209 protein-coding genes and 7 tRNA genes (2 of these 216 running past the window's edge) are annotated in these 230185 nt (G+C 56.6%); 122 read left to right on the top strand and 94 right to left on the bottom strand.

The window, feature by feature from the left end; genetic code table 11:
- A protein-coding gene (locus tag AC2FLU_RS09295; RefSeq protein ID WP_496808750.1) for a hypothetical protein crosses the window boundary here: on the bottom strand, positions 1-128 show its 5' portion. 1126 nt of this gene lie to the left of the window's left edge; 128 of the gene's 1254 nt are visible here — the first part of the coding sequence; its start codon is at positions 126-128; its stop codon lies off the left edge, out of view.
- On the opposite strand from AC2FLU_RS09295, the gene AC2FLU_RS09290 reads away from it, so the two are divergent.
- From AC2FLU_RS09290 to AC2FLU_RS09280, 3 genes are read left to right on the top strand one after another with little or no spacing between them, the layout of a single operon-like run.
- Complete coding sequence (locus tag AC2FLU_RS09290; protein WP_496808751.1) at positions 100-672, top strand: PepSY domain-containing protein; 573 nt, start codon at positions 100-102, stop codon at positions 670-672. The genes AC2FLU_RS09295 and AC2FLU_RS09290 overlap by 29 nt on opposite strands.
- Before the next feature lie 38 nt (positions 673-710).
- Positions 711-1370: a response regulator transcription factor gene (locus AC2FLU_RS09285; RefSeq protein ID WP_480473086.1), complete on the top strand. Its 660-nt coding sequence runs from the start codon at positions 711-713 to the stop codon at positions 1368-1370.
- Positions 1370-2725 (top strand): ATP-binding protein, encoded by a 1356-nt coding sequence (locus tag AC2FLU_RS09280; RefSeq protein WP_496808752.1) that lies wholly within the window; start codon positions 1370-1372, stop codon positions 2723-2725. Before AC2FLU_RS09285 ends, AC2FLU_RS09280 begins: the two co-directional genes overlap by 1 nt.
- A 125-nt stretch (positions 2726-2850) precedes the next feature.
- On the opposite strand, the gene AC2FLU_RS09275 is transcribed toward AC2FLU_RS09280, so the two are convergent.
- The 4 genes from AC2FLU_RS09275 to AC2FLU_RS09260 all read right to left on the bottom strand — a co-directional run bounded on the left by AC2FLU_RS09275 (position 2851) and on the right by AC2FLU_RS09260 (position 6331).
- Positions 2851-4032 (bottom strand): ammonium transporter, encoded by a 1182-nt coding sequence (locus AC2FLU_RS09275; RefSeq protein ID WP_496811951.1) that lies wholly within the window; start codon positions 4030-4032, stop codon positions 2851-2853.
- Positions 4033-4242: 210 nt separating this feature from the next.
- Positions 4243-4710, bottom strand: a complete 468-nt coding sequence (locus AC2FLU_RS09270) for a CinA family protein (RefSeq protein ID WP_480517247.1) — start codon at positions 4708-4710, stop codon at positions 4243-4245.
- Positions 4707-5204: a phosphatidylglycerophosphatase A family protein gene (locus tag AC2FLU_RS09265; RefSeq protein ID WP_480517245.1), complete on the bottom strand. Its 498-nt coding sequence runs from the start codon at positions 5202-5204 to the stop codon at positions 4707-4709. Before AC2FLU_RS09265 ends, AC2FLU_RS09270 begins: the two co-directional genes overlap by 4 nt.
- Positions 5201-6331 carry a bifunctional 2-C-methyl-D-erythritol 4-phosphate cytidylyltransferase/2-C-methyl-D-erythritol 2,4-cyclodiphosphate synthase gene (locus AC2FLU_RS09260; protein ID WP_480624460.1) on the bottom strand — a complete coding sequence of 377 codons (1131 nt, stop codon included), beginning with the start codon at positions 6329-6331 and terminating at the stop codon, positions 5201-5203. Before AC2FLU_RS09260 ends, AC2FLU_RS09265 begins: the two co-directional genes overlap by 4 nt.
- Before the next feature lie 181 nt (positions 6332-6512).
- Between AC2FLU_RS09260 and dusB the strand changes: the two genes are divergently transcribed.
- From dusB to AC2FLU_RS09225, 7 genes are all read left to right on the top strand, one after another.
- Positions 6513-7496: a tRNA dihydrouridine synthase DusB gene (gene dusB, locus AC2FLU_RS09255; RefSeq protein ID WP_496811950.1), complete on the top strand. Its 984-nt coding sequence runs from the start codon at positions 6513-6515 to the stop codon at positions 7494-7496.
- Positions 7493-8581 (top strand): two-component system sensor histidine kinase NtrB, encoded by a 1089-nt coding sequence (locus AC2FLU_RS09250; protein ID WP_480473074.1) that lies wholly within the window; start codon positions 7493-7495, stop codon positions 8579-8581. Before dusB ends, AC2FLU_RS09250 begins: the two co-directional genes overlap by 4 nt.
- Positions 8581-9948: a response regulator gene (locus AC2FLU_RS09245; RefSeq protein WP_480473072.1), complete on the top strand. Its 1368-nt coding sequence runs from the start codon at positions 8581-8583 to the stop codon at positions 9946-9948. Before AC2FLU_RS09250 ends, AC2FLU_RS09245 begins: the two co-directional genes overlap by 1 nt.
- A 123-nt stretch (positions 9949-10071) precedes the next feature.
- A complete protein-coding gene (locus tag AC2FLU_RS09240) occupies positions 10072-12336 on the top strand; it encodes a sensor histidine kinase NtrY-like (protein WP_480476753.1) in 2265 nt (754 codons plus the stop codon).
- Positions 12333-13742, top strand: a complete 1410-nt coding sequence (gene ntrX / locus AC2FLU_RS09235) for a nitrogen assimilation response regulator NtrX (RefSeq protein WP_480473070.1) — start codon at positions 12333-12335, stop codon at positions 13740-13742. Before AC2FLU_RS09240 ends, ntrX begins: the two co-directional genes overlap by 4 nt.
- 42 nt (positions 13743-13784) lie before the next feature.
- A complete protein-coding gene (locus tag AC2FLU_RS09230; protein WP_496715606.1) occupies positions 13785-14378 on the top strand; it encodes a helix-turn-helix transcriptional regulator in 594 nt (197 codons plus the stop codon).
- A 43-nt stretch (positions 14379-14421) separates the two neighbouring features.
- Entirely contained in the window at positions 14422-15603 is a 1182-nt protein-coding gene (locus tag AC2FLU_RS09225) for an MFS transporter (RefSeq protein WP_496715604.1), read from the top strand.
- Positions 15604-15629: 26 nt separating this feature from the next.
- On the opposite strand, the gene AC2FLU_RS09220 is transcribed toward AC2FLU_RS09225, so the two are convergent.
- Positions 15630-16109, bottom strand: a complete 480-nt coding sequence (locus tag AC2FLU_RS09220; protein WP_480473064.1) for a hypothetical protein — start codon at positions 16107-16109, stop codon at positions 15630-15632.
- Positions 16110-16205: 96 nt separating this feature from the next.
- Between AC2FLU_RS09220 and trkA the strand changes: the two genes are divergently transcribed.
- The 5 genes from trkA (at position 16206) to AC2FLU_RS09195 (ending at position 21092) form a co-directional block, all read left to right on the top strand.
- Positions 16206-17582, top strand: coding sequence for a Trk system potassium transporter TrkA (gene trkA, locus AC2FLU_RS09215; protein WP_496811949.1), 1377 nt, complete (start codon positions 16206-16208; stop codon positions 17580-17582).
- The gene (locus AC2FLU_RS09210) at positions 17582-19120 is read left to right on the top strand and encodes a TrkH family potassium uptake protein (protein WP_496808757.1); all 1539 of its coding nucleotides are present in this window, start codon (positions 17582-17584) and stop codon (positions 19118-19120) included. The genes trkA and AC2FLU_RS09210 overlap by 1 nt, the downstream gene beginning before the upstream one ends.
- A gap of 132 nt (positions 19121-19252) precedes the next feature.
- The gene (gene hfq / locus AC2FLU_RS09205; protein WP_005982826.1) at positions 19253-19492 is read left to right on the top strand and encodes an RNA chaperone Hfq; all 240 of its coding nucleotides are present in this window, start codon (positions 19253-19255) and stop codon (positions 19490-19492) included.
- Positions 19492-20763, top strand: a complete 1272-nt coding sequence (gene hflX, locus AC2FLU_RS09200; RefSeq protein WP_480919641.1) for a GTPase HflX — start codon at positions 19492-19494, stop codon at positions 20761-20763. The genes hfq and hflX overlap by 1 nt, the downstream gene beginning before the upstream one ends.
- A gap of 20 nt (positions 20764-20783) precedes the next feature.
- The gene (locus AC2FLU_RS09195) at positions 20784-21092 is read left to right on the top strand and encodes a putative quinol monooxygenase (protein ID WP_480919640.1); all 309 of its coding nucleotides are present in this window, start codon (positions 20784-20786) and stop codon (positions 21090-21092) included.
- Between the two features lies 1 nt (position 21093).
- Here the strand turns inward: AC2FLU_RS09195 and AC2FLU_RS09190 are convergent, their stop codons facing one another.
- From AC2FLU_RS09190 to hemB, 4 genes are all read right to left on the bottom strand, one after another.
- The gene (locus AC2FLU_RS09190; RefSeq protein WP_480517229.1) at positions 21094-21489 is read right to left on the bottom strand and encodes a nuclear transport factor 2 family protein; all 396 of its coding nucleotides are present in this window, start codon (positions 21487-21489) and stop codon (positions 21094-21096) included.
- Positions 21490-21597: 108 nt separating this feature from the next.
- Positions 21598-24060 carry a penicillin acylase family protein gene (locus AC2FLU_RS09185; RefSeq protein WP_496714366.1) on the bottom strand — a complete coding sequence of 821 codons (2463 nt, stop codon included), beginning with the start codon at positions 24058-24060 and terminating at the stop codon, positions 21598-21600.
- Between the two features lie 165 nt (positions 24061-24225).
- The gene (locus tag AC2FLU_RS09180; protein ID WP_480473050.1) at positions 24226-24798 is read right to left on the bottom strand and encodes a lipid-binding SYLF domain-containing protein; all 573 of its coding nucleotides are present in this window, start codon (positions 24796-24798) and stop codon (positions 24226-24228) included.
- 143 nt (positions 24799-24941) lie between these two features.
- The gene (hemB, locus tag AC2FLU_RS09175) at positions 24942-25940 is read right to left on the bottom strand and encodes a porphobilinogen synthase (RefSeq protein ID WP_480553669.1); all 999 of its coding nucleotides are present in this window, start codon (positions 25938-25940) and stop codon (positions 24942-24944) included.
- A gap of 119 nt (positions 25941-26059) precedes the next feature.
- Here hemB and AC2FLU_RS09170 point away from each other — a divergent pair, with 119 nt between their 5' ends.
- Both AC2FLU_RS09170 and mfd read left to right on the top strand, forming a co-directional pair.
- On the top strand, positions 26060-26584 hold the full coding sequence (locus tag AC2FLU_RS09170) for a component of SufBCD complex (RefSeq protein WP_480486469.1): 525 nt from the start codon (positions 26060-26062) through the stop codon (positions 26582-26584).
- A gap of 21 nt (positions 26585-26605) precedes the next feature.
- Positions 26606-30064, top strand: coding sequence for a transcription-repair coupling factor (gene mfd / locus AC2FLU_RS09165; protein ID WP_480517223.1), 3459 nt, complete (start codon positions 26606-26608; stop codon positions 30062-30064).
- A 145-nt stretch (positions 30065-30209) separates the two neighbouring features.
- Here the strand turns inward: mfd and AC2FLU_RS09160 are convergent, their stop codons facing one another.
- The 4 genes from AC2FLU_RS09160 to AC2FLU_RS09145 form a co-directional block, all read right to left on the bottom strand.
- Entirely contained in the window at positions 30210-31868 is a 1659-nt protein-coding gene (locus AC2FLU_RS09160; RefSeq protein WP_496808758.1) for a hypothetical protein, read from the bottom strand.
- Positions 31869-31926: 58 nt separating this feature from the next.
- Positions 31927-33135 (bottom strand): multidrug effflux MFS transporter, encoded by a 1209-nt coding sequence (locus AC2FLU_RS09155; protein ID WP_480517219.1) that lies wholly within the window; start codon positions 33133-33135, stop codon positions 31927-31929.
- Between the two features lie 76 nt (positions 33136-33211).
- Positions 33212-33871: a DsbA family oxidoreductase gene (locus AC2FLU_RS09150; protein ID WP_496808759.1), complete on the bottom strand. Its 660-nt coding sequence runs from the start codon at positions 33869-33871 to the stop codon at positions 33212-33214.
- Positions 33868-35385 carry a class I adenylate-forming enzyme family protein gene (locus tag AC2FLU_RS09145; protein ID WP_496808760.1) on the bottom strand — a complete coding sequence of 506 codons (1518 nt, stop codon included), beginning with the start codon at positions 35383-35385 and terminating at the stop codon, positions 33868-33870. The genes AC2FLU_RS09150 and AC2FLU_RS09145 overlap by 4 nt, the downstream gene beginning before the upstream one ends.
- Before the next feature lie 65 nt (positions 35386-35450).
- On the opposite strand from AC2FLU_RS09145, the gene AC2FLU_RS09140 reads away from it, so the two are divergent.
- Positions 35451-36074: a helix-turn-helix domain-containing protein gene (locus AC2FLU_RS09140; RefSeq protein WP_209503779.1), complete on the top strand. Its 624-nt coding sequence runs from the start codon at positions 35451-35453 to the stop codon at positions 36072-36074.
- On the opposite strand, the gene AC2FLU_RS09135 is transcribed toward AC2FLU_RS09140, so the two are convergent.
- The gene (locus AC2FLU_RS09135; RefSeq protein ID WP_480473034.1) at positions 36063-36302 is read right to left on the bottom strand and encodes a hypothetical protein; all 240 of its coding nucleotides are present in this window, start codon (positions 36300-36302) and stop codon (positions 36063-36065) included. The two genes, AC2FLU_RS09140 and AC2FLU_RS09135, sit on opposite strands and share 12 nt — an antisense overlap.
- Positions 36303-36626: 324 nt before the next feature.
- Between AC2FLU_RS09135 and AC2FLU_RS09130 the strand changes: the two genes are divergently transcribed.
- Complete coding sequence (locus AC2FLU_RS09130) at positions 36627-36767, top strand: hypothetical protein (RefSeq protein ID WP_496808761.1); 141 nt, start codon at positions 36627-36629, stop codon at positions 36765-36767.
- A gap of 88 nt (positions 36768-36855) precedes the next feature.
- On the opposite strand, the gene AC2FLU_RS09125 is transcribed toward AC2FLU_RS09130, so the two are convergent.
- Positions 36856-38673 (bottom strand): extracellular solute-binding protein, encoded by a 1818-nt coding sequence (locus AC2FLU_RS09125; protein ID WP_496808762.1) that lies wholly within the window; start codon positions 38671-38673, stop codon positions 36856-36858.
- On the opposite strand from AC2FLU_RS09125, the gene AC2FLU_RS09120 reads away from it, so the two are divergent.
- From AC2FLU_RS09120 to AC2FLU_RS09110, 3 genes are all read left to right on the top strand, one after another.
- Positions 38612-38836 (top strand): hypothetical protein, encoded by a 225-nt coding sequence (locus AC2FLU_RS09120; protein ID WP_480493162.1) that lies wholly within the window; start codon positions 38612-38614, stop codon positions 38834-38836. The genes AC2FLU_RS09125 and AC2FLU_RS09120 overlap by 62 nt on opposite strands.
- Positions 38837-38973: 137 nt before the next feature.
- The gene (locus tag AC2FLU_RS09115; protein ID WP_496714354.1) at positions 38974-39747 is read left to right on the top strand and encodes a 3-hydroxybutyrate dehydrogenase; all 774 of its coding nucleotides are present in this window, start codon (positions 38974-38976) and stop codon (positions 39745-39747) included.
- Between the two features lie 64 nt (positions 39748-39811).
- Positions 39812-40837, top strand: coding sequence for a patatin-like phospholipase family protein (locus AC2FLU_RS09110; protein ID WP_496714353.1), 1026 nt, complete (start codon positions 39812-39814; stop codon positions 40835-40837).
- Here AC2FLU_RS09110 and AC2FLU_RS09105 read toward each other — a convergent pair whose 3' ends face one another.
- The 3 genes from AC2FLU_RS09105 to AC2FLU_RS09095 all read right to left on the bottom strand — a co-directional run bounded on the left by AC2FLU_RS09105 (position 40838) and on the right by AC2FLU_RS09095 (position 43385).
- Complete coding sequence (locus tag AC2FLU_RS09105; RefSeq protein WP_480553649.1) at positions 40838-41518, bottom strand: DUF502 domain-containing protein; 681 nt, start codon at positions 41516-41518, stop codon at positions 40838-40840.
- Between the two features lie 65 nt (positions 41519-41583).
- Positions 41584-42495, bottom strand: a complete 912-nt coding sequence (locus tag AC2FLU_RS09100; protein WP_480603481.1) for a pseudouridine-5'-phosphate glycosidase — start codon at positions 42493-42495, stop codon at positions 41584-41586.
- Positions 42492-43385, bottom strand: a complete 894-nt coding sequence (locus AC2FLU_RS09095; RefSeq protein ID WP_496714351.1) for a PfkB family carbohydrate kinase — start codon at positions 43383-43385, stop codon at positions 42492-42494. Before AC2FLU_RS09095 ends, AC2FLU_RS09100 begins: the two co-directional genes overlap by 4 nt.
- A 170-nt stretch (positions 43386-43555) precedes the next feature.
- Between AC2FLU_RS09095 and AC2FLU_RS09090 the strand changes: the two genes are divergently transcribed.
- Positions 43556-44698 carry a HupE/UreJ family protein gene (locus AC2FLU_RS09090; RefSeq protein WP_496808763.1) on the top strand — a complete coding sequence of 381 codons (1143 nt, stop codon included), beginning with the start codon at positions 43556-43558 and terminating at the stop codon, positions 44696-44698.
- Here the strand turns inward: AC2FLU_RS09090 and AC2FLU_RS09085 are convergent.
- Positions 44695-45315 carry a thiamine phosphate synthase gene (locus AC2FLU_RS09085; RefSeq protein ID WP_480603486.1) on the bottom strand — a complete coding sequence of 207 codons (621 nt, stop codon included), beginning with the start codon at positions 45313-45315 and terminating at the stop codon, positions 44695-44697. The genes AC2FLU_RS09090 and AC2FLU_RS09085 overlap by 4 nt on opposite strands.
- Positions 45316-45469: 154 nt before the next feature.
- Between AC2FLU_RS09085 and AC2FLU_RS09080 the strand changes: the two genes are divergently transcribed.
- The 4 genes from AC2FLU_RS09080 to yghX all read left to right on the top strand — a co-directional run bounded on the left by AC2FLU_RS09080 (position 45470) and on the right by yghX (position 49852).
- Complete coding sequence (locus AC2FLU_RS09080; protein ID WP_480473016.1) at positions 45470-46213, top strand: RNA methyltransferase; 744 nt, start codon at positions 45470-45472, stop codon at positions 46211-46213.
- Between the two features lie 59 nt (positions 46214-46272).
- Complete coding sequence (gene ctaA, locus AC2FLU_RS09075) at positions 46273-47418, top strand: heme A synthase (RefSeq protein WP_496714346.1); 1146 nt, start codon at positions 46273-46275, stop codon at positions 47416-47418.
- A 4-nt stretch (positions 47419-47422) separates the two neighbouring features.
- Entirely contained in the window at positions 47423-48892 is a 1470-nt protein-coding gene (locus AC2FLU_RS09070; protein ID WP_496808764.1) for a carboxypeptidase M32, read from the top strand.
- A 63-nt stretch (positions 48893-48955) separates the two neighbouring features.
- Positions 48956-49852 (top strand): YghX family hydrolase, encoded by an 897-nt coding sequence (gene yghX / locus AC2FLU_RS09065; protein ID WP_480517197.1) that lies wholly within the window; start codon positions 48956-48958, stop codon positions 49850-49852.
- A 42-nt stretch (positions 49853-49894) separates the two neighbouring features.
- On the opposite strand, the gene gyrA is transcribed toward yghX, so the two are convergent.
- Positions 49895-52585 carry a DNA gyrase subunit A gene (gene gyrA, locus AC2FLU_RS09060; protein ID WP_480553885.1) on the bottom strand — a complete coding sequence of 897 codons (2691 nt, stop codon included), beginning with the start codon at positions 52583-52585 and terminating at the stop codon, positions 49895-49897.
- Positions 52586-52807: 222 nt separating this feature from the next.
- Here gyrA and AC2FLU_RS09055 point away from each other — a divergent pair, with 222 nt between their 5' ends.
- Positions 52808-53077 (top strand): usg protein, encoded by a 270-nt coding sequence (locus AC2FLU_RS09055; protein ID WP_267366492.1) that lies wholly within the window; start codon positions 52808-52810, stop codon positions 53075-53077.
- A 111-nt stretch (positions 53078-53188) separates the two neighbouring features.
- On the opposite strand, the gene AC2FLU_RS09050 is transcribed toward AC2FLU_RS09055, so the two are convergent.
- Positions 53189-54142, bottom strand: a complete 954-nt coding sequence (locus AC2FLU_RS09050; RefSeq protein ID WP_480517191.1) for a radical SAM protein — start codon at positions 54140-54142, stop codon at positions 53189-53191.
- A gap of 163 nt (positions 54143-54305) precedes the next feature.
- Here AC2FLU_RS09050 and zwf point away from each other — a divergent pair, with 163 nt between their 5' ends.
- The 4 genes from zwf to AC2FLU_RS09030 all read left to right on the top strand — a co-directional run bounded on the left by zwf (position 54306) and on the right by AC2FLU_RS09030 (position 59848).
- A complete protein-coding gene (zwf, locus tag AC2FLU_RS09045) occupies positions 54306-55760 on the top strand; it encodes a glucose-6-phosphate dehydrogenase (protein ID WP_480517189.1) in 1455 nt (484 codons plus the stop codon).
- Positions 55757-56428 (top strand): 6-phosphogluconolactonase, encoded by a 672-nt coding sequence (pgl, locus tag AC2FLU_RS09040; RefSeq protein ID WP_480473002.1) that lies wholly within the window; start codon positions 55757-55759, stop codon positions 56426-56428. Before zwf ends, pgl begins: the two co-directional genes overlap by 4 nt.
- Before the next feature lie 4 nt (positions 56429-56432).
- Positions 56433-58043 carry a glucose-6-phosphate isomerase gene (pgi, locus tag AC2FLU_RS09035; protein WP_480553637.1) on the top strand — a complete coding sequence of 537 codons (1611 nt, stop codon included), beginning with the start codon at positions 56433-56435 and terminating at the stop codon, positions 58041-58043.
- Positions 58044-58228: 185 nt separating this feature from the next.
- Positions 58229-59848, top strand: a complete 1620-nt coding sequence (locus AC2FLU_RS09030; protein ID WP_496714340.1) for a long-chain-fatty-acid--CoA ligase — start codon at positions 58229-58231, stop codon at positions 59846-59848.
- A gap of 22 nt (positions 59849-59870) precedes the next feature.
- On the opposite strand, the gene AC2FLU_RS09025 is transcribed toward AC2FLU_RS09030, so the two are convergent.
- Positions 59871-59945, bottom strand: a tRNA-Asn gene (locus AC2FLU_RS09025).
- 170 nt (positions 59946-60115) lie between these two features.
- Here AC2FLU_RS09025 and AC2FLU_RS09020 point away from each other — a divergent pair.
- On the top strand, positions 60116-60880 hold the full coding sequence (locus tag AC2FLU_RS09020) for a hypothetical protein (RefSeq protein ID WP_480553633.1): 765 nt from the start codon (positions 60116-60118) through the stop codon (positions 60878-60880).
- 195 nt (positions 60881-61075) lie between these two features.
- Here the strand turns inward: AC2FLU_RS09020 and AC2FLU_RS09015 are convergent.
- Together AC2FLU_RS09015 and AC2FLU_RS09010 are read right to left on the bottom strand one after the other, a co-directional pair.
- Positions 61076-61150, bottom strand: a tRNA-Asn gene (locus tag AC2FLU_RS09015).
- A gap of 76 nt (positions 61151-61226) precedes the next feature.
- Complete coding sequence (locus AC2FLU_RS09010; RefSeq protein WP_496714337.1) at positions 61227-62141, bottom strand: MBL fold metallo-hydrolase; 915 nt, start codon at positions 62139-62141, stop codon at positions 61227-61229.
- 44 nt (positions 62142-62185) lie between these two features.
- Between AC2FLU_RS09010 and AC2FLU_RS09005 the strand changes: the two genes are divergently transcribed.
- Positions 62186-63505 carry an ATP-binding protein gene (locus AC2FLU_RS09005; RefSeq protein ID WP_496811948.1) on the top strand — a complete coding sequence of 440 codons (1320 nt, stop codon included), beginning with the start codon at positions 62186-62188 and terminating at the stop codon, positions 63503-63505.
- A gap of 262 nt (positions 63506-63767) precedes the next feature.
- Here the strand turns inward: AC2FLU_RS09005 and AC2FLU_RS09000 are convergent.
- A tRNA-Ile gene (locus AC2FLU_RS09000) sits at positions 63768-63844 on the bottom strand.
- Between the two features lie 107 nt (positions 63845-63951).
- Between AC2FLU_RS09000 and purM the strand changes: the two genes are divergently transcribed.
- The 3 genes from purM to rnd all read left to right on the top strand — a co-directional run bounded on the left by purM (position 63952) and on the right by rnd (position 66863).
- Complete coding sequence (purM, locus tag AC2FLU_RS08995) at positions 63952-64998, top strand: phosphoribosylformylglycinamidine cyclo-ligase (RefSeq protein ID WP_496714335.1); 1047 nt, start codon at positions 63952-63954, stop codon at positions 64996-64998.
- Positions 64995-65591 (top strand): phosphoribosylglycinamide formyltransferase, encoded by a 597-nt coding sequence (gene purN / locus AC2FLU_RS08990; RefSeq protein WP_496811947.1) that lies wholly within the window; start codon positions 64995-64997, stop codon positions 65589-65591. Before purM ends, purN begins: the two co-directional genes overlap by 4 nt.
- A 114-nt stretch (positions 65592-65705) precedes the next feature.
- Positions 65706-66863: a ribonuclease D gene (gene rnd, locus AC2FLU_RS08985; RefSeq protein ID WP_496811946.1), complete on the top strand. Its 1158-nt coding sequence runs from the start codon at positions 65706-65708 to the stop codon at positions 66861-66863.
- 6 nt (positions 66864-66869) lie between these two features.
- Here the strand turns inward: rnd and AC2FLU_RS08980 are convergent, their stop codons facing one another.
- Complete coding sequence (locus AC2FLU_RS08980; RefSeq protein WP_496811945.1) at positions 66870-67400, bottom strand: hypothetical protein; 531 nt, start codon at positions 67398-67400, stop codon at positions 66870-66872.
- Between the two features lie 138 nt (positions 67401-67538).
- On the opposite strand from AC2FLU_RS08980, the gene AC2FLU_RS08975 reads away from it, so the two are divergent.
- The gene (locus AC2FLU_RS08975; protein WP_480472984.1) at positions 67539-67949 is read left to right on the top strand and encodes a SufE family protein; all 411 of its coding nucleotides are present in this window, start codon (positions 67539-67541) and stop codon (positions 67947-67949) included.
- 2 nt (positions 67950-67951) lie between these two features.
- On the opposite strand, the gene AC2FLU_RS08970 is transcribed toward AC2FLU_RS08975, so the two are convergent.
- From AC2FLU_RS08970 to AC2FLU_RS08960, 3 genes are all read right to left on the bottom strand, one after another.
- The gene (locus tag AC2FLU_RS08970; RefSeq protein ID WP_480517173.1) at positions 67952-68611 is read right to left on the bottom strand and encodes a DUF1638 domain-containing protein; all 660 of its coding nucleotides are present in this window, start codon (positions 68609-68611) and stop codon (positions 67952-67954) included.
- A gap of 77 nt (positions 68612-68688) precedes the next feature.
- Positions 68689-69726: a Hint domain-containing protein gene (locus AC2FLU_RS08965; protein WP_496714330.1), complete on the bottom strand. Its 1038-nt coding sequence runs from the start codon at positions 69724-69726 to the stop codon at positions 68689-68691.
- A gap of 146 nt (positions 69727-69872) precedes the next feature.
- The gene (locus tag AC2FLU_RS08960; protein ID WP_209503809.1) at positions 69873-70571 is read right to left on the bottom strand and encodes a corrinoid protein; all 699 of its coding nucleotides are present in this window, start codon (positions 70569-70571) and stop codon (positions 69873-69875) included.
- A 270-nt stretch (positions 70572-70841) separates the two neighbouring features.
- Between AC2FLU_RS08960 and AC2FLU_RS08955 the strand changes: the two genes are divergently transcribed.
- The gene (locus AC2FLU_RS08955) at positions 70842-71909 is read left to right on the top strand and encodes a PA0069 family radical SAM protein (protein ID WP_480553619.1); all 1068 of its coding nucleotides are present in this window, start codon (positions 70842-70844) and stop codon (positions 71907-71909) included.
- A 93-nt stretch (positions 71910-72002) separates the two neighbouring features.
- Here AC2FLU_RS08955 and gltA read toward each other — a convergent pair whose 3' ends face one another.
- Complete coding sequence (gene gltA, locus AC2FLU_RS08950) at positions 72003-73298, bottom strand: citrate synthase (RefSeq protein WP_480472976.1); 1296 nt, start codon at positions 73296-73298, stop codon at positions 72003-72005.
- A 121-nt stretch (positions 73299-73419) separates the two neighbouring features.
- The gene (gene gltX, locus AC2FLU_RS08945; RefSeq protein WP_496714381.1) at positions 73420-74820 is read right to left on the bottom strand and encodes a glutamate--tRNA ligase; all 1401 of its coding nucleotides are present in this window, start codon (positions 74818-74820) and stop codon (positions 73420-73422) included.
- Positions 74821-74898: 78 nt separating this feature from the next.
- Between gltX and AC2FLU_RS08940 the strand changes: the two genes are divergently transcribed.
- Positions 74899-76947, top strand: a complete 2049-nt coding sequence (locus AC2FLU_RS08940; protein WP_496811944.1) for a ComEC/Rec2 family competence protein — start codon at positions 74899-74901, stop codon at positions 76945-76947.
- Here the strand turns inward: AC2FLU_RS08940 and lexA are convergent.
- The 6 genes from lexA to AC2FLU_RS08910 all read right to left on the bottom strand — a co-directional run bounded on the left by lexA (position 76941) and on the right by AC2FLU_RS08910 (position 81766).
- On the bottom strand, positions 76941-77639 hold the full coding sequence (lexA, locus tag AC2FLU_RS08935; protein ID WP_496808769.1) for a transcriptional repressor LexA: 699 nt from the start codon (positions 77637-77639) through the stop codon (positions 76941-76943). The two genes, AC2FLU_RS08940 and lexA, sit on opposite strands and share 7 nt — an antisense overlap.
- 78 nt (positions 77640-77717) lie before the next feature.
- Complete coding sequence (locus AC2FLU_RS08930) at positions 77718-78890, bottom strand: molybdopterin molybdotransferase MoeA (RefSeq protein ID WP_496808770.1); 1173 nt, start codon at positions 78888-78890, stop codon at positions 77718-77720.
- A complete protein-coding gene (gene moaC / locus AC2FLU_RS08925; protein WP_496808800.1) occupies positions 78887-79360 on the bottom strand; it encodes a cyclic pyranopterin monophosphate synthase MoaC in 474 nt (157 codons plus the stop codon). The genes AC2FLU_RS08930 and moaC overlap by 4 nt, the downstream gene beginning before the upstream one ends.
- A complete protein-coding gene (trpC, locus tag AC2FLU_RS08920; protein WP_496808771.1) occupies positions 79360-80172 on the bottom strand; it encodes an indole-3-glycerol phosphate synthase TrpC in 813 nt (270 codons plus the stop codon). The genes moaC and trpC overlap by 1 nt, the downstream gene beginning before the upstream one ends.
- Positions 80169-81188, bottom strand: coding sequence for an anthranilate phosphoribosyltransferase (gene trpD / locus AC2FLU_RS08915; RefSeq protein ID WP_480517159.1), 1020 nt, complete (start codon positions 81186-81188; stop codon positions 80169-80171). The genes trpC and trpD overlap by 4 nt, the downstream gene beginning before the upstream one ends.
- Positions 81185-81766, bottom strand: a complete 582-nt coding sequence (locus tag AC2FLU_RS08910; RefSeq protein ID WP_496808772.1) for an anthranilate synthase component II — start codon at positions 81764-81766, stop codon at positions 81185-81187. Before AC2FLU_RS08910 ends, trpD begins: the two co-directional genes overlap by 4 nt.
- A 199-nt stretch (positions 81767-81965) precedes the next feature.
- Here AC2FLU_RS08910 and AC2FLU_RS08905 point away from each other — a divergent pair, with 199 nt between their 5' ends.
- Complete coding sequence (locus AC2FLU_RS08905) at positions 81966-83393, top strand: divergent polysaccharide deacetylase family protein (RefSeq protein ID WP_496808773.1); 1428 nt, start codon at positions 81966-81968, stop codon at positions 83391-83393.
- 44 nt (positions 83394-83437) lie between these two features.
- Here the strand turns inward: AC2FLU_RS08905 and trpE are convergent, their stop codons facing one another.
- The 5 genes from trpE to fabI all read right to left on the bottom strand — a co-directional run bounded on the left by trpE (position 83438) and on the right by fabI (position 89400).
- Positions 83438-84949 carry an anthranilate synthase component I gene (trpE, locus tag AC2FLU_RS08900; protein ID WP_496808774.1) on the bottom strand — a complete coding sequence of 504 codons (1512 nt, stop codon included), beginning with the start codon at positions 84947-84949 and terminating at the stop codon, positions 83438-83440.
- A gap of 11 nt (positions 84950-84960) precedes the next feature.
- Entirely contained in the window at positions 84961-86802 is a 1842-nt protein-coding gene (locus tag AC2FLU_RS08895) for a SurA N-terminal domain-containing protein (RefSeq protein WP_480624429.1), read from the bottom strand.
- 80 nt (positions 86803-86882) lie between these two features.
- Positions 86883-88058 carry an aminotransferase gene (locus AC2FLU_RS08890; protein WP_496808775.1) on the bottom strand — a complete coding sequence of 392 codons (1176 nt, stop codon included), beginning with the start codon at positions 88056-88058 and terminating at the stop codon, positions 86883-86885.
- A gap of 21 nt (positions 88059-88079) precedes the next feature.
- Entirely contained in the window at positions 88080-88589 is a 510-nt protein-coding gene (gpt, locus tag AC2FLU_RS08885) for a xanthine phosphoribosyltransferase (protein ID WP_480517147.1), read from the bottom strand.
- 4 nt (positions 88590-88593) lie between these two features.
- Entirely contained in the window at positions 88594-89400 is an 807-nt protein-coding gene (fabI, locus tag AC2FLU_RS08880; RefSeq protein ID WP_480553605.1) for an enoyl-ACP reductase FabI, read from the bottom strand.
- A 135-nt stretch (positions 89401-89535) separates the two neighbouring features.
- On the opposite strand from fabI, the gene pdxH reads away from it, so the two are divergent.
- From pdxH to AC2FLU_RS08860, 4 genes are all read left to right on the top strand, one after another.
- Complete coding sequence (gene pdxH, locus AC2FLU_RS08875) at positions 89536-90141, top strand: pyridoxamine 5'-phosphate oxidase (RefSeq protein WP_480517750.1); 606 nt, start codon at positions 89536-89538, stop codon at positions 90139-90141.
- A 142-nt stretch (positions 90142-90283) separates the two neighbouring features.
- Entirely contained in the window at positions 90284-90790 is a 507-nt protein-coding gene (locus AC2FLU_RS08870) for a cold-shock protein (protein ID WP_496714378.1), read from the top strand.
- Positions 90791-90797: 7 nt separating this feature from the next.
- A complete protein-coding gene (locus AC2FLU_RS08865; RefSeq protein ID WP_480553603.1) occupies positions 90798-91265 on the top strand; it encodes a DUF192 domain-containing protein in 468 nt (155 codons plus the stop codon).
- A gap of 43 nt (positions 91266-91308) precedes the next feature.
- Positions 91309-91385, top strand: a tRNA-Pro gene (locus tag AC2FLU_RS08860).
- Positions 91386-91399: 14 nt separating this feature from the next.
- Here AC2FLU_RS08860 and AC2FLU_RS08855 read toward each other — a convergent pair.
- Positions 91400-91834, bottom strand: a complete 435-nt coding sequence (locus tag AC2FLU_RS08855; protein WP_480553601.1) for a hypothetical protein — start codon at positions 91832-91834, stop codon at positions 91400-91402.
- A gap of 541 nt (positions 91835-92375) precedes the next feature.
- Here AC2FLU_RS08855 and AC2FLU_RS08850 point away from each other — a divergent pair.
- Both AC2FLU_RS08850 and AC2FLU_RS08845 read left to right on the top strand, forming a co-directional pair.
- Positions 92376-95996: a vitamin B12-dependent ribonucleotide reductase gene (locus AC2FLU_RS08850; RefSeq protein WP_496808776.1), complete on the top strand. Its 3621-nt coding sequence runs from the start codon at positions 92376-92378 to the stop codon at positions 95994-95996.
- Positions 95997-96533: 537 nt separating this feature from the next.
- Positions 96534-96779, top strand: a complete 246-nt coding sequence (locus AC2FLU_RS08845) for an EF-hand domain-containing protein (RefSeq protein ID WP_480472945.1) — start codon at positions 96534-96536, stop codon at positions 96777-96779.
- Positions 96780-96831: 52 nt separating this feature from the next.
- Here AC2FLU_RS08845 and AC2FLU_RS08840 read toward each other — a convergent pair whose 3' ends face one another.
- On the bottom strand, positions 96832-98376 hold the full coding sequence (locus tag AC2FLU_RS08840) for a trimethylamine methyltransferase family protein (protein WP_480553597.1): 1545 nt from the start codon (positions 98374-98376) through the stop codon (positions 96832-96834).
- Between the two features lie 414 nt (positions 98377-98790).
- Between AC2FLU_RS08840 and AC2FLU_RS08835 the strand changes: the two genes are divergently transcribed.
- Positions 98791-99309, top strand: coding sequence for an outer membrane protein (locus AC2FLU_RS08835; RefSeq protein ID WP_496811943.1), 519 nt, complete (start codon positions 98791-98793; stop codon positions 99307-99309).
- A 6-nt stretch (positions 99310-99315) separates the two neighbouring features.
- Here the strand turns inward: AC2FLU_RS08835 and AC2FLU_RS08830 are convergent, their stop codons facing one another.
- A complete protein-coding gene (locus AC2FLU_RS08830; RefSeq protein WP_496811942.1) occupies positions 99316-100500 on the bottom strand; it encodes a pyridoxal phosphate-dependent aminotransferase in 1185 nt (394 codons plus the stop codon).
- Positions 100501-100556: 56 nt separating this feature from the next.
- Entirely contained in the window at positions 100557-100901 is a 345-nt protein-coding gene (locus tag AC2FLU_RS08825) for an MmcQ/YjbR family DNA-binding protein (RefSeq protein ID WP_496811941.1), read from the bottom strand.
- A 219-nt stretch (positions 100902-101120) separates the two neighbouring features.
- On the opposite strand from AC2FLU_RS08825, the gene cysS reads away from it, so the two are divergent.
- From cysS to AC2FLU_RS08810, 3 genes are read left to right on the top strand one after another with little or no spacing between them, the layout of a single operon-like run.
- On the top strand, positions 101121-102518 hold the full coding sequence (gene cysS, locus AC2FLU_RS08820) for a cysteine--tRNA ligase (protein WP_480553589.1): 1398 nt from the start codon (positions 101121-101123) through the stop codon (positions 102516-102518).
- Positions 102518-104152, top strand: a complete 1635-nt coding sequence (gene cimA, locus AC2FLU_RS08815; protein ID WP_480517130.1) for a citramalate synthase — start codon at positions 102518-102520, stop codon at positions 104150-104152. The genes cysS and cimA overlap by 1 nt, the downstream gene beginning before the upstream one ends.
- 2 nt (positions 104153-104154) lie before the next feature.
- Entirely contained in the window at positions 104155-104931 is a 777-nt protein-coding gene (locus tag AC2FLU_RS08810) for a squalene/phytoene synthase family protein (RefSeq protein ID WP_496808801.1), read from the top strand.
- Here the strand turns inward: AC2FLU_RS08810 and AC2FLU_RS08805 are convergent, their stop codons facing one another.
- Positions 104932-106158: an MFS transporter gene (locus AC2FLU_RS08805; RefSeq protein ID WP_496808780.1), complete on the bottom strand. Its 1227-nt coding sequence runs from the start codon at positions 106156-106158 to the stop codon at positions 104932-104934.
- A gap of 97 nt (positions 106159-106255) precedes the next feature.
- On the opposite strand from AC2FLU_RS08805, the gene AC2FLU_RS08800 reads away from it, so the two are divergent.
- Together AC2FLU_RS08800 and AC2FLU_RS08795 are read left to right on the top strand one after the other, a co-directional pair.
- Positions 106256-106888 (top strand): DNA-3-methyladenine glycosylase family protein, encoded by a 633-nt coding sequence (locus AC2FLU_RS08800; RefSeq protein ID WP_496811985.1) that lies wholly within the window; start codon positions 106256-106258, stop codon positions 106886-106888.
- On the top strand, positions 106885-107550 hold the full coding sequence (locus AC2FLU_RS08795; protein WP_480553585.1) for an alpha/beta hydrolase: 666 nt from the start codon (positions 106885-106887) through the stop codon (positions 107548-107550). Before AC2FLU_RS08800 ends, AC2FLU_RS08795 begins: the two co-directional genes overlap by 4 nt.
- A gap of 43 nt (positions 107551-107593) precedes the next feature.
- Here AC2FLU_RS08795 and AC2FLU_RS08790 read toward each other — a convergent pair whose 3' ends face one another.
- The gene (locus tag AC2FLU_RS08790) at positions 107594-108019 is read right to left on the bottom strand and encodes a VOC family protein (RefSeq protein ID WP_480553583.1); all 426 of its coding nucleotides are present in this window, start codon (positions 108017-108019) and stop codon (positions 107594-107596) included.
- A 32-nt stretch (positions 108020-108051) separates the two neighbouring features.
- Positions 108052-108657 carry an rRNA large subunit pseudouridine synthase E gene (locus tag AC2FLU_RS08785; protein WP_496808781.1) on the bottom strand — a complete coding sequence of 202 codons (606 nt, stop codon included), beginning with the start codon at positions 108655-108657 and terminating at the stop codon, positions 108052-108054.
- Between the two features lie 213 nt (positions 108658-108870).
- Between AC2FLU_RS08785 and AC2FLU_RS08780 the strand changes: the two genes are divergently transcribed.
- On the top strand, positions 108871-109458 hold the full coding sequence (locus AC2FLU_RS08780; protein WP_209503840.1) for an HNH endonuclease: 588 nt from the start codon (positions 108871-108873) through the stop codon (positions 109456-109458).
- On the opposite strand, the gene AC2FLU_RS08775 is transcribed toward AC2FLU_RS08780, so the two are convergent.
- Positions 109455-109925 (bottom strand): disulfide bond formation protein B, encoded by a 471-nt coding sequence (locus AC2FLU_RS08775; RefSeq protein WP_480472923.1) that lies wholly within the window; start codon positions 109923-109925, stop codon positions 109455-109457. The genes AC2FLU_RS08780 and AC2FLU_RS08775 overlap by 4 nt on opposite strands.
- The gene (locus AC2FLU_RS08770; protein WP_480472921.1) at positions 109922-110500 is read right to left on the bottom strand and encodes a YqaA family protein; all 579 of its coding nucleotides are present in this window, start codon (positions 110498-110500) and stop codon (positions 109922-109924) included. The genes AC2FLU_RS08775 and AC2FLU_RS08770 overlap by 4 nt, the downstream gene beginning before the upstream one ends.
- A gap of 145 nt (positions 110501-110645) precedes the next feature.
- Between AC2FLU_RS08770 and AC2FLU_RS08765 the strand changes: the two genes are divergently transcribed.
- From AC2FLU_RS08765 to AC2FLU_RS08750, 4 genes are all read left to right on the top strand, one after another.
- Positions 110646-110731, top strand: a tRNA-Leu gene (locus tag AC2FLU_RS08765).
- A gap of 464 nt (positions 110732-111195) precedes the next feature.
- Positions 111196-112164, top strand: coding sequence for a TAXI family TRAP transporter solute-binding subunit (locus tag AC2FLU_RS08760; RefSeq protein ID WP_496808782.1), 969 nt, complete (start codon positions 111196-111198; stop codon positions 112162-112164).
- A gap of 108 nt (positions 112165-112272) precedes the next feature.
- Positions 112273-114882, top strand: coding sequence for a TRAP transporter permease (locus AC2FLU_RS08755; RefSeq protein WP_480553581.1), 2610 nt, complete (start codon positions 112273-112275; stop codon positions 114880-114882).
- The gene (locus tag AC2FLU_RS08750; RefSeq protein ID WP_480472915.1) at positions 114879-115310 is read left to right on the top strand and encodes a universal stress protein; all 432 of its coding nucleotides are present in this window, start codon (positions 114879-114881) and stop codon (positions 115308-115310) included. The genes AC2FLU_RS08755 and AC2FLU_RS08750 overlap by 4 nt, the downstream gene beginning before the upstream one ends.
- Positions 115311-115368: 58 nt before the next feature.
- Here the strand turns inward: AC2FLU_RS08750 and AC2FLU_RS08745 are convergent, their stop codons facing one another.
- From AC2FLU_RS08745 to AC2FLU_RS08735, 3 genes are read right to left on the bottom strand one after another with little or no spacing between them, the layout of a single operon-like run.
- The gene (locus tag AC2FLU_RS08745; RefSeq protein ID WP_496714299.1) at positions 115369-116409 is read right to left on the bottom strand and encodes a lipocalin-like domain-containing protein; all 1041 of its coding nucleotides are present in this window, start codon (positions 116407-116409) and stop codon (positions 115369-115371) included.
- Positions 116399-118813 (bottom strand): FtsX-like permease family protein, encoded by a 2415-nt coding sequence (locus AC2FLU_RS08740; RefSeq protein ID WP_496714297.1) that lies wholly within the window; start codon positions 118811-118813, stop codon positions 116399-116401. The genes AC2FLU_RS08745 and AC2FLU_RS08740 overlap by 11 nt, the downstream gene beginning before the upstream one ends.
- Entirely contained in the window at positions 118810-119457 is a 648-nt protein-coding gene (locus tag AC2FLU_RS08735; protein WP_480472909.1) for an ABC transporter ATP-binding protein, read from the bottom strand. The genes AC2FLU_RS08740 and AC2FLU_RS08735 overlap by 4 nt, the downstream gene beginning before the upstream one ends.
- Before the next feature lie 171 nt (positions 119458-119628).
- On the opposite strand from AC2FLU_RS08735, the gene AC2FLU_RS08730 reads away from it, so the two are divergent.
- Positions 119629-120063 carry an ion channel gene (locus tag AC2FLU_RS08730; RefSeq protein ID WP_480472907.1) on the top strand — a complete coding sequence of 145 codons (435 nt, stop codon included), beginning with the start codon at positions 119629-119631 and terminating at the stop codon, positions 120061-120063.
- On the opposite strand, the gene cls is transcribed toward AC2FLU_RS08730, so the two are convergent.
- From cls to AC2FLU_RS08715, 3 genes are all read right to left on the bottom strand, one after another.
- A complete protein-coding gene (gene cls / locus AC2FLU_RS08725) occupies positions 120060-121472 on the bottom strand; it encodes a cardiolipin synthase (RefSeq protein ID WP_480472905.1) in 1413 nt (470 codons plus the stop codon). The genes AC2FLU_RS08730 and cls overlap by 4 nt on opposite strands.
- Before the next feature lie 24 nt (positions 121473-121496).
- Entirely contained in the window at positions 121497-122333 is an 837-nt protein-coding gene (locus AC2FLU_RS08720; protein ID WP_496808784.1) for an HAD family hydrolase, read from the bottom strand.
- 229 nt (positions 122334-122562) lie between these two features.
- Positions 122563-124182 (bottom strand): arylsulfatase, encoded by a 1620-nt coding sequence (locus AC2FLU_RS08715; protein WP_496811940.1) that lies wholly within the window; start codon positions 124180-124182, stop codon positions 122563-122565.
- Positions 124183-124388: 206 nt separating this feature from the next.
- Here AC2FLU_RS08715 and AC2FLU_RS08710 point away from each other — a divergent pair, with 206 nt between their 5' ends.
- Positions 124389-125057 (top strand): Crp/Fnr family transcriptional regulator, encoded by a 669-nt coding sequence (locus tag AC2FLU_RS08710; protein ID WP_480472899.1) that lies wholly within the window; start codon positions 124389-124391, stop codon positions 125055-125057.
- 99 nt (positions 125058-125156) lie between these two features.
- Here AC2FLU_RS08710 and AC2FLU_RS08705 read toward each other — a convergent pair whose 3' ends face one another.
- Complete coding sequence (locus AC2FLU_RS08705) at positions 125157-126245, bottom strand: AI-2E family transporter (protein ID WP_480472897.1); 1089 nt, start codon at positions 126243-126245, stop codon at positions 125157-125159.
- A gap of 171 nt (positions 126246-126416) precedes the next feature.
- Here AC2FLU_RS08705 and AC2FLU_RS08700 point away from each other — a divergent pair, with 171 nt between their 5' ends.
- The 3 genes from AC2FLU_RS08700 (at position 126417) to AC2FLU_RS08690 (ending at position 129460) form a co-directional block, all read left to right on the top strand.
- Entirely contained in the window at positions 126417-127283 is an 867-nt protein-coding gene (locus AC2FLU_RS08700) for a YihY/virulence factor BrkB family protein (RefSeq protein WP_496714290.1), read from the top strand.
- A complete protein-coding gene (locus AC2FLU_RS08695; protein WP_496811939.1) occupies positions 127280-129181 on the top strand; it encodes a cytochrome c3 family protein in 1902 nt (633 codons plus the stop codon). Before AC2FLU_RS08700 ends, AC2FLU_RS08695 begins: the two co-directional genes overlap by 4 nt.
- 87 nt (positions 129182-129268) lie before the next feature.
- Complete coding sequence (locus AC2FLU_RS08690) at positions 129269-129460, top strand: hypothetical protein (RefSeq protein WP_480472891.1); 192 nt, start codon at positions 129269-129271, stop codon at positions 129458-129460.
- A gap of 2 nt (positions 129461-129462) precedes the next feature.
- On the opposite strand, the gene AC2FLU_RS08685 is transcribed toward AC2FLU_RS08690, so the two are convergent.
- Together AC2FLU_RS08685 and AC2FLU_RS08680 are read right to left on the bottom strand one after the other, a co-directional pair.
- Positions 129463-130179 carry an RlmE family RNA methyltransferase gene (locus AC2FLU_RS08685; RefSeq protein WP_496714286.1) on the bottom strand — a complete coding sequence of 239 codons (717 nt, stop codon included), beginning with the start codon at positions 130177-130179 and terminating at the stop codon, positions 129463-129465.
- A complete protein-coding gene (locus AC2FLU_RS08680) occupies positions 130179-131291 on the bottom strand; it encodes a Ppx/GppA phosphatase family protein (RefSeq protein ID WP_209503859.1) in 1113 nt (370 codons plus the stop codon). The genes AC2FLU_RS08685 and AC2FLU_RS08680 overlap by 1 nt, the downstream gene beginning before the upstream one ends.
- Before the next feature lie 178 nt (positions 131292-131469).
- On the opposite strand from AC2FLU_RS08680, the gene AC2FLU_RS08675 reads away from it, so the two are divergent.
- The 7 genes from AC2FLU_RS08675 (at position 131470) to AC2FLU_RS08645 (ending at position 138798) form a co-directional block, all read left to right on the top strand.
- On the top strand, positions 131470-133356 hold the full coding sequence (locus tag AC2FLU_RS08675) for a PhoX family protein (RefSeq protein WP_496714283.1): 1887 nt from the start codon (positions 131470-131472) through the stop codon (positions 133354-133356).
- Between the two features lie 249 nt (positions 133357-133605).
- Entirely contained in the window at positions 133606-133902 is a 297-nt protein-coding gene (locus tag AC2FLU_RS08670; RefSeq protein WP_209503861.1) for a virulence factor, read from the top strand.
- A 25-nt stretch (positions 133903-133927) separates the two neighbouring features.
- A complete protein-coding gene (locus AC2FLU_RS08665; RefSeq protein ID WP_496714282.1) occupies positions 133928-134854 on the top strand; it encodes a methylenetetrahydrofolate reductase in 927 nt (308 codons plus the stop codon).
- 9 nt (positions 134855-134863) lie between these two features.
- Entirely contained in the window at positions 134864-135919 is a 1056-nt protein-coding gene (locus AC2FLU_RS08660; protein ID WP_496808786.1) for a methyltetrahydrofolate cobalamin methyltransferase, read from the top strand.
- 125 nt (positions 135920-136044) lie between these two features.
- On the top strand, positions 136045-136872 hold the full coding sequence (locus tag AC2FLU_RS08655; RefSeq protein ID WP_496808787.1) for a polyphosphate kinase 2 family protein: 828 nt from the start codon (positions 136045-136047) through the stop codon (positions 136870-136872).
- Between the two features lie 69 nt (positions 136873-136941).
- Positions 136942-137015: transfer RNA gene (locus AC2FLU_RS08650), tRNA-Gly, on the top strand.
- Between the two features lie 190 nt (positions 137016-137205).
- The gene (locus AC2FLU_RS08645) at positions 137206-138798 is read left to right on the top strand and encodes a trypsin-like peptidase domain-containing protein (RefSeq protein WP_496811938.1); all 1593 of its coding nucleotides are present in this window, start codon (positions 137206-137208) and stop codon (positions 138796-138798) included.
- Here the strand turns inward: AC2FLU_RS08645 and AC2FLU_RS08640 are convergent, their stop codons facing one another.
- The 3 genes from AC2FLU_RS08640 to AC2FLU_RS08630 form a co-directional block, all read right to left on the bottom strand.
- Positions 138799-140337 (bottom strand): MFS transporter, encoded by a 1539-nt coding sequence (locus tag AC2FLU_RS08640; protein WP_496808789.1) that lies wholly within the window; start codon positions 140335-140337, stop codon positions 138799-138801.
- Between the two features lie 126 nt (positions 140338-140463).
- Positions 140464-141684, bottom strand: a complete 1221-nt coding sequence (locus AC2FLU_RS08635; protein WP_480472873.1) for an APC family permease — start codon at positions 141682-141684, stop codon at positions 140464-140466.
- A 370-nt stretch (positions 141685-142054) separates the two neighbouring features.
- Complete coding sequence (locus AC2FLU_RS08630) at positions 142055-143077, bottom strand: LacI family DNA-binding transcriptional regulator (protein WP_496808790.1); 1023 nt, start codon at positions 143075-143077, stop codon at positions 142055-142057.
- Positions 143078-143211: 134 nt separating this feature from the next.
- Here AC2FLU_RS08630 and AC2FLU_RS08625 point away from each other — a divergent pair, with 134 nt between their 5' ends.
- The 11 genes from AC2FLU_RS08625 (at position 143212) to AC2FLU_RS08575 (ending at position 152222) form a co-directional block, all read left to right on the top strand.
- Positions 143212-143397, top strand: a complete 186-nt coding sequence (locus AC2FLU_RS08625; RefSeq protein ID WP_480517102.1) for a hypothetical protein — start codon at positions 143212-143214, stop codon at positions 143395-143397.
- Between the two features lie 23 nt (positions 143398-143420).
- Positions 143421-144566: a TRAP transporter substrate-binding protein gene (locus AC2FLU_RS08620; RefSeq protein ID WP_480472866.1), complete on the top strand. Its 1146-nt coding sequence runs from the start codon at positions 143421-143423 to the stop codon at positions 144564-144566.
- Positions 144567-144674: 108 nt separating this feature from the next.
- Positions 144675-145187, top strand: coding sequence for a TRAP transporter small permease (locus AC2FLU_RS08615; RefSeq protein WP_480517100.1), 513 nt, complete (start codon positions 144675-144677; stop codon positions 145185-145187).
- 11 nt (positions 145188-145198) lie between these two features.
- A complete protein-coding gene (locus AC2FLU_RS08610) occupies positions 145199-146527 on the top strand; it encodes a TRAP transporter large permease (RefSeq protein ID WP_480517098.1) in 1329 nt (442 codons plus the stop codon).
- Positions 146528-146539: 12 nt separating this feature from the next.
- The gene (gene hisD / locus AC2FLU_RS08605) at positions 146540-147847 is read left to right on the top strand and encodes a histidinol dehydrogenase (protein ID WP_480517096.1); all 1308 of its coding nucleotides are present in this window, start codon (positions 146540-146542) and stop codon (positions 147845-147847) included.
- Positions 147840-148601, top strand: coding sequence for an SDR family NAD(P)-dependent oxidoreductase (locus AC2FLU_RS08600; RefSeq protein WP_480517094.1), 762 nt, complete (start codon positions 147840-147842; stop codon positions 148599-148601). Before hisD ends, AC2FLU_RS08600 begins: the two co-directional genes overlap by 8 nt.
- The gene (locus AC2FLU_RS08595) at positions 148598-149578 is read left to right on the top strand and encodes an alcohol dehydrogenase catalytic domain-containing protein (protein WP_480493122.1); all 981 of its coding nucleotides are present in this window, start codon (positions 148598-148600) and stop codon (positions 149576-149578) included. Before AC2FLU_RS08600 ends, AC2FLU_RS08595 begins: the two co-directional genes overlap by 4 nt.
- Before the next feature lie 23 nt (positions 149579-149601).
- A complete protein-coding gene (locus tag AC2FLU_RS08590) occupies positions 149602-150012 on the top strand; it encodes a universal stress protein (RefSeq protein WP_480553549.1) in 411 nt (136 codons plus the stop codon).
- A 46-nt stretch (positions 150013-150058) separates the two neighbouring features.
- On the top strand, positions 150059-150565 hold the full coding sequence (gene comD, locus AC2FLU_RS08585; protein WP_480517090.1) for a sulfopyruvate decarboxylase subunit alpha: 507 nt from the start codon (positions 150059-150061) through the stop codon (positions 150563-150565).
- Positions 150562-151116: a sulfopyruvate decarboxylase subunit beta gene (comE, locus tag AC2FLU_RS08580; RefSeq protein ID WP_209503877.1), complete on the top strand. Its 555-nt coding sequence runs from the start codon at positions 150562-150564 to the stop codon at positions 151114-151116. The genes comD and comE overlap by 4 nt, the downstream gene beginning before the upstream one ends.
- A complete protein-coding gene (locus tag AC2FLU_RS08575; RefSeq protein ID WP_480553547.1) occupies positions 151116-152222 on the top strand; it encodes an alpha-hydroxy acid oxidase in 1107 nt (368 codons plus the stop codon). The genes comE and AC2FLU_RS08575 overlap by 1 nt, the downstream gene beginning before the upstream one ends.
- Before the next feature lie 53 nt (positions 152223-152275).
- Here the strand turns inward: AC2FLU_RS08575 and AC2FLU_RS08570 are convergent, their stop codons facing one another.
- Entirely contained in the window at positions 152276-154321 is a 2046-nt protein-coding gene (locus tag AC2FLU_RS08570) for an ASKHA domain-containing protein (RefSeq protein ID WP_496808791.1), read from the bottom strand.
- A 217-nt stretch (positions 154322-154538) separates the two neighbouring features.
- Between AC2FLU_RS08570 and guaB the strand changes: the two genes are divergently transcribed.
- From guaB to AC2FLU_RS08555, 3 genes are all read left to right on the top strand, one after another.
- Positions 154539-155987 carry an IMP dehydrogenase gene (gene guaB, locus AC2FLU_RS08565; RefSeq protein WP_480472852.1) on the top strand — a complete coding sequence of 483 codons (1449 nt, stop codon included), beginning with the start codon at positions 154539-154541 and terminating at the stop codon, positions 155985-155987.
- A gap of 93 nt (positions 155988-156080) precedes the next feature.
- On the top strand, positions 156081-157238 hold the full coding sequence (locus tag AC2FLU_RS08560) for an RsmB/NOP family class I SAM-dependent RNA methyltransferase (RefSeq protein WP_496808792.1): 1158 nt from the start codon (positions 156081-156083) through the stop codon (positions 157236-157238).
- Between the two features lie 108 nt (positions 157239-157346).
- A complete protein-coding gene (locus AC2FLU_RS08555; protein ID WP_496808793.1) occupies positions 157347-159638 on the top strand; it encodes an ATP-binding protein in 2292 nt (763 codons plus the stop codon).
- A 4-nt stretch (positions 159639-159642) separates the two neighbouring features.
- On the opposite strand, the gene AC2FLU_RS08550 is transcribed toward AC2FLU_RS08555, so the two are convergent.
- A complete protein-coding gene (locus tag AC2FLU_RS08550) occupies positions 159643-160236 on the bottom strand; it encodes a sulfotransferase family 2 domain-containing protein (protein WP_496808794.1) in 594 nt (197 codons plus the stop codon).
- A 192-nt stretch (positions 160237-160428) separates the two neighbouring features.
- Here AC2FLU_RS08550 and recA point away from each other — a divergent pair, with 192 nt between their 5' ends.
- From recA to AC2FLU_RS08530, 4 genes are all read left to right on the top strand, one after another.
- Positions 160429-161496, top strand: coding sequence for a recombinase RecA (recA, locus tag AC2FLU_RS08545; protein WP_480472844.1), 1068 nt, complete (start codon positions 160429-160431; stop codon positions 161494-161496).
- 169 nt (positions 161497-161665) lie between these two features.
- On the top strand, positions 161666-164338 hold the full coding sequence (gene alaS / locus AC2FLU_RS08540; RefSeq protein ID WP_480624407.1) for an alanine--tRNA ligase: 2673 nt from the start codon (positions 161666-161668) through the stop codon (positions 164336-164338).
- Position 164339: 1 nt separating this feature from the next.
- Positions 164340-164627: a DUF1330 domain-containing protein gene (locus AC2FLU_RS08535; RefSeq protein WP_480517072.1), complete on the top strand. Its 288-nt coding sequence runs from the start codon at positions 164340-164342 to the stop codon at positions 164625-164627.
- A 372-nt stretch (positions 164628-164999) separates the two neighbouring features.
- Positions 165000-165623 (top strand): transglutaminase-like cysteine peptidase, encoded by a 624-nt coding sequence (locus tag AC2FLU_RS08530; RefSeq protein ID WP_480517070.1) that lies wholly within the window; start codon positions 165000-165002, stop codon positions 165621-165623.
- A 215-nt stretch (positions 165624-165838) separates the two neighbouring features.
- Here the strand turns inward: AC2FLU_RS08530 and AC2FLU_RS08525 are convergent, their stop codons facing one another.
- The 6 genes from AC2FLU_RS08525 to AC2FLU_RS08500 form a co-directional block, all read right to left on the bottom strand.
- Positions 165839-166435 (bottom strand): hypothetical protein, encoded by a 597-nt coding sequence (locus AC2FLU_RS08525; protein ID WP_496811937.1) that lies wholly within the window; start codon positions 166433-166435, stop codon positions 165839-165841.
- A gap of 301 nt (positions 166436-166736) precedes the next feature.
- Positions 166737-168554 carry a translational GTPase TypA gene (typA, locus tag AC2FLU_RS08520; protein WP_480472835.1) on the bottom strand — a complete coding sequence of 606 codons (1818 nt, stop codon included), beginning with the start codon at positions 168552-168554 and terminating at the stop codon, positions 166737-166739.
- Positions 168555-168630: 76 nt separating this feature from the next.
- A complete protein-coding gene (locus AC2FLU_RS08515) occupies positions 168631-168966 on the bottom strand; it encodes a DMT family transporter (RefSeq protein WP_496808490.1) in 336 nt (111 codons plus the stop codon).
- Between the two features lie 362 nt (positions 168967-169328).
- Positions 169329-170498, bottom strand: coding sequence for an HD domain-containing protein (locus AC2FLU_RS08510; RefSeq protein WP_480553533.1), 1170 nt, complete (start codon positions 170496-170498; stop codon positions 169329-169331).
- Positions 170495-170740, bottom strand: a complete 246-nt coding sequence (locus AC2FLU_RS08505) for a hypothetical protein (RefSeq protein ID WP_480493134.1) — start codon at positions 170738-170740, stop codon at positions 170495-170497. Before AC2FLU_RS08505 ends, AC2FLU_RS08510 begins: the two co-directional genes overlap by 4 nt.
- Positions 170740-171393 (bottom strand): alpha/beta hydrolase, encoded by a 654-nt coding sequence (locus tag AC2FLU_RS08500; protein ID WP_170424714.1) that lies wholly within the window; start codon positions 171391-171393, stop codon positions 170740-170742. Before AC2FLU_RS08500 ends, AC2FLU_RS08505 begins: the two co-directional genes overlap by 1 nt.
- A 179-nt stretch (positions 171394-171572) precedes the next feature.
- Here AC2FLU_RS08500 and iscR point away from each other — a divergent pair, with 179 nt between their 5' ends.
- From iscR to AC2FLU_RS08450, 10 genes are all read left to right on the top strand, one after another.
- Positions 171573-172031, top strand: coding sequence for a Fe-S cluster assembly transcriptional regulator IscR (gene iscR / locus AC2FLU_RS08495; RefSeq protein ID WP_209596301.1), 459 nt, complete (start codon positions 171573-171575; stop codon positions 172029-172031).
- Positions 172032-172082: 51 nt separating this feature from the next.
- Positions 172083-173162, top strand: a complete 1080-nt coding sequence (locus AC2FLU_RS08490; RefSeq protein ID WP_496811936.1) for a cysteine desulfurase family protein — start codon at positions 172083-172085, stop codon at positions 173160-173162.
- Between the two features lie 18 nt (positions 173163-173180).
- On the top strand, positions 173181-174701 hold the full coding sequence (gene sufB / locus AC2FLU_RS08485) for a Fe-S cluster assembly protein SufB (protein ID WP_480472827.1): 1521 nt from the start codon (positions 173181-173183) through the stop codon (positions 174699-174701).
- The gene (locus tag AC2FLU_RS08480) at positions 174701-174904 is read left to right on the top strand and encodes a hypothetical protein (RefSeq protein WP_480517060.1); all 204 of its coding nucleotides are present in this window, start codon (positions 174701-174703) and stop codon (positions 174902-174904) included. Before sufB ends, AC2FLU_RS08480 begins: the two co-directional genes overlap by 1 nt.
- A 48-nt stretch (positions 174905-174952) precedes the next feature.
- Entirely contained in the window at positions 174953-175708 is a 756-nt protein-coding gene (sufC, locus tag AC2FLU_RS08475) for a Fe-S cluster assembly ATPase SufC (protein WP_480472823.1), read from the top strand.
- Complete coding sequence (gene sufD, locus AC2FLU_RS08470) at positions 175708-176988, top strand: Fe-S cluster assembly protein SufD (protein ID WP_480472821.1); 1281 nt, start codon at positions 175708-175710, stop codon at positions 176986-176988. The genes sufC and sufD overlap by 1 nt, the downstream gene beginning before the upstream one ends.
- Positions 176988-177473, top strand: coding sequence for a YIP1 family protein (locus AC2FLU_RS08465; protein ID WP_480472819.1), 486 nt, complete (start codon positions 176988-176990; stop codon positions 177471-177473). Before sufD ends, AC2FLU_RS08465 begins: the two co-directional genes overlap by 1 nt.
- A complete protein-coding gene (locus AC2FLU_RS08460) occupies positions 177470-178036 on the top strand; it encodes a YIP1 family protein (RefSeq protein WP_496808492.1) in 567 nt (188 codons plus the stop codon). The genes AC2FLU_RS08465 and AC2FLU_RS08460 overlap by 4 nt, the downstream gene beginning before the upstream one ends.
- A gap of 13 nt (positions 178037-178049) precedes the next feature.
- Positions 178050-179270, top strand: a complete 1221-nt coding sequence (locus AC2FLU_RS08455) for a cysteine desulfurase (protein WP_480505150.1) — start codon at positions 178050-178052, stop codon at positions 179268-179270.
- Positions 179271-179347: 77 nt separating this feature from the next.
- Positions 179348-179424 (top strand) — tRNA-Arg (locus AC2FLU_RS08450).
- A 388-nt stretch (positions 179425-179812) separates the two neighbouring features.
- Here the strand turns inward: AC2FLU_RS08450 and AC2FLU_RS08445 are convergent.
- Positions 179813-181249 (bottom strand): arylsulfatase, encoded by a 1437-nt coding sequence (locus tag AC2FLU_RS08445; protein WP_496811935.1) that lies wholly within the window; start codon positions 181247-181249, stop codon positions 179813-179815.
- Positions 181250-181502: 253 nt separating this feature from the next.
- Between AC2FLU_RS08445 and AC2FLU_RS08440 the strand changes: the two genes are divergently transcribed.
- On the top strand, positions 181503-183449 hold the full coding sequence (locus AC2FLU_RS08440) for a DUF3604 domain-containing protein (RefSeq protein ID WP_496808494.1): 1947 nt from the start codon (positions 181503-181505) through the stop codon (positions 183447-183449).
- A 346-nt stretch (positions 183450-183795) separates the two neighbouring features.
- Positions 183796-185322: an amidase gene (locus tag AC2FLU_RS08435; RefSeq protein ID WP_496808495.1), complete on the top strand. Its 1527-nt coding sequence runs from the start codon at positions 183796-183798 to the stop codon at positions 185320-185322.
- Positions 185323-185567: 245 nt separating this feature from the next.
- Here AC2FLU_RS08435 and AC2FLU_RS08430 read toward each other — a convergent pair whose 3' ends face one another.
- The 3 genes from AC2FLU_RS08430 to AC2FLU_RS08420 all read right to left on the bottom strand — a co-directional run bounded on the left by AC2FLU_RS08430 (position 185568) and on the right by AC2FLU_RS08420 (position 188487).
- Positions 185568-186038 carry a hypothetical protein gene (locus AC2FLU_RS08430; RefSeq protein ID WP_496811934.1) on the bottom strand — a complete coding sequence of 157 codons (471 nt, stop codon included), beginning with the start codon at positions 186036-186038 and terminating at the stop codon, positions 185568-185570.
- Complete coding sequence (locus tag AC2FLU_RS08425; protein ID WP_496808497.1) at positions 186031-186516, bottom strand: DUF5681 domain-containing protein; 486 nt, start codon at positions 186514-186516, stop codon at positions 186031-186033. The genes AC2FLU_RS08430 and AC2FLU_RS08425 overlap by 8 nt, the downstream gene beginning before the upstream one ends.
- Before the next feature lie 438 nt (positions 186517-186954).
- Positions 186955-188487 carry a phospholipase D family protein gene (locus AC2FLU_RS08420; protein ID WP_496811933.1) on the bottom strand — a complete coding sequence of 511 codons (1533 nt, stop codon included), beginning with the start codon at positions 188485-188487 and terminating at the stop codon, positions 186955-186957.
- 194 nt (positions 188488-188681) lie between these two features.
- Here AC2FLU_RS08420 and AC2FLU_RS08415 point away from each other — a divergent pair, with 194 nt between their 5' ends.
- A complete protein-coding gene (locus AC2FLU_RS08415; protein ID WP_496808499.1) occupies positions 188682-189863 on the top strand; it encodes an adenylate/guanylate cyclase domain-containing protein in 1182 nt (393 codons plus the stop codon).
- A gap of 108 nt (positions 189864-189971) precedes the next feature.
- Here AC2FLU_RS08415 and AC2FLU_RS08410 read toward each other — a convergent pair whose 3' ends face one another.
- A complete protein-coding gene (locus AC2FLU_RS08410) occupies positions 189972-191711 on the bottom strand; it encodes an adenylate/guanylate cyclase domain-containing protein (RefSeq protein WP_496811932.1) in 1740 nt (579 codons plus the stop codon).
- 260 nt (positions 191712-191971) lie between these two features.
- Positions 191972-192604 carry a tyrosine-type recombinase/integrase gene (locus AC2FLU_RS08405; protein ID WP_170465021.1) on the bottom strand — a complete coding sequence of 211 codons (633 nt, stop codon included), beginning with the start codon at positions 192602-192604 and terminating at the stop codon, positions 191972-191974.
- 208 nt (positions 192605-192812) lie between these two features.
- Between AC2FLU_RS08405 and AC2FLU_RS08400 the strand changes: the two genes are divergently transcribed.
- Positions 192813-194693, top strand: coding sequence for a tetratricopeptide repeat protein (locus AC2FLU_RS08400; protein ID WP_496716183.1), 1881 nt, complete (start codon positions 192813-192815; stop codon positions 194691-194693).
- Between the two features lie 537 nt (positions 194694-195230).
- Here the strand turns inward: AC2FLU_RS08400 and mepK are convergent.
- Complete coding sequence (mepK, locus tag AC2FLU_RS08395) at positions 195231-195800, bottom strand: peptidoglycan L,D-endopeptidase MepK (protein WP_480472813.1); 570 nt, start codon at positions 195798-195800, stop codon at positions 195231-195233.
- 352 nt (positions 195801-196152) lie between these two features.
- Between mepK and AC2FLU_RS08390 the strand changes: the two genes are divergently transcribed.
- Genes AC2FLU_RS08390 through AC2FLU_RS08375 form a run of 4 tightly spaced genes read left to right on the top strand, consistent with a single transcriptional unit; the run spans position 196153 to position 200394 of the window.
- Positions 196153-197760 (top strand): L,D-transpeptidase family protein, encoded by a 1608-nt coding sequence (locus AC2FLU_RS08390; protein WP_496808502.1) that lies wholly within the window; start codon positions 196153-196155, stop codon positions 197758-197760.
- A gap of 34 nt (positions 197761-197794) precedes the next feature.
- Positions 197795-198886, top strand: a complete 1092-nt coding sequence (locus tag AC2FLU_RS08385; RefSeq protein ID WP_480472809.1) for a UDP-3-O-(3-hydroxymyristoyl)glucosamine N-acyltransferase — start codon at positions 197795-197797, stop codon at positions 198884-198886.
- Between the two features lie 32 nt (positions 198887-198918).
- Positions 198919-199176, top strand: a complete 258-nt coding sequence (locus tag AC2FLU_RS08380; RefSeq protein WP_480472807.1) for an acyl carrier protein — start codon at positions 198919-198921, stop codon at positions 199174-199176.
- A gap of 9 nt (positions 199177-199185) precedes the next feature.
- Positions 199186-200394 carry a beta-ketoacyl-[acyl-carrier-protein] synthase family protein gene (locus AC2FLU_RS08375; protein ID WP_480472805.1) on the top strand — a complete coding sequence of 403 codons (1209 nt, stop codon included), beginning with the start codon at positions 199186-199188 and terminating at the stop codon, positions 200392-200394.
- 49 nt (positions 200395-200443) lie between these two features.
- Here AC2FLU_RS08375 and AC2FLU_RS08370 read toward each other — a convergent pair whose 3' ends face one another.
- Positions 200444-201022, bottom strand: a complete 579-nt coding sequence (locus tag AC2FLU_RS08370) for an invasion associated locus B family protein (protein WP_480472803.1) — start codon at positions 201020-201022, stop codon at positions 200444-200446.
- A 432-nt stretch (positions 201023-201454) separates the two neighbouring features.
- Here AC2FLU_RS08370 and AC2FLU_RS08365 point away from each other — a divergent pair, with 432 nt between their 5' ends.
- The gene (locus tag AC2FLU_RS08365; protein WP_480517048.1) at positions 201455-203002 is read left to right on the top strand and encodes a helicase HerA-like domain-containing protein; all 1548 of its coding nucleotides are present in this window, start codon (positions 201455-201457) and stop codon (positions 203000-203002) included.
- Positions 203003-203034: 32 nt separating this feature from the next.
- Here the strand turns inward: AC2FLU_RS08365 and AC2FLU_RS08360 are convergent, their stop codons facing one another.
- The 8 genes from AC2FLU_RS08360 to AC2FLU_RS08325 form a co-directional block, all read right to left on the bottom strand.
- Complete coding sequence (locus AC2FLU_RS08360) at positions 203035-203289, bottom strand: hypothetical protein (RefSeq protein WP_480472799.1); 255 nt, start codon at positions 203287-203289, stop codon at positions 203035-203037.
- 181 nt (positions 203290-203470) lie between these two features.
- Positions 203471-204784 carry a branched-chain amino acid ABC transporter permease gene (locus tag AC2FLU_RS08355; protein WP_480553521.1) on the bottom strand — a complete coding sequence of 438 codons (1314 nt, stop codon included), beginning with the start codon at positions 204782-204784 and terminating at the stop codon, positions 203471-203473.
- Positions 204781-205791: a branched-chain amino acid ABC transporter permease gene (locus tag AC2FLU_RS08350; protein ID WP_480517044.1), complete on the bottom strand. Its 1011-nt coding sequence runs from the start codon at positions 205789-205791 to the stop codon at positions 204781-204783. Before AC2FLU_RS08350 ends, AC2FLU_RS08355 begins: the two co-directional genes overlap by 4 nt.
- A 206-nt stretch (positions 205792-205997) precedes the next feature.
- Complete coding sequence (locus tag AC2FLU_RS08345; RefSeq protein WP_496714241.1) at positions 205998-206327, bottom strand: hypothetical protein; 330 nt, start codon at positions 206325-206327, stop codon at positions 205998-206000.
- A gap of 278 nt (positions 206328-206605) precedes the next feature.
- Positions 206606-207028 carry a hypothetical protein gene (locus AC2FLU_RS08340; protein WP_496714239.1) on the bottom strand — a complete coding sequence of 141 codons (423 nt, stop codon included), beginning with the start codon at positions 207026-207028 and terminating at the stop codon, positions 206606-206608.
- A 5-nt stretch (positions 207029-207033) separates the two neighbouring features.
- Positions 207034-207864 (bottom strand): ABC transporter ATP-binding protein, encoded by an 831-nt coding sequence (locus AC2FLU_RS08335; RefSeq protein ID WP_267366696.1) that lies wholly within the window; start codon positions 207862-207864, stop codon positions 207034-207036.
- Positions 207865-207872: 8 nt separating this feature from the next.
- Complete coding sequence (locus AC2FLU_RS08330) at positions 207873-208661, bottom strand: ABC transporter ATP-binding protein (RefSeq protein WP_209596275.1); 789 nt, start codon at positions 208659-208661, stop codon at positions 207873-207875.
- Between the two features lie 106 nt (positions 208662-208767).
- The gene (locus tag AC2FLU_RS08325) at positions 208768-209949 is read right to left on the bottom strand and encodes an ABC transporter substrate-binding protein (RefSeq protein WP_209503916.1); all 1182 of its coding nucleotides are present in this window, start codon (positions 209947-209949) and stop codon (positions 208768-208770) included.
- Positions 209950-210103: 154 nt separating this feature from the next.
- Here AC2FLU_RS08325 and AC2FLU_RS08320 point away from each other — a divergent pair, with 154 nt between their 5' ends.
- A complete protein-coding gene (locus AC2FLU_RS08320; protein WP_496714237.1) occupies positions 210104-211201 on the top strand; it encodes a PQQ-dependent sugar dehydrogenase in 1098 nt (365 codons plus the stop codon).
- Positions 211202-211203: 2 nt separating this feature from the next.
- Here the strand turns inward: AC2FLU_RS08320 and AC2FLU_RS08315 are convergent, their stop codons facing one another.
- Entirely contained in the window at positions 211204-212208 is a 1005-nt protein-coding gene (locus AC2FLU_RS08315; protein WP_480472786.1) for a GlxA family transcriptional regulator, read from the bottom strand.
- A 169-nt stretch (positions 212209-212377) separates the two neighbouring features.
- Between AC2FLU_RS08315 and AC2FLU_RS08310 the strand changes: the two genes are divergently transcribed.
- Positions 212378-213748: a class II 3-deoxy-7-phosphoheptulonate synthase gene (locus AC2FLU_RS08310; protein WP_480493145.1), complete on the top strand. Its 1371-nt coding sequence runs from the start codon at positions 212378-212380 to the stop codon at positions 213746-213748.
- 68 nt (positions 213749-213816) lie between these two features.
- On the opposite strand, the gene AC2FLU_RS08305 is transcribed toward AC2FLU_RS08310, so the two are convergent.
- Positions 213817-214491, bottom strand: a complete 675-nt coding sequence (locus AC2FLU_RS08305) for a PAS domain-containing protein (protein ID WP_496808504.1) — start codon at positions 214489-214491, stop codon at positions 213817-213819.
- A 244-nt stretch (positions 214492-214735) separates the two neighbouring features.
- Here AC2FLU_RS08305 and AC2FLU_RS08300 point away from each other — a divergent pair, with 244 nt between their 5' ends.
- The 11 genes from AC2FLU_RS08300 (at position 214736) to AC2FLU_RS08250 (ending at position 225172) form a co-directional block, all read left to right on the top strand.
- Positions 214736-215626 carry a YicC/YloC family endoribonuclease gene (locus AC2FLU_RS08300; protein ID WP_496714233.1) on the top strand — a complete coding sequence of 297 codons (891 nt, stop codon included), beginning with the start codon at positions 214736-214738 and terminating at the stop codon, positions 215624-215626.
- Between the two features lie 17 nt (positions 215627-215643).
- Positions 215644-216285, top strand: a complete 642-nt coding sequence (gene gmk, locus AC2FLU_RS08295) for a guanylate kinase (protein ID WP_480493148.1) — start codon at positions 215644-215646, stop codon at positions 216283-216285.
- Positions 216282-216806, top strand: coding sequence for a gamma carbonic anhydrase family protein (locus tag AC2FLU_RS08290; protein WP_480553511.1), 525 nt, complete (start codon positions 216282-216284; stop codon positions 216804-216806). The genes gmk and AC2FLU_RS08290 overlap by 4 nt, the downstream gene beginning before the upstream one ends.
- Positions 216807-216834: 28 nt before the next feature.
- Complete coding sequence (locus AC2FLU_RS08285; RefSeq protein WP_480553509.1) at positions 216835-217881, top strand: sensor histidine kinase; 1047 nt, start codon at positions 216835-216837, stop codon at positions 217879-217881.
- Between the two features lie 185 nt (positions 217882-218066).
- Positions 218067-219107: a substrate-binding domain-containing protein gene (locus AC2FLU_RS08280; RefSeq protein ID WP_480517034.1), complete on the top strand. Its 1041-nt coding sequence runs from the start codon at positions 218067-218069 to the stop codon at positions 219105-219107.
- Between the two features lie 89 nt (positions 219108-219196).
- A complete protein-coding gene (gene pstC / locus AC2FLU_RS08275) occupies positions 219197-220669 on the top strand; it encodes a phosphate ABC transporter permease subunit PstC (protein WP_480553505.1) in 1473 nt (490 codons plus the stop codon).
- The gene (gene pstA / locus AC2FLU_RS08270; RefSeq protein WP_480472770.1) at positions 220666-221997 is read left to right on the top strand and encodes a phosphate ABC transporter permease PstA; all 1332 of its coding nucleotides are present in this window, start codon (positions 220666-220668) and stop codon (positions 221995-221997) included. Before pstC ends, pstA begins: the two co-directional genes overlap by 4 nt.
- A gap of 12 nt (positions 221998-222009) precedes the next feature.
- Entirely contained in the window at positions 222010-222807 is a 798-nt protein-coding gene (gene pstB / locus AC2FLU_RS08265; protein WP_480480931.1) for a phosphate ABC transporter ATP-binding protein PstB, read from the top strand.
- Between the two features lie 16 nt (positions 222808-222823).
- Complete coding sequence (phoU, locus tag AC2FLU_RS08260; protein ID WP_480472766.1) at positions 222824-223525, top strand: phosphate signaling complex protein PhoU; 702 nt, start codon at positions 222824-222826, stop codon at positions 223523-223525.
- 12 nt (positions 223526-223537) lie between these two features.
- The gene (phoB, locus tag AC2FLU_RS08255) at positions 223538-224227 is read left to right on the top strand and encodes a phosphate regulon transcriptional regulator PhoB (protein WP_496808505.1); all 690 of its coding nucleotides are present in this window, start codon (positions 223538-223540) and stop codon (positions 224225-224227) included.
- Between the two features lie 177 nt (positions 224228-224404).
- A complete protein-coding gene (locus AC2FLU_RS08250) occupies positions 224405-225172 on the top strand; it encodes an SDR family oxidoreductase (protein ID WP_496811931.1) in 768 nt (255 codons plus the stop codon).
- Here AC2FLU_RS08250 and AC2FLU_RS08245 read toward each other — a convergent pair.
- On the bottom strand, positions 225169-226038 hold the full coding sequence (locus tag AC2FLU_RS08245) for an acyl-CoA thioesterase (RefSeq protein ID WP_480476735.1): 870 nt from the start codon (positions 226036-226038) through the stop codon (positions 225169-225171). The two genes, AC2FLU_RS08250 and AC2FLU_RS08245, sit on opposite strands and share 4 nt — an antisense overlap.
- Before the next feature lie 51 nt (positions 226039-226089).
- On the bottom strand, positions 226090-227322 hold the full coding sequence (locus AC2FLU_RS08240) for a serine hydrolase domain-containing protein (RefSeq protein WP_496811930.1): 1233 nt from the start codon (positions 227320-227322) through the stop codon (positions 226090-226092).
- Positions 227323-227521: 199 nt separating this feature from the next.
- Here AC2FLU_RS08240 and AC2FLU_RS08235 point away from each other — a divergent pair, with 199 nt between their 5' ends.
- On the top strand, positions 227522-228145 hold the full coding sequence (locus AC2FLU_RS08235) for a 2-hydroxychromene-2-carboxylate isomerase (RefSeq protein ID WP_496808508.1): 624 nt from the start codon (positions 227522-227524) through the stop codon (positions 228143-228145).
- Positions 228146-228152: 7 nt separating this feature from the next.
- Here the strand turns inward: AC2FLU_RS08235 and AC2FLU_RS08230 are convergent, their stop codons facing one another.
- Positions 228153-229187, bottom strand: coding sequence for a phosphotransferase family protein (locus AC2FLU_RS08230; RefSeq protein WP_480517020.1), 1035 nt, complete (start codon positions 229185-229187; stop codon positions 228153-228155).
- A gap of 14 nt (positions 229188-229201) precedes the next feature.
- Positions 229202-230020, bottom strand: a complete 819-nt coding sequence (locus AC2FLU_RS08225) for an SDR family oxidoreductase (protein ID WP_496714221.1) — start codon at positions 230018-230020, stop codon at positions 229202-229204.
- A 151-nt stretch (positions 230021-230171) separates the two neighbouring features.
- Here AC2FLU_RS08225 and AC2FLU_RS08220 point away from each other — a divergent pair, with 151 nt between their 5' ends.
- On the top strand, positions 230172-230185 hold the beginning of the coding sequence (locus tag AC2FLU_RS08220; RefSeq protein WP_496808509.1) for an NADPH:quinone oxidoreductase family protein. The gene runs 988 nt beyond the window's last position; the window shows 14 of its 1002 coding nt (coding positions 1-14); its start codon is at positions 230172-230174; the stop codon falls past the right edge of the window.

Raw genomic sequence — 230185 nt, 5'->3', positions numbered from 1 at the left:
CTAACTAAACCGATCATCATTGAACCCACGCCAAACTGGTCGTTCATCGCCAGTTCATGTTGAAATCGGTAGATTGTTAAGGTGGTTGCGCAGTAAAGAGTGCCGAAGATGAAGAAGCTCTTGACCATCTTGTTTCTTGTTGCCGTTCTCCAGCCCGGAGAAGGCGATGCAGCCGTTCGTGAGCTGAAGCAGGCGGAGCTGCGCAAAGCGACAACCACTGGCAACGCTATCCGTCTTCAGGACGTCATCAAAGGCGTCGAGCAGGTCTTTGGCGGAACGCCCATTGATGCGCGTGCTTTTCAGGCCGACAAAGTTTACTACCGCGTGCTGGTCAAAAAACCGAACGGGAAGATTGTTAGTGTTATTGTTAACGCAAAAACCGGCGTCGTCGTTTCCAACAGGTCCACGATCGGCAAACAAATCACAGAAGCGGCGAAATCTGCGCACGGAAACTCGGCCAATGCGAAATCTCAAGGCAAGTCTTCTGCCAACGCAAACGGGGGTCAAAGCGGCAACCGTGGGAACAGCGGTGGCGGTCACGGCAATTCTGGCGGCAATGGTGGAGGCAATTCCGGAGGTAACGGTGGCGGCAATTCCGGAGGCAACGGTGGTGGCAACTCTGGTGGAAATGGCGGCGGCAATTCTGGCGGAAACGGTGGTGGTAAAAAGTAATGGTTAAACTGCCATACGCACGCCTATAATTCCTAAGTATGAGAGTCTTACTGGCAGAAGACGAACCGCACCTTTGCGAGCAGATCAAGAAACTGTTGAACGCTGAAGGTCGGGTCGTAGACATTGTGAACAGCGGCCTGGAAGCTTTGCATCTGGGCGCAACAGAACCTTATGACATGATCATCCTCGATATTGGATTGCCGGAACGTGATGGCATTTCAGTTCTACGGGAATGGCGCAGTGCGGGTATCAAGACACCTGTGCTGATCCTCACGGCCCGCGATGGCTGGAGCGAAAGGGTCGACGGGTTGGACGCAGGCGCGGACGACTACATGACCAAGCCGTTCCATATGCCCGAACTGGCAGCGCGGGTCCGTGCCATCCTGCGGCGGCAGAGCGGCCAGTTGAATCCCGTCGTTGAAATGGGAAATGTTGTGCTGGATACCCGCAACGGGCGTGTGACGGCGGATGGCGTGCCCATCGACCTGACCGCCCAGGAGCTGGCTGTTCTCACGTATCTGGCCCATAATATTGGGCGTATGATCTCAAGGACCGAACTGTCAGAGCATATCTACGAATACGATGGAGACAGGGACTCGAACACCATCGCCGTCTTCATAACCCGTCTGCGCAAAAAACTTGGCCCTGATCTGATCACAACGATTAGGGGCCGCGGATATATGATCGACTCTGCCTGATGTTATCCCTGCGTCAACGGGCTCTACTGGGGGGGATCGCGTCGGGTGCCCTTTCAGTGGGTGTCGGTACGCTGGCCGTGTTCTCGTTCATTAATGCTCGCGTTTCAGACAGGTTTGATACCGCACTACTTGATCGTCACACGCAACTGGTCGTTGGGTTGAGCGTTACGACCCATGATCCGGATGCGCTGCGGGATCTGATGTTCGATCCAGCCTATGGCACACCGTATTCCGGCAGATACTGGCAAGTCAGCAACAGCGAAGGCGAGATCTTTACGTCGGCTTCCCTGTTCGACGAAGTCATTGCCGACCCCCCCGGTAACCCTGATGTAACGACGCTTTGGAACACGCCCGGTCCGGAAAGCGAAGCTTTACGAGGAGCCTTTCAGAAAATTACTTATGAGGATGGTACGGTCTGGGGGGTAAGCGTTGCCGAAAGTCAGGCCCAGCTTGTCGCGGAACGTCGCGCTGCACAACAAAACCTGCTTCCGGTTTTTGCGCTGGTCGGTCTGATCGGTGTCGTTGGATCGCTACTGCTGACGTCAATCATCCTGACGCCACTCAGAAAGCTGCGGTCGGATGTGGCGCACCGTTGGGAACGGGACGAAGACCTTAGACCAGGCGATTATCCAGAAGAGGTGTCTCCTCTGGTCGAGGATTTGAACCAGCTCTTGCGCCGAAATCGGGAAATCGTATCAGGATCACGTCGTCAGGCGGCAGATTTGGCTCATGCCCTGAAAACACCTACTGCGATCATGCGCAATGAACTGGTGCTGTTGTCCGAAGCGGGAGGTTCTACGGATACTGCTGTGGAAGCTCTCGACCGCATTGACGCGCAACTGGGCCGGTCTTTGGCCAGAATGCGGGCGCTGAACACTGCAGACTTGACCCATTCTCGTACTGATCTGTCTCATTCGATTGATCGACTGGCGCGGCTGTTCACGACCATGGCCGAGCGCGATGGAAAGTCATTGAAAATTGAGCGCGACCCGGGTCTTTGGGTGCGTATGGACGCGCAGGATATCGAAGAAGTTTTGGGCAACCTGCTGGATAACGCTGTCAAATGGTGCAAACACAAGGTCCGTTTGACGGCTAAGAGGACCCAGAACGGGATCGAAGTTGTGATTGACGACGATGGCCCGGGAATTCCTCAGGACGCTCACCGCGAGGCGCTACGTTCCGGGGGAAGGCTGGATACTTCTGTCTCGGGCAGCGGCCTTGGGCTGGCTATAGCGGTTGATCTGCTGAAGGCTTATGACTGCCGGATTGAACTGGGGGCATCCGGTTTTCTAGGCGGTTTGGAATGCCGGATCGTTATACCAAAAGGAACCAACGCGCATTCTGCGTCAGGCTGATTTTTTGCCCTGAAGGTTCAGGGTGGTTTGGGTGTGTCGTAAGTGGACAAGACGCGAAAACAAGAAAAGCGGACCCATGACAGGTCCGCTTTTGCCCTTGCGGGCGACAGGCAGCCAAGGTGGGCTTAGCTGCTCATGTCGTAGGCCCGTTCACCATGTACCGAGAGGTCGAGGCCATTTGTCTCGGTCTCGGCGTTTACGCGAAGTGGTGTGATCTGTGCAACCAGTTTGACCAACACAAACGTGACAACTGCCGTGAAGGCACCCACGATAACCAGCCCACCCAACTGGGCGGTCCATGTGCCAAGGCCAAACAGGGCGATCATGATGGTGCCGAAGATGCCTCCGACGCCATGTACCGCGAACACGTCCAGCGTGTCGTCGATATTCAGCTTGTTGCGCACCAGACTGACGGCTTCCTGACACAGAATGCCCGCAACAGCACCGATGATGAGGGCCTGAACCGGACCCACAAAACCCGAAGCGGGCGTGATCGAGGCCAGACCTGCAATTGTTCCGGTAACAAGACCCACCATCGAGGCTTTGCCAAATCGGATGCGTTCCCAAAGCGCCCATGTCAACGAGGCAGTAGCGGCGGACAGGTGGGTAACGGTCATCGCCATCGCAGCACCTCCGTCCGCGGCCAGTTGCGAGCCGCCATTAAAGCCGAACCAGCCGACCCACAGCATCGCGGCGCCCACCATGACATAGCCGGGATTATGCGGCGGGGTCGTGCGGTTGCGGCGCGGGCCAAGGATGACGGCGATGATCAGGGCTGCCAGACCAGCGGTTTCGTGCACAACGATACCACCTGCGAAATCACGCACGCCAATGTCGCCCAAAATACCACCATCGGCCAGCATTCCACCGCCCCAGATCCAGTGAACCACCGGCGCATAGCACAGCAGCATCCATAGCGCCGAGAAGGTCAGTACAAAGCCAAAGCCTACCCGTTCGACATATGCGCCCACGATCAGGGCCGGGGTGATGATGGCAAAGGTCATCTGAAAGGCAAAGAACAGGATTTCCGGTAGAGTGCCAGCAAGGCTGTCCACATCAACACCGTTGAGGAAAGCCTTGCCCAAACCACCCCAAATCCCACTTTCACCGGGCCCAAAGGCGATGGAGTACCCGGCCACCAGCCACAGAATGCTCATCAAACAGGCAATGGCAAAGCAATGCATAAAAACGCTGAGCACGTTTCGGGCACGTACGAGCCCGCCATAAAACAAGGCCAGCCCCGGCAATGTCATGAAAAGGACCAGTGCTGTAGCAACTATGATCCAGGCTGTATCGGCTCCATTCATGGGCCGCTCTCCTTTTCCCTGCATGGTTTCCCGGGCAGGTCATCTGACAACGCTCCGGGGTCGAGTGAGTGTATGTGCAGAGCCTTGAAGCGGAGGGCAGGTGAGGAAAAAAGAGGCAACACCCAAATTGGTCGCCTATTTTGTCGCCTTTTGTTCAAGTGATGACAGTTTTGGCGGCTATGGGCAGATAATGCCCAAAAATCGTGCGCGTTATGAAAGGCCAGTCAGAAGCAACGCCAGCGCATGATCCCGCGCGGCGCGGCGCACCGCATCCCGCCCTTGCGCGCCAAACTCAATCGTTTCGGTTTGGGTTTCCCGGCCTTCTCTTGCCAGTCCGAAACATACGCGCCCTTCGGGTTTGAACTCAGACCCGCCCGGCCCGGCAATGCCGGTAATCGCGACGGCAAGCTGCGCTTGTGAGTTGCGCAATGCGCCTTCGGCCATTTCGCGAGCGACCTGCTCGGACACTGCGCCGAAAGCCTGCAGGGTTTCTGCCAGCACACCCAGCATGTCCTGTTTGGCCCTGTTGGTATAGGTAACAAAACCCCGATCCACGACGGCCGAACTACCGGGTATATCCGTCAGGGCCGCAGCGACCATACCGCCGGTGCAGCTTTCCGCTGTCGCGATCACAACGCCCTGCGCCTTGGCGCGGTTCAGCAGGTCGGGCACGTTCATAGGCCCAGAACCCCGTGCGCGATGCCTGCCAGAACCATCACGCCAACGGCTGCGAAAATACCCGCAATCACGTCGTCCAGCATCACTCCAATAGGATCGCCGCGACGATCTGCCCAACCGACGGGGCCGGGTTTGGTGATGTCGAACAGGCGAAACAGGGCGAACCCGGCAACCCAGCCGGGCCAGAGGGCGGAAATGTCGATCCCATGCGCCCAGGACGGATATGAGATCGCCCAGAGTGCAATGAACTGGCCCGCAACTTCATCAATGACGATTTCCGACGGGTCGTGATCGTCCTGACCGTCGGTCATCACGCGCGTGGCCCACAGGCCGCCTGCGAACACCACGAGCGTTGCGATTGCCAGCAATGGGAATCCGCCCAGCGTGTGCAGGACCCAAGCCATCGGCAGCGCGGCCAGCGAACCCCAGGTGCCGGGGGCAGGGCGTATATATCCGATGCCGCCAACGGTGCCAATCAACTGCGCCGCGTTCATGATTTCACCAGACAGGCCGTCGCAAGCGATGCGATGCCTTCACTGCGACCGGTGAAGCCCAGACGCTCGGACGTGGTGGCCTTGACCGAGATCTGATCGACGCACAAGCCCATGATTTTGGACATTTCTTCTCGCATGGCAGCGGCGTGAGGGCCAATCTTCGGATATTCACAGACCAGCGTGCAATCCACGTTCGAGATGCGATATCCCATCTGTCCGGCCAATTCGACCGCGTGACGCAGAAAGATCTTGCTGGCGGCACCTTTCCATTGTGGATCCGAGGGCGGGAAGTGCTGCCCGATATCGCCTTGCGCCAATGCGCCATAAATCGCGTCGGTTACAGCATGCATCCCGACATCTGCATCCGAGTGCCCCTGCAACCCGCGATCATGGGGAACCTTTACACCGCAAAGGACAACATGATCCCCGTCGCCAAATCGGTGCACGTCATAGCCGTTGCCAAGTCTTACATCCATATCCATTCCCATGATACGTTCCGCCCGGGCAAAATCCTCGGGGCGGGTGATCTTCAGGTTGTCCGCATCGCCCGGTACGATGCAGACATCTACCCCCGCAGCGCGTGCAACCTCAACATCATCAGCAGCACCGCCCGGATGCGCCGCATGGGCGGCGGTGATGGTGTCATAGTGAAAGCCTTGCGGTGTTTGCGCCGCAAACAGGTTGCTGCGGTCTTGTGTGCCAGTCACGGCCCCGCCTTGTCCTATCCACAAGGCGTCAGTCACCGCCAGTCCGGGGGCGGCGGCCTGATGTGCATCCAATGCGTTCAAGACGTCCTGAATGGTGCGCAACGAAACGCAGGGTCTGGCAACGTCATGAATCAGGACGCGCTTCACGTCGAGGTGCGCCAGGGCCTTCAAACCGTTGCGCACAGAACCCGTGCGATCTGTGCCGCCCGAGGCGAGGATCAGATCGGTATCACGAAACTCCTCCCAGACCTGAGTGTCTTCGTCGGATAAGACCAGAACGATATGGGCGACCTGTCCGCGGAACCGATCGATTGTCCAGTCTGCCACGCGGCGTCCTGCAAGGCTGCGCCACTGTTTTGGGACATCGCCCCCTGCGCGTAGGCCGCGGCCTGCGGCGACTATGATGGCAGCTGTGGTCATGCCGCGCGCCCTCCATTTTGTTGCGTTTGTTTAGGCGGCGGTGATTGCAGAGGCAATCACCTATGGTCATGTGATTAAAAAATAGGCAGTTGATGGTTCTACAGGCTTGTTGCGCGTCGTTTTGTTGTTCCTATGCGTAGAATTCGATATCGGAACTGCAGTTGCCCAAGGATTAAGCACGTTGACTTTGCGTTTCGCTGACAAACTCGTAACACCGCCGGTTTTGCTGGCCCCGATGGCCGGAATCACCGATCGCCCATTTCGGGATCTAGTTATGCGCTTCGGCGCCGGCATGGTCGTCAGTGAAATGGTCGCCAGTCAGGAAATGGTGCAGGCCAAACCCGGAGTGCGGGAGCGCGCCGAATTGTCTGCCGATGTGGAAAATACAGCTGTGCAACTGGCAGGGCGCGAGGCGCACTGGATGGCCGAGGCGGCGCGTCAGGTTGCTGATCGTGGGGCGCGGGTGATCGACATCAACATGGGGTGTCCCGCCAAGAAGGTTACAAATGGGTATTCCGGCTCGGCCCTGCTGAAAACACCAGACCATGCGCTGACGCTGATCGAGGCCGTAGTCAGTGCAGTTGACGTTCCGGTGACATTGAAAACCCGTCTGGGGTGGGATGACACCCTGCTGAATGCCCCTGAGGTCGCGCGCCGTGCACAAGACGCAGGCGTTCAGATGGTTACGATCCACGGACGCACGCGATGCCAGTTCTACAAGGGGCGCGCTGACTGGAGCGCGATCCGGGCCGTGAAACAAGCCGTGTCGATTCCGGTCATAGCGAACGGAGATATCACGGATACTGCCGCCGCGCGAACGTCGCTGACTCAGTCTGGTGCAGATGGGGTCATGGTCGGGCGTGGCGCGCAGGGTAAACCGTGGCTTTTGGCGCAGATCAGTCACGACCTCTACGGGGAGGATGCGCCGGATATTCCGGTCGGGAATGTCCTGATCGACATGGTGCGCGCGCATTATCAGGCGATGCTGGGATTTTACGGTGCCGATCTGGGCCTGCGTGTCGCCCGCAAGCATCTGGGATGGTACATGGATCAGGCCGCAACCCCTGCGCCGCTGCGCCGGGCAGTTTTGACGTCGCGAAGCACGGATGAAGTCCTGCGTCTGCTTGGGGACGCACTTGCCGATACGGGCGAGGTGGCGGCATGAATTCCAACGCCAACATCTGGAACTCATTGCCGGTTCCGGCCTTCATAATCGATGAAGAAGATCGCATCGCAGATGTGAATTCGGCGGGCGAGGGGTTTTTGAATGCCTCGCGCCGGTCGGTAATCGGGCATCCGGTATGGGACCAGATCGCCGTTGACGCACCGCTGGAGGAAGCATTCCTGCGCGCCCGTTCTCAAGGCACGCCACTGTTCGTAAACGATGTGGATGCTGGTTCGGGGAACCGTGCGCCGTTGCAATGTGCGTTGCAGATCGCGCCTCTGGTTGGGCATCCGGGGTCGATGATCATGATTATATCACCTCGTGAACTGGCGGGCCGGATGACCTTGGGCAACACGGTCAAGTCAGCGGCGCAGTCGGCGATTGGCATGGCCGAGATGCTGGCGCACGAAATTAAGAACCCACTGGCCGGGATTACCGGTGCAGCGCAACTGCTGAGCATGAATATTTCGCCACAGGATCTTGAACTTACAGACCTTATTGTGGCCGAAAGCCGAAGGATCGTGAAGCTTCTGGAACAGGTCGAGCAATTCGGCAACTTGCAGAAACCGGACCTCAGGCCGGTCAATATCCACGATGTACTGGACCGTGCAAGGCGGTCCGCGCTGCTGGGATTTGGCGCGGATATGACAATCATCGAGGATTACGATCCGTCATTGCCGCTGGCCTATGGCGATCCGGACCAGTTTCTTCAGGTGGTTCTGAACCTGCTGAAAAACGCATCCGAGGCCGCAGGGCCTCAGGGCGGAACAATCCGTCTGCGCACGTATTTCGAACATTCCTTCCGGCTGCGCAGAAGTGATGGGTCGGGTCACTCGCTGCCGTTGCAGATCGAGATCATCGATGACGGTCCAGGGCTGCCCGAGGATATCCGCGGTGACATTTTTGACCCGTTTGTGTCGGGCAAGGAAAACGGCACCGGTCTCGGGCTGGCGCTGGTCAGCAAGATCGTTTCCGACCATGACGGCTGGATTTCCGCCGATTCCGTGCCTGGCCGCACCGTTTTCAAACTGTCGCTGCGCCGCGCGCCGCGAGATGCAACAGAACACAAGAAGGAGAGCACCTGATGGATGGCACCGTACTGGTTGCGGATGACGACCGCACAATCCGCACCGTTCTGACTCAGGCGCTGACGCGGGCCGGATGCAAGGTGCACGCAACGTCTTCGCTAACCACCCTGATGCGTTGGGTCGGCGAAGGTAAAGGCGACGTGGTGATCTCGGACGTTGTCATGCCTGATGGCAATGGTCTGGAGATGCTGCCGAAGATCGCAAAGGATCGCCCTGGATTGCCGGTTATCGTGATTTCCGCACAAAACACGATCATGACCGCGATTCAGGCGGCTGAGGCAGACGCATATGACTATCTGCCCAAACCGTTTGACCTGCCGGATTTGATGAAACGCACGGCGCGGGCACTGGATCAGAAGCAGCGCGCACAGCCAGAACCCAAACAGGCAGGCGGTGAGCGTCCGGATGAGCTGCCTCTGGTCGGCCGCACGCCAGTCATGCAGGCCTTGTATCGGTTGGTCGCACGCGTGATGAACACCGACCTGCCGGTAATGATCTCGGGTGAAAGCGGAACGGGTAAATCGCTGATTGCCCGGGCAATTCACGACTTTTCGGATCGGCGTACATTACCCTTTGTCACAGTCACCGCAGCCGACCTAAGCGATTTGGAGGGCCCGGCCCGCGTGATGGCGCGGGTGCGTGGAGGTACGCTGCTGATAGATGAAATCGCAGATATCGGCGATGAAATTCAAGCCCGCGTGGTGCGTATGATGGATACGCCCGGCGATCATGCTCCGCGTTTCATGGCTACCAGCCAGACAAACTTGACCGATGGGATGGAAAACGGCCGTATCCGTCAGGACCTGTATTATCGTTTGTGCGGGGCGACGATCCACGTGCCATCGTTGCGCGAAAGGGTCGACGATATTCCGCTGCTGGCCGAACATTTTCTGGCCCGGGAAGAGAAGGAAAACGGAAACAAGCGGTGGCTCAGCTCTGATGCGGTGGAACTGGTGCGGCGCTATTCATGGCCGGGGAATGTGCGACAACTGGAAAACGCTGTTCGCCGTTTGGGGCTGACCAGCCGGGCAGATGAGATTTCAAAGGCCGAGGTGGAAATGGTGTTGGGCAGCCAGCCCGAAGCCGCACCGGTTCTGAGCGGTGGCGAACGTGAAAAGCTTTCAACTTCGGTCGAGCGTCATCTGCGACGGTATTTCGATCTGCACGGCAACATTTTGCCGCCACCGGGCCTTTATCAGCGGATTTTGCGTGAGGTTGAGGCTCCGCTAATCGAAATCGCACTGGATGCAACTGGTGGGAATCAGGCAAAATGTGCTGATTTACTGGGGATTAACCGAAATACGCTGCGAAAAAAGATTACTGACCTCGATATTCAGGTGACACGGCGTCGCAAACTGATGTAATATCGCCACACAAACCGTGGCATCCTGGCACCTGTCAGGAAAAGATCACGATATATGGCGGTAAGCCGCACAAGCGGCACATCAGGATGAGGGCAGACGGTGGCAACCCGAGCACAGAGCGGGATGATCCTATCGATTGGTCGATGGCGTAAATCACGGAAACTGCGCAATTTCGGCACCTTTGGGCTGGTCCTCTTGGGGCCAGTTCTGGCGCTTGCCACATATCTTGTCATTGGTCCCTTTGATCTTGGTGCGACCGCGCCGACATTGCGGCTGATTCTGCTAGCCGATCTAGTCTATGTTCTGGTCGTTGCGGCTTTGGTGCTCAGTCAGTTGGGTAGCCTGATTGCGGCCAGGCGGGCCAAGTCGGCGGGCTCGCGCCTGCATTTGCGCCTCATCGGGGCGTTTACGCTGCTCGCGCTGGTTCCGACCGTTACGGTCGCCATTTTTGCCGGCCTTACCGTGAATATCGGTCTGGAAGGCTGGTTTTCGGATCGCGTACGGCAGGTTGTCGGGTCCTCCCTGACGGCGGCAGAGGCTTATGAGCAGGAACATCGCAGTGGTCTGACGCAGGACGCAACCGTTCTGGCGCGGTTCCTGAACAACGCACGTTCGGTGGAGTTTTACATTTCTGATGCCGAACTCCGCGAGGTTCTGGCGCAGGGGCAGGCCCGGATTCAGCGCGGGTTGCGCGAGGCCTATGTCATCGACGGCACGGGCGAAATCCGGTCGCGCGGGGATCGGTCCTATCTGTTCAACTATGAGGCGCCAACAGCCGAGCAAATGACGGAAGCGGCAGAAAAGGGGCTGCTGATCATTGCTGACTGGCCAAACAGTGAATTCCGCGCGCTGGTCCCGCTTACCGCCTATCTGGACCGTTACCTGTATGTCAGCCGCGAAGTGGACGGGCAGTTGTTGACGCTGCTGGATGACACCAAGGAAACGGCGCAGTTCTATCAGCAGCTGGAAAGTGAACGGGGCAGGGTGTTGTTCGAATTCGGCCTGCTCTATCTCGGCTTTGCGCTGATCCTGATCCTGGCTGCGATGTCACTGGGGATGTGGTTTGCCGAACGGCTGTCGCGCCCGGTCGGACGATTGACCACGGCAGCACAGCGGGTCGGTGCCGGAGACTTGAGCGTTCAGGTCATCGAAGAGGCCAGCGACGACGAGATCGCGATGTTGGGCCGATATTTCAACCAGATGACCCGACAACTAAAAGGACAGCGGGACACGCTGCTGGAAAACACCCAGCAAATCGAAAGAAGGCGTCGCCTGTTTGATTCCGTGCTCAGTTCGGTCACATCCGGTGTTGTCGGCGTGGACCCGGATGGATGCGTTACCTTCGTCAACCGTTCGGCCGAGCGCTTGCTGGACTGGTCACGAGGCGAAGAACACCTGGCTATCGGCATTGCAGTTCCCGAGTTTCTGCCCTTGTTTGAAAGCCTCAAGGACAGCGGGCAGGAGGCTGTTCAGGGTGAGGTTAAGGTCACACGCAAGGGGCGGCTGGAAAACCTGCTGGTTCGCATGGCCATCCGTCGCGGAGAGGATGGCGGGCTGGAAGGCTATGTGGTTGCCTTTGACGATGTAACCGATCTGGTCAGCGCACAGCGAATGGCGGCGTGGGGGGACGTGGCCCGCCGCATTGCACATGAAATCAAGAACCCATTGACGCCGATCCAGCTCAGCGCAGAGCGCATCAAGCGCAAGTTCGCCCGCAAACTGGATGAGGAAGACAGCGGCAGCCTTGAGTCGATGACCGGCGTCATCGTGCGGCAGACTAACGACCTGCGGCGTATCGTGGATGAGTTTTCCAAGTTCGCACGGATGCCCGAACCCGTTCGACGAGAGGAAGACTTGGTTGAACTGGTGCGCGAAGCCGTTCTTTTGCAGCAGGCGGGACAGCCGGACGTACAGATTGACGCCGATCTGCCGCAGCAGCCGATCATGGCGGATGTAGATGCGACCATGCTCAACCAGGCATTGACCAACCTGATTAAGAACGCTGGGGAAGCTATTGTTACCTTGCAAGAAAAGGGCGCCCCGAGCAACCTGGTGCCACAGATCAAGGTGGCGGTATTAAGCGACAGTGCGGGTACGGTCATTACCATTGCAGACAATGGAATCGGTCTGCCGGAGGACCGGGCGCGTTTGTTTGAACCTTATGTTACGACACGCGACGAAGGGACCGGGCTGGGCCTTCCGATCGTCAAGAAAATTATAGAAGAGCATGGCGGCGCGCTGACCCTTGAGGACGCGCCCGTATTTGACGGGCAGGACCATTTTGGCGCAATGGCTGTGATCCGTTTGCCTGGGGCAGGTATGTCCCCAACCGTTGCGCCGCAGAAGCAGGCAATTAGAACCAACAAACTGAAAGCAGGCCAAAGATGAGCGACATTCTGATCGTAGATGACGAGCGCGATATTCGCGAGCTGGTGTCCGACATTCTGGAGGACGAAGGCTATTCAACCCGGCTGGCAGCCAACTCGGACGAGTGCATGGCGTCGATCAATTCCGAACCGCCGGGGCTGTTGATCCTGGATATCTGGCTGAAGGACAGCCGTATGGACGGGATTGATATCCTCAAGTCGGTAAAACGCGATAACCCGGATGTGCCGGTGGTGATTATTTCGGGCCACGGCAACATCGAAATCGCTGTTGCTGCTATCAAACAGGGTGCTTACGACTTTATCGAGAAGCCCTTTAACATTGACCAGTTGATGGTGGTGATCCGCCGCGCGATGGAGACGTCTCGTCTACGGCGCGAGAACGCGTCGCTGAAGCGGAAAGAGGTCAACAACTCCGACATGATCGGCAAATCCGCGTCGTTCCGGGCGATGCAGGGGCAGTTGGACAAGGTTACCAAGTCAAACGGTCGCGTCATGCTGCGCGGGCCTGCGGGTTCTGGAAAGGAAATTGCCGCGCGCTATATCCATGCCCACTCCAACCGCGCAAACGCTCCCTTCGTGACCGTCAACTGTGCCGGGATTGAGCCTGAGCGTGTGGAAGAAGTTCTGTTTGGCCGGGAATCGGCCGAACGTGGTGTGGAATCCGGATTGCTGGAAGAAGCCCACGGCGGCGTGGTCTATTTTGATGAAGTGTCCGACATGCCTTTGGGTACACAGTCCAAAATCCTGCGTGTGCTGGTGGATCAGCAATTCCAGCGCGTGGGTGGCTCGGACAAAGTGCGCGTGGATCTTCGGGTGATCTCATCGACCAACAAAGATCTTGATGATGAAATCGCGGCCGAGCGGTTCCGGGAAGAGCTGTATCACCGTCTGAATGTGGTTCCGATCACCGTTCCATCACTCGAGGACCGGCGCGAGGATATTCCGGTTCTGGCCCAGCATTTCATCGAAATGTGCAACGAAACCCAAGGGTTGCCTATGCGGGAGCTGTCGGACGAGGCGGTCGCTTTGCTTCAGACAATGACGTGGCCGGGTAACGTGCGCCAGCTGAAAAACTTGATCGAACGTGTTTTGATTCTGGGTGACGGCACCGGCCCAATTGAGGCGCGCGAGCTGCCAAGCGAAGAAGACAAGGCCGAAGAGTCGGGCCGCGTTGTCTTGTCGGGGGCGCTGGCCACTTTGCCGCTGCGCGAGGCCCGCGAAGCGTTCGAGCGTGAGTATCTGCTGACCCAGATCAACCGCTTTGGCGGCAATATCAGCCGCACCGCCAGCTTTGTCGGGATGGAACGCAGTGCGCTGCATCGCAAGCTAAAGTCGCTGGGTGTTGTGACCTCAAACAAATCCGGTGCGCGGGTCGCGCAAATCGACGAGCCCGAACCAGCAGAATGAGTCTGGGGTCATAGTTCACGGGCAGATGGATGTGTGGAAGGGATGGCGAGAACGGTGAACTCTGATCGGTCTGGCCGGTTCGTCGAAGGCTACCCGGCTTTTGGCAGGCGGTTAAAGCGACTTCGACGGTCGATCGGATTGAAACAAGCCGCGCTGGCAGAGGTTCTGGAGGTCGATCAGACCACGGTTTCCAGATGGGAAAACGGGATTCAGATTCCGACAACTGATCTGCAACACTCGGTGTTTGCTGCGCTGGCTCCTTTCAGGGCGGATGACAACGCGTTAAGACGGCTTGTCGTGAACTCGGCCGACTGCATCCATCTGGTTGAGGAGGCCAGCCATATGTGCCTGGCCTATTCCCGCCGGCGGGCGCGGGACTGGAAAACCACCCAACGGGCACTGCTTGGCGTGTCCCTCTGGCAATTTGCAACGGAAGAGATCCGGCAGGCTGAGGCCGAGCTACAGGACGAGGGGTGGTGGGATTTGCAAGCGCCCAACCCCAAGTCGTTTGTAACTTCCGAAGCGCGGCACGACCGTATCCGGATCAGCGCCGGACAGATCACCTGGGAACGGTTGTACCTGTCGGATGGAACGCCGGTTAGGCTGGTCAGTGGGGCACGGTCGGGACGCGCATAATTTATGCGTATTCCTGTGCGGTCGGGTGCAGTAGAACCGGGCTATGCCCCATCCATTACGCATCTTGTTACAGGTTTTGTTGCTTTGGCTTGCCGGGCTAGGTGCGGCGACCCAATTCGCCAAGATAGCGGTTCCTTTTGTTCAGGTCGCGGCCCTCTATCCTGCGCACGCGGATAAGATTGGCTGGCTTTTGTCAGTCATCAGCCTGATTGGCGCGATTCTTGGTGCATTGTCCGGCGCGATAGCGGGGCGGGTGGGGCCTGTCCGGTTGCTGATGTTTGGCTTGATCCTTGGCGGGGCGGTGTCCCTGTTTCAGGCCAGTATCCCCAGTTTAGGCCTGATGCTGGTCAGTCGCGTTGTCGAAGGGGTCTCTCATCTGGCCATCGTTGTCGCCGCGCCGACTCTGATTGCGCAAATCACGATTGGAAAATGGCGCAACGCGGCAATGGTTTTGTGGAGCAGTTTCTTTGGTGTCGCCTTTGCCCTGAACGCATGGCTTGGGCTTCCATTGATCGCTCAGGTCGGGCTGCCGGTTTATTTTGCTACCCATGGCGTTCTGATGTTTCTGATCGCCGTCCTGATCGTATCTTTCCGTCCCAACAGTGCATCGGCTTTGGTGAACAATCCTTTTTGGAGCGTTCGAACACTGATTGACATACACGTACAGACCTATCGCTCTGCATTTGTGTCGGCTCCGGCGCTCGGATGGTTCTTTTACACGCTGACCTTTGTCTCGCTGCTGGCCATTCTTCCGGGAAGATTGCCAGAAGATGTCAGTGCGATGATCGCAGGCTTGATGCCGTTGGCCGGGATCGTGATTTCCTGGCTTACCGTCCCAGTGTTGCTGAACGTTTGTTCTGGCGTATTCGTTGTTACCCTTGGTTTCGGGCTGTCTATCCTGACGATAGGCGCCCTGTTTCTTGGTGCCCCGTTGCCCGTTGTCTGCGTTGCGCTTTTTGCGGTGCTGGGGCTTGTTCAGGGCGGCAGCTTTGCAGCGGTACCGCAGTTGAACTCGACACCCGAAAACCAGGCGCTTAGCTATGGTGCGATGGCGCAGATGGGGAATGCGGGTAACCTTTTGGGCACACCTGTTTTGCTTGCAATTCTGTGGCGGACCAGTGAAGCAGGCATGTTGATTGCCGTGGTCGGGTTCTATGCTGTTGCCATGGCGCTGCATCTGTGGCTAGCCGCGCGGCGCAAACGCGCTTCGACCGAGCTGGATTGATCAAACATGCGGAACAGTGGTTTTTCTTATCCGGATTGCCCCGGTGTGATGATCTGAAACGACCCGTCATCGAATTTCACAAAGCATGAGGCACTGTTGAGGGGCGGCAATGTCGTTGTTCGCGCCAGTGGCACCCGTGATTTCACGTTTTGCTTGCAGGGCGGTAAGCTGACCGGACGAAATCCCTTCTCGGCCATGCATTGCGCCTCGACCGTGTTTCGCAGTCCCTGGTTGACATCGACGGTATAAACCCTGCCGGGTTGCCACCAGCCTGGGGATTGATAGCAACGACCCATGCCATCACAATACGTACGCCCAGGCCAATAAGTCGGCGGGCTTTGACGGATCTGATTGGCAACCGGCACCTCTTTTACCGCCCTAAGCTGGCACTGGGTGGTCTCTTTTTGCAGACGTGACACGGTTTCACCCTCACGATAGTAAAGCGAGAGTGGCCCACACGAGGACAGCACCATCAGGGGCACGAGCATAGGAAACAGCGTTTTCATATGCTTATCTTGCCGCAGCTGATCAGCGATGACAATTCAATTGACCGCTTTGGGGGCATCTGTCATTCAATCCTTTCAGGCAGAAGGGCCAGAAACATGAAGGTCATTATTTGCGGCGCGGGTCAGGTCGGCTGGCAGATTGCGCGGCACCTTTCGGGCGAATTGAACGATGTCACCGTTGTCGACAACAATCCCGATCTGGTACGGCGGGCGACCGAAACACTGGATGTGCAGGGGATCGCCGGGTTTGCAAGTTACCCCGATGTGCTTGAAAGGGCAGGCGCGCGCGATGCGGACATGATCATCGCTGCGACCCATTCGGACGAGGTGAACATGGTCACTTGCCAAATGGCGCATTCGGTCTTTTCGATCCAGCGCAAGATCGCGCGACTGCGGTCGAAATCCTATCTTGAAGCGATCCATTCGGACCTTTACCGGCGCGATCATCTGCCGATTGATGTGGTGATCAGCCCCGAACGCGAAGTGGCCGCAGCCGCGATGCGCCGCCTGTCGGCCCCGTCCGCCTTTGACACCGAGATTTTCATGGACGGCAAGGCGCAGCTTTTGGGAATTCGCGTTGATGAGGAGTGCCCGATCGTGAACACGCCCTTGCGGCAACTGACCGATTTGTTCTCGACGCTCAGTTCGATCGTAGTGGGGGTGCGTCGCGATGGAACGCTGTTTGCACCAGAATCCGAGGATCAGCTGTTTGTCGGCGACGAATGCTACGTCTTTACCAATGCAAAAGACGTGGATCGCACCATGGAGGTGTTTGGCAAGACCCAAAAGCGTCAGGATCGCGTGGTGATCGTGGGCGGCGGCAATGTCGGGCTTGAAGTGGCGCGAGCTCTGGAAGAGCAAAAAAGCCGCGTGCGCGCCAAAATCGTCGAGCGGGATCGCCGATGCGCCGAGATCGCCGCCGAGGCGCTGGAACGAACGATTGTGCTGCACGGTGATGGTCTGGATGCCAGTTTGTTGAGCGAGGCCGGTATCGACAGGGCAGATGCAATGCTGGCGGTTACGGATGATGACCGCACCAACATGCTGGCCGCTGTGCGGGCCAAGGCCGAGGGTTGCACGTTGGCGATTGCTTTGATCAATGATCCCAGCATGGTGGCGTTGATGGGACCTTTGGGGATCGACGCGTATATCAATCCGCGGGCAACCACCGTCAGTTCTATCCTGCGCCACATCCGTCATGGCCGGGTGCGACAGGTCTACTCGATCGGAGATGCTGAGGCCGAAGTGATCGAGGCCGAGGTTCTGTCAACCTCTCCCATGGCGGGGCAAAAGCTGCGCGATATCGATTTTCCCGAGGGCGTACTGGTTGGGGCCGTGCGCAAAGGGGATGAGGTGATGCGACCGACGGGCAGCCTCAGGATCGATGAAAAGGATGTCGTCGCGATTTTTGCCATGGCCAAGGACGTGCCTGAGGTCGAACGCCTGATGCAGGTTTCAATCGATTTCTTCTGATGGCGCATGCGGGGATACAACAGATCGGGCTATTGCGGCGGTTGCCGCTGTTTCTTCTGATCTGGGCTATTGCGTCACTGGCAATGTGGGTTCCGGCAGTTTACGCGCTGGCGCTGGATGATCACGACACATCCCGATCGTTTCTGTATTCCGGTATCATAGGGTTGTTTCTGGTCGCCAGTATCGCATTGGCCTCGTCCAATCGCGTGCCACGGCGTGGGACTTTGGGACAATTGGCGGTGATGCTCGCATGTTTCACCATTCTTCCCGTCTTTCTTGCAATTCCATTTCACGACGCGCTGGGAACGACCACATTCCTGAACGCTTACTTTGACATGGTTAGTGCCCTTACGACCACAGGGGCGGATCTGTTTCCGGATCCAGACCGCCTGACGGCCCCGCTGCACCTGTGGCGTGCCTTGGTTGGATGGATGGGCGGTTTGCTGATGTGGATTGCCGCCGCGGCAATCCTTGCGCCTTTGTCGCTAGGTGGGTTCGAGGTCACGGCACGCGGTCAGCCGGGTCGCCCGGTATCGGGTGTTGCGCAAAGCGAACGCGTTGATCCACGTGGCCGGCTGCTCCGTGTGGCAAAGGGACTGACCCCGGTCTATGCCGGGCTGACGGCAGTGATCTGGATCCTTCTTCTGATCGCTGGCGAAAATGGTCTGACGGCCGTTTGCCACGCAATGTCGGTCATGGCGACGTCGGGAATTTCTCCGGTGGGTGGTATGGAAGGCGCGCAAGCGGGATTCACGGGCGAGGCGATCCTGTTTCTGTTCCTGTTCTTCGCCCTTTCGCGCCTGACATTTTCGACCGACACGGCAACATCCGGTTATTCCCGACTGGATACGGACCCGGAGTTTCGCATTGGCCTGATGATTGTGCTGGCCGTTGCTGCGTTACTGTTCTTTCGCGTTATTGCAGGCGTTACGGAAATCGGCGGGCAAATCGAACCTTTGCAGGCATTGCAGGTCATCTGGGGTATGCTGTTCACTGTTCTGGCCTTTCTGACAACCGCCGGGTTTGAAAGCGCAAACTGGGATGATGCGCAGCAATTGTCTGGTCTGGGAACGCCCGGATTGTTGCTGATGGGGCTGGCGCTGATCGGTGGCGGGGTCGCCACTACGGCTGGCGGTGTCAAACTGCTGCGCGTTTTTGCCCTGTACCTGAATGGTGCGCGCGAGATCGACCGGTTGATCTATCCCTCGTCAGTCAGCGGGGTTGGAGGCGGTAACCGACGCATTCAAAGGGACGGCGCGTTTATCGCCTGGATTTTTCTAATGCTCTTTGCGCTGACATTGGCAGTGTTCAACCTTTTGCTGGCCGCTATGGGGGCCGGGTTCGAACAGGCCATGGTGCTCAGCGTCGCAACGCTCACCACGACGGGTCCGCTGATTGAACTGGCCACTGATGTTCCGATCCGGTTGATAGACCTGTCCGCAGGGGCCAAGCTGACCCTGTGCGCGGCGATGGTCATTGGCCGGCTCGAGACACTTGCGATCATCGCCCTGATCACTCCTTCGCTGTGGCGGGATTGAAGCGGTTGGGTCCGGCCGTTTTTTCTGCTTAATTTTTCGTCTGGAATATCTTTACGCGGCGCTCCATACTGAACCGGAGGGAGCGTGTTGGTCCGCAACGCGTGGCAAGAACAATGGCGAGATTATATAAATATGGCTTCGGACAGACAGAATCTTCAGGATGCCTTCCTGAACAATGTACGGAAAGCTAAGGTTCCGGTTACAATTTTCCTGATCAATGGCGTGAAATTGCAGGGTGTGATCACCTGGTTCGACAATTTCTGTGTATTGTTGCGCCGCGACGGACAGTCGCAGCTGGTGTACAAGCACGCGATTTCAACCATCATGCCATCACAGCCGATCAACCTGTATGAGGGCGAAGACGCCTCTTGATGGAACATGACCGGACGCGCACCCGGGCCTGGGTGCTGCATCCCGAAATCAAATCAGATGAACAGCGCCGCGTTCCCGAACCGGCGCTGGCCGAGGCGGTTGCGCTGGCCGCCGCTTTGCCCGATCTGGACGTGATCGGGTCTGAAATCGTACGCCTGCAACGCGCCCAGCCCGGCTATTTGTTTGGCAGTGGCAAGATCGAGGAACTGGGCGAGCGGCTTCGTGAGAACGAGGTTGAACTGGTTCTGATCGATGGGCCGGTGACCCCGGTTCAGCAGCGCAATCTGGAAAAGGCATGGAAGGTCAAGATCCTCGACCGGACCGGGCTGATCCTTGAGATTTTCAGCGACCGTGCGCGTACCCGCGAAGGGGTGTTGCAGGTCGAAATGGCTGCGCTCAGCTATCAGCGGACGCGGCTGGTGCGGGCCTGGACCCACCTTGAACGTCAGCGTGGCGGCTTGGGATTTGTCGGCGGACCTGGCGAGACCCAGATCGAAGCCGACCGTCGCGCCATTGACGAACAACTTGTGCGTCTGCGTCGCCAGTTGCAGAAAGTAGTCAAGACCCGCACGTTGCACCGTGCTGCGCGGGCCAAGGTGCCATATCCGATCGTTGCATTGGTTGGATATACCAATGCCGGGAAATCTACTCTGTTCAATCGGCTGACCGGGGCCGAAGTGTTGGCCAAGGACATGCTGTTTGCCACGCTGGATCCAACTATGCGCCGCGTGCAACTGCCCGATGGCCCGGAAGTGATCCTGTCGGATACGGTGGGTTTTATCTCGAACCTGCCGACCGAGCTTGTGGCGTCTTTTCGGGCCACGCTTGAAGAAGTATTGGGCGCTGATCTGATTGTTCACGTGCGTGATATCAGCCATGAGGAAACCGAAGCGCAGGCGCAGGATGTCGAAGCAATCCTGACCTCGCTTGGTGTCGACGAAGAACGCCCCCGGCTTGAGGTTTGGAACAAGACTGACTTACTGAGCGCCGAAGAAAAAGACGCTGCATTGGCAAGGGCGGATCGCGATCCGGCCATATTTGCCATCTCGGCAGTTACCGGCGAAGGCGTGACCCCTTTGCTTTCCGAGATTGCAGCAATCCTGCAAGGGGCCCGGCACGAGGATGTTCTGAACCTGACCTTCGCTGAAGGTAACAAGCGGGCGTGGTTGTTCCGACAGGATGTTGTACAATCCGAAGAGCAGACCGAAAAAGGGTTCCGTATTACTGTCCTTTGGACGGATAAACAGGCTGCTCAATTCGAAACACTATAGAAACGGCGAAGTGGCGGAACTTGTCTGACACATTGGATCAAAGAGTATTTCTGACCGGATTTATTGATGTCCCAGCGGATCGCCTTGAAGATGTGCGCGCCGCTCTGTCCACGCATATCGCCCTCACAAAGGCGGAAGAGGGTTGCCTGTCGTTCGATGTTGTCGAGGATCAGATCACACCCGGACGGTTCACTGTATCAGAGGTTTTTGTGAATCAGCGGGCATTTGATGCGCATCAGCGGCGGACGAAGGCATCCGAGTGGTTTCTGATTACGCAGGGAATACCGCGGAATTATGCGATAGAAACCGCGGGCAAAAAGACAACCTAAGTCATGTGCCGTAAAGTTGCCGCTGTATATCATCGGTGTCGAACCAGCCGACTGACGATTGTACAAGATGGTCAGGTGCAAGTTCCCATTCATCCCATCCGCGCGCGATAACATAGTTGCCGGTCTGGGCATGATGCCCTTCACGTGTCCAGACAAACAGGGCGTGAGAGCCAGCCCATCGCATCATGTCGCACCGCACTTCCAGATCCGGAAAATCGGCATAGACTTCTCGGGCCATTTCGGCAATCGCGGCACGCCCTTCGACAGGCTCACCCCGGTTGGTTGTGATCCGACCGTCCTGCGTGAAAAAACTGGCAACGGCATCGGCGTCACCTGAACTCCAGGCGATCGCGTAATCTCGGGCAAAGTTGTTCAGAGTATCCCGAATGCTGGCCATAGTTTCCCCCTGGTCCGAAACAGTTCGCCCGGTGATGGTAGGCGAAACTGCCGCGTGGCGTCCACGGTCCGGACAAAAAGGGGCGGGGACTCGCCGAAACCCCGTTGCTTAGCGTGGGATCAGATTGGTCACTCCGACAGCAGCGGCGCGGGCAAGGTCAAGGTCCAGCGACATGGGAATATATTCGCCACGCCGCCACAGCTGCGCCTGATCGTCGTAATAACGCGACAGGAAATGGCCCGATTGGCCGGTAGCCGTGATAAAGACCGAGCTGTTGGGATCGGCAAAGTCATACACACCGCGATACCCGGCTCCGTGCACGTTCTGAAACGGGTCGAGCCCTTCGCCCGACGTGCGCCCGCGCAGCAAGGTGTTGTCGCCGCCACTGGTCGATTGTCGAATGTTCACAAAATACCGAAGTATTGGCACGTTTCCCAGAACGGGGTGATCGTGGGTTGCCTGATGCGCATCACCCCAGCGTAGGGATTCAAGTGTGCTACCATAGCGTTCGGTGATCCAGATCAGCGCATCATCCAATGCAAGTCGAGCCATTTCGGTACAGGTTTCAATCGGCGCGCTTTGTCGTACATCGCACCAGACACCGGCGCCATCAATGTCACGATAGACCCGCTCGATGAACAAAGGCTCGACATGTTTGAATTCGCTGGCCAGCGGCCCCAGCTCGTCCGAGATCAGGCGGATCTGAAGGGCCCGCACCCAGGCTGCGTAGATCAGCGGTTCGGGCAGATGCTCGTTCATCTCGCCATTCCAGTCCGCCAGCAGCGACAGCGCAATCTGGCGCTGGCGCTCGGGCGTCCCTTCGGGGGCCGAGGCACCGGTATACCAAAGGTCAGCACCGATCAGTGGCAGTAGAGAGCGCGCGGTGAAACTGACGGTATCCAGTTGCGCTTCGATGAAACTGTCGCGGGTATGCACCTCACGCGATTGCATCAGGCGTTCCCAGCGATGCACGCGCTGAGTGTCTCCCCATTCGTAGGACACATGATCCGGGAACGGGCGGTTGATGATCTTGTTATTCGTGTTGCCTAGAACGCCGCCAGCAGGGGCCACAAATTCCGGGTTTTTGGTGTAGGGTAGGCGACCTTGCCAGCGGTTTGCTTCAATCCAGCCGGGTGTCGGAATGCGTCCGCGGCTCTGGTTTTGCAGATCACGCCGGGGCATGGCGCCAATCAGTTTCATCCCTATCGTCGTTTTGTCGACCAGTGACAGGTTCTGCGAAGGCGCAATGAATTGCCGCGCCACGGTTATGGCGTCCTGCACGTTGTCCGCGTTCATCAGGGCCATGGACGCCGACATCGAAGTGTCTTGCGGGCTGAGCGCAGTCCAGGACAAAGACGCAACATGGCCTGGCGGTGTGATAGTTTCCAGCTTGTAATCCGTTCCGGGCAAAACCGGCCCGTTTTCAGTCCAGCGCAACGTCAGTGTAACCGGAGCTTCCCCTTTGATTTCAATTATCGAAGGACGGGTCTTGAATTCCTGATAACCGTCCGGGGTCAGGTATTCTTCGGGGTTGTCCGGGTTCAGCTGCTCAATGTGAATGTCCTGATCGTCAAGGTAAGATGACGTCACCCCCCAACCCAACCGGTCACTACGGCCGGTCATGATTGTGGGAATACCAGGGATCGAGGCCCCAATGACGCTTCCCTTTGCCAGACCAAGATGTGCCAGATACCACACACCGGGGGCTGTGAAGCCCAGATGTGGGTCGTTGGCCAGCAACGTCCCACCGCTTGCCGAGCGCGAAGGCGCAGCAGTCCACGCGTTTGATGCGCCCGCCAACCCGCGTTTGGGAAGGGGTGACAGAGGTGTTTCGGGAAAACTCGTACCAGCGGCATAGCGTGGAAGGTTGGGAAACAGCGAAGCATATTCAGGCAGCGCGGCGATGCCGGGGCCGGGAACATCGGGCAGAATATCTGCCAGTCTGTCCGGATTGCTCAGCATCAAAGACGTCCGCGCCCGCAGAACCTCGTCGGTCAGGTGACCGGACAATTGCAGCGCCATGAGCTTGATCACGGCAATACTGTCGCCCGGTTGCCAAGGCGAGACGGGGGCATTGAACAGGAACATCTCTGGCGCGCCGCGCCCCAATGCCTCGTCGTTGATCTCGGCTAGGCGTGCGTTGACCCCGGCAGCATAAGCACGAAGGGCAGCCTTGGTATAATCGTCCTGTACCTCGACCGAGCGATGGGCAAGGCCGTACAGATCCAGCCGGCGCAACAGCTTGTCAACGCGCAGGGTGCGCGGGCCAAAGATCTCGGACAAGCGGCCCTGCGCGGTGCGGCGCATGACTGTCATCTGCCACAACCGATCCTGCGCGTGGGCATATCCAAGACCGAAAAACACATCCGGGTCATTTTGGGCCAGAATGTGCGGCACATTGGCGGTGTCGCGCACGATCTCAACCGGAGCGGTCAACCCGTTGACTTCAAGCGTCTGGTCATAATCCGGCAGGGATTGACTGGCCAGAAAATAGACGAGGCCCATTGCGGCGAGGATCAGCATGATCAGACCCGACACGATGCGCACCAGCCAGCGGAAAACAAGACCCATTACTGCCCCAAATTCTAGTACATGAAGGTTGCGCGGAGATTAGTGGATGGCGGGTCCAACCGAAAGAGGAACGCGGCGAGAACCTGCGCGGAAAGGATGAAAACAAACACCCCACCGCAGCATTCCGCTGTGATGGGGTTTGTCAGAAGAAGTGGGAAGCCCGAATTATGGGATAATTCGGGTATATTTCGTGCCTTCCACGGTCGCACCGATCTGAAGCCCAGCCTGTCCGAAGATGGCAGCCAGAACGGGCGATCGCAATGTCGTTGTGTCTGTCGACACGGAATCGCCCTGATCGCTGACCACATAGCCAATATCTGCTCCGGCTGTCCAACCACTGGAACGACGGAAATCGTTCAGGGCGTCTTCGGTCATGAAAAACAGGACATGCGCATATTGCTGCGCGCCGATCTGTAGCCCGGCCGTGCCCTTGACCGCCGAGTAGAAGTCAACTGTTGCACCGCTGATGCGCAGCGCGCCGCGGCCGTAACCGCCACCGAACACGAAACCGGCTTCGGTAATCAGCGGCATGACCAGCATGCCGTTGGCCTTGTTCGCAATTTCAACCGTGTTGGGATAGCGGCTGTACATCTCGGTCAGCGTGGCGTCGACACGGGCATCGATTGTTGCAGCGTTGGAATTGCCGACGCCGTTGCCACAGGCGGCGGTCAAGCTCAGACCTGCCATGCCCAAGGCAAAGCCGCGACGATTCAGTCGGGGGGAATTGGAACTGCTCATGGTTTTTTATCTCTGTAACTGTGCCTGAAATGCCGGGTGATCCCGGTCTTGGCGGCAAGGATACGCCGATCAGGGCGATGTGTCACGGGAAAGCTGCCCGATCGGGAAATCTTATCGGCGAAATATCGCGAAACTTGCGGGCTTTATCCCTGCAGGATGCGCGCAACCTGAGGAGAGAAATAGGTCAGAATTCCATCGCATCCGGCGCGTTTGAAGGCCAGAAGGCTTTCCAGCATCACCTTCTCGCCATCGATCCAGCCGTTCTGGGCTGCGGCCTGAACCATCGCGTATTCGCCCGATACCTGATAGGCATATGTCGGCGCACCGAAACTGTCTTTCACGCGGCGGCAGATATCCAGATAAGGCATGCCCGGCTTGATCATCACCATATCGGCGCCTTCAGTCAGATCGCGTTCGATCAGGCGCAGGGCCTCGTCCGAGTTCGCGGGGTCCATCTGGTAGGTCTTTTTGTCGCCCGTCAGGGCCCCCGATGCACCGACTGCGTCGCGGAAGGGTCCGTAGAACGCACTGGCATATTTGGCGGCATAGCTGAGGATCATCACGTTGTGATGGCCCGCACGTTCCAGCGCGCGACGCATTTCCCCGATCCGGCCGTCCATCATGTCCGACGGGCCGATGATATCCGCACCGGCGTCTGCCTGTGCCAGTGTCATCTTTACCAGCGCCTCGACGGTCTGGTCGTTCACGATTTCTCCATCAACGACATATCCGTCGTGGCCGTTGATGTTATACGGGTCAAGCGCCACATCCGTCATTACGGCGACGTCTGGGGCCGCCGCCTTGATTGCCCGGATGGCCCGGTTTGACAGGTTGTCGGGGTTCCATGCCTCGGCGCAGTCTTCGGTTTTCAGCGCTGGGTCGGTGTAGGGAAAGATGCAAATTGCAGGAATCCCAAGGGCCTGGGCCTCGACCGCCGCTTTGGCAATCAGGTCAACCGATCTGCGAACCACACCAGGCATCGAGGGCACGGGCTCTTCAATACCTTCGCCATCGCGCACGAAAACCGGCCAGATCAGGTCATCCGTTGTCAGAGTGTTCTCACGCACCAGCGCACGAATTGCCTGTGATTGACGGGCTCGGCGAAAGCGGGTCATGGGAAATGGGGCAATGGTCGGTTTCATGGCGCGTTCTCCTTGAACATTCGTGCATTGGGTGGCATGAATTCACAAAGGTCTCAAGGGTATCAATGGACGCGCGCCTAGATGGAACCCCCCTGAGTAGTGCGAATAAAGGGTTGGGTTTGGACTGGTACTCTTCGATCTTTGAACTCATCGACATGCGCAGCTTTTCGAATCTGTGGTTCTGGATCGTACTGGCGGTACTCTGGTCGTCTGCCAGCCACTGGGTGATGGGCATCCCATATGATCTGGTTGTTCGTGCCCGCCGGATCGGAGGTCAGGTCGAAACCGATCTGCTCGACATCGTTCGCATCCATACAAATCGGATTCTGCTGATCGTCGACATGTCTGGCACCATCCTTTTGGCGTTTGGGTGTTTTCTGTTCACCGGGATGGCCACGCTTGGGTTTTATTATGATGTCGAGTTCGCGCAGGCCCTGTTTTTGCTTTTGTTCCCAATGACCTTGGTGCTTTTAGTGAATATCGTGCATGCAAGGCGTCTCCGGCGGCAGGAATTGACACTCGAAACTGTCTCGAAAACGATTTCCCGCTGCCGTCTGTATACCCAGATCATCGGCATGATCTCGATACTGGTCACTTCGTTCTGGGGCATGTATCAGAACCTTTCGATTGGCGTTCTGGGATAGAAGATTCTGAAAGGCGAGGCGATGAAGGCTCCGAACCACGTGACAGTTGGCGGCGCCCCCGAAGGGTTTGACGCGCAGCTGGTGCTGAACGAGATCGCCCGCAGCAGGGGGCCGGTGGCCCATGTCGCACGCGATGACAAGCGGATGGAAGCGATGCGCGCTGCACTGGCGTTCTTTGCGCCTCAGATGCCTGTCTTTGTGTTTCCGGGTTGGGATTGCCTACCTTATGACCGGGTCTCGCCTAATGCGGATATCTCGGCGGCGCGCGTCGCTACTCTGGCGGCGCTGGTCCACCAGATGCCCCAACAGTATGTATTACTGACCACGCTGAACGCCGCGACCCAACGCGTCCCGGCACGGGAGGTTTTGCGAGAGGCGGCGTTTACTGCCCGAGTTGGCCATCGCATAGATGAAACCGCTCTGCGAAACTTTCTGGTGCGTATGGGGTTCACACAAAGTCCAACGGTGATGGAACCCGGCGATTACGCCATCCGTGGCGGCATCATCGACATCTTCCCTCCGGGAGAGGCGGGCCCGGTTCGGCTGGACCTGTTCGGTGACGTCCTGGACGGCGCGCGCCGCTTTGATCCGGCGTCCCAGCGAACAACCGAAAAGCTGGACATCGTTGAACTTGCACCGGTGTCCGAAGTCATCCTGGACGAGGCCGCCATAACCCGGTTCCGTCAGAACTATCGCATCGAGTTTGGTGCCGCCGGTACGGATGACCCTTTGTATGAGGCCGTAAGCGCAGGCCGCAAACATCAGGGGATCGAACACTGGCTGCCGTTCTTCCACGAAAAACTGGAGACACTGTTCGACTACTTGCCGGATGCGGTGATCACTGTCGATGATCAGGTGACGCCCGCGCGTCTGGCGCGTTGGGATACGATTGCCGATCAGTACGAGACCCGACGACTGGCGCTGGAAAACCGATCTCGCATGGACACGGTCTATAAACCCACACCTCCGGGGTTGTTGTATCTTGACGATACCGCCTGGGAGGCGGCTGTCGCGGATCGTCGGGTTTTGCAGTTCAGCCCGCTGCCGCAAGCCTCTGGCCCCGGTGTCATCGACGCGGGTGGGCGCATCGGGCGCAACTTTGCGCCGGAACGCCAGCAGGAAAGCATCAGCCTGTTCGGTGCTTTGGCCAGTCACATCACTGCAAAGCTCGACAAAGGACCGGTGCTGATCGCCTCATATTCCGATGGCGCGCGGGAACGCCTGACCGGCCTGATCGAAGACGAAGGGCTGGCCGAGGCGATACATGTGGCTAACGGCACCCGCATTGGAAAACGCGGCTTGCACCTTGCAGTCTGGGCGTTGGAGCACGGGTTCGAAACTCCTGATCTAACGGTGATCGCTGAACAGGATGTGCTGGGCGACCGGCTGATCCGTCAGCCCAAAAAGCGCCGCAAGGCCGAAAACTTTCTGACCGAAACCCAGTCGCTCAGCCCCGGTGATCTGGTTGTTCACGTGGATCACGGTATAGGTCGTTACATGGGAATGGAGGTCGTCACCGCAGCCGGTGCCGCCCATGAATGCCTGTTGCTGGAATATGCCGAGCAGGCAAAGCTGTACCTGCCGGTCGAAAACATAGAATTGCTTTCGAAATACGGCCATGACGAAGGTCTGCTGGACCGTTTGGGTGGCGGTGCATGGCAGGCAAAGAAGGCCAAGCTGAAAGAGCGCATCCGCGAGATGGCGGATAAGCTGATCCGCATCGCCGCTGAACGTGCATTACGTAAAGCCCCGGTCATGGATCCACCGCCCCACGCGTGGGAGGAATTCAGCGCGCGATTCCCATATCAGGAAACCGAAGACCAGTTGCGGGCGATCTCGGATGTGATGGAGGACATCCATTCCGGCGCGCCGATGGATCGTCTGATCTGCGGTGATGTCGGATTTGGAAAGACCGAGGTTGCCATGCGTGCCGCATTTGTCGCCGCCATGTCGGGCGTTCAGGTTGCGGTTGTGGCACCCACGACCCTGCTGGCCCGCCAGCATGCCGCGAGTTTCAGGGAACGCTTTCGGGGGTTCCCGCTGGAGGTCCGGCAATTGTCACGCTTTGTTTCGGCGAAAGAAGCCCAGCAAACCCGTGACGGTCTGGCCCGCGGGACAGTGGACATCGTGATCGGAACGCACGCGCTTTTGGCCAAGAACATACGGTTCAACAATTTGGGGCTTCTGATCATCGACGAGGAACAGCATTTTGGCGTGGGTCATAAGGAACGGCTGAAACAGCTGCGCTCAGACATTCACGTGCTGACCCTGACCGCGACACCGATCCCGCGAACGCTGCAACTGTCGTTGACCGGCGTGCGCGATTTGTCGATTATCGGCACGCCTCCAATCGACCGACTGGCGATCCGTACCTATGTCAGCGAGTTCGATGCCGTTACAATCCGAGAAGCGCTGCTGCGTGAACACTATCGTGGGGGGCAGAGTTTCTATGTTGTACCGCGCATCTCGGACCTGCCTGAGATCGAAGAATTTCTGAAAAATCAACTGCCTGAGCTCACTTACGTGGTTGCCCATGGCCAGATGGCAGCGGGTGAGCTCGATGATCGGATGAACGCGTTTTATGACGGGAAATTCGACGTGCTGCTGGCCACAACCATTGTCGAAAGCGGGCTGGACATCCCGACCGCAAACACGATGGTCGTGCACCGTGCGGACATGTTTGGCCTTGCCCAGCTCTATCAGATCCGGGGTCGCGTTGGGCGCTCGAAAACCCGTGCCTATGCTTTCCTGACCACCAAACCGCGCCAGAAACTGACCGCTGCCGCCGAAAAACGCCTGCGTGTTCTGGGCTCGCTGGACACGTTGGGGGCCGGGTTCACTCTGGCCTCGCAGGATCTTGACATTCGTGGTGCGGGCAACCTGTTGGGTGAAGAACAATCCGGCCAGATGCGCGATGTGGGCTATGAGCTTTACCAATCCATGCTGGAAGAGGCGATTGCCAAGATCAAAGCCGGCGAGATGGAGGGGTTGTCGGATGCGGACGATCAATGGGCTCCGCAGATCAATCTGGGTGTGCCGGTTCTGATCCCTGAGAACTATGTACCAGATCTGGATGTGCGCTTGGGGCTCTATCGCCGCCTGTCGTCTCTATCGACAAAGGTCGAACTGGAGGGCTTTGCTGCGGAATTGATCGACCGTTTTGGCAAATTGCCGAAAGAGGTGAATACCTTGATGCTGGTTGTGCGGATCAAGGCCATGTGTAAACGCGCCGGGATCGCAAAGCTCGACGGTGGGCCGAAAGGTGCGACCATCCAGTTCCACAATGACAAATTCGCCTCGCCGCAGGGACTGGTTGAGTTCATTCAAAATCAACGTGGTATGGCCAAGGTCAAAGACAACAAGATCGTCGTGCGCCGGGACTGGAAAAAAGACAGTGACAAGATCAAAGGGGCTTTTGCAATTGCCCGGGATCTCGCTGAAAAAGTGGTCGCGGCGCAAAAAAAGGTCAAAGCAGGTTGAGATGTGAGAGGGGGCTCTGCCCCCGCTGCGCGTTCCGCGCATCTCCCCCGGGATATTTATGGCCAGATGAAGAAGCGGATCCCTGCTTCATCTGGCTAAAAATATCCCCGCCGGAGGCATCGTGCGTCAGCACGATCAGGACACTTTAGCTACGCATTGCCGCCTGCGCGCAGAAGCAGGACGCAGCCACCATGCGGTCGGCACGGGCCAACGCCAGGTCAAGCCGTTGTTTGATCTGCAGGACTTCGACCTGTTCGCTGCGTGCCTTTAGACAATCGTAAAGGCCCTTCAAACTCCAGACGTTGTCAGGATGTATCGAGGCGCGACTTAGCGTGCCGCCCAAGCCCAAATCTTCACGATAGGCGTCTTCCGCTTCGGCCAGCCGTCCTTGCTCGAATAGAAGTGCCCCAAGCGCGTGGCGGGTGGGCTGCATCCATCCCCAGGGTTCGTCATAGGGCAAGGTATCGTCCAGCTCGACCGAGCGGCGCAGATGGGCAAACGCGATTTCCAAGTTGCCTTTGCGGTACTCGATCTCACCGCGCAGCATTTCCCGCGCAATTTCCAGCAGGTCAATCACACGGTTGTTGTGCAGCCTGCGTGTTTCCGGAACGCATTCTTTGGCGGCAAGGAACAGATATTCTTCGGCCTCGGCATTGGCGATATCACCGGTTGCTGCATGAGCGATGGCGCGCGCGTAGTGTGTCGTGGCCGTCAGGGTGCGGAACAGGTCTGGGTCTGAGGGCAGTTCCAGTGCCTTAGCCTCGTCCCAGCGGCCAAACCGGATCAGGATGTGAGGGCCCATGGACATGTAGCTTTCGAAGTAATCGGCCATCGGGGGGCTTTCGATGCGCAGCAACTCTTCGGGTGTTGTATCCCACAATCCCTGATTGGCACGTAGGGCCGGTTCCATCTGTCCAAGAAAAAGCGCACCGTAGATGGCAAAGTGATAATTGTGCTGGCGATAGCCTGTGTAAATGTTGAACGCGCCTTCGCGTTCGTAATATTTCAGGTCGGCTTCCGAGGCTTTTTCGTTCCAGTGCACAACGTTGTGGTAATGTCCGCAGAGCACATCGATATGTGTCGGCATATGTACCAAGTGGCCGGCATCTGGAACCAGTGTGCGCAGGACATCCCCTGCTTTCAGGGCTTTTTCTGGTGTTGGAGACATCTCCATCAGATGAACATAGAGGTGCAGCAGGCCCGGGTGTGACATCGCAGCCGGATCGTTCGCCATGGCCCATTCAAGCGCATCTTGCGCTTCCTTCGTTGCCGCGCCCTGGGCGGGTTGGCCCGTTTTCAGATCCCACATCTTCCATGGCGTCAGGTTCAGCAGCGCTTCGACATAGATGGTACGCAAGTCGAGGTGGTCCGGGTGCGCCGCAAATGCCGCGCGCATCGCTTCGGCAAAACCGTGGTCCCATTGGTGCATGTCCTGAACCGGATCACGTTGCGGGTAACGCGCAAGCAGGGCCTGAATCAGGGCCTGTTCGACGGCAGTGCACCCTGCGAGCAGACCAAGGGCTTTTTGCATCGCGTCGTAAGCCTGTGCCAGCGCTTCTTCCTGACCCTTCTCATCCAGCAGGTCCCACGGGAGGTTGTAATTGGGACCGGCTGCATAGGCGACACCCCAATGGGCCATTGCGCAATTCGGATCATGCTCGGCCGCGCGTTGAAAACAGGCTACCGCCTCTTCGTGATTGTAGCCGTATGTCCAGTTCAGCCCGCGGTCGAACCACAGCTGAGCTTCGGGGCTGGAAGTGGAAACCGGGCAGGAATAGCTGCCCAGATCGTAGTAATCGTTCATCACAGTTCCTCCCCCTAAGTTCGGGGTAGGATAGCGTGTTTCACCCGAGATTCACAGGTCAGGCTGGCAGCCGTTCTTCGATGCGACCCATGTGGATCATCAGGCCAAACGACAGCACGCACATACTCAGAATGCCAATTGTCAACGGCGCGATGGATCCGTTGAACAGAAGCCCGATCGGCGCGGCGATTGCTGCAGCCATTACTGTTGAGATCGACCCGACAACTGAAGCGGCCATGCCTGCGATGTGGCCCATGGGCTCCATGGCAATGGCATTCAGATTGCCGATGGTTACACCAGCCATGAAAAAGACCATCGTCTGCCAGAAGACAAACAGGGCAAATGACATATCGGGCGAAAGGTTCGCCATGTTCAGGATGATGACGACAGACGTGATGGCTATCTGCGCGCCGAAGGCGAATGTGACCATCCGGCGCATCCCGACGCGCACCACCAAAGCTGCGTTCAAAAGGCTGGCCGAACCTGACATCAGGGCGACAAATCCGAACCAGAAGGGAAAGCTGTCGGCCCGATCATGGATCACATCATAGACCGGTTGCACCATAGTCAGCATGGTGAACAAGGTCCCCATGCACAAGGTCTGCACGAAGATAGACAAGCGCACGGTGGGATGGGCAAACATTTCGTTCACGGCCGCAATCATCAGGGGCAGGCGAAAGGGGCGGCGGTTCTCGACGGCCAGGGACTCGGGCAGTCGTGTACTCACCCAAAAAAGGACGACCAGCGCGAACAGGATAAAGGACATGAATATCCCGCGCCAGCCGAAGAGGGCGATAACACCAGCGCCCAGCATCGGGGCCGCTGCTGGTACCAAAGTGAAGATCATCATAGCGATTGAGATGATGCGCGCCATTTCCCGGCCTGAATACAGGTCACGGATGATGGCCATTGCCACCACACGTGGTCCAGCAGCGCCCAGCCCCTGTACAACGCGCGCAATCAGCACCAGTTCCAGCGAAGAACTGGCCCAGGCAACAGCCGAAGCCGCAATGTACAATAGCGCGCCGCAAAAGATCACCGGCTTGCGTCCCAGCGCATCCGATAGCGGGCCGGTAAAGAATGTACCGATACCCATTCCCAGAACGAAGGACGTCAGAATCAGTTGGGCGCGATTGACATCATCGGGGCTGAGCTGCGCGCCGATTTCGGGCAGGGCAGGCAGCATTGAATCGATCGAAAACGCGATAGTGGCGAACATCATTGCGATCAGCGCAATGAATTCCGCCTTCGACATGCGGTTGGCCATGAAGCACTCCTAACCTGTTCGCGCTATCATGGTGAGTCAGGTTAGGCCAGACTGGAAATTCGCACAGACCTCTGTGCTATTCTGCGGGGGAAGCCTCAAGTTGAGACATGATTTCGGCGATCACTTTCTCCCACATTTCAGGTGGTTGAGCACCCGGAACGGCATGTTGATTGGCAACAATATAGGTCGGGACCGAACTGACGCCCATTTCGCGAGAATGAGTATCACGGTTGCGAATATCCTCGCGGTCGGCGTCGGATTTCAACAGCTTCATGACCACCGCAGCGTCCATTCCGGCACTGTCTGCGATGTCGGACAGGACTTCGGGGTCGCCGATGTCTCGGGCCTGAACAAAATAGGCATCGAACAGCGCATCCACAACGGCATTCTGTTTGCCTTCGATCCCCGCCCAATGGATCAGGCGATGTGCATCCAGTGTATTAGGTGTGCGTTTCATGCCTTCAAAGTCAATCTTCAGACCGGCGCTTTCAGCATGTTCAACCACCGGCGCATAAGCACGCAAGGCACCATCTTTGCCGCCAAATTTACGCTCCAGATACTCGCGCCGGTCCATTCCATTTTCCGGCATATCAGGGTTCAGCTGAAAGGGGTGCCATTCGATGACAAAAGGGTGGTCCGGAACATTGGCCAGTGCTTTGTCGAGATGCGTTTTACCGATATAGCACCACGGACAGATCGGATCGGACAGGATGTCGAGCTTGACAGTCTGGGTCATGTGGCTGGTGCCTCGAAATAGGCCGGCAACGCCCGGCGCAGGAGTTTGCCATTGCCGCCGGTTGGTAGCGCAGACAGGTGGATGAAGGCGCGTGGTTGTTTATAACGTGCCAAGTTTGCCTCGACATAAGCGCGCAAGGCCGCATCGTCCAGCTTTTCCGGGCCGGTATAGAAGGCTGCTATCACAAATGTGTCCGGTTTGACCTCGACCGTAGCTGCACCGACCTGCGTGATACCGGGAAAACGGGACAGGGCGGCTTCGACCTCGACCGGGGACACGCGGTAGCCACCGGCATTCATCATGTCGTCGTCCCTGCCCAGATAACTGACCTGGCCGTCCACTGCCATTGCCCCCTGATCTCCGGTCAGGAACCATTCGCCCTGCATCCGGGATTCAACTTCATCGGGTGCGTTGAGGTAGGTCAGCATCAATCCGGGATCAGACCGATGAATGGCGATGGTACCTTCTTGCCCCTGCGGCACCGGGCCGTCCGGGCCCAGAATGGCCACGCGACGACCCGGTTGCGGGTGCCCCAATGCGTCGCCGCGCGCGGGGTGGGCCGGGCTTGAGGATATGAAAGTCGAGCATTCGGACATGCCGTAGGCTTCGAACAGTTCCGTACCGGTGGCGCTTAGCCATTTCTCGTGCAGAGCGCGCGAAAGCTTTTCCCCAGCGCATAAACCGTGGCGCAGGTCAGGTAAGCTGATTTGCTCATACTCTTGCACCAATTTGCGAAAGACCCCTGGTGCCGCCGCAAAGATGGTTGCACGATGCTGGTGGAGCAGAGCAGGCAGGGCGGTGATGTCCGTGCCCGGTTCCGGGATCAAGGCGGTTGCGCCGATGGTCCACGGGTCCATCAACCCGGTGCCAAGTGTATAGGTCCAGTTGAACGCTCCGGCGTGACACAGCCGATCGGACGCGCGCAGACCATACCAGCCATCGACCATCATCTGCCGCGCCCAGATTGCCCGATGCGCGTGGGCCACGGCACGCGGACTGCCCGACGTTCCCGAGGTGTAGACTACATATGCCATACGCTCGGGGTCGCCCAGTTCAAAGCTGGCAGGGGGCAAATGGTGCATAGCCTTCAGTTCATCCAACTCGATCTGTCTGGGATGAGGCACGCATGAGACAGCGGGATCACGAAGAACCGCGGCTGGGGACAGATCGTCGATCATTCTGGCGGTTTCGGGTTCCGTCAGTTGCGACGATGTGGGCACCGGAATGATACCCACTGAAATCGCGCCCAGATAGGCAATCGGGAAATCCACCGTATTGCCGAGCCGCATCAGAACGATTTCGCCGGGTGTCAGACCTGCTTGCAGCAATCCTGCGCCAGTGCCCAGTACGGCGGATTGCAGGTCGCGATAGGTCCAGTCCAGCGCGCCGTGGGGCATTAATACCGACAAAGCCACTTTATCAGGGACCTGATCCGCGCGGCCAAGGACGTGCGCCGCCAGATTGAAGGGTGCAGGGCAGGGCGCGGGCGGCCCTTGATCGAAGACAGAAAACATGGCCATTGGCTAACGCGGTGTCTGGCGCGTTGCAAGCGCGGCTGGCCAAGCCTATAGAGAATGGCATGAGCACCCAAGATCCCAAATCCCTGATCCGAATTGCCCGCGATTCCGGCGATCACACCGAAGTTGAACCGCTGGACCTTGGCGCGCGCGTGCGCGAATTGCGAAAAGCGCGGAAATGGACGCTGGAGCAGGCCGCCAGTCAGGCCGGTTTGGCCCGTTCGACCCTCAGCAAGATTGAGAACGGGCAGATGTCACCTACCTATGACGCGCTCAAAAAGCTTGCGGTTGGGTTGGAAATCTCGGTTCCTCAGCTTTTCACACCGCCACAGCGGGATCAGGTCATCGGACGGATGGCGATTACCCGGATGGGCGAAGGGGCGGCTCACGCGACAACGACCTACGAGCATGAGTTGCTGGCCGAAACCCTGACCAAGAAGCACATGCTGCCCTACCGCGCGCGGGTTCGGGCGCGGTCCATGGATGAATTCGACGGCTGGGTGCGCCACGATGGCGAAGAGTTCATGTATGTTCTGACCGGTGTTGTCCGGCTCTATACCGAGTTTTATGAGCCGGTCGAAATGCGCAGGGGTGACAGCGCCTATTACGATGGCAGCATGGGCCATAACGTAATCTCCGTCAGTGACGAAGACGCGACAATCCTTTGGGTCACATCACTTGCTTAGCGACGCGCGGCAGAATTCTCTGTTCAGGCCTTCGGTGAACAGGAAGTCTTCGACCTCTTCATGAGCTTCGTTCATGGTTAACTGGTGACGCTCGGCCAGATAGGCTTCGAACCCTTTACGATCTTGTGATACGCGCATCATGTCTTGGTCACGCAAATTCGGAAAACGCCGCTTTGCACGTGCGTAGGCCGCATTCCAGTCTTGTGTCAAATCCGTCCAGTTCATCATGTATGAGCTTTCCTTATGTAGCGATTAGGACTGCTCTCCCCTCCTTAGGGTACGTAATGGGTGCCGTAAGGGAAGACATGACAAAATGTCGCAGCATGTCACTGCATTCCTTTTACAAGATTGTGCCTCTGCAATAGCTGCCGCAACAGGGCGGCGGGCTTGAAATTATTCAAAGTACCTACGGATCAGGAGACCTGTTTGTTGCGGCACCGGGAAATCCCGGCGAGCAGATTGTAAAGGCGATCTCGATCTTTGGGCTACGTCTAAATATTTCGATTCAATGTAGCTTTTAGTGTTGGCCAAAGCAGGCCGAAGGCCCGTCTCATGGGATCATCCGGCGTCCGATATGGCCTGCATGTGGTGCTGCGATTTGTCGTCGCCAAACGTATCCCTGAGTGTGATGGCCATGTGCTGAATTCCGCCGACAGGCGTAGTTTTCCGGGGCCAATCGTGCAGGAAGCGTAAAGGAATCGCGTATTTCAAGGGGTCCGCCAACACTCCGCGGTGAACAGCCGGTGTTGTACAAAACCCGGCTGCCCTGATGTTCATGTGACTACCCGGCGACGTACCACCACACTTCCGGCATGTATTGCGGTCCATCGCCATAGATTGGCACAGTGTCGGGGAACCTGAGCTCGCGTATGTGGGCAATCCGCCCGACATCAAAACTCCAGATCGGGATGACATAGCGACCGGCCGTCAGAACCCGGTCAAGCGCGCGGGTTGCCGCGGTGAAATCTTCACGTGTTTCCGAGGCAAGCATGGCGTCAATCATCGCATCAACAGCGGGCGAGGCCACGCCCATCAGGTTGCGTGTGCCGGGTGTGTCCGCGTTCTCGCTTCCCCAATACAAACGCTGTTCATTGCCGGGAGACAGTGAAAGAGCACGCCGGAAGGGCGTAACATCAAAATCCAGTTCCCCGGTGCGCCCGACATACTGCGCGTTGTCGACCTGTTCCGTCATGACCTGAATGCCAAGCCGTTCCAGAGCGCGGGAATAAATCTCGACCACCGACGCCATCTCGCTATCCCCCTGCTGTAGCAAGACCGTCATTTTGAACGGGTCACCATTCGTGTTGCGCAGGACCCCGTCCTGAACGGTCCAGCCCGCTTCGGTCAGCAGTTTGGTGGCTTTGCGAATATTTGCGCGGTTGCGGGCTGAACCGTCGCCCTTCGGCAGTTCATACCCTTCCAGCGTGCCGGGGATCAGATCCGAGGCAAAGGGTTCCAGCAGGGCTTTTACCTGCCCTTGGGCCGGTCCGGGCTGCATGGCCAGATCTGAGCCCGAGAAGTAGGACGTAATCCTTGGCTGCGCCCCACCAGTGATCGTGTCGTTGATGAATTCGAAATTGAAGGCCAGCGTCAGGGCCTCGCGAACGCGCCAGTCGTTAAACGGGGCTTTGCGGGTGTTCATCACGAACCCGGTCATGCCTGACGGTTTGCCATGCGGTATCTCGGTCTTGATGACATCACCGCGCTGAACGGCGGGGAAGCTGTATTGCGTGTCCCATTTGTCGCCGTTGAACTCACGCACCGCTGACAGCTCACCAGCTTTGAAGGCCTCGAACAGAACGCTGCCGTCGCCGTAGAACTCGATCCGCATTTCATCCAGATTCATGGTACCGCGACGGAACGGGATATCCTGCCCCCAATATTCAGGGTTGCGACGAAGGTTCACATAGCGCCCCGCCTCGTAGCTATCGATCACATAGGGGCCGGTGCCGATTGGGACATCGTGCAAGGCGGCGTCGGCAAAATCCTTGTCCTGCCACTGCGCCTTTTGCAGGATCGGACGCATCCCTGCGAGCAGGGCAAGTTCGCGATCCGGCACGTTGAAAGTAATCCGAACCGAACGTGGGCCGGTCTGTTCGATCCTGTCGATTTTGTCCCAAAAACCGCGATAGCGCAGATGCCCCTGAGTGCCGAGCGTCTCATATGACCAAATCACGTCGTCAATCGTGACCGGGCTGCCGTCGGAAAACCGGGCCTCTTCCCGCAGGGTAAATTCAACCCATGACCGGTCGGGAGCCGTCTCAACTGATTCGGCTAACAGCCCGTAAAGTGTGAAAGGTTCGTCCCAGGATCGCCCCATCAGGCTTTCATGGGTCCAAAATGGCAATTGCCAGGGCGAGGTGCCTTTTTGCAAAAACGGGTTCAGGCTGTTATAGCCGCCAGTATTTCCGAAAACGACTTTGCCGCCTTTGGGCGCATCGGGGTTGGCATAGGGTAGGGACACAAAATCCGGTGGTAGGGCCGGGTCTCCATACATAGCTATGCCATGAGACGATTCTGCATGGGCGGACGAGATCATGAAAATGCTGGCGATTCCCGCCGCAAGTGGTCGAAACGGTCGGAGAAAATCCGGGCTCATTTTGGAAACAATCCTGCTCTGGCCTTATTTTGTTGGGATTCACCGTAGTGATGATTTTTCATATTATCAAACTTTTAGCTTGGACGAAGGCGTGGAATTGCTTATAAAGGATGCACTGCTCGATAGGTTTCTTGCCTGTATGAAACCTGCCTCAATAACTTAACGCCCGCTTCGTGCGGGCGTTTTTTTTGGCTGCTTGAGAAGTGTCAGGCTGGGATTTCAGACCAGTGTGTTTCCCCGTTTTCTTTGCAGGTGCAGCATGGCATTGTGCACCAAATCATCGCATCAGGGAGAACGGTCATGAGCCTTTCCGGCAAAACAGCAATCATCACTGGGTCTAATTCTGGCATCGGTCTGGGGGTCGCGCGCGAGCTGGCGAAGGCCGGAGCAGATGTCGTCCTTAATTCCTTTACGGACCGTGACGAAGATCACGCGTTGGCTGCTGAGATTGCCAAAGAGACCGGAACCAACGCGCGTTACATCAAGGCGGACATGTCAAGAGGCGATGAGTGCCGCGCGCTGATTGAGCAGGCCGGATCTTGCGACATACTTGTGAACAACGCGGGCATTCAGTTTGTGTCCCCGATCGATCAGTTCCCGGTGGATAAATGGGATGCGATTATTGCGATCAACATGAACTCGGCCTTTCACACGACCGCGGCCGCACTGCCGATGATGCGCAAAGCGGGATGGGGTCGTATCGTGAATATCGCCTCGGCGCATGGTTTGACGGCGTCGCCGTTCAAGGCGGCCTATGTTGCCGCCAAGCACGGGGTGGTGGGGATGACCAAGACCGTTGCCTTGGAAACGGCGCAAGAACCGATCACCTGCAACGCCATTTGCCCGGGCTATGTGCTGACGCCTCTGGTCGAGGCCCAGATCCCGAACACGATGAAAGAATACAATATGAGCCGCGAGGAGGTCGTGAAAAACGTGCTTCTTGAACGGCAACCTTCCAAGGAATTCGCCACCGTTGAGCAACTGGGCGGGACAACCATTTTCCTGTGCTCGGACGCGGCGGCGCAGATCACGGGAACCACGATTTCTGTCGATGGCGGCTGGACCGCCTTGTGATTGGCCTTGGGGGCGCTGCCCCCAAACCCCCGGAGTATTTCTGAAAAGATGAAGGGTGAGGGCGGTGATACGGATCAATCTGGCTTTGCAGGGCGGCGGTGCGCATGGGGCATTCACCTGGGGTGTGCTTGACCGGCTGCTGGATGAGGAAGACATCGAGGTTGCTGCGATCACTGGAACATCCGCCGGTGCGTTGAACGGTGCGGCGTTCAAATCGGGGATGGTTCATTCAGGACGTGAGGGTGCGCGCGCGCAACTGGATGGGCTTTGGAGGCGTATGGGCGCGATTGGTGACATGCGTATCGCCAATTGGTTTCGCGGGTTGGAACCGGCTGTAATCGCGCAGGCGATGGAATATTCGGTGCCGTTTTCCTTCGGTGATGCCTGGTCGCGGATGGTGTCGCCTTATGCTTATGGTCCATTCTACAGCAATCCGCTGGAGCCGGTGGTGGACAGGTTCAATTTTGCGGAAGTTTGCGCCGATGCGGGACCCCGCCTGTTTGTGTGCGCCACCTGTGTGAGAAGCGGCAAGATTCGCGTGTTTACCGGGGAGGAAGTCTCGACAGATGCCATTTTGGCTTCGGCCTGCCTGCCGACCCTGTTCAAGGCTGTCGAGATATTTGATCCAAAGACAGACCGGATCGAGGCCTATTGGGATGGCGGTTATACTGGTAATCCGGCGCTCTATCCGCTGTTCAACAATGATCTGCCGGATGATGTGGTGATCGTGAATATCAACCCGTTGGAGCGCGACGCGGTGCCGGTCACACCGCAGCAGATCCAGAACCGGATAAACGAGATCAGCTTCAATTCATCCCTGTTTCGCGAATTGCGGGCAATCAGCTTTGTTCAACGGCTTCTGAAAGAGGGCAAGCTGAAGGCCGGGGACATGAGCCGCGTTCTGGTGCATATGATTGCCGATAACGAGTTGATGAGCAGCCTGTCTGTTGCCACTAAAACCGTGCCCAACCCGGTTATTTTGCACAAGCTGAAACAGGCGGGGCGGGTAGCGGCGGATCGTTTTCTGGCCAAGCATAAGAGTGATCTGGGTCAGACCAGTACTGTCGATCTGCCAGCTATGTTCGGTTAATCACTCGGGCGGTTGCGTGGGGTCTTTTTCGTTGGGATAAACGAGCCCGGCCGAAATCACCAGTTTCGCGGCATCCTCTATTGTCATGTCCAGCATAATTACGTCTTCCATCGGGAAAAACAGCAAAAAGCCCGAGGTCGGGTTAGGTGTAGTCGGGACAAAAACGCTGAGCAGCTCTCCTCCAGTTTCCGCGCGTTTGCTGATTTCGCCTTTGGCGGTTGTCGAGACGAATCCAATGGCCCAGATCCCGCGGCGGGGATACTGGATCAGGCATGCCTTTTCAAAAGAGCGTTCGGTTTGGGCAAATACGGTTTCCGAGATCTGTTTGATCCCGGAATAGATCGAGCGGACGACCGGCATCCGATCTACCACGCTTTCAGCGAACAGGATCAGGGACCGGCCCAGAATTCCTTTTGCGATCCACCCTACGATAACGGTAAAGATCAGGAAGATCACGACGCCCACGCCGCGCAGGTTGATACCGACGTAACGTTCCGGTTGGAATTGATGAGGAACCAGTGGCAGGACCGCACTGTCGATCCAACCGACTACCGACCAGATCAGCCAGACCGTCAGCCAGACCGGCGCAATGACAACCAGCCCCGTCAGGAACGACGCGCGCAGCCGTGCCAGCATGCCGGGGCGGCGATGAAGCGGTTCTTCGTCGAACGGTGTATTCATCTTGGATCCGAGTGGTTATCGGGATTTAGGTAGTCAATCGGTAGCCTTGGCACAATAGGCTTGCGTTATCCCTGTTCTACCAGTGCCCGTGCAATCGCCGCCGCGAGGCGCGCATTGTTGCGCACAAGGGCAATGTTGGCAGTCAGCGAACGGCCTTCGGTCTTTTCAAAGATACGTTGCAGCAGATAGGGCGTCACATCTTTTCCGGTAATCCGATGCGCATCAGCATCAGCCTGTGCCTCGGCGATGATGGGGGCCAGTATTTCGGCAGGGATCTGATCCGCGATCGGGATCGGGTTGGCCACCAGCTGCCCGCCAGGCAGGCCCAATGCGCGACGGGTTGCATGGGCCTTGGCGATAGCTTCTGGAGTGTCCATGCGCAGGGGGGCAGCATAGGGTGACTTTGCAGACCAGAAGGCAGGAAACGCATCCTGACCATGGGCGATGACTGGAACCCCCAGCGTTTCCAGAACCTCAAGGGTTTTGGCCAGATCAAGGATAGCCTTGGCTCCGGCTGCGACGACGGTGACCGGTGTATGGCCAAGTTCGTGCAGATCAGCCGAGATGTCGAACGTGGTTTCGGCGCCCTGATGCACGCCACCGATGCCGCCTGTAGCAAACACCTCGATCCCGGCGTAATGCGCGGCGATCATAGTGGCGGCGACGGTTGTGGCTCCGGTGCCGCCGGTCGAGATGCAGGCCGCCATATCCGCGCGCGAGATTTTGGCAACGCCTTGCGCCTGACCCAGCCACTGCAACTGGTCCGGCTCGAGCCCCACATGCAGTTTGCCTTCAATCACCGCCATGGTCGCCGGAACCGCCCCCGCATCGCGGATGTCCTGTTCGACCTGAGCCGCAACTTCGACGTTTTGCGGGTAGGGCATGCCGTGGGTGATGATGGTGCTTTCCAGCGCAACGATGGGATGGCCCGCGTCCTTGGCGGCGCGGACCGCGGCAGAATATTGGATGTCGATCACAGTGGGGTTTCTCCGGAAACGTAGGTTGCTGCGGCATGCAGAGCGCGGGTTAGAGCCTCGTCACTTGATGCGCCGCCGGATTCTGAGGCGATATGAGCCGCCATGAAGGTATCCCCGGCACCGGTCACACGGGTGACCAGAACGGAGGGGGGTGTTTGGGTCAGAATTTCGTCTGAACTACCGACCGTGGCCGAGTTGCCGCCATCTGTGACCAGCACGCGTAGCGCGCCACGATCCAGAAGGCCTTTTGCGGCAGATTCAGAATCGGTGAATTCGCGCTGGCACAATATTCCTGCCTCTTCGAGGTTCACATAAAGCGTGGCGCGGGCATGTTTCAGGAAGGGCAATAGGCGCTCTGCTTTACCGGGCGAGGCCGGGGCAACACGCAGATCGGCACGGGCGAAAGCAGGACTTTGGGCGATTTCTTCCAGCAGGTTCAGGGTCAGGTTTCCGTCAAGTGCAATGGGGCCCTCAAAGGGCATGTTTTCATGACCAAGCGGGCCGTGCATCAGCGGACGCAGGATCTTTGCTCCAGCGGCTTCCAGCGAATGCGCGTCGGCAATGGCCGCGATCAACCCGTTGGCACCTTCGACGGCCATATACCGGTCGGTTGGCAGGTCCTGCGAGCGATAGATGTGATCCGTGATCATGCCGAGGCGGGAGCAGGCATGAATCAGTTCGTCGCCCTCGGGGTCACGACCGATGGCCGTCAGCAGGGTGGGCGTCATACCAAAACGCACCAGCGTCATGGCTATGTTCATCGCAACACCACCCGGCAGGCGAGTAATCCGGCCGGGCACGTCCGAGCCATGCCGCATGGCACTGGCTGATCGTCCGATCACGTCCCACAGGACCGAGCCGATACACAGGATATTACTGTTCTGAGTCATAAAGGACGTCATGCCGCAGCGGTGATGCCCATGCAAGTCAGAACGTTACCGCAATCAGAGATTTACGATCCACAGGTCCGATATACCCTTTGGGCTTGCGATCTGCGGCCTTCGCGGGAACAATCGAAAGCAATGATTGGTGATTTGATTTTCCTGTTGGAGCTTTTCGTATGAATGGCCCTGCTTTCCGCGCCATCTTTCGAACCCTCAAAACCTGTGCCCTGAGTTTTTTTGTTCTTGCAACTTTATATCCCGGATCGGGCAGGGCGCAATCCGCCCCGCCGACCGTTGTTGATTTCTGGATCAAGTCCAACACTCTGTTTCTCGAGTTGAAATGGAATGCCGAGGCCATGTTGACCGGGAACAATCCCGCGCAGCCCGCTGCGTTTTCCAACGATCCAAACTACAAATCCTTGCGGCGAATGGTTTCGTCTGAGCTGGAACCCCAGATCAAAGAGTTCGTTCATCTCTGGAAACAAAATCTTGTCGTGGAGGCACCAGAGCGATTGAGTTTGTCTTATGAAGGCGTGCGTATCCCTGTTGTGGGAGATACGGAGAAAGTGCGGGTTTCCAAACTGTTGCTGACTGCTCCTTTGCCCGATCAGGCGTCAAACCTGCGTCTGACCTGGCCGTCAGAAAGCGGACCAATCGTTCTGCGACAGCAAAATGTCGCGGCGCCATACACCGGGTATTTGGCTGCCAGTGAAGCCAGCCCGCTGATCCCCTTACAAGGCGGGGCGTCTCTGACAACGCAACAAACATTGCAGACATATTTCACAAAAGGGGTCGATCAGTTTCTCCGAAACCCAATTAAGCCATCCATTCTTGTTTTGGCGCTAGTGTTTCTGTCTTTGAAATTGCGCCCGGTGGTATCTCAACTGATGTTCCTGTCAGCGGGCGCCCTGATCGGGCTTGGGCTGGGATTGTATGGCGTATTGGATGCAGGAAAAGTGAGCGAGGCCCCTGTTCTGGTTGCTTCGACCATCGTTCTGGCGCTGTGGAACCTGGTTGCCCGGCGATTGCAGGTCTGGCGTTTGTTGGCGGTTCTCGCCATTGGCGGTTTTCAAGGTCTGGTAATTGCCTCGAACCTGATCGGGATCGGGGTGCCACCAGATCATTTGCCCCCGGCCATCCTGGGCTTTGGCGCCGGGAGTATTCTGCCGCTTGTTGTTGTGGCCCTTGCTGGGCTTGCTCTGTCGCTTTTGTTTTCTGGCGGCTCGCACCGAACCCGAGGCCGGATATCGGTTCTGGCCTCGATGCTGATTGCAGGTGCCGGTGTCTTTTGGATTGTCGAGCCTTGGGTGCTGGGTTAAAGCAACGCCGCCAGCAGCGTTTTCAGCGCCGCCAGCGGATCGTCACTGCCCCAGATCTCATCGCCAATGCCAAAGAAATCAGTGCAGGGGGCCAGGTCGCGGATCAGTTCGGGTGTCAGCCCACCTTCGGCCACAACCGGAACCTCAATCATCTCGGACCACCATTGGAACAGGTCCTTTTCGGCGCGGGTTCCGTCCCTCAGTTTGGCCGAGCCGACAGGACCGAAGGCCACATAATCCGCTCCGTTTTCGCCAGCAGTCATACCATCATGGCTCGACGCGCCGCAAAAGCTTCCGACGATTGCATCAGCGCCCAGTTCCTTGCGCGCGGTGCGGACCGAGCGTGCAGCATCATCCAAATGCACCCCGTCCAGCCCCAGACGCTGCGCCAGCAATACATGGTTCGAGATTACGATGGCCACGTCGCGCGCGTGGGCGATTTCACGGCAAGCGTCGGCCGCGCGAGCGATGGTATCTTCGTCACTTCCGGCCAACGCGAGGCGGACACAGGCAATCTCGACCCCGTCCAGCACAGTCGCCAGCTTGTTCGTGAACGTGCTCAACTCGATAGTCGGAGGCGTGATCAGGTAAATCTGCGGCTGCTCGGGGGTGTCCATGGGCGCGTCCTTCGGCTTTCAGTCTTTGGCGCGGTTTAGCGGATTGCGGCTGGGAAGCAAACTTTTATGGTCAAGAGCCTGCAAATAACGCCCTTGCGCCTTGCCCTGCAAGAGCCTGCCAATTACAGCAGGCCAAGTTTTCTTAAGGTGAGCCATGCCCAGCGACAAACCCCAGCCTTCCTTCGTTCTTGTGCGCCCGCAGATGGGTGAAAACATCGGCGCTGCTGCGCGGGCGATGTGGAACTTTGGGCTGGACCGGATGCGTATTGTAGCCCCCCGTGACGGCTGGCCGAACCCCAAAGCGGTGGCAATGTCCAGCGGTGCAGGGCGCTTGCTGGATGAGGCGCAGTTGTTTGATGATCTGGCCGGATCGCTGGCCGACAGCACGTTTGTCTTCGCCACAACAGCTCGTCAGCGGGGCTTGACCAAACCTGTCTACAGCCCCGAACACGCAATGAGGATTGCCGCCGAAAAGATCGCTGCGGGCGAGAAGGTTACAGTTCTGTTCGGCCCTGAACGCGCGGGGCTAGAGAATGAAGACATCGCCAAGGCCAACGCGATCATCTCGGTGCCGGTGAACCCGGAATATGCCTCGCTGAACCTTGGTCAATGCGTATTGCTGACCGCCTATGAGTGGATGCGCCAGACCGGGGATGTAGTGCATGAGTCGACCGACCTGGGCAAAGGCGACTGGGCCACGGGGATCGAAGTCGAAAAACTTGTCGAGCACTACGAGGACAGGCTGGAGGAGGCGGGGTTCTTCTACCCTCCCGAAAAGGCCGAAGGGATGAAGGTTAACCTGCGCAACCTGTGGTCGCGGATGCGAATGACGCGGGCCGATGTGCAGATGTTGCACGGGATCATGCGGCAGATGGTCCGCTGGAAGGATAAAGGCTGAGGCTGGACCTATCTTCACCCAAGCCCTAGCTTGCGACGAAATCAGGACATGAGGACAGCATGAGCGGTAAGCGCAGCATCTTCGAAGAGGTCACGAACACCGAAAAACAACAGGCGGTTCAACCCGGTATGATCGACCGGGGGCGCGGCGGCGCTCGCAATGCGATCCGCATCTGGCTGATGATCCTGTTTGCTCTGGTCGTTGTGATGATCGCGGTTGGCGGCCTGACGCGCCTGACCGACAGCGGCCTCTCGATCACCGAATGGCGTCCGATCACCGGAGCTTTGCCGCCGATGACCGAGGCGGACTGGCAGGCAGAGTTCGACAAGTACAAGCAGATTGACCAATGGCGCATCCAGAACCAGTGGATGGAGTTGGGTGACTTCAAATCCATCTATTGGTGGGAATGGGGCCATCGTCAGTTGGGTCGCATGATCGGTCTGGTCTGGGCCGTTGGATTTCTAATCTTCCTAACAGCCCGCAAGATCCCGACAGGGTGGACCGGAAAGCTGATCGTTCCGGGTCTTCTTGGCGGTCTGCAGGGCGCTGTTGGTTGGTGGATGGTGGCCTCGGGCGTCACCCAGGGTGAAGGCATGACGGCTGTTGCAAGTTACCGTCTGGCAATACACTTGGGGCTGGCCTTTGTGATCCTGGGAGCCCTAGCCTGGTACATCTTTGAACTCGGCCGGGAAGAACGTGATCTGATGCAGGCGCGCCGGGCCAAAGAGGTCAGGCTGTTTTCATTGTCCACAGGGCTGATGCATTTCGCCTTTTTACAAATACTCATTGGCGCGCTTGTCGCCGGGATCGACGCCGGGCGGTCTTACACCGACTGGCCGCTGATGGGGGGGCACGTGCTGCCCCCGGATGCGACTATGTTGGAACCGATGTGGCGAAATTTCTTTGAAAGCCCCGGTCTGGTACAGTTCATCCATCGCTGTGCGGGGTATCTGCTGTTCATCTTTGCCGTCGTCGTCTGGCGACGTGGTGGCGGCAGCGCGCATCCGCAGACACGTTTTGCCTTTAACGCTGCTTTCGCCGCGCTTACGTTACAGGTCGTCGTCGGCATCGTGACCGTGGTTTATGGCGCGCCATGGCAGATCGCTATCTTCCACCAGTTTATGGCCGTTATCGTCTGGACGCTGATCCTGCGCGCGCGGTTCCTCACGGCTTATCCAATCGCAACATCTGTGCGCGGAGTTTAAAACTATGACCGCTTTCAATGAACTGATGACCTTTCAGCGGGAAACTTCGGCTTTGGGCCAGATCGCCGGTCGGCTTGGCTGGGATCAGGAAACCGTCATGCCGCGCGGCGCAGCGCCTCAGCGTGCCGAAGAAATGGCAGCTATCGAATCTGTCCTGCACGCGCGCCGTTCCGATCCTCGTGTTGCCGAATGGCTGGATCAGGCCGCACCTCAGGATGAGGTCGGCAAGGCGCAGATGCGTGAAATCCGGCGCGCATATGATCGCGCGGTGAAGGTGCCTGCCGATCTGGCGACGGCGATTGCCCGTGTGACGTCCGCTGCACAGGGAAAGTGGGCGCAGGCGCGCGCAGACGAAGATGTCTCGGCCTTTCTTCCGGTTCTGGAAGAGGTCGTGTCGCTGAAACGACAGGAAGGCGAGGCGCTGGCGCAAGGGGGCGACGTATACGACGCCATGGCCGGAGATTACGAACCTTACACGACCAGCGCCCAGATCGCGGATATCTTCGACCAGATGCGCCCACGACTGGTAGCCCTGCGTGCCGCCGTGCTGGAGCGGCCCGAGCCCGCTGCCCTGAACCGCAGTTTTGATGAGCAGACCCAGATGCGTCTGACACAAAAACTGGCGGTCGCCTTTGGCTATGACCTGAACAATGGCCGCGTGGACAAGGCGGTTCACCCATTCAGTTCCGGCAGCGGTCTTGACGTCCGCATCACCACGCGAACCAGCGAAACAGACCCGTTCAACTGTTTCTATTCCACCATTCACGAGGTGGGCCACGCCGCCTATGAACAGGGGATCGACGAGAAATACCTCCTGACACCGCTCGGGTCTGGCGTGTCGATGGGCGTGCATGAAAGCCAAAGCCGGATCTACGAAAACCAGTTGGGTCGGTCGCGGGCCTTTACCGGATGGTTGTTCGAACAAATGAAAGAGGCGTTCGGCGATTTCGGCATTGCCGATCCGGACGCGTTTTATGCGACGGTCAACCGCGTCCATAACGGCTATATCCGCACCGAGGCGGATGAGGTCCAATACAATCTGCACATCATGCTGCGGTTTGATCTGGAACGCGCGCTGATGGCCGGAGACTTGCAGGTCGGCGATCTGGAGGCCGCCTGGAATGATCGGTTCAAGGCAGATTTCGGTTATGCGGTCGACAAGCCCTCGAACGGTTGTTTGCAGGATGTGCACTGGTCGGTTGGGCTGTTCGGTTACTTCCCGACCTACTCGCTGGGCAATGTCTATGCTGGGTGCCTCTATCAGGCCTTGCGCGTCTCTGAACCCGATCTTGACGCGCAACTGGCCCGAGGCGACACGTCCGGCGCGACCGGCTGGTTGCGTGAGCATGTGCAGCAGCATGGCGGCCTTTATGCACCGCGCGAGGTGATTGCCCGTGCCAGCGGTGTTGAACCCGGACCGGACCCATTGCTAAGCTATCTTGAGGCCAAGTTCGGCGCGCTCTACGATTTGTGAGTTTCCGAATTGCCTCCCAAGCGTTAGAATCGGTGCACCGATACCATCGCCTGGGAGGCAACGATGACCGGAAAAGCCCGCAAGAAAGCCAGTGATTTTGATCCGCGTATCCTCGAGATATTCGACGGATATGTGCACGGCACGATGTCCAAGCGTGAGTTCATCTCAAAAGCCGGTAAATACACGGCTGCTGGAGTGACAGGCGCAATGATTCTGGACCAGTTGCAACCTAATTACGCCTGGGCGCAACAGGTGGCCCCGGACGATCCCGCGATCCAAACCATGGTGGTCGCATATGACAGCCCGGATGGGCATAGCGAAACCAGCGGCCTGATGGCGATGCCGGCAAATGCCGAAGGTAAACTGCCTGCGGTACTGGTCGTGCACGAGAACCGGGGTCTAAACCCTTATATCGAGGACGTTGTGCGCCGCGCGGCCAAGGCCGGTTTCCTGGCTTTTGGACCTGATGGGTTGTCCCCCCTTGGCGGCTATCCCGGTACTGATGAAGAAGGGCGCGAGATGCAGCGCTCGATGGACCGGGAAAAACTGATGGCGGATTTTTTTGCGGCTTTTGAGTTCTTACGTGATCACGAACTTTCGACAGGCAAGGTTGGCGCTGTCGGATTCTGCTATGGCGGAGGTGTTTGCAACGCCTTGGCCGTGGCCTATCCGGACCTTGCGGCCTCGGTGCCATTCTACGGTCGGCAACCACCAGCCGAAGATGTTCCGTCCATCGAAGCACCTCTTATGATTCACTATGCCGGTCTGGACGAGCGTATCAACGCTGGATGGCCTGCATATTCAGAGGCGTTGAAAGCCAATCAAAAGAAATTCAGCGTGCACTTCTATCCGGACGTCAATCACGGTTTTCACAACGATACGACGCCCAGGTATGACGAAGCCGCGGCAAATCTGGCATGGAGCCGGACCATCGCTTTTTTCAATGCCTACCTGACATGAACTGAACCCCGGGAATCGTCGAACCGGTGCCCGGGGTTACTGTCATTCTTCCTCGTCGCCCTGATCGGCGATCCACGCGACGCTGACGACTTCTTCGCCCTTGCCGGTATTGAATACCTTCACGCCACCTGCGGAACGTGAGCGGAACGAGATTCCATCGACCGGCACCCGGATAGATTGGCCTTTCGATGTGGCCAGCATGATCTGATCGTCGATCTCGACCGGGAAGGATGCAACCAAATCCCCACCGCGCATCGCTTTGTCCATCGCGGCTACGCCCATGCCGCCACGTCCGCGCACCGGGTAGTCGTGGCTTGAACTCAACTTGCCAGCACCACCGGCGGTGATGGTCAGGATCAGGTTTTCAGCCGCCGACATCTCGGCATATTTTTCCTGGCTAAAATCGCTGCTTGCTGCGGCTTCCTCCTCGTCACCAGCGTCTTCTTCGGTAAGCCCTGCAACTGCACGCCGCATCTTGAGATAGGCCACACGATCTTCGGGGGTCGCCTCGAAATGACGGATCACGGACATCGACACGACACGGTCACCGTTGGTCAGCCTGATCCCCCGGACACCTGTGGATTCGCGTGAGTTAAAGACTCGCACGTCGGTGGTCCGGAAACGGATCGCGCGGCCGGAATTGGTGACCAGCATCACGTCTTCGTCTTCTGAACAGATGCGTGCATTCACCAGTTCGACGCCGTCGGGCAGTTTCATCGCAATCTTGCCGTTGCGCCGGACATTGGTGAAGTCTGACAAGCGGTTACGACGCACGTCACCTGCGCTGGTGGCAAAGACGATCTGGAGGTTTTCCCATTCTTCGTCGGGTACATCCACGGGCATGATTGCGGCGATGGAAACACCGGTTGGGATCGGAAGGATGTTGACGATGGCCTTACCTTTGCCGGTGCGCCCGGATTGGGGCAAGCGCCAGGTCTTGAGCTTGTAGACCATCCCGTCTGTTGTGAAGAACAGCAGTTGTGTATGGGTGTTTGCAACGAAGAGGTTGGTAACAACATCCTCTTCCTTGGTCTGCATCCCCGAAAGGCCCTTGCCACCGCGTTTCTGGGCGCGGAAATCTGCCAGCGGCGTACGTTTGATATAGCCGCCCGAAGTGATGGTCACGACCATGTCTTCGCGCTCGATCAGGTCTTCGTCTTCCATGTCGCCCGACCAGTCGACGATCTCAGTGCGGCGGTCGACCGCGAACTGTTCACGCACGCTGCGCAGCTCATCAGCGATGATGCTCATGATCCGTTCGCGTGAGGACAGAATATCAAGGTATTCCTTGATCTTGGCTGCCAGTTCTTCCAGTTCGTCCGTGACTTCTTTGACGCCCAATTGGGTCAGGCGCTGCAAGCGCAACTCCAGAATGGCGCGGGCCTGCACCTCGGTCAGGTTATAGGTGCCATCGTCATTCATCTTGGACAGAGGATCGTCGATCAGGCGCAGATAACTTTCGATTTCGGAGGCAGGCCAGCGGCGGGTCATCAGCTTTTCACGCGCTTGCGCCGCGTCCGCAGACGACCGGATCGTTGCGACCACTTCATCGACGTTGGACACCGCCACAGCCAGACCACACAGGATGTGGCTGCGTTCGCGCGCCTTGCGCAGGTCGTAGGCGGTGCGGCGGGCAACGACATCTTCACGGAAGTCGATGAACGAGGTAAGGAACCGGCGCAGGGTCAACTGCTCTGGGCGGCCACCATTCAGCGCCAGCATATTGCAGCCAAAGGAGGTCTGCATCGGCGAAAAGCGATAGAGCTGGTTCAGCACCACCTCGGGCGTCGCGTCACGTTTGAGCTCGACCACAACGCGCACACCGTTGCGGTCGGATTCGTCTTGTACATGGGCCACGCCTTCGATCCGCTTCTCGCGCACGGCCTCGGCGATCTTTTCAATCATCGCGGCCTTGTTCACCTGATAGGGAATCTCGTCGACAACGATGGCATAGCGGTCCTTGCGGATTTCTTCTACTCGGGTCTTGGCGCGGATAATGACGCTGCCACGGCCCTCCAGATAGGCCTTGCGCGCACCGGAACGCCCCAGCATCAGGCCACCGGTCGGAAAGTCGGGACCGGGGATGTATTCGATCAGCTGTTCTGATGTAAGGTCGGGATCGTCGATCAGCGCCAGAGTCGCATCGACTACTTCGCCAAGGTTGTGCGGCGGAATGTTCGTCGCCATCCCCACGGCGATACCACCGGCGCCATTGACCAGCATGTTCGGGAAACGGGCCGGCAGAACCGTCGGTTCCCGGTCCTTGCCGTCATAGTTATCCTGAAAATCGACCGTTTCTTTTTCGATATCAGCCAACAGGGAAGCGGCGGGCTTGTCCATCCGCACTTCGGTGTAGCGCATAGCCGCCGGGTTATCGCCGTCCATCGAGCCAAAGTTGCCCTGACCGTCCAGCAGCGGCAGCGACATCGAGAAATCCTGCGCCATCCGCACCAGTGCGTCATAGATCGCGCTGTCACCATGCGGGTGGTACTTACCCATCACGTCGCCCACCGGACGGGCCGATTTGCGGTACGACTTGTCGTGCGTGTTCCCCGTTTCGTGCATCGCATACAGAATGCGGCGGTGCACCGGTTTCAGCCCGTCGCGCAAATCAGGGATCGCGCGGCTAACGATGACCGACATGGCATAGTCCAGATAGGATGTGCGCATTTCGGATTCGATGGAAACCGTCGGGCCGTCGTAGACTGGGCGCTCGGGCGGGGTTTCATCCATGTTTTCAGGAATTTCTGGCGTATCGCTCACGTAAACTGCCCGTGTCTTGTTCTGGGTCTATATCTTGTGGGTGTATCTTATCAGACCCGGCACATAAGGTGCAAGCAAGCAGCGCCTTTACGGGGATTTTCCGCGGTAATACTCAAGTAACATATTGTTATATAAGTATTAGAAGTTTTTCGTGGTATCTTGAATGGACCTTGTATCAAGCAGGAGGTCTGCATGAACCCAAGCGAAACCGAATTGATGCTCAAGGGGTACGGGCTGACAACGGCTGAGTTTTTCTATCATATGCCCGACTATATCCACGTCTTGAACACGTTCATCTGGCAGGATTACGACCTTGCGCCGGATCATCCGAAACTGTTCAAATTCATCGACTTCTGGCAGCGCGAAATCGAAGGCCCGCTGCATTCGGTCAAATTCACCCATCGCAAAATGATCGCACCGGGTGAGTGGCGCAACATGGTGGGCGAGTTTCGTGTGAACTGAGCGAGAGGCAGGTACGAGTTCCGTTGGTGCATGCTCTTCAATCATTGAAGCGAAATGGTCGGCGCGTGTCTGATGATCCGTCCGAAGCGAAATCAGGAATTCCTGAATCGTTCAGCCAGAGCAACTGGCACCGCCCAGCACGCAGAATTTGGCACAATGGGGGTGGTTCAGGTGAACGTCAGCCTCGGATTCGGCCAGAGAATGCCCCATCTCGAACTCCGACTCGTAGGGCAGCAGGGTGCAGGCCAACACGGCAGGCCGGTCAGCGCCTTTCCGTTTCACCACCATGCGGGCGCTGGCGCACATCAATGCATCGGGTGATTTGTTCAGTATTCCCCAGCAAGCCGTTGTAATCTCGGGAACTTCGACAGTTTCGTCCATTTCCGGGAACAGGACGGTCCGAGCCGGGTTATGCGGGTCAATGTCAAAGCCGTGCTCTGTAAAGAATGCGGCATAACCCGCGCGACTTTCCGTGTCAGACTCACCCCAAACGGTGCGCCCGGCAACAGCCATGTTAAAGCCGTGATCGCGCAGCCACTTCATACCCGTCAGGGTTTTTTCAAAGCTCCCCTTGCCGCGTTCAAGGTCGTGCAGTTCTGCGCGGTAATGATCGACGGAAACACGCAGGGTCAGCTTGTCATTGAAAGTCCTTTGCAATGCCAGTAGCCCGTCGCGCACCTTGCGGCGCATCATCGGGGCCATCGCGTTGGTCAGGATCAGAACTTCGTATCCACGCTCCAGCGCGGCGCGGGTCATATCGATCATCTCGGGGTTCATAAAGGGCTCGCCGCCCGTAAAACCGATTTCACGCACAGGCCAATTGCGGGCTTCGATCTGATCCAGGTAGTCACGAACCTCGTCTGCAGTGATATAAACCAGTGCGTCATTGGTCGGGCTGCTGGCGATATAGCAGCTTACGCATTCAATATTGCACAGCGTGCCGGTGTTGAACCACAGGGTCTGAGGGTTGGTCAGGGAAACCTTTGCGCGGGTCTGGCCATCGGCCGTTACCAGTTTACGCTGAAACTTGCCGATATTGGCAAGCTGAGGGGCGTTGTCTTTCATTCCCGCATCCGGTTCGTTGAAGTCATCAAACTGATCTAGCCCTTTGTCGCGGATTTGGTAAGTCTGGTGCAGGGGTTCTGACAGAGTTTTGATCAACAAGATTTATTGAGCTTTGGTTGCGCTAACATTGGACATGCCGGAAGGGTCAGGGTAAGGACAACTCATGGTTTCACGTGTCATCCCTGTTGATCCATTTGATCTGATCATTTTCGGCGGCACCGGTGATCTGGCGCAGCGTAAGATCCTGCCTGCGCTTTTCCGTCGGTATTGTGCGGGTCAGTGGCACGAGGATGCCCGGATTATCGCAGCGGCGCGCGCCGGTCATTCGGCGGACGCCTTTCGTAAGATGGTTGCTGAGTCGCTGCAACGGCACGCTTCGGAACGCGCCCGGGATTCGCAAGCCCTGACCCGGTTCCTGCAACGGGTCGACTATGTATCGCTGGATGCCTTGACGTCGGAAGGTTGGGATGTACTGGGCGAAAAGCTCTCGCCGGACCGGGTTCGCGCTTTCTATTTCTCAGTCGGTCCCAGCCTGTTCGGGCCATTGGCCGAGCGGGTTAGGGCGTATGATCTGGTGACAGAAGAAACCCGCATCGTGGTCGAAAAGCCGTTTGGACATGATTTGGCAAGCGCGCGGGACTTGAATGCCACGCTGGCCGCGCATTTTAATGAAAATCAGATCTACCGGATCGACCATTATCTAGGCAAAGAAACCGTCCAGAATCTGATGGCGGTCCGCTTTGGCAATATGCTGTTCGAACCGCTGTGGAACAGCCAGTATGTCGACCATATCCAGATAACGGTTGCGGAAACTGTCGGTATCGCGGGGCGCGAAGATTATTATGAGCGCGCGGGTGCGATGCGGGATATGGTGCAGAACCACCTGATGCAGCTGCTCTGCCTGATTGCGATGGAACCTCCGGCCAAGTTCGATCCTGACGCAGTTCGGGATGAAAAGCTCAAGGTGATCCGGGCGCTTAATCCGGTTGAACCGCATCACATCGTGCGGGGGCAGTTTGCGGCCGGATCGGACGGGCCGGGATACCGGGACTGCGTTGGCAACCTGCGATCAACCACCGAAAGCTATGTGGCGTTAAAGGCCCATATCAGCAATTGGCGTTGGGCAGGTACACCGTTCTACCTGCGCACCGGCAAGCGTCTGGTGGCGCGCTCGTCGGTGATCAACGTGATGTTCAAGGACGCGCCGCACTCGATTTTCGGGGAAGAAGCGGGGCGTCACGCCAACACGTTGTCGATCCGGTTGCAGCCGAATGAGGGGATCACGCTGAAGGTGACGATCAAGGAACCGGGGCAGGGCGGGATGCGTCTAATCGATGTTCCCTTGGACATGAGCTTTGCCGAAGCCCTCGGCCCCGAAAATCAGGACCCGCCAGATGCGTATGAACGCCTGGTGATGGACGTGATCCGTGGAAACCAGACCCTGTTCATGCGCGGGGATGAGGTTGAGGCCGCCTGGGCCTGGACCGATCCGATCATCGCTGGATGGTTGGCGCGCGGGGACGTGCCGAAGCCTTATGACAGCGGCAGCACGGGGCCGGGCGACGCTGAACTGCTAATGAAACGTGATGGACGCCACTGGCAAGGGATAAAGCCATGAAAATTCAGGAATATGCTGATCGCGAAATGCTTGCCATCGACGTGGCCAACGTGTTGGCGGGCGATCTTGAGGCCGCATTGCTGCACCATGATACCGTTGCAATGGCCGTCCCCGGGGGAACAACTCCGGGCCCGGTATTTGACAGCCTGTGTGCCGCCGATCTTGAGTGGGATCGTGTGCGTGTGTTGCCAACGGATGAACGCTGTGTGCCAGCGGATCATGACCGCTCTAACGAGCGTTTGATCCGCGAAAGATTGCTGACCAGCAGGGCCTCTGTGGCGCAATATATTCCGCTTTATGTCCCTGGTGCAGAACCTGAGGCAGCGTTGCCCGAAATCGAGTCGCTGATTGCGCCGGTATTGCCATTGTCGGTGCTGGTACTGGGAATGGGCGAAGACATGCACACGGCCTCTCTTTTTCCGGGGATGGAAGGGCTGGAGGAAGCTTTGCGCAGTGATGCACCTACGTTGATCGTTGCCCGGACCGAAGTGCAGCCAGAGGCACGAATTTCCCTGACCGCTCCGGTCCTGGACGGGGCGCTGTCGAAACATCTGATCATCTATGGTCAGGCAAAGCGCACCGTTCTTGAAAAAGCTATGTCGCTACCGCCGGAAGAGGCACCGATCGCCGCAGTTCTTGGTGGCATGACCGTACACTGGGCGGAGTAAGGCAATGCATCTGGATGCTTTGAAAACACTGGCTCTGTCGAAAAGTGACCGTCGTATCCTTGACCTGTTTGCGGCAGATGCAAACCGGGCTGGAGCTTTTTCAACCTCATCTGGGGATATGGTCTTCGACTATTCAAAAACACAGATCGATGATGCGGTGCGATCCGCGCTCATTCAATTGTGTGCAGAGGCTGATCTGGCGTCTCGGCGTGATGCGATGTTTGCGGGCGAGAAGATCAACGAGACCGAAGGGCGCGCGGTGTTGCACACGGCCCTGCGCAACCTTGATGGCGGGCCGGTTGAGGTGGACGGTCAGGACGTTATGCCCGAGGTTCTGGACACGCTGCATCGGATGCGCGTGTTCGCTGAAGAGGTGCGTGGCGGCGCCATCGCTGGGGCGGGGGGCAACTTTACCGATGTGGTCAATATCGGCATCGGCGGGTCAGACCTTGGCCCGGTCATGGCCACGTTGGCGCTGGCACCTTATCACGATGGGCCGCGGGTGCATTACGTCTCGAACGTCGATGGGGCGCATATCGCGGACACGTTGCGGCAGCTCGACCCGACGCGCACGCTGGTCGTTGTCGCCTCAAAAACCTTTACCACAATCGAAACGATGACCAATGCACGCACCGCCCGTGCGTGGATGTCCGAAGGCGGGGGCGATCCGACGCGTCAGTTTGCCGCCGTTTCCAGCGCTTTGGACAAGACGCAGGCCTTCGGTATTCCCGAGGCGCATGTTTTTGGTTTCGCTGATTGGGTCGGTGGGCGTTATTCGGTTTGGGGGCCGGTCGGCTTGCCGGTCATGATTTCGGTTGGTTCAAAAGCTTTTGACGCGTTTTTGCGTGGCGGGCAGGCGATGGATCTGCACTTCCGCTCGGCTGACTGGGATGAAAACATGCCCGTGATGCTGGCATTGGTTGGCATCTGGCATCGACAGGTTCTGGGATATACCAGCCGTGCGGTGCTGCCTTATGACCAGCGGTTGTTGCGTCTGCCCGCTTATTTCCAGCAGTTGGAGATGGAATCGAATGGCAAATCCGTGGCGATGGACGGGTCGTCCTTAACCATGCCTTCAGGACCTGTCGTCTGGGGTGAGCCGGGCACCAATGGACAACACGCGTTTTACCAGCTGATCCATCAGGGCACGGATGTCATTCCCTGCGAATTCATGGTTGCGGCCGAGGGGCACGAACCCGAACTGACCCATCACCACCGTCTGCTTTTGGCCAATTGTCTGGCCCAGTCCGAGGCCCTGATGCGTGGCCGTTCGTTCGAAGAAGCGCGACAACGCATGGCGCAGCAGGGGTATCTGGGTGATGAACTGGACCGGCAGGCCCGGCACCGGGTCTTCCCCGGTAATCGTCCTTCGACAACGTTGATTTACCCCAAACTCACACCGTTTGTGTTGGGTCAGATTATTGCGCTTTACGAACACCGGGTGTTTGTCGAAGGCGTGTTGCTGGGCATCAACTCTTTCGACCAATGGGGGGTTGAGCTGGGCAAGGAACTGGCCAATTCGCTCGGCCCCATTGTGGACGGTGAAGAAAGCGCCGAGGGCAAGGATGGGTCGACCGCGGCCTTGGTCGCCTACGCACTGAAACACCGGGATTAGGCGGCGGGAATGTAGTCCGCTATCGGTGTGGGTTGCATTCTCTTATTGTCAGACAATTAAATGATTGGCAGGGTTCCGTCTTAGGAAACGGCTGGACTGACGTGACAGGGAACACCTCTGCCTGTCAGTGCCAGACGGAACAGGCCGGGGCCAGGCAAGGTCCCGCCCATGACGGGAGGATGTCCATGCTGGGACAGATGATGACGCAGCCTTTGCTGATTTCGTCGTTGATTGATCACGCGCAGCGCTACCACGGCCAGACCGAGATCATCTCGGTCGAAACGGATGGAACAGTGACCGAAACCAACTGGTCCGAGATAGCCGTGAACGCCCGGCGTTTGGCGTCGGCCCTGACGCGGCTGGGTCTGGAGCCGCAGGACAGGGTCGCGACGCTGGCCTGGAACAATCGTCGCCATCTGGAGATCTATTATGCCACCTCGGGTGCGGGATATGTCTGTCACACGGTCAATCCGAGGCTTTTTCCTGAACAACTGACTTATATCATCAACCATGCTCAGGATCGGGTGTTGTTCTTTGATGCAACCTTCGTCCCGCTGGTTGCCACCTTGCACGGTGCGCTGAGGGATGTTCGCCATTTTGTTCTGATGGGCCCCCGCAATGATGACGCCGCCGCACAGATACCCGACGTGAAATTCTGTGATGAGCTGATCGAAACCGGTGACGCGGCCTTTAATTGGCCTGAACTGGATGAAAATACGGCCTCGGGGCTCTGTTACACGTCGGGCACAACTGGCCATCCCAAGGGGGTTCTTTATTCCCACAGATCGACGGTCCTGCACAGTTTCGCGTCGAATACGCGCGACGTGATCGGCTTTTCGGCGATGGATGTCGTGATGCCCGTTGTTCCTATGTTCCACGTTAATGCATGGGGGTCGCCTTATGCCTGCGCCATGTCAGGCTCGCGTCTGGTTTTGCCCGGCCCGGATCTGCATGGCGAGGCGCTGGTTAATCTGATCGACACCTATGGCGTGACGCTGGCCATGGGGGTGCCAACCATCTGGCAGGGACTGTTGGCACATGCCGCCAAATGCGGGACGAGCTTGAAAAGCCTCGAACGGACCGTGATCGGAGGAGCTGCTTGCCCGCCCTCGATGATGGAAACCTTCCGGAATAAATATGGCGTCGATACGGTCCATGCGTGGGGAATGAGTGAGATGAGCCCACTTGGTACGGCCAACTGCCCATTGGCCAAACATCTGGTGCTGCCGCTTGAAGAACAACACCTTATCCGTCTGAGTCAGGGCCGGCCTCCTTTCGGGGTTGAACTGAAAATCGTGGATGATGACGGAAAAGATCTGCCACATGACGGTGAAACGCAGGGCGATCTGATGGTGCGGGGGCATTGGGTGCTGGACAGCTATTTCCTGATGCAGGATCAGGATCTGTTGCAAGACGGTTGGTTCGCCACAGGCGATGTCGCAACGCTAGACGCCGATGGATACATGACCATTCGTGACCGATCCAAGGATATCATCAAGTCCGGAGGGGAGTGGATCAGCTCGGTCGAACTTGAAAACATCGCTGTTGCGCACCCGAAACTGGCAACTGCAGCCGTGGTCGGTGTTCCGCACCCGAAATGGGACGAACGGCCGTTGCTGGTCGCTGTAAGGGCCGAGGGGGAAAATCCAAGCGAAGAAGAGGTTCTGGCCTTCTTCGAAGGGAAAATCGCCAAATGGCAGATTCCGGACAAGGTTGTCTTTGTTGACGCGCTGCCGCTGAACGCAACCGGAAAGGTGCTGAAACGCAACCTGCGTGCGGATTTCAAGGATGCCCTTGGGGGGTGAGACGCGATCTGGCGGGGTGAATTGGCTCCGGCGGTAGGGATCGAACCTACGACCAATTGATTAACAGTCAACTGCTCTACCGCTGAGCTACGCCGGAACGGTCCGCGCCGTATAGCAACCGGAGTATCTGGCGTCCAGAGGGAGAGCAGCATTCTTGAGGAAAATCTTCCCAGCCCGAAATCTGAGCGTCAAGCTGTTCCTTGGGTCATTGCTGTTTGCTTGATGCTTGTACGGTAAGCTGTCAATCCCGGCTCAACTGAAACTTATATGTCGGGGTGCCGTTGTGGTGGAATCTTTGCCTGGGGAATCAAGTCGTCGCTATTGATTTCGCTGTCATGTGATGAGAATTCTGTAGGGGTAGATTGTGCCGGTTCAGAAACCACGGTGAATTGCAACGTCAAGCATCAAAAGCGAAAAGACCCGGAGATCAAATTGAATACGGCAAGCCTTGAAAGACCTGTTTTAACCATGCCGGAAAATGCGCAGCGTGTCCTGCGAAAGCACTATGATGCGGCCTCTGTAATTCTGGAATATGGCTCGGGCGGTTCGACTGTGGTCGCTGGGGAGATGGAAGCAAAAACTGTTTTCAGTGTCGAAAGTGATCGAGGCTGGGCTCGCATGATGCGGCGTTGGTTTCGTGAGAATCCTCCTAGTAGAGGGACTGAAGTCAATATTTCATGGGTCGATGTCGGTGAAACCAAGAAGTGGGGTTTTCCGGTAAATCAGGACAAATCGGCGCGCTATCCCAGATATCCGCTGTCAATCTGGCAGAGCAACGGATTTAAGCACCCGGATGTGGTTCTTGTTGACGGTCGGTTTCGCGTGGGTTGTGCTTTGGCGACGGCCTTCAATATTACCCGACCAGTGACCTTGTTGATCGACGACTACGGTGATCGCCCACGGTTACAAGCGGCGGAAGAGTTTCTGCCTAAGCCTGAGCTTGTTGGTCGAATGGCGATATTCGAGGTAGAGCCAATGCAGATTCCCGTCGATCGCTTGATTCGTGTCATTCGATTGTTAACGCTCCCTTAGGGACGTGTTAAATTCGGTTTGTTCCTTAAAGGGTCCGAGAAGCAAGCGCCGAACCAGCTTAACGCTTGGTTGAGATGTGCATGAAACTGGAATTGAACCTTAGCCATGTGAGTGATTGGCACGTTATTTCCAGCAAACCGGAAAATTCAAGATCGCGATCTGGGAAAAGCCAAATATCTGGTTTTCAGATATGTTTGGCTCCGGCGGTAGGGATCGAACCTACGACCAATTGATTAACAGTCAACTGCTCTACCGCTGAGCTACGCCGGAACTGAGGGGCGTATAGCAATCCGGATTCCCGGCGTCCAGAGGTTAAGCACGCGAACTTTAAAAAATTTTCGTGGCTTCAAGGATCTCTGCGAAAAATTGCGGTGGCAGATAGTTCGCCGTGTGGTGACACCTGTTTTTTACCAGTAAGATCAACGAGGTGGGCAAAAACGTTCCGCTCCGCGGCTGGCAGCAGGGTTACGGGTGTGTCGGTGTAGATACGCTTGGCCAATTGCCGCGCCGTTCCGTCTGCATCCTCCAAGGCAGTTAGAATCTGAGCTTCGCGGTTTTGCCTGTGTCGGATCAGCCAGTCCAATCGCGCGGCAGGGTCTGAAATTGGCGCACCGTGGCCCGCGTGAAAAACCGACCAGTCGCGCGCGCGCAGGCGGTGGCAGGCTGTCATGAAATCAGTCAGGTCTCCGTCCGGTGGTGACACCAACGAACTGGCCCATCCCATCACATGGTCGGCGGTGAAACAGGTATCCTGCCATGCCAGGGCAATGTGGTTTCCCAGATGCCCCGGAGTGTGAATAACCTCAAGCTGCCAGTTATCGCCCAAGATGACCTCACCATCCGCAACCTCTACATCCGGGCGAAACGCGGTGTCGATGCCTTCGCCACCTCCAGCCAACCCACGTGCTGCAAGGGTCGTCATAACTGCGCTGCGACCGGCTTCGGGGCCGCCAAACGCGTAGATCGCAGCCCCCGTTCGGGCGGCTAGGGGTGCCGCCAAGGGTGAGTGATCCAGATGGGCGTGCGTGACGACTATGTGGCTGATTCTCTGACCAGGTTGCAGTTCATTCAGGATCGCGTTCAAATGCTCTTCGCTTGCGGGGCCGGGATCAATGACGGCAATGTCGCGATCGCCTAGCAGATAGGTGTTGGTGCCGCGATAGGTCATCGGTGACGGGTTGGGGGCCAGAATGCGCCGCAGACCCGGTTGCAATTCTGTCGCAACACCAGCGGGTGGATTGAAATCGTCAGGTGCCTGCATTCTGTGCTCTTTCTCTTGTCCGGGCAGCCCGCTAGGTTTAGCGCATGTCGACGCACTGGCTCAAACCTTATATGCCACGCAGCCTATACGCCCGGGCAGCGCTGATTCTGGTTCTTCCTGTGATCGCGTTGCTGCTGGTTGTAGGAGTTTCCTTTCTTCAAAAGCATCTGGAAGATGTCACTGACCAGATGACGCGCGCAGCCTCAAGGGAAGTGATGCTGATCACCACCATGATGGACGGGGCCGAGACGCAGCACCAGGCATTGGCCGAAGTGCGCCCGGATCTTCTGGCGCTGGAAATGCAGGCCCGATTTCTGCCTCCCAACGAAACTCCCAAAACTGACCGTCCACGGTGGTACGACTTCATAGCACCTCAGGTCGAGGCAGAACTTCGTGCAAGGCTGCCGGAGCTGAGTGCTGTTGCGTTGCCAAGCAGCCGCGAGGCGCGTTTGTATCTGGATACGCATCTGGGGGTGCTGGAACTGACCTTCGACCGGCGCAGATTGTCGCCAGCGGCGCCGCATCAGTTGATCGTGACGATGCTGTTTTTCGCGATCATCATGACCTCGATTTCATTTCTGTACATGCGAAACCAGTTGCGCCCCATCACACGGCTGGCCGATGCGGCGCAGGCGTTTGGACGAGGGCGGAGCGTACCGTACTCCCCGGGCGGTGCCATCGAGGTACGCGCGGCGGGGAATGCGTTTCTGGATATGCGATCACGGATCGAACGTCAGATCGAACAACGGACGCTGATGTTGTCCGGCGTCAGCCATGATCTGCGCACACCTCTGACCCGCCTGAAGCTTGGACTGGCCATGCTGCCCGAGGACGAGGCACGACCTTTGTTACAGGACGTGGCGGAAATGCAGTCCTTGGTTGATGCATTCCTCGAATTCTCGCGCGGGGCGTCCGAAGGATCGCCTGAGGAAATCAATCCGGCTGAGTTTGTTCGACAGATTGTAGATGACGCGACACGAGCCGGGCATCCAGCCGAACTGGTCGCTGTCGAGGGGCAGGGAACGGCAATGCTGCGCCCAATGGCCGTTCGGCGGGCCGTCGAAAACCTGATCGGAAATGCTGTGCGCTACGGCAGCCAGGCTGAGGTCAGCCTGTCGCTGAATTCCAAGTCGCTGCGCATCCGTGTCGAAGATGATGGCCCCGGAATTCCCGCAGAGCAGCGCACAGAGGCCGTCAAACCCTTTACGCGGCTCGACCCTGCGCGCAACCAGAATCAAGGCAGTGGCGTGGGTTTGGGTTTGGCAATCGTGGCGGATGTTGCACGGGCCCATGGTGGCACCCTGAGACTGGCCAAAAGTGAACGCTTGGGCGGTTTGTGCGCGGATATCATTATTGGCCGGTAAACTGACACCTCTACCGGTTCAAACTCGCGCCAATATGACAATTTGTGCGTCTGGATTCCCGCGACAAGATTTTGGAGCATTTCAGCAAGACCTGTCACCCAAGGACGCTTTGATCGCAACTGGAAATCTGCGAACTGGACCAATGCCTTTAAATTCGAACCGCGTTTGGACAGGTTGCACGGGACAGGATGAATGCTTGTTGTCAAAAACGCAAACAAAACCAGTGAGATGTGCGGGGTGTTCAAGGCAAGTGGCGGTGATTTGGTAGGCCCGGAGGGACTCGAACCCCCAACCAAAGCGTTATGAGCGCTCTGCTCTAACCAATTGAGCTACAGGCCCGCCTAGGCGCATTGCGTATCACGGTGAACAGCCGCGTCAAGCCTGACCGTTGCAACAAACGCCACAATCGAATAACCCGCCCGCAAAGCATTCAAAAGGAACTGGCCATGACAGCGGGCAAGAACGGAATCACCTATGCCGATGCAGGCGTGGATATTGACGCGGGCAATGCTCTGGTTGACCGGATCAAACCCGCAGCAAAGCGAACCAACCGCCCCGGCGTGATGAGCGGTCTGGGCGGTTTCGGCGCACTGTTCGACCTGAAAGCTGCCGGGTACCAGGATCCCATTCTGGTTGGTGCCACGGATGGGGTTGGTACAAAACTGCGAATTGCGATCGACACCGGCGTCGTGGACGGGGTTGGCATCGATCTGGTGGCCATGTGTGTCAATGACCTGATCTGTCAGGGGGCCGAGCCCTTGTTCTTTCTCGACTATTTCGCGACAGGCAAGTTGGACACAGACACGGCCGCGCGGATCATTGAAGGAATTGCCGAAGGGTGTGCGCAATCCGGCTGTGCTCTGATTGGTGGCGAAACTGCCGAGATGCCCGGCATGTACCCTGATGGCGATTTCGATCTGGCCGGGTTCTCGGTCGGGGCAATGGAACGCGGCGCTGACCTGCCTTCTGGGGTCCAGGCGGGGGATGTGCTGCTTGGTCTGGCGTCGAACGGAGTGCATTCCAACGGGTATTCACTGGTACGTAAACTCGTCGAACTGTCTGGTCTGGGCTGGGATGCACCGTGCCCCTTTGGTGAAGGTTCATTGGGCGAGGTGCTGCTTACGCCGACGCGCCTTTATGTCAAACCGGCCCTGTCCGCGATCCGCGAAGGTGGCGTTCACGCGCTGGCCCATATCACCGGTGGCGGTCTGACCGAGAACCTGCCGCGCGTATTGCCGGATGGGTTGGGGGCACAGATTGATCTGGGCAGCTGGCAATTGCCGTCTGTTTTCAGCTGGATGGCGCAGACTGGTGGTATCGCGGAAGCTGAGATGCTCAAGACCTTCAACTGTGGCATCGGTCTGATCATGGTTTGCGACCCGGATAAGGCCGATCAGCTTTCGACCTTGCTGGCCGAGGCTGGCGAGACGGTGGCGCAGATTGGTACTATCACCGAAACGCCCGGAGTTGCTTATTCGGGCAAACTGCTGTGAGCCACAAGCGCGTCGCGATCCTGATTTCGGGCGGCGGGTCCAACATGGTGTCGCTTGTCGACAGCATGACCGGTGATCATCCGGCGCGGCCCTGTTTGGTCCTGTCCAACGATGCGCAGGCGGGCGGGTTGAAAAAAGCTGCGGACCGTGGCATTCCGACCGCAGTGGTCGATCACCGGCCATTCAAGGGCAATCGCACAGCCTTTGAGGCTGAGTTGCTGAAGCCCTTGGAAGACGCGCGGCCGGATATTGTCTGCCTGGCCGGGTTCATGCGGGTGCTGACCGCGGATTTCGTAACGCGCTTTCAGGGGCGAATGCTGAACATCCACCCCTCATTGCTGCCCAAATACAAGGGGTTACATACCCACGCCCGCGCAATTGAAGCGGGTGATGCGGAACATGGCTGCTCGGTCCATGAGGTGACGGCGGCGCTGGATGATGGCCCAATTTTGGGTCAGGCACGGGTGGATATCGAACCAGCGGATACCCCGGAAACTCTGGCTTCAAAAGTTCTGATCCGGGAACATGAACTTTATCCAGCGGTGCTGCGCCGCTTTGCCGAAGGCAACAGGTCACCCGTTCTCATGCAGTGAGGTTCCGAGGGTGATTTACACTCGCCTGAAAATCGTCCTATGGTCGACGGTATCGCTTGGGGGCGAGGGAAATTACGGGCACTCACAAGAGCAAGAGCAAAACTAGTACGGCGCATGAAAAATCTGACGACGACGCAAGAACTGGCTGATTTCTGCAAGGCGGCCGCAAGCTATCCATATATCACAGTCGATACCGAGTTTCTGCGCGAGCGGACCTATTATTCGAAACTGTGCCTCGTGCAACTGGCGCTTCCCTCTGATGATGAAGACAGCGCGGTTCTGGTTGATCCGCTGGTTGAAGGCTTGTCTCTCGAACCGCTGTATGAGCTTTTTCGAAACGAGAACGTGGTCAAGGTGTTCCACGCCGCGCGTCAGGATCTTGAGATATTCTGGGTCGAGGCCGGTGTGTTCCCCAACCCGTTGTTCGACACACAGGTCGCCGCGATGGTCTGCGGGTTTGGTGAGCAGGTCGGCTATGAGACGCTGGTGCGGAAGATCTGCAAACAGGGCGTCGACAAGACTTCGCGGTTCACCGATTGGTCCCGCCGCCCTTTGACAGAGGCGCAGAAAACATATGCACTGGCGGATGTGACGCATCTTCGCAGGATCTACGAATATCTTTCCGCGGAACTCAAGAAGACGATGCGCAGCCACTGGGTGGCTGAAGAACTGCGTACGCTGACGCAGCCTGCCACGTATGACATTCGTCCCGAAGAGGCCTGGAAGCGGGTCAAGACGCGAACGAATTCGGCCAAGTTCCTGGCTGTTGTACGCGAGCTGGCGCAGTTTCGCGAAAGGTATGCGCAGGAACATAACGTGCCGCGCAACCGGGTGTTCAAGGATGATGCTTTGATCGAACTGGCGTCGACCAAGCCCAAGACAATCGCCGATCTCGGTGGATCACGCCTTTTGCTGCGCGAGGCGCGCAAGGGCCCGATTGCCGAAGGTATTCTTGCCGCGGTGACGAAGGGCACGAATTGTCCGCAGGAAAATCTGCCGAAGATCGACAATTCCCGGGATAACCTGAAGGTCAACCCGGCTTTGGCCGACTTGCTTCGGGTTCTGCTGAAATCCAAAACTGAAAGCTCAGGCGTTGCGGCCAAGCTGATCGCAACAAGTTCCGAATTGGACCAGATTGCCGCTGGCGAACGAGAACTGCCCGCGATGTCGGGATGGCGTTACGAGGTCTTTGGGGAAGACGCACTAAAGCTGTGCGAGGGGAAAATCGCGCTGGCGGCCAAAGGGCAGGCGGTCAAGGTCGTCTCGCTTTAGCGGCGATTACCGCCGCCGCGATTCCAAAGTATTCTGTTGCCCGACAACACGGATCAGACGAATGCCTACAAGATCCTGGGTCGAGACATTAATGGCATCCGACACCATTCTTGTTCGTTCAGATCCTTGCGGGGTCTCTGTGCTGGGGTAATTCACGCGGAATACAAACTCCAGAATTCCCTTTTCTTTGTTTTCTTCTGAATTAACCGAAACCAAGCGTGCGTTATAGGCACCCTGCCGAAGCGCGGTGCCAGAGGAATAGATGATCGCGCCCGACGGAATTGGCTCGATCCGTAGCTCATCGATTTTGGCGATTGGAATGCTGGTATCTTCGGCGTCTGGGCGCGAAAACAGGCCTCTTCCCTCTCTTGTCTTGGGAACCAAAGCATCGGCGGCATTTGGGTCCGACGGCGTTTCAGACTTCACAGACCGGCTGGAGCCAAACCAGTTTGACGGATTCACCCGCGAGTCGCGCCAGCTGCCGCAGGCAGTCAGGGTCAGCATGGCGATGATAAGAACGGACAGAGACTTTTGCATGGACCCACTGCTTTTCACACGAATTCAGACAATGGGTTAGCGTAATTTCTTCGCGTTGAAAAGCCACAGCTGGGGCTGGACAGCAGGTGGTCGTCGGCATAGGTCACATTGTGATTTCAACGAAAGGATCATTGCGCCATGGCCACGCCTGCCTTTGAAGACATTGTCGAGGATTTCGAGTTTCTCGAAGACTGGGAAGACCGGTATCGCCATGTCATCGAACAGGGCAAGGCGATGGAGCCTTTGGATGACGCGTTGAAAGTTCCGGCGACAAAGGTTCACGGCTGTGCCAGTCAGGTCTGGCTGCATCCGATGATCGAAGCAGGTGTGTTCAAATTTGATGGCGACAGTGATGCGCTGATCGTTCGCGGGCTGATCGCCGTGCTTCGGTCCCTATACAACGGACTGCCGGTGACCGAGGTGCCGCAGGTCGATGCGGCGGCAGAACTGGCCCGACTGGGCTTGAACGATCATCTGTCAGCCCAGCGGTCCAATGGATTGCGGGCCATGATCGAACGCATCCGCCAGGTCGCGCAGGAAAACGCCTGAGGTCACTCGGGGCGGTTTGCCCAGTCTGACAAAGTGGTTTCCAGATCGCCGTAGCCGGTGAAACGACGTTCGAACGCCAATCCCATGCGGTCCGCGCATTTCCGTGCGCGTTCGGTCAGTTTCGGATCGTCGATCTGGGCCTGATAAATCAGTTTGGTGTAATTGCCGAAATACATGTCCCGCAGTTCCGGGTGGCGATCCAGGCCCAGTGGTTTCCAGACAAATGCGTCGAACTGGCGGGCCAGAAAGTCAGTCAGGTAGAAGGCAGTTGTTTCGTCCTCGCCGCGTTCTTGAAAGGCCTGATTGCCTTCGAAGAACGAATAGCAATGAGGGCCTTTTACCATCTCGACGCCCAGTTTTTCGCAGGCGGATTGCAGCAGACCTCCGGTTCCGCAATCAGCGTAAACCACATAGATTTTTTCGAACCTGTCGCGGTGTTTGGCCACGGTGTCTTCAACTGCCTGCGTGATCCGTTCCGGATGAACATGCAGGATTGCAGGCAGGCAGGTCAGAGCCATGTGATCCCAGCCGTTGCGCGTTTTGATATCCAGAATTTCGCGCGCAAGTGCCCCGCAGGCGATCAGCAGGATGCCTGCGTTTTCCACGCCGTCATAGCCTTTGGTTGTGAGGCTTGCATCATCCGGTAGCGTATCGCTTGGCATAGGTCGGCTTCCTTATGGGCTCATGGCACAAGAGAACGAAAACAGCTTGCAGGCAAGCCTTCTTCCGACATCTCGTGTCAGGCTGCCGACGTTCGTGTTTCGAATGCCGATAACAGAGGCCGCGCGGGCGGGCCGTAGGCGGCGATACCTTGCTTCAATAACTCGGGAAACAACGATAGGATATCCTGTCGGGCCGACCGATCAAGTGCGTTCCAGGTTTGGGCGCCGGGATGAAAGCTCTCGCTCAGGCAGCCTTCCGACCAGAGCAACTCATGCTGATCAAACAGCAGATGGATATAGGTTACGACCCCGCCGGGTTTGAGGATGATGTCATGTCCATTGACTAAGTGTTTGGCGGGGGCCAGCGCTTCGGAATAGCCGGTATGCAGTTCCAAGCGCCAGTTCCAGAGCAGCATCCTGTGTTGCTGCGACACCAGAAGGTCGCGTGCGTTTCCAAATGCGCCTGCCTTGAACAGAACCGGCGCGAACGTGCCTGCGGCCTGAACCCGCCGTTGCCCGGCCCAACGCACCGTTTGAAACCCGTGGTCAAGGGTTTCAACCCGGTCGCCGGGACGCAGCGTTTCTACCGGGCGTTCTCCCTTCCGTGTTCTGATCAACGTTCCGGGCGTAAAGCACGGGACCAGATCCCAGTCCTCGCGGCTTGACACCAGTCCCGAATACCGATTACCGGCAAGACTGTTGAAGGTGATCGAGTGTATAGGCCCCGCTTCCAGAGCGGCCTGATCTGCGTTGTCCGAGAACTCTGGCACCAGATATGTGTTGCCATCCACATCCTGCGCGACAACGGCAGTAATGTTTGCACTTGTGCCGTCGAAATAAGTGACAGTGGCGTGGTAAACTGATGTGCCATCAAAGGTTTGCGGCGCGCCGCCGTCGATCGAAAACCGATCATTGGCAGACATGTTGTTCATGTCATAGGCAGAGCCGGGGTTTCCTACGGCGCTCCATGTCACGCTGTTGTGCGATAATGGCGCGTCCGTGTAACCGAAGGTTTGCCCAACAAGCGCGGAGGCGTTTTCAGCGACGTAATTGCCCTCAACACGATCGATATCGGCGAGTTTGCCCAACGAAATGGCTGTGAATGACTGCGGCACGGGACCCCCGAAACTTGGACGTTTCGGTTTTTAACCGCACTTTCGTATACAATTGGATAATCAAGACGCCTAAAGACGGAGGCGGTGCAACAAAACGAAAAAGACCGCCCAAAACGGACGGCCTTTCAAGAAAAACCTGAGTGGTCTTAGCCAGCCAGTTGGTTGTGTTTGCGGCCCACGAAGTCCTTGGCGGTTTCCACTGCAACAGCAGCGTCACGGCAGTAGGCGTCTGCACCGATGGCTTTGCCGAACTCTTCGTTCAGCGGCGCGCCACCGACCAGAACAATGTAGTCATCGCGCACGCCCTGTTCGACCAGGGTGTCGATAACGACTTTCATGTAAGGCATCGTGGTGGTCAGCAGGGCGGACATGCCCAGAATGTCGGGCTGTTCCGTTTCCAGTGCTTCCAGATAATTCTCGACCGGGTTGTTGATTCCCAGATCGACAACTTCGAAGCCTGCGCCTTCCATCATCATCGACACAAGGTTCTTGCCGATATCGTGGATGTCGCCCTTCACGGTGCCGATAACCATTTTGCCAACACGCGGAGCACCGGTTTCAGCCAGCAGCGGCTTGAGGATCGACATGCCGCCTTTCATCGCGTTGGCCGCCAGCAGAACCTCAGGTACAAACAGAATGCCGTCGCGGAAGTCATGGCCCACAATGGTCATGCCGCCAACCAGAGCTTTGGTTAGGATGTCATACGGCGTCCATCCGCGTTCCAGCAGGATATTGGTGCCTTCTTCGATCTCTTCTTTCAATCCGTCATAGAGATCGTCGAACATCTGATCAACCAGTTCGTCATCATTCAGTTCGGACAGGACGATATCTTCTTCGTCGGACATGGGGTATTCCCTGTGCTGGGCGGGCCATCGGCCCGTGGTGGCATTTTTTCCGTTTTGGCCAAAACGTCGCATTCTGACTGTGACGATTGCGACGTTGGTCGTTTCGGGACCGACCTATATGCCAAAAATGGCACCGGCTCGATTGAAAAGTCTGCAATATTATCCTGTTTATTTTTCATCTGTGCGTTCCTGTTTCTTCGAAGGGTTGGCTTGCACAGGTTTTGTTTCACGCTTATCGTACGGCAAGAACAAATAGGGAACAAATATATCGTGAGCATCGGGTATGTCGTCAAGGCAAGGGGGGTGGCGTCCAATACTGCTGGGCGGTTTGAACGGTTTGCAACGCAGGCTGTTGATGACGGGTGGGACATCAATGAAGACTTGCCGCCCCTGCGAACCGAGACGCGGGATGAGGTGGCGCGCAGTGCAATCACCTATAACCGTTCACCCGATTTGCCTTTTGACCGTTCGATCAATCCGTATCGGGGGTGCGAGCATGGCTGTGTCTATTGTTTTGCCAGACCCAGCCACGCCTTTCTGGGCTTGTCCGCAGGATTGGATTTCGAAACTCGCCTTGTTGCGCGTCCCAACATGAGCATTGTTCTGCGCAAGGAACTGTCGGCAAAGTCCTACAAGGTCGCCACGATCGCAATCGGGACAAACACTGACCCATACCAGCCCATTGAAAAAAACAGACTGATTACAAGGTCTTGCCTTGAGGTCTTGCAAGAGTTCAACCACCCGGTCGCAATCGTGACCAAAGGAACATTGATCGAGCGTGATCTGGATATTTTGGCTGACATGGCCAGCCGGGGATTGGTGCGGGTCGGTATTTCGCTTACCACGCTGGATGCGGGTCTGTCCCGGCGGATGGAGCCCCGCGCACCGTCTCCGGCCCGTCGGTTGCAGACGATCAGAGCGTTGACCGATGCGGGCGTTTCGGTTCGCGTAATGACCTCGCCTATTGTGCCTGGGCTGACAGATCATGAGTTGGAGAGCCTGTTGGGCGCCGGAAAAGAGGCGGGCGCAGATGCGGCAAGCTGGATCATGTTGCGATTGCCCCGCGAAGTCTCGCAGCTTTGGCAGGACTGGCTGGCAGAGCACGAACCCGCCCGTGCAGAAAAGGTCATGTCCAAGCTGCGTGAAATGCATGGCGGACGAAATTATGACCCGCGCTGGGGGTACAGGATGCGGGGTGAGGGGGAATATGCCGAACTCATCGCCCTGAGATTCGCTAAAACCTGCAAAAGACAAGGGCTTTCGATCAAATCCGCTCCGTTACGATGCGACCGGTTTGCAGTTCCGCCGCAACCTGGGGATCAAATGAGCTTGTTCTGAAGCCAAATACCCAACCGTCCGCTGCTTCAGTATCGAAAGCAAAAGACCCCGGTTTAACCGGGGCCTTCTGGATTTATTGCGTGCTTTGATGGATCAGCGGTTTTCGATGTCCACGTAATCGCGCAGCGTCTCACCCAGGTACAACTGACGCGGGCGGCCGATCTTGTTCTGTGGATCTTCAATCATTTCTTTCCACTGGCTGACCCAGCCAACAGTCCGCGAAAGTGCAAAGATTGGTGTGAACATTGAGGTCGGGAAACCCATCGCCTCGAGGATGATACCCGAATAGAAGTCAACGTTCGGGAACAGTTTTTTGTCGGCGAAATACGGGTCTTCCAGCGCTTCGCGTTCCAGCTCTTTAGCAACCTGCAGTTTAGGGTTGTCTTCAATGCCCAGCAGATCCAGAACCTCGTCGGCCGACTGCTTCATCACCTTTGCGCGTGGGTCAAAGTTTTTGTACACGCGGTGGCCAAAGCCCATCAGGCGGAACGGGTCGTTCTTGTCTTTGGCACGGGCGATGAATTCGGGAATGCGATCTACGGTGCCGATCTCTTCCAACATTTCCAGACATGCCTGGTTGGCGCCACCATGGGACGGCCCCCACAAGCAGGCAATACCAGCGGCGATGCATGCAAACGGATTTGCGCCCGATGACGACGCCAGACGCACGGTGGACGTTGACGCATTCTGCTCGTGGTCTGCGTGAAGCGTTAAGATACGGTCCATCGCGCGGCTGAGGATCGGGTTGACCTCATATTCTTCGGCAGGAACGCTGAAACACATGCGCAGGAAGTTAGACGCATAATCCAAGTCATTGCGCGGATACACGAAGGGCTGCCCCGTGTGGTATTTATAAGCCCATGCGGCGATTGTCGGCATTTTGGCGATCAGGCGATGCGAGGCGACCTCGCGCTGATGCGGGTCCGCGATATCGGTCGAATCGTGATAGAAGGCTGACATTGCGCCGACAACACCGACCATAATGGCCATGGGATGCGCGTCGCGGCGGAAACCACGGTAGAAATACTGCATCTGCTCATGCAGCATGGTGTGGCGGGTGATCGTGGTTTCGAATTTCTCCAGATCTTTTGCGACCGGCAGCTCTCCGTAGAGCAGCAGATAGCAGACCTCAAGAAAGTGCGATTTCTCTGCCAGTTGGTCGATCGGGTAGCCACGGTGCAGCAACTCGCCTTTTTCACCATCGATAAAGGTTATTGTGCTGTCACAGCTTGCGGTTGAAGTGAAACCGGGATCATAGGTGAATACCCCTGCCTGACCGTAAAGCTTCCGAATATCAATGACATCCGGACCGGCGGTCGGGGTATGAACCGGCAACTCATACTCTTTGCCGTGAACGGTCAGAGTGGCTGTTTTGTTGCTGTCTGTCATGGTTATCCCTTCTTCATTCATACGCATGCCAAAGAAACCTCGGGCAGTGCGGGCAACGACTGCGCGCTTTCGCGCAGTCCGGGTGTTAGCGGAGCAGCGTTACCCGTTTATGAAATTCGGGTTATTTCGCTGCTTCTGAAAGCCGCGCCAGGGTTTCATCCCGTCCCAGCACAAGCATCATGTCAAAAACCGAAGGCGTGACGGCCCGACCAGCCAAGGCGGCCCTGAGTGGGCCAGCGAGCTTGCCGAACGTGAGCTCCTTTGACTCGGCAAAGGAATTCAGGGTCTCCTCCAGTTCGTCTCGAGACCAGCTAGCATTTTGCAACTGCGGCGTCAATTCTTCCAGTATACCGTCGGATACAGATGCCAGCGCCTTTGCGGCTTTCTCGTCGGGAACGATTGGGCGTTCCGTCAAGGCAAAGTGAGCCTTTTCAAGGAGTTCAGGAAAAGTCCGCGCCCGATCCTTGAGGCAATACATCGCACGTTCCAAATCACTCGATTGTGAATCTGTCAGGGGTGGTAAAGCAGCTGCGGCCAGGTAGGCTCCGATTTCATGCTGCAACGCAGCATCCTCAGAAATGGCGATGTGTTGACCACACAGGTTTTCCAGTTTTTTCAGATCAAACCGGGCAGGGCTTTTGCCGATGCCGTTCAGATCAAACCACTCCTTTGCCTGTGCATCAGTAAAGAATTCATCGTCACCATGGCTCCAGCCCAGACGGGCCAGATAGTTGCGCATCCCGGCGGCAGGATAGCCCATGGCCTGATACTCCTGCGCGCCAAGCGCGCCATGGCGTTTGGACAATTTCTTACCGTCTGGCCCGTGGATCAGCGGAATATGGGCCCAGACCGGAACATCCCAGCCCATTGCCTCATAGATCATCATCTGGCGCGCCGCGTTATTGAGGTGGTCATCGCCGCGAATGACATGGGTAACACCCATATCATGATCGTCGACCACCACTGCCAGCATGTAGACCGGTGTCCCGTCGGAACGCAGCAGAACCATGTCGTCCAGTTGGTCGTTGCGAATGGTCACGTCGCCCTGAACCTGATCGCGGATCACTGTTGTACCGTCCTGCGGAGCCTTGATGCGAATGACAAATGGCAGTTCGGGAAGAGCCGAAGGATCAGCGTCACGCCAGGGGCTGCGGAACAGGGTCGACTTGCCCTCGGCCCGCGCCTGTTCCCGAAAGGCGGCAATTTCGTCCTGCGTCGAGAAGCATTTATATGCCTTTCCCTCGGCCAGAAGCTGGTGCGCGACTTCGGCATGCCGGGCAGCTCCTTCGAACTGGCTGATTACATCGCCATCATGATCCAGTCCCAGCCATTCCATACCCTGAAGGATCGCGGTGGTTGCCTCGGGGGTCGAGCGCTCCCGGTCGGTATCTTCGATCCGCAGCAGGAACTTTCCACCACGTCCGCGGGCATAAAGCCAATTGAACAATGCGGTGCGTGCGCCACCGATGTGCAGAAAACCTGTGGGCGAGGGGGCAAAACGTGTGACGACCTGTTCGGACATGTTGAGGATTAACCTTTTGGTAACCGTATCTGGCATAGTTTGACGCCTGTCTAACGAGCCCGAAGGACGGGGGCAACCATGCGTGTTCTTGCACGGGTCGAGGCCGCGCTGCTGCACCAGACAGGGTACCTGTTTCCGTGGACGCCAGTCATGCTGGCAACGGGGATCGGTCTCTATTTCGGTGCCCGGAGCGAGCCTGGCTGGCCGGTATACGCTGGTCTTTCTTGCTTGTTCCTGGCTCTTGTTGTCCTGAGCCGCCGGCTGCCACCGGGGATGGGAGCGTTAGCGACCGGGGGGGCGCTGATTGCGGTCGGTGTCATACTGGCGGGCACTCGCGCCCATATGGTGGCAGAACCGGTTCTGTCCTGGCGGTACTATGGCCCTGTCGAGGGGAGGGTCGTCGCCATGGATCGGTCTGCCTCGGATGCGTTGCGGTTGACGCTCGATCAGGTGCGCGTAGGGGACGTACCGCAGGAGCGCAGGCCGCAACGCATCCGTCTTTCTGTTCATGGCGCAACAGACCCTTTTGCGCCTGGGCAACGGATCATGACCACAGCGCATCTTTCGCCGCCGCAGGGCCCGGTTGAACCTGGCGGGTTCGATTTTCGTCGCCATGCCTGGTTTCAGGAGCTGGGTGCGGTCGGGTATACCCGCGTTCCTGTATTGACGATTGCGCCAGTCAAGGACGGTATTGGCGGTGTTCGAATTACCGCAATCCGAATGGCCATATCGCGGCGAGTGAAACAAATCCTGCCCGGAGAAATCGGTGGGTTTGCCGCTGCCGTCACCACAGGTGATCGCAGTGGTATGGGGCAGGAGACGCTCTTGTCCCTGCGCGCGTCGAACCTGGCGCATTTGCTTGCCATTTCCGGGCTTCACATGGGGTTACTGACGGGTTTTGTTTTCGTGGCCTGCCGTATTGGTTTGTCACTGATCCCCTTCGTGGCGCTGCGGTTACCTGTCCGAAAAGTTGCGGCTGTGCTCGCGCTGATCGCGGCGACGATTTATTTGCTGTTGTCCGGCGGGAATATCGCAACCGAACGCGCCTATGTCATGGTCAGTGTCATGCTGGGGGCCGTGTTGATCGACAGGCGCGCGATCTCGTTGCGTGCGGTTTCCGTTGCTGCGCTGATCGTTCTGGTTCTTTGTCCCGAGTCGCTGCTGAGTCCGGGGTTTCAGATGTCCTTTGCGGCAACGACAGCCCTGGTTGCCGTCTTCGGCGCATTGCAACAGGTGGGTCCGTTACCCGGCCCGAATTGGTTGAAACCGATTGCTGGTGTGGTGATGTCCTCGGCGATAGCCGGGCTTGCCACGGCCCCAATTGGCGCTGCGCATTTCAATACGATGTCTCACTATGGATTGCTGGCGAACCTTCTGTCCGTACCCGTCATGGGCTTATTAGTTGTGCCTGCGGCGGTTGTCGCCGCACTGGCCGCCCCATTTGGATTGGAGGCTTTTCCGCTGACCGTTATGGGCTGGGCGCTGCATTGGATCTTGGGGGTGTCAAACTGGGTGTCGCACCTGGACGGTGCTCAGGGTTTCGTAGTTAGCCCGCCCTGGTATGTATTGCCACTTGTTGCTGTTGGTGCTTTGTGGCTGGCCTTGTGGCAAGGGCGCGCGCGTTGGTACGGTGTCGGGCCCGTCGTTCTGTCATTTCTGCTTTGGAACTCGGGCCACAGGCCAGATGTTCTGATCGCAGAAAACGGGGGGTTAGTCGGCGTGATGACCGCTCAGGGCCGGGCTTTGAGCAGAAGCAAAGGCAGCGGGTTTGTTGCCAGCGTCTGGCTTGAGAATGACGGTGACGGTGCCGATCAGATCGCGGCAGCAGGCAGATGGCCGGACAGCAGCACCGTTCAGCGGTACCCATATCAGGATATGGAAATCATCCATATCTCGGGCAAAAAGGCCGCGCACGCGTTCGACGAATGCAAGAACAACCAGATCATTGTTTCGACAGTTGCGCTGACCCTTGAGGGAGCGTGCGCCGTCTTCGATCCGGATCACCTGACCGAAACCGGCAGCCTGTCATTGTCGGACGGAAAGTTGACTTCAAGCGCGGAACTGACAGGTCACAGGCTCTGGTCCCCGAAGCCCGTCGGGGACCGTCGTTTGAATCCGGATCAATAGGTTCGGATCAGACCGACTAGGCGACCCTGAACCTTGACCTTTTCTTCAGGTAGAACGCGCGTCTCATAAGCCGGGTTGGCCGCTTCGAGAGCAATAGCGTTGCCGCGGCGGAAAAAGCGTTTCAGCGTCGCTTCCTGATCTTCTACCAGTGCAACCACGATATCTCCGTTATCAGCAGTCGCGGTTTCGCGGATGACAACCACATCACCGTCATTGATGCCCGCGTCGATCATCGAGTCACCGCGAACCTCAAGCGCATAGTGCTGGCCTTTCCCGGAAACCATGGGGCCGGGGACCGCCACGTGATGTGACACGTGACTGATCGCTTCAATAGGGACACCCGCCGCGATCCGGCCCATCACCGGCAATTCCAACGCGTCCACCGCAACCGGTTCAATATTGGCCGGGCGGGGGCCTCTGGGCCGGTCACCTTCGATCACGCGGGGTGAAAATCCGGCAGTTGGTTCACCGCCAAGGCTTTCAGGAAGTTTCACAATTTCAATCGCGCGGGCACGATGCGCGAGGCGACGGATAAAGCCGCGTTCCTCCAGCGCAGTGATCAGCCTGTGGATGCCGGATTTCGACCGCAGGTCAAGCGCGGCCTTCATTTCATCGAAACTGGGCGGAACACCGTCCGCCTGCACGCGTTTTTGGATGAATTTCAACAAATCCAATTGCTTCTTGGTCAGCATTGCTCACACCTCGTCGCTCATGCGTTTTCTTTTGTTCTACGCATGTTCACGTTTTGTGTCAATGAATTTGGGCGAAGCTCAGATCGGCAGGTATCGAACCGTTTCCCCGGCCTTGCGGGCGGGGTCGTTCGGGGGACGGACCAAAAGGGCGTTTGCCTGCGCCAGAACGCTGAGCAGAGAGCTGTCCTGATCTGCACAGGCCTGGATACCCGTTTCGCTTAGAACCGCACGCATGTAATGCTCGCGCGGGCCGTTTTGTGACAGTGGTTCGGTCAACCGGGCAGAGTGAAAGGGTGGCAGAACCATTTCCAGCCCCAGCATCCGCCGCACCATCGGGGCAAGGAACAGATAGCCACAGACCATCGCGCTGACCGGGTTCCCCGGAAGCCCGACCATCGCGGTGTCACCCATGCGACCAGCCATCAGAGGTTTTCCGGGGCGCATTCGGATCTTGTAGAAAGACCGATCCATCCCCAGCCCCTGCGAAACGTCAGACACAAGGTCGTAGTCCCCAACCGACGCACCGCCAATCGTCACGACGAGATCGGCCCCTCGTGCCAGGTGAAAAGCCGTTTCAAGTGATGAGACCGTATCCCGTGCAATCGGAAGGACACGAACCACAGCACCGAGCCCCTCAAGCAACGCCCGCAGTCCAAACGTGTTTGACGCGATAATCTGGTCCGGTCCCGGTTCTTCGCCGGGCATGACAAGTTCGTCGCCGGTCGAGATCAGGGCAATGACGGGTTTTCGAGAAACCGGGACCCGCGCGACATTCATCGCAGCCATCAGTGCAATGTCTTCGGCGCGGATCAAACGCGGTGCCGTGATGGGAGTGCCTGTCATAAAATCCACACCGGCAGGGCGGATGTTCGTTTTGGGGCCGGGGTCGTCTGTGATCGTGATCAGATCGCCACGCCGGTCGGTATCTTCCTGAATCACAACGAAATCCGCGCCCTCGGGAACCGGAGCGCCGGTAAAGATACGCACGGCCTGACCGGGGCCCATCGAGCCGTCGAAACGACGACCCGCAGCGGATTCGCCCACCACTTTGAACATGGCATGAAGCTCGACTTCGTCGGCTTTGACGGCATAGCCATCCATCGAAGATGCCGCAAATGGCGGCTGGTCGCGCGTTGCCACAACCTCGTGCGACAGAACACGTCCCGCAGACTGGGCCAGGGGAACCTGTTCCGAAGGTAGAGGGCCGACAAGATCGAACAGCAGGGCGCGCGCTTCTTCGACGGTAATCATTTCGCCTCGTAACGTCCTGATTTTCCGCCGTCTTTAAGACTTAAATGAATGCCGCCAATTTCCATCGCTTTGTCGACGGCTTTGGTCATGTCGTACACAGTCAAGGCCGCGGTGGAAACGGCGGTCAGGGCCTCCATCTCAACTCCGGTTTGACCTGACGTTTTGACCGTTGCTTCGATCTGAACTCCCGGCAGATCCGGGTCGAGGGTCAGTTCAACGGCAACCTTAGTTACTGGCAAAGGATGGCAGAGCGGGATCAGATCCGGCGTCTTTTTTGCACCCATGATGCCGGCCAGGCGGGCAACGCCCAAAACATCGCCCTTAGCGGCGCGTTGTTCTGAAATGATTTCATAGGTTTCCGGTGCCATCTTAACGTGACCCACAGCCACGGCTATACGATCTGTGACCTCTTTGCCCGAGACGTCGACCATGTGCGCCTGACCTTGAGCATCGAAATGGGTCAGCGGCATCACATCACTCCGGGGATAAGCGGATTGGACAGGATGTGGCGGGTGGCCGCTTCGACATCGTCCTGGCGCATCAGGCTTTCGCCGATCAAAAAGCACCGGGCGCCATAGCGCGCAATATCCCGCAAATCTTCTGGCGTGCCCAACCCGCTTTCGCACACGATAGTACGGTCTGCCGGTACCAGTTTGGACAAGCGCCGAGTCGTATCAAGAGTGGTTTCGAAGGTCTTGAGATTGCGGTTGTTTATGCCGATCAAAGGACTTTTCAGTTGGGCTGCGCGTTCAAGCTCGGCTTGGTCGTGAACCTCAATCAGAACGTCCATCTCCCAATCGAAAGCGGTTTGTTCCAACTCGGCTGCCTGATCATCGCTGACGGATGCCATGATGATCAGAATACAGTCGGCTTCCAAAGCACGTGCCTCAACCACCTGATAAGGGTCATACATGAAATCCTTACGCAAAGCGGGCAGAGATGTCGCGTTACGCGCTTGTGTTAGATATTCCTTGGCACCCTGAAAGCTCGGCGTGTCGGTGAGCACGGACAAACACGCAGCACCGCCTTCTTCATAGGCCTTGGCCAAGGCAGGCGGATCAAAATCTGGCCGGATCAAACCCTTGGAGGGGCTGGCTTTCTTGACCTCGGCAATCAGGCCGTAACCTTGCCGGGACGCAGCTTGAAGAGCTGCGGCAAACCCGCGGGTTTCCGAAGCGGCGCGTGCTTCACTTTCCAGATTTTCCAAGGACTTATGAGCCTTGTCTGCTGCGATCTCTTCCAGTTTGTAGGCTTTGATCTTGTCCAGAACGGTTTCGGTCATGCGGCCTCCTGAGTCTTGGCGGCCAAGGCCGTGATTTTGTTTTTGGCTTCACCGCTGTCGATGCTCTCGGCAGCCATGGCCACGCCTTCGCGCAGATCACTTGCAGCATCGGCGACAATTAATGCGGCGGCAGAGTTCAGCAACACGGCGTCACGATACGCGGACGGGGCGCCGTCCAGCAGCGCACGAAATGCGATGGCATTTTCTTCAGGGGTTCCGCCGAGGATGTCTTCGAAAGGGTGCACAGGCAGGCCGGCATCCTCGGGGTGCAGCTCGACCTCTTTGATCACGTCATCTTCTAAAGCGGCGACCCAGCTGATACCGGTGATCGTCAATTCGTCTGTCCCGTCTGATCCGTGCACCAGCCACGCGCGATCTGACCCCAGCAAGCCTAGTGTTTCAGCCATGGGGCGGATCAACTCGCGGCTAAAGGCGCCAGTCAGTTGCCGTTTGACACCGGCAGGGTTGGTCAGCGGGCCAAGGATATTGAAAATCGTGCGCGTTCCCAGCTCCTGCCGCGAAGGCATAACATGCGCAATAGCCGGGTGATGCATCGGCGCCATCATGAATCCGATCCCGACATCTTTCAATGCGCTTTCAACGACTTGCGGGCCAACCATGACGTTGATGCCCATTTGACCCAATGCATCCGCTGCGCCTGATTTGGAACTTAGGTTGCGGTTGCCGTGTTTGGCGACTGTCACGCCAGCGCCTGCGACGACAAAGGCCGTCGCGGTCGAGATATTCAGAGTACCTTTTCCGTCCCCGCCCGTGCCAACGATGTCGATCGCCCCTTCGGGCGCCCGCACGGCATTGCACTTGGCGCGCATCACAGCCGCGGCCGCGGCATATTCATCAACCGTTTCCCCCCTTGTACGCATGGCCATCAACAGCCCGCCAATCTGGCTTGGCGTGGCTTCGCCGTTGAACAGGATGCCAAAGGCAGTCTCGGCCTCTTTACGGGTCAGCGGACGATCGGCGGCTGCTCCAATCAGCGGTTTCAGCGCGTCGCTCATGCGGGGACTTTCAGTTCTTGCAGGAAATTCTTGAGAAGGGCGTGACCATGCTCGGACGCAATCGATTCAGGGTGGAACTGAACACCGTGAATAGGCAGTTCCCTGTGTTGCAGCCCCATGATCGTGCCGTCTTCCAGCTCGGCTGTGATCTCAAGACAGTCGGGCAGCGTCTCGCGCTCGACCACCAGCGAATGGTAACGTGTGGCTTCAAAGGGCGATGGAAGGCCAGCAAAGACGCCTTTTCCGGTGTGGTGCATGATGCCCATTTTGCCGTGCACAATTTCGTGGCATCGTACCACCTTGCCACCGAACGCCTGTCCGATGGTCTGATGCCCAAGGCAAACCCCCAAAAGAGGTGTTTTTGTCTCGGCGGTGGCTTCGGTCAGAGCCAGACAGATGCCCGCCTGATCCGGGTCGCAGGGGCCGGGGCTTAGCAGGATCCCAGCCGGGTTCATGGCCATTGCTTCTTGCACATCCAGCGCATCATTGCGGCGAATGACCATTTCGGCACCAAGTTCGCCCAAATAATGTACCAAATTGTAGGTAAACGAGTCGTAGTTGTCGATCAGCAGCAGCATATGGGCACTTATCTTCGCTTGGGCATTTCGGGCTGGCGATGCAACCCCGGGCCACGGTATAATGTCCGCACATACATGCTCAGGCTTGGGCGGCAGCGTCAAGAGGACATACGGTTTCTGACGCCTCCAATTGACCGAGCGCCACACCAGATGGCGCAGAGCAGGGCGAGGCAGGGAAAAGAGGCGAAAGGCAGGAAATATGGGCGGATTTTTCGGAGGAATGGTCGCAGGGGCGATCGTTGTTTTGATCTTGGGTGCGGTCGTGTCGCTCAACACGCCGATGGTCAATACGCCGGTTGTTGCGACCGAAGCACCAGCGCCGACGATTTCAGAAACACCAGAGGCGCCTACTGAACTTGCCGAGGATGTTTCTGATGCCGATCTGGTGGAACTGGCCCCGCATGCGCCAGAAGCCGCCGATAATGCCAACGAAGATCTGGCCGATTTGTCCGGGTTGGAAGCGTCATCCGAGCCGCAGCCCGAGGTTGGCAAAGTGGCTGAGGCTCCGAACGAGCCCGCTGCACCGGTGGCGACCGAAGTGTCCGTCATGACTGAAGCCCCCGCTGCGCCGCCCGAGCCCAGCCAGGTTCCTGCAGTTCAGCAGGAACAGTCCGTGCCGGTTGTAATTGATGAAACCCCCACGCCGCCGACCGAGTCTGACACAACCGAGGTCGCAGTTCTTGAGCCCGAACCAAATCCGCTGCCACAGGTCGAGGCTGAACCACAAACAAAAGACACTACGACTGATAATTCACTTGAAAGCAGTCCGATTGCGGTGGAAGGGGATGAAGATACCTTGCCCCGTGAGCTTCCGCGTATTGCTGCGCTGCCTCAGATCGGGGGAGAACAGGAAGAAAGTGCCAGTTCGATTGTCGGAAAACGTATCCTGCCGTTGACGGAACGCGATGATGAGCCTGTTGCAGAACAGGCGATTTCCGAACAGCCATCTGCGGAAAAACCGATTGAACGTTTTGCTGCCAAGTTCGAGAACCCGGAATCTAAGCCGCTGATGTCGATCATTCTGATTGATGACGAAGGCGCATTCGGCGCCGAAGCGTTGCAGGATTTCCCTTACCCGATCAGCTTTGCCGTGAACCCGTCTGATCCGGATGCGGCGGAAAAGATGGAACGGCACCGCGCGGCTGGGTTCGAAGTTCTGGCCCTTGCGGACTTGCCCGAGGCAGCAAGCGCGCAGGATGCCGAAGTTTCCCTGTCCGTGTGGCTGGATACATTGCCTGAAACAGTGGGTATTCTGGAAGGCGTGAACAGCGGCATTCAGGGAAACCGCAAGCTGGCCGATCAGGTCGCGGCAATTGCTGCCGGAACCGGACGCGGGTTGATCACACAGGACAATGGGCTGAACACTGTCCAGAAGCTTGCGGTTCGCAATGGCATTCCGTCCAGCGTTGTGTTCCGCGATATCGATGGGGCGCGACAGGATCCCAGAATCATGCGCCGGTTCCTGGATCAGGCCGCGTTCCGGGCGGGTCAGGAAGGAACCGTTGTCATGCTGGGGCGGGTACGGCCAGAGACAATCTCAGCCCTTTTGCTGTGGGGTCTTGAAGATCGCGGGAACCGGGTGGCGATGGCGCCGATCTCGGCCGTCTTGATGAAACAGGTGCAGTGACAGTTTGAATCAGGCGGCGATCTCCTGATCAGCCGCCTTGTTCTTTAACCGTTGCCGTTTCCGGTGAACCGTGCGGCATCTTCCGCTGCGCGCCGAATGGCGTTTGACTTATGAACAGTCTCCATGAACTCGCCCTCGGGGTCGCTGTCATAGACAACACCGCCGCCAGCCTGAATATAGAGTTTCTGATCCTTCACGATGGCGGTGCGCAGGGCAATACACATGTCCATGTCACCGCCCGCACTGAAATAGCCGACACCTCCACCATAGACGCCGCGTTTTTCCGGCTCAAGCTCGTCAATGATCTCCATCGCGCGCACTTTTGGCGCGCCCGAGACCGTACCTGCGGGCATACCTGCAAAGAAGGCGTCCAGGGCATCCTTGTCTTCCGCCAGCTCACCCACCACGTTGGACACGATGTGCATCACATGGCTGTAGCGTTCGATGATGAACTCTTCGGTCGGGCGAACCGTACCGATTTTGGACACGCGGCCGGTATCATTGCGCCCGAGGTCCAGAAGCATGAGGTGTTCGGCCAGCTCTTTCTTATCGGCCAGCAGGTCAAGCTCGTTCGCTTTGTCTTCCTCGGGGGTCGCGCCACGGGGACGGGTGCCTGCAATCGGGCGAATGGTGACTTCGCTGCCGAACACACGCACCAGAATCTCGGGGCTGGCCCCAACGACCTGAAAACCGCCGAAGTTGAAGTAGAACATAAATGGCGAGGGGTTGGTGCGCCGCAGCGAACGATAAAGCGCAAAAGGCGGCAGCGGAAAATCCTGCGTCCAACGCTGAGCCGGAACAACTTGGAAGATATCGCCAGCGCGGATGTATTCCTTGGCCTTTTCAACCGCTTCCATATAGCCCGACTTGGTGAAGTTCGACACCGGTGCCGCAACTTCGCGCGCGTCGCCCAGATCACGGGTTTCGGCGGGCATCGCGCGTTCCAGATCGCGGACCGCATCCATCACACGCTCGGCCGCCTGTGCATAGGCAGCTTTGGCAGATTGACCGTCGCTTGCCCAGGTGGGTGAGACCACCGTCACCTCGCCTTTGACACCATCCAATACTGCGACAACAGACGGGCGCAACATGATCGCATCTGGCAGCCCCAGCGGATCGGGGTTCACGTCCGGCAGGTATTCGACCAGCCGGACCATGTCATAGCCCAGATAACCAAACAGCCCGGCGGCAGCCTGAGGCAGGTCGTCTGGCAGCTCAATACGGCTTTCTGCCAGTAACGCCCGCAGGTTGTCCATCGGATTGCCGTCCTGCGCGACAAAGGCGTCGGCGTCGAACCGTGCCGAACGATTCAACGCGGACGTTTCGCCGTGGCAGCGCCAGATCAGGTCCGGTTTCATGCCGATGATCGAATAGCGGCCACGCACTTCTCCGCCCGTAACCGACTCCAGCATGAACGCATCTTTCTGCGCGCCCGTCAGTTTGAGCATCAGCGACACGGGTGTGTCCAGATCGGCGGCGAGACGTGTGTAAACCACTTGGTTTTCGCCCGCTTCATAGGCGCGCGCGAAGGTATCGAAATCGGGTGTCAGGGCCATCTTGGTCTCGCTTAAAAGCTCGCCTGCACGGCGTTCAGCGCCTGCTGATCCACGACCGGGCGGGCGCGGGTCTGAGCGTCCCGTACGTATGCGTCAAAAATATTCTGCGACAGCGCCTGATCCATCTGCGCAGCCAGTGCGTCGCGCAACCGGCGCAGTTCGTCGGAATCCTCGGGAGGCAGAACCTCGTCCAGACGAACAAGCAAGGCTGCACCATTTCCACCAATGACGCGTAACTCACCGAGTTCCATCTGGAACACTTCGTTCATAAAACTGGCGGGAACGTCATCAAGAAACGCGGTACGTGTCAGTGCGTTTTCAATGCGGAAGGGCAGGCCAGTCGCAGCGAAGTCACCATCAGTGGCCAGTTGGCTCAGTGCGGCGTTTGCTTTGTCCAAAAGGGCTTTATTGGTCTCTGCCTGTACCCAGGCAGCGGCGACACGGTCGCGTGCGCTTTCCAGCGGTTCAGGGCGGCGTGGCAGAACGTCGTTCAGGCGCAAGGCAAAGATCGATCCGTCTTCGAGAAATGCGATTTCAGGGAAATCTCCCTCTTGCACGGCTTCGGCGGCCGCGCGGAACCCGTCATAGGCCGCTATGTCCTCGGCGCTGTCGCGGGTCCAGTCAATCTGACCCAGCTCCATTTCAGTTTCATTTGCCAATTCTTCCAGAGTCGCTCCACCAGCCAGCATGTCGTTGACATCTTCGGACTGCGCCTCGATCAGGCGGCGGGCGCGTTCTGTCGCCAGTTCTTCGCGCAGGGCCGGTTCGGCCTCCTCAAAGGGAACGCTGTTTGCAGCCAGGGATCCGTTGATACGGAACAGGGCGGGGCCAAATACCGATGGCAGAGGGCCGACAACGGCGTCAAGTTCTGCCGCGAACACGGCGTCGGCGGCTTCGCCCAGATCCTCACGCGTGAGGTCGCCCAGGTCGATATCCGAAAGCTCCAGATCACGGTCCCGAACCAGTTGTTCAAAAGTCGTGCCCCCGACCTCAAGCTGCGCCTTGGCGTCGTTGGCCGCTTGTTCATCCGGGAAATTCAGGCGCTCGACCAGACGGCGTTCTGGCTGATTATACTCTGCCGACCGCTCTTCAAAAAGTTTTCGCAGAGCCTCTTCGTCAACCTCAACCGTGTCCACCAACATGGCCGGAGACAGAATCGCATACGTCAGCTGTTTCGTGCGGGGCAGGGTGAACTGTTCAGCGTTTTCGTCATAGTAGGTCTGAATCTGCGCGTCAGTCGGTTCGGCCACGGGGGTTTCCAAAGCCTCGGCCCCTGCCGTCGCAACGGTAAAGCTGCGACGGGCACCAATATAGTTGGCCATTGTGTCTGTCACGGTGGCAGGCATTTCCACACCCCCCATGATCGCACCTTGAACGATCGTACGGGCGGATTCTTTGCGCAGGTCCGACTCGAACTCGGAATCCGTCATGCCGACCTGTTCAAGCTGAAAGCGGTATGCCTCACGGTCGAAATTGCCGTCTACGCCTTGAAAGGCCGGGACAGACACGATCTCTTTTTGCAGGTTCTCATCCCCAATGGAGATCCCGAGCTGGCTCACCTCATTGTCCAGTGCCGCCAAGGCTGTCAGGCGGGCAAGCGCGTTTCGATCCAGCCCCAGATCGCGCGCCTGCGACATTTGCAGGGGCTGACCCGATTGCGCCTCAACCGCGCGGATCTCGCGCTGCAACTCGCGGACAAAGTCATCGATCGAGATGCTTTCATCACCAACTTGCGCCACTGTACGGACTGTGCCGCTCAGGTTGACGGCGCCGAACCCCGCGAGCCCCAGCATCAGCATGCCCATCAGAATCCAGACAAAGGTTTTCGAAAGACTTTTAGCGCCTGCGGCCATGGTGCCCTCTTGTTATTACGGCAGCGTTCTGCCCTGTCGGTTGCCGCCTTGAATACGACGCACACCGCCGGGGGGCAAGCTTAGAAGGACAGGCCCTGCAACCGTTCGAACAATTGGCCCAAACCTGTGCGGTCGAGGTTGGCGAAGGCAATGCGCACTTGCCGTTTCCCGTCCGGGTGGTGATCGGGCATAAACATGGTACCGGGCAATAACAGAACACCGGCTTCACGCACCAAACGCCTGGCAAGTTCGTCGGACGGAATGTCAAACGGGTGCTCCAGATAGGCGAAATACGCCCCAAGTCCCAAAAGGCGCCAACCTTCGGCTTCCAGCGCGGGCATACCCTCAAGGATGGCAGCGCGACGGTCGAGTATTTCGTCGCGTTCGCCTGCCAGCCATTGCGACAAGTTTTGCATACCCCAAAGCGCGGCGAACTGTCCGATCTGACCGGGGCAAATGGCAACGGTGTCGAGAAACTTCTCGACCTCAGCCAGAAGTGCGGGGCCCGTTGCAATGGCACCGACCCTATGACCCGTCAGCCTGTATGCCTTGGAGAAGGAATACAGGTGGATCAGCGTCTGATCCCAGTCTGGTTGCTGGAACAAATCATGTGGCGGCCCGCTGCGACTGTCGAAGTCACGATAGGTTTCGTCGACGATCAGGTAAATCCCGGTTTCGCGCGCCAGCTCAAAGAAGGCGCGGACAAGGTCTGCCGGGTATTCAACGCCGCCGGGATTGTTGGGCGTGACCAGAGCAATTGCGCGTGTTTTGTCCGTTATCAGCGCCCGCGCGCGCTCCGGACCGGGCAGCAAATCGTCGCCGGTCTTCAGGTCCGCCGCCTGAACACCCGACATATCCAGCCACATTTTATGATTGAAATACCATGGGGTTGGTAGAATAACCTCATCCCCTTCACCGGTGATGGCCGATATCACTGCTGAAAACGCCTGATTGCATCCTGAGGTGATAGCAACCTGAGGTGCCTCGACCTTTGCCCCATAATGCGCGCTTATCTGCGCAGCCAGTTCCGTGCGAAGGTCGTCATTTCCCAGCACAGGGCCGTATAGGTGCGCATGGTCTTCGCGCACGGTAAATTCGGCTATAGCCTTGCGCAAGGCCAGTGGCGGCGGGTCAACCGGCGCCGCCTGGCTTACGTTGATCAACGGACGTTCGGGTGGGAACGAAACGCCCTCGACCCATCGGCGCGCTTCCATCACTGGCGGCGCGAATGTTGCGGCGGTACGGCTGAGCGTCATGTGCTGCCTACTGATCTGATTTCAATCGGTGCCCCGATAGGGCTCGACATATTGAAGGGCCATATCCCACGGGAAAAAGATCCACGTGTCCTGACTGACTTCGGTGATGAACGTATCCACCATTGGGCGTCCCTTGGGTTTGGCATAAACCGTCGCAAAATGCGCTTTTGGATACATCTCCCGAACCAGCTCCAATGTTTTTCCGCTGTCTACCAGATCGTCGATGATCAGAATTCCGGTTCCGTCACCCATAAGGTTGGTATCGGGTGCTTTCAGAACTTCCGCCTCACCCTGAGCTTGATGATGGTAGGATTTCACGCTGACCGTATCGACAGTACGAATATCCAGTTCCCGGCTGACGATCATCGCAGGGGCCATGCCGCCACGGGTGATCGCCACAACAGCACGCCAGCTGCCGTCATCGGGGCCTTGCCCATCCAGACGCCACGCCAATGCGCGCGAGTCGCGGTGGATCTGGTCCCAGCTGATGTGAAATCCTTTTTCGTGCGGCAGGCGGTCCTTAGCGCTCATGTTCTTAACCTTTTTCCACGTCTGGGGCGTCAACGGCCTTCATTCCGACAATATGGTAGCCCGAATCCACGTGCAGATTCTCACCGGTGACGCCGCTGCTGAGGTCTGACAACAGGTACAGGGCCGACTTGCCGACATCGTCGATGGTCACGTTGCGGCGCAGCGGAGAGTTGTATTCGTTCCATTTCATGATGTAGCGGAAATCGCCAATACCGCTGGCGGCCAGCGTTTTGATCGGACCGGCCGAAATCGCGTTCACGCGAATGCCGTCCTTGCCCAGGTCCTCCGCCAAATACTTGACCGACGCTTCCAAAGCGGCCTTGGCAACACCCATCACGTTATAGTGGGGCATCACCTGCTCGGCTCCGTAATAGGTCAGCGTTATGGCGCTGCCGCCTTCAGACATCATCTTTTCCGCGCGCTGCATAACTGCGGTGAACGAATAGACGGATACATCCATCGTCAGCGTAAAATTGGCCCGGCTGGTATCCACGTAGCGCCCACGCAGTTCGTTCTTGTCAGAAAAACCGATGGCGTGAACGACAAAGTCCAGCTTGCCCCATTTCTCTTCCAGTGCCGAGAAAAGCCCATCAATTGAAGCCTCATCGCTCACGTCGCAGGGCAGAACGATTTCGCTGCCCAGTTGCGCAGCCAGTGGGTCCACACGTTTCTTTAGGGCGTCACCCTGATAGGAAAAGGCAAGTTCAGCTCCGGCTTCGGACAAGGCGCGGGCGATTCCCCATGCGATAGATTTGTCATTGGCCAGTCCCATGATGAGGCCACGTTTGCCGGCCATCAACTGATTTGACATGTTTGGTTCTCCGCCTGTCTTCGCGTTAGATTGGCATGGTTTATGCCATTGGTAGCGCTGCATCAAGGCCGTGCGCTCTTGCTCGCAGCGGGTTCTCGCCTTAGGCTCGTCATTAATACTTTCCAGGGGATGGAAATGACCGAGCGTGATGGCATCTTTGCTGGCTCCGATCCGTTTGCAATAGCGGCCCGGTGGCTGGCTGAGGCTCAGGAAACCGAATTGAACGATCCGAATGCGATTGCGCTTGCAACCGTTGACCCGGACGGTTTGCCAAATGCACGCATGGTTCTGCTGAAGGAAATCGAAGCGGATTCATTTGTTTTCTATACAAACTACGAAAGCGCCAAAGCGAACGAGCTGGATACGTCCGAAAAAGCCGCATTTGTAATGCATTGGAAATCTTTGCGGCGTCAACTTCGTGTTCGTGGTACAGTATGTCGTGAAAACGGGCCCCAGGCTGATGCGTATTATGCATCGAGGTCACTGAAAAGCCGACTGGGTGCCTGGGCTTCAAAGCAGTCACAACCGCTTTCAAGTCGGACAGCTTTGATGGCAGAGGTCGCGAAAGTGACTGCTAAACTTGGGCCGAATCCACCTCGTCCTCCATTCTGGGGCGGGTACCGATTGACGCCGACAGAGATAGAATTCTGGGCCGATGGAGCGTTCCGCTTGCATGATCGGTTCAGATGGCAACGAATTGAGCCGGGATCGGCATGGCATGTTGAAAGGTTGAATCCATGACGTTCACGTGTCGTGAAATGCAACAAGCAGAAAGTAAACAACTTTTTCGGCTTGAAATTGTCTGCCAATCCCATAAACAACAGACCCTTAACGAACTGCTAAAATTCGCGATGGGAAAACCGTGCCTGAAGACCTGAACAACATGTATCGCGTCCGTGGACACGTAAAATGGTTCGATCCCGCCAAGGGATACGGCTTTGTTGTTTCTGACGAAGGCGGCCCGGATATTCTGTTGCATGTGAACGTATTGCGCAATTTCGGCCAAAGTTCCGTCGCGGACGGAGCAGGTATCGAGATCATGACACACCGCACGGACAGAGGTGTTCAGGCGGTTGAGGTTGTTGCAATCGACCCGCCGGCGCGCGCCGAGTCGATGATGTTGGCCGATTTCGCCGAGTTGGATGCGGACGCTATCGCAGAAGCCCCTCTGGAGGCCGCGCGGGTGAAGTGGTTCGACAAAGGCAAGGGCTTCGGGTTCGCAAATGTTTTCGGGCGCGGCGAAGACGTGTTCTTGCATATCGAAGTGTTGCGGCGCTCGGGGCTTGCTGACCTTCAGCCCGGAGAGGCGCTTGCGATGCGCGTAATTGACGGCAAACGTGGCCGAATGGCGGCGCAGGTTCTCGCCTGGGAAGCCGCGCTGGACGGCTGACCGTTCCATGACTCGTTTTCTGGTATTCTGGACGCTTCTGATCACGCTGTGGACGGGGGGGGCATTTGCTGCGTGCAGCGCCGACCATGTCACACTCCGAAACGACAGCGCGACAATCCGATTTGACGTGGAAATGGCAGTTACGCCACAGGAACGGTCAAGGGGTCTGATGTTTCGCGAGACGTTGCCGAATCGATCCGGTATGCTGTTTGTCTTCGACCCACCGCAACCCGTCGCGTTCTGGATGAAGAATACACTGATTCCGCTCGACATGATATTTCTGGACCGTACGGGCACAGTGACACATGTGCATGAGAGGGCGATTCCCGGCGATCTGACACCGATTGAAGGTGGGGATGCCGTTTTTGCGGTGCTGGAAATCAATGCCGGATTGTCTGCACGTTACTCTATCGGCGTCGGCACTCAGATGCAGCATGAAATTTTTTCGCAAGGTCCTGCGATTTGGCCCTGTTAGGGCTTTTCAAATCAGATTGTCATCGTTAGGAAGGCGCACGGTCCGGGGCGTGGCGCAGTCTGGTAGCGCACCTGTTTTGGGTACAGGGGGTCGTAGGTTCGAATCCTGCCGCCCCGACCACTTCCTTCACATTCTCATGTAGGCGTGCCGCCCATCGCCAGATACAACGAGCTGATCGCCTGATCCAGCACGTCACTTTCCAGTGGAACCTCAACGATTGCGCCGGTTTTCTGCGGCACTTTAAAGTACGATCGTGCGTCAACGCGATAGCCGGACCCTGTTTTTGACGATGTCAGGCGCATGACGCTCTGGGGCAGGTCCTGCGGAAATCCGTCATAGTTCAGAATCAAATAGGCAGCCGCTTTTGGGGGCAGATACTCGCTGCATTCAAAAGCCTGTTCGCCGATTTTCTCAAAGACCTTGCCGGGACCAGAACAACTGGTTTCGAATGCCTCAAATAACCTTTTGGGATGGGTTTCGAACAGCGCGCTACGTGACGGGGTGGGCGTTTCTTGTGGCGTGCAGGCCACGATACAGGCCAACGCGGGGATAAAGCGAAGCAACTTCATTCGTTTGGCCTTTCTCATTTCGAAGTGAACCTTTGGTCGTTCAGTGTGGGTTTGACAGACCCGGCGAAGCTGATTCCTTTGCAGCCTAACCAGCGAGGTGTTGGTTGATCAAATACAGATAACTATGCTGGTAAAAACGGTAATTCGAATTGAGACTTCGAGTCGTGACCGAAAATTTACCGCAGGCGAGCCTGTGGAGGAATCGTACCCAGAGTTTGACTCCTCTCATGTCTGGGTCTGGTCAACAAAAAAGATTTCAAATTTGGCTGAAAAAGGGCGTTGACCTTCTATGGCAATATACGTCAAATTGTATGAGCCGAAGAGATTGCCACAATATCTGGTGTTCAAGCCGGGACGGCAACAGGCGAGGGTCGGATAAGCACAGTCTATTAACGTGCAGCCGTTGTAACGGCTTTTTCGCTGTCCAAAGCAGCGTCCAGTACCTTTGCGCGCTTCTGTCGGCGTTGCGGGTGGTGCTCCGCAACTCAAAATGTAGTGCCGTGAACCGAAAATTAGGCGGAATTTAACTAGGGCTGCGGACATGAAGATTGAAAGAAAATTCACCAAACCAGATCAGGATGCCTATTCGGAACTGGATTTTGTGTCCGCGACATCTGAAATCCGAAATCCCGATGGAACCATTGTGTTCCGCCTGGAAGGGATCGAAGTTCCGTCAACCTGGTCGCAGGTGGCAAGCGACGTGATTGCCCAGAAGTACTTTCGCAAGGCTGGCGTCCCGTCCAAATTGATCAAAGTTAAGGAAAAAGACGTTCCCGAGTTCCTCTGGCGGTCGGTTCCCGCTGAAGATGCTGAGTTCGAGGGCGAAATTTCCTCAAAGCAGGTCTTTGATCGGCTGGCCGGTGCGTGGGCATACTGGGGGTGGAAAGGTGGCTACTTTTCGACCGAGGAGGATGCGCGCGCCTATTTCGACGAGATGCGGTACATGCTGGCGACTCAGCGCGCCGCGCCAAACAGCCCGCAATGGTTCAATACTGGCCTGCACTGGGCCTATGGAATCGACGGTCCGGCGCAAGGGCACCACTACGTCGACTATAAGACCGGCAAGCTGACCAAATCCAAATCCGCCTACGAGCATCCGCAGCCACATGCCTGCTTCATCCAGTCCGTCGATGATGATCTGGTGAACGAAGGCGGCATCATGGATCTATGGGTGCGCGAGGCACGGTTGTTCAAATACGGCTCGGGCACCGGAACCAATTTCAGCCATCTGCGTGCAGAAGGCGAGGCGCTGTCGGGTGGTGGCAAATCCTCGGGCCTGATGGGCTTTCTCAAGATCGGCGACCGCGCCGCCGGCGCAATCAAATCAGGCGGGACAACCCGTCGGGCAGCGAAGATGGTCATTGTCGATGCGGATCACCCCGATATCGAACAATTCATCGAATGGAAGGTAATCGAAGAGCAGAAAGTGGCCTCGATCGTTGCCGGATCGAAGATGCACGAAAAGATGCTGAACGGTATTTTCGAGGCCATTCGCTCTTGGGACGGTGCGGCCGAGGATGCCTATGATCCAAACAAGAACGAAGCGCTGAGAAAGGCGATCCGCGAGGCGAAAAAGGTCGCAATCCCCGAAACTTACATCAAACGCGTTCTGGATTACGCCAAGCAGGGCCACGACAGCATCGAGTTCCCGACCTATGATACAGACTGGGATTCGGAAGCCTATAGCTCGGTCTCGGGGCAGAATTCGAATAACTCGATCCGCGTGACCAACGGGTTTCTGACTGCTGTCGAGAAAGACGCGGACTGGCAGCTGATCAACCGCACCGATGGCAAAGTCGCAAAGACCGTCAAGGCGCGCGATCTTTGGGAAAAGGTTGGTCACGCCGCATGGGCTTGTGCTGATCCTGGCATCCAGTTCCACGACACGGTCAACGAATGGCACACGTGCCCTGAAGATGGTGAAATTCGCGGATCGAATCCGTGTTCGGAATACATGTTCCTGGATGACACGGCCTGTAACCTGGCCTCGATGAACCTGCTGACCTTCCTCAAGGACGGTGAGTTCCAGGCCGCCGATTACATGCACGCCTCGCGCCTATGGACGCTGACGCTGGAAATCTCGGTGACCATGGCGCAATTCCCGTCAAAGGAAATCGCGCAGCTGTCGTACGACTTCCGCACGCTGGGCCTTGGTTATGCCAACATTGGCGGCCTGTTGATGAACATGGGCTACAGCTATGACTCGGACGAGGGGCGGGCGATCTGCGGTGCGCTGACCGCGATCATGACCGGTGTGGCATATGCCACTTCAGCTGAAATTGCCGGTGAGCTTGGCCCGTTCAAGGGCTACAAGCGCAATGCCGAGCACATGCTGCGCGTCATCCGCAACCACCGCCGCGCGGCGCAGGGTGTGACTGAGGGGTACGAGAAACTGGCCGTCAAGCCGGTGCCTCTGGACCATGGCAACTGCCCCGACAAGCGTTTGGTCGATCTGGCCATGTCCGCTTGGGATGAGGCGCTGAGCCTTGGCGAGCAGAACGGTTACCGCAATGCACAGGCCACGGTGATTGCCCCCACAGGCACCATCGGTCTGGTGATGGATTGCGATACAACGGGTATCGAGCCCGATTTTGCGCTGGTCAAGTTCAAGAAACTGGCAGGCGGCGGTTACTTCAAGATCATCAACCGCTCGGTACCATCTGCGCTGGAAAAGCTGGGCTATTCCTCGTCGCAGATCGAAGAGATCGTATCCTACGCGGTCGGTCACGGCACAATCGGCAATGCGCCGGGGATCAACCACACCTCACTGACTGGCCACGGCTTTGGTGCCAATGAACTGGCCAAGGTGGACGCCGCGCTGGAAAGCGCCTTTGACATCCGGTTCGTCTTCAACCAATGGACATTGGGCGAAGATTTCTGCACCGGTGTTCTGGGCATTCCGGCGACCAAGCTGAATGACCCGACCTTTGATTTGTTGCGCCATCTGGGGTTCACCCGCGCGGATATCGACGCGGCCAACGACCACGTCTGCGGAACCATGACTCTGGAAGGTGCACCGCATCTGAAGGAAGAACACTACGCGATCTTCGACTGCGCCAACCCGTGCGGCAAGAAAGGCAAGCGTTTCCTTGGGGTTGACAGCCACATCACCATGATGGCAGCGGCACAAAGCTTTATCTCGGGTGCGATCAGCAAAACGATCAACATGCCGAATGATGCAACAATCGAAGACTGCCAGAAGGCCTATGAACTTAGCTGGTCGCTGGGTGTGAAAGCCAACGCGCTGTACCGTGACGGCTCGAAACTGTCTCAGCCCCTTGCGGCTGCGCTGGTCGAGGATGATGATGAGGCGGCCGAGGTGCTGGAAAGCGGCTCTGCTCAGGAAAAAGCCGTCGTTCTGGCCGAAAAGGTGATCGAGAAGGTTGTGGTCAAGGAAATTATCCGCAGTCATCGCGAGAAACTGCCGCATCGCCGAAAGGGGTATACACAGAAGGCCATCGTTGGCGGCCACAAGGTTTATCTGCGCACGGGTGAGTTCGAAGACGGTCAACTGGGCGAGATTTTCATCGACATGCACAAGGAAGGTGCTGGCTTCCGGGCGATGATGAACAACTTTGCCATCGCCGTGTCGGTCGGTCTGCAATATGGCGTGCCGCTGGAGGAATTTGTCGACGCCTTCACCTTTACCAAGTTCGAACCGGCAGGGATGGTGCAGGGCAACGACTCGATCAAGAACGCGACGTCGATCCTGGATTACATCTTCCGCGAACTGGCCGTGTCTTATCTGGACCGTACCGATCTGGCCCATGTGAAACCCGAGGGTGCTACCTTTGATGATCTGGGACGCGGTGAAGAGGAAGGCGTTTCCAACGTCTCGGAAATCAGTGAAACTGCGGCGTCCAAGTCGTTGGAAGTGTTAAAACAAATCAGTTCAACCGGGTATCTGCGCAAGCGTCTGCCGCAGGATCTGATGGTGTTCAACGGCAGTTATGGTGACGTGGCCGGTTTAGCAGAAACAGCAACTGTCTTTGAAGCGCCTGCCACCGAAACGGCAGTGGCAACAGGGATGGACGCCCGCACCAAAGCCAAGATGCAGGGCTATGAGGGCGACCCCTGCGGCGAGTGCGGAAACTACACGCTGGTACGAAACGGAACTTGCATGAAGTGCAACACCTGCGGCGCGACAAGCGGGTGTAGCTGAATTTAACGCCCTGGCACCCCGGGGCGTAGGGGTCGGACGCTGCCCTAAGTAACCGACCCCGACGAATACGGAGAACAGGTCTGTTACCGACTGACCATTCTCCACTCGGCCGACATGCCCGTGTTGGCCGGGAACAGGGTGGGGCGGAATATTTGCTCCTTCCCACTCTTTCACGGGGCGGGTGCGCTCGCCCCATGCGCAGTCCAGGCCGCAGGCAAAAAAACACCGGGCGGTCAACGAAATGAGCCTGGAAGGCGAAACTGACAGGGGGCTTCGGCCCCCTTTCTTTTTACCCGCCGAGTCGTCCCGGATAAGCGCCACATTGCCGGATTGAGGTGGTCCTGTCGGGCAAGAGCCGCCGATACAGGTTTTGCCGCCTTCTTCAGGCGGAGGGCCGCAAACCCGACTCGGGCAAACACGCGAAGATTGGCGTGAAATCACGAAGTTCTACCAAAGCGCGTGACGCGCCGGGGTGTCCATGTGCTTCTGGGCGCTGTCCGGACGTAAACACAAACACACCTTTCAGGAGGCACTGAAATGAAATCGCATTATTTGATCGGGCTTTCCGTGGCCGTTCTGGGCTTACCCGGCGTTGCTTCGGCCCAATCCTCAGCCGATACCAACGGTGATGGTCTTTTGACCATCGAGGAAATTCAGGCAGTCGTACCGGAAATCAACGCTGACACTTTCTCGGCCATGGATGCCAATGGTGACGGAGCGTTGGATGCAGACGAGGTCGCGATCGCGCAGGAGGCAGGATTGCTGCCGCCCAGCGACGGGTAGGCATCGAATGAACAGGCGGCCCGATCCATTTCGGGCCGCCTTTTCCATCACCTTAGGCGGGAAGATGGATTTTGAATTTTTTCCGAATCTCGGCGTCCAGAACCGGGTCGAACCTTGCAGGGGAAGGGGTGGAAAGGATTTCCTCTTTCCGGGCTACGGCTTTTTCCACCAGATCGGGCTTGCCAAGCTCCACCCACTCTTTCGGCGAGGAGCGATCTCCGAATGTTGGATAGACGTAATCTGACTGCATCCGGCTCAGCGTTGCGTCAGTTCCCAGATAGTGGCCTGGGCCGCCCATGCATACCGCCGCCATTTGATCCAGTGCCAGCGTGTCATCCGTCACCTCGATCCCGCGTACACAGCGTTGCGCCTGTCCGATCAGATCATCGCTGAGGATAAGGCTTTCCAGGCAGAACCCCAGCAACGAGGCATGCATCCCGGCCGCCTCATACACCATGTTCAGACCGGACAGACCTGCCATGACGTTCGAACACATCTGTTCCCAGCCGGCCTGCATATCGGGCAGTTTCGAATCCGATGCGCCAGCCGCAGCTCCGCCCGGCAAGTCATAGAACCGGTGCATCTGGGCGCATCCGGCAGTCAGAAGGGCCTGTTCCCCTGAACCAATCGACATGGCACCGGTCCGCAGGTCCAGACCAAAGGGCCAGGTGCCGAAAATCGCCGGGGCACCGGGACTTACGGCATTAACATAAACCAATCCCGCCAGGCATTCCGCAGTTGCTTGCGTGATCGCACCGGCGATGGTCGACGGCGCTGTGGCACCGGCCATACCGGCAGATAGCAACAAGACAGGCATACCGGCCTTGATGCATGCTTCCATCACTTCGCAGCTTTCGGTTGCGAATTTCATTGGAGGAACAACAAAGCAGTTCGAGTTCGAAACGAAGGGGCGCTCGCGAAATTTGTTTTCACCGCCCGCAATCATATAGATCATCTCCATCGCCGGTGCGACGTGGCTTGGTTCGGTGAAGGATGTCCCGACATGTTTGAAGGACCCAGAACAACAGGCGTAAATTGTGTTGAGGTCCATTTCGAGGTTGTCCGCGATGTCACGACAGACCATTGGCCGCTGCACAAAGTGAATGTTATCAAGATGTTGGCAGATTCGCGCGGCATCGTGCAGATCTTGCACGGTGGAATGGCGATATTCCCGACCGTGGACGTCGACCATGGACACGGCGGCCCCGGCCGTACCGTAGTGCACTTTGGTGCCCGACAATTCCAGATCGGTGTTTCCATCCCGGCTGTACAAAGTGACTGAGCGGTTCGCCTTAGCAATCGTGTCCTCGACAAGGGCACGAGGGAAACGGATACGGCCATCGTCACCCAAGGTGCAGCCCGCACCGACCAGATAGTCAATGCCACTTTGCGGGGCATCCGCCAAGCCAATGGTTTCAAGCGCGGTAAGTGCTGCTTCGTGGATGCGTTCGATCTGCGCCTGTGTCAGTACATTCAGGACGCCGCCTTCCATTCCGGGGCGGACAGGTCGCAGGTGCTCAGGCAGTGCGGTTGCACGGGCAGCACGGCGCGCGGCGCGGCCGCCACTGCGCGAAGAATTGCGGGGTTGGTCGTTCATTTCAAGAATCCGGTCGTTGAGTGATGTCTTAAGGTGTCTGCAAGCACACCTTTACGGCCGTCCTCGTGCGGCGCGGCCACGATCCGCCCCAATGGTGCGGCTGATCAGGCTGATTTTCCAGTCATCGTCTGCCATTTTGCCCCTCAACGTCTTGCGCGACAATTCCAAAACGCGGCGACACAATCTGTTCTATTTGCGACCTTTGATGATTATTCATATGGACAATTCTCACGGCTTATGGGGTCAGAGAACCAAACGCCGAGATTTTCGCCCGTTTTGGAAGAAATCTGTTATACTGCATTCACTTACTTCCAAGGTCTGCTGCGCGGAGTTGAATTATGAGCAGCAGGTCACAGATTGAATTGAAGTCATGCCTCTGATCGAAACCAGAGCGGTGTTGCATTGAACCCGACTATGAACCTTATTTCCGTCCTTGTTGTTGCGATATTTATCGCCGTCGCTAACCCTGTTGCGGCGGAGGATTGGACTGGCGGGTATGCCGGTTTCAGTTTTGGATTTGCAGATGCCGATGGTCCGGGTGGTGCGAATGGCGATGATACGGCCTTTGGTGCGCATCTGGGCTATGACCGGGACTTTGGGAATTTCGTTCTGGGCGGTGAGTTGGAGTATAATCGGCTGTCCCTGAACCTCGGACAGTCTCAGGGCAGTCTCGACAGCATGACCAGCTTGAAATTGCGTGGTGGATATGATTTCGGTAACGCTCTGGGGTACGTGGTCGTAGGCGCAGCGCGGGCTGATACATCGCTCGACAGTGACACAGCCGCGGTTTACGGAATCGGATTGGCCTATCCGATTGGCGAGAATTTCGTCATCAGCGGTGAAGCACTGCGGCAGAATTTCGACGATGTCACCCGGTCCAGCGGCAGTCTGGACACCAATGTTTTCAACCTGCGTACGACGTTTCGGTTTTGAATGCGGCTATTCAGCCGCGTGTCGCTTGGCGAGCTGCGCTGAAAACATGCACAGGGTTCTCAAGGCACTGACAAATTTCTCATCATCCACGGTCATGGCAACCCGAATGTGCCCCGCTGCGGCTTTGCCAAAGCTTTCGCCCGGCATGACCGCAATCGCATGAGTGTCCAAAAGGGCGTTCGCAAACCCTTCACTCGTCAACCCGGTCGCCCGTACATCCAGCATCAGATACATAGAACCCTGCGCCGGGACGAGCCCCACTGTGTTCTGTGCCGCTAATACGTCCATCGCCAATGAACGGCGGCGACGGAATGGCGCGGCGATCTTGTTTTCAAGTTCGTGTCCTGCGGTCAGTGCAAAGCTGGCCGCGTCCTGAATGAACCCCGGTACGCCATAGGTTGTATGAGTAGCCAGATCTATCAGGTGACGGATCACGTATTCAGGACCAACGATCCACCCGCATCGGGACCCGGTCATGGCATGAGATTTGGACATTGATCCAACAACCAAGGTACGGTCGGCCATTCCGGGCAGCACGCGGGCGGACAGGTGCTCGCCCTCCCAGATCTGGGTGTCATAGACTTCGTCTGATATCAGCCACAGGTCACGGCGTTGGCAAACATCGGCAATGGCTTCAAGTGACTGACGGGAATACACCACTCCGGTCGGGTTGTTCGGTGTGTTGATCAACAGCGAAACCGCGCCTTCCGCGGCTGCATCAATCAATTCGGCGCGCGGTTGAAATGCATCCTCTGCAGCGGTCCGAACAGCGCGGGCAATGGCCCCGGCACCGCGAATCGTCCCGGGATAGGTGGCATAATACGGGTCAAGAAACAGCCCGGTGTCGCCGGGATCGCACACAGCCATATGCGACGCGAACAGGGCGGACTGCCCACCGGGCGTGACCAGTACATTGTTGCGCGTCGTTGGAATACCTGTGCGGGACTGAACCCGGGCAGCAACCGTATCACGCAGCAAATCTGTTCCGGGCACAGTGGCATAACCGGTGTGACCGTTGCGGGCCGACAGGCCCATAGCGTGCAGGATCGACGGGTCGGTACGAACGTCATGCTCGCCGATTGTCAATTCTGTCACGGCATGCCCATCATTCAGCATCCGTCGGGCGCGGTTGAACACCTCCCACCCGTCGCTGCCGCCGGTGATCTGCGTGATGCGCTTGGACAATTCCATGACAAGGGCCCCGGTTACTCTGCGCTGAATGGGACAGAGCGGCAGGCGTTTGTCAATCAGCTTCGCGGCGCTATCGAGGCCTGAAGTTTTTTGGTCAATGATGCGCGGACAAGGTCATAGGACGCAGTCAAACGATGGCGCATTTCGTCAGCGCCGGTTTCAAACGGAAGACGCACCCAGCTGCGGTGGAAATAGGGGGCTTTTACGCCGATCCCGGCGTCAATCAGCATCTGCGCCGTCTCGATATCGGGCGTTTTGACGGAAACACCATCATTTGCGATTCCGATACAGGCGAACATCTTGCCACCAATTTTCCAGGCGTCATGGCCACCGCCCCAGGGATCGGACAGTTCAGCGCCGGGAAGCGTTTTGCAGATGGAAGTGACGAAATTTCGGTCCATGTTTGGCACTGTGCCCAACGGGGGTGGCAAACTCAACACTTGGCTTGCGAATGATCCCATGCTAACCGATGTCCCATGAACCCGGTGACCTGCATCATTATCTGCTGCATTACCTGCTGATTTATCAAGCGGGCCGGTTTCTTTCGTTTTCATCCCTGAGACAAGTTGCTAAGCCCGCGCCAACGCGCAAGCCTTTGCTGTTTCTTAGGAGCCCGACCGATGACGACGATCAAGCTGCACAACACACGGACGCGGACGAAGGAAGACTTCGTACCGATCGATCCTGAAAACGTGCGGATGTATGTCTGTGGCCCAACGGTCTATGACCGCGCCCATTTGGGTAATGCCCGTCCGGTGGTTGTGTTCGATGTGCTCTATCGCCTTTTGCGCTACGTCTATGGCGCAAAGCATGTGACCTATGTGCGCAACTTCACCGATGTGGACGACAAGATCAATGCGACGGCGCTGGCGCGCAAGCAGGCTGGTGCAGAAGGCACGCTGGAACAATTGGTGCAGGAGCGGTCGGACGAGACCATCGACTGGTACTTGCACGACATGGGGGCGTTGGGAGCGTTGGAACCCAACCAGATGCCGCGCGCGACCCAGTATATCGCCCAGATGATCGCGATGATCGAAGACCTGATCGCCAAGGGCCACGCCTATGCCGCCGAAGGCCATGTTCTGTTCGCGGTCGACAGCTGGAAAGAAAGCTATGGCAAGCTGTCTGGCCGGTCGGTCGATGACATGATCGCAGGTGCGCGGGTCGAGGTGGCACCATACAAGAAAAACCCGATGGATTTCGTGTTGTGGAAGCCTTCGACCGATGAACTGCCGGGCTGGGACAGCCCATGGGGCAGGGGACGTCCGGGCTGGCACATCGAATGCTCAGCCATGAGCTATGAACTGCTGGGTGAGAGCTTTGATATCCATGGTGGTGGCAACGACCTGATGTTCCCGCATCATGAGAACGAGATCGCCCAAAGCAAATGCGCGCACCCGCATGGCGAATTCGCGCGGGTCTGGCTGCATAACGAGATGCTGCAGGTTGAAGGAAAGAAAATGTCCAAATCGCTGGGCAATTTCTTTACCGTGCACGATCTGTTGGAGCAGGGCGTGCCGGGTGAAGTGATCCGCTTCGTCTTTCTTCAGACGCATTATCGCAAGCCGATGGACTGGACCGAGAAAAAGGCCCATGAGGCCGAGGCGACGCTGCGCAAATGGCGGGCGCTGACAGCAGGTATCGAACCTGCCGCCAGTGCGGCACCTGAAGTCATCGCAGCACTAAGTGACGATCTGAATACGGCAGGTGCCATGAGCGAGCTTTACCGCCTGGCTTCAGATGGTGACGCCGCAGGCCTGTTGGCAAGTTCGCAACAGCTGGGTTTGCTTTTGTCTGAGATGGGCGACTGGGCCGATACCGCATCTTTCGACCTGACCGCCCATGCGGACCGTTTGGCGAAAGCACGAGCCACCGCGATGCAAAGCAAGGACTTCTCGGAAGTTGATCGCTTGAAGGCAGCATATGTAGCGGCGGGGCTTGAGGTTCGAATGAGCAAGGAAGGTGTCGAACTGGTGCCGGGCGCCGGTTTTGATGCTGCCAAGCTGGAGGAGGTCTGATGACCAAGGAACGCCTCTACCTTTACGACACAACCCTGCGCGATGGGCAGCAAACGCAGGGCGTGCAGTTCTCGACCGCAGAAAAAGTGCAGATCGCGCAGGCGCTGGACGCATTGGGCGTGGATTACATCGAAGGCGGTTGGCCCGGCGCCAACCCGACCGATAGCGCGTTTTTCGAGGTGGCTCCGAAAACCGCGGCCCGGTTGACGGCATTCGGCATGACCAAACGCGCAGGACGATCAGCCGAGAATGACGATGTGCTGGCTGCGGTGATGAATGCGGGAACGCAGGCTGTTTGTCTGGTCGGCAAGTCGCATGATTATCACGTCACCCACGCGCTTGGCATTTCACTGGAAGAAAACACGGAAAACGTGCGCGCCTCGGTCGCGCATATCGTCGCGCAGGGGCGTGAAGCGCTGTTTGATGCGGAACATTTCTTTGATGGCTACAAGGACAATCCGGAATATGCCGTGGATGTATGTCGCGCAGCGCTTGAGGCTGGCGCGCGGTGGGTTGTCCTGTGCGACACAAATGGTGGCGCTTTGCCGTCCGAGGTCGGGCGGATTGTATCCGAGGTGATCGCAGCCGGGCTGCCCGGTGATCGGCTGGGCATTCACACCCATAACGATACCGAAAACGCCGTTGCCTGTTCTCTGGCTGCTGTTGAGGCCGGTGCACGGCAAATTCAGGGCACATTGAATGGTTTGGGCGAGCGTTGCGGCAATGCAAATCTGACCGCTTTGATCCCGACGCTGTTGCTGAAGGAACCCTATGCGTCGCAGTTTGATATTGGTGTCAGCCGTGAGGCTTTGGCTGGTTTGACCCGGATCAGCCGGATGCTGGATGATGTTCTGAATCGGGTGCCCAGCAAGCAGGCGGCTTATGTCGGGGCGTCGGCTTTTGCGCATAAGGCCGGGCTGCACGCCAGCGCGATCCTCAAGGATCCATCGACATATGAGCATGTGGAACCCGCAAGCGTCGGGAACTCGCGTATCATTCCGATGTCGAACCAAGCTGGCCAGTCAAACCTGCGTAAGCGTTTGACCGAGGCCGGTTTGCGTGTTGAGGCAGGTGACCCGGCACTTGGCCGCATCCTTGACCAGATAAAAGCCCGCGAGGCTGACGGATATTCCTATGACACCGCTCAGGCCAGTTTTGAACTGCTGGCGCGGGAAGAGCTGGGTCAATTGCCCGAGTTCTTCGAGGTCAAGCGTTACAAAGTCACCGTTGAACGGCGTAAGAACAAATACAACAAGATGGTCAGCCTGTCCGAGGCCGTTGTTGTCGTAAGAGTGGATGGCGAAAAGAAGCTGTCTGTCAGCGAATCCATGGACGAGTCAGGCAGCGACAGGGGGCCGGTGAACGCGCTGGCCAAAGCCTTGGCCAAGGACCTGGGCCAGTATTCGCAGGTACTGTCAGATATGCGTCTGGTCGACTTCAAGGTGCGGATTACGCAAGGCGGCACCGAAGCGGTCACGCGTGTCATCATTGACAGCGAAGACGGGCAGGGGCGGCGCTGGTCTACCGTGGGCGTCAGCGCGAACATAGTCGATGCGTCTTTCGAGGCGCTTCTGGATGCGATTCAGTGGAAATTGGTGCGCGATTGTGATCCGAAAAAGGCAGCAGCCGAGTGAGCGTGATCTTTGACCAAGACGTCAAAGCCTGCGCGGCACTTGTGCAACGGGCTGATCCAGATCGTTTCCGCGCAGCGATGGCTGCACCGGTTGCAGACCGTGCAGTCCTGTTCCCAATTTACGCGCTGAACGTCGAAGTTGCCCGCGCACCCTGGGTGACGCAAGAACCGATGATCGCCGAGATGCGGCTGCAATGGTGGCGTGACGCGCTACAGGAAATTGCTGAAGGGGCAACCGTACGGCGGCACGAGGTGGTAACACCCTTGTCAAGGGTTCTTTCGCCCCATCTGGCTGGCGTTTTGGATGAATATGTGGCCGTAAGACGTTGGGATATATACCGTGATCCGTTCGAAGATCAGGAACACTTTGACGCCTATATCGATCACAGTACGGGTTCATTGTTTGTTGCATCCGCTCAGGCGCTGGGGGCAGCGGATGAACCAGCGATGCGTGACTTTGGATATGCGGTCGGGGTGGCGAACTGGCTGAGGGCTATTCCTGAACTGGAAAGACGCGGGCGGATACCGTTGCTGGACGGCACCTCTGAAGGGGTGCGTGCCTTGGCCGGGGCCGCATTGAATCGTCTGTATAAAGCCAGATCGCATAGGGCTGATATTTCGGTTGAGGCACGGTCGGCATTATATTCCGGGTGGTTGGCCGAACGGATATTGAAGCAAGCCATAGCCCGACCCGAACGTGTTGCCTCCGGTGCTCTGGTACCGGGAGAAATACAGCAGCGATTGTCCTTGATGTGGGCTGTGGGCAGCGGGCGCTGGTGATCAGGCCCGTTCCGGGTCGGCCGGTCGCAGAACCAGCCACAACAGGGCCCCGCCCGCCAGTGTCAGCAATGGGATCATTGCAAGGTTGACTGCTGTCCACCCTTCGACCGGGGACCCACCCGAGCAGTTCATCAATCCACCCGAAGCCAGCGAGGCCATAGTCACTCCGCCAAACACCAGCAAGTCGTTAAGACCCTGCATCCGGCCGCGTTCCTGCGGCTCATGCGATGCGGCCAGCATCGTGGTCGCGCCGATAAAGCCAAAGTTCCATCCAACACCCAGAAGAATGAGGGCAACGAAAAAGTTCCCCAATTCAACGCCCTGCAAGGCGACCAGGCCAGCGGTTGCAAGAATCGCCAGACCCAGCGCAACAATCCTTTCGATACCAAACCGGGCGATCAGGTGACCGGTGAAGAAACTGGGCACATACATGGCAAGCACGTGGCTGGTAACGATGTCCGCCGCGTCATTGGCCGAGTAACCACAACCAACCACGGCCAACGGTGTCGAGGTCATCACAAGGTTCATCAGCGCGTAAGATACCATGGCACATATGATGGCCACGGCGATGCGAGGTGTTTTCAGTAATTCCAGTCGCGACCGCCCCTTGGGCTCGGAGCCGGTGGGTTTTGCAGGCGTCGGGATGTCAAGAAAGAAGAACAGGGCGGACCCCAGAACATTGATCCCAATGACAGCCAGATAGGTGCCCAGAAAAGGGATGACATAGGCTTCGGATGTGAGTTTTACGATTTGCGGGCCAATGATGGCAGCCGCCAGTCCACCAGCCATGACATAGGAAATCGCTTTGGGGCGGTAATCGTCTGATGCGGTGTCTGCTGCTGCAAAGCGATAGAACCCGTGCGCGCTCATGTAGAAGCCTGTTAACAGGCTGCCGATAAGGAAGACGGGGAAAGAGCCAAGAAACAGGCCATAGGCCCCGATCAACCCGCCCAACGCACCGGATGTCGCGCCAACAAAGAACCCGACGCGACGCCCCCATTTTTGCATGATGGCCGAAATTGGCGTGGCCGCCAGCATCGATCCCAGAACAATCAGTGAAATGGGCAATGTCGCCAGGCAGGGATTGGTCGCCAGCGACTGACCGGCCAGCCCTCCGACGATGAACATCATTGGCATCTGCGCGCCCAGAATGGCCTGCGCCGCCACTAAGACAGCAACGTTGCGTTTGGCCTGACGGTCATTAGGAAGGGTCGAGATCATGGTCATGGCGGAATGGGTATCGGCTAAGTGTTTGCGGCACAACCCGGTTGCATCTGCGGCACATGCGCCTAACGTGCCAGTAACAACCGAGCAGGGGGACTACATGCCCGTTGGCCGCATCATCGAAACGCCGGGTTGTGTGGCGGAAGGGGCTGAATGGCTGGCCCGGAGGTGCCCACGCATGGCCTATGCCATGGAACAGATTGGCCCATTGCCGCTACGTCGCCGTCCTGACGGGTTCGCGCAGCTGCTGAGTGCCATTGTCAGCCAACAGGTCAGCGTGGCTTCGGCCATTGCAATATGGCAACGCCTGCAAGACGCCAAACTGACAGGTCCGCGTAAGATCATGTGGGCAACGGATGACGATCTGCGGGCCGTAGGGCTAAGCCGTCAGAAGATCCGATATGCAAAGGCGTTGGCAGAATCGTGTATAGATTACAAAGCGTTACGTGATGTTCCTGATGCGGAGGTTGTGACCACGCTGACGCAAGTGCCAGGCATCGGCGTATGGACTGCGGAAATATACGCCATGTTCTCGCTTGGTCGCGCTGACGTGATCGCCCCCGGCGACCTGGCGCTGCAAGAGGCCGCGCGCATCCTCTATGACCTGCCCAATCGCCCAACGGATAAAGAACTGCGCAAGATGGCCGAGGCCTGGTCGCCCTGGCGCTCGGTTGCGGCGCGGGTGCTGTGGGCCTATTACCGGGTTGCAAAGCAAAGAGAAGGGATCAGATGACACGGGTTTTGAATGCGCTCCGGAAAGAGCCTGTTTCGGCCGACACGCGCTCGGTTGTGGTGTTCGTGCATGGCTATGGCGCAAACGGTGCCGATCTGCTGGGTTTGGCCGACCCGCTGGGTGAACATCTGCCCGACACATTGTTCGTGGCCCCGGACGCGCCCGAGCAGATCCCCGGAATGCCGAATGGCTTTCAGTGGTTTCCGATTCCCTGGATTGACGGGTCGTCTGAGGAAGAAGCGCGCAGGGGCATGGAAATGGCGGTCGAGGACTTTAATGCCTTTCTGGATGCGCTGATGGTGGATGAAGATGTTCTGCCCGAACAGGTAGTCCTGTTTGGTTTCAGTCAGGGCACGATGATGAGCTTGTATGTCGCGCCCCGCCGCGAAGACCCCGTGGCCGGAATTGTCGCTTTCTCAGGCCGTTTGCTAGAGGCGGACCTTCTGGCAGACGAAACTGTCAGCCGGATGCCGGTATTGCTGGTGCATGGCGACGCCGACGACGTCGTCCCGCCGCAATCCTTGCCCGAAGCGGCAGAGGCCCTGCAATCCGCCGGTTTCAAAGAGGTCTACGCTCATGTCATGAAGGGCACCGGGCACGGCATCGCCCCGGACGGGCTGAGTGTGGCCCTGGCCTTCATGCGCGACAAGCTGAGCCTTTAGCCGGTAAGATTAAATCAGCAGAACACTGTCGTTTCGCATCGGATTAAGACCAAAGATGCGCTTCCGCAAACTCGACTGAGTTTCCGGCCGGGTCGCGCACGTACAAAGATCGTGCGCCTCCGGGCCAGTCAAATTCTGCGTCTACGGGGACATTCCAGTCCAGAAGGTGCTTGCGCATTACCGCGATTTCATCACGGGTCAGTACAAGACACACATGCCCGGCACCACGGGCGCCATGTGGCGGAACGGGCATGTCCGGGTCGAGGGGCGGCTGTTCCGTCTGTTCCGGGTTAAAGATCAGCAGGACCGATCCGCCAATTCGGTAAAACACGTGGCGGTCGGCGACACGCTGAATGCGTTTCAGGCCCAGTACTTCGCCGTAAAACTGTTCTGCTGCGTCCAGATCATCGACATAAAGCGACGCTTCCAGAATCGCCGAAGGGGCCGGTATTCCGGGAGTTAGTTTCATGACTCAAGTTTAGCAGATCAGGGCAGGGTATGTCACCGGCGCGGTCGACGGTCGCGTTTTCGTTGCGGTGTGGTGTTCAGGGATGGCATGGGCAGGCTGTCCCACTGGCCCGGTTCCAGATCGTCCAGAGTCCAGTCTCCGATTCGATAACGGATCAGGCGCAGGGTCGGCAGGCCCACGGCGGCCGTCATTCGACGCACCTGACGGTTTTTGCCCTCGCGTATGGACAGTTCTATCCAACTGTCTGGAACTGTCTCGCGTTCGCGGATTGGTGGGGTGCGGGGCCACAGGTTGTCTGGCTCGTCGATCTGGCGCACCTTCGCCGGACGGGTCAGGCCGTCTTTCAACTCGACGCCGTTTCGCAGCGCTTTCAGGGCGGTTTCGTCCGGGATGCCTTCGACCTGAACCCAATAGGTTTTTGCCATCTTGTGCTTGGGATCCGATATCTGCGCCTGCAACTTGCCGTGGTCAGTCAGCAGCATCAAACCTTCGCTGTCACGATCCAACCGACCGGCGGGATAAACCCCGGGCAGATCGATGAAATCGGACAGTGTACTGCGCGGAGTATCCCCATTGTCGCGGTCGGTGAACTGCGGCAGCACATCATAAGGTTTGTTGAAGCGAATGAACCAGGACATGACCCGCGCATACCCCGAAGAGTGCGTCCCGCGCAAGCTGTGGATAACTGTCATGCGCCTGTTACGGATTCGCATTACCCAGTTTGCGACATATTGTGGAAAATCAGGGCTTGTCAGAGTATTAACACGATATATAGTTATACTAAGGCCGGGGCGGGTGTTCCCCGCTCTGATGTCAAAAACGGGCAGAGCAGAGCGAGGAGCGATTCTGATATGGACGGAGACTTCAGGACCGAATTTGTCAGGGAGCCTGGTGCGCTGAAGCATCATCCGGCATTGGTTTTGAACGCCGATTATCGCCCCCTGTCTTATTACCCGTTGTCCCTGTGGCCCTGGCAGGAAGCGATCAAGGCCGCCTGGCTGGATCGCGTCGACATCGTGGCCGAATACGACGAAGTGGTTCGCAGCCCAAGTACTCAGATCCGAATACCTTCGGTCGTTGTTCTGAAAGACTATGTAAAACCCAGAAAGCGCGTGGCCTTCACGCGCTTTAATTTATTTCTGAGGGACGAGTTCCGGTGCCAGTACTGTGGCAGCCGCGGTGATTTGACCTTTGATCATGTGGTGCCACGCGCCGCCGGTGGGGTGACCAGTTGGCAGAACGTTGTGGCGGCGTGCAGCCCGTGCAACCTGCGCAAAGGGTCGAAATCGCTGCGTCAGGCAGGAATGAGCCTGCGAAAGCCGCCCCGTCAGCCTGACGCCGAAGCACTGCGCAATGTTGGTCGGAAGTTTCCGCCCAATCACTTACACGAAAGCTGGATCGATTTTCTGTATTGGGATGCTGAGCTGGACGAATTCTAGGCCTTGCTTGCGCGCCACGCCGCGAGCCAGATCAGTACCAGAACAGCCGAGGCAATGGCATTCCATCCGGCCATCGAGATATTGAACATTTCCCACGGGATATCGTCGCAGCGAACCAAAGGCGCTGACATAATCTGGTCGAACAGGTCGTCATTCGACATCCCACTGATGCTGCCGGATGTGCAACTGGTCGGACCTTCCCACCATCCTTGTTCAACGCCGGCGTGGTAAAACCCAATACCCGAAGTGACAGCCGCTGCCATCGCGCCACATAGTGGCAGGATGCTCAGTCTTGGCAAGGCCAGCGCCAAAACGCCAATCGCGATTGCGACCCCATGCGGGTAGCGCTGCCAGATACACATTTTACAGGGGGCAAGGCCGCCCAGATATTGAAAGCCAAAAGCTGCCAGCAGAAGGGCCAGGGACCCAAGACTTGCCAGTGCGATAAGTTGTGAACGTCTCGTCATAGGTATTTCACCACCAGGAAGCCGCCGAACAGGAGGACGATGAACAAGGTGAACATCAGCCCCAAGCGTTTTTCAATAAATTCACGGATCGGCTCGCCAAAGCCCCAAAGCAGGGCCGCAACAAGGAAGAATCTGAGCGCACGTGCCAGTATCGACGTTGCGATGAATGTCCCAAGCGGCATTCCTGTCCAGCCGGACATGATGGTGATGACCTTGTACGGGAAAGGCGTCACTCCGGCGGCCAGGACCGCCCAGAACCCGAAATCGTTGAAGCGTGTGTTGAATTCTTCCATCGCATGGGCCTTGCCCATGGATTCAAGAATGGGCTGCCCCAGACTTTCATAGAAAAACGCACCAATCGCATAGCCCAGCATCCCGCCCAGAACCGAAGCCACCAGAGCAACAGTTGCAATCAGCCAGGCGCGCGACGGGCGCGCCAGGATCATCGGAATCATCAGAACGTCGGGGGGAATCGGAAAGAACGAACTTTCGACAAAGGCCACAACAGCCAGCGCCCACAGCGCATGAGGGTGTTCCGCCAGACGAATTGTCCAGTCATAAAGTGATCGCAACATTAAGCACTCAAATCCCGTTCTCGGCCCCGGAAAGCCAAACCACGCACCTGACGGCCCGTCAACCATCGCGGTCGAAACAAATGGATTATTGGATGATTTTTGCCTCTGGACCTTCCCTCGGATGGGCGCTAATCCAGTGTCCGTGGCCCAAGTGGCGGAATGGTAGACGCAGGGGATTCAAAATCCCCCGGTAGTGATACCGTGCCGGTTCGAGTCCGGCCTTGGGTACCAAAGTAAAAACAGGGGGTTAGGGGAACCTGCTTCCTGTTTTTTCTTTTCGGGCTTATTGCGTGCTCGCACACTTAATTCTTACTTTTCGATCTGGTCTGGTTCCCTTCAGTCCTCTGGTATCAAATTCTCCCTGCGAAAGGGCACCGTATACGTCCTGTTGTCGAACCGACCTGAACAAAAAAGGACAGTAAAGTTCCGGAAGACTGATCGGGCGGGATTTCCTGTGTGCCAGAGGGGAAAATTCAAAACTTACGCTCATATATGCGGAATGGAGCTAGTCAGGCTGGCGCTGGCCTTGACATTGAATGTATCTGGATGAACCCTCAAGGGGGTTGGGAGAAACTGGAAAATTCAACAGGTTGCATCTGCTGTGAAGCGGGCCGATTTTTTTATCGGCACGGATTCATGAGCAGGGTGATTGATTTGAATTCCAACTGCCAGACAAAAAATGTGGGAGTTCTGAAATGAAAAACAGCAGCAAATTGAGCCTCGGCGCGTTTGTAACCGCAACCATGTTGGCTCCGGCGGCCTATGCCGAAGAGTTCATTACAATTGGTACCGGCGGCGTGACCGGTGTTTATTATCCGACAGGTGGCGCGATCTGCCGTCTGGTGAACAAGGGTCGGAAAGAACACGGTGTGCGCTGCTCGGTCGAATCGACCGGTGGCTCGGTCTACAACATCAACACCATTCGCGAAGGCGAGCTGGAATTCGGTGTTGCCCAGTCCGACTGGCAGTATCACGCGTATAACGGCACCTCGAAATTTGAAGAGGCAGGTCCCTTCGAAAAGCTACGTGCGGTGTTCTCGGTCCACCCCGAGCCCTTCACCGTTGTGGCCCGCGCGGATGCCGGTATTTCCAGCTTTGAAGACCTCAAGGGCAAGCGCGTGAACATCGGTAACCCGGGTTCTGGCCAACGTGGCACCATGGATGTGGTTCTGGAAGCGTTGGGCTGGACCGTCGATGATTTCGAATTGGCGTCCGAGCTGAAAGCGGCTGAGCAGTCGGCTGCGCTTTGTGACAACCAACTGGATGCGATGATTTACACCGTGGGTCACCCGTCGGGTTCGATTCAGGAAGCTACGACAGCCTGCGATTCTGTTCTAGTGAACGTCACCGGTGATGCGATTCAGGGTCTGATCGACAACAACTCATACTACCGCACTGCGACTATCCCGGGTGGCATGTACCGGGGTTCGGACAATGACACCACCACCTTTGGCGTGGGCGCGACCTTCGTGACTTCGGCGGATGTGTCGGACGATGCTGTCTATGCGGTTGTAAGCTCGGTCTTTGAGAACTTCGAAGACTTCAAAAAGCTGCACCCGGCATTTGCAAATCTCAAGCCCGAGGAGATGATTTCGGACGGCCTGTCCGCTCCGCTGCATCCGGGCGCCGAAAAGTACTACAAAGAAAAAGGCTGGATTCAGTAAGCCAGACTTTACACGGGGCGTCCTTTTGCGGCGCCCCGGTTCACATCCGGGATAAATCGGGGACAAGAGGGCCAAAGAATCCAAGGCCGCAGGACGGGGAGATTTCACATGAGTTCCGATACACAGGGCAATCGCCCACTCTCGGAGGAAGAGCTTCAGGACCTTGTCGCCTCATCCGATGCAGGGGCGCGAAATCCCGCTGGAAACGTGGGGCTGTTTCTGGCGATTGTTGCCGTTTTGTGGTCGGTATATCAGATTGTTCTGGCCTCTCCCTTGTCGAATTACCTGCTGCCCGGAAGCGTGGTGAATAATTCACGCCAGATCCATCTGGCCTTTGCGATCTTTCTGGCGTTTGCGGCCTATCCGGCGCTGAAATCCAGCCCGCGCAATTATGTCCCTGTTCAGGACTGGGTCATGGGCGTTTTGGGCGCGGGTATCGCGCTGTACGGCTACATCTTCTATGAGAAACTGGTCAATAATGGCCTGCTGGCCGATGACATCGACAAATGGGTGGCTTTGTTGGGGCTGCTGTTGCTGTTTGAGGCCGCGCGCCGCGCACTTGGTCCGGCAATGGCGATCATAGCCACGGTTTTCCTGGCCTATGTGTTCTTTGGATCGTCTTCCTGGGTCCCCGAAGTGATCCAGTGGAAAGGTGCGAGCCTGAAAAAGGCCATGAGCCATATGTGGATCACGTCCGAAGGCGTGTTTGGCATCGCGCTGGGTGTTTCTACGAAATTCGTATTCCTGTTCGTGCTGTTTGGCGCGCTACTCGATAAGGCTGGGGCAGGGAACTACTTCATAAAAATGGCCTTTGGCGCCCTGGGTCACCTGCGAGGCGGCCCTGCCAAGGCGGCCGTTGTGGGGTCTGCGGCAACTGGCCTGATCTCGGGTTCGTCGATTGCCAACGTTGTTACCACCGGTACGTTCACCATTCCGTTGATGAAGCGCGTTGGCTTTTCCAGCGAACAGGCGGGGTCGGTCGAAGTTGCAAGTTCCGTGAACGGTCAGATCATGCCGCCTGTAATGGGTGCTGCGGCGTTCCTGATGGTGGAATATGTGGGCATCTCATATGTCGAGGTGATCACCCACGCCTTCCTGCCAGCGGCGATTTCTTACATCGCACTGGTCTATATTGTGCATTTGGAAGCGGTGAAGCGGAACATGCCAACCTTGGGTGACCGAGACGTGCATCTGGCGCGAACCGTTGTGGGTATGCTGGCCTTCTTCCTGGTGTTTGCTGGGCTTTGCTATGGCTCGCAATTCCCGGTTGATGCTGTAACAAGCTGGATTCCGTCCGCGGCGGGCTTTGTGCTGAGCCTGATCGTCTGCGCGGTTTACGTCGGATTGCTTTTTCTGGCGGCACAAGTGCCGGACCTTGAGCCTGACGATCCGAATGCAAAGGAAGTCACGCTGCCGGTTGTCGCAGATATCTACAAGGCAGGTTTGCACCACCTGCTGCCGATCGTCGTTCTGGTTTACTTCCTGATGATCGAACAAAAATCACCGGGGCTGTCGGCCTTCTGGGCAACCGCATTGCTGTTCGTAATCCTGCTGACGCAGAAACCGCTCAAGGCGCTTTTCCGGGGGCAGAGCAATTTAATCAGTACCTTCGTCGACGGTGTCGCTGACCTGTGGCAAGGTCTGATTGACGGCGCGCGGAACATGATCGGTATCGCACTGGCAACTGCAACTGCGGGCGTGATCGTGGGTACCGTGACCTTGACGGGTGTTGGTCAGGTTATGGCTGATCTGGTCGAGTTCCTGTCGGGCGGCAATCTTATCCTGATGCTGATCATGGTTGGCCTGCTGAGCCTGATTCTGGGCATGGGCCTGCCGACCACGGCGAATTATATCGTTGTCAGCTCGTTGATGGCCGGAGTGGTCGTTGAACTGGGGGCGCAGAGCGGACTTATCGTGCCGTTGATTGCCGTGCACCTGTTCGTCTTCTACTTCGGGATCATGGCGGATGTGACGCCACCGGTGGGTCTGGCCAGTTTCGCCGCTGCCGCTGTATCAGGCGGTGATGCAATCAAAACCGGCTTCACAGCATTCTTCTACAGCCTGCGCACCGTGGCACTGCCTTTTGTGTTCATCTTCAACACCGATCTTCTGTTGATTGACGTAACATGGTTCGAAGGAATTACGGTGGCAATTTTCGCGACCATAGCGATTCTGGTCTTCACGGCGGGCACGATGGGGTATTTCCTGGCCCGCAGCCGTATATATGAAAGTGTTGCCCTGGTTCTGGTGGCGTTTGCCCTGTTCCGACCAGACTTTTTCATGGATCGTATCTCGCCTCCGTTCGAATCGGTTGAACCCGCTGCATTTGAAGAGACCATTGGTCAGACACCGCCGGGAACGGATGTCCGCCTAGTGGTCGCAGGCCCCGATTACGATACGCTTGAAATGGTGGACACAACCGTTGTTGTCACTGTGGGCGACGAGGAAGGGGGGGCCGCACGGGTCGAGGCGATGGGCCTGCTGCTGTTTCCCGAGGACGGGCTGGTCAAGCTTGACGAGCCGCTGTTCGGCGCGCCGGTGGCCGACGATCTGGCCATCTTTGACTACTATGGCGATGAACCCGTACGCCTGACGTCGGTCAGCTTGCCGTCCGACCAGCTGCCCAAGCAGCTGGTGTATATCCCAGCGATGATCCTCTTGGGTCTTATCGCGTTCCTGCAACGCGGCCGTGCCGCCAGACAAGGGGTGCCCGCATGACACGTTCTGTTCTGTGTGCCATTGATATCAGCAATGGCGAGATTGATGCTCCGGTCCTGCAAAAAGCCGCTGCTTTGGCGGATCTGGAAGGGGCACAGTTGGATGTCGTGACTGTGCTGCCCGATTTCGGGGAAAGCTGGGTGTCCGGGTTTTTTGAATCAGGTTTTCACGACAAGGCGTTGGCCGAGGCGCGAGCCAAACTGACGGCGCTGTGCATTTCGGCATTGGGGGCAGAGCGCAATGAGAGCATCCGCCATGTAGTCGCGACAGGCACAGCCTATCAGGAGATCCTGAAAACCGCCGAAAGTGCCGGTTCCGACCTGATTGTGATCGGCGCGCATAGGCCGGATTTCAAAGACTATCTGCTTGGTCCGAATGCAGCGCGTGTGGTGCGGCATTCCAACGTCTCAGTTTATGTGGTTCGCTGACTGATTTTCCAGCGCGCAAAAGATCGCGTCGCCGGTCGTAGAGAAAAGTCGGGTTGGTTCAGTAACCTGTCATCTCAAGATAGCCAACGCCTTTATGGCTGCCGTTTACGGTGACAGGGCCTTCCCAGTATTCGAAACTGGTACCCATCCACGCATCAGGTGTCAGGGCTGAGACCTGAATATCTATGCCCCGATCCGCTAGGTCGACTTGCCAGTGTGTCGGGATATTGCGTCCGGCAACCTCGTCGGTACTCAGCGGCAAAAGGCCGATTGTACCGTTGGGGATGGCCTCAGTACTGCCGTCAGAATTGATCCAGGTGGCCGAGGTGAAATCGCCTCGATCCCCGCGCAGGCGAAAAGCCATCAGCTTATCGCCTCCCTCAAAACTGAGCGAGAACCAATCCCAGCCCCTCTGATCCGCCGCCAAGGGTTGTGAGGACCATTCCCGATCCAGCCACCCCTGACCGGTTACCTGCACCTCGCCATCCGGCAAATGCAGCACGCCTTCGACTGTGTAAAAGGGCTGCGAGTAATAGTAACTTGCCTGTCTATCGGCGGATTTAACCGAATAGCCCGCGTCGCCGTGAAATACCAATGGCCCTTGCGCAGTCAGTGAAAGATCATAGCCGAATTCATCACCATTGGCCGTCAGTGACAGGCTGTCCAAATCCGATCCGGCCATGCGCCATTCATCAATCCAGGCCTCAAACGGTTGTGCGGTTACACCGGCCTGGCCAATCCCCCCGCGTGACAATCGCTCGGTAAAAAAATGATCCTTGGGGGTCGTGACAGCAGCATGACCCATCCAAAGTTGCGGACTTTGCCACCCGTCGCTGTCATAGGGTTTCAGGGCTGACCGGAACAGGGTCCATTGAATGCCATAGTCCAGGCCGTCGTCCCCTTGGAGATTGGCGGTCAGATACCACCATTCGATGCGGTAGGCCGGGTGGGGGCCGTGATCCTTTGGGAAATCAAATTCAAACCCGGCTGCCGGCACTTCAAAACCTTCAGCGGTTCCGCCTAGACCTGCATAGCCCTGCGCCCAAAGCGGTATCGGGTAGAGCCACATAAGCAGGATTAGTAGGGTCCTAACGTTCATTGGCGAACACTTTCAGCAGATCGGCGGGTGGCAGGCGCAGCATCCGTAGCGCGGGCAGGGCGGCGGCAAGCAGGGCAGCAAGAAGGGTCAGTAGAAACAGCCACAGCCAATCCCAGGGGAAGACGAACATCGGCAGGCGCCAACCAAAAGCCTGAACGTTGATCACCGTCAGCAGAACCCATGCCAGAACAAGCCCAAGTGGCAACGCCAGACAGGCGGTCAATGCCGCCAGCAATAGGCTGCGCAACAGTTCCAGCCCTGCAAGTTGCGCCCTGTTCAGCCCCAGCGCCCAGACCGGTGCGATCTGTGGCAGGCGCTGGGTCCACAGGGTCAGCAGACTGGTGAGAATGGCAAATCCCGCCACGCCGAGGGTCAGCACATTCAAGGCCGAGGTCACGACAAAAGTCTTCTCAAATATCGACAGCGACTGCGCCTTCATTGCAGCTTGCTGTACGACAGCCTGACGTGGAAGGTTGAACCGTTCCCTTAAGGTTTGCGCCATTTCGGTTGCGTTTTCGGGGTTTAGACGAATGCCAAAGCGGCGGGCCTCCGTACCCGGAGCGATCCGGTTCAGTTGGTCCATCGAGACCATGGCTTGCCCGGTCGGATTCCCATAATCCGAATAGACCCCGGCGATGGTCAGGATGTGGTCCGGCGATAAGGCCAAAGCACCGCCGGGCCAGAGATCGGCACGTCGCGCCAGTTGCTCGTTGATCAGAACCGCACGTCCGGCCATGACGTCATCCCATGCATTCGGGCTTGAGGTGATCACTGGCCAGTTCTGCCGATAGACCGGATCATCTACTACACCGTAAAGAAACAAAGGCCCCGTCTCGTGCGACAATTCCACATTTCGGATTGGCAGAATAGCTTCGACCTGAGGGCGCAGCCAGTCGGTAATCTCCTGCCCCTGATCGTCGTCGCTGGCAGTCAGGTAGAGTTCTGACGTCAGGCGCTGGTCAAGCCACCCGACGAATGTCAGCCGGAAGCTGGACACCATCGTGCCTACGCCGACATTCGCTGCCAAAGCCAGTAACAGGGCCATCAGGGCAAGTGACAACCCGGGCAGTTGTGCCCGCATATCTGCCCAGACCCATTGCGTAACAGGGCCCCGCGCCGCGCGGGCGCAGAGTGAAAGCATTACAGACAAAAGCGCAGGCAGCAGCAGCGCTGCACCGGTCAGCAAGCCAGCCAACAGGGCAAACCCGGCGATCAGCCCCCCGAAACTGACATAAGCCAAAACGCCACCCAGGATCATGACCAATCCCAATGCCGCTGCAAGATGGCGCGCGCGGGGGTCGCCCCGCCACGCTTGAACGCCCGGACTTGCCAGCAGGGGCATGCGCGACAGGCGCCATAATGCGTGGCCGCTGGCCAGCAATGTGCCGAAGACTGCCATGGCGATCCCTGCCAAAACCCACTGCAATTGCAGCGTCAGTTGCCCTGTTACTGGTGCGTCGTAAAGGCCACGCAACGTGGCCGCGACATCGGGTAGAAGTGCTCCGGCCAGAAAGAAGCCCAAAAGCAACCCGACGAGCCCACCGATCAGGGCCAGAAAAGTCAGTTCAGCAAGGATCAGCCAGACCAGTAATCGCATCGAGACACCCAGTGCCCGCAGCGAACGGATGATGCCTCTGCGTTGTGCAAAGGCCAGCCCGACCGTGCCGTTCACGATAAAAAGGCCGACCGCAAAGGACAGCAATCCAAAGGCTGACAGGTTCAAATGAAAACTGTCGGTCAGCCGAGCAGTGTCGATCTTTTGTGAAGGGCTGATACGTTCCAGCTCAGGCGTGATCGTGGTTAGGGACTGAAGCCCGCGCGGCTGATCGGGCAGAATAATGAGCCGCGAGATTGCACCGGGCTGATTCAGAAGACGTTCGGCAACGCCGATATCCGTCAGGATCACATCCGGCGGCAGCGCAGAAGTACTGAGAACCGGGGGCAGAGTGTCCTGATCGCGCAACAAGGGCTCCAATTCTGTCGAAACCAGCAGGCGACCCGGAGCAGTCAATATGTCCGCCGGTTCGGGCGGCGCACCGCTTTGCTGGGCCTCGGTAATTGCGGGCAGGGCGGGATAGGCCACCATATCCACGCCCATCAAACGCAACGTACGTCCGGCGACCCGATAAGGGCCTTCCAGTACGGCGGCCACCTGCCACCCCGCGCGACGCAGGTCGACATAACGGGACATGGCGATGAAACCGGCTGGATCGTGCAATTCGTCAAACTGCCCAAGTGCCAGTTGGGCGTTGGCACGGGAATAGCTGGCGCGGGCCTCGGCATTGATGGCCTGTACAGCGGACCACAAACCAGTTGCCAGGGCGATACCGATCAGCAGCGTTGCCAGTTGCAACCAATGCACCCGCCAATGGGACAGCAGGGCCTGGACGACGGCCAATGTCATTGGATGCGCCCGCCGCTCAGGCGTAGGTGCGTGTCCAGACGGGCCGCGATTTGCGGGGAATGCGTCACCAGCAGCAAAGCTGCGCCAGTATCAGCCACAAGTGACAGCATCAGGTCCAGCACTTTGGCGCTGGCGGTTTCGTCAAGATTGCCTGTCGGCTCGTCCGCCAGCAACAGTTTCGGGCGCGCGGCCATGGCCCGTCCTATGGCCACCCGCTGCTGCTGGCCGCCCGACAAGCTTTCGGGGTAGCGGTCCAGCAGATCCGAAAGCCCAAGCCGGTCTGCCAATTGCCCGGACCATTGGGCATTTTCGGTACCTGCAAGGCGGGCATGAAAGGACAGGTTTTGCCCCACGGTCAGCGATGGGATCAGGTTGAACTGCTGGAACACAAGCGAAACCTTTCTGCGCCGCAACCCGGCCCGGCCCGCATCATCCAAAGGGGACAGGGGCGTGCCATCCAGCGTAATCTCGCCTCTGTCGAAACTGTCCAGGGCGGCGGCCAGATTCAGCAAGGTGCTCTTACCGCTGCCGCTTTCACCGGTCAGAGCAAGCGTTTGTCCCTGATCCAGTGTCAGAGACACGTCGCGCAAAACGGGCCGCCCGCCGGGATAAGTCTTTTGAACTCGGTCGATGATCAACAGCATGAAGCGCCCTTTTTGCACAGGATGTGCGCCGGACTTCCCAACTGTCCAGTGCAGACCTTTCACCGGTTCCTTTCGCCGCAGGCTACCTTATCCGGTGGCGGGGTTGTGCCTTGCGTTTTGAAAGGTCATTGTGCCCTGACAGTTCGTGGCCGAAAATCAGGGTGTAAATACATGACGTTGCTGCATCAGATCGTTTGGGGCAGTACCTTTCTGGGTATTTGCATCCTGATCGAGATTCTCTTTCTGACCTGGTGCACGATGTCCATTATCAAGATGGACAAAAAATGGGTCACACGCGGGGTGTTTGTGGCAACCGCGGGACCGATTGCCGTTGCCTTGGGCTTCATTATCGCAACGCACACCATTCAGGTCTGGATCTGGGCTATCGTCTGGGTGTTGCTAAATGTTCTGCCGGACTGGAACTCGGCCATCTATTTCTCGTTGGTGACGTTTACGACGCTCGGATACGGCGACATCGTTTTGGGTGAAGGGCTGCGCATTTTCGGCTCGTTTGCTTCGGTCACCGGGCTGTTGGCGTTTGGATTGTCGACCGCATATCTGGTCGCATTGATGACCCGCGTTTTTCAGGAGAAGTTCTTTTCCTAAAGGATCGGTGCAAACAACCGTGCCAGCGGCGCACCAAAGCGGATGTGGGCCGGTTGTTGACGCAACCTACGGGTCAATTCGAAACTGGTTTCGAAATCTTCTTGTAGCATCTGGTCGACGGCCTGTGCAGCCCGGGCATCAAAGAACAGCGCCATTGCTTCGAAGTTGAGGCGGAAGGATCGGTTGTCGAGGTTTGTTGTTCCAACAGCGGCCAGCGTATCGTCGACAACGAACGCCTTTTGATGCATGAACCCGCCGGTATAGCGGAATACGCGCACGCCACAGTCGCGGATTTCATCGAAATAGGCAAACGCGGCCAGCCATGGCAGGCGATGGTCGATCATGTCAGGAACAAGGATGCGCACATCCACACCGCGCATCGCGGCATGTTGCAGCGCTGTCATGACATCGATGTCGGGTACGAAGTAAGGCGACGCAATCCACAACCGTTCTTTTGCCTCGGCGATTGCTGCAAAAAACATCATGGCGCCAGTTTCGGTTTCGTCTCCGGGTCCGGTCGCGACCAGCAGGGCATTCATGTTCTGTTCGGATTCACTGCCCGCCCAGTCAAGTTCATCAATCAGGTCTTCGTTATGCGCCCAATGCCAATCTTCAGTGAAGATAAGCTGCAATTGCCGGACGACATGACCGGACATCATTATGTGAGTGTCGCGCCAATGACCGAAATGCGGATGTTTGCCCAGATATTCCTCGCCAACATTGTGGCCACCGATAAAGCCTGTCTCGCCATCGATAATGACAGTTTTACGATGGTTTCGGTAATTCAGCTGAAACCGGAAATTCGGGCCGCGTTGCTGACGCGGGTCGGCTACATCAATCCCGGCTTCACGCATGGTATCCAGATACGCGCGCGGCAATCCGTAACTGCCGACTGCATCGGTCATGAAACGGACGTGAACCCCACGCTTCGTCGCCTCGATCAGCTTGGATTGCAGTTTGCGGCCCAGTGCGTCGTCTCTGATGATGTAGAACTGAATGAGGATATAGTTCTTGGCCTTGTCGATGGCGTCGAAAATGGCGTCGAATGTGGCTTGCCCGTCAACCAGTAGCCGGGCACCGTTTCCGCTGGACACAGGAAGATGCGCCAGAAACTCGAACGGGCGCGGATTGATGGACATTGAGGAGGGATCGGGCCTTGAGTAATCGGCAAAGGTTTTGATCCCTTCAACAACCCGCTCACTTTTCTGGCGCGCGATGCGATATCCGTGAAAGCGATGGTGTCCCAGAAAAAGATACAACGGCACCGCTAGGAAAGGGGCTGAAACCAAAAAAACCACCCAACCAACGGCACCTTGCGGTGTCCGCGCGGTTTGTGCCGCTCGGATCGAAAACACAAATGCAGCCACGTACAACGTGAATACAAAGATAGATACCAGTGCTGTCCACATGGGGTCTTACATCTTTCGGGCCGTTTAGTTTGCCCCAGTGTAGATGCGTGACCAGTCTTGCGCCATATCGACAATGATCCATCCCTTGTCAGGACCCCGATCCAGCCCATCTGCCAGCTTTCCGATCGGGCTTTCGCGGTCATAAGCCCATTCGCGTTCGGCGTCCGTGTGGTGGATCAGAATTCCCAAACGCGGACCATCACCCGACGTTGTCCAATCCAGCATAGCGAAATCTCCGTCCGAGTTGCCTGCGGCCAGAATAGGGCGTCTGCCAATCGTGCGTTCGATATTGATCGGCTTGCCTTCCTTGTCATCGATGAAGGCTAGCCCCGGTGCCTTGATGATCGTCGGGTTGCCGTCGATCACCTTATAGGTGCTGTCTGCATAGCTCCCCAATATCTGTTCCGGCGGGATACCATATGCATCCTCGGCAAAGACGCGCATGAAATGTATGCCGCCGCCGGATACGATGTAGGTCTTGAAACCTTCGTCACGTAGATAACGCAGCAACTCGACCATCGGCTGATAGGTCATCTGGTCATAACGAAGGCCGGTGCCCGGGTGGCGTTCGGTTTCCAGCCACTGCGCAACAGCTGCCTGAAAGTCTTCGACGCTGGTGCCAGAATGCGATGCGTTGACAACTTCGATCAGCGCCTCATGCCCGCCTTCAAGAACGGTCGCTAGATCACCCTTTGCAGCAGCTTCCAGAGCAGGAGTTGTCAGGATCGACGGGTCCCGCTTGGCCAGATCGGCCAGACGATCCATGGCGAAAAGGAACTGGAAATACACCGGCTGTTCGGCCCAAAGCGTTCCGTCATTGTCGAATACGGCGATCCGGTTATCCGGCGTCACGTAACGCATTGAGGCAGGGTCGGTTACATCGTCAACAAACGAAACGATTTTCGCTTTGGATTCTAGATTGTTCCATGAGGTCAAGGGGTCAGCGATGGCGACCGTCGCTCCTAGCACACTGCACAATATCAAAAATAGACGCACGGATTATTCCTCAATTTTCAACCGCTAATGAGAAGGGCCGGGGCCCCGGTATCGGGACTCCGGCTTTGCTGTGTCTTGGATCAAACAGTCAGGTTCACGGTGCGCCCGGAGGTGACGTCAACTTCTCCATCACCTTGTCGAGGCTGAAGCTCGCCGCTTCCTGTCGGGGTGGGTATTCCTTGAAGGTTTCAAGGAACTGCGCGACATAGGCCTGCGCAGGTACCAGCATGTAGGCACGGTCGAGCATCCAGTCATAGTAGGTGTTCGATGTGCGGTAGCCACGCTCGTACGGGTCGCGTCGCAGGTTGGTGATCAATGGCACGCGCAGAGGGGTCAGTGGCTCCATCCAGGCGCGCAAAGTTGCCCATGCCTTCTGTTCCAGGAAGGTGATTTTCCAATCACCGAAGCGCAGTGCCGCAAGGTCACCATCGTCCGTGAAATAGAAGATTTCCCTGCGCGGACTCTTGTCTGTTTCGCCGGTCAGCAACGGCAAGATGTTGTAGCCATCCAGATGCACGCGATAGTCGCGCCCGCCGCCAACTTCGGCCACGGTGACACCTTCCAGAAGATCTTCTTTCACGGTTTCGTTGCCAGCTGCAGCCAGGAATGTCGGTAACCAATCCATATGATGCACGATCTCGTTCGACACAGCACCTTCGGTAATCTTGCCGGGCCACCGAACCATGGCAGGTACGCGCCATGCGCCCTCCCATTGGGTATTCTTTTCACCCCAGAACGGGGTCATCGCGGCATCTGGCCAGGTATTCATGTGCGGACCATTGTCGGTCGAGTAAAACACGATGGTCTTGTCGGCGATGCCCAGCTCATCCAGCGCAGTCAGGAAGTCGCCAATATGCATATCATGTTCGATCATGCCAGCCGTATACTCATCTACCTGCTTGCCGACGATTTCATTGGCCTTTGCCCATTTCTCTTCGGAAACATGCGTGCGGAAATGCATCCGGGTGCCTGACCACCAGACGAACCACGGCGTGCCGCTTTCCTCTTGTTTGCGGATGAATTCAATCGCAGCCGCCGCGGTTTCATCGTCGACCGTTTCCATACGCTTCTTGGTCAGCGGGCCGGTATCCTCGATCTCACCACCCGCTGTCGACTTGATTACACCGCGCGGGCCAAAAGCTTGTCGGAAGGTTCTGCCATCGGGCAGAACAGCATCATTGGGATAGTCGATGTTTTCCGGCTCTTCCTCGGCGTTGAGATGGTAGAGGTTGCCAAAAAATTCGTCAAAACCGTGGTTTGTCGGCAGATGTTCATCCCGGTCGCCCAGGTGGTTTTTTCCGAACTGACCCGTGGCGTAGCCTTCCGCTTTCAGAAGGCCCGCAATGGTCGGGTCTTCGATCTGCATGCCTTCCTCAGCGCCCGGCAGGCCAACTTTGGACAGGCCCGTGCGGAAAACGGATTGCCCCATGATGAAAGATGATCGCCCAGCCGTGCACGACTGTTCACCGTAGTAATCCGTGAACATCATACCTTCTTCGGCGATACGGTCGATATTGGGTGTCTGATACCCGATCAACCCCCGCGTGTAGGCCGAGATGTTGGACTGACCAACATCGTCGCCCCAGATCACAAGGATATTCGGTTTCTGGTTCTGCGCCCAGGCGGGTATGGCCAGTGTCAACGTGGCGGTTACCACGGCAAGTCGGCGCAAGTTACTGCGCCAGGTGCCGGATAGCGAACGTGGAGGTAACATGGTTTGCTCCTGATCTGAGAGGATCTTGGCGACCCCAAAGGAAATGAATCACCCGGCGTTCAAATGCATGAACAACGCGGCAGCAAAGTGTTGATTCCCATATTGAAAATCTTTGGTAGCAGGAATCGAACACCATTAGCATAGGTTACTTCTTGCGTCGGAAACTCATCATATGATTATATCGCAAAGTACAAATGTGAGACAAAATGAATAATCTGAAGCTATTACGAAACACCGGATGGTTCAGTGAACGCTCGTCAGAGTTTCAGGCCGATTTGGCAGCCCTTGGCATACCGAAATCGGTAGAGGCGGGAGAGACGCTGTATCACTATGGTGATCCGGCAAATGGTATCTACGCGATTCTCAGCGGTGGTGTGCAGATAACGGCCCCAGCGGATGATGGTCAGGAGTTTGTGCTTCACCGCGACGGCGCTGGGTTCTGGATCGGCGATCTGGCTTTGTTTGCAGGTGCGCTGCGTCTGGTCAGTGTTATCACGACGCAAGCCACTCAAGCCTTGTTTTTCCCAAATTTAAGCATCTCGCGGTTGATTCAGAACAATCCTGACTACATCCGGGATTTCTATGCGTTGACGCATGAGAATATGCGGACCGCTTTGCGCATCATGGCAAATCTGGCTGTGACGGGAACGGAAAAGCGGCTGGTCTTGAGGTTGCTTCACTTGGACGAGGGGACCTCGAAAACCGATGGATGGATTGATGTTTCCCAGGACGATCTGGCGGCGATGATTGCTGTATCGCAACCGACTTTGCACAGGAACCTTCACCGGCTTGTGGATTTGGGGTTAATCGAACTGGGGTATGGCCGGGTTCGACTGCTGGATCGGGGCGCATTGATAGCCAGTTGTCAGACCTGAGGTTTCGGGTCGTGACACCGGTATGCGGTCCAACATACGCGGACAGGCTGGCGGCTGTGTACGGCACCCGACGAACTTAAGCCTACGCCACGCCGCAGTTCAGTTATTAGCACGCGCCTGACCGTCCTCCTCGCCCAATTGGCCGTCCAGAGACATCAGGATCGCGACCGGGCGTAAAGCAGGGATGTGGCTGAACACGATCAGAATACAGACCGTCAGTGGCACGCTCAGGAAAGCGCCGATCAGGCCCCAGACAGTTGTCCAGAATGTCAGCGCCAGAATGACAAGGAATGTCGACATGTTCAGCGAGCGGCCCAGCATGGCCGGATCAAGGAAGTTACCGATCAGGAATTGAAGGGTGCCGCACCCAAATAAGATGATCAGAAACGGAACGATCGTATCAAACTGAACAAGCGCGATCATGGCCGGAAAAAACACCGCTATGATCGACCCGATCGAAGGAATGAAGTTCAAAGCAAAGGTCAAAACGGCCCAGGTTTCCGCATATTCCAAACCAAGGGCCCTGAATACAAAATAACTGATGCCCGCTGTGATCAGGCTGATCAGGGTCTTAACCCCAACATATCGTTGCAGGCTGATCGATATGGCATCAAGCATGGTCGCAAAATCAGCGCCAGTTTGGGGGTCGCCAGCCGCAAGTTGAATTTTCTTGCGAAAGGCCAGACGCTCGGCCATCAGGAACGCGACATAGAGGCTGATCAGAAAGAACTGGTTCAGTAGAGACGTAGCGCTGCCCAGCAACAGGCGTGCGACATAGGTCATGTCGATGCTGACCAGATTGTCGCGGATGAAAGTGGTGACGTCGTTGCCGACAAGACCGGTTATGCGCTCAACCGCCCCGTCGAACTGGTTTTCGTACGTGCTGACGGACCGTGCAAACTGCGTTGCCTGACTGCCCAGCACGTACATGATCATGAACAAACCCGCCAGAACGATGGTCACACCAGCGATATTTGCCAGCCAGACTGGAGCGCGGGTTAGCGCGACGACGCGGTCGCTCAGCGCAATGATCAGAACGTTGACCAGCAGTGCCATGGCAAGCGGGATCAGGAAGTTCGCTCCCGCATAAAGCCCCAGCACCATCAGCGCCGCGATAATGCAGGTGTCGCGGACAACAGACAGTTTTAGCCTGGGGCGAGCCGTGAAATCTTCCTGATCCGGGATCATTCAGTATCCTGTTTATCTGTTCTTAAGCAGGCTAGTGATCGTCCCGCTTTGCCCAATCCTGCACCTGCATTCCGGTTTTAGCAATGCAGTCAGCGGTTTGCAGACCGGCTTTTGTCACTTTGATACCGATGACGGGTTCTGTGTTTTATTTCGGCGGGTTAGGGTTGCAGGATGACAAAACCCACGATTCCCCCATTTGGCCGCCCGCTTCAGGCGTTATGGCTGGCACTTCGCCGGTTCGTCAGGAAAAACGGACCTGTCATGAGCAGCCATGTCGCCATGTCGCTGATGATGGCCCTGTTTCCCTTTGTGTTGTTCACCGTGGCGCTGGCAGGGGCATTGTCGCAGGACTATGTTACCGATGAGCTGATTGATCTGCTGTTCGGGGCATGGCCCAGGGATGTTGCCGACCCGATCGTGGCCGAGCTGCGTGCGGTTCTGGCCGGGGCGGGGTCGGGTGTGATTACGCTGGGTGGTCTGCTTGCAATCTACTTTGCGTCCAATGGGGTTGCCGCAGTACGCGCTGCCATGAATCAGGCCTATCACGATCAGGACAGTTGGCCTTTTTGGAAAACCCGGCTTTTGTGTCTGGTTCTGGTTATCCTTGGCGGTTCGGCAATCCTTGTTATTGCAACGGTCGAGGTGGTCTTGCCAGTCTACACGAAACTGGTGGCAGAGCATACCGAAGCTCCGGTAGCGGACTGGCTGTCCGTAGATCGCCTGCGGTGGACGTTTACCGTGGCCGTTCCGGCAGGCACTGTCCTGCTGGCACATCTAATTCTGCCAACCCGCAGGCACAGCCTGACCCAGATCCTGCCCGGCGTCATACTGACATTGGTTTTGTGGGCAGCTGGCGGATGGGCATTTTCAGTCTATATCAGTCAGTTCGCCACCTACAGTGCCACATATGCGGGTTTGGCCGGGGCAATGGCTGCGCTGATTTTCCTGTATCTGTGTTCTGCGATGCTGATCCTTGGTGCTGAATACAACGGCGCATTGATCGACCTTCGGAACGCCGCTGCAGGAGATATGGCATGAGATTTGCCATTCTGGCGGCTTGTTTAACCCTCGCAAGTGAAGGGCAGGCGCAGTCACTGGAATATGTGGGCTCAGATCGGTGTTCAGACTGCCATCAGCACGAGGCCGAGGCATGGGCTTCGTCTCATCATGCCTTGGCCTGGACAGAAGTTGGCGACGGCCATCTGGTCGCCGAATTCGATGGAACCCGGTTCGTGCAGAACGGGATGACGGTTGAATTTACTAAACAGGCAGACAGGTTCACAGCTCGTGTAACGGAAAAAGACGGAGCGACGACGGCATATGATGTGCATTCCGTCGTTGGAATCGCACCTCTACAACAATATCTGTTTGAAACCGAACCGGGGCGGTTGCAAAGCTTTGATGTGGTTTGGGATACCGAGCAGAAGCGCTGGTATCACTTATACCCCGATCAGGATCTGCCACCAGAAGACGGGCTGCACTGGACGGGCCCTTACAAGAACTGGAACGCGCGCTGCGCCGAATGTCACGCCACAGGGTTTGAAAAGAACTACGACGCGCAATCCAGAACATACTCTTCCCGACAGGCCGAGATTGGTGTTGGCTGCGAAGCCTGCCATGGACCGGGGTCAGCTCATATCGATTGGACCAAAGGGCAGAGCGTTACTGAGGGGCTGAGTGATACAGGCTTTTCGATGAGCTGGGGAAAAGGTCAGACCGAGGCCGAGATCCAGCAATGCGCCGGGTGTCATTCGCGGCGCGAGGCACATGGCAACGGAAACCCTTTGCCGGGAACCTCGTATCATGATGCCTATAACCTGGCTGTGTTGCGGCCCGGTTCGTATCATCCGGACGGGCAGATACTGGATGAGGTCTACGTTTACGGCTCATTCCTGCAATCCAAAATGTATGCCCGAGGGGTCGGGTGCATGAACTGCCACGAGCCACACAGTGCGCAGTTGAAGGCCGAAGGCAACGGTATTTGTACCCAATGTCATTCCACGGCCGGAAACCCTGATTTCCCGACGCTGGCGAAACAGGAATACGATACACCCAATCACCATCATCACGTTACGGATAGCGCGGGTGCCCAGTGCAAAAGCTGCCACATGATCGAACGTACATATATGGGCGTGGACGGTCGCCGGGATCACAGCTTTCGCGTGCCGCGACCGGATTTGGGATTGGGGGCTGATGCCTGCACTGATTGCCACCAGAATAAGGATCAGGTCTGGGCTGCCAGCCGGATCAAAGGCTGGTTTCCTGACACAGCCAATCGGGCCCCGCATTATGGCACGGTGTTCAAAGCTGCTGCCGATGGCCATTTGAACACGCCAGAGGGTTTGATTGCTGTCGCAACGGACCCCTCGCAACCCGCTATCGTGCGGGCAACAGCAGCGTATCTGCTGCAACCTTTTGGCTCGCTTGAGGTTGCCGCGTATACAGCGCCACTGTTGCAGGAAGACGATCCGCTGATACGCGCAAATGCAGCAGCCTTGCAGCGTCAGGCGAGCCCAACGGATCGTGCGCAAAGGTTAGAGCCCCTTTTGTCTGATCCTTTTCGCAACGTTCGCATAGCCGCCGCCAAGGAATTTCTGAGTATCCCTCTTCAAGCTCTGACATCTCAGCAACAGGATCTGGCCGGGGAGGGGATGGCCGAGTGGCAGGCGGCGATCTCGAACAGGCTGGATGCCCCGGAAACACATCTGGTTCTGGGGGGGATGGCCTTGACGCTGCGCAACGCCCCGGCTGCCGAACGGGCATTTCGCGAGGTTGTAGCGCTGGATCCTCAGCGCGCCGAAGCGTGGCCCATGGTGGTGCAGCTGGCACAGATCAATCGCGGCCCGGAAGCCGCACGTATCGCCCTGCGAGAAGCCTTGGGCAGATTGCCCGATGACCCGGCCTTGCTGCAATTGCTGCAACAACTGGGGCCCTGATCCGGCACAGGTTTGCCCGATTTGTTCCAACTTCACGGCAAAATTTCACGCTAACAGCATTTCAGATTTGCTGTTTTGAGGTGATGTATGTCCGCGGATTCAACAAGACAGAAAGCAACCGGGACGAACCCCGCTACGCTGGCGCAGCGCATTGAAGAGCTGCGCAATCGCGAGCCTGTATATGTTTCGCACGGGGATACACTGATGTTGCAGGGTATGGCCGCGACGTCGCTGCGCGAACAACGGCTGACCGGGAACCGTATCCGATTGGAAGATTAAGTTCAGCCGCGAAACCCGGTTGCCACAACAAATTTTTCTGAACTGTCCGAACGTGATGCGGGCGGTTTCACATGCGCCACTTTCTGAAATTTCTGCTTCAGAAGTTTTTGCAAATCGCCCTCGGCACCGCCGGCAAGAACCTTGGCTACGAATGTGCCACCTTCTTCCAGCACGTCAAACGCGAAATGGGCCGCAGTTTCACACAGTGCGATGATCCGAAGATGGTCGGTCTGCTTGTGACCCGAGGACGCCGCTGCCATGTCTGACATCACCACATCCGCTTTGCCACCCAGCCAGTCCTTGACCTTCTGGTCGGCGTCATCCTCCATGAAGTCCAGCACATGAGTATCGGCACCCGCAACCGGTTCGACTTCCTGCAAGTCGATGCCCAGCACAGTTCCGATCCGTTTCCCTGACTTTTCGCCAAGCGCGTTTACGCGTTTGACTGCAACCTGGCACCAGCCACCGGGCGCGCACCCCAGATCAACAACCCGTGCTCCGGGTACGAGAAAGCGGAACTTGTCGTCTAGCTCCTTGATCTTATACGCGGCCCGCCCCCGGTATCCTTCGGTCTGGGCGCGCTTCACATAGGGATCGTTCAGCTGTCGTTCGAGCCAGCGGGTCGAACTCAGCTTGCGACCACGTGCGGTTTTTACCTTTACCTTCAGGTCACGCTGACCGCGACCCGAGTTGTTTTTGCCAGTTGGTGTCTTCGCCATCAGAACGGTCCGTCTTCCAGTACCCCGTCCGCGCTCATCTGTGCATAAAGCAGGCCCTCGCGTAGCCCCCGATCTGCCACGGAAAGGCGATCAGTGGGCCAGCAGCGCAACAATGCCTGCAAAATGGCTGAGCCGGACATGATCAGGGCCTGCCGGTCTTCACCAATCCGAGGATCCCGGCGGCGCCCATGAGGGCCGAGTTCTAAATACCCGCGTATCACTTTGTCAATCTGATCACTGGTCATACGCAGCCCGTCAACCTTGGTCCGGTCATAGCGCTTCAGGCCAAGATGCGATGCAGCAACCGTTGTGACAGTTCCGCTGGTGCCGACGATCTGAAAACCTTCGCGGGTCTGTTCATCTTTGTAAGGTGCGAAATCGGCCAGGTTTTCTTCGAAAAACCAGCTCATCAATGCAAAGCGAGCGGCGTCGTTTTCGACGTCATTGAACTGATCCCGCAACGTGGCAACACCCAGCGGTACGCTGATCCAGTCTACAACTTTTGCAGCCGGAAAAGGGCTGTCGACCGTGTGAAATCCGTTGTGCAAACGCATGATCGCAGCCGGGCGGTCACGGCGAGGGACGGACGAAATGTCGATCCAGACCAGCTCGGTCGAACCGCCGCCAATATCGACAACCAACAGCTGTTCGGTCTTGGTGGACACCAGCGGGGCGCAGGAGATCACCGCCAAACGGGCTTCTTCTTCGGGTTGGATGATTTCAAGCGTCAGTCCGGTTTCGCGTTTGACCTGTCGGATGAATTCGCGGGAATTCTTGGCGCGGCGGCAGGCCTCGGTTGCGATCAGACGCATCCGTTTTACTTTGTTCCGCTTCAGCTTTTGTTGACAGATTCGCAGCGCCTGAACGGTGCGTGCCATCGACGCCCGCGACAGACGTCCGGTGCGTTCCAGACCCGCGCCCAGCTGCACGGACTTGGAGAAGCTGTCAACCACATGAAACCCGCTGCCCTTGGGCTGGGCTATCAACATGCGGCAACTATTTGTTCCCAAATCCAGAGCCGCATACAGGGCATCCGGATCGGGTCTTGCCGGCGCGGGGCTTTCGACCGCTTTCGGGAACGCGCCCGCACCTTTGGGACGCTTGGGCGCCATCGTAACGCCCTCCGATTTTCGAGTTGATTTGACCCTAGGCGGGGCGTCGTCGACGTGCAAGCGATTTCCATTTCAAATTTGGCTTGGATGTCACACGCCGTTCATACTGAGGTGCGATTTGATCTTTGATCCCGGTTGAGGGATTCTTGATCGCAATCAGCCGCAGACGGAGCCTGCCATGAAAGATAAACGTGTCCTGACCTTTGACGAATTCGATGAAATGGTGAACCCGCGCCCAGAGGAATGTGAGTTTGACCGCGTCGTTGAACGTGCCCTGTCACGTCGTGGATTTCTGGGCGGCGTATTGGCGGTGGGAAGTTTCACGGCTTTGGGCGGGTCGCTGCTTCCAACTGGTGCGCGCGCAGCCGCAGATCGATTTGCGTTTGAGGCGATTCCGGCGTCAACTGCCGATGACGTCATCGTGCCGCCGGGCTACAAGGCCGAGGTGATGGTGCGCTGGGGCGACCCGCTTTGGTCTGATGTGCCCGAATTTGATCCGGCCACCCGTGGAACCGCTGCCAGCCAAGAGCGCGCATTTGGTGATAACACCGACGGTCAGGATGTGTTTTTGCACGAGGGTCACGTTCTACTGGTCGTGAACAACGAATACACCAATCGCGATATCCTTTGGGGCAACAACCCGGACGCCAAAGCCGCCTCGGATGACGATGTCGCCAAAGGCATGATGGCGCATGGTGTGACGGTGGTCGAGATTGCGGTTACCGACGGCAAATGGGGCATCGTCAAGGATAGCTCGTATAACCGCCGCATCACGCCGCAGACAGACATGTCATTGACGGGGCCTGCCGCTGGCCATGATCTGCTGAAAACTGCCGCCGATCCGACAGGCACCATCTGTAAAGGCACCTGGAACAACTGTGGTAATGGCATGACCCCATGGGGGACGTATTTGGCCTGTGAAGAGAATTTCAATGGTTACTTCTCGACTGAGGACGAAAAACATGAGGTCAGCGCCGAACTTCAGCGCTACGGCGTTTCGTCCAAGGACTGGGGATACGGATGGGCCGGAATTGACGAGCGTTTCGACGTCTCGAAAAACCCTAACGAGCCGAACCGCGCAGGCTATGTTGTCGAAATCAATCCGACCGAGCCGACCTCGACCCCTCGTAAGCTGACCGCGCTCGGTCGGTTCAAGCACGAAAACGCCGAGGCCATTGTGAACAATGACGGTCGTGTCGTTGTCTACATGGGTGATGATGAACGGGGCGAGTTCCTGTACCGCTTTGTCTCGGAAGGTTTTTTTGCCGCTGGGGTGGACACGCATGCGCTGCTTGAGAACGGTACGTTGTCGGTTGCAAAGTTCAACGACGACGGGACTGGTGAGTGGCTGGACCTGACCCCCGAAACAACTGGTATGACGTCGCAGGCCGAAATCTGCATCCATACGCGGCAAGCAGCATCGGCTGTTGGCGCGACCACCATGGACCGCCCGGAATGGGTTGCGGCCAACCCGAACGCGCCCGAGGTCTATTGCTGCCTGACCAACAACAAGAACCGCGGTGTGAAACCTAATGCCGGTGGCGACGACACTTCGGTCAACGGGCCGAATCCGCGCGAGGCGAACAAATACGGTCAGATCGTGCGCTGGCGCCCTGAAGGCGGAGACCATGGCGCATCGGGTTTCGAATGGGACCTGTATGTACTGGCCGGAAACCCGACCGTGCATCAGGATGCGTATGGCGGTTCGGACAATGTCAACGCCGACAACATGTTCAACTCGCCCGACGGTCTGAAGTTTGACAGCAACGGCCTGCTGTGGATCCAGACCGACGGCAAATACAGCAACGAGGGCGACTTCGAAGGGCAGGGGAACAACCAGATGCTGGCAGGCGACCCGGTTACCGGTGAAATCCGTCGTTTTCTGGTTGGCCCGAACGAGTGTGAGATCACTGGGCTCAGCTGGTCGCCGGATCGCCGCACCATGTTTGTTGGTATTCAACACCCCGGTGAAGACGGTAATAGCCACTGGCCCGACGGTGGTAACTCGGTTCCACGTTCAGCCATCATTGCGGTTACTCGTGAAGACGGTGGGTTGGTCGGTTAACCTTGGCAAGACGCGTTGAAACAAGCCTCGGGCGGGTCATGCCGTCCGGGGCTTTTTGTTCATTATGCAATGCTCTCATAGTGACAATGAGAATTTTGGTATGCGTTTTTGCCGCGAGACGGGTTAAAACCCCGCCACGCCACCGTGGGCGAAAACGTCGCTTGAAAAGCGCCGGGTGTCGAAAACCGACCGACCAATCCCCACATTGAAGTTTAGAACCGGCCCATCGGGTTAGGAGGAATCACAGTAATGCCTGACGTCACCATCGTGTACTGGCGCGACATTCCCGCTCAGGTCATCGTCGGCAAAGGCCGTCGCGGCGCGAAGCGGCAACTGGAAGAACGGTTCGAGCAAGCCATCGACCGCGCCGCCATGAAGGTAAACGCCAAGGACAGTGATGCCTATCTGGCCGAATGGCGCAAGGCCGAGCCTTTTGCAGTTGATGGCGACCCGGCAGAAGTAGCCGAGGCCGAGGCCCTGCGTCTGGAAAAGGAATACGATCAGGACCGCATCAAAGCGCTGATCGCAAATGACGGTTGGGCATAAGCCCGTATCTTAATGGGAGGCCTCAATGGCTTTGCTGAACTTCAAGAAACGTGATGTGGTCGAAAACAGCCCTGTGAACCCGAACGTCGAAGCCTTCCTGCAAGGCTATTCGATCGAGGTCATGCCGCGGACCGCCGAAAAGGTCGAGGATTTCCGCGCGCTGCTGCCCGAAGGCACACGCGTCTACATTGCTCATATCGAAGGCACCCCGATTGAAGATATGGTCAAGACAGCCAAGCGGATTGCAGCCGAAGGCTATCCTGTCATGCCCCACTTCCCGGCGCGGATCATCAAGGATGCGGCGACCTTGGAAAACTGGATCTCGATGTACCAGGGTGAGGCGGGCGTCGAGCAGGCGCTGTTGCTGGCCGGTGGCGTGACAAAGCCGCATGGCGATTTCGACAGTTCCATGCAGCTGATGGAAACCGGTCTGTTCGACAAGGCAGGGTTCAAGCGACTTCATGTTGCCGGTCACCCCGAGGGTAACAAGGACATCGATCCCGATGGGTCCACCAAGAACGTCGATGACGCCCTGCGCTGGAAACAGAAATTCAACGAAACCACGGATGCCGAGATGGCCCTGGCAACTCAGTTTGCCTTCGATGCCAAGCCGATCATCGCCTGGGCGGATGGTCTGAAAGAGGCAGGTATCGACCTGCCCATCCACATTGGTATCGCCGGTCCGGCCAAACTGCAGACCCTGATCAAGTTCGCAATTGCTTGCGGCGTCGGCCCGTCGCTGAAAGTTCTGCAAAAGCGCGCCATGGATGTGTCGAAGCTTCTGTTGCCCTATGAACCGAACGATGTTGTGACTGAATTGGCCAACCACAAAGCGGCCAACCCGGATTTCAACATCACCAACGTGCACTTCTTCCCGCTGGGCGGGATCAAAACCAACGCCAACTGGGCGATCAATAATGGCGGTGCCTCGGCGCAGCCTGCAAACTCCTAAGGAACGGACATGACCCGTACAGTCTTAGAATCAAAAACAAAAACTGCCGTTCTGGGCTTTGATGAACCGTTCTGCGTGATCGGAGAGCGGATCAACCCGACCGGTCGGAAAAAGCTGGCGGCCGAACTGGAGGCAGGCGATTTCTCGACCGTCGAGAAGGATGCGCTGGCGCAGGTGATGGCGGGCGCGACCGTTCTGGATATCAACGCGGGCGTCGTCTACAACTCGAACCCCAACCCGAACGAGACCGAACCGCCACTGATGCGCAAGATCGTTGAGCTGGTACAGGGTCTGGTCGAAGTTCCGCTGTGTATCGACTCGTCGGTACCCGGTGCTCTGGAGGCGGGTCTTGAGGCGGCGGAAGGTCGCCCGCTGCTGAACTCGGTCACCGGTGAGGAAGAGCGCCTGGAACTGGTTCTGCCGCTGGTCAAAAAATACAATGTTCCTGTTGTGGCAATCTCGAACGACGACACAGGTATTTCGGAAGACCCCGATGTCCGTTTCGAAGTGGCCAAAAAGATCGTTCAGCGTGCTGCCGATTTTGGAATCCCCGCGCATGACATCGTTGTTGACCCGCTGGTCATGCCGATTGGCGCGATGGCAACAGCTGGTCAGCAGGTGTTTGCTCTGGTTCGCCGCCTGCGCGAGGAACTGGGTGTGAACACCACCTGTGGCGCATCCAACATCTCGTTCGGCTTGCCGAACCGCCACGGCATCAACAATGCCTTCCTGCCGATGGCAATGGGTGCCGGCATGACCTCGGCGATTATGAACCCGGTGGCTCTGCCAGTGACGCAGGCAAAAATTGCCGAGAAAAAAGAAGCCCTTGCCGCAGCTGGCATCATTCTGCCAGAAGGTATGGATGACGAGGCGTTTGTTCAGATGTTCGGCCTGGGCTCCACCAAGCCGCGCGCCGGTAAGGAGATGGAGGCCATCCGCGCCGCCAACCTGCTGACCAACAACGACCCGCATGGTGGGGAGTGGATCAGGTTCAACAAATCACCTGACGAGGCCGGTGGCGCAGCCGGTGGTCGTCGCGGCGGTGGCCGTCGTCGCCGCGCCTGATTGCATCAACAAAGACAGCTAAGGCCGGGCACTGTGCCCGGCCTTTTCGTTTGACCCTGATCAATGTCGATTTTGCGCAAGGGTTCAGGATATCCTGAACCGGGACGCAACGATCAGGTGGCACGATGAGCAAACATCACCCCCCGAAACTCTCAGAAGCGAATCTGACCAAGCGGTTGGGCAAAAAGGAGTATTTCGAGCAACTGATTGATCTTCAGGCCAAACTGGCCAGGATTCAGCAAGCGTATCTGTTTCACGGGCTCAAGGGTGTGCTGGTGTTCGAGGGATGGGATGCGGCAGGCAAGGGGGGAACCATTCGCAGGATCAGCCAGGCTCTGGACCCGCGCAGCTTTAAGGTCTGGCCAATTGGGGCACCCAGGAACTACTACCTCAACCGGCATTACCTGCTGCGGTTTTGGGAACGTTTGCCACCGTCCGGAGCGATATCCGCATTTGACCGCAGCTGGTACGGGCGCGTGTTGGTTGAGCGGATCGAGAACCTGACCCCGGAAACGCGCTGGCGCGCTGCCTATCAGGAAATCAATGATTTCGAACGCATGCTGGTCGACGATGGTGCCCGGATCGTCAAGCTGTTCTTCCACATCTCTGAAGATGAACAGATGCAGCGGTTTACAGAACGGCTAAGAAACCCGTTGAAGCGCTGGAAGTTGACGTACGAGGATTTCCGGAATCGCGAGAAATGGGATGTTACCGAGGTCGCCGTGGATGAAATGTTGGCCCGGACGTCAACCGATCTGGCGCCGTGGCACGTAATACCGGCCAATAACAAAAGATATGCGCGCATCAGCGCCATGAAGGCCATTGTCAAAGCGTTTTCAGCAGGGGTCGATCTGAACCCGCAACATCTGGACAGCCGTACGCTTGAGGCGGCCATCCAGGCTTTGGATGTTGAAGACTCGCTGATCGACAGTCTTCGTGCGCGGACTGAGTGACATTTTCCGGGCGAGCTGAAACGATCTGGCTTGCGCGTCAGGGAACTCTGGTTATATCTCAGAGGTGCGGCGGGTATGATGTAATGGTAGCCTGTCAGCTTCCCAAGCTGAACGCGCGGGTTCGATTCCCGCTACCCGCTCCAGAACTCTCAGGTAAGACGGCGATTTCCGGTGAAGGCCTGCTCTGGCAGGCATGGGGGTCGTTTCGGGACGTTCCACCAAATTGATTTATGCCTGTAGATAGTTCCGGTTTGGGGCATCCCCCTTGCGATTAGTAGGATTCCGGGCGTCTTATGATAGAGTGACCCCATCACTGTTGAGCAGAGCCCAACTATGCGGGAAATTGATCAGACCGGCACGAGAACCCCCCAAGAGCCTTGCGCAGGTGATGTTCATGCCTTTCTGGAGAGCCTGACCGGCCCATCCCGTGGAACGGTTTCCTGGCTTGTCGACAGCGCATTGACTGTTTCAGTTGGCGAAGGCCGTGCGCTAGGCCTACGCCTGAAAGACAACACACCGCCCCATGACGAAGATATCGCAACGCTTCAGTGGACCGAGGGGGGCTATGTGCTCAACGCGCTGGCAGGGCAAGACATCTGGGTCAATGGCCACAAGATTGTGTCGGCAACGCTGAAACACGGCGACATGATCGAGTTTGGCGAATTGGGCCCGATCTCCCGATACCGCATATGTACTCAGAGGTTTCCCATCCGTCATACGGTCGAGGATATCCTGAGCGACGCCTATGCCTATGCGCGGTCAAGTCGCCGACCCTTTGCCCAAAGAATGTCGGGTGCGCTGCGTGAGAGTGGGCGAAGGCTTGTTTCTCAAACCACTATGTTCTTCAGGATTACGGTAGTAGCCGCGATTGCGCTGATCGCAGGTCTGCTGTTCCTGCTTTATCAAAACGACCGGAGACTGGCCGACAGCCTGCAACAGGAAGCTCGCAAGATTGAAGCTGTGGCGACCATGCTTAGCCAGACGCGGGAAGATGTTCTAACCCCCCAAGACCTTGTGGCGTTGAGGGAAGCCTTTCAGAACCAGCTGATATCAACCGAGCAGCGGTTGGGTACCCTTGAACAACGCGCGGGGGCGTCTACGCGGGTCATCACCGCCTCTACTCAATCCGTGGCTTTCATTCAGGGCGCCTACGGATTGCGTCATATCGAAAGCGGTAAACTGCTGCGCCACGTGTTGGGGCCGAACGGAGAGAAGTTGCAAACACCCTTCGGACAACCCTGGATCGAACCGGACGCAACAGGCGAGCCCGCGGAGTTCCAGTTCACTGGCACCGGATTTCTGCTGGAGGGTACGCCGCTGATGGCCACCAACCGCCACGTTGCCTTGCCCTGGACATCCGGCGACCAAGCTCAGGCACTGAAAAACGCAGGTCTTGAGGCCGAGATGCTTCGGTTGCTGGCCTATCTGCCAGGTCAGACCGATCCGATCGAGGCTACTTTGGACCGGTTCAGTGAAACCGCTGATCTGGCACTTTTGTCGGTTGATCCAAACCGTATCGAGGGGCTGGGATTGCCACTGGCGGAAGATCTTCCACGAAGCGGTGACGAAGTCTTTCTGCTGGGGTATCCTACTGGCCTGAAATCATTAATTGCGCAGGCGGGGCCGGAGTTTCTGAATACGCTCGAAAAAGACGGGTCCGTCAATTTCTGGACGATCGCCGCACGGTTATCTGCGCAAAACCAGGTTCAACCTCTCGCCAGCCGAGGAATTGTGGCGCAGACAAGCCCGGGTGCAGTCGTTTATGACGCGGAAACAACGTCAGGAGGAAGCGGAGGGCCGGCCCTGAACCGCAAGGGAGAGGTGGTCGCGATTAACGCCGCGATCCTGCCAGAGTTCGGGGGCTCGAACATCGGGGTTCCGGTTTTGCACCTGAAAACCTTGCTGAGAGAAACTGTCAGCCAGTAATCAGTCGTTGGTCTGGAACGGCGATTTTTGAACAAGGAATACGACCACCAACGGAACGATCACAGAAATCAGGCCCACGGCGATCAACAGGTGCCCAAGTTGGCCGTAATCGGCAATCGATGTGACGACACCGGTTTCCGGGTCGGTTACCGCGCGCGACACCACGAAAATCTGGTTCAGGTATTTCGTTGCCAAACTGCTGGCCGACAATGCCATGTTGGTGAATGATGCCATGACGGCAAAGAAAGTTGCCTTCAGATGCACAGGAGCATTACGTGCGATCCAGGCCAGCATCGGAACCATCGCGATTTGACCCAGCGGAGATTCAACTGCGGTGTCGAGGACTGCGATGAACCTTGCGTCTACGATCCCGCCGGTATGCGCAGATGTCCATTCATGCACGCCGTAATACAGCGCTAGGTTGGGCAGGGCGAGGACCCCCGACGCGATGGTCAGAATGATTACGACCTGCGCAATCGAGCGGTTGGCCATAAATGGTCTCAGGACGATGAGCCCCACCAATGCAAGCAGGGACGTCAGAAGCGCCAGGATTGCCAGGAACTGCTCGTCAAACCCCAACTCGTCGATTTCGAACCAGGTCAACCCCGGCCCGGGCAGAGGAACCGCACGAAACACGAAAATGATTATCGCCGTACCAATCAGGGCCTTTGCCTGATTTGGGTTCAGTTCCTTCACCAAGCGTGACATCAGGTACAAGATCACACTCAGAGAGACTGCAAAAATAGTTTCCTGGGCGAGTTGGAAATTCGATGTTCCTAACACGATACTCAATACAACAAAGGCGAGACCGCCCAGCAGGATCGGCCATTTGACCTCGGTGGTTTCGTCATGGGTATGAGGGGGATGACCTTGGCGAAGACGTTGACGCTGTATCAAACCGTGCAAAACCACACCGCTGACGGACAGCAGTGGAATGACAAGCGCGATCAGATAAACGTTGCCATACAATGCAAGGCGGTCTGATTTCTGCATGCCCTCGGTTCCCGAGAACACCCAGATATTGACCGCGGCAACGGCTGCAAAACCGGAGAAAATGGCGATCCTGCCCAGTGTTTGCATAGTTGTATGCTGTGCACGGGTTTCCTCGGGCGAAAACGGTTGCCCGTCGGGATTGATCTTTGGAACGGCTTCGACTGTCATCGCGTCGGCGACAACATCCTGAATGGCATAGCCGGAAGGCGCCAAGAGCAGGGCAATGATGTACCAATGTTCCAGCGGCATGACATCAGCCATATGTCCGGGAAAGGCTACAAGCCCGTACATGGTGAGCAGGGACAAGGTGATCAGGGTTGCCCCCAATAGGATCAGCAATGACTTCCACCGCCAAAACAGATCAACAATATGACCCAGCGGCATTTTCAGGATCCAGGGAAGCCCGGCCCAAAACGCCAGCCCGGCAACAAAGGATGCGGATAGGTTAAGGTAGTCCTTAAGAAAGAAGGCACCGACGACCGATGTCAGACCAGAAACACCGGCGGCAAAATAGACCATGAGCGGTGGCAGGTAGGACCATTGCATCTGTCGGGCCAGATCAACAAAGGTTCTATGCCACCATGCAGAAAGCCGCACTCTTGTAGAAGGCTGGTCAGTGGTCATGTTCACGTAAATCGCATTGCAGGATTTCCTTGACCTAATGACACAGGGTTACAGAAATGCGGATGCAAAAAGCAACAAACTGGTCACCACCCCAAAGAGAGGAACAACAAGAGGCACGCGGAACTGCGGTTCATCGGTTTCAGCCCGGGTCTTCAAAAGGATCAGTGACAGATTGACCAGCACAAAGACTCCCAGAACAATTTGCGACGTCCGCTCGGCCAGAATGGCGATTGGAAGCGTTTGTGTCAGCAACAGGATTATCGCCGTGACCATGATTGTCGCTACCGTTGGCGTCTGAGTGACCTGAGATACCTTAGCCAGAAACTTTGGCAAATGATCCCGATCCGCGAGCCCGTAAATCACGCGGGATGCCATGATCATCTGGATCAGAACACCATTGATCGTCGCAACGATGGCAATGGCTGAAAACCCCTGCTGGATAACATCGGGCGCGTCTGTAAAAATCAGGGCCAGCGGCGCGGCGGACGTCGAAAGGACATCGATCGGCACCACATACAGAACAGTCATGGACGTACCAAGATACAAGACCGTGGCCAGAATAAGCGTCAACAGGATCGCTTTCGGGATTGTTCCGGCGGGGTCTTTAACTTCTTCAGCGACATTCGCCATGTCCTCGAAACCCACAAAGGCGAAAAACGCCAGAAGCGAAGCGGCAAAAATCCCTCTCCAGGCGTTTGGGTCCAGCCCGGGAACCATCTGGGTGAGCGCATAGCCCTGAGGCTCAGGAAGGGACAGGCCCCAACCAATAACGACGAGTAGCCCGCTTATTTCTATGACAGTAATGACCGCCGCCACCATTACCGACTGCGTGATCCCCCATAGGGCGATCAGCCCCATGACCAGAACTACACCGATTGTCAGACTTGAAATGCCTAAACCTGTAAGCGTTTGAAGGTACGACGCGGCCCCGATAGCCACGGCCGAGGCCGAGATGATGCCCGAGGCGGCCACGGCGAGACCGACCAGCACGGCCATCCAGCTTTTCTGAAACCCTGCTTCGACATAAGCGGCTTCACCCGCACTCACAGGATATCGGGTTGCCAGTTCTGCGTAGGACAGGGCAGTCAGCGCAACAACAAGCGCGGCAATCAGGAACGAAACAGCGGCAAATGGGCCCGCAATCCCGGCTGTCGCACCAACAAGCACGTATATTCCAGCGCCGACGGTTACCCCAAGCCCATAGAGCGTGAGCAGCGGGGTCGTCAGCGCCCGTCGCAGCTTTGGTGTATTTTGTTCAACGATGGACATCATCTATCCGCCAATTGGAATGCGTTGCGTGTCTTGGGTTGGCATTAAAGTTTCTCTGCTTGGTCCCGTTGCCTCGATCATATGAGTGACTGACGTGCATTTTGTCCCGAGAAGCCAGAGCGTAGTCGGCAGAAGAGCGCGCCTCGCATTTGCCGCGCCCGTGGAGTGAAACCTTCGCGCCGTTGAAATACTGATCACCGGTAAGTTTGCTTGGGGTCAGGCAGGTGAGCGTCGGGCCCGTTGATATATTCGTACTTCACTATGTGGTCACTTTGCGTGCTTTGATTCAGGTCAATGAAAGCGGATCGTCACACTGAATCGTAGACCGGTGCGCCTTTTACACGCAATGAACTGCCGAACTTTCTGAGCCTTAAGGAATGCGGTCAAGCAAGGAGTCTCGGGTGACCAAATAGGTCGAAAGCTCCAAAGACTGGCCCGCAGAGTTCGTTTCGATCATTCGTATCAACTCCTGCGCAGCTTTTTGACCCATTTCACGGTGGGGCACGTGAACCGTTGTCAGGGCGGGGCTGACAATGCGCGCGATTTCGATGTCGTCAAAGCCGGTAATCGACACGTCTTCGGGCACTCGGAGCCCCATTTTTTGCGCCTGTCTCAATGCGCCGACAGCCAGAACATCGTTTCCGCACAAAACTGCGGTCGGCGGTGTGTCTCTCGCCATGAGATCCCTGAACGCCGTCGCGCCATTTTCGAATTCATACGTGGTTTCGATCACCATTAGGTCATCCGGCTGCAGGCCGTGCTCGGCCATGGCGCTTTTTATCCCTGCGATCCTGAACCGCGCCCGATCATTGCCCGAACTGATACCCGATATCGTCGCAAGACGCGTATGCCCCTGTCTGATGATCTGGTCTGCCAGCGCTTTCATGGCTTTGCGGTTGTCAAACCCAACTGACGGCACAGGTTTGTCCGGCAGAAAGGACCAGGCAACCAGCGCGGGCACTTTCCGTCTATCCAGGTAATCATAGATATCTGCGTCCCTGTCATGACCGATCAGCAACAGCCCGTCTGCACCCCGTGCAACCAATGTTCGGATCTGATCCTTTTCCGCTTCGGGCTCATAGGCTGAACTGGAGACCAGCAATGTGTAGCCACGCTGATGTATCGCTTCCTGAAACGCTTGCAACCCCCTTGCGAATATAGCGTTTTCCATGGTTGGGATGATGGCGCCAATGGTAAATGACCGCTTGGCCGCCATCACGCGGGCCGCGAAATTTGGCGTGTACCCCAATTCTTCGACCGTCGACAGGACACGCTTGCGCGTTGCTTCAACAACTTGCTGCGGGTTGTTCAGACACCGGGACACTGTCGCGGTCGAAACGCCCGCGGCCTTGGCAACGTCATCCAGTGTCGGAGCAGACCGATGTTTTGACATTCTCGAACTCTCAATTCTGGTTGGCTTAAGTTAATCGCATTTTTCAGATGATGAAAGGGTCAATGTAAGCGCTTGCAATAAATATGTAAGCGCTTACAAAGGTGTTGAGCCGATTCTGAAAGGGAGTCCCGGAAATGGTCCTTGCTGCATCTACCGTCGTTTTCGCGATCTATTTCGCCAACGTTGCTTTGGGTGCTTTCGCAGGCCGCGCGTTTCTTGGCGACGTAGGAGAGATGTTGGTTCTGTTCGCGGCGTCGATTTTGTTCGTTGTCGCAATTCTGAAAAAGGAAGCTGACCGAAACGCAACGAACGGCAGCTGAACTTTTGCTTGGGAGGGCAATTTATGAACAACGACAAGATTGAACTGGCGTCAGCAGAGCGTCGCAACTTTCTGAAGCTGAGCGCAAGTGGCGCGTTCACAGCCGCATTGGTTGCTGGGGCTGGGGGTGTTTTGTGGTCTTCAGAGGCCGCCGCGCAAACCGCAAAAGAAGAGAGTGAGCGTGAGAAGGCCGCTGACCATGTTATGACGGTGGCAACAGCCTATGTGCTGGGCGCGTCGCGCAGCTATCCCATCATGCAGTTGGACCTGAAGGAAAACATCCAGAATGCCACCAACGGCAAGGTCTATGTCAAATTGGCCCCCGGTGGCCAGCTAGGCGCGGGCGGCGCGCTGGTGCAGAAAGTACAGGGTGGAACGATTCAGGCCGCGCAACATTCTCTGTCGAATTTTGCACCTTTTGCGTCCACGGTCGACCTGATCAACATGCCGTATCTGTGCGGGTCGAACCAGCGCTTCACCAACCTTGTCCATTCAGACACGTGGAAAAGCGAAGTCCATCCCAAGGTCGAGGCGGCAGGCTTCAAAGCCTTGTTCTACGTGAATATCGATCCGCGTGTTGTCGCAGTCCGGCAGGGCGGCAATGCGGTCATAACCCCGGGAGATATGGGCGGGATCAAGTTCCGCGTTCCCGGATCGAAGATGCTGCAACAATACTATCGCATGGTCGGTGCCAACCCGACGCCTGTCGCATGGGGTGAAACGCCTTCGGCGATCAAGCAGGGTGTTGCCGACGCGCTCGACCCGTCGGTAGGGGCGCTGTATGTTTTCGGTTTCAAGGACATCCTCAGCCATGTGACCTTCACGCAGGCCGTTCCGGACAGTCAGGTTTATTCCTGTAATCTGGAGTGGTTCAACTCGATGCCTGCTGACGTGCAGGAAGGCATTATGTGGGGTGCCGAGATGACTGGTCATCAGAACCTGTCCAAGGTTCCGTCGGCCCGCGCCTATGCCATGGCCGAGTTGAACAAGGCTGGTGTTGAATTCCATTCGCTCAGCGATGATCAGCTGGCGGAATGGCAGGATGCCGGTGGGTATCAGCGTTCGGAATGGGATCCGTTCAAGACGGAACTGGCTGGTTCGATGGACAACTTTGAGAAGCTGGTCGAAGCGGCTGGTACGCAGGGTAAATATTACGTCCACGACGCCTAAGGTGAAACCCGTGGGCGCCTGCTGGCGTCCACGATTCTTGTACCGCGCGGCCAACAGCGGCCCGACAAGGCAGGTGCGGACCTGGCTGTTCCATCGCCGGAGGATCAGATGACCGTTCTTCAGAAAATTGACCGAAACGCCGAACGCTGGTTGCTGCTGGTGTTCTACGTGATGCTGGTGATCACTATGGCCATCGAGGTGCTGCGGCGCGAGATATTCGCCTATTCCTCGATCTGGGGCGAGGAAATCGTACGGTATTCCTTTATCTACCTGGCTTGGATAGGTGCGGCTGCCGCGGTGAAAGAGCGGGCCCATATCCGGATCGATGTGATCATGCACTATGTCGGGCCGCGCCCCAAAGCGCTGCTTTATATCTTCGGCGATCTGGTGATGTTCATGGTGGCGATCATCGCACTCTACTGGTCGTATGAAGCGGTTCACGTTTCGGCCAAGTTTGGTTCCGTTACGGACGGTTTGCGGATTTCCAAGGTTTGGTTCCTGATGGCTGTGCCGACCGGGTTTGCCCTGATGATCTGGCGACTGATCCAATCCCTGTTGCGCGATCTGAAATGCCTTCGCGACGGCACGCCCGTCTTCGAAGGCGACAAACTGTTTGACTGAGGAGAAACCGGATGCTTTGGAACTCCCTCAATCAAACCGTTGAACTGGGCTGGGATTTTTATCTGCCGGTGATCCTGTTTGTTGCCCTGATCGCCTTGGCCGTACCGGTTTGGGCGGCCATTGGAACGGCTGCGATCGTAATGCTGATCATGTCCGGTGACCTTCCTCTCAGCCTTGTCGGAGAGAGCCTGTTTACCGGCATCGACGCTTTTGCCCTGACTGCCGTGCCCTTGTTTATCCTGACCGGGGATGTTCTGGTACGGACGGGGTTGTCACGCAAGTTTCTGGATGTTGCCGAGGCTTTGACATGCTTCGCCAAGGGTGGTTTCGGATCGGCCACGGTGCTGGTCTGCGGAATGTTTGCGGCGATTTCGGGGTCGGATGCCGCCGGGGCTGCTGCGGTCGGCCGGATGACAATCAACCGGTTGGTGGAAAGCGGGTATCCGCGCCCCTACGCCTGTGCTCTGGTCGCCGCCGGTGCCTGCACCGGTATCCTGATACCGCCCTCAATCGCCTATATCATCATTGGCCTTGTGCTGGGTATCTCTGCATCGACGCTTTTTCTGGCCGCTCTGATCCCGGGTCTGGCTATCCTGGTGTCGATCCTGATCACCAACATCATCATGAACCGCCTTTATGCTTACGAAGGCGGCGGAATGATGACCATGGGGGAGTGGTTCGCCAATCTGGGCAAGGCGCTCAGGTCCGGCTGGTATGCCTTTATCGTACCGGGGATTATCTTTTATGGCATCTTCTCGGGGCGCCTGACACCGACTGAGGCTGGTGCCACGGCTGTTGTCGTCACCATCATCATGGGCTTCATCCTGCGTACGCTGACATTGGCAGATTTTCCGTCGATGCTGGTCAGCTCTGCAAAGGTGAACGGGGTGATCCTGCCGATCATCGCCTTTTCGGCACCGCTGGCCGAGGCGCTGGCGATCATGGGCGTTCCGCAAGGGTTTGTCACTTCGGTGACCTCGCTGACAGACGATCCGTATCTGCTGATCCTGCTGATGATCGGCATCCTGATCGCAGCGGGCTGCGTCATGGAGACGACACCGAATATCGTGATCCTGGCACCGATCCTGAAACCATTGGCTGACAATATCGGCATGAACGAGATCCAGTTCTGCATCATGATGATCACCGCACTGGGAGTGGGCTTTATCACCCCGCCGCTTGGGCTGAACCTGTTCGTCGTGTCTGGCATTACCGGTGAATCCATTCTGAAGATTGCCGCCCGAGCTGTGCCTTTCGTATTGACCATGCTGATCGTGGTGATCCTGATCGCCTACGTGCCAGCCGTGTCGACAACATTGTTACCTGAAATCTACCAATAGGACCTGCTGAACATGCCTCGCGAATATCTGAAAAAGGCAACTTTAACGGCTCAATCACACGCCTCAGAGGTGCATGATACGGTGAAGACCATTCTGACCGATATCGAGGCGGGCGGTGATGCAAAGGCAAGAGAATATGCCGCCAAGTTCGACAAGTACGAAGGGAATGTCTTGCTGACCCCGGCTGAGATTGAGGCCGCCTGTGCAAAAGTTTCTGAAAAGCTGAAGGCCGACATCCGTTTCGCCCACGACAACGTTCGGCGCTTTGCCGAGACGCAAAAAGCCACCGTTTCTGACGTCCAGACTGAGATCGTGCCGGGCTTCGTTGCTGGGCAGAAGGCGATTCCAGTGGATGCTGCGGGGTGTTACGTGCCGGGTGGGCGATACAGCCACATCGCCAGCGCAATTATGACAGTGACCACCGCCAAGGTTGCGGGATGTCGCCACATCACGGCCTGCTCGCCTCCGCGCCCTGGCGAAGGGGTTGCGCCTGCCATCGTTTATGCGGCCCATATCAGTGGGGCCGACAGCATTCTGGCTATGGGGGGCGTGCAGGGCGTTGCCGCCATGACCTACGGTCTGTTTGGTTTGCCACGCGCCAACATCCTTGTGGGCCCCGGCAATCAATTCGTGGCCGAAGCCAAGCGCATCCTATACGGCAAGGTTGGTATCGACATGATCGCAGGTCCGACCGACAGTTTGATCCTTGCCGATCAGTCTGCCGATGCGCATGTCGTCGCCACCGATTTGGTCAGTCAGGCGGAGCACGGATACAACTCACCGGTCTGGCTGGTCACTGATGATCGTGGCCTTGCGCAAAAAGTGATGGAACTGGTGCCTGCGCTAATCGCCGATCTGCCAGAATTGAACCGCGAAAACGCCTCGGCCGCATGGCGCGACTATGCCGAGGTTATCGTCTGTTCCAACCGCGAAGAGATGGCCGCCTGTTCCGACGAATATGCACCTGAGCATCTGACGGTTCAGGCTGAGGATCTGGACTGGTGGCTGGAACGGCTGACCTGTTATGGATCGCTGTTTCTGGGCGAGGAAACCACCGTGTCATACGGTGATAAGGCGACCGGTACGAACCATGTTCTGCCAACATCGGGCGCGGCCAGCTATACTGGCGGGTTGAGTGTCCATAAGTACATGAAGATAGTTACTTGGCAGCGGGCCACGCGCGAAGGGTCGAAGCCCATTGCCGAAGCGACCGCGCGGATATCGCGGTTGGAAGGAATGGAAGGTCACGCCCGCGCCGCAGATGTGCGTCTTGCGAAGTATTTCCCGGACGAGCAGTTCGACTTGACCGCCGATGGATGACCCGCGCACTTTATTCGACCTGACAGGCCGGGTGGCGTGTATCACCGGTGCCAGCTCGGGGCTTGGGCGGCAAGTGGCTCGGACTCTTGCCGCTGCCGGTGCGCGTGTTGTCGGCGTAGCCCGGCGCAGCGAGGCATTGGCGCAGATGCAGGCCGAGATTGGCACGCGCGCTGCAGCGGTTGTTGCAGACGTTGCAGATCGCGATGGGGTGAATGCGCTGACGCAGGCCGTCGCTTCCAAGTTTGACCCCCCCGATATTCTAGTCCATGCGGCTGGGGTGAACACGCGTGAGGCTGCGGATGATGTTACTCCTGAGGGGTGGGATGCCACGCTTGCCCTAAACCTCAGCGCACCGTTCTTCCTCAGCCAGGCGATGGTTCCGGCGATGAAGGAAAAGGGGTGGGGGCGTATTGTCAATTTCGCCTCGCTGCAAACAACGCGCGCTTTTCCTGGTGGTATCGCCTATGGCGCATCCAAGGCGGGGATCGGGCAGTTGACACGCGCCATGGCCGAGGCCTGGTCGCCCTTTGGCATAACCGCCAACGCCATCGGGCCGGGGTTCTTCCCCACCGAACTGACGCAGGCCGTGTTCGACGACTCCAAGCGCGCAGAACGGAACGCCGAGCAAACCTGTATCGGACGCAATGGGCGGATGCAGGATATTGACGGGCCGATCTTGTTCTTATGCTCTCGGGCGTCTGACTATGTCACGGGGCAGGTTTTGATGGTTGACGGAGGGTTTACAGCCAAATGAAGGCTCTGGTTTACAAAGGTGTTGAACAAATGGTGTTCGACGATGTGCCGAATGCCGAACCGGGCGCATCGGAACACCTGATCCGGGTCGAGGCGGTTGGCATCTGCGGATCGGACATGCACGCTTATCTGGGCCATGATACACGTCGCCCAGCGCCTCTGATCCTCGGGCACGAGGCAGCCGGTGTCATCGCTGATGGTATCCGCGCTGGTGATCGGGTGACGATCAACCCGCTGGTAAGCTGTGGTCAATGCGATGCATGTCGGACGGGTCGCGAGAATCTGTGCCCGAACCGACAGATCATCTCGATGCCGCCGCGCGAAGGGGCGTTCGCGCAATATGTCTCGATGCCCGGCAGAAATCTTGTCGACGTGCCCGAGGATGTCTCTTTCGCCAAAGCTGCGCTGGCCGAACCTCTGGCGGTAAGCTGGCACGCAGTCAGATTGGGGATCGAGGCTCTGCATTCTGCGATGGACCGCCGCGCCTTGGTGATTGGCGGTGGGGCCATTGGCCTTGCGGCGGCCTTGGCCCTGCGGGCACAGGGCATTGAAGACGTTACAATCGCGGAACCAAACGCGTTGCGCCGGGCTTTTCTGGCGGAAATCGAAAGTTTTGCACTCGTGGATGCGCCCAATGGGTCTTTCCCGTTGGTCATTGATGCTGTCGGATATGCCGCGACACGGTCGGTCGCTTCGGCCATGGCCGCGCCGGGCGGCGTGATCGTGCATGTCGGATTGGGTGAAGATGCCGGAGGTCTGGACGTGCGTCGCATGACCTTGCAGGAAATTACCTTTATCGGATCCTACACCTACTCCGCGCAGGATTTCCGCGACACCGCTCAAGCGATCTTTGACGGCCGTCTTGGCGCCCTGAATTGGGTTGAAGAGCGTGCATTGGCCGATGGCGCCCAGGCGTTTCGCGATATCCGCTCTGGCTCCGTAGCCGCACCGAAGATTATCCTGAGACCCTGGGGATAAACCCGACAGAACTGGAGGCCACCATGTACAAGAAAATTCTGGTCCCGATGGCTTTGGATCACGGCATTTCACAACATACGCTGGAAGTCGCGCATGCCTTATCGGAAAACGGGGCCGAGATCATAGGCTTACATGTCTACGAAATGCCACAGGGATCGGTCAGCGCCTATCTGGACAAGTCCGCAGTGGCCGAAGGGTTCGAACGTGCGAGGGGGGCATTGTTGCAAAAGGTTGACGGGCTCGACGGTGTGAAAGCCGAAATCATTAAAGGGCACACCGCCCGCACCATTATTGACTACGCGACCAGCAACAATGTGGACTGCATTGTTATAGGTTCCCACAAACCGGACCTGAGCGACTATTTTTTGGGATCGACAGCGTCACGCGTCGTTCGTCATGCCCCCTGCGCTGTACACGTACACCGCAGAACCTGATTTCCTTCATCGCGCCATGCGCCCCAACAGGACCAACAGCCCGACCATGAACATAGACAAGAAGATAACCGACGATCTGGTGGCCAACGATATCTCGTTCGTCACCACCGTCCCCTGCAAGCAACTGGCAGGCGTCATCGCTGAAATCGACCAGCGAGAGGACATCCATCACATCCCGTCCAACAAGGAAGACGAGGGGATGGGCCTGTGCGCCGGAGCATGGATGGGCGGCAAGCGTCCCGCGATCATCATGCAAAACACCGCAATCGGTGTGACGATCAACACGCTGGCGACACTGATCCAGTATTATCGCATGCCTTTGCCCATGCTGATTTCCTATCGCGGAGAGCTGCGCGAACCGGTTGCCTGCCAGGTTGAAATGGCTGTGCATACAAAAGCGCTGTTGGCTCAGTTGAATATCCCGACTTATCACTTCCACCATCAGTCAGATGTTGAGGAACTCGACGCGATCCTCAAATACACCTTTATGTGCAACAAACCGGTCGCCATTTTGACCGATGCCAGTTTCTGGGGAGGCTATGGCGACCAATGATCCGTTCTGAAATTCTGAAAGAAATCGCTCCGATCCTGCGCGATCAGCTTGTTGTTTGTAACATCGGCATTCCAAGTCAGGAACTGCATGCCATCGACGACCAGCCCACCAATTTCTACATGCTGGGCACGATGGGGCTGGCCTCATCCATCGGTCTGGGTCTGGCCTTGTCGCAGCCCAAGCCTGTTATCGTGATCGATGGGGATGGGTCGGTCCTGACCAATCTGGGTACCTTGCCGACCATCGCCAATAACGTGGCGGACAACTATATCCTGTTGATCGTCGACAATGGGTCGTACGGGTCCACTGGGGATCAGCCGACATATGCGGGGCAGAAGACCTCTCTGGCGAAAATGGCGGAAGCCGCAGGATGCGAGCGCGTAATCGAATGTCAGGCAGAAGATACCGGCCGCGTGCTGCAAGAAGCGCTGGATTCGAAACAGATGACCATCATCGTGGCCAAGTGTGAAAGCGGAAATGCCAAGATGCCGGTTATCACGATGGATCCGGTGGTGATCCGCGACCGGTTCATGAAGGCCGTACAGGCCTGATGCTATCCAGCGCTATCCACAGTTCCGAAGACGCGCGCCGCCTGGCCCGGCGGCGCCTGCCGTGGATGGTGTTTGACTATATCGATGGGTCTGCCGGGGCCGAGGTTGGCGCAACCCGAAACAGGGCTGCACTGGATGCGCAGATCCTTCGTCCACGGATTCTGAAAGACGTCAGTGAAAGGTCGCTTGCTTGTTCCGTCTTTGGCAGGTCGACCCAGCGCCCGTTTGGCATCGCACCGATGGGTATGTGCAACCTGTCGGCCCCCGGTGCAGACCTGATGCTGGCACGTCTTGCGGCGCGGTACGAGGTGCCGCTTGGGGTATCAACCGTCGCATCGACTCCGATGGAAGACCTGATTCTCGAGGCAGAAGGACATGCCTGGTTTCAACTGTATTTCAGCGGTGATGGCAGTGGTACATTCAAGCTGGTCGAGCGCGCAAAGTCAGCGGGGTACGAAACACTGGTGCTGACGGTGGACGTGCCCGAAGTGGGGCGTCGCCCGCGTGAATTGCGCCATGGGTTCAGGATGCCGTTCAAAATGGGCCCGAAACAGGTGCTTGATTTTGCGCTTCATCCGCGGTGGTCGCTGTCCACGCTGCTGCGGGGCAAGCCCGGTATGGCGAATTTCCTGATGGGCGGATATGATTTTGATCGTCGGGAAAGCCGGGCCAAGGCGACTTGGGAGACTTTGGCCCGTCTGCGCGAACAGTGGGCCGGGAAGCTGGTGGTCAAAGGCGTTCTGGATGCTGAAGACGCGTTGCGCCTCAAGTCGGCAGGTGTCGATGCCATTCAGGTCTCAAGCCACGGAGGGCGCCAGTTGGACAGTGCGCCAGCGCCGATTGCCGTATTGCCGGAAATTCGGAACGCCGTCGGTCCGGATTATCCGCTGTTTTACGACAGCGGTTTGCGCTCGGGCGAGGATGTTTTGAAAGCCTTGGCAAACGGGGCAGATTTTGCCTTCTTCGGCCGCATCCTGCAATTTGCAATCGCGGCAGAAGGGGAAGAAGGGCTTGAGCAGCTGTGGTCTGTGCTGAGTGATGAAATGAGTATTGCCATGGCGCAGATGGGCGTTTCGTCGCTGGACGAGGTGCGACGCGCAACCTGAACCAAATATGGAGAACGACCCGAGGCGTACCTTCGAGTCGTTCCTATGCTGGTTTAACCGCGGCGTCTGCGGCGGCGTCCACCGCCTGTTTCGCTTTCTCCGCCTGTGTTGAAGCTTGGATTGGGCAACGTGACAACCTGCGCCAGTTCCGGGAACGGATCGGTCTTGTGCGGGATCGCGTTGGCGGCCACGAAATGATCTTGGAACTTCGGCTCAATTGCGGTTTCGATCTTGGTGATCTCGCGCACGACGCGTTCGATTTCAGCGCGTGATCCGATATTGCACAGCGCAATCCGCGCGCCTGTACCAGCGGCGTTACCCGCGCTGGTGACCTTGTCCAGCGGAGCATCAGGGATCATGCCCAGAACCATTGCGTGCTTGGTTGAAATATGGGCGCCAAAGGCACCGGCCAGAACCACTCGATCCACCTTGTCGACTTCCATCTCGTCCATCAGCAGACGCGCACCGGCATAAAGCGCGGATTTGGCCAGTTGGATGGCGCGGATGTCGCCTTGCGTGACAGTGATGCGGGGGCCACCTTCGGCGCTGGCATCGTGAATCAGGTAAGCGTGAGTGCGGCCTTCGGGGATGCAGCGGGCCGTTCCAGTCTGCTCGGCCGATCCGATCAGGCCGCTTTCATCCAGAAGGCCGGCCATACGCATCTCGGCCACAGCTTCGATAATGCCCGAGCCGCAGATACCGGTGATACCAGTGGTGGCGACATCAAGGTCAAAGCCGTCTTCGTCCGACCATTTCTCGGACCCAATGATGCGAAAGCGGGGTTCCTTGGTGAGGGGATCGATTTCGATCCGCTCGATCGCGCCGGGTGCTGCGCGCTGGCCAGAACTGATCTGAGCGCCTTCAAACGCAGGCCCGGTGGGTGAGGAACAGGCCAGAACTCGGCTGGTGTTGCCCAGCAGGATTTCGGCATTGGTGCCCACATCGACGATCAGAACCAAATCCTCGGAAATACCGGGTTCCTCGGACAGGGCAACCGCCGCACAATCCGCGCCTACATGGCCCGCGATGCAAGGTAGGATATAGACCTGCGCGCGAGGGTTCATGTTGGTCAGTTCCATCTCGCGTGCGGACAGGGACATCGACTCGGACGATGCCAAGGCAAAAGGCGCCTGACCCAGCTCCACCGGGTCCAGACCCAGAAGCAGATGGTGCATGACCGGGTTGCAGACAAACACCGTTTCCACGATCAGCGCGGTGTCAATGCCGGCTTCTTCAGCGATTGAGGTGGTCAGATCATTGATCGCCTCGCGCACGGCTTTTGTCATTTCCTGATCCCCGCCGGGGTTCATCATGGAATATGAAACACGGCTCATCAGGTCTTCGCCAAAGCGGATTTGCGGGTTCATCAGGCCCGATGAGGCCTTGACCTCGCCGGTTTCCAAGTCGGTCAGGTGAGCCGCAATCGTAGTTGAGCCAAGGTCGATGGCCAGCCCAAACAGCCCGCCTTCGTGCAAGCCGGGCCAGATTTCGACAATGCGTGCGACGCTGTCCTTGTGACCTTTGTGAACGGCCACAGTGACTTCCCATTTGCCTTTGCGCAGAACCGGTTGCAACTTGGACAAAAGTGACAGGTCCGCCGTGACCGCGTCAATATTCCACTGTTCGCGCAGCGCACGTTCAAGGCGCTCCAGATCACCGGTTGGCGAATGCATGTCGGGTTCTTCGACCACCACGAAATACAGACGAGTTGCCGGATCCATGGTGATGGCGCGTGCGGTGGCGGCTTTGCGAACGACCTGACGATGTACCTGGCTTTCCGGCGGCACGTCGATCACGACATCGCCCTGAACCGAGGCCTGACAGCCCAGACGACGACCTGGTTTCAGGCCACGCTTGTCGTCATATCGCTGCTCGACCGCGTTCCATTCGCTCAGCGCATCCTGGGCCACCGTGACGCCGTGCTTGGGAAACTCGCCATAGCTTGGGGTGATCTGACACTTTGAACAGATACCACGGCCCCCGCAGACCGAATCCAGATCCACTCCCAATTGGCGGGCTGCGGTCAGAATTGGCGTGCCGACAGGAAAATGCCCGCGTTTGCCGGACGGGGTAAAGACGACAAGTGGGTCGGTGGTCATGAGTGACATGCCTTTTTGTGTTCGCGCGTTTTCCCGGCAAGATATGGGTTTGAGCGCAAAGGGAAAGGGCCAACAGCGGCACGATTTGCGCGGCATGCGTCGTTTTCTTTGGCTGTATAGGCAACTGGAGCCACAGAGTTGCCCCCAAGGGCTTTTCCTTTGGTTCAATCCATGCAATAGGGTCACCGCCAAACGGGCTTTTGCATGGGGTATTCAGATGCAGATTCGTGAGGCACTCACCTTTGACGACGTTCTTCTGGTTCCGGCCGCATCTTCAGTGCTGCCGGCAACAGCGGACACAACCACGCGTGTCACGCGTGAGATTACCATGAACATCCCGCTGCTGAGCTCGGCCATGGACACGGTAACCGAGGCGCGCATGGCCATTGCCATGGCACAGGCAGGCGGTATTGGGGTCATCCACAAGAACCTTTCCGTAGAAGAGCAGTCTCGCGAGGTTCGCCGCGTCAAACGGTTCGAGTCGGGTATCGTCTATAGCCCTGTTACCTTGCGCGCGGATCAAACCCTGGCCGATGCGAAGGCTCTGGTCGAGCGCTATAATTTCACCGGTTTCCCGGTAGTTGACGCGGATGGCCGCGTGGTTGGTATCGTAACCAACCGGGATATGCGCTTTGCCAATTCCGACGACACGCCGATCAAGGCGATGATGACCTCGGAAAACCTGGCAATGCTGAAAGAACCCGCCGATCTGGAAGAAGCCAAAAGCCTGATGCGGGCCCGTCGTATCGAAAAGCTGCTGGTGGTCGACGGCACGGGAAAACTGACAGGTCTGCTAACGCTGAAAGACACCGAACAGGCGGTTCTGAATCCAACTGCGTGCAAAGACCGGCTTGGCCGCCTGCGAGTGGCTGCCGCGACTTCGGTTGGGGACGCGGGTTTTGAGCGGTCCGAGCAGCTGGTGGCTTCGGGCGTGGATATCATCGTCGTCGATACGGCGCATGGTCACTCTCAGGGGGTGCTGGATGCGGTCAGACGGGTCAAGACTCTGTCGAACGAGGTTCAGATCATTGCCGGAAACGTGGCTACAGGCGAGGCGACCAAGGCGCTGATCGACGCGGGTGCTGACGCCATCAAGGTGGGCATTGGCCCCGGCTCGATCTGTACAACTCGCATGGTGGCGGGCGTTGGTGTCCCTCAGCTGACCGCGATCAGTGATTGTGCGGCTGCGGCGGGGGATGTTCCAGTCATTGCGGATGGTGGCATCAAGTTCTCGGGCGATTTTGCCAAGGCAATTGCGGCCGGCGCGTCTTGCGCCATGGTCGGTTCGATGATCGCGGGCACAGATGAAAGCCCGGGTGAGGTCATTTTGTATCAGGGCCGGTCGTTCAAATCCTATCGCGGTATGGGCAGTCTTGGTGCGATGGCGCGCGGATCGGCGGATCGGTATTTCCAGAAGGACGCGGCAAATGACAAGCTGGTACCCGAAGGGATCGAAGGGCAGGTTCCTTACAAAGGATCAGCCAGCGCAGTGATCCACCAGCTTGTTGGTGGTTTGCGCGCTGCGATGGGATACACCGGCTGCGCGACTGTCGAAGAGATGCGCAGAAACTGCCAATTCGTGAAGATCACGGGCGCAGGTTTGAAAGAGAGCCACGTACACGATGTTCAGATCACACGTGAAAGCCCGAACTACCGGCTGATGTAAGCCGTTGCGCATGACATACGGTACCCATGCACGGGGTGCCGTAGTGATTTTGGATTGGCCTGTCACGGCCTGTTTCAGCCAAGGTAATCCGTGATGACACCTGCTGCCCGCGTTCAGGCCTCGATTGAAATTCTGGATGAAATTCTCGCTGGGGCCCCGGTTGAAAAGGCGCTAACCGGCTGGGCACGGCGCAGCAGGTTTGCGGGCTCCAAGGACCGGGCAGCTATTCGCGATCATGTGTTTGACGCTTTGCGGCGCAAACGCTCGTTTGCTGCGTTGGGCGGTTCCGGAACTGGCCGCGGCCTGATGATCGGCGCAATTCGCGCATCGGGTGAAGATCCGGTTGAGTTGTTTACCGGCGACCGCCACGCGCCGGAAGCCCTTCAAAATGACGAAATATCAAGAGCTTTTGCATCCGACGCCGAGAGATATGATCTTCCCGACTGGCTGTGGCCACGGTTCGTTGCATCCTTGAACGATGCCGCCGTGCCATGCGCATTGGCATTGCAAGAGCGCGCCCCGGTTTTTCTGCGGGTCAATATGTTAAAAACGGATGTAACCCGGGCGATTGATGCTTTGGCGACCGACGGCATTTCAGCCCGTCCAACGCCGTTATGCGAGACTGCTCTGGAGGTGACAGAAGGGGCGCGTCAGATCGCGCAAAGTCAGGCTTACGCTCAGGGTTTGGTCGAGCTTCAGGATGCGGCAAGTCAGGCTGTCGTTGCTGCCTTGGATCTGCGCCCTGGAATGCGCGTTTTGGACTACTGCGCCGGAGGCGGTGGCAAGTCGCTTGCGATTGCGGCCTACAAGGGTGTCGAAGTGTACGCTCATGATGTGAATGCGCGCCGAATGAAGGATGTTCCGGCTCGGGCAGAACGGGCAGGGGCCAGAATAACCATCCTGAACAGCGCGGAACTAGCTGGTCACGGGCCTTTTGACGTCGTTTTGGCCGACGCCCCGTGTTCTGGCAGCGGTTCGTGGCGGCGCGCACCAGCAGGCAAATGGGTGCTGACCGAACAACGTTTGCAAGATCTTACAGCCAGTCAGGGCGACATTCTTGCCGAGATCACGCCGCTGGTCCAAGCAGGTGGAGTGCTGGCTTATGCAACGTGTTCGGTTCTTGCGGACGAGAACGATGCGGTTGTCGACAGGTTTCTGGCGCAACATGCGGGCTGGCGCGAAACCTTCCGGCACGCATGGCAGGTAACGCGCGGGTCCGACGGATTCTTTACGTCACACTTGACGCGCTGATCTTTCAGTAAATACAACCTTGGGTAGCTGAATTGTTTTTTAGCGCCGTTAGGCGAGTGTTAACCAATTCTACCTGTTATTACCGCAAAACCTGTGCCCGAGCCGTTTATGCCTGACACCACTGAGTTCTTTCCAGCCCCTTCAGCCGCCAATACTCCATCGGTGTTTCGGATCGGGTCGTTGGTGTTTCTGGCGCTGTTGATCAGCCTGGCACCTGCGGTTGGATTTATGCCGTCGGACTGGACAAAAGGATTGCTGGCAACAGGCATCTCCCTGTTGGGTGTGGCGCTTTTGTTTGGGATCAAGGGGGCGATTACAAACAGGAATTTGCATCAGATATCGGCCCTTTTGGCCGCTTTCGCAGAGCGCGAGGATGCTCCGGTTGTGATCTCAAACGGGAATGGTGACATATTGGCTGCGAACGTCCTGGCGGAGAAAAAGTTGGGGGCCGTACGGGGCGAAACCCTGGCCCGCTGTTTACGCTCCAAGTTTGCCAATCCATCGGCGATCTTACTGAGCCTGCAATCACGTGCGCAATCCGCGGGACGCGCCCAGAGCGAGTTTCCCGGTGGCGGCCGGTCCATTTCAGTTTCCGTGCATCGATTGAGGCCGGGGCTGTTCTGCTGGAGCTTTAACTGCGTTCAGCAGGATAGCTGGCTAACCCTTGGCTTGCCGGTTGTAACCATTGGACGCGCAGGTGATGTATTGCGCGTCAATGCCACGGCCGAGCGTTTGTTTGGTGCGCACCCTGCCGGAGTGCAGGATATTTTCAGCGAAGCAGAACCGCGGATTGGAGCTGTCAACGCGGTCAGGACCCGCGATGGTCATATTCTGGCAGCCGTGTCCGAACTTTCTCAATCCGGGTCGGAACGAAGCCTTTGTTTGTTACCGGTTACGCAGATGCCCGCACAGGATGCGGTCATGTCTTTCTCCGACCTTCCGGTTCCAATTCTCAGGCTTTCCGAGGACGGCATCATCCTGGACAGTAATCGGCTGGCGGCGAAACTGTCGGGAAAGAAGCAGCTTGAAGGCTGTAATATCAGCGACATCATGCGGGGCATGAGTGGCCCTGTGCTGGAATGGTTGAAACGGACCGAAGCGCAAGAAGAAACGCAGCGATCAGAGTTCTTGCAGTTCATCAGAGACGACAAGGAAATCTTTGTTCAAGTCACCCTGAGCCGCGTGTTTGTCGACGGAAAGATATACCTGATCGCGGTTCTGAACGATGCGACTGAACTGAAGACGCTGGAAGCTCAATTCGTTCAGGGCCAGAAGATGCAGGCCGTAGGGCAATTGGCCGGAGGTGTAGCACATGATTTCAACAACCTGCTGACAGCCATTTCGGGTCACTGCGATCTGCTGCTGCTGCGCCATGACCAGAATGACCCGGATTACGGGGATTTGGTGCAGATCAATCAGAATGCCAACCGGGCCGCCGCGTTGGTCAGTCAGCTTTTGGCGTTTTCGCGGAAACAGACCCTCAGGCCCGAAGTGTTGGATCTGCGTGACACGATCTCGGACCTTATTCACCTGCTGAACCGTTTGGTTGGCGAAAAGGTGCAATTAACGCTGAGCCACGATCCGGTGCTCAAACCCGTGCGGGCGGACAAGCGCCAACTCGAGCAGGTGCTGATGAATCTTGTCGTTAATGCGCGGGATGCCATGCCGGACGGGGGCGAAATTCGCATCGAGACCAGCGTGTTGACCCTTTCGCAACCTCTGATGCGGGACAGGGCAACCGTGCAACCGGGCGACTATGTGACAGTCAAGGTTGTAGATGGCGGCGTTGGTATACCGACAGACAAGCTGCAGAAGATTTTCGAACCCTTCTACACGACGAAACGAACTGGTGAAGGCACCGGGTTGGGGTTGTCAACGGCATACGGGATCGTCAAGCAGACCGGCGGCTTCATCTTTGTCGACAGTGCTATTGGACGGGGTACCGAGTTCACGGTTTTCCTTCCGGTTTGTGAGACAGCGACCGAAGTCGAAGCCGAGTTGCCAGCCCAGCCCGAATCTCAGAGTGCCAGGCAGGGTGAGGGCGTGGTGCTGCTGGTCGAGGATGAGGCGCCTGTTCGTGCTTTTGCAACGCGCGCCCTGCGGCTGAAGGGTTACACCGTGCTCGAGGCGGACTCGGCGGAAGAGGCGCTTCGACTGCTTGAAGATCCCGCGTTAAGTGTTGATGTATTCGTCACTGATGTAGTCATGCCGGGAATGGACGGGCCGACCTGGGTGCGCAAGGCCAGGGAGACGCGCCCGGACGCGCGTGTGATCTTCGTGTCCGGGTATACCGAAGGCGTTTTCGGCGATACGGGTCCGGATATTGCCAACTCAACCTTTCTGCCCAAGCCGTTTTCCCTTAACCAACTGACTGAGGCCGTGTTTCAACAACTCAACTGATGAATCACAATGCGGCTTTGTGCAGCGCAAATTCTTCCGGGAAGGCACTACGAAACTTCTGCTCGGTGGCTGGTGACAGATGTAAATCTCCCTGAGGCGAAACGTTTTCGCGCTTCAGATCGATCTGCATGTCCAGCCGTGATTGCAGAAAACCCAACACCTTGTCCTGATGTTCGTATTTGAAGATATGATGAGCGCCAGCGCTGTCGTTGCGGGTACGGAAGAATTGCGCCTGGCTGCCGACATTGGCAAACTCTGGACGTGTGTCCTGTAAATAGGCTTGCACGAACGCGTCAAAACTCATGTCACGTGTCGAGCGTAGTTGACCTATCAAGTCTTCGCGACTGCGGAACCGGTACCAGCTGCCCAGCCAATCCAACGGCTCGCGCACAACGGCCATAATTTCCATCTCGGTATCAAACAGTTTTCGAAACATGGTCTGGAAAAACCGGTCATACCGACGCACCGAGGCGTGTTTCAGCTCTGGTGGATGTGAAACGATGAGATCTGCCCGGTCACGCAACGCCGTATGATAAGCCGTGCTTCCGGTCTTGGGGACAGAAAGAAAAGCCAGTCGTTCTTTATAAAAAACAAGCATTTACCGATCCGAAAAATTGCCATGTTACTTGTGCAGATTGTCGTAAACGACTCTTTAACACAATTGCAGAAGACTGATTTCTGTAAGTTTTGGTTGAAATGTTCTCTTTTTGATCTCATAAGGAACAAGAGGCGAACAAAGCAGCGATTGCCGCCCGATTAAGGGTGTGACAAAAGGGAAGGCGACAGGACAATGGCGGATCTTCTGACTATGAGCGACAAGAAAAACGCAGACAAGCAAAAGGCGCTCGACAGTGCGCTGGCCCAGATCGAACGGCAGTTCGGCAAGGGATCGATCATGAAACTGGGCGAAGATGCCCGGCAGGACATCGAGGCGAGCTCGACCGGGTCGCTGGGTCTGGATATCGCGCTGGGTATCGGCGGACTGCCGATGGGGCGTATTGTTGAGATTTACGGGCCTGAGAGCTCGGGCAAAACCACTTTGACCCTTCATTGTATAGCTGAGCAGCAAAAGCGGGGTGGAGTTTGCGCGTTCGTGGATGCGGAACACGCTCTGGACCCGCAATATGCCCGCAAGCTGGGTGTTGATCTGGATGAGCTTCTGATCTCGCAGCCCGATACCGGTGAGCAGGCGCTTGAAATCACGGATACTCTGGTGCGCTCGGGCGCGGTCAATATGGTTGTTGTCGACTCGGTCGCTGCCCTGACGCCGAAATCGGAACTCGAAGGGGACATGGGCGACAGCAGTGTCGGTGTGCAGGCCCGACTGATGAGCCAGGCGATGCGCAAACTGACAGGCTCGATCAGCCGCTCGAACTGCATGGTCATCTTCATCAACCAGATCCGGATGAAGATCGGCGTAATGTTCGGCAGTCCGGAAACCACAACCGGTGGCAACGCGCTGAAATTCTATAGCTCGGTTCGGCTGGATATCCGCCGGATTGGCGCGATCAAGGACCGGGATGAGGTGGTCGGGAACCAGACCCGCGTAAAAGTTGTGAAGAACAAGGTGGCCCCGCCGTTCAAGCAGGTCGAGTTCGACATCATGTATGGCGAAGGCATCTCGAAGATGGGCGAATTGCTGGATTTGGGTGTCAAAGCCGGTGTTGTCGAAAAGTCCGGGTCTTGGTTCAGCTATGGTGATGAGCGGATCGGGCAGGGGCGTGAGAACGCCAAACAATACCTACGGGAAAACAGCCGGGTGGCGTTGGATATCGAAGACAAGATCCGCGCGGCGCATGGGCTGGAATTCGACTTGTCGCCAGGGTTTGCCGAGGATGACGATATTCTGGAGGCCTGATGCCCTGAGGCGGGTGATCCGTAGCCTCTGCGTAAAGACTGCAACAGTTGTAACAAGGCGGCCTGATCGGGTCGCCTTGTTTCGTTCCAGAGTGCCTCTGCTGTGGACACTCACTTGACGGGGGGCTAAACCAACGGAGACCAAGATATATGTGCGCCGAGAGAGCCCTATGCCAACCCTGAACGACATCCGATCGACTTTTCTGAACTACTTTGAAAAACAAGGGCATGAGGTCGTCGCGTCCAGCCCGCTGGTGCCGCGCAATGACCCGACGTTGATGTTCGTGAACTCAGGCATGGTGCAGTTCAAGAACTTGTTTACCGGTCTGGAAACCCGCGATTACAAACGCGCCACCACGGCCCAGAAATGTGTGCGGGCGGGCGGCAAGCACAACGACCTCGACAATGTTGGCTATACGGCGCGTCACCACACGTTTTTTGAGATGCTGGGGAACTTCTCATTCGGGGATTACTTCAAACATGAAGCGATCCCTTTTGCATGGGAGCTGATCACCAGGGAATTCGGTATCGACAAGACCCGCCTGTTGACCACGGTCTACCATACCGACGATGAAGCCTTTGAAATCTGGAAGAAGGTCGGTGTGCCCGAGGACCGGATCATCCGCATCGCCACCAATGATAATTTCTGGCAGATGGGTCCGACCGGACCTTGCGGTCCGTGCACTGAGATTTTCTATGATCACGGCGATCACATCTGGGGTGGCCCTCCAGGATCACCCGAGGAAGATGGCGACCGGTTCATCGAAATCTGGAACGTCGTTTTCATGCAGAACGAGCAGTTCGAAGATGGCTCGATGGTCGAGCTTGACATGCAGTCCATCGACACCGGTATGGGGCTCGAACGGATTGGGGCGCTGTTGCAAGGCAGCCATGACAATTATGACACCGACCTGTTCAAGACCCTGATCGAGGCTTCGGCGGATGCGACCGGTGTCGATCCCTATGGCGACCAGAACGTGCATCACAGGGTGATCGCGGATCACCTGCGTTCGACCTCGTTCCTGATTGCAGACGGTGTGATGCCCAGCAATGACGGTCGCGGATACGTTCTGCGCCGGATCATGCGCCGCGCCATGCGCCATGCGCACCTGCTGGGCGCCAAGGATCCTGTCATGCATCGCCTGGTGCCTACGCTGGTGCAGCAGATGGGCGGGCATTATTCTGAACTGAAACAGGCGCAACCGCTTATCGAAGAGACGCTGCTGCTGGAAGAAACCCGGTTCAAGCAGACACTGGATCGTGGTCTGAAGTTGCTGGATGATGAGGTTTCAGGGCTTTCCGAGGGGGCACCCCTGTCAGGTGAAGCGGCCTTTAAGCTTTACGACACTTATGGTTTCCCACTGGATCTTACGCAGGATGCGCTGCGTGAAAAGGGCCTGAGCGTCGACACGGACGGTTTTGACACCGCGATGGCCGAACAAAAGGCCAAGGCACGTGCCGCATGGGCCGGGTCAGGTGAAGCAGCGGATCAGGTCGTATGGTTTGATGTGCTGGATACCGCCGGTGCGACGGATTTCTTGGGCTATGATACCGAGAAAGCCGAAGCGCAGGTTGTCGCCCTGGTTGTTGATGGTGCACTGGTCGACAAGATCGACGCGGGCAACAGCGGTTGGGTCGTCGTGAACCAGACCCCGTTCTACGGAGAGGCCGGCGGTCAGGTCGGCGATACTGGCGCGTTGCGTAGGCTGGAGGATCGCGATCACCTGAGCCGCGTAGAGGACACGAGGAAGTTTGCCGACGGCAAGGTCTATGCTCATAAGGTAGCAGTTCAAAGCGGAGTTGTTCGCAAAGGCGATGCGGTAGAGCTTGAGGTTGATCATGCCCGCCGTTCCGCCATTCGCGCCAATCACTCGGCCACGCACCTGCTGCATGAAGCATTGCGCGAAACGCTGGGTGATCACGTGGCGCAGCGCGGTTCGCTGAACGCGGCGGATCGTCTGCGGTTCGACTTCAGTCATTCCAAAGCGCTAAGCCTGGAGGAAATCCAAAAAGTCGAACGTGAGGTGAACGATTTCATCCGCCAGAATTCGACTGTTGAAACCCGGGTCATGACACCCGACGACGCGCGCGCATTGGGTGCCCAGGCCCTGTTCGGCGAGAAATATGGTGACGAGGTTCGTGTTGTCTCTATGGGCAAGGCGCCAACAGGAAAAGGTCATGACGGAGATACGTGGTCGATAGAACTCTGTGGCGGCACACATGTGCGCCAGACAGGTGATATCGGCACCTTTGTTGTGTTGGGTGACAGCGCCAGCAGTGCTGGTGTGCGCCGGATCGAAGCGCTGACCGGCGATGAAGCCTTCCGCTATCTTTCGGCGCAAGATCAACGTCTGGCTCAGGTCGCATCGGAACTGAAAGCGCAACCGGACGACGTGGTGGCGCGAGTGAAAAGCCTTCTGGACGAACGCAAGGCCTTGCAGAACGAAGTGGCTCAGTTGCGCCGGGATCTGGCTATGGCTGGCGGGGCCGGTCAGGGCGGTGGTGCCGAGGCGCGGGATGTGAATGGCGTGAAATTCCTAGCGCAAGCCCTCAGCGGTGTTTCAGGCAAGGACCTTCCTGCGTTGATTGACGAACACAAAAGCCGACTTGGATCGGGTGCGGTGCTGCTGATTGCGGATACGGGCGGCAAGGCGGCCGTTGCGGCAGGTGTGACAGAAGACCTGACCGGACGGATTTCGGCGGTGGATCTTGTAAAAGCGGCCGTGATCGAGTTGGGCGGAAAAGGCGGCGGCGGCCGTCCTGACATGGCCCAGGGCGGTGGCAAGGATGCATCAAATGCAGATGCGGCAATCAAGGCCGCACAACAGGTTTTGGGAGGATAATATGCCTGCTCTTTGGATTGCGCATGTCACGGTGACAGACGCCGAGGCTTACGGCAAATACGCCGAACTGGCCGGACCGGCCATCGCCAAGCACGGGGGCGAGTTTATCGCCCGTGCTGCGCGATACGTTCAGCTGGAAGGCAAGGAACGTCCACGAAACGTAGTGGCGCGCTTCCCGTCGCTGGAGGTTGCGGTTGAATGCTATCACTCGGATGAGTACCAGCAAGCCCTGAATCACGCGCGCGGCGCAAGCGAGCGTGAACTGATTGTGGTAGAAATCACCGAGTGACATTTGGGCCTTGCTTCCAAGGCACTGATAATTTCAAGAAAACCGGCAGTGGATAAGCAAGATTCGGCTTATGTCATGTTTGGTTGATGCCGATCAGCCTGCGATAGCGGGCTGTTTTTTATATAATTGTTAGGTTTCAATATCTTATCTTCCGGTTCTCACGTTCTACCGAATGGTTCCTGACCAAATTGTGGCCGCGCCAACAAAATTCTTACGTAAAATTGTCAGATTCTCGGACGAATTTTTGCCCTGTTTCGCTTGCAGGTTCTCAAAAGATTGCGCGTAACACCTGATCACAGATAGTTTCAAGAAACAGAATGTGGTGCAGTTGGACATGCAATCGCTCGAAGAACATCGGATCGGGGACCTCGCATGATTTCATTAACGAATTTACCCAAGAGGTGTGTTGCCGTGCTTGCATCGGTTGCGTCGCGCGCATTGGGCATCTGCACCGTGTGTATCGGCGTCATAGCGTCCGCACCTGTCGCGCAGGCATCCGACGGCGTTTTTATCCCTACCGTTGCGTCTTCGCCTCCGCCTTCAGGTGCAATCAACCTATGCAACCAATATAACTGGGCTTGCACTGCGAAACGTTCGGTGACGTTGTCCAGCCACCAAGAGCTGACGGTGGTAAATCAAGTGAATCGTCGCGTTAATGCGTCGACCCGGGAAGTTACGGATCAGTCTCAGTACAAAACGCGTGAGCGATGGGCATTGCCAACACCCAGAGGCGGTGATTGTGAAGACTTTGCATTGTTGAAGAAAAGAGATCTGATCCATGCGGGGGTTGATCCAAGTAAGCTTTTGATTGCAACCGTACTGGACACACGCCGGACACCTCATGCGGTTCTGGTTTACCGCTCGGCGCAGGGCGACCTGATCTTGGACAATCTCACAAACCGGATCAAGCCCTGGACAGCTACGCGCTATCTGTTCCTGCGCATGCAAGACCCGAAGCGGCCCAGTCAATGGGTTGGCGTTTACGGGCGCAGCTGATCTCAGCGGAATCTTCGACATACACAAATTCCTGCCCTTAGACGCAGATTTGATCTGCGCCCAAGAGTGTAGTCTTTGACCTGACGTTTGGACGGATTAATCCGAACGTTTTGCGTATCGACGTATTCTAGCCCCGAAGCCTTGACCAGCAAAGCTTTTGCTGTCGAATACGCTCCGCTTTCCTAGGCCCGGTTCGCTGATACTCGATTTCGTCTCTATCGGTCTTCTTCGTGCTCTTCGCCACCGTGCTCTTCGCCACCGTGCTCTTCGCCACCGTGCTCTTCGCCACCGGGCTCTTCGCCACCGGGCTCTTCGCCACCGGGCTCTTCGCCACCGGGCTCTTCGCCACCGGGCTCTTCACCACCGGGCTCTTCGCCACCGGGCTCTTCACCACCGGGCTCTTCACCACCGGGCTCTTCACCACCGGGCTCTTCGCCACCGGGTTCTTCACCACCGGTTGGATTACCGCCGCCGCCATTGGGGGGCGTGCCGTTTTCCTGGGAAGGTCCGTCCCCGGATCTCTGGTCTGAGACACCGATTGATGCGGTCGGGAAGTCACTTAGCAGGCCTGCCAGCGGGGCGCATTCTGCACCGACGCGCGCCAGGATCTGATCGAAGTCATGCCGACGTTGAATGTAGCGGATCATGCCGGATGTCACAGCATCGCATTCGCACAAAACCTGAGCGGACGCAGCGGATTGCCGTGCTGTTGCAACCGTACATGTCCCAGCGGCAAAGGTTTCACCGGCAGGTGAAAGCAGAAAAGTTGTCGCAATAAAAAACAGTGGAAACTTGCGAGCTCTATTACCCATTTTGAACTCCTTGGAACTCGATAACTAAACTATGTCCTTCTATGCACCATTCTCGTATCGGTGTTTGTGAAGGGCGTCACACTTCTGACGTGCTTTGACCATAATTTGAGGGCACCTACAATATCTTGTTGATGAGGCTTGTGTCAGAAGCCTTCAACCATATGGAGAAAACTGTTATTTTTCAAATAAAAACCGGGCAGTGGGCCCGGTTTTTCTGATTTCGTCTTTTGTCGAATTGGAAGCAAATTTGCCACACTAATGCCATTGTTTCCGTTTGGTCAGTTTGCAACCTGAGGGTGTTCTAGGCAGATTTGGCCATTCGCTTACGCTCGTGCGGGTCAAGAAAACGCTTCCGCAGCCGCACCGCGTTTGGTGTGACTTCCACCAGTTCATCATCGTCGATATAGGCAATTGCCTCCTCCAGTGAGAACTGGATATGCGGCGTCAAGCGGACCGCGTCGTCGGTTCCACTGGCGCGCACGTTTGTCAGCTTCTTGCCTTTAAGAGGGTTCACTTCCAGATCGTTGTCGCGTGAGTGTTCGCCGATCACCATACCCTGATACACGTCTGTTTGCGGACCAACAAACATGCGGCCACGCTCTTCCAGGTTCCACAGCGCATAAGCCACAGCCTGACCCTTCTCCATCGAGATCAGAACGCCTGCGCGACGGCCCGGAATTTGCCCTTTATGTGGCGCCCAGTCATGGAACACACGGTTCAGTACACCGGTACCGCGCGTGTCGGTCAGGAATTCTCCGTGGTAACCAATCAGACCACGGGACGGGACATGGGCGATGATCCGCGTCTTGCCCGTACCGGCCGGGCGCATCTCGACCAGTTCACCCTTACGCGCGCCGGTAACCTTCTCAATAACGGAACCAGAATATTCGTCATCCACGTCAATGGTGACTTCTTCGATGGGCTCAAGCCGCTGCCCGTCTTCCTCACGGAACAGAACCTGAGGGCGCGAGATGCTGAGTTCAAAGCCTTCTCGGCGCATGTTCTCGATCAGAACGCCCATTTGCAGCTCGCCGCGGCCCGCAACCTCGAACGCCTCACCGCCCGGGGTGTCGGTGACACGGATGGCGACGTTCGATTCGGCTTCCTTCATCAGGCGGTCTCGAATGACGCGTGATTGAACTTTTTTGCCATCACGGCCCGCCAACGGAGAATCATTGATACCGAAGGTCACGGTGATGGTCGGCGGATCGATGGGCTGCGCGGGCAGGGCCTCTGTGACCTGAGGGGCTACCAGCGAATCCGCTACGGTGGCTTTGCTCATGCCAGCGATGGTCACGATGTCGCCTGCTTCGGCCACGTCAATGGGCTGTTGACCCAGGCCCCGGAACGCCAGGATTTTCGTGGCACGGAAGTTTTCGATGACCGAACCATCGCGGCTAAGCGCCTTGAGGCTGTCGCCAGCCTTCAGCGTTCCGCTTTCGACGCGGCCAGTCAGGATACGGCCGATGAAGGGATCGCTTCCCAGCGTCGTGGCCAGCATCCGGAAGGGTTCATTTTTGTGTTCGATCTGTTTCGGGGCAGGGACATGATCGACGATCAAGTCGAATAGTGCGCTCAAGTCCTTGCGGGGGCCGTCCAGCTCCATATCCGCCCAGCCAGAACGGCCCGAGGCGTACATTGAAGGGAAATCCAACTGGTCGTCATCCGCACCGAGATTGGCGAACAGGTCAAAGCATTCGTCCAGTGCGCGGTCAGGTTCGGCGTCCGGCTTGTCGACCTTGTTCAGGACTACGATCGGACGCAAGCCCAGCGCCAGTGCCTTGGACGTTACAAACTTGGTCTGGGGCATCGGGCCTTCTGCGGCGTCCACCAACAGAACAACACCGTCGACCATGCTGAGGATGCGCTCGACCTCGCCTCCGAAATCGGCGTGACCAGGGGTGTCGACGATATTGATGCGTGTGTCTTTCCACTCGACCGACGTGGCCTTTGCCAGGATGGTGATGCCGCGTTCACGCTCCAGGTCGTTACTGTCCATGGCACGTTCCGCGACGGCCTGATTTTCCCGGAAAGCACCGGATTGTTTGAGCAGCTCGTCGACCAAGGTCGTTTTGCCGTGGTCCACGTGAGCGATGATTGCGATGTTGCGCAGGTCCATGAGAGGTCAGCCTTTGAACGGGAAGTTGCCGCGCGCATAACGTGGCGCGGCAAAATATACCAGCCCTAACCGTGGTTCAGTGTCCGGCAGTCTTTGAAAAGAGGTGAATGATCAGGATTCCGGACAAGATCAACGTCAACCCCAGGATCGCAGGCCAATCCAGCCTTTGGTCGAACACGATGAATCCGATTACGGCGATCAGGAATATACCGAGACCGGACCAGATTGCATAAACGATACCGACAGGCATGACCTTCAGCGTCAGCGCCATGAGGTAAAATGCAAACGCATACCCAACGACAACAATCACGGATGGCCAGAACCGCGAAAACTGCTGGCTGGCTTGCAAGGCCGTCGTGCCAATGGTTTCTGCCAGCACAGCCAGCAACAAATACAGATAGGCTTGGGGCATTTGAGTACCTCGAAAAGGGTGGGTCGGGTGGCTAGATGGCGATTTGCGTGAGTGAAATACGTCGACCGCCTTGCAGTCTACAAGATTACCTTGGGTCAGGTATACCTGACTGTTTTTTCAATCGAATGAATGTAATATTTGCCCCATATTTTTTAATTTTGTTAACGAGTTTTGAGCGATGACGTTATTTGCGAAATCAATCATATTTGCTTCGGCTCTGATAGTGGCGATTGGGTGGCTTGCTGACGGGGGGTCCGTCGAAGTGAATGCAGCCAACTTGGTTCAACAGTTTGATGGTAGTAGTGTTTTTTGAACGCCGCTAGAAACCAAGCAAGAAAAAAGGAGCCTTCAGGCTCCTTTTTTTATGCCTGAGGGTCGCGTGTTTCACAGTATTCAAAATGCGCAACCAGTTGGGGTTGCAGCCAGTCCCACAGCTGAGGCGCTCCCGCTGCAATTGCGGGTCGGACACGCGTAACAATCTGATCGAATTTAACGCTGTATTCGACCCATGACCCGCCACCTGTTTCCAGATTTGCTATGGGTGTCTGAAAACGATCAACAGCCTTTGCAAATCTGGCTTCTGTGGTCTCAGCCGCCTCAAACTCGTGCCATAGTTCAGTAAATGACCGGTGTTGACAGTCAGGCAGAAGGCCAAACAATCGTTTGGCGGCGGCCTGTTCCTTGGCTTCCTGTTCCGCGTGGTCGACATGACCGTGGATCGGGTGGTCGCCCGCGTCGATTTCGACAACATCGTGCAAAAGCAACATCTGTAGTATTCGGTCCAACTGAACATCCGAATGCGCGTATTCCGCCAATACCCAGGCATAGAGCATGACATGCCAAGAATGTTCCGCCGAGTTTTCGAACCGGTCGCTGGCCATCAGGCGTGACGCGCGCAGAACGGATTTCAACTGGTCCGCTTCTGTAAGAAACGCCAATCTTCTCGTGAATGCGTCATCCTGAGGGGTCGAGTTATTCAAGAGGTTTGTGGCATGTTGGTGGGCCAGTGGAAACGCAAGGGCCAGATACGATGCGCGTCCGTCCGCTAGGTTCGAACGCGCAATTTCTACATGATCCTGCCGCGGGTCGGTGGCGCACAGAACCTGAAACAGCGGTTGGCAGCGATCCAGAATCTTGGCAAACCGGGCATCCGGGGTCTGATCCGCCTCAAACTCATGCCAGAGCGAAAGAAATTCCTGTGCTTGTTCGTCGGGCAACAGGCCAAACAATTCCTGTGCGGCGGCCTGTTCAGCCTCAGCCACGTTGCCCCAATCCGTGTCGAGGTGAATCGGGTGATCACCTGTCACGATCTCAACCAGATCATGCAGCAGCAACATGCGGATGACCCGGTCGACCGAGATGTCCGGCCCGGCCAGTGGTGCCATGACCATTGCCCACAATGCCAAGTGCCAGCTGTGTTCGGCGGAGTTTTCGGGCCTCGATTGGTCAAGCAGGACATTTGCCCGCTCGACCAGTTTCAGACTGTCGGCCCGTTTCAGAAACGCGACCTGCGCAACAAGGCGGTCGGTCATTGCTTTTCGATCGCCTTGAGTTTCGCGCGATGCGCGGCGAGGCGCTTGATCACGAATTGTCGTGCCTTGCGTTCGGCCAGACGCACGCGAATTTCCGTCAGGAATGCCTCTTCCAAAGATTGAGACGCCGCACCAAGAACCTGACCCACTTCTACAAAGAACCGGTCTTCGCCGGTTTCGTCCATAACCTTCATCGTATCTTCGGCCAGTTTGGCCGCAAGCGATGTGATGGTGTCGGACATTAGCGGGTGTTCTCGGTCAGCCGACGTTTCACATAGTCGCTGACATCTGTGATCAGCGTGTCCATGTGGCGATCCTGGAAGAAATGATCCGCGCCCTCAACCTCGTTATGGGTGATCGTGATCCCTTTTTGCTCGTGCAGTTTGTTGACCAGCGCAGTGGTGTCCGCTGGTGGTGCCACACGGTCAGCCGATCCGTTGATGATCAGGCCCGAAGACGGGCAGGGCGCAAGGAAGGAAAAGTCATACATGTTGGCAGGCGGCGATACGCTGATGAAACCCGTGATTTCGGGGCGGCGCATCAGCAACTGCATTCCGATCCACGCCCCAAACGAAAAGCCCGCAACCCAACAGTGTTTCGAATTGTTGTTCATGGATTGCAGGTAATCCAGCGCAGATGCCGCATCGCTCAGCTCGCCAACACCTTGATCATATTCGCCCTGACTGCGCCCGACGCCGCGGAAGTTAAAACGCAGTACTGTGAAGCCCATGTTGTAAAAGGCATAGTGCAGGTTATAGACCACCTTGTTGTTCATGGTCCCGCCGAACTGAGGATGCGGGTGAAGCACGATGGCGATCGGTGCGTCTTTTTCCTTTTGCGGGTGGTAGCGGCCTTCCAGGCGGCCTTCGGGTCCGGGAAAAATCACCTCGGGCATGTGTGCTTTGGTCCTGTCATTTTCGTGCGGGCATCCGGATATACTTGACTATAATCGTCGGACACCTTAGAACGGTTCTAATTACATTGCTTGGCGCAATCGCGTTGCCAGTCGGAGATACGCACTGGCAGCGTCGGCGTCAATGATTTCGCGCAGATCCGTCTAAAAGGGGGCAGAGAATGAAGCTTTCGACCAAAGGGCGTTACGCAATGGTCGCTTTGGCGGATATTGCACTTCAGCCGACAGATCGGCTGGTAACCCTGGGCGAAATCTCGGAACGGCAGGACATTTCTCTGCCGTATCTTGAACAGCTCTTCGTCAAGCTGCGTCGCGCGGAACTGGTTGCATCTGTCCGTGGGCCCGGAGGGGGGTATCGTCTTGCACGTCCCGCGTCCGAGATTCGCGTGGTCGAGGTTCTTGCGGCCGTGGATGAGACGGTTGATGCCCTGCAAAAAGGGGCCGGAGCATCCGGTGCGTCATCGGGCAGCAGGGCGCAATCCCTGACGAACCGTTTGTGGGAAAGCCTGAGCGCGCATGTTTATGTCTTTTTGCACCAGACGCGTCTGTCGGATGTGATCAGGAATGACCTTGCGCCTTGCCCGGCAGTTCCAAGCCTGTTTTCCGTCGTCGATGAATGAGCTGGGCAAGTCGAACATGCATATGACTACTGTGCGAGAAAAGATGTATCCATGAAACGTGTTTATCTGGATCATAATGCGACCGCACCGCTGCGACCCGAAGCACGCGAGGCGATGATCGCGGCGATGGATGTGGTCGGGAACCCGTCATCTGTTCATGCAGAAGGGCGTGCCGCAAAAGCGTTAATCGAACGCGCGCGGGCGCAGGTCGCCGAGGCCGTCGGTTGCCGTCCGCCAGAGGTCATATTTACCTCTGGCGCGACCGAAGCAGCGCGGGTTCTGCAAAACCGCCCCGAAGGCTGCGACGTCTTTGTCGACAGCACCGCCCACGATGCGCTGTGGTCGCATTTCGATCTGACCCATTGTAGCGAGCATCCCTTTGGCCCCGGACACATATTGGCGATGGGGCTTGCGAACTCTGAGACCGGAGTCATCACGCAGCCGCCACAGAAAGTAGGGAACCAGTGGCCCTATGGCGCGCGACGCGCGGACTGGCTGTTGCTGGATATTACGCAGGTTGTTGGACGCATTCCGTTTTCCTTTGCCTGGAGTGGCGCAGATATGGCGATCCTGTCGGCGCATAAGATTGGCGGGCCAAAAGGTGTTGGCGCTTTGATCTTGCGGCAAGGTATCGATATCGAACCTTTGGCCAGCGGTGGCGGTCAGGAGATGGGGCGAAGATCCGGCACTGAAAACGTGGTGGGTATTGCCGGTTTTGGCGCGGCTGCCGAGGCAGCTCAACGCGATCTGGCTGATGGAGTATGGGAAAAAGTCAGAGAACTTAGAAATATTCTAGAAAACGCCCTTGAGGCTGGTGCAATATCTACTATTTTTGTCGGGAAAAATCAGGAGCGACTCCCGAATACCCTGTGTTTCGCGACGCCCGGCTGGAAAGGCGAAACGCAGGTGATGCAGATGGACTTGTCTGGCTTTGCCATCAGTGCGGGATCCGCCTGTTCCAGCGGCAAAGTCAAAACCAGTCGGGTTCTGACGGCAATGGGATTTGATGAGACGGTGGCCTCATGCGCAATCCGCGTTTCGTTGGGGCCAGAGACGACGGAAGAAGATGTGCTGCGTTTCGCCGAAACGTGGCTTGAAAAAGAGAAAAAGCATCGCGCGCGGGCTGCGTGATCTGACGGAGGGTAAGTCATGGCCACTTTGGACCAGACCCAGGTGAAAGAAGGTGTCGATCAGGAAACCGTGGATGCGGTTCGTGAGGTCGGCACATATAAATATGGCTGGAATACCGATATCGAGATGGAATACGCCCCCAAAGGCGTGAACCCTGATATCGTCCGTCTGATCTCGGGGAAAAACGATGAGCCTGAGTGGATGACCGAATGGCGTTTGGCCGCGTTCGAGCGTTGGACCAAAATGGAAGAGCCCAAATGGGCGATGGTTCACTATCCGCCAATCGATTTTCAGAACCAGTATTACTATGCCCGCCCCAAATCGATGGAAGAGAAACCCAAATCTCTGGATGAGGTTGATCCAAAGCTGCTCGCCACTTACGAAAAGCTTGGTATCCCTCTGAAAGAACAGATGATTCTGGCTGGTGTCGAAGGTGCTGAGGATGCTCCCGCCGAGGGCCGCAAGGTTGCGGTCGATGCAGTGTTTGACTCGGTTTCCGTGGGTACCACCTTTCAGGCCGAACTGAAAAAGGCAGGCGTGATCTTTTGCTCGATCTCTGAGGCAATCAAAGAGCATCCTGAGCTGGTCAAGAAGTACCTGGGAACCGTGGTTCCCGTATCGGACAACTTCTATGCAACGTTGAATTCAGCTGTATTCTCGGATGGCTCATTCGTCTACATCCCGCCGGGCGTTCGCTGCCCGATGGAACTAAGCACGTATTTCCGCATCAACGCCGAGAACACCGGTCAGTTCGAACGCACCCTGATCATTGCTGACAAGGGCTCGTACGTCTCATATCTGGAAGGCTGTACTGCACCCCAACGTGACACGGCACAACTGCATGCTGCCGTGGTCGAGATCATCGTCGAAGAAGATGCCGAGGTGAAATACTCGACTGTTCAGAACTGGTTTCCGGGGGATGAAAACGGCAAGGGCGGTATCTATAACTTCGTGACCAAACGCGCCGACTGCCGGGGTGACCGGTCGAAGGTGATGTGGACGCAGGTGGAAACCGGATCGGCCGTGACATGGAAATACCCGTCCTGCATCCTGCGCGGCAATGAAAGCCAGGGTGAGTTCTATTCGATCGCGATTGCCAACAATTATCAACAGGCCGACACCGGCACCAAGATGATTCATCTGGGCAGGAACACCAAGTCGCGCATCGTGTCCAAGGGCATCAGCGCGGGCAAGGCCCAGAACACCTATCGTGGGCTTGTGTCGATGCACCCGAAAGCCAAGGACAGCCGGAACTACACACAGTGTGACAGTCTGCTGATCGGCGACAAATGCGGTGCACATACGGTTCCCTATATCGAGGTCAAGAACAACTCGAGCCGCGTTGAGCACGAGGCGACGACGTCAAAAGTGGATGACGATCAGCTGTTCTACTGCCGTCAGCGCGGCATGGACGAGGAAGAAGCCGTGGCCCTGGTGGTCAACGGGTTCTGCAAGGACGTGCTTCAGGCGCTTCCGATGGAGTTTGCGATGGAAGCACAGCAGTTGGTGGCCATCTCACTTGAAGGGTCGGTTGGGTGATGACGCAGTCACCCAGAACCCGCATCCGTAAGGATGATGTGTTGACCTGGCTTGGGTACGCATTGCCGGTTCTGGGGGGGCTGCTTGGCGTGGCCTACGTCAACACCCATTACATGGAATTCATCAACCCGGTTTGGGCGGTAGGTGGCGGGGCGATCCTAGGTTGGATCCTCGCCAGACTGATCCGCAGATTACTGGGCTAGAACAATGCGGGGCCAAGACGCCCCTTGCGATACGCAAAAGGACAAAAAATGCTGGAAATCAAAAACCTGCACGTACAGCTTGAAGAAGAAGACAAGCAGATCCTCAAAGGTGTGGACCTGACGGTCGAGGCTGGCAAGGTACACGCGATCATGGGTCCGAACGGGTCGGGCAAATCGACCCTTAGCTATGTTCTGTCGGGGCGCGACGGGTACGAAGTGACCGAAGGTTCGGCCACTCTGGACGGTCAGAACCTGCTGGAGATGGAACCGGAAGAGCGCGCGGCAGCAGGTGTTTTCCTGGCCTTCCAATACCCGGTTGAAATCCCCGGCGTTGGCAACATGACGTTCCTGCGCACCGCGGTAAACGCGCAGCGCAAGGCCCGTGGCGAAGAGGAACTGTCTGCCGCAGACTTTCTGAAAGAGGTGCGTGCCAAAGCAAAGACGCTAAAGATCGACGCGGATATGCTCAAGCGCCCGGTCAATGTTGGTTTTTCGGGCGGTGAGAAAAAGCGTAACGAAATCCTGCAGATGGCCATGCTTGAACCCAAGATGTGCATCATGGACGAAACCGACTCGGGCCTTGATGTGGACGCGATGAAACTGGTGGCCGAAGGTGTGAATGCCCTGCGGGACGAAGGCCGTGGGTTCCTGGTGATCACGCATTATCAGCGCCTGCTGGATCACATCAAACCGGATGTTGTGCATATCATGGCCAATGGTCGCATCGTTAAGACGGGCGGACCTGAACTGGCACTTGAGGTTGAAAACAACGGTTATGCCGACATTCTGGCCGAGGTGAACTGATGGCTTTGCCGCAAGCGAAACAATCCGCAACCGAGGCGCGTCTGGCTACGTTGATCATGCCCGATGCGGGCTGCACCCGTGGTGCACGCGAAGACGCTTTGGCGCGTGTTCTTGAATCCGGGCTGCCGGGGCGCCGGGATGAGTATTGGAAATACACTCAACCCGATAGTCTGATTTCTGCCGAGGCTTTGCCTGCGGCGGTGTTTATCAATGATGAACCGGTGCTTTTCAACGACCTTGACCGTTTGAAAATTGTTTTTGTCGACGGGGTGTTCAGCGCCGAGGAATCCGATGATCTGTCGCTGGACGGTGTCAAGATCGACCGGATTGAAGACATCTGCTGCAAAGACATTCATTGGGCAAAAGACCTGTATGGCGTTCTGGAAGCGCGCGGCCAGTCCCCGGTTCAACGCCCGTTGGCTGCATTGAACACGGCCTTTGCGTCGGACGGCGTTGCCATTCACGTTACGGGCAAACCCTCCAAACCGATCAACCTGATCTATCGTCATGCCTCGCCGACATCCGACGCGATCCTGCATCACGTCATTCGCGTGGAAAGCGGGGCCGAGGTGACTATTCTTGAATCCGGCCCGGCGGCGTCGCGTTTCAACAAATGTACAGAGATTGAAATTGCCGACAAGGGGACGCTGCATCATGTGCGGGCGCAGGGCAGGGACCATGAACGTCGCGCCGCGACCCATATGTTCACGCGTTTGGGGGCAGAGTCGGTCTACAAGTCCTTCACCTTGACGGCGAATGGGGTGCTGACCCGTAACGAACAGGTCGTTGAACTGACTGGCGACAATGCGGTGGCGCATGTGGCCGGGGCCTGTGTTGGGGATGGTGATTTCCACCATGATGACACGGTGTTCATCACCCATGACGCGGTGAATTGCGAAAGCCGTCAGGTCTTTAAGAAAGTGCTGCGCAACGGTGCGACCGGAGTGTTTCAAGGCAAGATCCTTGTAAAGCAAGGGGCCCAGAAAACCGATGGCTACCAAATCAGTCAATCGCTGCTTTTGGATGATGACAGCCAGTTCCTCGCCAAACCGGAACTTGAGATCTACGCCGATGACGTGGCGTGTTCCCATGGCTCAACTTCGGGTGCGATTGACGATACGGCGTTGTTCTATCTTCGGTCACGGGGTGTACCGGTCAAGGACGCGACCAACATGTTGACGCTGGCATTCCTGGCCGAAGCAGTGGACGAGATCGAAGACAGCACATTGGCAGATGAAATCGTAAGCCGTCTGGAAGGGTGGCTGGCGCGCCGAAGCTGATGGCCCTGTCGTCGGATATCCTGGCAACGTACAAGGGGCCGGGGCGCGTGGTGCGCAGGCTTCTGGATATGGGTCAACGAGAAGACCGGGCGCTGATCTTTGTCATGGCGTTTTGTGTGGTGGCATTCATCGCCCAGATGCCTGGCCTTGCGCGCAAAGCGCATCTGGAAGGCGTTGAGCTGAACATGCTTTTGGGTGGTGCTCTGCTTGGATCCGTGTTCATTCTGCCCTTGGTCTTTTACACGCTGGCACTGGTGTCTCATTGGGCGGCGCGCTTGTTTGGCGGTCAGGGAAGCGCTTATGGTGCGCGCCTGGCGCTGTTCTGGGCGCTGTTGTCGTCTGCACCGCTGGTTCTGCTGAACGGCCTTGTCGCCGGGTTTATCGGACCAGGGCCTACATTGACGATTGTGGGTCTTGTCTGGGTTGCTGTTTTTGTCTGGTTCTGGGTATCCGGTCTCAGACAAGTGCAAAGGTCCGTCGCATGAATTCGAGTTTTCTGGGAAATATGGCTGTCCTGACGATCAGGAACCCGGCCGAAGCGGCGCGACGGCTGATGGCGCTCAAGCTGGGGCGAGAAGTGCTTTGGCTGGCATTTGCACTGGCGGTCGTTTTGAACTGCGTTGTCCAATTGGGAATAGGTTTGTCGATAACAATGGCGGCAGGCCAACCCTCTCCGGCGCTCGAAAGCATTCCCATGGTTTTGGTGCGCTCGGCCGGGGCCATGATGCTGAGCATCGTCGCATTCCTGCTGGTCGGGCGAATGCTTGGAGGTCTGGCGAAGTTCGATGATCTGATGGTTTTGACGATCTGGTTGCAATTCCTGCAAATAGCCGCCTTGGTCGTGACGCTGATCTTGAGCCTGACCCTACCGTTCCTGATGATGATGACATTGTTGGCGACAGCAATCCTGAGCCTTTACGTCACGCTTCATTTTCTGAACGAAGCGCATCAACTCGGGTCGCTCTGGAAATCCTTTGCGGTAATTGTGTTGTCAGCCCTTGTCGCCATCCCCTTCGTTCTGTTTCTAAGCCCAACCGGGCCCGTCTAGGAATACCTCTCTTATGTATGATGTGCAGAAAATCCGCTCTGACTTTCCGATCTTGTCGCGTCAGGTGAATGGCAAGCCTTTGACGTATCTCGACAATGGTGCTTCGGCTCAGAAACCTCAGGTGGTCATTGACGCGGTGACGCGGGCCTATGCCGAGGAGTATTCAAATGTCCATCGTGGCCTGCATTTCCTGTCCAATCTTGCGACAGAGAAATACGAGGCCGTTCGTGGCACGATCGCGCGGTTTCTGGGGGCATCGAACGAGAATGAGATCGTCCTGAACTCTGGTACGACCGAAGGGATCAACCTGGTCGCCTATGGCTGGGCTATGCCGCGACTTGAAGCGGGCGATGAGATTGTTCTGAGTGTGATGGAGCACCATGCAAACATCGTACCCTGGCATTTCCTGCGCGAACGACAGGGCGTCGTGCTGAAATGGGTCGACGTCGACGCAGAGGGCGGGCTTGACCCGCAGGCGGTAATCGATGCAATCGGACCGAAAACCAAGCTGGTTGCAGTGACACACTGCTCGAACGTGCTGGGTACGGTTGTAGATGTGAAAGCCATAACTGATGGTGCCCACGCCAAGGGCGTCCCGGTTCTGGTTGATGGCAGTCAGGGTGCCGTTCACATGCCGGTAAATGTCGAAGAAATAGGGTGCGATTTCTACGCGATCACAGGCCACAAGCTTTATGGGCCGTCAGGGTCAGGTGCGATTTACATCAAATCCAAACGCATGGCCGAAATGCGCCCCTTTATCGGTGGCGGCGACATGATCAAAGAGGTCAGCAAGGATCAGATCATCTATAATGACCCGCCAATGAAGTTCGAGGCCGGCACGCCGGGGATCGTACAGACCATCGGTCTTGGCGTGGCGCTGGAGTATATGATGGACCTGGGGATGGAAAACATCGCAGCTCATGAATCCAGCTTGCGCGATTACGCGATGCAACGTCTGACTGGGCTGAACTGGTTGCAGGTTCAAGGCACTCGCCCGGACAAGGCCGCGATTTTCAGCTTTACGCTGGACGGTGCTGGCCATGCTCACGACGTCTCAACCATTCTCGACAAGAAAGGTGTAGCGGTTCGCGCCGGTCACCACTGTGCCGGGCCGCTGATGGACCATCTGGGGGTGACTGCAACATGCCGCGCCAGCTTTGGTCTCTATAACACTACCGATGAAGTTGATACACTGATCGAAGCGCTTGAATTGGCGCATGATCTGTTTGCCTGATTTTGGTTTTGATAAGAGTGCGGCAATCGCGATTTGCAGTTGCACCCGGATTGGAACAAGGTTAGCTAACGGCCAAGGCACCTGTAGCTCAGCTGGATAGAGCGCTGCCCTCCGAAGGCAGAGGCCAGAGGTTCGAATCCTCTCAGGTGCGCCAGCTAAATCAATTAAATTATTGATTTTAAATTAAAAAATATCCTTTCAAAAAGCGCATTCCCACTACAATTCCCACTTTTGAAGTCGAAACGCCTAGGTACACCTTGGAATATTCTTATCTAAAGAGTGCGCAACACCAATTGTTCAAACACACAAAATTTGAATTTTTTGGAATGTAGTTCCGTCATGGTGCGACATGGCGACATTTGCGACCTCAGCTTTCAATTCCTGCTGTAGGTTCAGTTTTCTTAAAACAACCGATGAACTTAAGTTCACTAAAACCGAGCGCTAGGTCTTTAACTGCACTCCATCTGCAAAGGCAGCTTTCGCTATAAAGCGGTCGTTCTTCAAAATCATCGCTATGTCTGCATCGCGGACAAAGCCGCCGTTCAGTTTTTGGGTGGTTCGTAGGGATCCGGCGTTCCTGGTGGGATTGGAGGGTATTCCTCGAAGGTTGCAATGTGCTCCTGCAACTGCGGCAGCGCCTTTTCGGCCGCCCATGTGTGTGGGAAGAGCACGCTTTCGCGCTCATGGGGATCATTCAAAAGGTTGTAGACCCTTGGTGTGTCGAAAGCCTCCGTCGCTCCAAAAACCGTTGTGTTCTCTTTGAACAGAACTTTCCAGTCCTTCCATTTTACGCCGAATATCTGCTCACCCATGTAGACGATCACGCCTTCTCGGCTTGAGTTTGGTTGGGCACCAAGAAAGAACTTTGACTGGTCAATGCCATCAAAGGCCCTGTCTTCAGGCACCTTGCCCCCTGCAAAAGCCGCAAGTGTCGGATAGAGATCCATTGAGTGGACAACATCGTTGCTTTCTGAACCGGCAGGGATCTTTCCCGGCCACTTGATTGCAAAGGGTACACGCATGCTTCCTTCGAGGCTGGTGAACAGAGTGCCGCGCCAAGGCCCAGCTGTACCATGTACAGCAGGAACCGGCGAGACGTTGGCATTTCCAACCGGAAGAGCTTCGGGGCCGTTGTCAGCGGTGAATATCACCACGGTGTCGTCGGAAACGCCTGCCGCTTCAATCGCATCAACGATGCGTCCGATATAGCTATCTGTTTGAAGCAGAATGTCGGCCCAGACGCCGTTTCCAGTGGCGCCATCAAACTCCTCGGACGCGATATTTGGATAGTGGGTCTGCGTATATGCAAGATAGATGAAAAACGGCGCATCTTCGACACTCTTCGCTTCGATAAAGTTGATAGCCTTTTTCGTCAGTTCGCCATCTATCTCGCCGCGATAATCCAGATCGTAGTCCCGCGCGATGGTTGCTGGCTCGCCTGCAACACCCTGCATCACAACAGGCTCTTCCAAGTTGGCTTCAGCAAATCCCGGAAGCGTGCGCCAGACTGTAACGTCAGTGGTCTCAACTCCGTAAAATTCGTCGAATCCTTGATTCGTTGGATAGCGTCCTTCGGTCCAGCCAAGGTGCCACTTGCCGTACATGGCCGTGTTGTATCCTACATCCTTTAGCATCTCAGCCATTGTGATTTCCCACTGAGTTAAGCCGTAGACGCCGCCGCCCAGTGGGACCGTGTGGTTGCCGCTTCGGATACCGTATCGTCCTGTCATGGTCGCTGCACGGGACGGCGTGCACTGGCTTTCCACGTTGAAGTTTGTGAGTCGTAACCCTTCCGCAGCGAGGGCGTCCATCTCGGGAGTCGCTGTGCCACGGATAATGCCGCCACCGTTGAAACCGGGCTCACCCCAGCCAAAATTATCTAGAAATATGAATACGATGTTGGGTTTATCTTGAGCAGAAGCAACCGTGGCAAATAGAAGAGTTAAGGCCAGTAGGAATGTTCGCGATAACCATTTCATAACAACGACTCCAATCAAGATCACGGATTCAAGACTGAAGAACCAAGTCACCAGTCGTCAAGAGCATCCATTTGTAGCGGAACTTTAGCACAGCGGCTGAACGTCAATGTTATTCGCGAAGCTGTGGTCCGGGATTAGTCGAACCTCCCCCGGGATCTCTTGTTCCCAACTAAGAAAAACCGTTGTTTTCCTTGACGAACAGCCACGTCAGATGTTGGCATGGGCTGGCATTCAGCTCGGCTGGGAGGTTCAAATGAAGTTTTTTCTGACGACATCAACAGCAATAGTTTCCGCAGCATTCATAACAAGCTCTTCACATGCTCAAGAGGCCGCAGAAGGTGGGCAAGTTGGAGAGATGACCATATCAGTTGATGATATGCGTGAACCCGCGCCTGCTGATTTCTCACCTTATGCGGGTCGAGAGTTTCCTACACGCCCATTGTGGGGTGACACTCACCTGCACACGTCAAATTCGCTCGATGCGCGGGGATTTGGCGTCATTCTGAGCCCCGACGATGCATACAGGTTTGCACGTGGTGAGGAAGTCACCACATCGCACGGCCTGCGCGTGAAGCTGTCGCGCCCGCTCGACTGGCTTGTTGTATCCGATCATTCTGATGCCATGGGTGCAATGAATGAAATCATCGCGGGAAACTCCACGCTGATGCGCGATGCAACGCTCCGAGACTGGAGCGAACGGCTTAACGCGGGCGGAGACGTTGCACTTGGAGCCACTATGGAAGTCATTGAAACCTTTGCTGGCATCACCGGCGAGGCACTTCCCGAGGCTGTCGCAGATCGCAGGTTCGTACAATCCGTATGGGACGAGTTCACACAAACTGCGGATCATCACAACGCCCCCGGCACATTCACTGCGTTCATTGGGTACGAATGGACGTCCACCGAAGCTGGCAACAACCTCCACCGTAACGTGATTTATCGAGATGATGCCATTCGCGCCCGGCAAATGCTGCCCTTCACAACCGCAGAAACCTTTAATCCGGAACGGTTATGGGACTGGATGGAAACATATGAACAAGAGACTGGCGGTCGTGTACTCGCCCTTGCCCACAACGGCAACGTCTCTAACGGTCTAATGTTTCCAGTCGAAACTAACCCGGAAACGGGTGAACCGTTGACAGAAGATTACGCAGAACGGCGTGCGAAGTGGGAACCAATGTACGAGATCACCCAAATCAAGGGTGACGGAGAAACGCATCCGTTTCTCAGCCCGAACGATGAGTTCGCGGACTATGAAACCTGGGATAAGTCCAATCTGGGTCCGACACCCAAAGAAGATTGGATGCTGCAATACGAGTATGCCCGTGAGGCTTTGAAGAACGGTCTCAAACTAGAGGCTCAGCTCGGCACCAATCCATACAAGTTCGGAGTAGTGGGCTCGACTGACAGCCATACGGCGTTGGCCACGGCGGAAGAAGACAATTTCTTTGGCAAACACTCTGGCGTCGAGCCGGAACCTGGCCGTTGGCAGCATGTCGTTGGCGAGTTTGATGCCTTGAGGATTCTCGGGTGGGAAATGGCAGCCTCTGGCTATGCAGCAGTCTGGGCCGAGGATAACACACGCGAAGCCATATTCGACGCCATGGAACGGAAAGAAGTTTACGGGACAACCGGTAGTCGCATCGCGGTTCGTTTCTTTGGTGGTTGGGATTTTACGGAAGCTGATGCAAGGTCTCGTTTGCCCGCAGAAATAGGATATGAAAAAGGCGTTCCGATGGGTGGAGACCTCGCGGACGCGACACAAGGCGCGGACGCCCCAACCTTCTTGGTTGCTGCGCTTAAAGATCCGTTCTCCGGCAATCTCGACCGTGTTCAGATTGTGAAAGGTTGGTTAAATTCCAGCGGCGAAACTGAAGAGCGGGTCTATAACGTGGCTTGGTCGGGAGACCGAGAACCCGATGCGGACGGCAACTTGCCAGCGGTGGGGAACACCGTGGATGTTGCAACGGGCACATTTACCAATTCCATAGGGTCTCCAGAGCTGATCACTGTCTGGACCGACCCTGAGTTCGATCCTTCAGTGCGGGCTTTCTACTATGCCCGTGTTTTGGAAATTCCTACACCGAGGTGGACAATTTACGACTCCGTTCGGTTCGGAGACGAACTTCCCGCGGAGGTTCCGACGTCAACGCAGGAACGCGCGTACACTTCGCCAATTTGGTATACGCCCGAGAACTGAAATATACCTAATCCGACGTCGTTGCGTTAAAAGCCCGGAAGTTCCTGTCGCAGCAACACTAGGCTAATGTGTTCATACGAACATCCGCTTAGGGCTCGGTGCAGACGTTCGCCCGAATATCGCGAGCGACCGCAATGCCGACTAAGCGGTCATAGGCAAATAGTGCATGGAGCGAGAAAGCAATTGACCAGCATGCAGCCCGTCCGTCGCGCTATTTTCTTCTGCACTCAGCCTTAAAACACAGACTTCACGGATATTCCATTTGTCGCTGCCTCGGTTCACATTTTCGGTGCGGCATGTAACAGTTCAGATGTTTGTCGTCGATCATGAACCGGAGGCCGATCCCTTGGCATTTCCCAAAAAACGCCTGACGCGCCGAAAATTCCTTGGAACAGTTGGGGCAACAGGTGCCTTTCTTGGCAGTGTGAGCCTTTCGTCAAATTCTTCATTTGCCGGAACGCGGCAACTTGACGACCTCGTCGAATTCGATGCAGTCGGGCTAGCACAACTCGTAAGAAAGAAGGAAATTTCTGCGGTCGAACTCGTCGAGCGGGTTATCCGCCGGATTGAAGCACTGAACCCCATAATCAATTGTGTGGCGACACCTACCTTTGATCGCGCGCTGGAAAAAGCGCGGGAAATATCCCCGGATACGTTTTTCGCCGGTGTGCCAACGATGCTTAAAGACATGGTTGATGTCGGGGGCGTCAGACGGACAGATGGCTCCCGGCTTTGGGCAACGAATATTCCGCAGAAGTCCGTCGGCTATGTCGAGGCTCTGGAAGCATCGGGGCTTAATATGATCGGAACAACCGTTGTCCCTGAGTTCGCCAACGGTCTTGACAGCGAACTCTACGGGATGGCGGTCAATCCCTGGAACCTTGACTATTCGTGCAATGCATCCAGTTCCGGCGCGGCCTGTGCTGTTGCAGCCGGGATCGTGCCGCTTGTGCATGGCACAGATGGCGGTGGGTCAAACAGGCTTCCTGCAAGCGCCTGCAATGTCATTGGTTTCAAGCCCTCTCGGGGCCGGATGATGTCAGGCGAACAGGACGGCAGCCATGATACGTTCAAGACGAATGGCCCGATTTGTCGAACCGTGCGCGATGCAGCTGCATTGATCGATGTCTGCGAAGACAAAGCCGGTCTTTTTCCTCCGATCGGTTTCATCGAAGGACCATCGAAACGTCGTCTGAAAGTCGCGTATGCCCGGATGGGCACCAATGGTGTTGAGCCCGTCGCTGCCATAGTGCGGGCACAGGACGCCGTAGCAGAACTGTTGCGTGAACTCGGGCACGAAGTCACTGTAATCGATCATCCGATCGACGGAGCAGAGTATCTTCGCATGTTCCGCTATGCGTTTTTGCCGAAGTATGCGCCACTGCTCTCTTTGGCGCGCGGCACCAGTGGTCAGACATCGCTTGATACTGGGCTCCTGTCCAACTGGACGGCAACAACGATGCTGGAGGGGCAGTCCTATTCCACGGAACAACGGCAGGAAGGGTTGGATTATTTCAATGACATTTCGGCCAAGTTCGCGGCAGTTTTTGCGAACTACGACGTTATCTTTAGTGCCACTTCCCCTTCCGAGACATTGAAGCGGAGTGCGGTCAGCCACCGTGACGACTTCGCGTTCAAAGCCCATCTTCTTGAGAATTTGCTGGCGCTGACTTCCCCGGTGAATGCCGTGGGCGATTGCGCGATCTCACTTCCGCTTTCATTCTCCTCTGAAACAAACATGCCGGTTGGATCAATGTTCCATGCAGCAGCCGGAAACGACGCCACGCTTGTCGAGCTATCTTACGAACTTGAACAGGCCAGACCATGGAAAGAAAACTGGGCGCCATATTCCGCCAAGTTTATTCCAGTATGACCATAAACGAGGTCCGCATTGGGCTCGATGCGGTCATCTGAGTGATTTTGTCAGATGTCCGCTTTACAGTCTCAGCGGTCAAACGCGGCGTGCGACACGGCGACATGTGCGACACCGACGTAACGCAGCCGGTTTTAATCGACTTCCCTTTCAGAGCCATGGTCCCAAGCCCATTGATGTACTTTGAATAGCGATTGGCCCCCAAAATTGATCAATTTTGATAATTGGCGGTAGAATAGTGGGCATCAGGCGCCTCCCAGCACTTTGGCTTTTGCCTGTGTTATGGCTTCAGAAATGTAGCTATCTCGTTGTTGGAAAAACCGGCGTCCGTCGGCACTGTTCTTCCAGAACTCCAGCAACTGGTCATGAGTTGTGCCCCTCGCCATCGGCTTTTTGCGTTCGGCTGGGTTGTCAGTGAGGTAGGTGGCGATGATCATGTCGTCTTTTCGGATTTCTTCTTCACCGTCGAAAAGAGCCGGATCGGGATCGCGAACGGGAGGAAATCTTGGCCTATCCCCTATGTTAGGAGCGCCTTCAGCCGATAGTCGATCATAAATCGCTTGCAGTTCTTCTCTGAATTCTGTGTCTTTCGATGGGTCTGTCCATTTTGCCCATGCTCTGGCTTCCTGACGCTCTACTGCTGCAAGGTACATATCGCGGGGTATGGCCAGATGCTTTCGATATCTTGCTAGCCTGCCTTTCGGGGTATCAGCCACCGAGCAATTCCAGTCTTGATTGCAGCTCATCCAATTCAATATGAAGTTGTTCTGTCTCAATAGCTTTTCGGGCGGCTTCTATGGAACGCAGCAGCGCGTCTGCTTCATCGGTCGTGATCTGACCTGAAGCAACTGCTTTTAGTACAAAATTCACGGCATTCAAAATGTCTTCAGGGCCGTTTATCTTTGGCAGGACGACTTTAAGCGGGCGACATTTTCGGGGTGGCAAAATGCGCTCAAGGCACAACCGTATTGCGGTCATGTCACCTGCTTTTGCCAACTCTATCGCTTTTTGCGTAATAGCTTTGGCGTCGCAATCCATCATTGCTTCGGCCGCCAGTGTAGCTTTGTTGCGGGCGCCCTTGGGTCTTCCCTTAGGATTTCCGCTCTTACCCTTAGGAAACTTTCCGGCTTTTGAAGTCACAGCCTGTTTCGAACCTGTTTTTTCAGGCTGCGATTGCGAATTCGGTACGGTCACAGCTAACGGCTTTCATTAGACATAAAGGTCAGCTTAGCTTACCTAACTTTAGTCAAATCGTATAGCTGAAATTGATCTTGAGATATCAACTGTCCAAGTTTCTTAATTTATGGTGTTCAGCAAAAGCCGTTGCTTTTTCCTAAGAAGTTTTGAGCACTTGTCGGTGATCTTGAGTTCACTCGCCCGATGCACTTGCATTAATCACAGCATTTAAAGCGGTCATTCATCCGACCTGCAGCGAATGACCGATCGGAGCCCATAGTGACCGATGCTGCGCGATCAATCGACGGCGGCTATGCACAGAAAGCAGACTTTGCAAATTCTTGCTATCGGACAATCCAAATGACAGGCTGGAAACGATCAACAGGCGTTTTCTACCCAAGGCTGCCGTTTTACAGGCCGTAGTTCTCTGGTCGTGTCGGCTATCTGCCAAAAAACCTAAAGCTGCGAACCAATTGGTAAAATACTCAGAAATCCAGCAACTATGTGATCCCAGGCCGATCCCGTCGGCTCGGATTGGTACTCAATTACGGTGCCGTCATCGCCTCTTGTCGTCCATTTAAGCTGACCAGCTTTCTCGAGCGTCACGTTATATGTGTATGCAGGTAGCGCGTCGTCCAAGGCACCCATGGTCTGTGTAGCCAATGCTGGCGAGTCAATCAGAATTCCCATCTCGGTGTTGATGTTGACAGATCGCGGGTCCCAGTTGAACGACCCTACGAACAAGTATCGGTCATCAACTGCAAACGCCTTGGAATGTAGACCTGACCTCGATTGCGCCCAATTGATACCGCGGCGTTGGATCTTATCGGCGTCCGGTCGCAGCTCATATAGTTCTACTCCACCGCGTAGAAGTGCACGGCGTTTCTTGGCGTAGTGCGCGTAGACGGGTGCGACGTCATTAGATGCAAGTGAATTGGTTACAACCTTTACGTCGACGCCGCGGCTTTCCAATTCGGTCAACCATTTCACACCGTTGTTGCGCGGCACAAAATAGGCAGAGACGATGTTCACCTCACTGCTGGCATTCTCAAAGTACGGAAGCAATTGAGATGCCAGAACGGGACCTGAGTTCTCGATACCGGCGGCTTTTGACGGCGGATCAGCATAAAGCTTCGCAGGCAGCCAATCCAGTGACAGGGCACCATCTGCGAAGTTCTCTTGTGCTGACTTTCTGAGAGCCGCGCCATACTGCGTTTGCTTCGCTTCATCGACCAGTTCGTTCAACCTGACTCGCGCATCACCAAGGTCAAATTCCTGAGGTTCTCCAACAACCACCCGAGCTGGTACGGCGAATTCGCTGTTCCAGTAAGAGTCAAAGCTTCGCGACACCTCGCGAACAACCGGGCCTGCGGCCAGAACATCCAGGTCAGCATAGTTCATTTCTTCCCGTGCGAGAAAATACTCGGCGCCGATGTTTCTCCCACCCACAATCGTGAACACGTTGTCTGCTGTCATTGACTTGTTGTGCATTCTGCGATTGATGCGTTTGAAGTCCGTCAGCCCCGCGATCAACAGGCTTTGATCTCGCCAAAAAGGATTGAACAACCTGATCTCAATATTTTTGTGATTGTCCAACGCGGCCGTCATCGCGTCATAACTGGACGTATCCATGTCATCCAGTAGCAATCGGATGCGAACACCCCGATCTGCCGCCTGCAAAAGACTGGCTGCAAAAAGGTGGCCCGTTGGGTCGTTGTGCAGCAGGTAGTATTGCGCGTCTATCGTTTGCTCAGCCGCAGCCGCTAACAGCAAACGTGAAACAAGCGCTTCTTCGCCGTCACTGATCAGCTTGACCCCCGACCGACCGTCTTTGGGATCGCCAAGCCGGTTGGCTGCCTGACTAAGAGCTGTGCGCGAGTTTGCCGGAAGTGAGGCCGATACCGTCTTTTCATAAGTGCGAGTTTTTGGAGCGCAAGCAACAAGAGTCAGCGCACACCAAACACAAACCACAAACTTCCATCGCGTCATCAGCTTCCTCCATCCCCGTATCCTAGGTGACTACGCCGAGACGGGTGATTGCAAGTTTGTTCTGTGAAGCATGAGGTTGTTTCGCTTGTCGTTGTTGATTTGGTGAAACTCTCAACTGCCCCACGCAGGTATGTGATTTTGACGCAACCTCAATTCAAACGTACTCTACCAGCAGCCAAGCGCAAACGAGAACCATGTCTGATCCTGAACACAGAAATGACTCTGCCGCGGAACCTTCGCCGCATGCTGTGACCGACGGTATCGGCGTGGCAACGGAGGAGTTCAGAATTTCGATGCCAATCGGGATCGGAGCTGTCTTGGCTGCTCTGGCTTCTTTGGCCACTTGCTATTCCGGGATTTTGCTGACCTATTTGGTCGGCTACGAAGCGCTTTCCATAAACCCACATGTGCAAGCGGTGCTCATGTGGGTTTTTGCATTGTTGGCGGTTAGTTTCTTATGGAGAGATCGGAAACGGCATGCCAAGGAGCTTCCACTCGTCCTCGGTGGGATTGCTGCCCTCATCCTGATTGTCACTCTGTACTTCGGTTATGACGAACGCGTCGAAGCGCTCGCCTATGTGCTTTTGGTGATCGCGGCTTTGCTAAACCAGAACCTAATACTTGATGCTTTGAACCACACGGTTCGCAACCAGACACATGAAATAGAGGCATTGAACGAAAAACTGACCGAGAAAGTAAAGCGCCAGGAAGGCGAGATTGACAGGCTGGGGCGACTAAAACAATTCCTTGCTCCTCAGGTTGCGGAGCTTGTCGTAGAGGAAAACTCTGACGGGCTTCTTAAAACTCATCGTCAATACATCGCTTGCCTATTCTGCGACATCCGCAATTTCACGGCGATTTCCGAGGCGATTGAGCCAGAAGATGTCATTACGCTTCTCCAGCATTTCCACGATGAGGTTGGCCATTTAGTTGCACAACACAAGGGAACAATCGGATACCGAGCCGGAGACGGATTGATGGTGTTCTTCAATGATCCGGTTCCCTGCGATCAGCCCGTTCTGCAAGCCGTGCGGCTGGCTAAAGAAATAAGCGAAGCCTTCGAGGGAATACGTGCACCCTGGCAGAAACTCGGGCACGCGATGGGTTTGGGTATTGGGATCAGTAGTGGTTACGCGACGCTTGGGCTTATCGGGTTTCATGGTCGCGCCGACTACACCGCAATCGGTGGAGTTGTGAACACCGCATCCAGGCTTTGCGACTTTGCCAGCGACGGGCAGATCCTTTTGAGCCAACGGGCGCTTCTAGACATAGAACAACATGTGGAGACCGAAGAACTGGGGGAACGGGAACTGAAGGGCATCGGAAGCCCTGTGCAGATTTTTCGCGTTATCAGTCTCTTTGATCAAGCAAAGTGATGCTCTCTCTTGTTAGGACTTCAATCGTTCTTTGTATTTTGAAGGTCCGCTTGGGGCTGCGAGCAATCAGTCATGCTCATCGCAGAAAATGTAGATTGCCCCAAACGGTCACTGCGGCACTCCGGCTTTTCGCAACCCCTCTACCAAATGTTCAAAGTAGTCTTGATTGTATCCAGGCAGGCTTTGGGCGACGAATGACAACGAGAATTCGGGCTTTAGAGCAAGAGCTTTGGAAACGGCTGTGCGGGCTTCATCTATCTTGTCCAGTTGGGCCAGCGCCGCTGCACGGAACAATTTTGGCCAGTATTCACGCTCGTTTTCTCTGGCAGCCTTGCCTGCCCATTGTTCTGAAAGCTCGTAGTTTTTCAATTGATAGTATGCCGATGCGTTGTTGACATAGAACGTCCACAATAGGGGATCGTTGGGACTTAATTTTATAGCCATCGCCACATGAGCCAGCGAGTCCTCCGCACGCCCCCCAGCTTTCAGGGCGAAAGCCATGCCGTGATGCGCAAGGGCAAAGTTTGGATTGAGCGTGATGGCCTTTTCCAGGCTGGCGATCCCGGAATCCGTATCTCCGGCAAGACAATACGCCCGGCCGAGGGCGTAATGGGTCAGCGCTTCGCGGTCATCCAACGCCTTTGCTTGTTTCGCTAATCGAATTGCGTTCGCCACTGTATCGGAAGATTCGTCGGCAATTCGCATTATGACGTCTGAGACGCCCACAAGAGCTTGGCCAGCGTACGCCAAGGCAAAATCCGGATCGGCCCGCGCAGCGGTCTCAAACAACTGGTGAGCCGTTTCATTGTCCTGCTTGGTAAAGCGATTCAGATGCCAATTTCCCCGTTGATACAGATCCCAAGCGTTGAGATTTGAAGTTGGCTTATGCTTCGCCCGGTCTTGCTCGGCGCCGCGTAGTTCTGAATCGATACTGCCAACGATTGTCTCGGTAATCTCGTCTTGCAGTGCAAAAATGTCATCGAGCTCCCGATCATAACGGTTGGCCCAAAGGTGATTGGAACTTTCGGCATCAATCAGCTGTGTGGTGATGCGAACCCGGTTTCCGGCTTTTCGGACGCTGCCTTCAAGCACGTAACGAACGCCAAGCTCTTGCGCCAACCGACGCACATCCACCGCCTTGCCCTTGTGAACAAACGTTGAGTTGCGGGCAATTACAAACAACCATCGAATGCGTGATAGCGCGGTGATTATGTCCTCGCTGACCCCATCCGCAAAATACTCCTGCTCGGGATCGCCGCTCATATTGTCAAAAGGCAAAACAGCAATCGATGGTTTTTCGGATGCCGGTTGCGTGCTGCCGTCGGCGATGGGTTCGATGGAGTCTTGTTCACTTGATGCGGACCAATGCCAGGCTCTCACCGATTGGGCAATGTTCTTCAGATTTTGCTCACCAAGATCTCTGAAGATCGGCCCGGTTTTAATGCGCACGGCTTGTTGGACAATGTCGGACACGCAAACGCCGCCGGGTTCTGCCAACGCTTCCAGCCGCGCAGCGATATTGACACCGTCGCCATAGATGTCGTCCCCATCAATAATAACATCACCGAGATTGATCCCGATGCGCAGGCGGATTGGGCCACCGCACTGCGCCAGCGCAGACTGGACATCTATTGCACAATTCACAGCATCCACGACACTGGCAAACTCCACCAGCGCACCATCACCCATCAACTTGATAATACGGCCGTTATGTTCGCTGACCGTCGGATCGAATGTTTCCAGTCGATGTGACTTCAAGCGTCCCAGCGTGCCTTCCTCGTCTTCTTCCATCAGTTTGGAAAAGCCAACAACATCGGCGGAAAGTATGGCGGTCAGCTTGCGGTCCAATTTCCGTTCCTCCACAAGGCAACGTTAGACCCGAAAGGGCGCAAAATCCATGCAGTACAGTTGATGATGGAGCGGCCGCTTTTGGCAAAAAGAAAACTAAGGCAAGGCTTGGCGAAGTCGGGCTGTGGCCGCTATCCCGCCTTGGTCACTTTGTCCGCACCGTCGAATGTGCAAAGTCTAAATGCGAATGTCCGGTTCGGGCTGATAGTTCTACTCTCGGGGTTCGCGCAAAAAAGGCCGCTCGAAAGCGGCCTGATGGATCACACCTCGGTGGCTTCCGCGATGGCGAGTGCGTCTTCGATGTCTACACCTAGGTAACGCACTGTACTGTCCATCTTGGTGTGACCAAGCAATAGCTGCACGGCTCGCAAGTTACCTGTTCTACGATAAATCTGCGCCACTTTTGTGCGTCGCATTGAATGGGTCCCATATTGGCTGGGATCAAGCCCAATCGAAGCGACCCATGACTGAACCAACCTCGCGTACTGACGCGTAGAAATATGCAGCCGATGCTGAAAACGCCCTGGCCACAAGTACTCGGATCTTTTCATTGCAGGTTGTTTCAGCCAATTCAAAAGCGAGTTTCGCGTACCACTACTAATTTCAAAACGAACGGGTATCTTTGTCTTGCTTTGGTTGACAGACGCGCGTTCCTTTACTTGTCCAGCGGCAAATACGTCTGCAACTTTAAGGCGAACAAGATCGCAACCACGGAGCTTACTATCTATTGCTAAATTGAAGAGTGCTAAGTTCCTATGATCTTCTGAAATTTCTAAGCGAACGCGTATTGCCCAGACATGCCTTGGCAAAAGCGGGCGCTTCTGGCCAATAACCCGACCTTTGTTCCACGCAGATCGGCCAACTCGAATGACGGGTAGATTTAAAGCTTGCATGACGAATACTCCACACCGCCACGCACCACCTCATCGCCCACACAGTGTCAGCGTCTATTGGTTACCATGCTTGGTCTCCGTCATGAAAAATCTGACTTTGTCGAAGCCTGACCGGCGCCTCAAATATGCGATTTGGTATAGGGCGAATAGCAGAACTATGGATTCAATAGATCAGGATGGATAATCTTGGGTCTAGGGGAGAACGGGAGTGGAACGCCGCCTTACCACTATCTTGAGTATTGACGTCGTGGGCTACTCGCGACTGATGGAACGCGATGAGGCAGCGACGCTGGCAGCACTAAAGTCGCATCGGTCTGAACTCATTGACCCCTTTGCGGCGAGTTATGGTGGCAAGACGATCAAATTGATAGGTGATGGTGCTCTACTGGAGTTCGAAAGCACCGTGCAGGCAATGAAATTTGCCGTTTCTGTTCAAAACGAAATGCTCTCTCGAAATTCGGACGTTCCAGATAGCGAACGAATTGTGTTTCGGATCGGCATCAATATCGGAGATGTGATTGCCGAGGATGGAGACATTTATGGTGATGGCGTCAATGTCGCCGCTCGACTTGAAGGCTTGGCTGAGCCCGGAGGTATTTGCATTCACCGCAGCGTAAGGGACCAGGTACAGGACAAGCTGGATCTGAATTTCGAGGATCTGGGTGAGACCGAAGTCAAAAACATAGAGAGACCAGTCCGAGCCTTCGAAATCGTTCTGGATGACAAGGCCAAGGCTTTGGCTATTTCAGAGCCAGTTGCGCATACGAAACCACACATGTCCAAGTGGGTGCCAACTCTAATCGGTGCAGCATGCATCTGTTTGGTGCTGGTTTCGGTCGTATGGTGGCGATCCAGAGATGTGGCACCCCTGACCGAACAAGAGGAGTTGGCGCTTGCCATCCCAGACGAACCGTCCATCGTCGTTTTGCCCTTTGAGAACCGCTCAACAATTGAAGAGGTCGGCTATCTGGCAGAAGGTTTTGGAACAGCAATCACGACGCAGCTTTCGAAGTTTCCACAGCTATTTGTGATTTCTGGTTCTACTTCGATTACCTTTGCGGACAGCTTGGTCAAACCGCGAGAAATTGGCCGAGAGCTCGGTGTGCGATATGTTTTGTCAGGTAGCGTTCAGAGCGTTGGCGAGAATATTTCGATTAACTCAACACTGATAGAGACAGAGTCGGGGCACGCTCTATGGTCGGAACAATATGACGTTGGCGTCGAAGAATTGTTTTCCGCTCAGGCCGACCTTATTCGGGAAATCGCATCCACCCTGAAAATAGTAGTTGAGGAAGAAGAAATCGCTTCGCTTAGGAAACGGCCAACCGATGATCTAGAAGCGTATGAACTTTTTCTAAGGGCTGTCGCCAAAAGCAAGCTGCTGAATACTGCGAGTCGGCAAGAGGCTATTGAACTTCTGGAACGAGCAATAGAGCTCGATCCAGACTACCTTTCTGCACATATTGAACTGAGCGGTCGCTATCTTAGCCTTTGGCGCTTTGGTGGGTCGGACGATCCAGAAACCGCGCTGAACAAAGCCCGCAGGCACGCACAGCGTGCGTTAGAACTGGATCAATCGGACTATCGCGTTCAACACCGCTTGGGCCAGCTACATTTGTTTGCAGACTACGATCATAAACTCGCGTACCAGGCATTTCAGCGGGCAATACGGGAGAACCCCAATGATCCTGAGGTCCTATATGGTATGGGCTTTTTAAGGTCGCTTATGGGTGAGCCAGCCGAAGCGATTGAGTGGAACAACAAGGCAAAAAAGGTCAATCCGCGTTATCCCGGCTGGTACAATTTTAACGCGGCCCTTTCTCATTTTCTAATCAGAGATTACGAAGAGGCAATTCTGCTGGCAAAAACCGGTATCTCAACTTATCCAAAGTCGCTTCCTCCGCGCCGAATCTTGGTCGCAACCCTTGCCGAAATGGGACGTCTGGAAGATGCACAGGTTGAAGCAACGAAATTACTCGAAATCCGGCCGGACTTCCGTGTTTCTACACACAGAAACACACCCTTTATGCATACTGAGGACCAGGACCGGTATTTTGGTGCGATGGTTGCTGGTGGATTGCCCGAATAGAAAGTTTTCATATCCCCGGATACTGGCTGTATGCGCGGTTTCCACTTTTGGTAGCATCGTTGCATGAACGGACCAATCCGCTCCTCGGGATCAACAAAGCTCGCTGATGAATGTCTGGTTTGGGCTGCGAGCGGTCATTTTCGTTCGGCATCCGACGGCAGCATTGTCCGCTTGTCGGGATTTGCAAAGTTCAGTTTGGAATGTCCGGCTAGGGCTGCCTCCAGACATAGGCACGGGAACCAGCGAAGGTCGACTGCGAGCCCAAAGTGGACAACGAAAAGATGGCCAATCGGAAGCCCTGAACAGTGGGCTTGTCATTTGGCTCGCTTAGCGCATTGATTGGGCAGTCATTGCAACGGCTCGCAAGCTAATAATCATAGCTGAGTTGCAGTGCTTGAGGGAGAGATATTCTGTCAGGTGCCGAGAATAGCAAATTAGCAGACTTGGCGGCTCTGCCGCCAATCGCTACGACTACGAGAAAACCGACCGGAAGATACAGTCAGTATAAGTTCTGAACAGACCAAAAGCGTCCGGGTGTTACCCGCGCCAGGTGCGAACCACGCCACAATCCATGTGTACGAAGTTCGATCCATAATACTGACCAACTCCGCCTGCGCGGCACGACATCGCTGCCTTGGCCATCTGTGAAACCGAGCGGGAGGCAAGGCGCAGATCAGCTGCTTGCCCTTCCATATGAAGCGAATTGCGCGCCACACGGCGCGACCGGGAGCGCAGCATTGCGTTGGTCTGAGGAGAGCGATAGCCGGACAACAGCATATAGGGTTCGTTGACATCCAGCAGGTTGTGTGATGCCGCCATGATATCAATCGTGCGCAAATCGATGGATTTTACCTGATCTGTGCGCCAATCACGCATGAAGTTGTTCACTTCTTTGACAGCGTCCTTGATATACTTACCATCGACCCAATAGATCATATCCAACCGTTCGCCAGTGCGACCGGAATACATACGAATGCGACGAATATCGCCGCCACCGCGTAAAAAGCCTGCTGCGTTGGAGTAGGTGGGTGCTGCTACGACTGCCGTTGCTGCAAACGCTCCCAATAGGGCACGCCGGGTCAAGCCCGAGGAACTGCTCTCTGTCATTTTAGTTTCGTCCCGTACTGTTCCTGCCTGCACACGATGTTACGTGCACTGTCTTAATTATTCCCATCCCAGATGCAGAATGTATGGCACAATCGGAATCGACGGCCAAGAAGTGTTTCAATTGCACCTTTTCAAGGGGGAATTTTCGGCAGTTTTTTGCGCATATGTCACAGCGAATCACGAAAATTTCGCAGTTGTGGGCTTTGGGTCACCCTGCCGATGCAAACGCGCATCAGGCCCACGAAGAAGCGAATTGGTAAGGATTTCGTGAGTGGACAAGCGTTCTGGCGCGACTGCATAATCGTACGACGATCAATCACCAGTTCAAGCTATTGAATTTCAAGGCTATCCTATGCTTTCCGTTCTCCGCACCAGTACCAGCATCCTGTTTGCCGCGTGTTTCGTGGCTACTGCATCTGTCGCCAATACGTCGTCCGAAGCCGCGCCAGGGACTGCGTTTCAGATGGCGATTGCTGAACATACGCCGCAGGCGCCGCAATTGGTCGAATTCTACCGGGCGAACGGGTTTTCGCCAGTTTGGGTGGGTGATACACCCGAACACACACGGCGCCGGGCGGCGCTGATCAATGCGCTTACGAATGCGCATCTGCATGGCCTGCCACAGGCCGAGCCGACTGTTGCCGCCGTGTTGGAGAAGATGGAAAAGGCCCGTTCGGTGCGCGATCTCGGTGCTGTTGAAGCAGAGCTGAGCAGTATCTTTGTCGAATACGCCGACGCGCTTTACGCAGGCATAATCCGGCCCAGCAGTGTCGATGAGGGGCTGGTTCGGTCAGTAGATCGTCGCAGCGCGGCCGAGCATTTGCAGGGAATAAACACGCAGGGCGCGGCCTACTTTGCAGCCCTGTCACCGCAAACACATCAATACCGCGCGCTGATGAAGCAGAAGCTGGTTCTGGAAAAACTGGTGTTCCAGGGCGGATGGGGGCCAACAGTGCCCGAAAACAAGTTGGAATACGGTGATACCGGACCGAATGTCGTCAAGTTGCGCGACCGTCTGGTGGTGATGGGTTACATGAAACCATCCGCCAGCCCGTCTTTCGACAACGCGTTGTTGGAAGGTGTACGCACCTTTCAAACAGCGCATGGGCTTGAACCCGATGGCGTGGCGGGCAAGGGGACGATTGCCGAGATTAACCGTCCAGCCACAGACCGGTTGAAAGCCGTTTACGTTGCGTTGGAACGCGAACGCTGGCTGCCTCGGGAACGAGGTACGCGTCATATCCTTGTGAACCAAGCCGATTTCTCAGCCAAGATCGTGGACGACGGGCAAGTCACTTTTGAAACCCGCGCAGTCATCGGTAAAAATGCTCATGATCGCAGAAGTCCAGAGTTTTCGGATGAGATGGAGCATATGGTGATTAACCCAAGTTGGCATGTTCCCCGCTCGATCGTGACCAAGGAATACCTGCCGAAGCTGCAATCAAACCCGAATGCCGTGGGCCATATTCTGATAACTGACAGAAGCGGCAGGCAAGTCGATCGGAGTGCGGTGGATTTTACCCAGTTTACGACCAGAAATTTTCCTTTCGCAATGCGCCAACCGCCCAGCCAAAGCAATGCGCTGGGTCTGGTGAAGTTCATGTTCCCCAATAAGCACAACATCTATCTGCATGATACTCCACAGAAAAACCTGTTCTCGCGTGAGGTTCGGGCCTTTTCACATGGGTGTATCCGCTTGGCCCAGCCCTTTGAATTTGCTTACGCCTTGCTGGCCAAACAGGAGGAAGATCCAAAGGCATTCTTCCATCGCGTTCTGAACACCGGAAAAGAAACCAAAGTCAATCTGGAGCAGAAAGTTCCGGTGCATCTGATTTATCGCACGGCCTATATCGGGCCCAAAGGCGAAGTGCAGTATCGCCGCGATGTTTATGGGCGGGACGGCAAGATTTGGGAAGCCTTGCAAAAGGCAGGGGTGGCCCTGCCGGACGTTCAGGGGTAAGCACAGGGCAAATCCTGCCAAAAGGAAGCCCGCCATGCAGTTTACCATACAACAGATCGCCGAGTCTCTGGGGGCAGAATGTCAGGGCGATGGCGGCCTGACGATCGTGCGCGCCGCCGAACCGGGCGACGCAGGTCCGACAGATTTGGCGATGGCTATGTCTCCGAAATATGCCGAGGCGCTTGCCAACGGAGCCGCACGTGCGGCTGTCCTTTGGGAAGGGGCCGACTGGCAGGCGATGGGACTGCGTGCCGCGATCTTTGTCAAACGTCCCCGCATGGCCATGGCTGGCATCACGGCCATGCTGGATCGGGGGCAGGGAGTTGAACCCGGGATTCACCCCTCGGCCGTGATCGACCCGACCGCTGAAATCGGTCGGGATGTGGCGATTGGTCCGTTGGTTGTTGTGGGCGCGCGCGCCCGGATCGGCGCAGGCTCTGTCATAGGGGCACAGTGCGTGGTGGGAATGGACGCCATATTGGGCGACCAGGCGGTGTTGCGCGAAATGGTCAGCATTGGCGCACGGGCGCGGATCGGAGATCGCTTTATCGCGCAACCCGGTGCCCGGATCGGAGGGGACGGGTTTAGCTTCGTAACACCCGAAGTCTCGGGCGTCGAAAATGTACGCAAGACAATGGGCGATCAGGGTGAGGCCAAAGCACAGAGCTGGCTGCGCATTCATTCGTTGGGTGCGGTGGAAATCGGTGATGACGTCGAAGTCGGCGCGAATTGTACAATCGATAATGGCACGATCCGAAACACTTGTATCGGCAACGGATCCAAGTTGGATAATCTGGTCCATGTCGGGCACAACACTCGCGTCGGTCAGGACTGCCTGCTGTGCGGTCAGACTGGTGTGTCGGGATCGGTTGAGATCGGAAACAACGTGGTTCTGGGCGGTCAGACCGGCGTTGTCGACAACATATTCATCGGGGACGGGGTTATTGCCGGAGGCGGCACCAAGATACTGTCCAATGTTCCCGCCGGCCGCGTGATCATGGGGTATCCGGGCGTCAAAATGGAAACGCATACGGATATCTACAAGGCGCAACGACGCTTGCCCCGCATGGCCCGCGACGTCGAGGCACTCAAAAAGGCTGTTTTCAAACAGACCCCGAGCGATTAAATCAACCTCAAACTGATAATCAGGGGATCGACATGAGCATCAGCGACCGCGTCATCGCGATCATTGCAGAGCAGGCCGTTCTGGAGCCATCGGATGTAACGCCCGAAAGCACGCTGGAAGATCTGGGTATCGACAGCCTTGGACTGGTCGAAAGCATATTTGCCATCGAGGAAGAGTTCGACATTTCGATTCCTTTCAATGCCAACGAACCCGAGGCCAGTGATTTTGATATCTCGAATGTAGCTGCGATCATCTCTGGGATCGAAAAGCTTGTGTCGGAAAAGGTCTGACAAACGCTCATGAAACGCGTTGTCATAACCGGAGCGGGTACGATCAATTCGCTGGGCCATTCGGTCCCTGACACGCTGGAAGCCATGCGCGAAGGTCGTTGTGGTATTTCCGATCTGGAATTTCGGGATGTCGACCGGTTGGCCATCAAGATCGGCGGACAGGTCCGGGGGTTCGAGGCAGAAGGGCGGTTCAACCGACAGCAGATGTCGCTGTACGACCGCTTCACCCAATTCACCCTGACGGCAGCCAAAGAGGCGATTGAGCAGTCGGGTATCGAGTTTCATGGCGAACTTGCAGCCAGATCAGGTGTTGTTCTGGGGACTGCGGGCGGTGGTGTTTCGACTTGGGATGACAATTACCGTTCGGTTTATGAGGATGGAAAAAACAGGGTACATCCCTTTGTCGTTCCAAAACTCATGAACAATGCTGCCGCAAGCCACGTTTCCATGGAACACAACCTGAAGGGCCCAAGTTTCACGGTCTCGACAGCATGTGCGTCGTCAAATCATGCGATGGCTCAGGCTTTTCAGATGGTGCGTAGTGGCGCGGCTCCGGTCATGGTAACGGGGGGCTCGGAATCCATGCTGTGTTTCGGCGGTGTCAAAGCCTGGGAAGGGTTGCGCGTGATGTCGAAAGACGCATGTCGCCCTTTCAGTGCCAACCGCAACGGAATGGTGCAGGGTGAAGGGGCAGGTGTCTTTGTTTTTGAAGAATACGAACACGCCCGGGCCCGAGGTGCCGAAATTCTGTGCGAAGTTGTCGGCTTTGCCATGTCATCGGATGCCTCGGACATTGTGATGCCCAGCAAACAAGGGGCCGCGCGTGCCATGGCTGGTGCTTTGGCCGATGCGAAGCTGAACGCAAAAGATGTGGGCTATATCAACGCTCATGGCACCGGAACGGCTGCAAATGACAAAACCGAATGCGCAGCTGTGGCCGACGTATTTGGCCCACACGCCGACGATCTGATGATCTCGTCCACGAAATCCATGCACGGTCATCTGATTGGCGGGACCGGCGCGGTTGAGCTGCTGGCCTGTATCATGGCGCTGCGGGACGGTGTCATTGCACCGACGATCGGATATGAGGAACCGGACCCGGAATGCGCGTTGGACGTCGTACCGAACGAAGCGCGCGAGGCAAAGGTCGACGTCGCTCTCAGCAACGCATTCGCCTTTGGTGGGTTAAATGCCGTACTGGCCCTGAAGCGGGTTTAGTGAAAAAGCCGCCGTTACTAATACGGCGGCTTCCACGGATGTTTTTTTCTTAGTTTGTGTTGACGTTCAGAGCGTCAAAGCCCGATGTGAAGCCGGAGAGCGACATGTCCATTTCAAGAACCTGATCCGGGAAACGGGCTGGAACCAGCGAAAACGTCGCTTTAGTGCCAGCTTTCATCGCATCGATATCCCCTTGGCTAAGACCTAATTGCGCGATGCAGCCCACGGGAACGCATTGGTGATAGTTGTACAATTTACGCGGAGCGCCATCGATTGACAGGGCCAGTTGCGCTTGCAGCAGTGTTTCCAGGGGTACGATGACGTTTGCCCAAGCAACGGCGGCACCACCTTCCGGCAGTTTCCCGATCGATACTTCTGCGATCGGATCACCATTGTTGCCTTCCAGAACCTGAACGATGGCACAAGGATCCTCGCCTTCCTGTGCCTTGATACAGGATACGTCCCAATCGCCGAATTCTTCCTTTACGAACTGTTCTCCGACCCGGGGTCCTTCCTGACCTAGGTCCAGACCAGCGTCTGGCGCGGTTGTGGTTGTGTCTTGTGCATACGCTGCTCCGGACAGCAGAACGGCGGCGACCGTGTTGAACGAAAGGATTTTCTTGAACATGAATGCCTCGGGTTGATGATTGATCTTTTTGCTTCGTTTAACACTCTTCTGAACCAGTGTCAGGCACTAACAGAACAGCCTTTGCGAAGGTGAACGGATTCTTGCCTGAGGGCTGGAACCGCACCTTCGGAGATTAGAAAAAGGGAGCTGTTCGACCAGCTCCCTTCCCCATAAGTTTCTCCCCGTCGGACTGGCCGACTTATTTATGCGCAAACCCTACGTAAGGGGCGCACACGGGTCAACAGCTATCCTCAATTTTTAATCTATGCGCCAGAATAATAATCCAGTGGCCGTACCAAAAGGGCCGTGCCAGCAGGCACGGCCAGTCGACAGGGAGGAAGTCTGCCCCGCAATGCAAGGCAAATAGACTATCGCAGTCAAAGGTTAACTTTGTATGCTGGCGGCGGATCGGTGAACAATAAGGCAATGTTAATGGGCACGAATATCTTTTTGGGCGGTGGCGGTGAAAACTATGGCCAGCCGCAGGAACTGGCGTTGAAATATGCGAACCGCCATGGGTTGATTGCCGGGGCAACTGGTACCGGCAAGACTGTGACATTGCAGATTCTTGCAGAAGGGTTTTCTCAGGCGGGTGTCCCAGTTTTCCTCTCGGATGTGAAAGGGGACCTGTCTGGGCTGGCCCTTCCGGGCAGCGAGACGCACAAACTGCATCAGGCGTTCCAAGACCGGGCTGGTCGGATCGGGTTCGATGATTTTGCCTATTCTGCCTGCCCAGTGACATTCTGGGATCTGTTTGGCCAACAGGGCCATCCCGTGCGCACGACAGTGACGGAAATGGGCCCGCTGTTACTATCGCGGTTACTGGAGTTGAGTGAGGCGCAGGAAGGTATCCTGAATATCGCATTCCGCGTGGCCGACGAAGAAGGGATGCCGTTGCTGGACCTTAAGGACCTACAGGCGCTGCTGGTCTGGATCGGAGAGAATCGGGCGCAACTGTCATTGCGATACGGCAATGTATCTACATCCTCGATCGGTGCGATTCAGCGACGTCTGCTGGTCCTCGAGAATCAGGGCGGTACAAAGCTGTTTGGAGAACCGGCGCTGGATCTGGCCGATCTGATGCGAACAGACGAAAACGGGCAGGGGATGGTGAACATTCTGGCGTCAGACCAACTGATGGCCGCCCCAAGACTTTATGCAACGTTTCTGTTATGGCTGTTGAGTGAACTGTTCGAAGAGCTGCCAGAGGTCGGAGACCCTGAAAAACCAAAGCTGGTGTTCTTTTTTGATGAGGCCCATCTGCTGTTTGACGATGCGCCAAAGGTACTGGTGGACAAGGTCGAACAGGTCGCCCGCCTGATCCGTTCAAAGGGGGTGGGGGTATACTTCATTACTCAGAGTCCCGCCGATATCCCGGAAGATATTCTTGGACAGCTGGGCAACCGTATTCAGCACGCATTAAGGGCATTCACGGCGCGGGACCGAAAGAACCTGAGGCTGGCCGCTGAAACCTATCGCGAGAATCCGACTTTTGACACGGAAACGGCAATTCGCGAAGTCGGCGTGGGGGAAGCCGTTACTTCCATGCTGCAAAAGAAAGGTGTTCCGGGCGTGGTCGAGCGCACGCTTATTCGCCCGCCGGGATCTCAGCTGGGGCCAATTTCAGATGCCGAACGCCGGGACATTCTAGCAGTTTCCCCAATGGCGGGGAAATACGACAAGAACATAGATCGAAAATCTGCCTTCGAGATTCTTCAGGCGCGGGCCCAAGCTGCGGCCAATGCCGCAGAACTGGCCGAATCCGACGAAGTTTTTGAAGCGCAATCGCCGATCGAACGCGAATACTCTTCGGCCCGCAGATATTCGGGCAGCCGGGTTGGCCGGTCCTCATCCCGGGTTGAGCGCAAGCAGGACACCTTTGCCACAGCGATGACCGAAGCGGTGATCAAAGAGCTTAAAGGCACTACCGGGCGCCGGATCGTGCGCGGTATCCTCGGCGGTTTGTTCCGCAACAGGTAAGAACGCAGCGCCCGTTGGGGGCGCTGTCGCGTTTACTTCAGTCGGCGTTGGCCTTCCTGACGGCAATAGGCGTCAGCCTCGGGGACAGACATCTTTGTGGCTGGGAAGTCGATTGCGCGGTCCCAGGTCACACGATCCTGACGATAGAGCTGGCAGGTCACAACACCTTTAGGAGTCTGTACCTTGACCGGCGTCGTCTCAAGATCTTCGGGGCTGGGAACGCATGCGGATACTACAACCGCAATAGCCGGAAACAGAATGAGTGATTTCAGATGTGGTGCTTTCATTTTCTACTCTTGTCTTCTCGTCTTGTTGATCGATTGAAACGGCATAGGCGAGGGTGAGTGCCAGCAACCTGCCGCAAATCAAAAACACTGTGGTGGGTTCGTTTATTCAGAAAAACCTTAAGAATCAAGAAACCGCGCCAGATTAGTGGCGCGGTTTTGTGTATTGGAACGTGGCGTCGGTCTATTTCTCGGGGATCAGACCCCTTGGGCTGAATCTGAGAACAATCAACAGGATCAGGCCCATCGTGAAAAGGCGCATATGTGCGGCACTATCAATAAGATGTGACTTCAGCGCGCTGCCATCCGGCAAGCCTGCGGTGATCACACTCATCAACCACAAGCCAATCGGCTCGACCTGAACCCACAAGAACCAAATCAGGAACGCGCCCAGAACGGCTCCGAAGTTGTTGCCCGAACCGCCAACGATCACCATGACCCAAACCAGGAAGGTAAAGCGCAACGGATTGTAGGTGCCCGGTGTCAGCTGTCCGTCCAGGGTGGTCATCATCGCGCCAGCGATGCCGCAAATGGCCGACCCTAATACGAAAATCTGCAAGTGGCGACGGGTGACGTCCTTGCCCATCGCTTCGGCTGCAACTTCATTGTCGCGGATTGCGCGCATCATGCGGCCCCACGGGCTTTTCAGCGCCATCTGCGCCATCCACAGCAGCGCCAGAAGAACCAGCATGAACAGCAGCGAATACCCAAGTTTCACCGAAAGGGTGGATGCAGTGACCGGATCCAGCCCCAGCCATTCGGCGCGGGCAAGAAAAGCCGGATCTTGCTGCAAGTCAACTTCATACCCGACAACCGGCGAGGGGCGCGGGATGCCATAGACGTTCTTCACGCCGCGGGCCAGCCAGTCCTCGTTCTTCATGACGGCGATGATAATCTCGGCGATACCCAGCGTGGCAATCGCCAGATAATCTGACCGCAGCCCAAGCGCGGTTTTGCCAATCAGCCATGCCGCCCCGGCAGCCAGCAGACCTCCGGCAGGCCAGGCCAGCAGAACGGGCAGGTTCAGTCCACCGATGTTACCGGCAATCGCCGGGTCAATGGCTTCAACTGCAGCAACATTGGGGTCGAACACGGCCCGGTAGAGGAAAAAGCCGACGATAAGGACAGTGATTATTGTCAGCGTCTGCACCCGGCCTTTGGGCATTCTCGTTGCCACCAGTACGGCTGCAACAACAGTGGCAGCCCCCAGTAGCAAAGACAGAACGATACCATAACCGCCTGCGCCCCAAGCACCCGGGGTAGGCGCTGTTGATACTAGCACCACGGCCAGACCGCCCAGCGCGACGAAGCCCATGACCCCCACGTTGAACAGGCCCGCAAAGCCCCATTGCAGGTTCACACCGATCGCCATGATGGCCGAGATCAGCCCCATGTTCAGAATCAGAACGGCGGTGTTCCAGCTTTGCGTGAAACCGGTCAGCAGAATGAGGCTGCCAACAGCTATGAAAAGCAGAGTGTTTTTGACAGATTCGGTCATACTGCTTTTCCCTTGAACAGGCCCGTGGGCTTAAACAGAAGCACGATCAGCAGGATGACAAAGCTGACAGCGAACTTGTAATCGGTGGACAGGAGCTGAACCAATCCGGACGGCTCCAGGTTTTCGGGGGCCACATAGGTCAGTACTTTTTTCCAGGCATAGGTGATCGTCACCTCGGAAAACGCGATGATGAACCCGCCGGCAATCGCGCCCAGCGGGTTGCCCAGCCCCCCCACGATAGCTGAAGCGAAAATCGGCAGCAGAAGCTGGAAATAGACGAAGGGTTTAAAGCTTTTGTCCAACCCGTAAAGAACACCCGCTGTGGTCGCCAAGGCGGCTACGATGATCCAGGTGATCATCACAACACGTTCAGGGTTGATGCCGGACAAAAGCGCCAGATCCTCGTTGTCGGAATAGGCGCGCATCGACTTTCCGGTTCGTGTTTTGTTGAGGAACCAGAACAGTAAGGCCACGGCAATAACGGCCACTATCAGGGTGATCCCTTGCGAGGTCTTGATGGCCAGACCCTCCTGAAGGCCCGTCATGGACTTGAAGTCCCGCGCGGATATCAAGAATCTTGCACCGTCCGAGAACTTTTGATCATCCGGCCCGATGATAAAGCGCACCAGACCGTTCATGATGAACATTACACCCATTGAAACGATCACAAGGATAACCGGCTTGGCCTTTTGTTCGCGGTAAAAGCGGTAGACCAGTCTGTCTGTAACCAACACCAGCATGATGCAGCCAAGGATAGCAAAGGGCAGGGCGAGCAGGGCAGTCGGCAACGGCCCAAAGCTGACACCAGCGGCCTGTAAGCCCCAGGTGACAAGCACAGCGATCATCGCGCCAAAGGCCATGGTGTCACCATGGGCAAAGTTCGAAAACCGCAGGATGCCGTAGATCAGGGTCACGCCAAGCGCCCCCAATGCCAACTGACTGCCATAGGCAATCGCAGGCACGATGACAAAGTTGGCAAGCGCAACAAGCGCGTTGAGTAAGTCCATTATTTCTTCTCACTGTCCGGGTGCGACCTTATGGCATAACGGTCTGCGCGGGCACAATGTTTTGCACGCGGTTTATCGTCATATTTTCCTGCTGGTAGCGAAAAAACCCTAGAAAAGCTTTCAAGAAGGACGGACTTTCCACATCAAGCCCGGCTCAGTCACGCACCGGTCAATTCCGGTGCGTGGTCGAGATGGTCGGAAGGGGCTCAGGCGTTTGTTTCAGTACAAGCGCCGCGATCAGTCCCCGCGTTGGGGCCTTTGACCGAAAGATCAAAGGTCATGTCGTCATAGTTCACAACAAAGGTCATGACCTCATCGCCCTGGATATAGACAAACGTCATGTTGCCAACGCCTTTGAAGACCATCGCGTCGCCAGAAACACTTGCGGTTTCGATGATGCCCTTGTCTCCTTCCGACGCCCGTTTGAGGCGCACTTCACTGCCGTCGCGGTCTGAGACGCAGACAAAGTGGCGCTCTTGCGCAATTGCAGCGTTCGTGCACAAAGTGGCGACGGCCACCCATATCAATTTTTTCATTTTTGGGTCCTGAATAGAGTTTTTCATTCAGAAGGTTCGCTTGATTTCTCGGAATCAGATTTGTTTGTCCGGGAAACCGTTTCCTTCACAGCGCCCGGCGCTAAACGCCCAATGTGACCGGATTGCAGCCGAGGCGTGGAAATCTTGGGATGGTTGTCGCGGTTGAAGACGGCCAGATACCGAGATCAACCAGCGTTTCCTTCTAAACTGGCGCCTTCGGTCGATTGCAGAAACAAGAAGGAAGTTCGAGGGTGTAAAAATGGCTTTGAAAAAGCCCACTAGTTCTGTTGCTCGCCTTGGCAAAAACCCTCAACGGCCTCTACTATCAACCTTTCGCGCCCAACAAGCGTCTCGCTTAGGATTGCAGTGCCAAGGTCGTAGCCGGGCTTATCAGCGTGGAAGATACCTTGGTAAATATCGAGCCTAGGGCTTCCGATGCCCACACCATAAGCAAATACTGACAAGATTGGGTCATGCGATATCCGAATATGTGTCCAATCACTGGCAGGGTAATCAGACCCATTTTCCTGCCAAACAATCCTGTCATCGAGCGCCGATAGGATGACCGTTCGTTGATTCTCGAACTCGCAACGGAAGATCACCCCATTTCTAGACTGCTTAGCTTGCGGTGCTAGGCTCTGAGCAAACACGATGCTGCCTAGCAGACATAAACAGAAAACGGCGAGTAGGCTGGTTTTCATAGGCCTCAACCACCCAAGAAACTCTTCCGCACTTCCGGATCGGCCAGCAATTCCTTGCCCGTACCGGTATAGGCGTTTCGCCCCTGAACCAGCACATATCCCTTATCGGCAATCTCCAGCGCCTGGCGGGCGTTTTGTTCAACCATCAGGATCGGCAGGCCGGTGCGTGCGACCTCGATGATGCGGTCAAAAAGCTCATCCATCACGATGGGTGAGACACCTGCGGTGGGCTCGTCCAGCATCAGGACCTTGGGTTGCGTCATCAGCGCGCGACCCACGGCAACCTGTTGGCGCTGACCGCCAGACAGTTCGCCGGCAGGTTGGTTGCGTTTGTCACGCAGAATTGGGAACAGGTCATAGACCTGCTCCATCGTGTCCGAGAAATCGTCGTGCCGGATAAAGGCACCCATTTCCAGATTTTCCTCGACAGTCATCGAGGTAAAAATGTTCGACGTCTGAGGAACAAAGCCCATACCGCGGATTACGCGGTCTTGCGGGGTGAGGCTGGTGATATCCTCGCCGTCCAGGCGTACAGAGCCGGCGCGCACATCCAGCATCCCAAACACGGCCTTCATCGCCGTTGACTTGCCCGCACCGTTGGGGCCGACAATGACTGCGATCTCCCCCTTGTCCACGGCAATGGTGCAGTCGTGCAGGATGTCCGGGCCTTTGCCATAACCACCGGTCATGGTATCGCCGATCAGAAACGGGCCGCCTTCAACGCGATGAGTCGTCCCGCTTTTCCGATGGGCAGGCGTCATTGTTCCGATACCTTGCGTGTTGGTAATCGATGCGTCCTTGTTGCCCTTGTCGTCCTGATAGGGGTTGTCGCTCATGCCAGCGGTCATGTCTGGGCCTCCAGCTTGTCTTTGTTTTTGAGGCCGGTGCCTAGATAGGCTTCGATCACGTGCTCGTTTGCCTTGATCTCATCCAGAGTACCCTCGGCCAAAACCTTACCCTCGGCCATGCAGATGACCGGGTCGCAGATCTTGCCGATGAAATCCATGTCGTGCTCGATGACAACAAACGTATAACCACGCTCTTTGTTCAGGCGCAGGATCGTATCAGCGATGGTCATCAGCAGGGTGCGGTTCACGCCTGCTCCGACCTCGTCCAGAAATACGATCTTGGCGTCCACCATCATGGTACGACCAAGTTCCAGCAGTTTCTTTTGACCGCCCGAAACCTGACCGGCCTTGTGATCGGCCAGATGTTCGATGGTCAGAAACTCCAGCACCTCGTCTGCCTTGGCTTTCAGCGCGCGTTCTTCATCAGCGATGCGCTTGCGTCCGAACCAGGTATTCCACAGCGCCTCACCCGATTGCGCACCGGGCACCATCATCAGGTTTTCGCGGCAGGTCATCGACGAAAACTCATGCGCGATCTGGAAGGTGCGCAGCAAACCCTTGTGAAACAGCTCATGCGGAGGCAGGCCAGTGATATCTTCACCATCCATGACCACCTTGCCGCTGGTCGGAGGCAAAACACCGGCGATCACATTGAACAGAGTGGTTTTTCCGGCCCCGTTGGGCCCGATCAGGCCGGTGATCGACCCTTTTTGGATTTCCAGCGACGCCCCGTCCACCGCGTGAAACCCGCCGAAATGCTTATGCACGTCCTCGACGACGATCATGGTATCCCCTTGCCTTGACCCCGTGAAACGAGGTGCAGCCTTTTGTCATTGAAACAGCCCGGACACAAGGCCCGGGCTGTCTGATTTTATAGCTTGATATGCGGGATCAACGGAAGTTGACGGTCTTGTTTTCGCCGTCGGTCACTTCGATCTCGCGGTACGACCCTGCGCTTTCGCCGGGGCCGATCAACTCGACACCGGACGCGCCGACATAGTCGATGTCCTGACCGGCGGCCAGCAGTTCCAGACCTTTGGCCAGTTCACCCGGATAAATCTTTTCACCCGGTGCGTTGGCGACGTCCATTACTTTGCCCGCGTAATCTGCCGGGTTGGTCGAACCGGCGGCTTGCATGGCGAACATGAACAGCGCTGCCGCGTCATAGGATTCGGGCGAATAGGGCGACGAGCCGTCAAACCCGGCTGCTTCGGCCAGTGCAAAGTACTTTTCTGCACCTTCACCACCGGACCCGGCGATCTGACCGAACGAGCCGTTCAGGTCGGGGCCGACATTTGCGGGCAGCGAGTCACCGATCATGCCGCCGGGCAGACCAAAGGTGTCAAACGCACCGCTGTCCAGCGACGACTGGATGATGCCCAGACCACCCTGGTCCAGATAACCTGCGACAACCAGAATGTCGCCACCGGCCGAGGCCAGCGCGCCAACTTCAGCCGAATAGTCGGCCTTGCCGTCTTCGTGCGCCGTAACGATGGTCACTTCGCCGCCAACCGCTTCGAAGGACGTCTGGATCGCATCGGCCAGACCTTTGCCATAGTCGTTGTTGGTATAGGTCAGCGCGATCGAGTTGATGCCGCGATCCTTAAGGATATCAGCCATAACTTGACCTTCGCGCGCATCCGACGGCGCGGTGCGGAAGAACAGGCCATTGTCCTCCATGGTTGACAGGCCGGGCGAGGTCGCCGAAGGCGAGATCATGACCATGCCGTTAGGAATGGCAACGTTTTGCAGAATCGCGCCGGTTACACCCGAACAGTCGCCGCCGATGATGCCTGCAACACCGTCAGCGATCATACGCTCGCCGTTCGAGGTGGACAGACCGTTGTCGATACAGCCGGTATCGGCACGTACGCCAGCCACGCTGGCACCGTTCATGAACTTTCCGGATTCGTTGACTTCGGCGATTGCCAGCTCGGCACCCGATCCCATGGCGGGGGCAAGCGATTCAATCGGGCCGGTAAAGCCGATCAAAATCCCCAGTTTGACATCTTCGGCCATGGCTGCGCCGGCCAGCAATGCAGTTGCTGCAGTTGCAGTAAGCAGCTTTTTCATATGGTTACTCCCAGTTGTAAACGTATTCGTTCTGGCGACGACCCTAGGCAAGCTGTTCGGAAAAGAAAAGTCCTAACGCAAATGTGTTTTTTTCGTTTGAAATTCTATCTGTTTTGTTGGGACTCACCCCTGATTGTCACCGAAAGGGACCAGAATGCTCAGAACGGCGATGATTCTCTCTTTCTCACTGTGCGCCTTGAGTGCCGCGGCCCAGACGCTGTTGGTTTCAGCCGGGATTGTCCAACTGGAAGAAATGGTTGGCGGGCTAGAGACCCCATGGGCGGTTGGCATTTTGCCTGATGAGAGTTTCCTCGTCACGGAACGGGATGGAAGATTGCTGTATGTGCGAAATGGACAGCCGGTAGCTGTTTCAGGCGTTCCAAAGGTCGCGACTTTGGGGCAGGGAGGATTGTTGGACGTCACGATCTCACGCGATTTCAATCAAAGTCGAGAGGTCTTTCTGACTTTTGCAAAACCGCAAGGCGACGGTGCAGGAACTGCTGTTGCGGTTGCGCGCCTGTCCGAGACTGGCAAAAACCTTCAGAACCTTCGAGTAATTTTCGAGGCATCGCCAGGTGGTACAGGTGGTCGCCATTTTGGCAGCCGTGTGGTCGAAACGCCGGACGGGACATTATTCGTGACCTTGGGCGAACGGGGACAGGCGGAGAATGCACAGGATCGGTCCAATCCCATGGGCTCGGTCATTCGCATCAATCGCGATGGGACAGTTCCGGCGGATAACCCCTTTGTCGTGCAATCGAATATCGAACCCGAAATATGGTCTTACGGCCATCGAAATCCGCAGGGCGCGGATTTGGACGCGTTTGGCCGACTTTGGATCTCGGAACACGGGGCGCGGGGTGGCGATGAAATCAACCAACCCCGTGCAGGGCGGAATTATGGTTGGCCGGTTATTTCATATGGCACGCATTATTCGGGTGAAAAAATCGGCGACGGTACAGCTAAAGAAGGGCTGGAACAGCCAGTTTACTACTGGGATCCTTCCATAGCGCCGTCCGGTCTGCTGGTTTATTCCGGCAAGCTATGGCCGCAATGGAAGGGTGATATCTTCGTAGGGTCGTTGAAATTTGACTATATCGCACGGCTTCACGGTCAGCCGATGCACGAGGCCGAACAGATCAGAAGCCCTGAAACCGAGCGCGTCCGCGATATCGTCGAAGCGCCAGATGGGTCGATCTGGTTTATCTCGGTTGGGCGGGGGGCAGTTTACAGAATGGCTCCGGCGGAGTGACCTTACACCGATAGCCGCCCGCTCTGCGCGCCACGCTCGCGATACGGCGTGGTGTTGTAATGTGCGCGGTAGCATTTCGAGAAATGGCTGGGCGAGGCAAAGCCGCATGCCAGGGCTACGTTGATGACGCTCATATCCGTTTGCATCAGCAGGTTCCGCGCTTTGTGCAAGCGAAGTTCCATATAGTACCGCTTGGGCGAGCGGCTGAGATAGCGCCGGAACAGACGCTCAAGCTGGCGAGTCGACATACCGACTTCCTTGGCCAGAATCGAAGGAGAGATCGGCTCTTCGATGTTCTTTTCCATCATGAGAATGACCTGACTCAGCTTGGGGTGCCGGACCCCAATCCGCGTCGGTGTCGACAGACGTTGCGTATCCTGATCTGTCCGGATTGACGAATAAATCATCTGGTCCGCCACCGCATTTGCCAAGTCTTCGCCAAAATCGTCTGCAATCAACTTGAGCATCAGATCGATAGACGAGGTCCCCCCAGCCGTTGTCATCCGACCGCCATCAATCTGAAAGACAGCTTTCGTCAACTCGACCTCATCGAATTCTTCGATGAAACTGTCTGAGTTTTCCCAATGTATCGTCGCCCGCTTGTTGTCCAGTAACCCGGCCTTGGCCAGGGTATAAGCAGCCGTGCACAAACCGCCGATGCGCAATCCGCGCCGTGCCTCGCGTCGTAACCAGTTCAGAATGCGTTTGGTGGTGGCTGCCTGTACGTCAACGCCTCCGCAAATCAGAACGACATCGTCGCGCTGCAACTCCTCAAGATCACGGTCCAGCTTGAATTCGGTCCCGGCCGAACATGAAATCGAGTTTCCGCCTTCACCGGAAAGTGTCCATGTATAAAGCTGTTTGTCCGCCATGCGATTTGCGATGCGCAGACTGTCGAGCGCTGACGCAAAAGACAGCAGCGAAAAATTGTCCAACAGGACAAAAACGAAATGGCGGGGCGTGGCCCCAGCATTTTCGACCGTGACTGCTTGGCGTTGCACTTGCATGACAAAATGTCCTTAATTCTGCGCAGGAAAACCTGGTATCCCGCAGCGTATTTGGCAGTCACCATGATCAAAGCTTGTTTGCGGCGTCAAGAGGCGCAAATGGGATATGGTCACTCTTCATTGCTTTTTGTATAGAGGCGACCTGAACACTTCAGCGGAGATCAAAGCTATGACCGAATGGCAAAAATCGAACTGGCGCAACAAGCCCCGGGTTCAGATGCCAGACTATACCGACGCGGCCGCATTGGCCAAGGTCGAGGCCCAGCTTTCGCAGTATCCCCCGCTAGTCTTCGCCGGTGAGGCGCGGCGCCTCAAGCAACATCTTGGTGCCGCCGGTCGCGGCGAGGCCTTCCTTCTGCAAGGCGGGGATTGCGCTGAAAGCTTTGAACAATTCAGCGCCGATGCGATCCGTGACACCTTCAAGGTGATGCTGCAAATGGCGATGGTTCTTACCTATGGTGCCAAGGTGCCGGTGGTTAAAGTCGGTCGTATGGCCGGCCAATTTGCAAAGCCACGCAGCGCCCCGACCGAGGTTGTGGATGGTGTCGAGCTACCCAGCTACCGCGGTGACATCATCAACGAACTGGCGTTCACGCCCGAAGCGCGGATTCCGAATCCCGAAAAGATGTTGCAGGCCTACACACAGGCGGCGGCCACGTTGAACCTGCTGCGTGCCTTCTCAACTGGTGGCTTCGCCGACATGAGCCGCGTCCATTCGTGGACTCTGGGCTTTACCGACGAACAGGATGTTCAGAAGTACTCTGAGGTGGCAGATCGCATTCAGGACACCATCGACTTCATGGAAGCGGCCGGTATCACGGCAGACACGACACACGAATTCTCGACTGTTGAATTCTACACCAGTCACGAAGGTCTGTTGCTGGAGTACGAAGAGGCGCTGACCCGTCTGGATTCGACCTCGGGCAACTGGCTGGCCGGGTCTGGTCACATGATCTGGATCGGCGACCGTACGCGACAGCCTGATGGTGCACATGTCGAGTTCTGTCGTGGCGTTCTGAACCCGATTGGGTTGAAATGTGGTCCGACGACGACGGCAGAAGACCTCAAGGTTCTCATGTCGAAGCTGAACCCCGAAAATGAAGAGGGCCGCCTGACTCTGATCGCGCGCTTTGGCGCGGGCAAGGCGGGTGAACACCTTCCGCGTCTGGTCAAGGCCGTGAAGGAAGAAGGCGCCAAGGTCACTTGGGTCTGCGACCCGATGCACGGCAACACCATCAAATCGGCCACGGGCTACAAAACCCGTCCGTTCGATTCTGTCCTGCGTGAGGTACGCGATTTCTTTGGCGTGCATCAGTCTGAGGGCACGATCCCCGGCGGTGTCCATTTCGAGATGACCGGTCTCGACGTTACCGAATGCACCGGTGGTGTGCGGGCCGTGACCGAAGAGGATCTGTCGGATCGCTACCACACCGCCTGCGACCCGCGCCTGAACGCGTCTCAGTCGCTGGAACTGGCGTTCCTTGTGGCGGAAGAACTGACCAACCTGCGCCGCAACGGATCAAAACGCGCCGCAAGTTAAGCGTTCTAATAGAAAGAAAACAGCGGGCCATCGGTCCGCTGTTTTTTGTTCCGGGTGTTCAGACTGGTTCAGTCATCGCGCGACACGACCAGACGAAGGTGTTTGGTCGCGCGTTTGAAATCCGTTTGGTCTTCGGCTAAACCGTCAACGGTTTTAGGCGCAGCAGGAACCGGTGCCTGAATTTCCGAAAACGATTTGATCCGCGTATCCGTAATCGAAAATCTGCGTGGGGTTTTACCAATCGCTCCATCCGCGACCATGACCCCCAGAACCCGGCTGACGTCGCCCAGATCACTTTTGAGCGGCAAAAGGATCATGCAGGCCTGCATCCGGGTACGCCCAAGTATCCCGCTCGAATCCAGACCCAGTTCGGCAACGGCGGGTGTTGCAAATACCTGCTCCAGAACATCCTTAATCCTGGCGCGGTCATCGGGCTGAAAAAAGGACGTCACAGGCATGCCACGAACCTCCATCCCCGCAAGCCCGTTCAGGTGACTTCCGGCAAGGCGAAACCGAGCCAGTCCAGGGGCGATCCGTTCAAGAATGAAAGTATATTCGAGTATGTTTTCCAGCCCGCGCGGGTCAACCTGGGACCGCATCGGAACACCGTCACCTCTCAGCAATGCAGTCCAATACGCTTCGGCCTGGCGGATCGGCGTAAGGCTGCGCCCACTGTCAAAGCGATCCATTGCGACGATCTTTCCAAAATCTGACCCGGAACCAGTCCCGAAAAAGGTTTTCATTTTTTCACCCTTACGTCAATTGGCCGCCATTTTCATAAAATGCAACACAACCGGAGCATTTGTGGCCTGCAAGCCATTACCAGGGGTAGTTTGACTCGGGTTTATTCAATTTTGGAGCAATTCTTTAACGAATGGTTAACTTACCCCAAACAAAGGCGGCCTCAGCCAACTCTTGCTCTGTACCGGTCAATCGCATTAGGTGCGGCAAACATCCAAAAGGGTGAGGCCACAGGAAAGGACAGTCATGATCAGATCCATGACCGGGTTTGCCTCGGGGAAGGGTGAATACGGACCGCATAGCTGGACGTGGGAGTTGCGCAGTGTCAACGGTAAAGGCCTTGATATGCGCCTGCGCGTCCCTGAATGGCTGACCGGGCTTGAGGTGGCCCTTCGGGCCACGCTGTCAAAATCCCTGAGCCGTGGGAATGTGACCCTTTCAATGCGTCTGAATCGTGAGGACTCTGCCTCGGAACTGGCATTGAACGAGGTCGCTATGGCCGCTGCTCTGAGTGCGTTGGAGCAAACACACAAGATGGCAGCTGCGCGCGGCATCGCTCTGGAACCGGCGCGCGCCTCGGACCTTTTGGCACTGAAAGGCATGTTGGATGCAACCGCAGATGCGGATGATCCCGCTCCGCTGGTGGCGCGCCTGACCGAAGATTTCAACGACCTGTTGGCCGCTTTTGTCGGAATGCGCCAGACCGAAGGCGAAGCGTTGGCGGCCGTGCTGAACACTCAGCTGGACCAAGTTGCGGCGCTGACAGCGCAGGCAGCCGATCTGGCCGTGCAACGCAAGGACAAGATGGCCGCGGCACTTCGGGACAATCTGGCGCACGTACTGGACAATGCGCAGGGCGCGGACCCGGATCGCGTCGCGCAGGAACTGGCTTTGATCGCGGTCAAAGCCGACATTACCGAAGAGATCGACCGCCTGTCTGCACATGTGGCCGCAGCGCGAGAGTTGCTTGGGCAGGAAGGGGCTGTCGGACGCAAGCTTGATTTCCTGATGCAAGAGTTCAACCGCGAAACCAACACGCTGTGTTCCAAGGCTCAGAGTACGGATCTGACGGCTGTCGGGCTGGAATTGAAGGCGGTGATCGATCAGATGCGCGAACAAGTGCAAAACGTGGAATAACGATGGGAACGACTGACATGGCGGATCGCCGAGGCCTTTTAATCATCCTGTCTTCCCCGTCCGGGGCAGGCAAATCCACCCTGGCAAAGCGGCTGATGGACTGGGACAAGGACCTTGAGTTTTCGGTCTCGGCCACAACCCGTGCCCCGCGTCCGGGGGAAGAACATGGGCGGGATTACTATTTTCTTTCTGAAGACGAGTTCAAGCAGAAGGTCGCCGATGGCCAGATGTTGGAACATGCGCATGTCTTCGGTAATTTCTATGGCTCACCCGCTGATCCGGTGCGTAGTTCGATCCACGCGGGTAAGGACGTGCTGTTCGACGTGGACTGGCAAGGCGAGGTTCAGATCCGCAACTCGGATCTGGGTAAGCATGCGTTGTCGATCTTCATCCTGCCGCCATCGATCCCTGAACTGCGCCGCCGTCTGGAATCGCGTGGACAAGATAGCGATGAAGTTATCGCAAGGCGGATGCTCAAAAGCTGGGATGAGATCAGCCACTGGGGCTATTACGATTATGTCCTGATCAATGACGATCTTGAGGCGACCGAAAAGAAGCTCAAGACCATCGTCAGCGCCGAACGGATGCGCCGTATTCAACAGCCAAATCTGCAACAACACGTGCGCAAACTTCAAAACGAATTCGAGGGGCTGTCATGACGATCTTCGCGTTAGGCGAGCACATGCCGGATATTCACGAGGACACATGGGTTGCGCCCGATGCCAACCTGATCGGCAAGGTTGTGCTGGAAAAGGGTGCCTCGGTTTGGTTCGGCTGCACGATACGCGCAGATCACGAGGAAATCCGCGTTGGTGCAGGTAGCAACGTTCAGGAAAACTGCGTCATGCACATCGATGCCGGGTATCCTTTGTGGATTGGTCCGAATTGCACCATCGGACACAAAGTGATGCTGCACGGATGTACGATCGGACAAAATACTCTGATCGGAATGGGCGCGATTGTTCTGAATGGTGCCCGGATCGGACGGAATTGCCTGATCGGGGCAGGGGCCTTGATCACGGAAGGCAAGGAGATTCCGGATAACTCCCTTGTGATGGGGGCTCCGGGCAAAGTGGTGCGCCAACTGGACGAGGCCGCAGCAAAACGGATTACCCTAAGCGCGCTGCACTATCAGGAAAACATGCGCAGGTTTCGGGACACCTTAAGACCTGTCCAGTAAGACGCGCGGATTGATCGGGGTTTGAAGCATGTCAGATAACCTTCTTGATGGATTTGTTCAGGCCATCCCTATGCCCGCGCTGATGGTGGATCAGACCGAACGGATCATTGCCGCCAATACGGATGCAAAAACCTTTCTGGGGCAGAATATTGTAGGGCGGCATTTTGCGACCATCCTGCGGCAGCCACTGGTTCTTGAAGCGATTGAGCAAAGCCTTCAGTCGAAGGAAACCAAGACGGCGCGTCATCTTTCCAGTGACGGCGCTCAGGACACAACATTTGATGTGCAATGCCGATATATGAACGGGGTCGGAGCCGTGTCGGGTGGCGCCATTCTGGCCACTTTTCAAGATGTCACGCACCTGGAACAGGCAAGTCAGATGCGCCGGGACTTTGTTGCCAATGTCAGTCACGAATTGCGGACACCGTTGACGGCACTGATGGGCTTCATTGAAACCTTGCGCGGCCCTGCACGCAACGATCCGGCTGCGCGTGACCGGTTCCTGCAAATCATGGCCGATGAAGCCAACAGGATGAACCGGCTGGTTGGCGATCTTTTGTCCCTGAACCGCGTGGAAAGCGAAGAAAGAGTTCGCCCAAAACAACAGCTGGAGCTGACAGGGCTGCTGCAATCCACCCTTAACTCGTTGCGCCCCCTAGCGGAAGAGGCGGGTGTGACGCTGACGCTTGACGCACAGGACGGCCCGCTTGCAGTAACCGGAGACAGCGATCAGTTACGGCAGGTATTCACCAACCTGATCGAAAACGGAATAAAATACGGTGCCAGCGGTGGCAGCGTCACAGTCAGCGTTTTGTCATCAGAGCGTGACGCGGCGATGCGTGGGCCTGGGGTGCGGGTGAAGATCATCGACAAGGGGCCAGGAATTGATTCTGTGCATCTGCCACGCCTGACCGAGCGCTTCTATCGCGCCGACAATCACAGGTCGCGGCAGTTGGGTGGAACGGGGCTGGGGCTGGCCATCGTCAAGCACATCGTCAATCGCCACCGCGGACGGTTGCGCGTGGAAAGTGAGTTGGGAAAAGGTTCCGTCTTTACAGTCATCTTACCACGGTAGCCCTTCCCGCATTATCACCCTTCAAAATCTGCCTCGTTACGTTTTTTTGACCTGAAATCTCCGGATAAACGAGGGTTGTCATAAAAGCGTTACACACTTGTCACAAAAGGCTTACGCACGGCACCTAGGGGTGCACGCAGGATCATCATGGGGGTGATCAATCATACCTTTTCAAGGAGACTGAAATGTCCTTTGTAAAACTGTCGGCTTCTGCGCTGGCAATCACCGCCGTCTCGGCAACCACCGCTGCTGCCCGTGACAACGTTCAGGTTGCCGGTTCGTCGACCGTTCTGCCATATGCGTCGATCGTCGCGGAACTGTTTGGTGAGAACACCGACTTCCCGACCCCGGTTGTTGAATCGGGCGGTTCGTCAGCTGGTCTGAAGCGTTTCTGTGAGGGTGTTGGTGAAAACACCATCGACATTGCAAACGCATCGCGCGCGATCCGTGAAAAAGAAATCAAGGCCTGCGCCGAAAACGGTGTGACTGACATCATGGAAGTCCGCATCGGTTATGATGGCATCGTCTTTGCAAGCCAGCAGAACGGTCCTGCCTTCACCGCTTTTGAACCTGCCGACATCTTTAACGCACTGGGCGCAAAAGTCCTGAAAGACGGTGAAGTGGTTGATAACCCTTACACCACCTGGGCCGAATTCAACCCGGAACTGCCTGATGTAGAAATCGCTGGCTTCATTCCAGGTACCAAACACGGCACCCGTGAAGTATTCGAAGAAAAAGTTCTGCTGATCGGTTGTGAAGCGACCGGTGCGATGGAAGCCATGATTGCTGGCGGCATGAGCGAAGACGACGCAGAAGATGCTTGTCTGGCTGTTCGTACCGACGGCAAGGCGGTCGACATCGATGGTGACTACACCGAAACGCTGGCGCGTATCGACACCAACCCCAATGGCATCGGCATTTTCGGCCTGGCGTTCTACGAGAACAACACCGACAAGCTGAAAGTGGCAACCATGTCGGGTATCGCTCCTTCGACCGAAAGCATCTCGACCGGTGAATATCCGGTTTCGCGCCCGCTGTTCTTCTACGTGAAGAAAGCCCATATCGGCGTGATTCCCGGCCTTAAAGAATACGCCCAGTTCTTTACCCACGACGAAATCGCAGGCGCTTCGGGTCCTCTGGCAAATTATGGTCTGGTTGCGGACCCAGAGCTGGCAAAGACTCAGGATGCAATCGCCAACGAAGTTACCATGGGTTCGGGCAGCTAATCCCGCCTTTGGTTCGAAATACCGGGGGGCGGCATTCCTGTCGCCCCCACATTTTTTAGCTTTCCCGGCCAAGACCAAATGGGGGTTTCATGCCGATAGTATGGCTTGTTCTGATCGTGCTAGCGATTGCTGCAGTCGGTTACCTGTTGGGGCGCACACGCGCCCTGCAAAGCGCCACAGGAGATATCCGGGCTTTGCACTCGCTTCCGTCGTATTATGGCGCAAATGTCGCCCTCAAGACGATCGTTCCTGCATTTGGCCTTATGATCCTCTGGTTGCTAGTACAACCGCTTTACGTGAACTCTCAGGTATCCGAAATGATCTCGGGTTCCGCCATCGAAGACGGCGCGTCCCTCAATCTGGTCATGGCCGAGGTCCGTCGCACCGCGTACGGCTTGGATAACGCAGTTGCCGCCGGGCAGATACCCGAGGAACTGGCGCGCAACGAGCGCGCGGATGTGATCGACATGACCCAGCGTCTGAAGGATGCCGGGCAGGTGGTGACGTCGGATATCACGCAACCTGTGCTGCGCGCGGCGCAAAGCTATCGGATCATGAATGCGACCGGCTATTCGATCATGACAGTCGCCGTCATACTGACGGCACTCGCCGGTGCTGCGGTCAGCTGGCTTCAAACCCACGCGGAATACCGCGCGCGCAATGTGGTCGAGCAGGGCGTGCGAATCCTGTTGCTGGCAGCCGCGTCCATCGCAATTCTGACTACTGTCGGGATCGTCCTGTCTCTGGTTTTCAACACTTGGGAATTCTTCAAACTCTACCCTGCTACCGATTTCTTTTTCGGCACGACTTGGGCCCCCAGTTTTTCGGGGCGCGGCGGGTCGTCTGAACTTGGCATTCTTCCCCTGCTGTGGGGGACATTCTATATCTCGCTCGTTGCCCTTCTGGTGGCTGTCCCGATCGGGCTGTTCGCCGCGATTTACCTCAGCGAATACGCGTCACCCCGTGTCCGCGCCGTAGCAAAACCGCTGCTCGAGATACTGGCAGGTATCCCGACCATCGTTTACGGCCTTTTTGCGCTGCTTACCGTTGGTCCGCTTTTGCTTGGACTGTTCGGGGATGACGGGCTTGGCTGGATGAAGGCTGGCACGGCAGTCATGACCGCTGGGTTGGTCATGGGCATCATGCTGATCCCGTTTGTGTCCTCGTTGTCGGATGACATCATCAACGCGGTGCCGCAGGCTCTGCGCGACGGTTCTTACGGATTGGGTGCAACGCAGTCCGAAACCATCCGTCAGGTTGTTCTGCCAGCGGCGCTTCCGGGTATCGTGGGGGCGATCCTGCTGGCCGCATCGCGCGCCATAGGTGAGACAATGATCGTGGTCCTTGGGGCAGGGGCCGCAGCGCGGCTGAGCCTGAACCCGTTTGAAGCCATGACGACCGTCACCGCAAAAATCGTGAGCCAGCTGACCGGAGACGCGGATTTCGCATCGCCCGAAGCGCTTGTAGCCTTTGCACTGGGCATGACCCTTTTCACCCTCACGCTTGGGCTGAACATCTTTGCCCTCTACATCGTGCGCAAGTATCGGGAGCAATACGAATGACCGACGCCAGCATGCAAAGCCCTGAAACAGGTCATCGCTCAGTCTCGCTGACTGTAGGGGATGCACATACCAAAAAACGTGCAAATGCAGAGAAACGATTTCGGGCATACGGGATTGTCGCTATTGCAACGGGCCTGTTCTTCCTGATCGTTCTGTTCGCCTCGATCCTGTCGCAAGGTATTCCGGCCTTTCAGCGCACTGTTGTCAGCGTGGATTTCACCTTGTCCGCTGCGCAGCGAGACGAGGCGGAAAGTACGTTGTTCAAGACCAAGGCCTATTCCAACCTGTTCATCGCTCAGCTGAGCAAGGAACTGGAGGACCAAGGGATCAGCGTTGATTTCGACGAAGCGGCCATCGAACGTCTTCTTGGTAAAATCGGCGGTACAATCCGAACTTACTATGCCGACAACCCCGGCAAGCTGGGTGATCCGGTCAAGTTTGATCTGGCCGCCTCTAGCCGGGTCGACGGGTATTTCAAAGGCCGCGTGTCTCGTGACACCTTGCAGGACAGCCGTTTTCTACAGCTAAGCGATCTGGATCTGGTTGATGCGCTGGAACAGGCGGGCATCATCAAGCAGGCCTTCAACTGGCCGTTCATCACCGGCGCGGATTCAGGCGTTGACAACCCGGGCGGTGCGGGCATCGGGGCCTCGGTCATTGGGTCGTTTTTCATGATGCTGGTGGTTTTGGGCCTGTCACTGCCTATTGGTGTGGCTGCGTCGATTTATCTTGAAGAGTTCGCCCCGCAGAACAGGTTCACCGACCTGATTGAAGTGAACATCTCGAACCTTGCAGCCGTGCCGTCGATTGTGTTCGGTATTCTGGGTCTGGCCGTGTTCATCCAGTTCATGCACCTGCCACAATCGGCGCCGCTGGTTGGTGGTCTGGTTCTGACCCTCATGACATTGCCGACGATCATCATCTCGACCCGCGCCTCGCTGAAAGCGGTTCCGCCATCGATCCGCGACGCGGCGCTGGGGGTAGGGGCCTCGAAAATGCAGGCGGTGTTCCACCACGTGCTGCCCTTGGCCGCGCCCGGCATTCTGACCGGTACCATCATCGGTCTGGCACAAGCCTTGGGTGAAACCGCACCGTTGTTGCTGATCGGCATGGTAGGCTTTGTGGCGCGGGGATATCCCGACGGGTTCCTTGCCGGCTTTACCGAGCCGAACTCAGCAATGCCCGCCCAGATTTACACTTGGGCCGCACGCGCTGATGTCGGGTTCTACGAAAAGGCCTGGGGCGGAATCATCATCCTTTTGATGTTCCTGCTGACCATGAATATCATCGCTATCATCCTGCGCCGCCGCTTTGAACGCCGCTGGTAATTGGGGGCAATAATGAACGACATGACACGAGTGGAGAGAACCGTGGACTCCAAAGACATCAAGATCAACGCGAAGAAGGTTCAGGTTTATTACGGTGATACCCACGCCATCAAGGACGTGAGTGTTGAGATCGAAGACAAGACCGTCACGGCCTTTATCGGCCCTTCGGGTTGTGGAAAATCGACCTTCCTGCGGTGTCTGAACCGGATGAACGACACCATCGATATCTGCCGTGTCGAAGGTGATATCCTTTTGGACGGCGAAGACATTTATGACAAGCGGGTCGACCCCGTACAGTTGCGCGCCAAAGTGGGTATGGTGTTTCAAAAACCGAACCCGTTCCCCAAGTCGATCTACGACAACGTGGCCTACGGTCCGCGCATCCACGGCTTGGCGAAGAATAAGGCGGAACTTGATGAAATCGTTGAGAAATCCCTGCGCCGAGGCGCGATCTGGGATGAAGTCAAGGACCGTCTGGATGCGCCTGGCACGGGCCTTTCAGGGGGGCAGCAGCAGCGTTTGTGTATCGCGCGAGCCGTGGCAACCGAACCGGAAGTCCTGTTGATGGACGAGCCGTGCTCGGCGCTGGACCCGATTGCAACCGCACAGGTCGAAGAGTTGATCGACGAATTGCGTTCCCGATATTCGGTTGTGATCGTCACCCATTCGATGCAGCAGGCCGCGCGCGTCAGCCAGAAAACGGCCTTCTTCCACCTGGGAAATCTGGTCGAATTCGGTGAAACCGGGCAGATTTTTACTAACCCGGTCGATCCGCGCACGGAAAGCTACATTACAGGCCGTATCGGCTAAACACAGGTATCAAACAATGAGCGAACAACATATTGCATCTGCTTTTGACCGCGACCTCGAAACAATCCAGGCGCATATCATGAAGATGGGCGGTCTGGTTGAGGCCGCTATCATGAGCGCGGCGCGCTCTCTAGAAAGCCGTGACGTTGAGCTGGCCCAGGATGTGCGGCAAGGTGACAAGGCCATCGACGCCTTGGAAGATCTGATTGATGAGGAAACCGCGCGTCTGATTGCCTTGCGCGCGCCCACGGCCAGTGACCTGCGTTTGGTTCTTTCGGTCCTGAAGGTATCCGGCAACCTCGAGCGGATTGGAGATTATGCGAAGAACATCGCCAAGCGTACGACCGTTCTTGCCAATGCGGGCGAGATCAGCGGCAGCGCCGCTGCCTTGCGCCGCATGGCGCGCGAGGTCGAACGTATGCTGCGCGACGCGCTGGACGCATATATTCAGCGCGACGCGGAATTGGCCACCGACGTCATCAACCGCGATGAAGAGGTCGACCAGATGTATAACGGCCTGTTCCGCGAACTCCTGACCTTCATGGCCGAGGATCCGCGCAATATTTCCGCCTGTATGCACCTGCATTTCATCGCCAAGAACATCGAACGTATGGGCGACCATGTAACCTCGATTGCCGAGCAGGTGGTGTATCTGGTCACAGGCGACCGCCCGACCGAGGCTCGGCCCAAGGCCGACATAACGTCGCAAACAGCGTAGGAGACGCTTCAGATGTCCGCAGATCAACCGACAGTATTGGTGGTCGAGGATGAGTTGGCCCAACGCGAGGTGCTGGCCTACAACCTTGAAGCCGAGGGTTTTCGCGTCTCAAAAGCGGCCAACGGTGACGAAGCTATGTTGCTGGTCAACGAAGACTGCCCGGATATCATCGTTCTGGACTGGATGATGCCCAATCTCAGCGGGATTGAGGTTTGCCGCCGACTCAAAAGCCGTCCGGACACACGTTCTATCCCGATAATCATGCTGTCGGCCAGATCAGAAGAGGTAGACAAGGTTCGCGGGCTTGAAACCGGTGCCGACGATTACGTGGTCAAGCCATATTCGATCGTCGAACTGATGGCGCGTGTTCGAACACAACTGCGCCGCGTTCGACCGGCAACTGTTGGCTTGCGACTGCAATATGACGACATCATTCTGGATTCGGAAACCCACAAGGTCAGCCGCGACAGCAAGCCCTTGAAACTGGGCCCAACCGAGTTCCGGCTTCTCAGCACGTTCATGGAAAAGCCGGGCAGGGTCTGGAGCCGTGAACAATTGCTGGATCGGGTCTGGGGACGCGACATCTATGTCGATACGCGTACGGTTGATGTTCATATTGGACGCTTGCGCAAAGCCTTGACGCAACATGGCGGGGTTGATCCTGTTCGCACAGTCCGCGGTGCTGGTTACGCATTGGGATAACACGCATCAGACTTGTTTTGGTCGAATTTGTTTGATCACTGATTGCGGTTGTATCTGAGTAATTCTCCGCCGTGTCATATAACGTATAATTGGTATTATGGTAAAATAGTAGGACTTGTAATACGGAACGCAAGCCAACACTTTGAAAACACTGTAACGAACCTGCCCGGAATACGCATGGAGCTTGAGAACAAAACTGTCGTTATCACCGGCGCTGCCCAAGGCATTGGTCGTGGTCTTGCAGAACGGTTTTCCCATGAAGGAGCACGTGTTGTTTGCTCGGATGTCGATATCGCTGGTGCTAAATTGGTTGCGGAACAAACCGGTGGTCAGGCGTATCCCTGCGACGTTTCCAGCGAAGCGCAGATCAAGAATCTCATTGATTTTGTAGAAGAAACTGTCGGTTCAATTGACCTGTTTTGCGCAAATGCCGGAATTCTGACGCTTGGTGGTATCGATGTTGCGGACGAAGATTGGGATCGGATCTGGAAGATCAATGTAATGTCCCATGTTTGGACTGCCCGCCATCTGGTTCCACGCATGGTTCGTCGCGGCGGCGGATATATTATGATAACTGCGTCTGCGGCAGGTTTGCTGAACCAACCTGGTGCAGCCCCGTATGGGGTTACTAAACACGCCGCTGTAGGATTTGCCGAATGGCTTTCGCTGACATATGGCGCTGAAGGATTGAAAGTCTCGGTCCTGTGTCCGCAGGCTGTGCGTTCAAGAATGACCGAAGGACATGAAATCTCAGTAGCTTCGATTGATGGAATGCTCGAGCCCAGCGATGTGGCTGACTCCTGCGTACAAGCTATTAGAAATCAACAATTTTTAGTTCTACCTCATCCACAAGTCGCTGACTATTTGCAGTTCAAGGCGGCTGACTATGACCGGTGGCTAAGTGGAATGCAGAAGTTAAATCAGAGATTTATAGACAACACTTAAGGTTGCGCGCGAACTCTGCGCATCAATCCTTCCTGTGCAACAGATGCAACAAGTGAACCGTCCTCGGAATAGATCGATCCACGGTTAAAGCTGCGTCCCTGCCCCGTCCACGGCGAATCCATCACGTACAGATGCCAGTTCTGAAAATTCACCGGCGCGTGAAACCATAGCGCGTGGTCCAGACTTGCGCCGTTGAACTCTCCGCTAAACCAGCTCAGACCGTGAGGCCGCAATCCAGAGGACATCAGGTTCATGTCAGACGCATAAGCCAGCAGTAAGTGCTGCGTTCTGGCATCGACCGAAGCGGCAGCGGGCATACGAAACCAGGTCTGGTTTCGATCATCAGAGACTTTCGGTGTGAATGGGTCCAGATGATCGACTTCCCGGACCTCGATCGGGCGTTCGCGCAGCAATTCGCCCCTCAACCTTTCGGGAACACGTTCAACGTATGTTTTACGCAATTCAGATCGGGACGGGTACGTTTTTGGTGCGTTCACGACGGGCATCGGATGCTGATGGTCCCAGCCTTCGTCCCGGACATGAAAGGACGCCGACATGTTCAGGATTTGTTTTCCATGCTGAATTGCAACCACGCGGCGGGTTGTGAAAGAACCTCCGTCTCGCGCTCGATCAACTTGATAAATAACGGGTTTCTCAGGATCGCCCGGGCGAATGAAATAGGCGTGCAGCGAATGACACAACCGTTCTTCTACAGTTCGATATGCCGCAGCCAGCGCTTGCGCAATGACCTGCCCGCCAAATATGCGTGTTGGCGTTTCACCGCCCGACCCCGTCCCGCGAAACAGATCGACCTCAAGCCGTTCAATATCCAGAAGATCCAGTAAGATACGTTCCGCTTCGGTCATCGTCTGCTCGCAAGTTGTGTCGTCCGGCACCGGGTATCAGTACAGAGGAAATCATTCAATCATGGCGGCATGGACCAGCGCCTTGAGTTCGGCACGGGATGGGTACGAACTTGACGGGGACAATTGGGTAAAGAAAATCGCCGTCAGGTCATTCTGCCAGTCAATCCAGAAATAGGTCGACGCCATTCCACCCCAACTGAAATCCCCGATAGAGCCGGGAACCCTTACCAGACCGGGATTCAGAACAACCGCACCGGCCAGCCCAAAGCCCATTCCTTCCATCGGTTGCTCTGCAAAACTCTGCGGACCCATTGATGCAATGTCGCCGGGAAGGTGATTGCGCATCATGAAATCAACTGTTTTCGGACCAAGTATGCGGCACCCGTTCCCGGCCCCCCGGTTTCGAAGCATGTCCGCGAATTTTGCATAATCATCAATCGTCGAGATCAGACCGCCACCGCCGGAAAAGGTCGTCGTGTTTTCGAACGGGGATTCTAGGTGGGAATCGAATAGTCTCAGGCTTTCGCTGCCGTGATCCGCGGAATTCAGCGCCATCGCGTCGCCAGCCAATGGGGTGTAGAGCGATGCGAAACGATCCCCTGCCCCAGCGGGTATGGAAAAACCTGTTTCTCGCATGTTGAGTGGTTCAAGGATTTCGGTTCGAAAGAACTGCTCCAATGACTGGCCCGAGACCACCTCGATCACACGACCCAGCACGTCAATACCGACCGAGTATTCCCAGCGTGCACCGGGTTGGAACGCCAGTGGCAGCCCTGCCAGATCGCGCACAAGGTGTTCCAGAAGTCCCTGATTGGGTTTGAAAATAAGGTCTCGTTCATCCATCGCATGGGGTAAAAGCCCGGGGTTGAACGGATAGCTTAACCCACTGGTATGCGTCAGTAACTGATGCAGAGTGGGAGACGGTGCAGCCTCGGTCTGATCCAGTCTCTCCGCCCCCGGTACCAGCGCGTGCATATCTTTGAATTCAGGTAGAAGTTCAGAAACAGGCGCGTTCAGGTGAACAAGTCCACGTTCGACCAGTGTCATCAACGCGACTGATGTGACCGGTTTGGTCATGGAATAAATGCGCACCAGCGTGTCGCGTTGGAATGGCCGGCCAGTCTCCAGACTGCTGACACCACTGGCATGAAAAAAGGCCTCATTCCCTTTGTGGCGCAGCAAAAAGGATGATCCGGCATATTTGCGCTGCTCAACATAGCTCTCCATCCAATGGCTAAGCCGATCCAGCCGGGTTTGATCAAACATGGATTGCCTGTGGGACATTTAGATATTTCCGTTCGGTGTTAAGCAGTGACTGTTTAAGCTTGTGACCTGAAATAACAGCAAAAAGTTGCGTGTTGCAGAGAAATTCGTGATCAGACTTCCTCAGCGTGCCTCACAATGAAATGTTAGACTGATTTCGACGCAGATTCGCCTGAAGTTCAATGAACAAGATTTCAAGGGACCGAAACGGAGGAACCCTATGACGCGGACCATAGATTTCATTTACGATTTTTGCAGCCCGAACGCGTTTCTCGCCCATAAAATGCTCCCCGATCTTGCCGAGCGCTATGACGTAAGCATTACTTATGTTCCCGTCCTGTTGCCTGCGGTGTTCAAAGCGACGCATAACCAAAGCCCGTTTCAGGCATATTCCGAAAACCGCCAGAAAACGGCCTATTTGACGCATGATCTGCATAGGTTTGCCCGCCGTCGTGGGCTGAGCTTTCATATGAGCCCGCATTTTCCGATCAATACCAAACTTGCCATGCGAGGTGCGTGTTTTGCCAATGGAAAACCTTGGGAAGTCAAATATATAAACGCGATTTTTGATGCTATTTGGGTACATGGTCAGAAGGCGGACGAGATCGGTGTCCTAACGGATATTCTGAACGAAAACGACTTGCCCGTTCGCAAAATTCGCGAAGCCATGACAAGTCCCGACGTTAAACTGAAACTGAAAGAGAAAACTAAATCGTCGGTTCGGCGTGGCGTGTTTGGGGTTCCCAGCATGTTCACCGGGGCCGAATTGTTTTTTGGAAAGAACAGTCTGCCAAACCTTGAAGTGGAACTTTCACGGCAAAATAGTGACCTAAAAACAGTTTGATAGGGCTTCACTCTAACGTGGACTCAAGCGCTTTCAGGCCGTGCTGGGCGAATATAGGAACATATGCGCCAAAAGCCTTTGCGCGGTCGGGGTCTGACGCATTCCCATCCAGCGCGCGTTTGTAGACACCCTGTAGAATGCCCGCCATACGAAAGAAATTGAAGCCCAGATAAAAGCCGAAATTGTCTATGCCATCCAGGCCTCGACGTTTGCAGTATTGGGCAATGAATGCCTCATCGCTGGGCAGGCCCAGGCTCTTTCGATCCACACCCGCCAGCCCCCGGCCCTGTTTTCCCGGCGGCAACTGCCATTGCATGATTACTGCGGCCAGATCCGCATAAGGGTGACCGATCGTCGACAGTTCCCAATCCAGCACTCCGATACATTCCGCCCGGTTCGGCGCAAACATCAGGTTGTCGATGCGGTAATCCCCATGCACCAGCGTGCACTGCCCGTCATCGGCCGGTACCGAGGTCTCTAGCGCTGAAGCCAGCGCATCCATATCCGCAATGGCCGAGGTCTCGGACGCTCGGTATTGCTTGGTCCAGCGAGCGATCTGACGCTCGTAATAGTTGCCAACCGGCCCATAGTCAGACAGGCCAACGGCATCGATATCCACCATATGCAGCTGGGCAAGAACCCTGTTCATCTCGTCAATGATGGCGGCGCGAGTTTCGTTGCTTTCTTTGGGCAGGGTTGGGTCGGGAAACACCCTGCCCTGCAAACGCTCCATCACATAAAAGGCCGAGCCGATGACGCTGTCATCTTCACACAGCAGATACATCTTGGGCACCGGAACCTCGCTTCCGGCAAGGGCGCTTTGAACCCGAAATTCGCGATCAACGGCATGTGCCGATTTCAGCAATTTTCCGGCGGGTTTTCGGCGCAGCACATAGGTTTTCTCTGGCGTGCGTAACTCAAACGTCGGGTTGGATTGCCCCACGTCAAATTTCCTGGCCTCCAATGGCCCGTTGTAGCCGGAAAGATGCGCTTTCAGATACGTATCTACGGCTGCCAGATCCAGATTAGTTTCGGTTTTCATTGGCTGTCTTCCCGTCACAGGGCCTCGGCAAAGATGTTTCCGGCGGTCACAACGTTGATCCCACCCGAAACCGGGATCACTGCGCCTGTCACATAGCTGCCGCCGCGACCGCACAGGAACAACATACAGCCTGCGATATCCTCGTCCCGTCCGACGCGACCCAGAGGTACAGACTTGCCAACCCGTTCTCTGGTATCCTCATCGGCTGTCGCAAAGGCCGTCATGCGCGACACAAACGGTCCCGGAGCGAGTGCGTTCACCGTGATGTGGTACGGTGAAAGTTCCTTGGCCAAAACCCTGGTCAGATGCAAAACCGCAGCCTTTGAGGCCGAATAGCTGTAGGCCCCATCGCCCATAGGGACTTCACCCATGACTGACCCCACATTGACAATGCGCGCCGGGTCTTCGGCGGTGCCTGATTTCATTAGCATTGGCAAAAGCCGCTGGGTTAGTTCGAATATCCCTGTCACGTTGACAGACATGACCTTTTCCCATGCATCGTAGGGAAACTGCCCCAAAGGGGCACCCCAGGACACCCCCGAGTTGTTCATCAGGATGTCCAGTTTGTCCGTACGCGCGTGAATGTCGGAGACCAGCTTGCATATACCGGCTGCGCTGCCAATGTCACCGGCAAAGCCTTCGGCGCTGCCCGGCGCGTCCAGCGCGTTCAGTTCTGCGGCGACCGTGGCACAGGCGTCTCCTTTTCTTGAGGCAATGAGCACGCGCGCGCCGGCCCGTACCAGCGCCTCGGCTGCCATGCGGCCAATACCTGTCGCTCCACCTGTTACCAAAGCGGTTTTGCCGTGAAGCGAAAAGAGGGTGTCGGGGGTCATTTTGTGCTCCTCAGTTTCTTTGGCACCAGTTCATCGTGATACATATTGCGTTCCTCTTGCCGTTGCGGCAGGCGTTGGACCGTAGCGTTGACAAAAAACCATGCTGCACCAAAACTTCCTCGACACAAAGTACAGGCAGATCAGAGGCGGTATGCAAGCATTACT

It is taken from the genome of Ruegeria sp. SAZD013 (assembly GCF_059612525.1).
The sequence above is the reverse complement of the archived record's forward strand: the minus strand, read 5'-3'. Positions and strand labels throughout refer to the sequence as shown.

Coding starts and splice junctions, on each gene's coding strand:
- AC2FLU_RS09285 (WP_480473086.1), top strand. CDS start 711: ATGAGAGTCTTACTGGCAGAAGACGAACCGCACCTTTGCGAGCAGATC.
- AC2FLU_RS09280 (WP_496808752.1), top strand. CDS start 1,370: ATGTTATCCCTGCGTCAACGGGCTCTACTGGGGGGGATCGCGTCGGGT.
- AC2FLU_RS09275 (WP_496811951.1), bottom strand. CDS start 4,032: ATGAATGGAGCCGATACAGCCTGGATCATAGTTGCTACAGCACTGGTC.
- AC2FLU_RS09270 (WP_480517247.1), bottom strand. CDS start 4,710: ATGAACGTGCCCGACCTGCTGAACCGCGCCAAGGCGCAGGGCGTTGTG.
- AC2FLU_RS09265 (WP_480517245.1), bottom strand. CDS start 5,204: ATGAACGCGGCGCAGTTGATTGGCACCGTTGGCGGCATCGGATATATA.
- AC2FLU_RS09260 (WP_480624460.1), bottom strand. CDS start 6,331: ATGACCACAGCTGCCATCATAGTCGCCGCAGGCCGCGGCCTACGCGCA.
- AC2FLU_RS09250 (WP_480473074.1), top strand. CDS start 7,493: ATGAATTCCAACGCCAACATCTGGAACTCATTGCCGGTTCCGGCCTTC.
- AC2FLU_RS09245 (WP_480473072.1), top strand. CDS start 8,581: ATGGATGGCACCGTACTGGTTGCGGATGACGACCGCACAATCCGCACC.
- AC2FLU_RS09240 (WP_480476753.1), top strand. CDS start 10,072: ATGATCCTATCGATTGGTCGATGGCGTAAATCACGGAAACTGCGCAAT.
- ntrX (WP_480473070.1), top strand. CDS start 12,333: ATGAGCGACATTCTGATCGTAGATGACGAGCGCGATATTCGCGAGCTG.
- AC2FLU_RS09230 (WP_496715606.1), top strand. CDS start 13,785: ATGGCGAGAACGGTGAACTCTGATCGGTCTGGCCGGTTCGTCGAAGGC.
- AC2FLU_RS09225 (WP_496715604.1), top strand. CDS start 14,422: ATGCCCCATCCATTACGCATCTTGTTACAGGTTTTGTTGCTTTGGCTT.
- AC2FLU_RS09220 (WP_480473064.1), bottom strand. CDS start 16,109: ATGAAAACGCTGTTTCCTATGCTCGTGCCCCTGATGGTGCTGTCCTCG.
- trkA (WP_496811949.1), top strand. CDS start 16,206: ATGAAGGTCATTATTTGCGGCGCGGGTCAGGTCGGCTGGCAGATTGCG.
- AC2FLU_RS09210 (WP_496808757.1), top strand. CDS start 17,582: ATGGCGCATGCGGGGATACAACAGATCGGGCTATTGCGGCGGTTGCCG.
- hfq (WP_005982826.1), top strand. CDS start 19,253: ATGGCTTCGGACAGACAGAATCTTCAGGATGCCTTCCTGAACAATGTA.
- hflX (WP_480919641.1), top strand. CDS start 19,492: ATGGAACATGACCGGACGCGCACCCGGGCCTGGGTGCTGCATCCCGAA.
- AC2FLU_RS09190 (WP_480517229.1), bottom strand. CDS start 21,489: ATGGCCAGCATTCGGGATACTCTGAACAACTTTGCCCGAGATTACGCG.
- AC2FLU_RS09185 (WP_496714366.1), bottom strand. CDS start 24,060: ATGGGTCTTGTTTTCCGCTGGCTGGTGCGCATCGTGTCGGGTCTGATC.
- AC2FLU_RS09180 (WP_480473050.1), bottom strand. CDS start 24,798: ATGAGCAGTTCCAATTCCCCCCGACTGAATCGTCGCGGCTTTGCCTTG.
- hemB (WP_480553669.1), bottom strand. CDS start 25,940: ATGAAACCGACCATTGCCCCATTTCCCATGACCCGCTTTCGCCGAGCC.
- mfd (WP_480517223.1), top strand. CDS start 26,606: ATGAAGGCTCCGAACCACGTGACAGTTGGCGGCGCCCCCGAAGGGTTT.
- AC2FLU_RS09160 (WP_496808758.1), bottom strand. CDS start 31,868: ATGAACGATTACTACGATCTGGGCAGCTATTCCTGCCCGGTTTCCACT.
- AC2FLU_RS09155 (WP_480517219.1), bottom strand. CDS start 33,135: ATGGCCAACCGCATGTCGAAGGCGGAATTCATTGCGCTGATCGCAATG.
- AC2FLU_RS09150 (WP_496808759.1), bottom strand. CDS start 33,871: ATGACCCAGACTGTCAAGCTCGACATCCTGTCCGATCCGATCTGTCCG.
- AC2FLU_RS09145 (WP_496808760.1), bottom strand. CDS start 35,385: ATGTTTTCTGTCTTCGATCAAGGGCCGCCCGCGCCCTGCCCTGCACCC.
- AC2FLU_RS09140 (WP_209503779.1), top strand. CDS start 35,451: ATGAGCACCCAAGATCCCAAATCCCTGATCCGAATTGCCCGCGATTCC.
- AC2FLU_RS09135 (WP_480473034.1), bottom strand. CDS start 36,302: ATGATGAACTGGACGGATTTGACACAAGACTGGAATGCGGCCTACGCA.
- AC2FLU_RS09130 (WP_496808761.1), top strand. CDS start 36,627: ATGGGATCATCCGGCGTCCGATATGGCCTGCATGTGGTGCTGCGATTT.
- AC2FLU_RS09120 (WP_480493162.1), top strand. CDS start 38,612: ATGAAAATGCTGGCGATTCCCGCCGCAAGTGGTCGAAACGGTCGGAGA.
- AC2FLU_RS09125 (WP_496808762.1), bottom strand. CDS start 38,673: ATGAGCCCGGATTTTCTCCGACCGTTTCGACCACTTGCGGCGGGAATC.
- AC2FLU_RS09115 (WP_496714354.1), top strand. CDS start 38,974: ATGAGCCTTTCCGGCAAAACAGCAATCATCACTGGGTCTAATTCTGGC.
- AC2FLU_RS09105 (WP_480553649.1), bottom strand. CDS start 41,518: ATGAATACACCGTTCGACGAAGAACCGCTTCATCGCCGCCCCGGCATG.
- AC2FLU_RS09095 (WP_496714351.1), bottom strand. CDS start 43,385: ATGACTCAGAACAGTAATATCCTGTGTATCGGCTCGGTCCTGTGGGAC.
- AC2FLU_RS09090 (WP_496808763.1), top strand. CDS start 43,556: ATGAATGGCCCTGCTTTCCGCGCCATCTTTCGAACCCTCAAAACCTGT.
- AC2FLU_RS09085 (WP_480603486.1), bottom strand. CDS start 45,315: ATGGACACCCCCGAGCAGCCGCAGATTTACCTGATCACGCCTCCGACT.
- AC2FLU_RS09080 (WP_480473016.1), top strand. CDS start 45,470: ATGCCCAGCGACAAACCCCAGCCTTCCTTCGTTCTTGTGCGCCCGCAG.
- ctaA (WP_496714346.1), top strand. CDS start 46,273: ATGAGCGGTAAGCGCAGCATCTTCGAAGAGGTCACGAACACCGAAAAA.
- AC2FLU_RS09070 (WP_496808764.1), top strand. CDS start 47,423: ATGACCGCTTTCAATGAACTGATGACCTTTCAGCGGGAAACTTCGGCT.
- yghX (WP_480517197.1), top strand. CDS start 48,956: ATGACCGGAAAAGCCCGCAAGAAAGCCAGTGATTTTGATCCGCGTATC.
- gyrA (WP_480553885.1), bottom strand. CDS start 52,585: ATGGATGAAACCCCGCCCGAGCGCCCAGTCTACGACGGCCCGACGGTT.
- AC2FLU_RS09055 (WP_267366492.1), top strand. CDS start 52,808: ATGAACCCAAGCGAAACCGAATTGATGCTCAAGGGGTACGGGCTGACA.
- AC2FLU_RS09050 (WP_480517191.1), bottom strand. CDS start 54,142: ATGAAAGACAACGCCCCTCAGCTTGCCAATATCGGCAAGTTTCAGCGT.
- zwf (WP_480517189.1), top strand. CDS start 54,306: ATGGTTTCACGTGTCATCCCTGTTGATCCATTTGATCTGATCATTTTC.
- pgl (WP_480473002.1), top strand. CDS start 55,757: ATGAAAATTCAGGAATATGCTGATCGCGAAATGCTTGCCATCGACGTG.
- pgi (WP_480553637.1), top strand. CDS start 56,433: ATGCATCTGGATGCTTTGAAAACACTGGCTCTGTCGAAAAGTGACCGT.
- AC2FLU_RS09030 (WP_496714340.1), top strand. CDS start 58,229: ATGCTGGGACAGATGATGACGCAGCCTTTGCTGATTTCGTCGTTGATT.
- AC2FLU_RS09020 (WP_480553633.1), top strand. CDS start 60,116: ATGTCGGGGTGCCGTTGTGGTGGAATCTTTGCCTGGGGAATCAAGTCG.
- AC2FLU_RS09010 (WP_496714337.1), bottom strand. CDS start 62,141: ATGCAGGCACCTGACGATTTCAATCCACCCGCTGGTGTTGCGACAGAA.
- AC2FLU_RS09005 (WP_496811948.1), top strand. CDS start 62,186: ATGTCGACGCACTGGCTCAAACCTTATATGCCACGCAGCCTATACGCC.
- purM (WP_496714335.1), top strand. CDS start 63,952: ATGACAGCGGGCAAGAACGGAATCACCTATGCCGATGCAGGCGTGGAT.
- rnd (WP_496811946.1), top strand. CDS start 65,706: ATGAAAAATCTGACGACGACGCAAGAACTGGCTGATTTCTGCAAGGCG.
- AC2FLU_RS08980 (WP_496811945.1), bottom strand. CDS start 67,400: ATGCAAAAGTCTCTGTCCGTTCTTATCATCGCCATGCTGACCCTGACT.
- AC2FLU_RS08975 (WP_480472984.1), top strand. CDS start 67,539: ATGGCCACGCCTGCCTTTGAAGACATTGTCGAGGATTTCGAGTTTCTC.
- AC2FLU_RS08970 (WP_480517173.1), bottom strand. CDS start 68,611: ATGCCAAGCGATACGCTACCGGATGATGCAAGCCTCACAACCAAAGGC.
- AC2FLU_RS08960 (WP_209503809.1), bottom strand. CDS start 70,571: ATGTCCGACGAAGAAGATATCGTCCTGTCCGAACTGAATGATGACGAA.
- gltA (WP_480472976.1), bottom strand. CDS start 73,298: ATGACAGACAGCAACAAAACAGCCACTCTGACCGTTCACGGCAAAGAG.
- gltX (WP_496714381.1), bottom strand. CDS start 74,820: ATGTCCGAACAGGTCGTCACACGTTTTGCCCCCTCGCCCACAGGTTTT.
- AC2FLU_RS08940 (WP_496811944.1), top strand. CDS start 74,899: ATGCGTGTTCTTGCACGGGTCGAGGCCGCGCTGCTGCACCAGACAGGG.
- lexA (WP_496808769.1), bottom strand. CDS start 77,639: ATGCTGACCAAGAAGCAATTGGATTTGTTGAAATTCATCCAAAAACGC.
- AC2FLU_RS08930 (WP_496808770.1), bottom strand. CDS start 78,890: ATGATTACCGTCGAAGAAGCGCGCGCCCTGCTGTTCGATCTTGTCGGC.
- moaC (WP_496808800.1), bottom strand. CDS start 79,360: ATGCCGCTGACCCATTTCGATGCTCAAGGTCAGGCGCACATGGTCGAC.
- trpC (WP_496808771.1), bottom strand. CDS start 80,172: ATGACCGAAACCGTTCTGGACAAGATCAAAGCCTACAAACTGGAAGAG.
- trpD (WP_480517159.1), bottom strand. CDS start 81,188: ATGAGCGACGCGCTGAAACCGCTGATTGGAGCAGCCGCCGATCGTCCG.
- AC2FLU_RS08910 (WP_496808772.1), bottom strand. CDS start 81,766: ATGCTGCTGCTGATCGACAACTACGACTCGTTTACCTACAATTTGGTA.
- AC2FLU_RS08905 (WP_496808773.1), top strand. CDS start 81,966: ATGGGCGGATTTTTCGGAGGAATGGTCGCAGGGGCGATCGTTGTTTTG.
- trpE (WP_496808774.1), bottom strand. CDS start 84,949: ATGGCCCTGACACCCGATTTCGATACCTTCGCGCGCGCCTATGAAGCG.
- AC2FLU_RS08895 (WP_480624429.1), bottom strand. CDS start 86,802: ATGGCCGCAGGCGCTAAAAGTCTTTCGAAAACCTTTGTCTGGATTCTG.
- AC2FLU_RS08890 (WP_496808775.1), bottom strand. CDS start 88,058: ATGACGCTCAGCCGTACCGCCGCAACATTCGCGCCGCCAGTGATGGAA.
- gpt (WP_480517147.1), bottom strand. CDS start 88,589: ATGAGCGCTAAGGACCGCCTGCCGCACGAAAAAGGATTTCACATCAGC.
- fabI (WP_480553605.1), bottom strand. CDS start 89,400: ATGTCAAATCAGTTGATGGCCGGCAAACGTGGCCTCATCATGGGACTG.
- pdxH (WP_480517750.1), top strand. CDS start 89,536: ATGACCGAGCGTGATGGCATCTTTGCTGGCTCCGATCCGTTTGCAATA.
- AC2FLU_RS08870 (WP_496714378.1), top strand. CDS start 90,284: ATGTATCGCGTCCGTGGACACGTAAAATGGTTCGATCCCGCCAAGGGA.
- AC2FLU_RS08865 (WP_480553603.1), top strand. CDS start 90,798: ATGACTCGTTTTCTGGTATTCTGGACGCTTCTGATCACGCTGTGGACG.
- AC2FLU_RS08855 (WP_480553601.1), bottom strand. CDS start 91,834: ATGAAGTTGCTTCGCTTTATCCCCGCGTTGGCCTGTATCGTGGCCTGC.
- AC2FLU_RS08850 (WP_496808776.1), top strand. CDS start 92,376: ATGAAGATTGAAAGAAAATTCACCAAACCAGATCAGGATGCCTATTCG.
- AC2FLU_RS08845 (WP_480472945.1), top strand. CDS start 96,534: ATGAAATCGCATTATTTGATCGGGCTTTCCGTGGCCGTTCTGGGCTTA.
- AC2FLU_RS08840 (WP_480553597.1), bottom strand. CDS start 98,376: ATGAACGACCAACCCCGCAATTCTTCGCGCAGTGGCGGCCGCGCCGCG.
- AC2FLU_RS08835 (WP_496811943.1), top strand. CDS start 98,791: ATGAACCTTATTTCCGTCCTTGTTGTTGCGATATTTATCGCCGTCGCT.
- AC2FLU_RS08830 (WP_496811942.1), bottom strand. CDS start 100,500: ATGGAATTGTCCAAGCGCATCACGCAGATCACCGGCGGCAGCGACGGG.
- AC2FLU_RS08825 (WP_496811941.1), bottom strand. CDS start 100,901: ATGGACCGAAATTTCGTCACTTCCATCTGCAAAACGCTTCCCGGCGCT.
- cysS (WP_480553589.1), top strand. CDS start 101,121: ATGACGACGATCAAGCTGCACAACACACGGACGCGGACGAAGGAAGAC.
- cimA (WP_480517130.1), top strand. CDS start 102,518: ATGACCAAGGAACGCCTCTACCTTTACGACACAACCCTGCGCGATGGG.
- AC2FLU_RS08805 (WP_496808780.1), bottom strand. CDS start 106,158: ATGACCATGATCTCGACCCTTCCTAATGACCGTCAGGCCAAACGCAAC.
- AC2FLU_RS08800 (WP_496811985.1), top strand. CDS start 106,256: ATGCCCGTTGGCCGCATCATCGAAACGCCGGGTTGTGTGGCGGAAGGG.
- AC2FLU_RS08795 (WP_480553585.1), top strand. CDS start 106,885: ATGACACGGGTTTTGAATGCGCTCCGGAAAGAGCCTGTTTCGGCCGAC.
- AC2FLU_RS08790 (WP_480553583.1), bottom strand. CDS start 108,019: ATGAAACTAACTCCCGGAATACCGGCCCCTTCGGCGATTCTGGAAGCG.
- AC2FLU_RS08785 (WP_496808781.1), bottom strand. CDS start 108,657: ATGTCCTGGTTCATTCGCTTCAACAAACCTTATGATGTGCTGCCGCAG.
- AC2FLU_RS08780 (WP_209503840.1), top strand. CDS start 108,871: ATGGACGGAGACTTCAGGACCGAATTTGTCAGGGAGCCTGGTGCGCTG.
- AC2FLU_RS08775 (WP_480472923.1), bottom strand. CDS start 109,925: ATGACGAGACGTTCACAACTTATCGCACTGGCAAGTCTTGGGTCCCTG.
- AC2FLU_RS08770 (WP_480472921.1), bottom strand. CDS start 110,500: ATGTTGCGATCACTTTATGACTGGACAATTCGTCTGGCGGAACACCCT.
- AC2FLU_RS08760 (WP_496808782.1), top strand. CDS start 111,196: ATGAAAAACAGCAGCAAATTGAGCCTCGGCGCGTTTGTAACCGCAACC.
- AC2FLU_RS08755 (WP_480553581.1), top strand. CDS start 112,273: ATGAGTTCCGATACACAGGGCAATCGCCCACTCTCGGAGGAAGAGCTT.
- AC2FLU_RS08750 (WP_480472915.1), top strand. CDS start 114,879: ATGACACGTTCTGTTCTGTGTGCCATTGATATCAGCAATGGCGAGATT.
- AC2FLU_RS08745 (WP_496714299.1), bottom strand. CDS start 116,409: ATGAACGTTAGGACCCTACTAATCCTGCTTATGTGGCTCTACCCGATA.
- AC2FLU_RS08740 (WP_496714297.1), bottom strand. CDS start 118,813: ATGACATTGGCCGTCGTCCAGGCCCTGCTGTCCCATTGGCGGGTGCAT.
- AC2FLU_RS08735 (WP_480472909.1), bottom strand. CDS start 119,457: ATGCTGTTGATCATCGACCGAGTTCAAAAGACTTATCCCGGCGGGCGG.
- AC2FLU_RS08730 (WP_480472907.1), top strand. CDS start 119,629: ATGACGTTGCTGCATCAGATCGTTTGGGGCAGTACCTTTCTGGGTATT.
- cls (WP_480472905.1), bottom strand. CDS start 121,472: ATGTGGACAGCACTGGTATCTATCTTTGTATTCACGTTGTACGTGGCT.
- AC2FLU_RS08720 (WP_496808784.1), bottom strand. CDS start 122,333: ATGCGTTACGTGACGCCGGATAACCGGATCGCCGTATTCGACAATGAC.
- AC2FLU_RS08715 (WP_496811940.1), bottom strand. CDS start 124,182: ATGTTACCTCCACGTTCGCTATCCGGCACCTGGCGCAGTAACTTGCGC.
- AC2FLU_RS08710 (WP_480472899.1), top strand. CDS start 124,389: ATGAATAATCTGAAGCTATTACGAAACACCGGATGGTTCAGTGAACGC.
- AC2FLU_RS08705 (WP_480472897.1), bottom strand. CDS start 126,245: ATGATCCCGGATCAGGAAGATTTCACGGCTCGCCCCAGGCTAAAACTG.
- AC2FLU_RS08700 (WP_496714290.1), top strand. CDS start 126,417: ATGACAAAACCCACGATTCCCCCATTTGGCCGCCCGCTTCAGGCGTTA.
- AC2FLU_RS08695 (WP_496811939.1), top strand. CDS start 127,280: ATGAGATTTGCCATTCTGGCGGCTTGTTTAACCCTCGCAAGTGAAGGG.
- AC2FLU_RS08690 (WP_480472891.1), top strand. CDS start 129,269: ATGTCCGCGGATTCAACAAGACAGAAAGCAACCGGGACGAACCCCGCT.
- AC2FLU_RS08685 (WP_496714286.1), bottom strand. CDS start 130,179: ATGGCGAAGACACCAACTGGCAAAAACAACTCGGGTCGCGGTCAGCGT.
- AC2FLU_RS08680 (WP_209503859.1), bottom strand. CDS start 131,291: ATGGCGCCCAAGCGTCCCAAAGGTGCGGGCGCGTTCCCGAAAGCGGTC.
- AC2FLU_RS08675 (WP_496714283.1), top strand. CDS start 131,470: ATGAAAGATAAACGTGTCCTGACCTTTGACGAATTCGATGAAATGGTG.
- AC2FLU_RS08670 (WP_209503861.1), top strand. CDS start 133,606: ATGCCTGACGTCACCATCGTGTACTGGCGCGACATTCCCGCTCAGGTC.
- AC2FLU_RS08665 (WP_496714282.1), top strand. CDS start 133,928: ATGGCTTTGCTGAACTTCAAGAAACGTGATGTGGTCGAAAACAGCCCT.
- AC2FLU_RS08660 (WP_496808786.1), top strand. CDS start 134,864: ATGACCCGTACAGTCTTAGAATCAAAAACAAAAACTGCCGTTCTGGGC.
- AC2FLU_RS08655 (WP_496808787.1), top strand. CDS start 136,045: ATGAGCAAACATCACCCCCCGAAACTCTCAGAAGCGAATCTGACCAAG.
- AC2FLU_RS08645 (WP_496811938.1), top strand. CDS start 137,206: ATGCGGGAAATTGATCAGACCGGCACGAGAACCCCCCAAGAGCCTTGC.
- AC2FLU_RS08640 (WP_496808789.1), bottom strand. CDS start 140,337: ATGCAATGGTCCTACCTGCCACCGCTCATGGTCTATTTTGCCGCCGGT.
- AC2FLU_RS08635 (WP_480472873.1), bottom strand. CDS start 141,684: ATGTCCATCGTTGAACAAAATACACCAAAGCTGCGACGGGCGCTGACG.
- AC2FLU_RS08630 (WP_496808790.1), bottom strand. CDS start 143,077: ATGTCAAAACATCGGTCTGCTCCGACACTGGATGACGTTGCCAAGGCC.
- AC2FLU_RS08625 (WP_480517102.1), top strand. CDS start 143,212: ATGGTCCTTGCTGCATCTACCGTCGTTTTCGCGATCTATTTCGCCAAC.
- AC2FLU_RS08620 (WP_480472866.1), top strand. CDS start 143,421: ATGAACAACGACAAGATTGAACTGGCGTCAGCAGAGCGTCGCAACTTT.
- AC2FLU_RS08615 (WP_480517100.1), top strand. CDS start 144,675: ATGACCGTTCTTCAGAAAATTGACCGAAACGCCGAACGCTGGTTGCTG.
- AC2FLU_RS08610 (WP_480517098.1), top strand. CDS start 145,199: ATGCTTTGGAACTCCCTCAATCAAACCGTTGAACTGGGCTGGGATTTT.
- hisD (WP_480517096.1), top strand. CDS start 146,540: ATGCCTCGCGAATATCTGAAAAAGGCAACTTTAACGGCTCAATCACAC.
- AC2FLU_RS08600 (WP_480517094.1), top strand. CDS start 147,840: ATGGATGACCCGCGCACTTTATTCGACCTGACAGGCCGGGTGGCGTGT.
- AC2FLU_RS08595 (WP_480493122.1), top strand. CDS start 148,598: ATGAAGGCTCTGGTTTACAAAGGTGTTGAACAAATGGTGTTCGACGAT.
- AC2FLU_RS08590 (WP_480553549.1), top strand. CDS start 149,602: ATGTACAAGAAAATTCTGGTCCCGATGGCTTTGGATCACGGCATTTCA.
- comD (WP_480517090.1), top strand. CDS start 150,059: ATGAACATAGACAAGAAGATAACCGACGATCTGGTGGCCAACGATATC.
- comE (WP_209503877.1), top strand. CDS start 150,562: ATGATCCGTTCTGAAATTCTGAAAGAAATCGCTCCGATCCTGCGCGAT.
- AC2FLU_RS08575 (WP_480553547.1), top strand. CDS start 151,116: ATGCTATCCAGCGCTATCCACAGTTCCGAAGACGCGCGCCGCCTGGCC.
- AC2FLU_RS08570 (WP_496808791.1), bottom strand. CDS start 154,321: ATGACCACCGACCCACTTGTCGTCTTTACCCCGTCCGGCAAACGCGGG.
- guaB (WP_480472852.1), top strand. CDS start 154,539: ATGCAGATTCGTGAGGCACTCACCTTTGACGACGTTCTTCTGGTTCCG.
- AC2FLU_RS08560 (WP_496808792.1), top strand. CDS start 156,081: ATGACACCTGCTGCCCGCGTTCAGGCCTCGATTGAAATTCTGGATGAA.
- AC2FLU_RS08555 (WP_496808793.1), top strand. CDS start 157,347: ATGCCTGACACCACTGAGTTCTTTCCAGCCCCTTCAGCCGCCAATACT.
- AC2FLU_RS08550 (WP_496808794.1), bottom strand. CDS start 160,236: ATGCTTGTTTTTTATAAAGAACGACTGGCTTTTCTTTCTGTCCCCAAG.
- recA (WP_480472844.1), top strand. CDS start 160,429: ATGGCGGATCTTCTGACTATGAGCGACAAGAAAAACGCAGACAAGCAA.
- alaS (WP_480624407.1), top strand. CDS start 161,666: ATGCCAACCCTGAACGACATCCGATCGACTTTTCTGAACTACTTTGAA.
- AC2FLU_RS08535 (WP_480517072.1), top strand. CDS start 164,340: ATGCCTGCTCTTTGGATTGCGCATGTCACGGTGACAGACGCCGAGGCT.
- AC2FLU_RS08530 (WP_480517070.1), top strand. CDS start 165,000: ATGATTTCATTAACGAATTTACCCAAGAGGTGTGTTGCCGTGCTTGCA.
- AC2FLU_RS08525 (WP_496811937.1), bottom strand. CDS start 166,435: ATGGGTAATAGAGCTCGCAAGTTTCCACTGTTTTTTATTGCGACAACT.
- typA (WP_480472835.1), bottom strand. CDS start 168,554: ATGGACCTGCGCAACATCGCAATCATCGCTCACGTGGACCACGGCAAA.
- AC2FLU_RS08515 (WP_496808490.1), bottom strand. CDS start 168,966: ATGCCCCAAGCCTATCTGTATTTGTTGCTGGCTGTGCTGGCAGAAACC.
- AC2FLU_RS08510 (WP_480553533.1), bottom strand. CDS start 170,498: ATGACCGACCGCCTTGTTGCGCAGGTCGCGTTTCTGAAACGGGCCGAC.
- AC2FLU_RS08505 (WP_480493134.1), bottom strand. CDS start 170,740: ATGTCCGACACCATCACATCGCTTGCGGCCAAACTGGCCGAAGATACG.
- AC2FLU_RS08500 (WP_170424714.1), bottom strand. CDS start 171,393: ATGCCCGAGGTGATTTTTCCCGGACCCGAAGGCCGCCTGGAAGGCCGC.
- iscR (WP_209596301.1), top strand. CDS start 171,573: ATGAAGCTTTCGACCAAAGGGCGTTACGCAATGGTCGCTTTGGCGGAT.
- AC2FLU_RS08490 (WP_496811936.1), top strand. CDS start 172,083: ATGAAACGTGTTTATCTGGATCATAATGCGACCGCACCGCTGCGACCC.
- sufB (WP_480472827.1), top strand. CDS start 173,181: ATGGCCACTTTGGACCAGACCCAGGTGAAAGAAGGTGTCGATCAGGAA.
- AC2FLU_RS08480 (WP_480517060.1), top strand. CDS start 174,701: ATGACGCAGTCACCCAGAACCCGCATCCGTAAGGATGATGTGTTGACC.
- sufC (WP_480472823.1), top strand. CDS start 174,953: ATGCTGGAAATCAAAAACCTGCACGTACAGCTTGAAGAAGAAGACAAG.
- sufD (WP_480472821.1), top strand. CDS start 175,708: ATGGCTTTGCCGCAAGCGAAACAATCCGCAACCGAGGCGCGTCTGGCT.
- AC2FLU_RS08465 (WP_480472819.1), top strand. CDS start 176,988: ATGGCCCTGTCGTCGGATATCCTGGCAACGTACAAGGGGCCGGGGCGC.
- AC2FLU_RS08460 (WP_496808492.1), top strand. CDS start 177,470: ATGAATTCGAGTTTTCTGGGAAATATGGCTGTCCTGACGATCAGGAAC.
- AC2FLU_RS08455 (WP_480505150.1), top strand. CDS start 178,050: ATGTATGATGTGCAGAAAATCCGCTCTGACTTTCCGATCTTGTCGCGT.
- AC2FLU_RS08445 (WP_496811935.1), bottom strand. CDS start 181,249: ATGAAATGGTTATCGCGAACATTCCTACTGGCCTTAACTCTTCTATTT.
- AC2FLU_RS08440 (WP_496808494.1), top strand. CDS start 181,503: ATGAAGTTTTTTCTGACGACATCAACAGCAATAGTTTCCGCAGCATTC.
- AC2FLU_RS08420 (WP_496811933.1), bottom strand. CDS start 188,487: ATGACGCGATGGAAGTTTGTGGTTTGTGTTTGGTGTGCGCTGACTCTT.
- AC2FLU_RS08415 (WP_496808499.1), top strand. CDS start 188,682: ATGTCTGATCCTGAACACAGAAATGACTCTGCCGCGGAACCTTCGCCG.
- AC2FLU_RS08405 (WP_170465021.1), bottom strand. CDS start 192,604: ATGCAAGCTTTAAATCTACCCGTCATTCGAGTTGGCCGATCTGCGTGG.
- mepK (WP_480472813.1), bottom strand. CDS start 195,800: ATGACAGAGAGCAGTTCCTCGGGCTTGACCCGGCGTGCCCTATTGGGA.
- AC2FLU_RS08390 (WP_496808502.1), top strand. CDS start 196,153: ATGCTTTCCGTTCTCCGCACCAGTACCAGCATCCTGTTTGCCGCGTGT.
- AC2FLU_RS08385 (WP_480472809.1), top strand. CDS start 197,795: ATGCAGTTTACCATACAACAGATCGCCGAGTCTCTGGGGGCAGAATGT.
- AC2FLU_RS08380 (WP_480472807.1), top strand. CDS start 198,919: ATGAGCATCAGCGACCGCGTCATCGCGATCATTGCAGAGCAGGCCGTT.
- AC2FLU_RS08375 (WP_480472805.1), top strand. CDS start 199,186: ATGAAACGCGTTGTCATAACCGGAGCGGGTACGATCAATTCGCTGGGC.
- AC2FLU_RS08370 (WP_480472803.1), bottom strand. CDS start 201,022: ATGTTCAAGAAAATCCTTTCGTTCAACACGGTCGCCGCCGTTCTGCTG.
- AC2FLU_RS08365 (WP_480517048.1), top strand. CDS start 201,455: ATGGGCACGAATATCTTTTTGGGCGGTGGCGGTGAAAACTATGGCCAG.
- AC2FLU_RS08360 (WP_480472799.1), bottom strand. CDS start 203,289: ATGAAAGCACCACATCTGAAATCACTCATTCTGTTTCCGGCTATTGCG.
- AC2FLU_RS08355 (WP_480553521.1), bottom strand. CDS start 204,784: ATGACCGAATCTGTCAAAAACACTCTGCTTTTCATAGCTGTTGGCAGC.
- AC2FLU_RS08350 (WP_480517044.1), bottom strand. CDS start 205,791: ATGGACTTACTCAACGCGCTTGTTGCGCTTGCCAACTTTGTCATCGTG.
- AC2FLU_RS08345 (WP_496714241.1), bottom strand. CDS start 206,327: ATGAAAAAATTGATATGGGTGGCCGTCGCCACTTTGTGCACGAACGCT.
- AC2FLU_RS08340 (WP_496714239.1), bottom strand. CDS start 207,028: ATGAAAACCAGCCTACTCGCCGTTTTCTGTTTATGTCTGCTAGGCAGC.
- AC2FLU_RS08335 (WP_267366696.1), bottom strand. CDS start 207,864: ATGAGCGACAACCCCTATCAGGACGACAAGGGCAACAAGGACGCATCG.
- AC2FLU_RS08330 (WP_209596275.1), bottom strand. CDS start 208,661: ATGATCGTCGTCGAGGACGTGCATAAGCATTTCGGCGGGTTTCACGCG.
- AC2FLU_RS08325 (WP_209503916.1), bottom strand. CDS start 209,949: ATGAAAAAGCTGCTTACTGCAACTGCAGCAACTGCATTGCTGGCCGGC.
- AC2FLU_RS08320 (WP_496714237.1), top strand. CDS start 210,104: ATGCTCAGAACGGCGATGATTCTCTCTTTCTCACTGTGCGCCTTGAGT.
- AC2FLU_RS08315 (WP_480472786.1), bottom strand. CDS start 212,208: ATGCAAGTGCAACGCCAAGCAGTCACGGTCGAAAATGCTGGGGCCACG.
- AC2FLU_RS08310 (WP_480493145.1), top strand. CDS start 212,378: ATGACCGAATGGCAAAAATCGAACTGGCGCAACAAGCCCCGGGTTCAG.
- AC2FLU_RS08305 (WP_496808504.1), bottom strand. CDS start 214,491: ATGAAAACCTTTTTCGGGACTGGTTCCGGGTCAGATTTTGGAAAGATC.
- AC2FLU_RS08300 (WP_496714233.1), top strand. CDS start 214,736: ATGATCAGATCCATGACCGGGTTTGCCTCGGGGAAGGGTGAATACGGA.
- gmk (WP_480493148.1), top strand. CDS start 215,644: ATGGCGGATCGCCGAGGCCTTTTAATCATCCTGTCTTCCCCGTCCGGG.
- AC2FLU_RS08290 (WP_480553511.1), top strand. CDS start 216,282: ATGACGATCTTCGCGTTAGGCGAGCACATGCCGGATATTCACGAGGAC.
- AC2FLU_RS08285 (WP_480553509.1), top strand. CDS start 216,835: ATGTCAGATAACCTTCTTGATGGATTTGTTCAGGCCATCCCTATGCCC.
- AC2FLU_RS08280 (WP_480517034.1), top strand. CDS start 218,067: ATGTCCTTTGTAAAACTGTCGGCTTCTGCGCTGGCAATCACCGCCGTC.
- pstC (WP_480553505.1), top strand. CDS start 219,197: ATGCCGATAGTATGGCTTGTTCTGATCGTGCTAGCGATTGCTGCAGTC.
- pstA (WP_480472770.1), top strand. CDS start 220,666: ATGACCGACGCCAGCATGCAAAGCCCTGAAACAGGTCATCGCTCAGTC.
- pstB (WP_480480931.1), top strand. CDS start 222,010: ATGAACGACATGACACGAGTGGAGAGAACCGTGGACTCCAAAGACATC.
- phoU (WP_480472766.1), top strand. CDS start 222,824: ATGAGCGAACAACATATTGCATCTGCTTTTGACCGCGACCTCGAAACA.
- phoB (WP_496808505.1), top strand. CDS start 223,538: ATGTCCGCAGATCAACCGACAGTATTGGTGGTCGAGGATGAGTTGGCC.
- AC2FLU_RS08250 (WP_496811931.1), top strand. CDS start 224,405: ATGGAGCTTGAGAACAAAACTGTCGTTATCACCGGCGCTGCCCAAGGC.
- AC2FLU_RS08245 (WP_480476735.1), bottom strand. CDS start 226,038: ATGACCGAAGCGGAACGTATCTTACTGGATCTTCTGGATATTGAACGG.
- AC2FLU_RS08240 (WP_496811930.1), bottom strand. CDS start 227,322: ATGTCCCACAGGCAATCCATGTTTGATCAAACCCGGCTGGATCGGCTT.
- AC2FLU_RS08235 (WP_496808508.1), top strand. CDS start 227,522: ATGACGCGGACCATAGATTTCATTTACGATTTTTGCAGCCCGAACGCG.
- AC2FLU_RS08230 (WP_480517020.1), bottom strand. CDS start 229,187: ATGAAAACCGAAACTAATCTGGATCTGGCAGCCGTAGATACGTATCTG.
- AC2FLU_RS08225 (WP_496714221.1), bottom strand. CDS start 230,020: ATGACCCCCGACACCCTCTTTTCGCTTCACGGCAAAACCGCTTTGGTA.